This window comes from Streptomyces sp. NPDC057445 (genome assembly GCF_042802855.1).
Taxonomy (GTDB): Bacteria; Actinomycetota; Actinomycetes; order Streptomycetales; family Streptomycetaceae; genus Streptomyces.
The window spans coordinates 560,766-791,451 of record NZ_JBHVDH010000001.1 but is presented as its reverse complement, the minus strand read 5'-3'; the positions used below and the strand labels follow the sequence as shown (position 1 = coordinate 791,451).

The 230,686-nt window shown below is 70.8% G+C and carries 176 protein-coding genes, 5 tRNA genes and 4 pseudogenes (1 of these 185 running past the window's edge); 124 read left to right on the top strand and 61 right to left on the bottom strand.

The window, feature by feature from the left end:
- A protein-coding gene (locus tag ACFU5O_RS03500) for a DUF4012 domain-containing protein (protein WP_384235757.1) crosses the window boundary here: on the top strand, window positions 1-1,404 show its 3' portion. The gene continues 357 nt to the left of window position 1, outside the view; 1,404 of the gene's 1,761 nt are visible here — the last part of the coding sequence; its start codon lies beyond the left edge, outside the window; the stop codon is at window positions 1,402-1,404.
- Between the two features lie 15 nt (window positions 1,405-1,419).
- On the opposite strand, the gene ACFU5O_RS03495 is transcribed toward ACFU5O_RS03500, so the two are convergent.
- From ACFU5O_RS03495 to ACFU5O_RS03485, 3 genes are all read right to left on the bottom strand, one after another.
- On the bottom strand, window positions 1,420-1,998 hold the full coding sequence (locus ACFU5O_RS03495; protein WP_384235755.1) for a low molecular weight phosphatase family protein: 579 nt from the start codon (window positions 1,996-1,998) through the stop codon (window positions 1,420-1,422).
- Between the two features lie 201 nt (window positions 1,999-2,199).
- Window positions 2,200-3,513 carry a hypothetical protein gene (locus ACFU5O_RS03490; protein ID WP_384235752.1) on the bottom strand — a complete coding sequence of 438 codons (1,314 nt, stop codon included), beginning with the start codon at window positions 3,511-3,513 and terminating at the stop codon, window positions 2,200-2,202.
- Window positions 3,514-3,574: 61 nt separating this feature from the next.
- Window positions 3,575-4,345 carry a class I SAM-dependent methyltransferase gene (locus ACFU5O_RS03485; RefSeq protein WP_384235751.1) on the bottom strand — a complete coding sequence of 257 codons (771 nt, stop codon included), beginning with the start codon at window positions 4,343-4,345 and terminating at the stop codon, window positions 3,575-3,577.
- A gap of 287 nt (window positions 4,346-4,632) precedes the next feature.
- Between ACFU5O_RS03485 and asnB the strand changes: the two genes are divergently transcribed.
- The 3 genes from asnB (at window position 4,633) to ACFU5O_RS03470 (ending at window position 9,215) form a co-directional block, all read left to right on the top strand.
- Window positions 4,633-6,552, top strand: a complete 1,920-nt coding sequence (gene asnB, locus ACFU5O_RS03480) for an asparagine synthase (glutamine-hydrolyzing) (RefSeq protein WP_384235748.1) — start codon at window positions 4,633-4,635, stop codon at window positions 6,550-6,552.
- 22 nt (window positions 6,553-6,574) lie between these two features.
- The gene (locus tag ACFU5O_RS03475; protein ID WP_384235746.1) at window positions 6,575-7,861 is read left to right on the top strand and encodes a lipopolysaccharide biosynthesis protein; all 1,287 of its coding nucleotides are present in this window, start codon (window positions 6,575-6,577) and stop codon (window positions 7,859-7,861) included.
- 235 nt (window positions 7,862-8,096) lie between these two features.
- Window positions 8,097-9,215, top strand: a complete 1,119-nt coding sequence (locus tag ACFU5O_RS03470; protein WP_384235744.1) for a glycosyltransferase — start codon at window positions 8,097-8,099, stop codon at window positions 9,213-9,215.
- Window positions 9,216-9,369: 154 nt separating this feature from the next.
- On the opposite strand, the gene ACFU5O_RS03465 is transcribed toward ACFU5O_RS03470, so the two are convergent.
- Complete coding sequence (locus tag ACFU5O_RS03465) at window positions 9,370-10,257, bottom strand: class I SAM-dependent methyltransferase (RefSeq protein WP_384235742.1); 888 nt, start codon at window positions 10,255-10,257, stop codon at window positions 9,370-9,372.
- Between the two features lie 280 nt (window positions 10,258-10,537).
- Between ACFU5O_RS03465 and ACFU5O_RS03460 the strand changes: the two genes are divergently transcribed.
- The 4 genes from ACFU5O_RS03460 to ACFU5O_RS03445 all read left to right on the top strand — a co-directional run bounded on the left by ACFU5O_RS03460 (window position 10,538) and on the right by ACFU5O_RS03445 (window position 15,877).
- The gene (locus tag ACFU5O_RS03460; protein WP_384235739.1) at window positions 10,538-11,737 is read left to right on the top strand and encodes a glycosyltransferase; all 1,200 of its coding nucleotides are present in this window, start codon (window positions 10,538-10,540) and stop codon (window positions 11,735-11,737) included.
- 6 nt (window positions 11,738-11,743) lie between these two features.
- Window positions 11,744-12,718 carry an NAD-dependent epimerase/dehydratase family protein gene (locus ACFU5O_RS03455; RefSeq protein WP_384235737.1) on the top strand — a complete coding sequence of 325 codons (975 nt, stop codon included), beginning with the start codon at window positions 11,744-11,746 and terminating at the stop codon, window positions 12,716-12,718.
- A 272-nt stretch (window positions 12,719-12,990) separates the two neighbouring features.
- Window positions 12,991-14,259 (top strand): nucleotide sugar dehydrogenase, encoded by a 1,269-nt coding sequence (locus tag ACFU5O_RS03450; RefSeq protein ID WP_384235735.1) that lies wholly within the window; start codon window positions 12,991-12,993, stop codon window positions 14,257-14,259.
- Between the two features lie 118 nt (window positions 14,260-14,377).
- Window positions 14,378-15,877: a polysaccharide biosynthesis tyrosine autokinase gene (locus tag ACFU5O_RS03445; protein ID WP_384235732.1), complete on the top strand. Its 1,500-nt coding sequence runs from the start codon at window positions 14,378-14,380 to the stop codon at window positions 15,875-15,877.
- A 159-nt stretch (window positions 15,878-16,036) separates the two neighbouring features.
- Here the strand turns inward: ACFU5O_RS03445 and ACFU5O_RS03440 are convergent, their stop codons facing one another.
- Genes ACFU5O_RS03440 through ACFU5O_RS03430 form a run of 3 tightly spaced genes read right to left on the bottom strand, consistent with a single transcriptional unit; the run spans window position 16,037 to window position 18,923 of the window.
- Window positions 16,037-16,732 (bottom strand): FkbM family methyltransferase, encoded by a 696-nt coding sequence (locus ACFU5O_RS03440; protein ID WP_384235730.1) that lies wholly within the window; start codon window positions 16,730-16,732, stop codon window positions 16,037-16,039.
- Between the two features lie 56 nt (window positions 16,733-16,788).
- Window positions 16,789-17,919, bottom strand: coding sequence for an MraY family glycosyltransferase (locus ACFU5O_RS03435; protein ID WP_384235728.1), 1,131 nt, complete (start codon window positions 17,917-17,919; stop codon window positions 16,789-16,791).
- Between the two features lie 14 nt (window positions 17,920-17,933).
- Window positions 17,934-18,923, bottom strand: coding sequence for an NAD-dependent epimerase/dehydratase family protein (locus ACFU5O_RS03430; RefSeq protein ID WP_384235726.1), 990 nt, complete (start codon window positions 18,921-18,923; stop codon window positions 17,934-17,936).
- A gap of 247 nt (window positions 18,924-19,170) precedes the next feature.
- Between ACFU5O_RS03430 and ACFU5O_RS03425 the strand changes: the two genes are divergently transcribed.
- Window positions 19,171-20,034, top strand: coding sequence for a glutaminyl-peptide cyclotransferase (locus ACFU5O_RS03425; protein ID WP_384235724.1), 864 nt, complete (start codon window positions 19,171-19,173; stop codon window positions 20,032-20,034).
- A 39-nt stretch (window positions 20,035-20,073) separates the two neighbouring features.
- Here the strand turns inward: ACFU5O_RS03425 and ACFU5O_RS03420 are convergent, their stop codons facing one another.
- Window positions 20,074-21,051 carry an alpha/beta fold hydrolase gene (locus ACFU5O_RS03420; protein ID WP_384235722.1) on the bottom strand — a complete coding sequence of 326 codons (978 nt, stop codon included), beginning with the start codon at window positions 21,049-21,051 and terminating at the stop codon, window positions 20,074-20,076.
- A gap of 276 nt (window positions 21,052-21,327) precedes the next feature.
- On the opposite strand from ACFU5O_RS03420, the gene ACFU5O_RS03415 reads away from it, so the two are divergent.
- From ACFU5O_RS03415 to ACFU5O_RS03400, 4 genes are all read left to right on the top strand, one after another.
- Window positions 21,328-23,943, top strand: a complete 2,616-nt coding sequence (locus ACFU5O_RS03415) for a YfhO family protein (RefSeq protein WP_384235720.1) — start codon at window positions 21,328-21,330, stop codon at window positions 23,941-23,943.
- A 128-nt stretch (window positions 23,944-24,071) separates the two neighbouring features.
- Window positions 24,072-25,037: a glycosyltransferase family 2 protein gene (locus ACFU5O_RS03410; RefSeq protein WP_384235718.1), complete on the top strand. Its 966-nt coding sequence runs from the start codon at window positions 24,072-24,074 to the stop codon at window positions 25,035-25,037.
- Window positions 25,038-25,048: 11 nt separating this feature from the next.
- The gene (locus ACFU5O_RS03405; protein ID WP_384235717.1) at window positions 25,049-26,413 is read left to right on the top strand and encodes a polysialyltransferase family glycosyltransferase; all 1,365 of its coding nucleotides are present in this window, start codon (window positions 25,049-25,051) and stop codon (window positions 26,411-26,413) included.
- Window positions 26,414-26,980: 567 nt separating this feature from the next.
- On the top strand, window positions 26,981-27,631 hold the full coding sequence (locus ACFU5O_RS03400) for a hypothetical protein (RefSeq protein WP_384235713.1): 651 nt from the start codon (window positions 26,981-26,983) through the stop codon (window positions 27,629-27,631).
- A gap of 546 nt (window positions 27,632-28,177) precedes the next feature.
- On the opposite strand, the gene ACFU5O_RS03395 is transcribed toward ACFU5O_RS03400, so the two are convergent.
- A tRNA-Arg gene (locus ACFU5O_RS03395) sits at window positions 28,178-28,250 on the bottom strand.
- 314 nt (window positions 28,251-28,564) lie between these two features.
- Here ACFU5O_RS03395 and ACFU5O_RS03390 point away from each other — a divergent pair.
- From ACFU5O_RS03390 to ACFU5O_RS03330, 13 genes and pseudogenes are all read left to right on the top strand, one after another.
- A complete protein-coding gene (locus ACFU5O_RS03390) occupies window positions 28,565-30,160 on the top strand; it encodes a dynamin family protein (protein ID WP_384236405.1) in 1,596 nt (531 codons plus the stop codon).
- A gap of 159 nt (window positions 30,161-30,319) precedes the next feature.
- Complete coding sequence (locus tag ACFU5O_RS03385) at window positions 30,320-32,071, top strand: GTPase (protein ID WP_384236403.1); 1,752 nt, start codon at window positions 30,320-30,322, stop codon at window positions 32,069-32,071.
- 216 nt (window positions 32,072-32,287) lie between these two features.
- Window positions 32,288-32,722: pseudogene (locus tag ACFU5O_RS03380) on the top strand (single-stranded DNA-binding protein); the annotation flags it as partial.
- A 462-nt stretch (window positions 32,723-33,184) separates the two neighbouring features.
- Entirely contained in the window at window positions 33,185-34,651 is a 1,467-nt protein-coding gene (locus ACFU5O_RS03375) for a Cys-Gln thioester bond-forming surface protein (protein ID WP_384236400.1), read from the top strand.
- A gap of 253 nt (window positions 34,652-34,904) precedes the next feature.
- Window positions 34,905-35,129, top strand: coding sequence for a hypothetical protein (locus ACFU5O_RS03370; RefSeq protein ID WP_384235710.1), 225 nt, complete (start codon window positions 34,905-34,907; stop codon window positions 35,127-35,129).
- Between the two features lie 123 nt (window positions 35,130-35,252).
- Window positions 35,253-35,642 (top strand): TraR/DksA family transcriptional regulator, encoded by a 390-nt coding sequence (locus tag ACFU5O_RS03365; RefSeq protein ID WP_384235708.1) that lies wholly within the window; start codon window positions 35,253-35,255, stop codon window positions 35,640-35,642.
- Window positions 35,643-35,852: 210 nt separating this feature from the next.
- On the top strand, window positions 35,853-37,517 hold the full coding sequence (ettA, locus tag ACFU5O_RS03360; protein ID WP_384235705.1) for an energy-dependent translational throttle protein EttA: 1,665 nt from the start codon (window positions 35,853-35,855) through the stop codon (window positions 37,515-37,517).
- 12 nt (window positions 37,518-37,529) lie between these two features.
- Window positions 37,530-37,961 (top strand): acyl-CoA thioesterase, encoded by a 432-nt coding sequence (locus ACFU5O_RS03355; RefSeq protein ID WP_384235703.1) that lies wholly within the window; start codon window positions 37,530-37,532, stop codon window positions 37,959-37,961.
- Window positions 37,958-38,650, top strand: coding sequence for a hypothetical protein (locus ACFU5O_RS03350; RefSeq protein ID WP_384235701.1), 693 nt, complete (start codon window positions 37,958-37,960; stop codon window positions 38,648-38,650). The genes ACFU5O_RS03355 and ACFU5O_RS03350 overlap by 4 nt, the downstream gene beginning before the upstream one ends.
- A 186-nt stretch (window positions 38,651-38,836) precedes the next feature.
- Entirely contained in the window at window positions 38,837-39,607 is a 771-nt protein-coding gene (locus ACFU5O_RS03345) for an IclR family transcriptional regulator (protein WP_384235699.1), read from the top strand.
- A gap of 69 nt (window positions 39,608-39,676) precedes the next feature.
- On the top strand, window positions 39,677-42,187 hold the full coding sequence (locus tag ACFU5O_RS03340) for an FAD-dependent oxidoreductase (RefSeq protein WP_384235697.1): 2,511 nt from the start codon (window positions 39,677-39,679) through the stop codon (window positions 42,185-42,187).
- 11 nt (window positions 42,188-42,198) lie between these two features.
- Window positions 42,199-43,341, top strand: coding sequence for an N-methyl-L-tryptophan oxidase (gene solA, locus ACFU5O_RS03335; protein ID WP_384235695.1), 1,143 nt, complete (start codon window positions 42,199-42,201; stop codon window positions 43,339-43,341).
- Window positions 43,338-44,441, top strand: coding sequence for an aromatic ring-hydroxylating dioxygenase subunit alpha (locus ACFU5O_RS03330; RefSeq protein ID WP_384235693.1), 1,104 nt, complete (start codon window positions 43,338-43,340; stop codon window positions 44,439-44,441). The genes solA and ACFU5O_RS03330 overlap by 4 nt, the downstream gene beginning before the upstream one ends.
- A gap of 254 nt (window positions 44,442-44,695) precedes the next feature.
- Here the strand turns inward: ACFU5O_RS03330 and ACFU5O_RS03325 are convergent, their stop codons facing one another.
- The 4 genes and pseudogenes from ACFU5O_RS03325 to ACFU5O_RS03310 form a co-directional block, all read right to left on the bottom strand.
- Window positions 44,696-45,640, bottom strand: a complete 945-nt coding sequence (locus ACFU5O_RS03325) for an ABC transporter ATP-binding protein (RefSeq protein ID WP_384235691.1) — start codon at window positions 45,638-45,640, stop codon at window positions 44,696-44,698.
- Window positions 45,637-48,429 (bottom strand): ABC transporter permease, encoded by a 2,793-nt coding sequence (locus ACFU5O_RS03320; protein WP_384235689.1) that lies wholly within the window; start codon window positions 48,427-48,429, stop codon window positions 45,637-45,639. Before ACFU5O_RS03320 ends, ACFU5O_RS03325 begins: the two co-directional genes overlap by 4 nt.
- Window position 48,430: 1 nt before the next feature.
- Window positions 48,431-51,818: pseudogene (locus tag ACFU5O_RS03315) on the bottom strand (FtsX-like permease family protein).
- A 245-nt stretch (window positions 51,819-52,063) separates the two neighbouring features.
- Entirely contained in the window at window positions 52,064-52,468 is a 405-nt protein-coding gene (locus ACFU5O_RS03310) for a globin (RefSeq protein WP_384235688.1), read from the bottom strand.
- A 199-nt stretch (window positions 52,469-52,667) separates the two neighbouring features.
- On the opposite strand from ACFU5O_RS03310, the gene ACFU5O_RS03305 reads away from it, so the two are divergent.
- Complete coding sequence (locus ACFU5O_RS03305) at window positions 52,668-53,663, top strand: methyltransferase domain-containing protein (protein ID WP_384235686.1); 996 nt, start codon at window positions 52,668-52,670, stop codon at window positions 53,661-53,663.
- Window positions 53,664-54,274: 611 nt separating this feature from the next.
- Here ACFU5O_RS03305 and ACFU5O_RS03300 read toward each other — a convergent pair.
- From ACFU5O_RS03300 to ACFU5O_RS03235, 14 genes are all read right to left on the bottom strand, one after another.
- Window positions 54,275-55,450, bottom strand: coding sequence for an FHA domain-containing protein (locus tag ACFU5O_RS03300; protein ID WP_384235684.1), 1,176 nt, complete (start codon window positions 55,448-55,450; stop codon window positions 54,275-54,277).
- Window positions 55,451-55,527: 77 nt separating this feature from the next.
- Window positions 55,528-56,904 carry a VWA domain-containing protein gene (locus ACFU5O_RS03295; protein ID WP_384235683.1) on the bottom strand — a complete coding sequence of 459 codons (1,377 nt, stop codon included), beginning with the start codon at window positions 56,902-56,904 and terminating at the stop codon, window positions 55,528-55,530.
- A gap of 83 nt (window positions 56,905-56,987) precedes the next feature.
- A complete protein-coding gene (locus tag ACFU5O_RS03290) occupies window positions 56,988-58,334 on the bottom strand; it encodes a PP2C family protein-serine/threonine phosphatase (RefSeq protein WP_384235682.1) in 1,347 nt (448 codons plus the stop codon).
- 3 nt (window positions 58,335-58,337) lie between these two features.
- Window positions 58,338-61,349 carry a tetratricopeptide repeat protein gene (locus ACFU5O_RS03285; protein ID WP_384236399.1) on the bottom strand — a complete coding sequence of 1,004 codons (3,012 nt, stop codon included), beginning with the start codon at window positions 61,347-61,349 and terminating at the stop codon, window positions 58,338-58,340.
- Window positions 61,350-61,572: 223 nt separating this feature from the next.
- The gene (locus ACFU5O_RS03280; RefSeq protein WP_384235681.1) at window positions 61,573-62,847 is read right to left on the bottom strand and encodes a hypothetical protein; all 1,275 of its coding nucleotides are present in this window, start codon (window positions 62,845-62,847) and stop codon (window positions 61,573-61,575) included.
- A gap of 123 nt (window positions 62,848-62,970) precedes the next feature.
- Entirely contained in the window at window positions 62,971-64,044 is a 1,074-nt protein-coding gene (locus tag ACFU5O_RS03275; protein ID WP_384235679.1) for a glutamate ABC transporter substrate-binding protein, read from the bottom strand.
- A gap of 11 nt (window positions 64,045-64,055) precedes the next feature.
- Entirely contained in the window at window positions 64,056-65,510 is a 1,455-nt protein-coding gene (locus ACFU5O_RS03270; protein WP_384235677.1) for a hypothetical protein, read from the bottom strand.
- Window positions 65,511-65,806: 296 nt separating this feature from the next.
- Entirely contained in the window at window positions 65,807-66,787 is a 981-nt protein-coding gene (locus ACFU5O_RS03265) for an N-acetylglucosamine kinase (protein WP_384235675.1), read from the bottom strand.
- Window positions 66,784-68,091, bottom strand: a complete 1,308-nt coding sequence (locus tag ACFU5O_RS03260; RefSeq protein ID WP_384235673.1) for a 6-phospho-beta-glucosidase — start codon at window positions 68,089-68,091, stop codon at window positions 66,784-66,786. The genes ACFU5O_RS03265 and ACFU5O_RS03260 overlap by 4 nt, the downstream gene beginning before the upstream one ends.
- 4 nt (window positions 68,092-68,095) lie before the next feature.
- A complete protein-coding gene (locus tag ACFU5O_RS03255; protein ID WP_384235671.1) occupies window positions 68,096-69,010 on the bottom strand; it encodes a carbohydrate ABC transporter permease in 915 nt (304 codons plus the stop codon).
- A 6-nt stretch (window positions 69,011-69,016) separates the two neighbouring features.
- Window positions 69,017-69,997, bottom strand: coding sequence for a carbohydrate ABC transporter permease (locus ACFU5O_RS03250; protein WP_384235669.1), 981 nt, complete (start codon window positions 69,995-69,997; stop codon window positions 69,017-69,019).
- A 1-nt stretch (window position 69,998) separates the two neighbouring features.
- Window positions 69,999-71,336 carry an ABC transporter substrate-binding protein gene (locus tag ACFU5O_RS03245; RefSeq protein ID WP_384235667.1) on the bottom strand — a complete coding sequence of 446 codons (1,338 nt, stop codon included), beginning with the start codon at window positions 71,334-71,336 and terminating at the stop codon, window positions 69,999-70,001.
- Window positions 71,337-71,396: 60 nt separating this feature from the next.
- Entirely contained in the window at window positions 71,397-72,605 is a 1,209-nt protein-coding gene (locus tag ACFU5O_RS03240) for an ROK family protein (protein WP_384235665.1), read from the bottom strand.
- Between the two features lie 150 nt (window positions 72,606-72,755).
- Window positions 72,756-73,811 carry a mechanosensitive ion channel family protein gene (locus ACFU5O_RS03235; protein WP_384236397.1) on the bottom strand — a complete coding sequence of 352 codons (1,056 nt, stop codon included), beginning with the start codon at window positions 73,809-73,811 and terminating at the stop codon, window positions 72,756-72,758.
- A 238-nt stretch (window positions 73,812-74,049) separates the two neighbouring features.
- On the opposite strand from ACFU5O_RS03235, the gene ACFU5O_RS03230 reads away from it, so the two are divergent.
- The gene (locus tag ACFU5O_RS03230; RefSeq protein WP_384235663.1) at window positions 74,050-74,586 is read left to right on the top strand and encodes an HNH endonuclease; all 537 of its coding nucleotides are present in this window, start codon (window positions 74,050-74,052) and stop codon (window positions 74,584-74,586) included.
- Between the two features lie 662 nt (window positions 74,587-75,248).
- Here ACFU5O_RS03230 and ACFU5O_RS03225 read toward each other — a convergent pair.
- Window positions 75,249-78,164 (bottom strand): beta-N-acetylglucosaminidase domain-containing protein, encoded by a 2,916-nt coding sequence (locus ACFU5O_RS03225; protein WP_384235661.1) that lies wholly within the window; start codon window positions 78,162-78,164, stop codon window positions 75,249-75,251.
- 275 nt (window positions 78,165-78,439) lie between these two features.
- On the opposite strand from ACFU5O_RS03225, the gene ACFU5O_RS03220 reads away from it, so the two are divergent.
- The 3 genes from ACFU5O_RS03220 to ACFU5O_RS03210 are packed head-to-tail and all read left to right on the top strand — an operon-like array spanning window position 78,440 to window position 81,465.
- Window positions 78,440-78,628, top strand: a complete 189-nt coding sequence (locus tag ACFU5O_RS03220; protein WP_384235659.1) for a hypothetical protein — start codon at window positions 78,440-78,442, stop codon at window positions 78,626-78,628.
- Window positions 78,629-81,214 (top strand): 4-alpha-glucanotransferase, encoded by a 2,586-nt coding sequence (gene malQ, locus ACFU5O_RS03215; RefSeq protein ID WP_384235657.1) that lies wholly within the window; start codon window positions 78,629-78,631, stop codon window positions 81,212-81,214.
- Between the two features lie 20 nt (window positions 81,215-81,234).
- A complete protein-coding gene (locus tag ACFU5O_RS03210; protein ID WP_384235655.1) occupies window positions 81,235-81,465 on the top strand; it encodes a hypothetical protein in 231 nt (76 codons plus the stop codon).
- 142 nt (window positions 81,466-81,607) lie between these two features.
- On the opposite strand, the gene ACFU5O_RS03205 is transcribed toward ACFU5O_RS03210, so the two are convergent.
- Complete coding sequence (locus ACFU5O_RS03205; RefSeq protein ID WP_384235653.1) at window positions 81,608-82,150, bottom strand: MarR family winged helix-turn-helix transcriptional regulator; 543 nt, start codon at window positions 82,148-82,150, stop codon at window positions 81,608-81,610.
- 155 nt (window positions 82,151-82,305) lie between these two features.
- Here ACFU5O_RS03205 and ACFU5O_RS03200 point away from each other — a divergent pair, with 155 nt between their 5' ends.
- The gene (locus ACFU5O_RS03200; RefSeq protein WP_384235649.1) at window positions 82,306-83,241 is read left to right on the top strand and encodes an EamA family transporter; all 936 of its coding nucleotides are present in this window, start codon (window positions 82,306-82,308) and stop codon (window positions 83,239-83,241) included.
- A gap of 365 nt (window positions 83,242-83,606) precedes the next feature.
- Here ACFU5O_RS03200 and ACFU5O_RS03195 read toward each other — a convergent pair whose 3' ends face one another.
- Window positions 83,607-84,818, bottom strand: a complete 1,212-nt coding sequence (locus tag ACFU5O_RS03195) for a S8 family peptidase (protein WP_384235648.1) — start codon at window positions 84,816-84,818, stop codon at window positions 83,607-83,609.
- A 479-nt stretch (window positions 84,819-85,297) separates the two neighbouring features.
- Here ACFU5O_RS03195 and ACFU5O_RS03190 point away from each other — a divergent pair, with 479 nt between their 5' ends.
- The gene (locus ACFU5O_RS03190) at window positions 85,298-85,972 is read left to right on the top strand and encodes a hypothetical protein (RefSeq protein ID WP_384235646.1); all 675 of its coding nucleotides are present in this window, start codon (window positions 85,298-85,300) and stop codon (window positions 85,970-85,972) included.
- A gap of 142 nt (window positions 85,973-86,114) precedes the next feature.
- Window positions 86,115-86,282 (top strand): annotated as a pseudogene (locus ACFU5O_RS03185) (LysR family transcriptional regulator); the annotation flags it as partial.
- Window positions 86,283-86,602: 320 nt separating this feature from the next.
- Here ACFU5O_RS03185 and ACFU5O_RS03180 read toward each other — a convergent pair.
- The 5 genes from ACFU5O_RS03180 to pepN (ACFU5O_RS03160) form a co-directional block, all read right to left on the bottom strand.
- The gene (locus ACFU5O_RS03180; RefSeq protein WP_384235644.1) at window positions 86,603-87,235 is read right to left on the bottom strand and encodes an ATP/GTP-binding protein; all 633 of its coding nucleotides are present in this window, start codon (window positions 87,233-87,235) and stop codon (window positions 86,603-86,605) included.
- Window positions 87,216-87,578 (bottom strand): DUF742 domain-containing protein, encoded by a 363-nt coding sequence (locus ACFU5O_RS03175; RefSeq protein ID WP_384235642.1) that lies wholly within the window; start codon window positions 87,576-87,578, stop codon window positions 87,216-87,218. Before ACFU5O_RS03175 ends, ACFU5O_RS03180 begins: the two co-directional genes overlap by 20 nt.
- The gene (locus ACFU5O_RS03170; protein WP_384235640.1) at window positions 87,575-88,009 is read right to left on the bottom strand and encodes a roadblock/LC7 domain-containing protein; all 435 of its coding nucleotides are present in this window, start codon (window positions 88,007-88,009) and stop codon (window positions 87,575-87,577) included. The genes ACFU5O_RS03175 and ACFU5O_RS03170 overlap by 4 nt, the downstream gene beginning before the upstream one ends.
- On the bottom strand, window positions 88,006-89,517 hold the full coding sequence (locus tag ACFU5O_RS03165) for a sensor histidine kinase (RefSeq protein WP_384236395.1): 1,512 nt from the start codon (window positions 89,515-89,517) through the stop codon (window positions 88,006-88,008). The genes ACFU5O_RS03170 and ACFU5O_RS03165 overlap by 4 nt, the downstream gene beginning before the upstream one ends.
- Window positions 89,518-89,720: 203 nt before the next feature.
- Window positions 89,721-92,291 carry an aminopeptidase N gene (pepN, locus tag ACFU5O_RS03160; protein WP_384235638.1) on the bottom strand — a complete coding sequence of 857 codons (2,571 nt, stop codon included), beginning with the start codon at window positions 92,289-92,291 and terminating at the stop codon, window positions 89,721-89,723.
- Window positions 92,292-92,513: 222 nt separating this feature from the next.
- Between pepN (ACFU5O_RS03160) and ACFU5O_RS03155 the strand changes: the two genes are divergently transcribed.
- The gene (locus tag ACFU5O_RS03155; protein WP_384235635.1) at window positions 92,514-93,032 is read left to right on the top strand and encodes a DUF1203 domain-containing protein; all 519 of its coding nucleotides are present in this window, start codon (window positions 92,514-92,516) and stop codon (window positions 93,030-93,032) included.
- Between the two features lie 97 nt (window positions 93,033-93,129).
- Here ACFU5O_RS03155 and ACFU5O_RS03150 read toward each other — a convergent pair whose 3' ends face one another.
- The 3 genes from ACFU5O_RS03150 to ACFU5O_RS03140 all read right to left on the bottom strand — a co-directional run bounded on the left by ACFU5O_RS03150 (window position 93,130) and on the right by ACFU5O_RS03140 (window position 98,512).
- The gene (locus ACFU5O_RS03150) at window positions 93,130-94,158 is read right to left on the bottom strand and encodes an aspartate-semialdehyde dehydrogenase (protein ID WP_384235633.1); all 1,029 of its coding nucleotides are present in this window, start codon (window positions 94,156-94,158) and stop codon (window positions 93,130-93,132) included.
- A gap of 175 nt (window positions 94,159-94,333) precedes the next feature.
- Complete coding sequence (locus tag ACFU5O_RS03145) at window positions 94,334-97,645, bottom strand: S8 family serine peptidase (RefSeq protein WP_384235631.1); 3,312 nt, start codon at window positions 97,643-97,645, stop codon at window positions 94,334-94,336.
- Window positions 97,646-97,957: 312 nt separating this feature from the next.
- Window positions 97,958-98,512, bottom strand: a complete 555-nt coding sequence (locus ACFU5O_RS03140) for a CGNR zinc finger domain-containing protein (protein ID WP_384235629.1) — start codon at window positions 98,510-98,512, stop codon at window positions 97,958-97,960.
- Between the two features lie 217 nt (window positions 98,513-98,729).
- Here ACFU5O_RS03140 and ACFU5O_RS03135 point away from each other — a divergent pair, with 217 nt between their 5' ends.
- The 4 genes from ACFU5O_RS03135 to ACFU5O_RS03120 all read left to right on the top strand — a co-directional run bounded on the left by ACFU5O_RS03135 (window position 98,730) and on the right by ACFU5O_RS03120 (window position 102,075).
- Window positions 98,730-99,635 carry a pyridoxamine 5'-phosphate oxidase family protein gene (locus ACFU5O_RS03135; protein WP_384235626.1) on the top strand — a complete coding sequence of 302 codons (906 nt, stop codon included), beginning with the start codon at window positions 98,730-98,732 and terminating at the stop codon, window positions 99,633-99,635.
- 114 nt (window positions 99,636-99,749) lie between these two features.
- On the top strand, window positions 99,750-100,115 hold the full coding sequence (locus ACFU5O_RS03130) for an HPP family protein (protein ID WP_384235624.1): 366 nt from the start codon (window positions 99,750-99,752) through the stop codon (window positions 100,113-100,115).
- 226 nt (window positions 100,116-100,341) lie between these two features.
- On the top strand, window positions 100,342-100,809 hold the full coding sequence (locus tag ACFU5O_RS03125; RefSeq protein ID WP_384235622.1) for an NUDIX hydrolase: 468 nt from the start codon (window positions 100,342-100,344) through the stop codon (window positions 100,807-100,809).
- A 90-nt stretch (window positions 100,810-100,899) separates the two neighbouring features.
- Window positions 100,900-102,075, top strand: coding sequence for a serine hydrolase domain-containing protein (locus ACFU5O_RS03120; RefSeq protein WP_384235620.1), 1,176 nt, complete (start codon window positions 100,900-100,902; stop codon window positions 102,073-102,075).
- A gap of 10 nt (window positions 102,076-102,085) precedes the next feature.
- Here ACFU5O_RS03120 and ACFU5O_RS03115 read toward each other — a convergent pair whose 3' ends face one another.
- Both ACFU5O_RS03115 and pepN (ACFU5O_RS03110) read right to left on the bottom strand, forming a co-directional pair.
- Window positions 102,086-103,099 carry a hypothetical protein gene (locus ACFU5O_RS03115; protein ID WP_384235617.1) on the bottom strand — a complete coding sequence of 338 codons (1,014 nt, stop codon included), beginning with the start codon at window positions 103,097-103,099 and terminating at the stop codon, window positions 102,086-102,088.
- Window positions 103,100-104,100: 1,001 nt separating this feature from the next.
- Window positions 104,101-106,665, bottom strand: a complete 2,565-nt coding sequence (pepN, locus tag ACFU5O_RS03110; RefSeq protein ID WP_384235615.1) for an aminopeptidase N — start codon at window positions 106,663-106,665, stop codon at window positions 104,101-104,103.
- A gap of 130 nt (window positions 106,666-106,795) precedes the next feature.
- On the opposite strand from pepN (ACFU5O_RS03110), the gene ACFU5O_RS03105 reads away from it, so the two are divergent.
- Window positions 106,796-107,434, top strand: coding sequence for a disulfide bond formation protein DsbA (locus ACFU5O_RS03105; protein ID WP_384235613.1), 639 nt, complete (start codon window positions 106,796-106,798; stop codon window positions 107,432-107,434).
- Window positions 107,435-107,564: 130 nt separating this feature from the next.
- Here ACFU5O_RS03105 and ACFU5O_RS03100 read toward each other — a convergent pair whose 3' ends face one another.
- The 3 genes from ACFU5O_RS03100 to ACFU5O_RS03090 all read right to left on the bottom strand — a co-directional run bounded on the left by ACFU5O_RS03100 (window position 107,565) and on the right by ACFU5O_RS03090 (window position 111,356).
- Window positions 107,565-108,200 (bottom strand): superoxide dismutase, encoded by a 636-nt coding sequence (locus ACFU5O_RS03100; protein ID WP_384235612.1) that lies wholly within the window; start codon window positions 108,198-108,200, stop codon window positions 107,565-107,567.
- A gap of 184 nt (window positions 108,201-108,384) precedes the next feature.
- A complete protein-coding gene (locus tag ACFU5O_RS03095) occupies window positions 108,385-109,833 on the bottom strand; it encodes an amino acid permease (protein WP_384235610.1) in 1,449 nt (482 codons plus the stop codon).
- Between the two features lie 113 nt (window positions 109,834-109,946).
- On the bottom strand, window positions 109,947-111,356 hold the full coding sequence (locus ACFU5O_RS03090) for an amino acid permease (RefSeq protein ID WP_384235608.1): 1,410 nt from the start codon (window positions 111,354-111,356) through the stop codon (window positions 109,947-109,949).
- A gap of 264 nt (window positions 111,357-111,620) precedes the next feature.
- On the opposite strand from ACFU5O_RS03090, the gene ACFU5O_RS03085 reads away from it, so the two are divergent.
- Window positions 111,621-112,205 (top strand): biotin transporter BioY, encoded by a 585-nt coding sequence (locus tag ACFU5O_RS03085; RefSeq protein WP_384235607.1) that lies wholly within the window; start codon window positions 111,621-111,623, stop codon window positions 112,203-112,205.
- A gap of 99 nt (window positions 112,206-112,304) precedes the next feature.
- On the opposite strand, the gene ACFU5O_RS03080 is transcribed toward ACFU5O_RS03085, so the two are convergent.
- Window positions 112,305-113,738: an amino acid permease gene (locus ACFU5O_RS03080; RefSeq protein WP_384235605.1), complete on the bottom strand. Its 1,434-nt coding sequence runs from the start codon at window positions 113,736-113,738 to the stop codon at window positions 112,305-112,307.
- A 181-nt stretch (window positions 113,739-113,919) separates the two neighbouring features.
- Here ACFU5O_RS03080 and ACFU5O_RS03075 point away from each other — a divergent pair, with 181 nt between their 5' ends.
- Together ACFU5O_RS03075 and ACFU5O_RS03070 are read left to right on the top strand one after the other, a co-directional pair.
- Complete coding sequence (locus ACFU5O_RS03075; RefSeq protein ID WP_384235604.1) at window positions 113,920-114,414, top strand: ribose-5-phosphate isomerase; 495 nt, start codon at window positions 113,920-113,922, stop codon at window positions 114,412-114,414.
- Window positions 114,414-115,241 carry an Fpg/Nei family DNA glycosylase gene (locus tag ACFU5O_RS03070; RefSeq protein WP_384235601.1) on the top strand — a complete coding sequence of 276 codons (828 nt, stop codon included), beginning with the start codon at window positions 114,414-114,416 and terminating at the stop codon, window positions 115,239-115,241. The genes ACFU5O_RS03075 and ACFU5O_RS03070 overlap by 1 nt, the downstream gene beginning before the upstream one ends.
- A gap of 40 nt (window positions 115,242-115,281) precedes the next feature.
- On the opposite strand, the gene ACFU5O_RS03065 is transcribed toward ACFU5O_RS03070, so the two are convergent.
- Entirely contained in the window at window positions 115,282-116,511 is a 1,230-nt protein-coding gene (locus ACFU5O_RS03065; RefSeq protein ID WP_384235599.1) for a GNAT family N-acetyltransferase, read from the bottom strand.
- A 107-nt stretch (window positions 116,512-116,618) separates the two neighbouring features.
- Between ACFU5O_RS03065 and ACFU5O_RS03060 the strand changes: the two genes are divergently transcribed.
- Window positions 116,619-117,761 carry a PP2C family protein-serine/threonine phosphatase gene (locus ACFU5O_RS03060; RefSeq protein ID WP_384235598.1) on the top strand — a complete coding sequence of 381 codons (1,143 nt, stop codon included), beginning with the start codon at window positions 116,619-116,621 and terminating at the stop codon, window positions 117,759-117,761.
- Window positions 117,762-117,859: 98 nt separating this feature from the next.
- Window positions 117,860-118,309 carry an HD domain-containing protein gene (locus tag ACFU5O_RS03055; RefSeq protein WP_384235596.1) on the top strand — a complete coding sequence of 150 codons (450 nt, stop codon included), beginning with the start codon at window positions 117,860-117,862 and terminating at the stop codon, window positions 118,307-118,309.
- Here ACFU5O_RS03055 and ACFU5O_RS03050 read toward each other — a convergent pair.
- A complete protein-coding gene (locus ACFU5O_RS03050; protein ID WP_384235594.1) occupies window positions 118,257-119,432 on the bottom strand; it encodes an acyltransferase family protein in 1,176 nt (391 codons plus the stop codon). The genes ACFU5O_RS03055 and ACFU5O_RS03050 overlap by 53 nt on opposite strands.
- 412 nt (window positions 119,433-119,844) lie before the next feature.
- Here ACFU5O_RS03050 and ACFU5O_RS03045 point away from each other — a divergent pair, with 412 nt between their 5' ends.
- From ACFU5O_RS03045 to ACFU5O_RS03035, 3 genes are all read left to right on the top strand, one after another.
- A complete protein-coding gene (locus tag ACFU5O_RS03045) occupies window positions 119,845-120,039 on the top strand; it encodes a hypothetical protein (RefSeq protein WP_384235592.1) in 195 nt (64 codons plus the stop codon).
- A 385-nt stretch (window positions 120,040-120,424) separates the two neighbouring features.
- Window positions 120,425-120,751: a hypothetical protein gene (locus tag ACFU5O_RS03040; RefSeq protein WP_384235590.1), complete on the top strand. Its 327-nt coding sequence runs from the start codon at window positions 120,425-120,427 to the stop codon at window positions 120,749-120,751.
- A gap of 452 nt (window positions 120,752-121,203) precedes the next feature.
- Window positions 121,204-122,424, top strand: coding sequence for a multiprotein-bridging factor 1 family protein (locus ACFU5O_RS03035; RefSeq protein ID WP_384235588.1), 1,221 nt, complete (start codon window positions 121,204-121,206; stop codon window positions 122,422-122,424).
- 130 nt (window positions 122,425-122,554) lie between these two features.
- On the opposite strand, the gene ACFU5O_RS03030 is transcribed toward ACFU5O_RS03035, so the two are convergent.
- Window positions 122,555-122,914 carry a GntR family transcriptional regulator gene (locus ACFU5O_RS03030; protein ID WP_384235587.1) on the bottom strand — a complete coding sequence of 120 codons (360 nt, stop codon included), beginning with the start codon at window positions 122,912-122,914 and terminating at the stop codon, window positions 122,555-122,557.
- Between the two features lie 193 nt (window positions 122,915-123,107).
- Between ACFU5O_RS03030 and ACFU5O_RS03025 the strand changes: the two genes are divergently transcribed.
- The 5 genes from ACFU5O_RS03025 to ACFU5O_RS03005 are packed head-to-tail and all read left to right on the top strand — an operon-like array spanning window position 123,108 to window position 126,295.
- Complete coding sequence (locus ACFU5O_RS03025; protein WP_384235585.1) at window positions 123,108-123,362, top strand: hypothetical protein; 255 nt, start codon at window positions 123,108-123,110, stop codon at window positions 123,360-123,362.
- Window positions 123,359-123,538: a hypothetical protein gene (locus ACFU5O_RS03020; RefSeq protein ID WP_384235583.1), complete on the top strand. Its 180-nt coding sequence runs from the start codon at window positions 123,359-123,361 to the stop codon at window positions 123,536-123,538. Before ACFU5O_RS03025 ends, ACFU5O_RS03020 begins: the two co-directional genes overlap by 4 nt.
- Before the next feature lie 26 nt (window positions 123,539-123,564).
- A complete protein-coding gene (repSA, locus tag ACFU5O_RS03015) occupies window positions 123,565-124,953 on the top strand; it encodes a replication initiator protein RepSA (RefSeq protein ID WP_384235580.1) in 1,389 nt (462 codons plus the stop codon).
- A gap of 2 nt (window positions 124,954-124,955) precedes the next feature.
- On the top strand, window positions 124,956-125,156 hold the full coding sequence (locus ACFU5O_RS03010) for an excisionase family DNA-binding protein (protein ID WP_384235577.1): 201 nt from the start codon (window positions 124,956-124,958) through the stop codon (window positions 125,154-125,156).
- Complete coding sequence (locus ACFU5O_RS03005; protein ID WP_384235574.1) at window positions 125,156-126,295, top strand: tyrosine-type recombinase/integrase; 1,140 nt, start codon at window positions 125,156-125,158, stop codon at window positions 126,293-126,295. The genes ACFU5O_RS03010 and ACFU5O_RS03005 overlap by 1 nt, the downstream gene beginning before the upstream one ends.
- A 74-nt stretch (window positions 126,296-126,369) precedes the next feature.
- Here ACFU5O_RS03005 and ACFU5O_RS03000 read toward each other — a convergent pair.
- Window positions 126,370-126,440: transfer RNA gene (locus tag ACFU5O_RS03000), tRNA-Gly, on the bottom strand.
- 155 nt (window positions 126,441-126,595) lie between these two features.
- On the opposite strand from ACFU5O_RS03000, the gene ACFU5O_RS02995 reads away from it, so the two are divergent.
- The 5 genes from ACFU5O_RS02995 (at window position 126,596) to clpX (ending at window position 131,388) form a co-directional block, all read left to right on the top strand.
- Window positions 126,596-126,672, top strand: a tRNA-Pro gene (locus tag ACFU5O_RS02995).
- Between the two features lie 188 nt (window positions 126,673-126,860).
- Entirely contained in the window at window positions 126,861-128,240 is a 1,380-nt protein-coding gene (gene tig, locus ACFU5O_RS02990; RefSeq protein ID WP_384235571.1) for a trigger factor, read from the top strand.
- A gap of 346 nt (window positions 128,241-128,586) precedes the next feature.
- Window positions 128,587-129,192, top strand: a complete 606-nt coding sequence (locus tag ACFU5O_RS02985; RefSeq protein WP_384236393.1) for an ATP-dependent Clp protease proteolytic subunit — start codon at window positions 128,587-128,589, stop codon at window positions 129,190-129,192.
- 91 nt (window positions 129,193-129,283) lie between these two features.
- Window positions 129,284-129,961: an ATP-dependent Clp protease proteolytic subunit gene (locus tag ACFU5O_RS02980; RefSeq protein ID WP_384235568.1), complete on the top strand. Its 678-nt coding sequence runs from the start codon at window positions 129,284-129,286 to the stop codon at window positions 129,959-129,961.
- Between the two features lie 143 nt (window positions 129,962-130,104).
- Window positions 130,105-131,388 carry an ATP-dependent Clp protease ATP-binding subunit ClpX gene (gene clpX / locus ACFU5O_RS02975; RefSeq protein WP_384235565.1) on the top strand — a complete coding sequence of 428 codons (1,284 nt, stop codon included), beginning with the start codon at window positions 130,105-130,107 and terminating at the stop codon, window positions 131,386-131,388.
- A gap of 72 nt (window positions 131,389-131,460) precedes the next feature.
- Here the strand turns inward: clpX and ACFU5O_RS02970 are convergent, their stop codons facing one another.
- A complete protein-coding gene (locus ACFU5O_RS02970) occupies window positions 131,461-132,453 on the bottom strand; it encodes a hypothetical protein (protein ID WP_384235562.1) in 993 nt (330 codons plus the stop codon).
- A gap of 137 nt (window positions 132,454-132,590) precedes the next feature.
- Here ACFU5O_RS02970 and ACFU5O_RS02965 point away from each other — a divergent pair, with 137 nt between their 5' ends.
- The 21 genes from ACFU5O_RS02965 (at window position 132,591) to ACFU5O_RS02865 (ending at window position 165,287) form a co-directional block, all read left to right on the top strand.
- Window positions 132,591-135,221 carry a valine--tRNA ligase gene (locus ACFU5O_RS02965; protein WP_384235559.1) on the top strand — a complete coding sequence of 877 codons (2,631 nt, stop codon included), beginning with the start codon at window positions 132,591-132,593 and terminating at the stop codon, window positions 135,219-135,221.
- 233 nt (window positions 135,222-135,454) lie between these two features.
- Window positions 135,455-136,975, top strand: a complete 1,521-nt coding sequence (locus tag ACFU5O_RS02960; RefSeq protein ID WP_384235556.1) for a bifunctional folylpolyglutamate synthase/dihydrofolate synthase — start codon at window positions 135,455-135,457, stop codon at window positions 136,973-136,975.
- 5 nt (window positions 136,976-136,980) lie between these two features.
- Window positions 136,981-137,346, top strand: coding sequence for a DUF4233 domain-containing protein (locus ACFU5O_RS02955; protein WP_384235553.1), 366 nt, complete (start codon window positions 136,981-136,983; stop codon window positions 137,344-137,346).
- Between the two features lie 170 nt (window positions 137,347-137,516).
- Entirely contained in the window at window positions 137,517-137,930 is a 414-nt protein-coding gene (gene ndk / locus ACFU5O_RS02950) for a nucleoside-diphosphate kinase (RefSeq protein WP_384235550.1), read from the top strand.
- 263 nt (window positions 137,931-138,193) lie between these two features.
- Entirely contained in the window at window positions 138,194-139,213 is a 1,020-nt protein-coding gene (locus ACFU5O_RS02945) for a rod shape-determining protein (protein ID WP_384235547.1), read from the top strand.
- Window positions 139,214-139,363: 150 nt separating this feature from the next.
- Window positions 139,364-140,398, top strand: a complete 1,035-nt coding sequence (gene mreC, locus ACFU5O_RS02940) for a rod shape-determining protein MreC (protein WP_384235545.1) — start codon at window positions 139,364-139,366, stop codon at window positions 140,396-140,398.
- Between the two features lie 18 nt (window positions 140,399-140,416).
- Window positions 140,417-141,082 (top strand): rod shape-determining protein MreD, encoded by a 666-nt coding sequence (gene mreD, locus ACFU5O_RS02935; RefSeq protein WP_384236390.1) that lies wholly within the window; start codon window positions 140,417-140,419, stop codon window positions 141,080-141,082.
- 19 nt (window positions 141,083-141,101) lie between these two features.
- Window positions 141,102-143,273, top strand: a complete 2,172-nt coding sequence (mrdA, locus tag ACFU5O_RS02930; protein ID WP_384235542.1) for a penicillin-binding protein 2 — start codon at window positions 141,102-141,104, stop codon at window positions 143,271-143,273.
- Window positions 143,274-143,288: 15 nt separating this feature from the next.
- The gene (rodA, locus tag ACFU5O_RS02925) at window positions 143,289-144,476 is read left to right on the top strand and encodes a rod shape-determining protein RodA (protein WP_384236389.1); all 1,188 of its coding nucleotides are present in this window, start codon (window positions 143,289-143,291) and stop codon (window positions 144,474-144,476) included.
- 42 nt (window positions 144,477-144,518) lie between these two features.
- Window positions 144,519-146,237, top strand: coding sequence for a CHAD domain-containing protein (locus ACFU5O_RS02920; protein ID WP_384235539.1), 1,719 nt, complete (start codon window positions 144,519-144,521; stop codon window positions 146,235-146,237).
- Window positions 146,238-146,321: 84 nt separating this feature from the next.
- Window positions 146,322-148,247 carry a TIGR03960 family B12-binding radical SAM protein gene (locus ACFU5O_RS02915; RefSeq protein WP_384235537.1) on the top strand — a complete coding sequence of 642 codons (1,926 nt, stop codon included), beginning with the start codon at window positions 146,322-146,324 and terminating at the stop codon, window positions 148,245-148,247.
- A 63-nt stretch (window positions 148,248-148,310) separates the two neighbouring features.
- Complete coding sequence (locus ACFU5O_RS02910) at window positions 148,311-149,381, top strand: hypothetical protein (protein ID WP_384235534.1); 1,071 nt, start codon at window positions 148,311-148,313, stop codon at window positions 149,379-149,381.
- 128 nt (window positions 149,382-149,509) lie between these two features.
- Window positions 149,510-150,265 (top strand): TIGR03936 family radical SAM-associated protein, encoded by a 756-nt coding sequence (locus ACFU5O_RS02905; RefSeq protein WP_384235531.1) that lies wholly within the window; start codon window positions 149,510-149,512, stop codon window positions 150,263-150,265.
- Window positions 150,266-150,552: 287 nt separating this feature from the next.
- Window positions 150,553-154,683, top strand: coding sequence for an Rne/Rng family ribonuclease (locus ACFU5O_RS02900; RefSeq protein ID WP_384235529.1), 4,131 nt, complete (start codon window positions 150,553-150,555; stop codon window positions 154,681-154,683).
- A 334-nt stretch (window positions 154,684-155,017) separates the two neighbouring features.
- Window positions 155,018-156,136: a DegT/DnrJ/EryC1/StrS family aminotransferase gene (locus ACFU5O_RS02895; protein WP_384235526.1), complete on the top strand. Its 1,119-nt coding sequence runs from the start codon at window positions 155,018-155,020 to the stop codon at window positions 156,134-156,136.
- Window positions 156,133-157,149 (top strand): Gfo/Idh/MocA family protein, encoded by a 1,017-nt coding sequence (locus ACFU5O_RS02890; RefSeq protein WP_384235524.1) that lies wholly within the window; start codon window positions 156,133-156,135, stop codon window positions 157,147-157,149. Before ACFU5O_RS02895 ends, ACFU5O_RS02890 begins: the two co-directional genes overlap by 4 nt.
- Entirely contained in the window at window positions 157,146-158,714 is a 1,569-nt protein-coding gene (locus tag ACFU5O_RS02885) for a glycosyltransferase family 4 protein (RefSeq protein ID WP_384235521.1), read from the top strand. Before ACFU5O_RS02890 ends, ACFU5O_RS02885 begins: the two co-directional genes overlap by 4 nt.
- On the top strand, window positions 158,698-160,329 hold the full coding sequence (locus ACFU5O_RS02880) for a glycosyltransferase family 2 protein (RefSeq protein WP_384235520.1): 1,632 nt from the start codon (window positions 158,698-158,700) through the stop codon (window positions 160,327-160,329). The genes ACFU5O_RS02885 and ACFU5O_RS02880 overlap by 17 nt, the downstream gene beginning before the upstream one ends.
- The gene (locus tag ACFU5O_RS02875; protein ID WP_384235517.1) at window positions 160,326-161,609 is read left to right on the top strand and encodes a nucleotide sugar dehydrogenase; all 1,284 of its coding nucleotides are present in this window, start codon (window positions 160,326-160,328) and stop codon (window positions 161,607-161,609) included. Before ACFU5O_RS02880 ends, ACFU5O_RS02875 begins: the two co-directional genes overlap by 4 nt.
- Window positions 161,610-161,733: 124 nt before the next feature.
- Entirely contained in the window at window positions 161,734-163,146 is a 1,413-nt protein-coding gene (locus tag ACFU5O_RS02870) for a glycosyltransferase (protein WP_384235515.1), read from the top strand.
- Window positions 163,143-165,287 (top strand): glycosyltransferase, encoded by a 2,145-nt coding sequence (locus tag ACFU5O_RS02865; protein ID WP_384235512.1) that lies wholly within the window; start codon window positions 163,143-163,145, stop codon window positions 165,285-165,287. The genes ACFU5O_RS02870 and ACFU5O_RS02865 overlap by 4 nt, the downstream gene beginning before the upstream one ends.
- Before the next feature lie 181 nt (window positions 165,288-165,468).
- On the opposite strand, the gene ACFU5O_RS02860 is transcribed toward ACFU5O_RS02865, so the two are convergent.
- On the bottom strand, window positions 165,469-166,071 hold the full coding sequence (locus ACFU5O_RS02860) for an acyltransferase (RefSeq protein ID WP_384235510.1): 603 nt from the start codon (window positions 166,069-166,071) through the stop codon (window positions 165,469-165,471).
- Window positions 166,072-166,132: 61 nt separating this feature from the next.
- Window positions 166,133-168,028: a hypothetical protein gene (locus ACFU5O_RS02855; protein WP_384235507.1), complete on the bottom strand. Its 1,896-nt coding sequence runs from the start codon at window positions 168,026-168,028 to the stop codon at window positions 166,133-166,135.
- A 293-nt stretch (window positions 168,029-168,321) separates the two neighbouring features.
- Here ACFU5O_RS02855 and rplU point away from each other — a divergent pair, with 293 nt between their 5' ends.
- From rplU to ACFU5O_RS02795, 12 genes are all read left to right on the top strand, one after another.
- Entirely contained in the window at window positions 168,322-168,642 is a 321-nt protein-coding gene (gene rplU / locus ACFU5O_RS02850; RefSeq protein ID WP_384235505.1) for a 50S ribosomal protein L21, read from the top strand.
- 14 nt (window positions 168,643-168,656) lie between these two features.
- Complete coding sequence (gene rpmA / locus ACFU5O_RS02845) at window positions 168,657-168,911, top strand: 50S ribosomal protein L27 (protein ID WP_023550764.1); 255 nt, start codon at window positions 168,657-168,659, stop codon at window positions 168,909-168,911.
- A gap of 120 nt (window positions 168,912-169,031) precedes the next feature.
- Window positions 169,032-170,468: a GTPase ObgE gene (gene obgE, locus ACFU5O_RS02840; protein WP_384235503.1), complete on the top strand. Its 1,437-nt coding sequence runs from the start codon at window positions 169,032-169,034 to the stop codon at window positions 170,466-170,468.
- Between the two features lie 198 nt (window positions 170,469-170,666).
- Window positions 170,667-172,739: a glycosyltransferase family 4 protein gene (locus tag ACFU5O_RS02835; protein WP_384235500.1), complete on the top strand. Its 2,073-nt coding sequence runs from the start codon at window positions 170,667-170,669 to the stop codon at window positions 172,737-172,739.
- 292 nt (window positions 172,740-173,031) lie between these two features.
- Window positions 173,032-174,531, top strand: coding sequence for an SDR family NAD(P)-dependent oxidoreductase (locus ACFU5O_RS02830; protein ID WP_384235498.1), 1,500 nt, complete (start codon window positions 173,032-173,034; stop codon window positions 174,529-174,531).
- Between the two features lie 131 nt (window positions 174,532-174,662).
- The gene (locus ACFU5O_RS02825) at window positions 174,663-176,816 is read left to right on the top strand and encodes a hypothetical protein (RefSeq protein ID WP_384235495.1); all 2,154 of its coding nucleotides are present in this window, start codon (window positions 174,663-174,665) and stop codon (window positions 176,814-176,816) included.
- Window positions 176,817-176,916: 100 nt separating this feature from the next.
- Window positions 176,917-178,230, top strand: a complete 1,314-nt coding sequence (locus tag ACFU5O_RS02820) for a glycosyltransferase family 2 protein (RefSeq protein ID WP_384235493.1) — start codon at window positions 176,917-176,919, stop codon at window positions 178,228-178,230.
- A gap of 80 nt (window positions 178,231-178,310) precedes the next feature.
- On the top strand, window positions 178,311-179,417 hold the full coding sequence (gene proB, locus ACFU5O_RS02815) for a glutamate 5-kinase (protein ID WP_384236387.1): 1,107 nt from the start codon (window positions 178,311-178,313) through the stop codon (window positions 179,415-179,417).
- A 155-nt stretch (window positions 179,418-179,572) separates the two neighbouring features.
- On the top strand, window positions 179,573-180,169 hold the full coding sequence (locus ACFU5O_RS02810) for a hypothetical protein (protein WP_384235491.1): 597 nt from the start codon (window positions 179,573-179,575) through the stop codon (window positions 180,167-180,169).
- A 125-nt stretch (window positions 180,170-180,294) separates the two neighbouring features.
- Entirely contained in the window at window positions 180,295-181,578 is a 1,284-nt protein-coding gene (locus tag ACFU5O_RS02805; protein WP_384235489.1) for a glutamate-5-semialdehyde dehydrogenase, read from the top strand.
- Between the two features lie 66 nt (window positions 181,579-181,644).
- A complete protein-coding gene (locus ACFU5O_RS02800; RefSeq protein WP_384235487.1) occupies window positions 181,645-182,241 on the top strand; it encodes a hypothetical protein in 597 nt (198 codons plus the stop codon).
- 78 nt (window positions 182,242-182,319) lie between these two features.
- Window positions 182,320-183,462, top strand: a complete 1,143-nt coding sequence (locus ACFU5O_RS02795; protein ID WP_384235484.1) for a hypothetical protein — start codon at window positions 182,320-182,322, stop codon at window positions 183,460-183,462.
- On the opposite strand, the gene ACFU5O_RS02790 is transcribed toward ACFU5O_RS02795, so the two are convergent.
- Entirely contained in the window at window positions 183,447-184,559 is a 1,113-nt protein-coding gene (locus ACFU5O_RS02790; RefSeq protein ID WP_384235482.1) for a M48 family metallopeptidase, read from the bottom strand. The genes ACFU5O_RS02795 and ACFU5O_RS02790 overlap by 16 nt on opposite strands.
- A gap of 264 nt (window positions 184,560-184,823) precedes the next feature.
- On the opposite strand from ACFU5O_RS02790, the gene ACFU5O_RS02785 reads away from it, so the two are divergent.
- From ACFU5O_RS02785 to ACFU5O_RS02750, 8 genes are all read left to right on the top strand, one after another.
- Window positions 184,824-184,985 (top strand): hypothetical protein, encoded by a 162-nt coding sequence (locus tag ACFU5O_RS02785; protein ID WP_384235480.1) that lies wholly within the window; start codon window positions 184,824-184,826, stop codon window positions 184,983-184,985.
- 44 nt (window positions 184,986-185,029) lie between these two features.
- Complete coding sequence (gene nadD / locus ACFU5O_RS02780) at window positions 185,030-185,647, top strand: nicotinate-nucleotide adenylyltransferase (protein WP_384236384.1); 618 nt, start codon at window positions 185,030-185,032, stop codon at window positions 185,645-185,647.
- Between the two features lie 19 nt (window positions 185,648-185,666).
- The gene (locus tag ACFU5O_RS02775; RefSeq protein ID WP_384235478.1) at window positions 185,667-187,478 is read left to right on the top strand and encodes an LCP family protein; all 1,812 of its coding nucleotides are present in this window, start codon (window positions 185,667-185,669) and stop codon (window positions 187,476-187,478) included.
- 191 nt (window positions 187,479-187,669) lie between these two features.
- Window positions 187,670-188,110: a ribosome silencing factor gene (gene rsfS / locus ACFU5O_RS02770; RefSeq protein ID WP_384236382.1), complete on the top strand. Its 441-nt coding sequence runs from the start codon at window positions 187,670-187,672 to the stop codon at window positions 188,108-188,110.
- On the top strand, window positions 188,107-188,772 hold the full coding sequence (locus ACFU5O_RS02765; RefSeq protein WP_384236380.1) for a histidine phosphatase family protein: 666 nt from the start codon (window positions 188,107-188,109) through the stop codon (window positions 188,770-188,772). Before rsfS ends, ACFU5O_RS02765 begins: the two co-directional genes overlap by 4 nt.
- Before the next feature lie 166 nt (window positions 188,773-188,938).
- Window positions 188,939-189,011: transfer RNA gene (locus tag ACFU5O_RS02760), tRNA-Ala, on the top strand.
- A 336-nt stretch (window positions 189,012-189,347) separates the two neighbouring features.
- Window positions 189,348-189,581, top strand: coding sequence for a hypothetical protein (locus ACFU5O_RS02755; RefSeq protein WP_026277450.1), 234 nt, complete (start codon window positions 189,348-189,350; stop codon window positions 189,579-189,581).
- Window positions 189,582-189,745: 164 nt separating this feature from the next.
- A tRNA-Ala gene (locus ACFU5O_RS02750) sits at window positions 189,746-189,818 on the top strand.
- A gap of 65 nt (window positions 189,819-189,883) precedes the next feature.
- Here ACFU5O_RS02750 and ACFU5O_RS02745 read toward each other — a convergent pair.
- Together ACFU5O_RS02745 and ACFU5O_RS02740 are read right to left on the bottom strand one after the other, a co-directional pair.
- Window positions 189,884-191,467 (bottom strand): NADH-ubiquinone oxidoreductase-F iron-sulfur binding region domain-containing protein, encoded by a 1,584-nt coding sequence (locus tag ACFU5O_RS02745; RefSeq protein ID WP_384235475.1) that lies wholly within the window; start codon window positions 191,465-191,467, stop codon window positions 189,884-189,886.
- The gene (locus ACFU5O_RS02740; protein WP_384235472.1) at window positions 191,464-193,077 is read right to left on the bottom strand and encodes a hypothetical protein; all 1,614 of its coding nucleotides are present in this window, start codon (window positions 193,075-193,077) and stop codon (window positions 191,464-191,466) included. Before ACFU5O_RS02740 ends, ACFU5O_RS02745 begins: the two co-directional genes overlap by 4 nt.
- A 527-nt stretch (window positions 193,078-193,604) precedes the next feature.
- Here ACFU5O_RS02740 and leuS point away from each other — a divergent pair.
- The 8 genes from leuS to holA all read left to right on the top strand — a co-directional run bounded on the left by leuS (window position 193,605) and on the right by holA (window position 204,962).
- On the top strand, window positions 193,605-196,478 hold the full coding sequence (gene leuS, locus ACFU5O_RS02735; RefSeq protein ID WP_384235470.1) for a leucine--tRNA ligase: 2,874 nt from the start codon (window positions 193,605-193,607) through the stop codon (window positions 196,476-196,478).
- 177 nt (window positions 196,479-196,655) lie between these two features.
- Window positions 196,656-197,402: a hypothetical protein gene (locus ACFU5O_RS02730; RefSeq protein ID WP_384235468.1), complete on the top strand. Its 747-nt coding sequence runs from the start codon at window positions 196,656-196,658 to the stop codon at window positions 197,400-197,402.
- Between the two features lie 328 nt (window positions 197,403-197,730).
- On the top strand, window positions 197,731-198,576 hold the full coding sequence (locus ACFU5O_RS02725; protein WP_384235465.1) for a DegV family protein: 846 nt from the start codon (window positions 197,731-197,733) through the stop codon (window positions 198,574-198,576).
- A 616-nt stretch (window positions 198,577-199,192) separates the two neighbouring features.
- Window positions 199,193-199,942, top strand: coding sequence for a helix-hairpin-helix domain-containing protein (locus ACFU5O_RS02720; protein ID WP_384235463.1), 750 nt, complete (start codon window positions 199,193-199,195; stop codon window positions 199,940-199,942).
- Window positions 199,939-202,437 carry a ComEC/Rec2 family competence protein gene (locus ACFU5O_RS02715; protein ID WP_384235461.1) on the top strand — a complete coding sequence of 833 codons (2,499 nt, stop codon included), beginning with the start codon at window positions 199,939-199,941 and terminating at the stop codon, window positions 202,435-202,437. The genes ACFU5O_RS02720 and ACFU5O_RS02715 overlap by 4 nt, the downstream gene beginning before the upstream one ends.
- A 362-nt stretch (window positions 202,438-202,799) precedes the next feature.
- Window positions 202,800-203,612, top strand: a complete 813-nt coding sequence (locus ACFU5O_RS02710; protein WP_384235458.1) for an arylamine N-acetyltransferase — start codon at window positions 202,800-202,802, stop codon at window positions 203,610-203,612.
- 17 nt (window positions 203,613-203,629) lie between these two features.
- On the top strand, window positions 203,630-203,875 hold the full coding sequence (locus ACFU5O_RS02705; protein WP_384235455.1) for a hypothetical protein: 246 nt from the start codon (window positions 203,630-203,632) through the stop codon (window positions 203,873-203,875).
- Between the two features lie 100 nt (window positions 203,876-203,975).
- Window positions 203,976-204,962, top strand: coding sequence for a DNA polymerase III subunit delta (gene holA, locus ACFU5O_RS02700; RefSeq protein ID WP_384235452.1), 987 nt, complete (start codon window positions 203,976-203,978; stop codon window positions 204,960-204,962).
- An 851-nt stretch (window positions 204,963-205,813) separates the two neighbouring features.
- Here holA and rpsT read toward each other — a convergent pair.
- Window positions 205,814-206,080 carry a 30S ribosomal protein S20 gene (rpsT, locus tag ACFU5O_RS02695; RefSeq protein WP_351567008.1) on the bottom strand — a complete coding sequence of 89 codons (267 nt, stop codon included), beginning with the start codon at window positions 206,078-206,080 and terminating at the stop codon, window positions 205,814-205,816.
- Between the two features lie 208 nt (window positions 206,081-206,288).
- Here rpsT and lepA point away from each other — a divergent pair, with 208 nt between their 5' ends.
- The 4 genes from lepA to hemW all read left to right on the top strand — a co-directional run bounded on the left by lepA (window position 206,289) and on the right by hemW (window position 213,928).
- Window positions 206,289-208,160, top strand: coding sequence for a translation elongation factor 4 (lepA, locus tag ACFU5O_RS02690; protein ID WP_384235449.1), 1,872 nt, complete (start codon window positions 206,289-206,291; stop codon window positions 208,158-208,160).
- A gap of 313 nt (window positions 208,161-208,473) precedes the next feature.
- On the top strand, window positions 208,474-210,363 hold the full coding sequence (locus ACFU5O_RS02685; RefSeq protein WP_384235447.1) for an AMP-dependent synthetase/ligase: 1,890 nt from the start codon (window positions 208,474-208,476) through the stop codon (window positions 210,361-210,363).
- A gap of 249 nt (window positions 210,364-210,612) precedes the next feature.
- Window positions 210,613-212,598: a SpoIIE family protein phosphatase gene (locus tag ACFU5O_RS02680; protein ID WP_384236379.1), complete on the top strand. Its 1,986-nt coding sequence runs from the start codon at window positions 210,613-210,615 to the stop codon at window positions 212,596-212,598.
- 97 nt (window positions 212,599-212,695) lie between these two features.
- Window positions 212,696-213,928 carry a radical SAM family heme chaperone HemW gene (hemW, locus tag ACFU5O_RS02675; RefSeq protein WP_384235444.1) on the top strand — a complete coding sequence of 411 codons (1,233 nt, stop codon included), beginning with the start codon at window positions 212,696-212,698 and terminating at the stop codon, window positions 213,926-213,928.
- A gap of 159 nt (window positions 213,929-214,087) precedes the next feature.
- Here the strand turns inward: hemW and ACFU5O_RS02670 are convergent, their stop codons facing one another.
- Together ACFU5O_RS02670 and ACFU5O_RS02665 are read right to left on the bottom strand one after the other, a co-directional pair.
- Window positions 214,088-214,906 carry a DUF3097 domain-containing protein gene (locus ACFU5O_RS02670; protein ID WP_384235441.1) on the bottom strand — a complete coding sequence of 273 codons (819 nt, stop codon included), beginning with the start codon at window positions 214,904-214,906 and terminating at the stop codon, window positions 214,088-214,090.
- A 10-nt stretch (window positions 214,907-214,916) separates the two neighbouring features.
- Window positions 214,917-215,648, bottom strand: a complete 732-nt coding sequence (locus ACFU5O_RS02665; protein ID WP_384235439.1) for an MBL fold metallo-hydrolase — start codon at window positions 215,646-215,648, stop codon at window positions 214,917-214,919.
- 196 nt (window positions 215,649-215,844) lie between these two features.
- On the opposite strand from ACFU5O_RS02665, the gene hrcA reads away from it, so the two are divergent.
- Window positions 215,845-216,861 carry a heat-inducible transcriptional repressor HrcA gene (hrcA, locus tag ACFU5O_RS02660; protein ID WP_384236376.1) on the top strand — a complete coding sequence of 339 codons (1,017 nt, stop codon included), beginning with the start codon at window positions 215,845-215,847 and terminating at the stop codon, window positions 216,859-216,861.
- Window positions 216,862-217,998 carry a molecular chaperone DnaJ gene (gene dnaJ / locus ACFU5O_RS02655; protein WP_384235436.1) on the top strand — a complete coding sequence of 379 codons (1,137 nt, stop codon included), beginning with the start codon at window positions 216,862-216,864 and terminating at the stop codon, window positions 217,996-217,998. It abuts the gene before it with no gap.
- An 89-nt stretch (window positions 217,999-218,087) separates the two neighbouring features.
- Here dnaJ and ACFU5O_RS02650 read toward each other — a convergent pair.
- Window positions 218,088-218,241 (bottom strand): annotated as a pseudogene (locus ACFU5O_RS02650) (VOC family protein); the annotation flags it as partial.
- Between the two features lie 112 nt (window positions 218,242-218,353).
- Between ACFU5O_RS02650 and ACFU5O_RS02645 the strand changes: the two are divergent.
- Together ACFU5O_RS02645 and ACFU5O_RS02640 are read left to right on the top strand one after the other, a co-directional pair.
- Window positions 218,354-219,427 (top strand): nitronate monooxygenase, encoded by a 1,074-nt coding sequence (locus tag ACFU5O_RS02645; protein ID WP_384235434.1) that lies wholly within the window; start codon window positions 218,354-218,356, stop codon window positions 219,425-219,427.
- Window positions 219,424-220,155, top strand: a complete 732-nt coding sequence (locus tag ACFU5O_RS02640; protein ID WP_384235432.1) for a 16S rRNA (uracil(1498)-N(3))-methyltransferase — start codon at window positions 219,424-219,426, stop codon at window positions 220,153-220,155. The genes ACFU5O_RS02645 and ACFU5O_RS02640 overlap by 4 nt, the downstream gene beginning before the upstream one ends.
- Here ACFU5O_RS02640 and ACFU5O_RS02635 read toward each other — a convergent pair.
- Window positions 220,126-220,509, bottom strand: a complete 384-nt coding sequence (locus ACFU5O_RS02635; RefSeq protein ID WP_384235430.1) for a hypothetical protein — start codon at window positions 220,507-220,509, stop codon at window positions 220,126-220,128. The two genes, ACFU5O_RS02640 and ACFU5O_RS02635, sit on opposite strands and share 30 nt — an antisense overlap.
- A gap of 75 nt (window positions 220,510-220,584) precedes the next feature.
- On the opposite strand from ACFU5O_RS02635, the gene ACFU5O_RS02630 reads away from it, so the two are divergent.
- The 4 genes from ACFU5O_RS02630 (at window position 220,585) to ACFU5O_RS02615 (ending at window position 223,461) form a co-directional block, all read left to right on the top strand.
- Entirely contained in the window at window positions 220,585-221,097 is a 513-nt protein-coding gene (locus ACFU5O_RS02630) for a hypothetical protein (RefSeq protein ID WP_384235428.1), read from the top strand.
- A gap of 75 nt (window positions 221,098-221,172) precedes the next feature.
- Window positions 221,173-221,532, top strand: a complete 360-nt coding sequence (locus ACFU5O_RS02625; RefSeq protein ID WP_384235425.1) for a histidine triad nucleotide-binding protein — start codon at window positions 221,173-221,175, stop codon at window positions 221,530-221,532.
- A 10-nt stretch (window positions 221,533-221,542) separates the two neighbouring features.
- Window positions 221,543-222,451, top strand: coding sequence for a ribonuclease Z (locus ACFU5O_RS02620; protein ID WP_384235423.1), 909 nt, complete (start codon window positions 221,543-221,545; stop codon window positions 222,449-222,451).
- Window positions 222,452-222,462: 11 nt separating this feature from the next.
- Window positions 222,463-223,461: an adenosine deaminase gene (locus ACFU5O_RS02615; RefSeq protein ID WP_384235421.1), complete on the top strand. Its 999-nt coding sequence runs from the start codon at window positions 222,463-222,465 to the stop codon at window positions 223,459-223,461.
- 42 nt (window positions 223,462-223,503) lie between these two features.
- On the opposite strand, the gene ACFU5O_RS02610 is transcribed toward ACFU5O_RS02615, so the two are convergent.
- Window positions 223,504-224,838: an MFS transporter gene (locus tag ACFU5O_RS02610; RefSeq protein WP_384235420.1), complete on the bottom strand. Its 1,335-nt coding sequence runs from the start codon at window positions 224,836-224,838 to the stop codon at window positions 223,504-223,506.
- Window positions 224,839-225,165: 327 nt separating this feature from the next.
- Here ACFU5O_RS02610 and ACFU5O_RS02605 point away from each other — a divergent pair, with 327 nt between their 5' ends.
- From ACFU5O_RS02605 to ACFU5O_RS02585, 5 genes are all read left to right on the top strand, one after another.
- Window positions 225,166-226,293, top strand: coding sequence for a carbohydrate kinase family protein (locus ACFU5O_RS02605; protein ID WP_384236375.1), 1,128 nt, complete (start codon window positions 225,166-225,168; stop codon window positions 226,291-226,293).
- 107 nt (window positions 226,294-226,400) lie between these two features.
- Entirely contained in the window at window positions 226,401-227,465 is a 1,065-nt protein-coding gene (locus tag ACFU5O_RS02600) for a PhoH family protein (protein ID WP_384235417.1), read from the top strand.
- A 13-nt stretch (window positions 227,466-227,478) separates the two neighbouring features.
- On the top strand, window positions 227,479-227,976 hold the full coding sequence (gene ybeY / locus ACFU5O_RS02595) for an rRNA maturation RNase YbeY (RefSeq protein ID WP_384235414.1): 498 nt from the start codon (window positions 227,479-227,481) through the stop codon (window positions 227,974-227,976).
- Window positions 227,973-229,241: a hemolysin family protein gene (locus ACFU5O_RS02590; RefSeq protein WP_384235412.1), complete on the top strand. Its 1,269-nt coding sequence runs from the start codon at window positions 227,973-227,975 to the stop codon at window positions 229,239-229,241. Before ybeY ends, ACFU5O_RS02590 begins: the two co-directional genes overlap by 4 nt.
- Complete coding sequence (locus tag ACFU5O_RS02585; RefSeq protein ID WP_384235410.1) at window positions 229,238-229,603, top strand: MmcQ/YjbR family DNA-binding protein; 366 nt, start codon at window positions 229,238-229,240, stop codon at window positions 229,601-229,603. Before ACFU5O_RS02590 ends, ACFU5O_RS02585 begins: the two co-directional genes overlap by 4 nt.
- Window positions 229,604-229,657: 54 nt before the next feature.
- On the opposite strand, the gene ACFU5O_RS02580 is transcribed toward ACFU5O_RS02585, so the two are convergent.
- Window positions 229,658-230,011 (bottom strand): cytidine deaminase, encoded by a 354-nt coding sequence (locus tag ACFU5O_RS02580; RefSeq protein WP_384235407.1) that lies wholly within the window; start codon window positions 230,009-230,011, stop codon window positions 229,658-229,660.
- Between the last annotated feature and the right edge of the window lie 675 nt (window positions 230,012-230,686).

The window sequence follows — 230,686 nt, the reverse complement described above, 5'->3', positions numbered from 1 at the left end:
GGCAACCTCGTCCATGACGCGGGCGACGGTGGCGGCACCCTCAACCTCTCCGCGCTGCGCAAGGCCGCACCGGCGCTCGAGCACGCCTCGAGCCAGGTGGCCGCGGCCCGCGCGGAGACCCGCGCGCTGCCCAGCCGTACCTGGCTGCCCGCCGTGGACCGGGCGCGGGCCCGGCTCCTCGGCAAACTGGACCGGATGGCGCCCGCCGTGGAGGACGCCACCACCGGCGCTCGGCTTCTCCCGCTGATGCTGGGGGAGGACGGTCCCCGCCGCTACTTCGTGGTGTTCCAGAATCCCGCGGAGGCACGCGGAACCGGCGGCATGCCCGGCGCTCACGCCATGCTGACGGCCGACAGAGGCACACTGACGCTGACGGACTTCGGACACGACAGCGAGATGATGACCACCCGTCCGAAGGTCGACCTGGGCGCCGAGTTCACCGCCATGTACGGACGCAACGCCGCGGTGAGCATGTGGCCGAACTCCAACATGAGCCCGCACTTCCCCAATGCCGCGCGCATCTGGTCGGCCGCCTGGCTCGACAAGAGCGGTGAGCCGGTCGACGGCGTCCTCTCCCTGGATCCGGATGCGCTGGCCAGGCTTCTCGAAGCTTCCGGGCCGGCGCGCACGAGCGACGGCACCCTTGTCACGGCCGACAACGTGGTGGACATCAGTGAACGCACCAATTACGCGATGTACGCGGACGCGCTCGAACGCAAGGCCTTCCTGCTGGAGGTGGCACGTGCGGCCGCCGGGCGGCTGATCACCGCTGCCGAGGACCCCCAACGGCGGCCCGCGCTGATCCTCCGCCTGTACGAGGTGCTTTCCGACGGGCAGATGACTGTCTGGAGCGCCCACCGGAACGAGCAGGGGGAGCTGGAATCCCGCCCGCTGGGCGGCTCCTTGCCGCAGGGGCCGGAGCCCTACGCCGGGCTGGTCGTCAACAATGCCGCAGGCACCAAGCTGGACTACTACCTCGACCGCACCCTGGACTGGTACTCCGGCCCCTGTACCGCCAGGGGGCGGGAGGTCACCGTCAAGGCCGTCCTCTCCAACCGTGCACCGTCCTCGGGACTCCCGGCGTACGTCACCGCCCGTCTGGACAAGCCGTTCTACGCGACGCGCCAGGGTGACAACCGACTGCTGGTCTCGTACTACGCGACCGCGGGGGCGAATCTGATCAAGGCGACCGTCGACGGGCGGACGGCTCTCATGACGCCGACCTTCGAGCGCGGACACCCCGTCTACACGTTCGACATCGAGGTACCGGCAGGCGGCAGCCGCACGATGACGCTGCGGTTGCTGGAGCCCTGGTCGGATGACCCACCGACCGTGCTGAACCAGCGGCTTCCCCGCCCCCTGCGGGCGACCCTGCACCCTTCGCGGGGCTGCCGGGAACAATGATCGGGAGCCTGCCGGTCAGCCCAGCACCGCCGCGGCGATCCGTTGCACCGCTTCGGTGATACGGGCGGCGCACGCTCTCGCCTCTTGTTCGGACGCTCCGTACGGGTCGACAAGGTCGTCGTCACTCGACCCGGGGCCGGTCAGTCCCCGCCTGGCCGCCGCCCCCGCGGTCAGGGCCGCGGCCCGCTCGGCCGGGTCGGTCAGACCGGCCGCGTCCTCGCCGCGAAGCAGCCGGGCGAACTCCCGCAGAGTGAAGGCGCTGCGGAGCCCGTGCACCGGGCAGAGCCGTACGGCAGCCTCGCGATGTTCGGACGCGGCACCCAGCACCAGTGCCGCGTCGCTCACGAGGCCCGAGGTGAGCCTTCGGGCGACGGCTCCACCCGGATCCCCGCCCATCTCGCTGAGCAGGGAGGCCGCGGCGGGGTCCATCGGTGCGCCGGTCAGCGCGGCGGTGCCTGCGCTCGACACGTGGACACGCTCCGATGCCGGAGCCAGCCGGACGGCCAGCAGACGTTCCGCCAGCGGTGAGCGATGCAGGTTGCCGGTGCAGACGACGAGCACCCCGAAGGGCTGACTCCCGGGCCGGTCGAGCATCACCGCATCACCCGCGACGCCGGAGCAGCGCGCGCACCGTGCGGCCGTTCCGGCCCCGGGGCCGTACGACAGTCCGGCGTTCGCCCTTCCGACACCCGGCGAGGCGGACGCGAGACGACGCTGCCCGTGAGGACGAATCGCACAGGGGGCAGGGATCCGGTGGGGAAGCCGGCACCGGGCAATCCTTTCAGTGAGGCGTGGCTACGTCCGGCGGCCGAGCAATCGGCGTCCGACGCCCTGCCGGTGACTGCACAGGAACGTCAGAGGGACGGCCAGACCGATCGCGCCCGCGGCAAGCCACTTGCTCTGCATCGTGGGCGTGAGGTGGGGACTGTGCAGAACGGCCATGCAGGCGACTACGGCAAGCCACACCTGGATCCGCATCATCGCCCGGGCCGGGGAGAGCGGGAGGTAGAGCACGACGAGAACGACCAGCATGCACTCGAGAAGGGAACGCTGCCGGTAGAAAGCTCCGCCGAAGGTGGCCATGTACGCGGCGGCGTACGCGGCGCATCCCAGGACGGCAGCACGACCGACCCCTTCGGTGTCCGCCCATGCCCGCCGCAGTGCAGCGGGAGCTACGGCGAGGCATGCGATCCAGATGAGCGTTCCCATATAGAGCCAGCGTCCCGGGACCGCGGTCTCCGGGCCGAACTCCCAGGGAAACGGCCCGAGCAGCAATGCCATCAGGTACTGGGGATGGCTCAGGAGGTTCTCCGCGCCGTATCCGCCGGTGAAGCCGAGACGGGTCCCGTCGTGCACCTCCAGTGAGTCCACCAGATCGAGCAGCGTCATCAGCCGGGGGACGATGAAGACGGCCGCGGCCCCCACGACGATCAGGGAACCCGCAAGGAACTCGCGACGGAAGCGAACCCGGGCGAACAGGGTGACCACGAGAAACAGCGCCGCGAAAGGTCTCAGGTACAGGCATGCGTAGATGCTCAGCAACGTACCGACGCAGGCGACCGAGAAGCGTGCCCGCGTCTGGACGAGCAGCGACCACAGGATGAGGGTGACGAGAAGCCCGTCCTTGAGGCCCCAGGCGTCCCACAGCAGGAGGGACGGGCTGGTGCCGACCAGCAGCCCGGCGGCGGTCGCGCGCTTGCTTCCCCGCCCGAGGGCCAGTCGGTGCGCCGCGACCGCGCCGGTCGCCGCGAGAAGTGCCAGCACCGTCTTGGCGGCAAGCCATCCTCCGCCGGTCAGGAATCTGCACACGGCCATGATCACCGGGTAGCCCCACACCGCCGAACCGACCTGCGCCGGCAGATTCCGCATCTCCCAGGAGTTTCCGTTGCGCCACGCCTCGGCGATCGCCGCGCTGGTCGATTCGTATCCCCGCGCATCGGGAAAGAGCGCCTGGCCGTGGGTCTGAGAATGAACGACCAGGACGACGGCCACGTGGAAAACAGCTGCGACGGTGTATACGGCGAGAGCGCTGCACAGCGAACTGCGCGGGCCGTCCGGCTCGGAGTGACGAGAACCTGCTGGGGTCCTTGGCACAGTCAGTGCGGGCATGACGGAGCGGTGCCTCTTTCGATCTGTGCGTGTGGCGTGTCACGGCCACCGGGACCAGGGCCTACGATTTGCGCGCCAGCACGACCCGGGTATGGAATCCCCGGTACAGCATTTCGACCACGGGCCATGAGATTACCGGGGCGAGTGCCCCGGAGAAACGGCTGACGCTGCGTGTCGCCATCACGAACTCACGCTCCACGAACTCGACCTGTGAGAAGTGGCGGCCGAATGCTCGGGAAATCTCGTGTTTCGTCGGGTAGTTGATTCCACTCGCGCTGTACTCGATGTTCCTGGCCGCGGTCTCTGCAGCACTGAGATGACGCTGGAAGGAGTTGCGGATACCGAGCTTCGCCCAGAGGGAGACGAGTGCGGGGTGCTGGAACCGGCCGCCGAACGGCGTGAAGATGTGCGGCTCAACCGGCCGCCAGCGAGCCGGGAACACGTGCAGGGTCCAGGCTCCCGGCCTGAGGGCCCGGGCGATTTCGCCGAGCGGCTTGTCGTAGCTCATCACATGCTCGAAAACGGACGTCGAGTAGCAGAAGTCGAAGGACTCGGCGGGGAAGGGGAAATTACCGTCGGCGTCAGAGAAGTGCAGGACTTCCCGGTCCTTCTCCGGCATTTCCATCCATTGCTTGACCAGTGGCTCGACAGGCCTGTCCACGCCCGCCACCTCATAGCCCGCAGCGGCGAACTCACGGACGTGCCGGCCCGAACCGCACCCGAAGTCCAGCACGCGGCTGCCGGGGCCAAGTCCCCCATACGGGGCCAGAATTGTCCGGCACATCGAAGTCATTGCCTGATTGCCGAGCATTTCAGGGGCGTCGATCGCCATTTCAGCTCCCACGTGCAGCCACCGGTCAGGGCTCGGAGACAATATCCCGCCGTTCTGACCGGATCGCGGTGGTGACGGGGCCGGGCAGAAGAGGTCACCGGATCGGAGCACACAGGGGTGGAGCCCGGGGGAGGGGTGGTTGCAGCGCAGTGAGGCCCGGCGAAATGTCCATATCGGTGTGATATGTATCAGGCTCGGTGGTCAGCCCGCGGAGGAGTGTGCGGCAAACAGGGGCCCGACAGGCCGGCGGACCACTGGTCCGACGGCATGTCACCTTGGGAGCGTCTATGTGCGGTGTAGCGGGAATCGTGTCGACCAGCCCTCCCGACCCCGAGCGTGTACGTGCGATGTGCCGCCTCATCGCCCACCGGGGCCCGGACGGAGAGGGCTTCCACACCGACGATCACGCGGCGCTGGGCATGCGCCGGCTCGCCGTCATCGATGTCGCCGGCGGAGACCAGCCTGTCTACAACGAGGACCGCTCCGTCGTGGCGGTCTTCAACGGTGAGATCTACAACTTCGCCGAGCTGCGGCGGGAGCTGACCGGTCGCGGACACCGGTTCACGACCGAGGGCGACACCGAGGTTCTTGTCCACCTCTACGAGGAACACGGCGAGGACCTTGTCGGGCACCTCCGGGGCATGTTCGCCTTCGCGATCTGGGACGCGACGCGAGGCCGGCTGCTGCTAGCGCGGGACCGGGTGGGGAAGAAGCCGTTGTTCTACCGGCAGGCCGGTGACTCACTGGCCTTCGCGTCGGAGCTCAAAGCACTCGTGGCCGACCCTTCGGTGCCCCGTGAACTGGATCCGGTGGCACTGCATCACTACCTCACCTATCAGTACGTACCGGCTCCTTGGTCGATCTACCGGGGCATTCACAAACTGCCCCCGGGGCACGTTCTCGTGTGGGAACGGGGCAGCCGGCGGATCCGGCGGTACTGGAAGCTGGACTTCACCCCGCGGCCCGTGCACAGCGAGCGGGACGCGGCCGAGCAGGTGCGGCAGTTGCTGCTGGACGCCACCCGGGTCCGTATGGTCAGCGAACGTCCGCTCGGTGCTTTCCTGTCCGGCGGTATCGACTCCTCCGCGGTGGTGGCCGCCATGGCGCGGCTCAGCGATCAGCCCGTGAAGACCTTCTGCATCGGATTCGACGACGCGCGGTTCGATGAGCGGTCGTACGCGGCTTCCGTGGCCCGCCACTACGGCACCGACCACCACGAGTTCGTCGTGGCCGGGTCGTCGGCGCTGGACGTCCTGCCCAGAGTGACCCGCCACTTCGACGAACCCTTCGCCGACTCCTCGTCGATCCCCTCGTTCTTCGTGGCCGAACTGAGCCGTCGGCATGTGACGGTGGTGCTCAACGGCGACGGTGGGGACGAGTGCTTCGGGGGCTACCGGCGCTACGCGTTCATGAAGAGAGCGGGGCGTATGCAGCCCCCGCGACAGCTGTGCGGCCTGCTGAGCCGTATCGGCTCCGGACTGGCGCAGGCGGACACAGCAGCGGGGCTGCGCAGGGTCGGCCGCGGGTTGAGGTTGCTGGCCGAGACGCCACAGCATCGCTATGCCAGCCTCATGTCCCACTTCACCGGCGAGGCCAAGGACGAGCTCTACACCGACGCGATGCGCGAGCAGGTCGCGGGGGTCGACAGCAACGAGCTGATCAGGCAGGTGTTCGAGGCTTCCCATGCCGACGAGGACGTCAACCGGCTGATGGACGTCGATGTCAACACCTACTTGCCGGGCGACCTGCTCGTGAAGGTGGACATCACCACCATGGCGCATTCCCTCGAAGCCCGCTCACCGTTCCTGGATCACCATCTGATGGAGTGGGCCGCAGGCCTTCCCGGCGAGTGGAAGGTCCAGGGCCAGGTCACCAAGGCGTTGCTGAAGAAGGCGATGGTCCCGTGGCTGCCGGACGAGCTGCTCACACGGCCCAAAGCCGGTTTCGGCGTGCCGCTCGCGGACTGGCTGCGCTGCGAACTGCGGCCGCTGGCCTTCGATCTGCTGACCGACCGGACCGCCCGCTCCCGCGGTCTGTTCCGGCCCGAGGTGGTGAACCAGCTGCTGCGGGATCACGTGGAAGGCCGGGACCGCTCCAACCGGCTGTGGTCGATGATGCAGTTCGAGTTGTGGCACCGGACGTGTGCCGAGCAGACCGGAGAAGTCGCGACCGCCGCCGCCCAGCCGGCCCCGGGGCACTGTGGCTGACACCGCACGGCAAGTGCTCGGCATGCTGGGAAGCCGGGCCGCATGCCTGCTGCTGTCCGTATTCACGAGCGCCGTGATCGCCCGGTCGCTGGAGCCCGAGGGCCGCGGTGTCTACTACATGGCGGTCACGGTCGCCACCACCGCCACCATGCTGGGACACCTGTCCGGCGAACAGGCGCAGAGCGCGTTGTGGCCGGACGCCGCGCGCCGCGACGCACTCGTCGGCAACAGTGTGCCGCTCGCTCTCGCGCTCGGGACGCTCAGCGGACTCACGGCCACAGCGGTGGTGGCCGTGATCGGCCCCGACAGGCTGAACCTGCCGGGCCAGTACCTGGTGATGGTGGCCTGCCTCGGCGTTCCGCTCGGCATCGCGTCGAACTACGCGGCCAACATCGGTCTGCTGGAGGGGCGGGTCGACGTGGCGAACCGCGCGATGCTGATCGGCTCACTCGTCCAGTGCACCGCCGTGGCTGTACTTGCCTTCGATGAGCGGTTGAACGTCGTCACGGCACTCGTCACCTGGGTCGCCGCCGGGAGTGTCCCGCTCACGGTGTTCATCGCCGTGGGAATGGCATCGGGACGCCGCCGGGACCTGAAGCTGGCGCGCATGACGGTGGCCACCGGTACGCGCTATCACCTCGGGCCCGCCTCTGTGTACCTCCTGATGAACGCCGACATCTACTTGCTCAGCGCATTCACCGGGGCGCGCGAGGTGGGTATCTACTCACTCGCGGTGGGCCTGGCCGGGTACAGCCGCATGCTGGCGGATGTCGTCTCCCAGGTGATGCTCAAACGCCAGTTCAACTCCAGCGACACCGAATCCGTCGACGTCACCGTACGGGTCACCCGGTACGCGGCTCTGCTGGCAGTCGCCTCGGCGCTGGTGCTGATGCTGGCCGCACCCGTGCTGGTGGGCGCCATGTACGGCTCGGCGTACGCCGACACCGTTCCCCTCGTCCTGCTGCTGGCTCCGGGTGTCATGGCTCTCGGGGCGAGCAGGCTGCCGAGTGCCTACTTGCTGAGGCTGCGCCGTGCGAAGCTCGTGGTGGTGCCGTCCGTGATCGCGTTGGCGGTCAACATCGGGCTCAACCTGATGCTGATCCCCATGTGGGGCGCTGTCGGCTGTGCCGTGGCCTCCTCGGTGGCGTACGTACTGCTGGCTGCCCTTCAGACCTGGCTGTTCACCAGAGTGACCGGCACCCGAGCGGCACAACTGGTCCCTGTCGCCGCCGACCTGCACACGCTCCTTGCCGCCGCGCGCCGATGCTTGCCGGGCAAGCATGCTGCGGCCTCGGTGCCGCCCGGATAGCGGCACTCGGCCTGCCCCCACCGGTGTGACGACCCCGTCACTCGTCCGGCGCGCGTCGCGGTCGTCACGGGCGCAAAACGTGCTGGGAGCCTGGACAAGAAGGAAAAGCACGCTGCGTCGTGCCTGGACTGCTGGCTGGATGGAGCTGATTTCAGTGACCGAGTGCCGCGACGTCAGAGCCGCATCAGGTGCCGGGAGTTCTTCCGGTGGAACAGAGCTGTCCCGGGTCTGCCTGATGATCGGGCAACTGGGGCTGGGTGGTGCGGAGAAGCAGGTCGTGATGCTCGCGCGCGGTCTCGTCGACCGGGGGATCGAGACCACGGTGCTCCTGTTGTCCGAGCGAGGGCCGCGTATGGCGGAACTGTCCGGCTCCGGGGTGAGGGTGTTCGGTCTGGGGTGCCGTGGCATCGCCCGGCCATGGGTCGATCTCCGGGGCTCCGTGGAGGGTGTCGTGGCGGACGCGAGGGCGTACGCCCGGCTTGTCGGACATCTGCGACGCACACGTCCGCAGGTTCTGCACGCCTTCCTGTTCCACTGCTACGTCGCGGCGGCCCCCGCCGCCCGCCTGGCGCGGGTTCCGGTGTGCGTCGCCGGACGGCGCAGCCTGGGCACTTTCAAGGAGGGACGCCGCGCACTGCTGGCCGTGGAGCGCGCGGCGACCGGTATGACCGACTTCGTCGTGGCGAACGCGCACGCCGTCGCCGCGGATGCCCGACGGCAGGAAGGGCTGCCCAAGGACAAGATCGCCGTCATTCACAACGGCATGGAGGCGCGGGACTTCCGGCCCGCAGTTCCCGCGGACCTGACCACCGATCTTCCGGTGGTGCTCTGCGTAGCCAATCTCCGTTCCTACAAAGGCCACCGTTATCTGCTGGAGGCCGTCGGCCGGATGCAGCAGCGGGGCCGGCCCTGCACCCTTGCGCTGATCGGTGAAGGACCTGAGCGGGTCGATCTGCAGCGGCAGGCCGACCGGCTCGGCATCGATGTGCGGCTTCTGGGCCATCGCACGGACGTGTCCGCCTTCCTTGCCCGGGCGGACGTCGTCGCGCTGCCCTCCCTGGAGGAGGGTCTGAGCAACGCGGTCATGGAAGCCATGGCGGTCGGCCGTCCCGTGGTCGCGACCGCCGTCGGCGGAACGCCCGAGCTGCTGCGCGACCGGGGCGTGCTGGTGCCACCCGCCGATGCCGAGGCCCTCGCTCAGGGACTTCAGTGGATGCTCACCGACCGCTCCGCCGCCCTGCGCCTCGGCAACGCCGCCCGTCAATGGGCCATGGAGAACCTGAGCGTGGACACCATGGTGGAGCGGCACGTCAGCCTCTACCGGAAGCTGCTGGAGCGAAAAGCCACCGGGTGAGCCCGGAACCCTGCCGGGCCGGCCGCGGCGCTGGAAACAGGGCCCGGCGCGGCCGGCCGCCGGTCGTTCCACCTCGGCGGCGCCAACGGGACCGTGAGGGACGGAACGGACGCGGCGGCCGGCTCGTACGGGCTCGGAGGGGGCGAGACCCTTCTCAGGCCGCCGCCGCCACGTCGTGAGCGCCGGACGACGCCCGGGGGGCGTCCTGGTCGGTGAACGAGGCGAAGACGTACTCGTTGCAGCCCAAGCCCCCGGCGCACGTCTTGAGATGACGCAGTTCCAGCCCATGGCGCCGCCCCACGCGGAACACCTCTTCCGGAGCGGCCACCTCGAAGGGATAGCCCCCGACCCAGTCGATGAGGTCGTACTTGGCGGACATCCCGCGCTCGCGCTTCCGCTGCCCGCCCACGGGGCGCCGGCCCGTTGCCGCCAGTTTCGCGAGGCTGAGCGCACGTGAGGGAGCATGCAGATACATCCTGCTGCCGACCACCAGCAGGTTCCGTGCGAGGGGCCCCGACGAGTTGTAGGTGCGCTTGATCTGCCTCCACACGCGGCTGCGCAGGCCCTGGTCGTTGTAGATCGACACATAGAGAAGCCCGCCGGGGGCGACCATCCGGCAGGCGGTGTCCAGGGCCTCCCACAGGGCGCCGGTGTGGTGGAGTACGCCCCAGGAGTAGACGATGTCGAACTGTCCGAGGCGTGAGGTCAGGGAGGAGTCCAGCACGGAACCCTGCTCCACCACCCAGTCGCAGTCCGGCGCGTACCGGTCGCGCAGCCGCCTCGTGGCCTCCACCGCGTCCGGGTCGTAGTCGAACGAATGGACCTTCGCGCCGAGTTGGAGGGCCGCGAGGGAGAACAGACCGCTGCCGCAGCCGATGTCCAGGAACGAGCGCCCGGAAAGGTCGCTGGTTCCCAGAGCTGTCGCGAGGGACTGCCGGGCGGAAGCCATACGGTCCTCGTCGACCAGTCTGCTGAACTTCTGCCAGTTGCGGCCGAAGGCGAAGCGCGTACCCTGCTCCACCTCACTGGTGCAGTCGGTCACCTCTTGGTCTCCTTCCTTGTCGGAGCGAGTACCGAAGACACCCGGCGCCGCCCCTGGTGCTCAAACCCACGGAAAGTGTGCGTACTGACGGGGGTATATCAGACGGGGGCCGGGAAGGGCGCAGACGTTGCGGCGGGGGTTACGAGAATCGACCGAATACCGGTCCGAAAGTGAGCGACCCACGGTGCGCGAATGATTTCCGACCTCATTGTTCAAAGCGGTGAGGCCTGTGTCGCGCCCTTGACGGATACGGGAGGGTGGTCCGCCTAGTATCTGGCACATGTCGACCGCCACTTACCCAGACCCGGCTTCCGGCGTTTCTCGCCTCCGCGTGATGAGAGTCATCACGCGAATGAATATCGGCGGTCCGGCTGTCCAGGTCTCGGCCCTCCTGCGGGGACTTGACGCCGAGCGATTCGACCATCGTCTGATCTCCGGACACGTGGGACCCGATGAGGCGGATTACCTGGATCAGCGTGCACCCGAACTGCCCGTTCACCGGCTCGCCCGGCTCGGCCGGGCCGTTCGGCCCACGGACGACCTTCGCTGCGTACTCGAACTCGCGGGAGCCATGCGCAGATTCCGTCCCCATATCGTCCATACACATACCGCCAAGGCGGGCGCACTTGGGCGGGCGGCCGCCGTGCTGGCGGGTGTTCCTTCAAGGGTGCACACTTTCCATGGTCACCTTCTGCACGGGTATTTCTCTCCGTTGAAGACGCGCGCCGTGATGCGGACGGAACGCGGGCTGGCGGCCCTCAGCGATCGGCTGGTCGCCGTGGGCAGCCGGGTGCGGGACGACCTCGTCGCCGCCGGAATCGGAAAGCCGAACCAGTACTCGGTCGTGCCGCCCGGCACCAGGCTCGCGACCGCACCGGAGCCGGCGGAAGCGCGGAGGCTGCTCGGAATCCCGCCGGACCGTCCCGTGGTCGCCTATGTCGGACGAATTACCGGAATCAAGCGCCCCGAACGCTTTCTCGCCGTTGCCCGTGAGGTACGCCGCGCCGTGCCGACGGCACATTTCGTGATGTGCGGGGAGGGCGACTGCCCGCCGGATCCGGAGGCGGTCGCCGACCTCGGGGACTCACTCCATCTGCTGGGCTGGCGCTCGGACGTGGAGACCGTCTACGCGGCGGCCGACCTTGTGCTGCTGACCTCGGACAACGAAGGCATGCCCGTCAGCCTGATCGAGGCGGGGCTGGCGGGACTGCCGACGGTGGCCACCGATGTCGGCAGTGTCGCGGAGGTCGTACAGGACGGAACGACGGGACTGCTGGCGCGACCGTCGTCCAGCGAACTCGCCCGCCACACGGTGACTCTTCTGCGCGACGGGGAACTGCGCCGGGAGATGGGGGCACGTGCGCGTGCGTTCACCGCTCTGCGCTTCGGCGAGGAGCGTCTGGTGGCCGACACCCAGGCTCTCTACACCTCCATCGCCGTCGACCGGGGCTGGTGGCCGGCATCCCTATCCGAAAGGTGAGCACTGTTGAACGTCCTTGTCACCGGAGGTGCCGGTTTCATCGGCGCCAACCTCTGCCGGGAACTCGTATCGCGTCCGACTGTGGGCAAGGTCATCGCTCTTGACGACCTGAGCACGGGTTCCGCGGCCAATCTGGCGGGAGTCGGCGCGGAGCTGGTCGAGGGCAGCATTCTCGACCCCGACCTTCTCGAGCGGGTCGTGGCGGAAGTGGATGCCGTCGTTCACCTCGCCGCCCGCCCCTCGGTACCACGCTCTCTGGCGGACCCGGTCGCCAGCCACCATGTCAACGCCACCGGTACGGTCCACGTGCTCGAGGCCTGCCGACGCGCACACGTCCCGGTGGTCGCCGCCTCGTCGTCCTCGGTCTACGGAGGCGTCCCCGTGCTTCCCAAACACGAGGAACTGCCGACCCGGCCCATGAGCCCGTACGCCGCGAGCAAGCTCGCTACCGAGAGCTATGTTCTCGCCTACGGCGCCTCGTTCGGTCTCCCGGTCCTGGCATTCCGGTTCTTCAACGTCTACGGACCGTTGCAGTCGGCCGGCCATGCGTATGCCGCCGTGATCCCGGCGTTCATCGACGCCATGCTGCGCCGCGCCCCCGTGCGGATCTTCGGCGACGGTCTGCAGACACGGGACTTCACCTACGTCGGCACCGTGGTCAAGGTGCTGGCCGACGCCGTCCTGCGGAAGGTCACGTGCCCCGGCCCGGTGAACCTCGCCTTCGGTACGCGGGTCTCCCTGACCGAGCTCTCCGGCCAGCTCGCCGGAATCGTCGGGACGCCGGCCGAGGTCCGGCACGAGGCGGCAAGGCCCGGAGACGTGCGCCATTCCCAGGCCGCGGACATTGTGCTGCGGGGTCTCTTCCCCGACATCGCCCAAGTACCGCTGCAGCAGGGACTGGCCGAGACGGTCCGCTGGTTCCGCACCCTGCCGGACTATGCGGAGCTGCCGGCCCAGTCCGCCCGGGTGGAGGTGGGCTGACGAGGAAGGGCCGACAGCACAGCCGAAGGGAGCTCCGGTCATCGCCGGAGCTCCCTTCCGCTGTCCATACGGTCACTGCGACAACGACTGTCTGAAACAACAAGAATGAAATGTACGACCTCCTGTTCGGGGCAATCGTGCTTGCCGAGGGCCCAAATGGCCCCATTGACCGGAGGAGAGTCACCCAAGAGGCGGACAGGGGCCGCGTCGAGTGAGCTTCTGGCATATTCCTCCGAAACACTCTGCTGGGGCAAGCAGAGAGGAGTCCGACTGTGTCGGTGGCAGTGAAGAAGGTGGTAGTGGTCGGCCAGGGTTATGTGGGCCTTCCACTCGCCGTTCGTGTGGCGGAAGCCGGGCACAACGTCGTGGGTCTCGACGTGGACGAGATGCGGGTGAAGCGGCTGACCTCCGGCGATTCGTTCTCCGAGGATGTGACGTCCGATCGCCTTCTGGGGGTTCTCAACTCGGGCCGCTATCTCCTGAGTACCGAATACGCGGATGCCGCGGACTTCGATGTCTGCGTGATCACAGTACCGACGCCCTTGAAGGACGGCGCTCCCGACCTGAGTTTTGTGAAGGACGCCGCTCACGCGGTTGCCAGTCACATCCGGCAGGGCGCCACGGTGATTCTCGAGTCGACCACGTATCCGTGCACGACCGAGCAGGTGGTGTGCCCGATCCTGGAATCGGTCAGTGGGCTCCGGGCGGGCAAGGACTTCTACCTGGGCTACAGCCCGGAGCGAATCGACCCCGGAAACCCGAAGTGGCGGCTGGAGAACACTCCCAAGGTGGTCTCCGGCATGAACGACGTCTCGCTGCGGCATGTCGAGCAGTTCTACGACGACGTCGTGGAGCGTACCGTCCCGGTCAGTTCGCCCCGCACGGCCGAGCTGACCAAGCTCCTCGAGAACACCTTCCGCCATGTCAACATCGCTCTCGTCAACGAGCTCGCGATGTTCTGCAAGCCGCTCGGTATCGACATCTGGGAAGTGATCGACGCGGCGGCGACAAAGCCGTTCGGCTTCATGCGCTTTCTGCCGGGGCCCGGCGTCGGGGGACACTGTCTGCCCATTGATCCCTCGTACCTTTCGTGGCAGGTCAAGCAAATGCTCCGCCACGACTTCCGTTTCGTCGCGCTGGCCAACGACATCAACAGCCATATGCCGGAGCATGTGGTGCTGCGCGTCGCCAGGGGGCTCAACGCCCGCCGAAAGCCGGTCAACGGCAGCCAGATCCTGGTTCTGGGGCTCGCGTACAAGAAGAACACCGGCGACATCCGGGAGTCGCCTTCCGTCGCCGTGGCCCTGGGACTTCGCAAACTGGGCGCTCATGTCCTCGCGGTGGAACCGCACGTCGACCCCCTCCGGCTGCCGGACGACATCCTGTGCGTCGAACTCACCGAGGAGCAGATCGCGTCGTCCGATGTCGTGGTCATCGCCACCGACCATGACGACTTCGACTACGCGATGGTGGAGCGAACCGCCGACTACGTCTTCGACGCCTGCAATCGCTGCCGTGCGGAGACCGTCGAGCGTCTCTGACGAAGGCCATGCACTCCGTTGGGGTATGAAAAGGCGAGCGAACATTACATATGCCCCAAATCCCTCGAAATGGCCCTAGGGTGCCTGTTGCACTCACTCGCTCCGATCGGGGATGACCTTGGAATTGCGTGACTATCTACGAGTCCTTTCCCGCCGATGGCACGTCGTCGCCCTGGTGACCTTGTTGGGAACGGGGGCGGGCATCCTGGCAGGTGTCGTCGCCACTCCGGAGTACCGGGCAACCGCGACGCTGTTCGCCTCCCTCCAGGGCGGTGCCGACACGTCCCAGCTCAACCAGGGAAACGCGTTCACCCAGGCCAGGGTCCAGTCGTACGCCGAGGTGGCGGCCAGCCCTGAGGTGACCCGGCCGGTGGTGGAAGCTCTCCGGCTCGACATGACACCGGCCCAGCTCTCGCAGCGGATCACGGCCGAGGCGCCGGTCAACACCGTGCTGGTCCGGCTCACCGTCACCGACACCCGTGCGGTACGGGCGGCCCGCATCAGCAACGCGGTCGCTGACCGGTTCGCCGACGTGATCAGGGAGCTGGAGCGCCCGGAGGGGAGCAGACGCCCCTCCCCGGTAAGGCTGACCGTCACCCAGCCCGCCGCGGTGCCCTCCGCGCCCGCGTCCCCGAACGTCGCGCTCAATGCCGCACTCGGTCTGGCGGTGAGTCTGCTTCTCGGGCTGGGGCTGGCTGTCGCGCTGGAGACGATGGACACGTCGATCCACGATTCCAAAGCCCTCGCCGAGTGCATGGCAGGGGCGGACTTCCTGGTCGGTGCCGGGGGACCTCCCGTGCTGTCCAGCATCGTGCAGGACGCGCGGGCCGCACGTCAGCCTGTCTGTCTGCGCGACGACATTCACGGTCCGCGCGCGGAGGGCTTCCGGAAGCTTCGCGTCAATCTGCAGTTCACGGAAGTCGACAGACGGCCGAAGGTCATCGCCGTCACCAGTCCGTTGCCCCGTGAGGGCAAGAGCAGTGTGTCCGTCAACCTGGCGGCCACACTGGCCGAGGAGGGCGCGCGGGTATGCCTGATCGACTGCGACCTGCGCCGTCCTTCGGTCGCCAAGGCCCTTGGCCTGGTCAGGGACGCCGGGCTCACGACGGCACTGGTGGGCCAGGCCGAGCTGCATCAACTGCTGCAGTCGGCAGGGTCCTTCTCGGTGCTCACCAGCGGAATGATCCCGCCCAACCCGACCCAGCTCCTCGGCAGCGCGCAGTTCGTGTCCCTCGTGCGCACCCTGGCCGAGGAGTTCGACCATGTCGTGGTGGACACCCCTCCGGTACTGCCCTTCGCCGACACCGCGGCGCTGGCACCCGCCGTTGACGGCTACCTTCTCGTGGCGCACGCCAAGCGCACGAGCCGGAGCCAGGTCCTCGACGCCCTGCGCATCCTTCAGCGGGTCAACGTGCCCGTGCTGGGCGCCGTCATGAACGCCACCCGGGCGCGGGGAGAGGCCGACGCATACGGCTATGCGTACAAGTACCGGCCGAAGCAGAAGACCACGGCCCGGCTCGGCGCACTCGTGCCGTCGCGCCTGTCGGCGGTGGTACCCGGCCGGGTACCGGCTGCCAAGACGCAGTCGGAGGCGATGCCGGCCAAGACACGGGTGTAGATCACGACGAGCCGTCCGCCGTCAGCGGACGGAAACCCCCGCTGAGCGGCCTTCACGAAGTCACAGCCGACCCGTCGCTCGGGACCGGGGGCCGCGGCCCGGGCCGGCATGGTCGGGCCGCGGCAGGGTTCGGCCCATGCCGGGGACGCCCGTTCTGCGTCAGCCGTGGTCGCCCGCTTGCTGTGCCGTTGCCACCGGCGACCTGCTGTCGCCCGTCGGCTCCTCACGGAAGAACACCACGTCGCACCGGAGCGTCCGCCCGGTGTGCGGATCCGAGGAGCCCGGCACGACGGACACCGGGGTGAGGCCGAGCCCGGCCTGGAGAAGGGCCAGTGCCTCGGCGAAGGGAAGCCCGTCCTCGTGCAGGGGCGCGAACGACGCCCCGGTCCGGATGCCGACGCACTCCGCCGCGTACCTGCCCGCACCCCGCAGCACATGTCCCTCGTGGCCCGGGACGTCCATGGTCAGGAAGACCCGGGCGCCCGGGGCGACGACCTGCTCCCACAGATCGTCGAGCCTGCGGATCTCGGCGGTCTGCCCGTGCACGACGACGGTGCCGGTGCGGTCGCCGAGCGCGTACGGGAGGACGATCCAGTCCGGATCGGACGCGGACCGGCGCCGGAGTTCGGTGCGTGGGCCCGTCAGCGGTTCGAAGGAGACGATACGGCCGCGGTAGCCGGCCCTGCGCAGCGCCGTGACGTCTCCGCAGCAGTGGGCACCGACACCGATGACGGTATCGACGCCGAACGTGTCGAGGAGACGGGCGAGTTGCCGTCCCCTGCTCTCTCCCCGGCCATCGGCGACGAACGCGCCGAGCCGCTGGACGGCTCTGCGCGCCAGGTGCAGGAGGGGCACGTTCGTACTGCTCCCTTTCCTGGCGCCCCGGGCCGACGGCGGCGTCCCGGAAGCGGTCACGGGCGCCGCGCGCCCGTACGTGCCCGGCGCATGCCGACGATCGGCCGGGTGCCCGCGACCCGCGCGGCCTCCGCCGCCCGAGGGGCGACAGCAAGGGGACGGGCGACCTTCGCCGCCCGCCTGCCCGCCACGGCGCGCTCCCGCTGCCCTGCGTACACCGGCACGCGCAGCAGGCCGCCGCAGGCGGCGGTCGCCATGAGCGCGAGGGGCACCACGGCGTAGGGCGTCAGCCAGCCGCAGTGGACGAGCAGGCCGGTGAGGGTACTTACGAGGGCCACCGCGCCCAGCGCCACCGCCGCGCCGTGCGCGGTCAGCCCGAGGCGCCGCAGCCGGTGTGCGGTGTGGTCGGTGCCGCCCTGCAGCAGCGGGCGCCCCGCGCGGCGGCGGGAAACCGTCACGAGCGCGGTGTCGGCGGTGACGACGAGGGTGAGGGCGAGCAGTCCACCCGCGGCACGCCCCGCCGTGGCGTCGGCATGGAGCGTCACGGCCGCGGAGGCGAGGACGAAACCGGTGAAGAGCGAACCGCAGTCACCGAGGAAGATCCGTGCCGGGTGCCAGTTGTGCAGCAGAAACCCGCTGAGCGCGGCGGCGAGTACGCAGAGCAGCGCCGCCAGCCCGTAGCGCATCTCCACGGCGGCGCAGACAGCGAGCCCCAGTGCGGTCACCGCTCCGACCGTTCCCAGCACGCCGTCCGAATTGTCCAGCAGGTTGAAGGCGTTGGTGACGAAGACGATCCATCCGACGGCAAGCACGCCGGCCAGGAAACCGAGTCCGCTGCCGACGACGAGGGCCGTCGCGGCCACCGTCTCCACGAGAAGTCTCGGTGCCGGGCCCAGCGGTCGCAGATCGTCGACCAGCCCGAGGGCAGCGACCGCGGCGCCGGCCACCAGGAGCGGTCCGACTCCGGGCATCCATGCTCCCAGCCCGGTCAGGGGCCCCGAGCAGGCCACGCCGAGCGTGCCGACAACGACGGCGACCCCGCCGAGATGCGGGGTCGGAGTCGTGTGTGCTTTGCGGGCACCCGGCCGGTCGAGGACTCCGGTGCGCAGCGCGAGGCCACGGACGAACTCGGTGAGTACGGCGGTGACCAGCAGGGCAGCCGTTGCGGCCGCGAGCCCGAGGAGCATCGTGTCCTGTCCTCTCAGGCCGGCGCGAGGACCGGTGCTGTGCGCGCCTCGGCGATGGTCGCGTCGAGGATGTCGTCGAGGGAGCGCCGCGGCCGCCAGCCCGTCAGAGCCTGGATCCGCGTGGTGTCGGGCAACCGCTGCTCCATGTCCTCGAACCCTTCGCCGTACACCTCGTGATACGGGACCAGGCGGATGGGGGAGCGGCTCGCGCTGCGCGCGACGATGAGGGAGGCGAGCCCGCTGATGGTCGTCTCCTCGTTCGTGCCGATGTTGAAGACATCGCCGACCGCGTCCGGGTGGTCGAGGAGCCGGATGAGCGCGTCGACCGCGTCGGAGACGTGCATGAAGCAGCGGCGCTGGCTGCCGTCGCCGTGGACGGTCAGCGGCTCGCCCTCCACGGCCTGCCGCACCAGCCGCGGCACGACCATTCCGTACGCGGGGCTCTGCCTCGGCCCGACGGTGTTGAACAGACGCACCACGATGGTGGGCAGGCCCAGTTCACGGTGGTAGGTGAAGGCGAGGATCTCGTCGACGGCCTTGGACGTGGAGTACGACCAGCGCGACACTCCCGTGCTGCCCAGCAGCCGGTCGGCGTCCTCCCTGAGCGGCCCGGAGGAGTTCTTGCCGTAGATCTCCGACGTGGACGCGACGAGGATCTTGCGGCCGTAGCGGTGGGCCGCGTCGATCACGGTCTCGGTGCCGCGGATGTTGGTGGTGAAGGACTGCCGGGGACGTTCCACGATGAGCCTGACCCCGACGGCTGCGGCCAGGTGCACCACGACGTCGCACTCGCCGACCAGTTCGTCCACGAGGAGTTGGTCGAGAACCGAGCCCTGGACGAATCGGAAGCGGGGATGCCGTGACGCGGCTTCGATGTTCGCCCGGCTGCCCGTGGACAGGTTGTCGACAGCCACGACCGTGTGGCCCTGGTCGAGCAGTGCGTCCGCGAGATGGGACCCGATGAAGCCGGCGCCGCCGGTGACCAGGAACGTCGAGGGATTCATATGCCGCCCGTTCGCATTGCGGTATCGGAGTGACGCCGGAGCACTTCTGGCTCGAGCCCCCCACAACATAGTCCGTATTGCCGCAATGTAAGGCATATGACACGAATCGACCTCGGTCGGTAGGGGCTTCTGCGCATGGGACCGGCGATCGCCGCACAACCCGCCCGCCGGCCGGTGGCGCGACCGGCCGTCCCTCTGCTGCTGTCGTCGCCCGACCTCCTGGTGCGGGCCGTGGGAAGGCTCTGACGTGGCACGGTCCCTGCGCCGCCTGGTGGCGCTTCCCGCCCTCGCGGTCACCGCGCTCGCCGTCGCGGTGGCGCCCTCGTGCCGTCCGGTCGGCGGCTCCGGACACCCAGGTCCGAGCGCGCCGGTGCGCGACACGGAAGAGGGCGGGCGACAGGGCGGCGCGGAGGAGGTCGAGCGGCTGAAGGTCAAGGTGCTCGAGGTCCTGCCGCATGACAGGGATGCCTTCACCCAGGGGCTGGAGATCGCGGGCGGAGTCCTCTACGAGAGCACCGGTGTCGTAGGGAAGTCCACGATGCGGGCGGGTCCCCTCGACGGGTCGCCCGGAGTACGTGTCCCGCTGCCCACGCCCCTGTTCGGCGAGGGCGTCGCCGTCGTCGGGTCCACCGTGTGGCAGCTCACCTGGCGGAACGGGATCGCGGTCGAGCGTGACGCGAGAACGCTGGCCGAGCGTCGCCGGGTGCCGTACCAGGGCGAAGGATGGGGGCTGTGCCACCAGAAGGGGCGAGGCAGGCTGGTCATGAGCGACGGATCCTCGCGGCTCACCTTCCGCGATCCGCGGACCCTGGCGAAGACGGGAGAGGTCTCGGTGACGGCCGACGGCCAACCCGTCACCCGTCTCAACGAGTTGGAATGTGTGGGCGATACCGTCTACGCCAACGTCTGGGGGTCGGACCGGATCATGCGCATCGACCCGGACTCCGGCGCTGTCACCGGGCGGATCGACGCCGAGGGTCTCCTCAGCCCCCGGGAGGGGGCCCGGGCCGATGTCCTGAACGGCATCGCGGCCGTCCCGGGCACCGATCAGTTCCTGATCACCGGCAAGTGGTGGCCCAAGATGTTCCGCGTGCTCTTCGAAGCCGCGTAGGGGCGGCAGGGTCGTCCGTGTCCTTGTCCGTGCTGCCTGTTACGGCCCGTCCGCCGCGTCCACCTCGGCGTGGAACCGGGGGAGCAGGTCGCTCAGCACATCGGCGGGCAGCACGTGCCTGGCACCGGGAACGGTCTCGGTCCAGGCGGTCGCCGCAGGCAGGAGCGCGGTGGCCCGGGTCTGTGCGCGTCGCGCGGCGTGTACGGCGCTGAGTTCGGCAAGGAGGACGAGCACGGGGACGGACAGGGAGCGCAGCGGCTCGTCGTCGATCTTCTGCGGATGCGGCGTCCCCGGCCGGAAGTGGCGCATCGCGGCGAGCATGAGGTCCATCTGGCCTTCGTAGGCCTCGCTCTCCTGCCCTTCGTTCGTCCCGCCGCCGGTCGTCTCCGAACCCTCCGAACCCTCCGAACCCTCCGGACCCATGAGCGTGCCGAGGAAACGCCGTCGTCGCCGGTCGGAGCCGCTCACCGCGGCCGCGATCGCGCCGAGCAGGAACGAGGGTTTGAGCGGGGCCAGTGCGCGGGGCGGATCGAGCGCGGTCACCGAGGCGAGGCGCCGGGCCGTACGCGTCGCGTGGACGAGCGCGATCCACCCGCCGTAGGACATGCCCACCAGATGCACCCGCGTCTGCGCGCGACCGTCCAGCACCTCGTCCAGTACCTCGTCCAGCCACTCGGACAGGTCCTCCGGGCCCCGCAGGGGCGCGGTCTGGACGCTGCGACCGGCGTCACCGACGGTGTCGACGGCGTAGACGGGCCTGTCCGCTCCGAAAGCGGCGATGCACCGTGACCATGCCGCCGACGTCGAGTTGGCACCGTGCAGCAGAACCAGAGGGATGCCGCCGGCCTCCTCGTTGTACACGTGCACATACGTGGCACCGAAGCGGGTGCCGATCTCGCGGCCGGCGCGGGGCTCGGGCCAGCAGCGCATGGCCCGGTCGTACGCCGCGAGGAACCGCTCCCGCCCCTCGTCGGTGAGGAACCCGCCGACCTTGCCGGTCTCCGCACTTCCGCTCATGCGATCGCCCCCAACAGCCGCGCGCCTGTACTCGATCGGATCCTCCCAGACCGTCGGCCGGGGCCCGGCGCCAGGTCCGCTTCAGTGACTGCGACGACCCCACGCCGGCACGTGGCTCGCGACGACACGTGGAATTCACCCCAGGTGCGACCAGGGTCCGTCTGGTGATCGGATTCGGGTTGCCCGGGTCGGCGGTAATGGCCGACAGCCCGTGCGGTGACACCGACGCCGGGTTCCCGCGCATCCGTGCGCCGCGCTACACACCCCGGAGGACGCGTGCCCCCTGCTGCCGAGGCTGTGCCCGCCCAGGGCGAGCGCGTCACGACCACGGGCGGCCGAGCCGGGACGGCGGACGAAGCCGCGAAGGCGCGGCCCGGCGGTCCACGGCGCCTGTTGCCGAGAGCCCGGCGGAGCGTCCGTCTGCGGGCGGCCGGCGGTGCCGCCCTGCTGACCTGCCTGGTCTTCTGCCTCAGTGGGCTGATGGCGGGCAGCCGTCCGTTCGGGCCGAGGACACGCAACATCGTCGACCTCGGCCAGCAGTATCTGCCGTACCACGCATACTGGCGGAAACTGCTGCTCGGCGGGGCCGACGGCGACATGTTCGTGAACTGGAACTCCGGTTTCGGCTCGAACTTCCTCGCCGACTTCGGCACCTATCTGAGCAGCCCGTTCGACCTGATGGTCGTGTTCTTCCCCGCGGACCGGATCGAACTGGCCCTCTACGTCATCACCGCCGCCAAGATCACCGCGGCAGGGGCCGCGATGTCGGTGCTGCTGCTGAAGCTGCGCCGGGGCCCGTGGCCGGTGGCCGCCGTGCTGGGGGCGGCGTACGCGCTGTCCGGCTGGACCTTCAACTACGGTGCCTCCGTCCCGATGTGGCTGGACGGACTGCTCGCGTTCCCGCTCCTGTGCCTCGTCGGCGAGTGGGCACGAGCCGGGCGCCGCCCGGTGCTGGGGCCGCTGGTCGTGGCACTGGCCTGGACCGCGAACTTCTACACCGCGTACATGGCGACCATCGGGGCGGCCGTCGTGCTGGTGGTCCGGCTGCTCACGGACGACGACGGCGGCCGGCGGCGCCTGACCGGCCTGCTGCGCGCCGTTCGGGGCGTGGCCGTGGGCATCGGTCTCGCCGCACCGGTCGTCGTGGTCGTCTACTCCGCCACGCGCGTCGCGGATCCGACCCCCGGGACGACCTTCTCTGCCGTCGCCTGGACCGAGGTGTTCGCCCGGCTCCTGCCCGCCACGTCGAGCGTCGCGACGCCCGCCCTCTACATCGGCACCCCGGCCCTCGCCCTGGCACTGACCCTGCCTTTCAACGGCGCTCTGGCACCCCGGGTCCGTGTCGCCTGGACGGCAGCCGTCTGCCTGGTGGCGCTGTCCCTGCAGTGGGAGCCCACCCATCTGCTCTGGCACGCCGGTGCCTCGCCCAACGGCATTCCCTACCGGCAGACGTTCGTGCTCTGCGGACTGCTCCTGATCGCCGCCTGGCTGTCCACGGCCAAGGGACTGCCGAGGATGCCCGCCCTGCTGGCTGCCGGAGCGCTCCTGGCCGTCATGACGTACGCGGCCCGTGGAAGCAGGGACATCGACCGCTGGACCTACCCCGCCTTCACCGCGGCGACGGCGCTCGCCGTCGTGGCCGCCGCGGGGGTCCTGATCGCCAGGCGGTACACGGTCGGCGCCCGCGTGCTGCCGGTCGCGGCCGTCGCCCTTCTCCTCGTCGCCCAGGCCGGGGAAACCGTGGCCACAGGGGCCCGTATCGAACGCCGGCAGCTTCAGGAGGTCTCCTGGGCCCCGCCCCTGGGCCCCTGGCACGAGGACATGCAACGCGCCACCCGGCAGAAGGACGCCTGGCCGCGTCACCGCACCGATCCCGGAGAGGTCCCCGGCGGCAACGACGTCATGGTGGTCGGCGGACAGGGGGCCGACTACTACAGCAGCCTGACTTCGGAGGTCTACTCCAGCACCCTCGCCTCCATGGGCTTCGGCTACTACGCCAAGGGCCGGCACCCGGTCAGCCTCGACAACCCGGTGACCGACGCCATCTTCTCCGTCGGCACCCGTATGCACTCCTCGCCCTCGGGGCCGGTGGAGGTGGACACGCCTCCCGAAGCCGCGATCACCTCCACCGGCACGGACGTGCCTCCGCTGGTCACCGTCCGCTCCGGCGTGCGGCTCCCGGACCGGCGGCTGCGCTTCGGGGACTCCGCCTTCGCCAACCAGGAGATGCTGCTCGGCGCCCAGGTGTACGACGTGCCCGGCGGCCTCGCACGCAGGAGCGAGTCCAACGGGACGATCACACTCACCGCCGACTGCGCCGCCGGCTCGCAGGTCTACTTCTGGGCGCCTCGGTACCAGGGCACCGCCGCACTGGACGGACAGCGGCCCGTGACCTTCTCGGGCAAGTTGCCGGCCGTGCAGGGGGCCATGCAAGCGCTCGGCACCACTCCCTCCTCCGGCTCCGTACGGATAGCCCTGCACGCGTCGGCCAAGGCGGACCTGCCGCGGCAGCCGGTCGGCTGTCTGGTCCAGGACCGGCTGGACTCGGCGGTACGCCGGCTGACGGCGACCGGCGCCACCGGCGTACACGTTTCCGGCCACACCATTTCCGCCGAACTGCCCCCCGGCAGCACCGGAACCGCCGTCATCGCCGCACCGCGGATCTCCGGATGGACCTGCGCCGCGGGCGGTGCGGACCCCACGCCCGCCAAGCGTTACCTGGGTCTGCTGGCCGTTCCGCTCGACAGCGGGGCGACCTCGGTCAGCTGCACGTTCCGGCCACCGGGGCTGCGGCTGGGTGGCGCGGTCGGCGCCACCGCACTGGCCGCCCTGGTCGCCATCGGAATACTGCACCGGCGCTCACGCAGGCGTCCGGAGGTGTCCGTGGAATGAGGATGCCGCCACCGGTTTCTCCACACGACGACAAGAGTTCACCTGGAGTGCAAATTGGGCTCGTCCGACCGGATATCAGTGTCGATATTCTGCCGGTGAAGTCCGGCGTTCGAGTGTTTGGATTCCATGTGCCGAAATTGTCCGTCGTAGTGCCGTTCCACAATGTCGGTATCTACGCTCCCGACACCATGCGCAGCCTCGCGAACAATGCGGACCCCGACTTCGAGTTCCTGCTTGTCGACGACTGCTCGACGGACGCCACACCGCACGTTCTCGACCACTGGCAGGGCAGGATCCCCAACGCCAGGGTGATCCGCCACGAGACGAACCGGGGCGTGGCCCAGGCACGCAACACGGGCCTGGACGCGGCGACCGGGGACTACGTCACGTTCCTCGACGGCGACGACTGGTACGCCCCCGGTCATCTGCACGCCATGGTGCGGGGCATCGAGCGACTGGACTGCGATTTCGCCCGTACCGACCATGTACAGGCGACCGGCAGGTCGCGCCACATCCGCTACGCGCCGGCCAAGCAGCGCGACACCGTGATGGATCCGCGCGACGGGATCGCCCCGGCGAGCATGGTGACGATGGTGGACTACCCCTTCGTCCCGTTCGGGATCTACAGCGGCCGGCTCTTCGAGAACGGCGGGTCGCGGTTCGAGACGAAACTGCGCACCGCCGAGGACCGGTTGTGGATCTGGCGTCTCCACCTGAAGGCCAAGTCGTACGCGGCCCTCGGACTGCACGGGGTCTTCTACCGGCGCGGTGTCACCACGTCCCTCACGCAGATCTCGGACAACCGTCAGCTGGACTTCATCCCGTCGTACGACATTCTGCTCGAGGAAGTAGCCCAGGACGCCGAGGCCGACCGCTTTCTTCCGAAGGCGGTACGGACCTACTGCGCCATGATCGCTTTCCATATGGCCAAGGCGGACCAGTACGAGCCGGCCGTGGCCAAGCGGCTCAAGCACAACGTGGCCGACGCGCTGCGGCGGATGCCCCAGCGAGTGCTGGACGAGACCCTGGCGACGATGGACACCACACGCAGCACCCTGCTCCACCGTCTGCGCGACACCGGAAAGGCCGCCTGACCCCGATGGAAATGCACCGGCACACGCAGATCTTCCAGGTGTCGACGCTCTATGGAGCGGCCACCCTCGCGGCGGCACTCGATGCCGGACAGTTCGGCGCGCGGGGGGAGGCCCGCCGGCTGCTGCTGGTCTCGAACAACGCCGAAATCCCGGAAACGGCTCTGCGGCTCGAATCGATGACCGGCTACGACCGGATCGCGGCCCGGTTCGACGAAGTGATCGACTGGAACGAGGCCATTCGCCCCAACCACCCCGGCTCCTGGGGGCCACGCCCGGAGGAGGTCCCGCTGTGGCAGCGGGTGTTCCGGGCGGCGTGGGGACTGGGCAGCGGCACGGTCGAGGTGATCGTCGAATCCATCCAGGTCAATCCCGCCCGCGCGCTGGCCGCCATCTTCGCCGAGAGCCCTGTCCAGGTCTATGCGGACGGCCTCATGAGCTACGGGCCGACCCGGGGCGAGCTGCCGCAGCTGATCGCATGCCGTATCCAGCGGCTCCTCCACCTCGACCTGGTTCCGGGCCTGCGTCCGCTGCTGCTCTCGGAATTCGGGGTCCGGCCGGAGCTCGTTCCCGACGGGGCCTTCCGCAAGGTGCTGGCGGAGATCGCCGGATCCGCCGCGGAGGACAGGCAGGTGACGGAAGCGGTCGAGGCCGCCCCCACCGCCCTGCTGCTGGGCCAGTACCTGGCCGCGCTGGGCATCCTCACGGCCGAAGAGGAAGAGGACCTCCACGTCCGTATGCTGCGCGCAGCCGCCGAGGCAGGGCACCGGTCGGTGATCTTCAAGCCGCATCCGACCGCGCCCGCCCGCTACTCGCTGGCCCTCGACGCGGAGGCCGCGGAAGCCGGCGTGAAGCTGATCGTCCTGGACGGTCCGCTCCTCGCCGAGACCTTCTACGAGCGCTGCCGTCCGGAGCTCGTCGTCGGCTGCTTCTCCACCGCGATGCTCACCGCCTCTGCCTACTACGACATCCCGATCGCGCGGGTGGGGACCGAGATGGTCCTGGAGCGGCTCACGCCGTACGAGAACAGCAACAGGATGCCGCTGACGATCGTGGACCACCTGGTGGCGGACCTGGAACAGGGCGGCGCCCCCGCCGTGCCCGGCGCCGCACCGGACACGCTGGAACCGCTGGTCCGGGCGGTGGGCTACTGCATGCAGCCGAAGATCCACCCGGGCCTGCGGGACGAGGCCGCCCGGCTGATCGAGGACCGACTCGGCGACGACAGCGGCCGCGATCGCGACGCCGACAGCACCGACCACACCACTGCGCGCTACTTCCAGCGGGACCGGCTGACCGAACTCGGCCTGCCCGGCGCAGGCGCCCCCGGGTCCGCGTCGCGGCTGCGCAGGGGCCTGGTGCGGGGCAGGCGGGTCTGAGGGTTCGGCGCGAGGCCGACCATCAAGGCGCCGTCTTCCCTGCGCAGTTGGGGCCTGAAGCTTTGACGCGGCACCGGCCGGGGAGCAGAGGGCGGTGTGTCGCCCTCGCTGACCCGTCTTCGCGCCCTCGCCCACCACTGCCGGTCGGTCCACGATGTCGACCCCGTATCGGCGGGCGAGCCTCGAGGCCGTGGTCGTACTCCTGGCCGACCGCGCGCAGGCGCCGGCCGCCGCGACGACGACCGGCGGGCAGCGGGCGGCAGCGTGGTGAGATCGATGCTGATGGTCTGCTCGGTCGGCCCGTCACCGAGGAGCCGCACCGTGCCGCCGGGGTTCTCCGTCGCCCCGTGGAAGACGAAGTCCTCGACGCCGCCGTATGGCAGCACACGCGTTGCCACCCGCCGGTCGGCGGTCCTCATCCGGGAGGTTCAGGTCTTCTTCGGCGGCAGGGTGTGAACACCCGGTCTCCGTAGCCCTTTACGTAGTTCCACCGATGTCCTGTGGCGACCCGGTGCGTGAAGATGCGGGCGAACGGACTTCCCGGGGTGGAGCGAAAGGACGTACGTGGTGGGCTGGATCATTGGTTTCGCCGTCATCTTGGCCCCGTCCCTGATCGGACTCACCTTCGCGGTCCGTAGCGCTCGCCGGGTCGGCAAGGCGGAGCGGGCGATGCGCGCCATGGCCGCCCGTCCCGGCTGGCAGCGGATCGAGCGCGGCAAGGACGGAGAGGAGTGGGCCGGGTACGCGGGTCACTTCCCCTGGCTGTTGCGAACGTGGCACGGAACCACCGTTACCGGCCCGCTCGGCGACCACCAGGTCACCGTCGCCAGGCGCCACGAGCAGGTTTCGCGCAGGGACGACCAGCACTGGCTGATCGTGTGCTTCGACCTTCGGGGCGGCGGACCGAACCTACGTCTGGAGCGCCACTGGAGTGCGGCGGAGCTCAATCTCACCTTCTCCAAGGAGCTGCCGTACCTGACGATGAGCGACGACTCCGCGGGGACGGCCGAGCGGTTCTACGCCTCTGATCTGCCGAAGCGCCTGGTGAGGTTCGCCGGACCGGCGGTCTCGTTCAGGGAGGACGGGGCGTGCTTCGTGTACCCGCTGCCCGAGGTCGTGGACATGGACGAGCTGCTGGAGGAACTGGCCGGGCTGCTTCCGGACCTCGCCGCGCTCGCCCGGGACGCGGCCCGGGAGGACGAGGCGGACAGCACCTGACCGGTCGGCCTCCGCGGCAGATCCTGGAGTTGGTGCCCGACCAGCAGGCCACTGCTGTGACGCTTGCGGTCCGGAGCCCCCGCCGGCCGCCACAGTTCACCGAGAGTCCTCGCCTCTTCCGGCGCGGTTGTGGGAATCGCCTCGCCGCCCGGCAAACGCATGTACGACCTGCGGCACGCCTGTCCGACGACGTGGCTCAACGCGGGCATCCCGTCGGCCCAGGTCGCGGATCGGATCGGATCGGATCGGCAACAGCGTCCCGGTCCTGCTCGCCGCCTGCGCCCGCTTCATCTCCGAGAGGCGGTTCGAGGCCGGGAAGACCTCCCTGGGCCGACGGAAGATCGCTGAGCCGACCGCGAAACTTCGAGACGTCTTCGACGGGGTCACCCGCAGAAACCCGGTGACAGCCGGACAGCGCCGAACCGTCCTCGTGATCACCGAGGGCGGTCCGGCGCTTACGCGTCCGCTACGCCCGCCTCGCTAGATTGCCTCTGACCAGCAAAAAGGCCCTCCGGGGTGGAGGGCCTATCGGTCACGCAGTGTGTGCGCCCCCGGCAGGACTCGAACCTGCGGCCAAGCGCTTAGAAGGCGCCTGCTCTATCCACTGAGCTACGGGGGCCGGATGTGGCCTCGGCGGCCTGGAGCCCTTGGTGGGTCGGCCGTGACCTTGCCGGGACAAGGATAGGGCTCCGATCGCCTTGACCCGGTTGCTTCACCTGCGTGGCACGATGTGGAGGTTCGGTGAAGCGAACCGATAATCGCAGGCAGGTGCGATTCTTGCAGCGGTTTTTTCGCCTCACACCTCGGGTGTTGTGCACTCGTTATGCCTGTGCCCCACTTGTCTCGTCCGTCCCGTCTGCCTGATCGGCGCGCAGGGATGTCCATACGCTTCAAAAAGGCTCCAAAATTGGGCATTCTTCGCATGTGGTGACCATGGAAGTACGGCCTCAGCTGATCGACGCACTCTCCGCCCTGCGCGACCGTGTCGCTGCCGTGCGTCTTCCACTCCCCCTCCCCGGCGCGCCGAATGCGCGGCGGACGAGAGACGAGATGCTCGCGCAGCTCGACGACTATCTGGTGCCCCGGCTGAGGAACCCCGAAGCGCCGCTGCTGGCGGTGATCGGCGGGTCCACGGGGGCGGGGAAGTCGACCCTGGTCAACTCCCTTGTGGGGCGGCGGGTAAGCGAGGCCGGGGTGCTGCGGCCGACGACCCGTATCCCCGTGCTCGTATGCCACCCGGACGATCACCACTGGTTCGCGGGCACGCGCGTGCTGCCGCACCTCACCCGCGTATGGCTCCCGCAGCAGGAGACCGAGGCCGCCGACGGGCGCGGGAAGGCGGAGGACAACGCGCTGCGGATCGAGACCGCCGGGTCCCTGCCCCCCGGACTCGCCCTCCTCGACGCACCTGACATCGACTCGCTCGTCGTCGAGAACCGGGTCCTGGCCGCCGAGTTGATCTGCGCCGCCGACATCTGGGTCATGGTCACCACCGCCTCCCGGTACGCGGACGCGGTCCCGTGGCATCTGCTGCGCACCGCGAAGCAGTACGACGCCACGCTCGTGACCGTGCTCGACCGGGTTCCGCACCAGATGATCGCGGAGGTGTCCCGGCAGTACGCCGCGCTCCTGACGAAGGCGGGGCTCGGGGCGGTACCGCGGTTCACGATTCCGGAGCTGCCCGAGTCCGCGAGCCGCGGCAGCGGACTGCTGCCGGATTCCGCCGTCGTCGTCCTCCGGGACTGGCTGGTGCAGTGCGCCCTGGACCCCGCCGCACGTCAGCAGACAGTCGTACGGACCGCCGCCGGCGTCATCGACTCGCTCAACGCCCGGATGCCCGAGCTCGCGGGCGCCGTCGCCGCGCAGTACGCCGCCGCCGTACGCCTCTCCGGCACGGTCGAGGAGGCGTACGCGCGGGAGGCCGAGCGGGTGCGCAAGCAGCTCGCCCGCGGCGCGGTGCTCGCCGGAGACGCCCGCACCCGCTGGCGGGGCTACCCACGCGACAGCTCCGCCGCCGAGCTCCTCGACGCCCTTGCCGAGAGCCTCATCGCGCTGCTCCAGTGTGCCGTGGCGGCCGCTGACGAACGGCTCCAGGAAGCGTGGCGGCGTGAGCCGGCCGCAGGCGGGATCGGTGGCGGGCTCTCGGCCGCCGACCGGGACTGCACCGAACGCATCGGGATGGCCGTACGCCGCTGGCGGCGGGTCCTGGAGGAGCTCGCCGAGGAAACGGTCCGGGGCATGGAACGCTCGGCCGCGCCCGACCCCGAGACCGTCGCCGCGCTGCTCGCCGCCGCACTGCTCGGCGGCCGGCGTGCGCGCGCCGCGGGGGAACTGCTCGCCGAACGCCTGGGCGCCCAGGGCGCGCTGCGGCTGCGGGACAAGGGCGCCGAGCTCGTGACGACGTACGTGGAACGCGTACTGCACGAGGAGCGTGACCTGCGTCTGGCCCCGCTCGACGCGCTCGAAGTGTCCCCGGAGCCACAGGCCGAGCTGATCGCCGCGCTGTCCGTACTGCAGAAGGAGAGGTGACCGCCGGTGACCGCTGTCACTGGGGAGACCGAGGACCGCTCGGGGACCGGGCCCGAGGGTGCCGGCCGTGAGGGGGGCGGTTCCGTGGGGGACGGACCGGCCGGGACGGCCGCCGAAAGGCCCGTCCAGAGCTCCGTGGAGGGCCACGGGTCCCGCGCGGTGCATGCGGGGGACGAGGGCGTGAGGAACGCCGCAGAGGAGGCCGAGCGGTTCGAGGACGGGGAGTCAGGGGACGGCGGCCGCTGGGACGACGGCCTCATCGCCCGGCGGGCCGTGGAACCGTCCGCCTTCGAGGAGGAGGGTTTCGCAGAGGAGCAGCACGTCCCCGTCGGAGGTCCCTATGCCGCTCCGCTTCGCGCCCGCCTGGACGCCCTCCGCGAGCTCGTCGGCCTTTCCCGTGCCCGCCTGGAGGGCCGGGCCCTCGACGAGGCGGGCCGAGTACTCGACGAGGCGGCGACGCGCCAGCGCCTGTCGTCGCAGCACACCGTCGTCGCCATCGCGGGCGCGACCGGCAGCGGTAAGTCGACGCTGTTCAACGCCCTGGCCGGCGTGCCTGTTTCTGAGACCGGACTGCGCAGGCCCACGACGTCCGCGCCGATCTCGCTCAGCTGGTCCGAGGGCGCCGCAGGGCTGCTCGACCGGCTCGCCATCCCCGGACGGCTGCGCCGTCGGCCGCTGGCGGGCGGGTCCGGCGACGAGGCGCTGCAGGGGCTCGTCCTGGTGGACCTGCCCGATCACGACTCGGCGCTGACCGTGCACCGGGAGCAGGTGGACCGGGTGCTGGCGCTGGTCGACGCGGTCATCTGGGTCGTCGACCCGGAGAAGTACGCCGACGCCGCCCTGCACGAGCGCTATCTGCGTCCCCTCGCGGGGCACGCCGAGGTCACGTTCGTCGTCCTCAACCAGATCGACCGGCTTCCCGGCGAGGCCGCCGACCAGGTGCTCGACGATCTGCGCCGCCTCCTCGACGAGGACGGCATCGCCGTGGGCGAGCACGGCGAGCCCGGCGCCACCGTGCTCGCCCTTTCGGCCCTCACCGGCGAGGGCGTCGGCGACCTGCGGGAGCTGCTCGGACGCTTTGTGCAGGAGCGCACCGCCCCCGCCCGGCGTATCTCCGCCGACGTGGACGCGGCGGCGGCGCGGCTGCGATCCCTGTACCTCGCCGACGGGCAGCCCGGACTCCACGAGCGCGCACGTGACGACTTCGCCGCCCGGCTGGCACGCGCGGTCGGGGCCACGGCGGTCGGAGAGGAGGCCGAACGCCAGTGGCGCAGAAACGCGGGGCGTGCCTGCGGTACGCCCTGGCTGCGGTTGTGGCGCTGGTACGAGCGGGTCCGCACCCCCGGAGGCGGGCTGCCGCAGCCGCCGGAGCCGGTGGAGGAGGAGCTCACCGCCCGGCAGCGGGTGGAGCAGGCGGTACGCATCGTCGCGGACGAGGCGGTCCAGGGCCTGCCCGCGCCCTGGGCGCAGGCCGTGCGTGAGGCCGCGGTGCGCGGGGCGGACGGTCTGCCCGAGGCCCTGGACGAGCTCGCTGTGACCCTGGGCACCCCGGCCGCCCGGCCGCCGCGGCCCACGTGGTGGCCGGCCGCGGTGCTGGCGCAGGCCGCCATGACGCTGCTTCAGGTGTTCGGAGGGCTGTGGCTGGTGGGGCAGATCATCGGGGTCATGGAGCCGATGCTGGTGCCGCCGGTGCTCCTGATGCTCGCCGGGATCATCGGAGGACCGCTGGTGGAATGGGCGTGCGCGGCAGCGGCGAAGGGGCCGGCACGGCGGTACGGGCAGGACGCGGAGCGGCGGCTCAAAGAGGCCGCGGCGGCCTGCGGGCGGGCGAGGGTCCTCGATCCGATCGCGTCGGAGCTGTTGCGGTACCGGGAGGTGCGGGATCAGTACGTGGCGGTGTCCAGACGCTGACGTACCTCTCTCTGCCTCTGCCTCTGCCTCTGCCTGGGCCTGTGCCTCTGTCGCTGTCGGCATTGTGGACGCCGAAGACCTCGCCACTCGTTTCGGTGGCGGGGTTTTCCACATGTATGGGGGCATCCACAGGCACCAGCGGGAAGTCCTGCGCCGGAGCAGCATGGGGACCGGTCAGTGCGGCGGGCGGTCCGCCGAAGCAGGAGGGGAAAGATCATGAACGAGACGATGGTGACGCTTGTCGGAAACGTAGCCACAGGCGTGGAATACCGGGAATCGGCCGGCGGGGGATACGCGCGATTCCGATTCGCGGTGGGCTCGCGCCGATGGGATCGGCAGCGAGAGTTCTGGACGGACGGTCCCACCAGCTTCTACACGGTGTGGGCGTGGCGTTCGCTCGGGCTGAATCTGGCAGCCTCGGTCTCTGTCGGCGAACCACTTGTGCTGTACGGCCGGCTGAGGGTGCGGGAAGAGGAACGTGACGGGCAGCGGCGGACGTCCGTCGACGTCGACGCCGTGGCGGTCGGGCACGACATGACGCGTGGTACGTCCGCGTTCCGGCGGGTCGCCAGAGGCGAGCCACAGCTGACGGGCCGTCCGAGCGGCCGGATGGGCGGCGACGGGGCGGGCGGTGATCCGCCTGCAGAGCGAGCAGCGGCACGCGGAGCCGACCCGGCGGACGACCTGTGGGCGCGTCAGGGCCCACCGGGCCAGGGCCCGGACACCGGCTCCCGGGAGCCTGGGCCTGAGGTCGTCGGGGCGGCGGACGCCTCCGTTGCCCCCGCCGGGCCGCGCCCTGGCGCGTCCGATCCCTCCGGTCCCTCGGCCTCCTTCGGTCACGCGAGGCCACCTGACGGGGGCAACGGGCACGGCGACGGCAGGGGTGGGCCGGGCGAGCGCGTCCTCGTAACCGCCGCATCCGCGGCAACCACCGCCGGCACGGATTCCGCGTCAGCGCCCTGACCTGGGGTTGTGGAGATTTGTCGATAGTTGGTCAGGGGATGCGGAGGCCGCGATAACGATTCCGATTCGGAATGGTTATGTCGCGGCATGACGGGGCACCCGGGGGCAGTGCCTCTTTAGGATTCCCCAGTATTCACGGGGCACTTGAGTATGCAGGCGAGGCACTCCCCCCACGCACCCCACGCGAAAGCGCCTCGCCCGGAGGGGAATTCTGTGTTTTCTGCGTTCTCTGTACGTCGGCGGGGAGCCGTCCGTCCGGCCGTGGCAGCTTTGGTGCCAGGGCTGTTCGCGGCAGGGTCGGTACTCATCGCCGGACCCGCTGTGGCCGACGAGGCCCCCCAGCACACGGGCGGCGCCTCCGCCACCCTGGACGGCCTGACCACGTTCGACCGTGCCGTGCTGCACGACGGTGGCCGCGACCAGGAAGTGCCCGCCGGCCTCTTCGAGATGACGGTCGACGGCGGTGGCAGGCTCAAGACGTACTGCATCGACATCCACAACCCCACCCAGGAGCAGGCCAAGTACCTGGAGACCCCCTGGGACCAGACCTCGCTCGGTGCCAACGAGAACGCCGGCAGGATCCGCTGGATCCTGCAGCACTCCTACCCTCAGGTCGACGACCTCATGGCGCTGGCCGACCAGGCCGGTACGGGGCCGCTCACCGAGCGGACCGCGGCGGCGGGCACCCAGGTCGCCATCTGGAGGTACTCGGACGGTGCGGAGGTCGAGGCGCTCGACCCGGCCGCCGAGAAGCTCGCCGACTGGCTCGAGAAGAAGGCGCAGAACACCGAAGAGCCCCGTGCCTCGCTCAGTCTGGAGCCGAACGCGGTCTCCGGGAAGGCCGGCGAGCGGCTCGGGCCGGTCACGATACGGACCGACGCCGACCGCGTCACCGTGAACCCTCCCGCCGATGCCGCCGCCAGCGGTATCAAGGTCACCGGCAAGGACGGCAGGCCGGTGACCTCCGCCGTCAACGGCAGCCGGCTGTATCTCGACATACCTTCGGGGGCCGCCGACGGTACGGCCTCGCTCACCCTGCAGGCGACCACGTCGGTGCCGGTCGGCCGGGCGTTCGCAGGGGTGACCAAGAGCCAGACCCAGATCCTGGCCGGGTCCAGCCAGTCCACGGTGTCCGCGAACGCCACCGCCACCTGGGCGAAGAAGGGGCCGATCCCTGCGCTGTCGGCCGAGAAGAACTGTGCAAAGGGTGGCGTCGACATCACAGCCACCAACAAGGGCGACGAGGCGTTCACCTTCGAGCTGATGGGCTTCAAGCACACCATCGCCGCCGGTGAATCCCGCACCGTCACCGTCCCGGTGCCCGAGGACCAGGCGTACGATTTCACGATCACCGGGCCCGGCGGGTTCTCGAAGAACTTCAAGGGTCTGCTGGACTGCAAGACGTCCGGCAGTGCAGGCCCTGCCCCGGACCAGCCGTCCTCCCAGCCCGGTCCCGCATCGGTGGGCGGCACTTCGGGCGGTGACGTGAACCTCGCCGCGACCGGCACGTCGAACGCCACCCCGCTCGTCGCGGGCGTAGCGATCGTGCTCGTGCTCGCGGGCGGCGCCGCCGTCTTCCTCGTACGCAAGAAGAAGGCGCCCTCCACCGAGGAATGAGCCGCCGACGGTGAATCCACCGTGACAGCGCGCCGACGACGGCTCCGTACAGCGCCCGCAACGGGTCCGTCGTCGTAGCGGGAGGCCGCCGCCGGGGGCCGGGGGCCCGGGAGTGCCCAAGGCCGGAGGGGTGCACGGGCGTGGTCCTGCCGATGAGGGTCCTGCTTCGACCGCCCGGTCCGTCCCCGGGACCGCTGTCACGTCCCCGACGGGTCCGCGTGCTCCCGGACGCCCTCCGGCGCAACCTGGATGCATGAGTCGTGTGCCGATCGTCGTGCACCGGATATCGCCCTCCGGGGGCCGGCGCATCACGGTACGCAACCAGATCATCGGGCTCGCCCGCTCCGACCGGGATCTGTTGGAGCTTCTCCGCCGCGCGGGGCTGCCTGGTGCGGAGGCGTTGATCGACGATCCGACCTGGATCGAGTGGGTCGGGGGACAGGCGCACCAGTACGACCGGCTCGAGCTGATGCCATGAACGCCCGGGCAGCCGGCGTGCCGGGATCGACCGGTCTGCCGCCCAGGCCCAGCGACCGGCTCTCACTCGGCGGGCGGCCGAGGTGGGGGAATGTGAACCGCGAGTGCCGTTGTTGATGTACGAATGAGCGAATCGTCCGCTGATGGCGTTTCCCCTCCGATCGAGCGGGAGTCGGTCCGCGAGCGGCTGGCGGCCGAGCGTGCCGGTACGGGCGCGCAGATCGCGGCACTGAGTCGTGAGTTCGACGGGATCGTCGAGGCCAACGCCCTGGTGGCGGTCGACGACGAGCACGACCCTGAGGGATCCAGCACCGCCTTCGAGCGGGCGCATGTCGCGTCGCTGCTGGCACAGGCGCGCGAACATCTGGCCGACCTCGACCGCGCACAGGAAAGGCTGGAGCGAGGCGACTACGGGCGGTGCGAGGGGTGCGGCGAGCCGATCCCGGCGGAGCGCCTGGAGGTGCGCCCGGCGGCGACCACCTGCGTGCACTGTGCCGCGGCCGGTCCCAGCTGACCGGGGCGTCGGCCGTGGCCCCGGCATCCGCGGACCCCGCGAGGCGGCTCCACGCCGACCGGCGGCGACCGCCAGTGACAGATCGGCTACGGGAAATGAATCCGGAAGGGCCAGGTCAGGAGCACCTTGCCTTACTGGTTTCGTTCCCGGGGTGGCGGTCAGGCAAGATGGGGTGTATCTGCCCACTCCCCTATTGCCGGACGGTTTCTCTTGGCTGAGTACATCTACACCATGCGCAAGACGCGCAAGGCGCACGGCGACAAGGTCATCCTTGACGACGTCACGCTGAGCTTCCTGCCCGGTGCGAAGATCGGTGTGGTCGGCCCGAACGGTGCCGGAAAGTCCACCGTTCTGAAGATCATGGCGGGTCTGGAGCAGCCGTCGAACGGTGACGCCTTCCTCTCGCCCGGATACACCGTCGGCATGCTCCTCCAGGAGCCGCCGCTCGACGAGTCCAAGACCGTCCTGCAGAACGTCCAGGACGGCGCCGCCGAGATCATGGGGAAGCTCCACCGCTTCAACGAGGTCGCGGAGCTGATGGCGACCGACTACTCCGACGCGCTGATGGAGGAGATGGGCAAGCTCCAGGAGGACCTCGACCACGCCAACGCCTGGGACCTGGACACCCAGCTGGAGCAGGCCATGGACGCGCTGGGCTGCCCGCCCGGCGACTGGGCGGTCACCAACCTCTCCGGTGGTGAGCGCCGTCGCGTCGCGCTCTGCAAGCTGCTGCTCGAGGCCCCCGACCTGCTGCTGCTCGACGAGCCCACCAACCACCTCGACGCAGAGTCGGTGCAGTGGCTGGAGCAGCACCTCGCCAAGTACCCCGGCACCGTCGTCGCGGTCACCCACGACCGGTACTTCCTCGACAACGTCGCCCAGTGGATCCTGGAGCTCGACCGCGGCCGGGCCCACCCCTACGAGGGCAACTACTCCACCTACCTGGAGAACAAGGCCTCCCGTCTCAAGGTCGAGGGCCAGAAGGACGCCAAGCGGCAGAAGCGGCTCAAGGAAGAGCTGGAGTGGGTCCGCTCCAATGCCAAGGGACGCCAGGCCAAGTCCAAGGCCCGTCTGGCCCGCTACGAGGAGATGGCCGCCGAGGCCGACAAGATGCGGAAGCTGGACTTCGAGGAGATCCAGATCCCGCCGGGCCCGCGTCTGGGCAGCGTCGTCGTCGAGATCGAGAACCTGAGCAAGGCCTTCGGCGAGAAGGTCCTCATCGACGACCTCTCCTTCACGCTGCCGCGCAACGGCATCGTCGGCATCATCGGGCCGAACGGAGCCGGCAAGACCACGCTGTTCAAGATGATCCAGGGTCTTGAGGAGCCCGACGCCGGCAAGATCAAGGTCGGCGACACCGTCAAGATCTCGTACGTCGACCAGAGCCGCGAGAACATCGACCCGAAGAAGACGCTGTGGGCCGTCGTCTCCGACGAGCTGGACTACATCAACGTCGGCCAGGTCGAGATGCCGTCCCGCGCCTACGTCTCCGCGTTCGGCTTCAAGGGACCGGACCAGCAGAAGCCGGCCGGGGTCCTCTCCGGCGGTGAGCGCAACCGCCTCAACCTGGCGCTCACCCTCAAGCAGGGCGGCAACCTGCTGCTCCTCGACGAGCCGACCAACGACCTCGACGTCGAGACCCTGTCCTCGCTGGAGAACGCGTTGCTGGAGTTCCCCGGCTGCGCCGTGGTCGTCTCCCACGACCGCTGGTTCCTCGACCGCGTGGCCACGCACATCCTGGCGTACGAGGGCGACTCCAAGTGGTTCTGGTTCGAGGGCAACTTCGAGTCGTACGAGAAGAACAAGGTGGAGCGGCTCGGTGCGGACGCGGCCCGTCCGCATCGCGCCACCTACAAGAAGCTCACCCGGGGCTGAGGCAGGAAGTCAGTGGCTCGGCACATCTACCAGTGCCCCCTGCGCTGGTCGGACATGGATGCCTTCGGGCACGTCAACAATGTGGTCTTCCTCCGCTATCTGGAGGAGGCCCGCATCGACTTCATGTTCCGGCTGGCGCCGGGGGACGGTTCCCCGTCGTTCTCCGGAGGGTCCGTCGTGGCCCGTCATGAGATCGACTACGTACGGCCGCTGGTCCACCGGCATGAGCCGGTGACCGTCGAGTCGTGGGTGACCAAGATCGGCGCGGCGTCGCTGACGATCGCGTACGAGATCAAGGATCCGGACCAGGTGTACGTCCGGGCCTCGACGATCGTGGTGCCCTACGACCTGGCGGCGGCGCGCCCGCGCCGGATCAGCGCCGAGGAGAAGTCCTTCCTCCTGGAGTACCTGGACGAAGGCGTGGAGGACCCGGTCGCGGCATGACAGCGCCCGTGCAGACCCTGCGGCTCGCCGACGCGAGGGAGGCGGCGGACCTCGCCGCCTTCCTCGGCCGGCTGATCCACTACGACCGGGCCGCCGCGGTCCGGCTCCAGGCGGCCGGTGCCAGAGGGAGGCAGAACAGCCTCGCCGTGTTCGGCAGGCCGCCGTCGTTCGAGGTCCTCGCGATCCGTACGGCCCGGCTGGCGGAGCCCGACGAGGACCTCCGGCTGGACGTCACCGTCTCCGCCGGCGAGCTGCTGGAATCCGTCGAAGGCGTGCATCTCGCCGTTCCGGCCGCGGTCACCGGGCCCCCGTGGGCGGGGGTACTTCCGCCGCGCGGCGGTTGGCGAGAACTTCCGGGACTGCCCGGCCTCCCCGAGATGCGGGCCGCGGTGGCGGCCGCGGTCACCGAATTCCGTTCCCGTGACGAGGCGTTGCCGCACGAGCGGCGCAGCCGCGCCGAACGTGACCGTATCGGCCGCGAGATCTGGTCCCGCACCCTCGGTGACACCGGCCTGCCGCTGCGTGCCGTGCACGCGGCGCAGTCCCTCGGCTTCCTGCGCCCGACGCCGCAGGGCGTGCCGGGCGCGGCGCTGTTCGCCGCGGGCGGCTGGCTCCGGCTGCGTACACCGTTCGGCTCTGTGGCCGTACGCACGGGCGGACTCGGCGGGCTGACCGTCACCCCCGCCTGAGCGCCCGGGCGGCCGCATCGCGGGCACGGGAACCGGGCCCGGCGACGAGCCCGGTGACGAACCGTGAGAACCAGCCCCGGGAAACAGGCCCGCATAAGGTCCCCCGGACCGGGCAGGTGAGCCGTCGGCGCGACCGGTGCAACGGGAGTGCGCGATGGGCAACACCTGCATCGGGGGCTGGTGGCGATGGCGATGACGGACAAGGCGAGTTCCGTGCAGTCGGTGGACCGTGCCGTGAGCGTGCTGGAGAGTCTGGCCCGGCACGGCGAGGCGGGGGTCACGGAGATCGCCAATGAGCTCGGTGTGCACCGCTCGACGGCGTTCCGGCTGCTCGGTGTCCTCGAGAACCGGGGCCTCGTCGCCCAGTCCAGGGAGCGGGGCAAGTACTACCTGGGCGCCGGGGTGCTGCGCCTCGCCGGAGCCGCCGCCGTCCGGCTGGACATCTCCCAGGAGGGCGTACCGCTCTGCCGTGAACTCGCCGACGAGCTCGGTGAGACGGTCAACATCGCCGTGCTGGACGGGCCGGCCGCCGTCAATATCGCCCAGGCCCGCGGCCAGGCGTCCGTCACCTCGTACAACTGGCTCGGCCGGCGCACCCCTCTGCACGCCACCTCCAGCGGGAAGGTGCTGCTCGCGCACGGTCCGGCCTCGGTCAGGGACGAGGTGCTCGCGGGCCGTCTGGAGCGGTTCACGGAGCATACGGTCACGTCCGCCCGCACGCTGAGGGCCCAGCTGGCCGCCACCGCGGAGAACGGATTCGCCACCGCGGTGGAAGAGCTGGAGACCGGGCTGAACGCGGTCGCCGCGCCCGTACGCGGCCACGACGGGGCCGTGCTCGGCGCTCTCAGCACCTCGGGGCCCGCGTACCGGCTGGTCATGGAGCGGCTGCCGGTGCTGGCGGACCGTACGGCGGCGGCGGCTCGGGAGCTGTCCCGCCGGCTCGGACACGGCAGCTGACACACCCCGGCCGCGCCGGCGGGGCTCGGCGCTTGCGCATCCCTTCGGCCATTTACGAAGCGTTAACCCATGACTCTTGACGGTCACCGGGCCACGTTCCCAATATGTCTCCCATCGCGCAATCCGTCGTGCACCACGCAACAGCGGAGAGGTGGGGCATTGCCCAGTACGCGAGTGGTCGTCATCGGTGCCGGAATCGTCGGCTGCGGTCTCGCCGACGCGCTCACGGCCCGCGGCTGGACCGGGGTCACGGTGCTGGAGAAGGGTTCGCTGCCCGCACCGGGCGGCTCCACCTCCCACGCGCCCGGTCTGGTCTTCCGAACGAATCCGTCCAGGACGATGAGCGCGTTCGCGGGCCGCACCATCGAGAAGTTCACCGAGCTCGGGGCCTTCGAACCGGTGGGCGGGCTCGAAGTCGCCACCACCCCGGCCCGGCTCGCCGACCTCCACCGCAAGGCGGGACTCGCGGCCTCCTGGGGTGTGCGCGGCGAGGTCCTCGGACCCGAGCGGTGCGGCGAACTGTGGCCGCTGCTCGACCCCGACCGGATCCTCGGCGGCTTCCACACCCCCGACGACGGGCTGGCCCGGGCCGTGGACGCGGCCGCCGCCATGGCCCGCAGGGCAGCCGCGCGCGGGGCCCGGATCCTGGACCGGCACACGGTCACCGGGATCGAGCAGGCCGGTGGCCGCGTGACGGGCGTCGTCACCGACAGGGGCACCTTCCCCGCAGACATCGTGATCTCGGCGGCGGGGTTCTGGGGACCGGTGATCGGAGCCATGGCCGGGGTGACCGTCCCGCTGCTGCCGCTCGCCCACCAGTACGCCACCACCCGCCCGCTGCCCCGGCTCTCCGGCCGGGCGGTGGAGCTGCCGATACTGCGCCACCAGGACCGCGACCTGTACTTCCGCACGCACGGCGAGCGCATCGGCATCGGCTCGTACGCGCACCGGCCCATGCCCGTGGACCCGTTCACGGCGGTCGGCTCCGAACTCGCCTTCACCGACGAGGACTTCGAACCGAGCTGGGAGGACGCCCGCGCCCTGCTGCCCGCCCTGCGGGACAGCACGGTCGCCCACGGCTTCAACGGGATCTTCTCCTTCACCCCCGACGGCATGCCGCTCCTCGGAGAATCCCGCGAGCTGCGCGGCTTCTGGCTCGCCGAAGCCGTCTGGGTCACCCACTCCGCCGGGGTCGCCGAGGCCGTCGCCGACTGGCTCACCGACGGCCGCCCGCCCCTCGACCTGCATGAGTGCGACATCGCCCGGTTCGAGTCCGCCCAGCTGACACCGCCGTACATCGCCGACCGCAGCGCACAGAGCTTCGTCGAGGTGTACGACATCGTCCATCCCCTCCAGCCCCTGGAACAGCCGCGTCCGCTGCGCACCAGCCCCTTCCACATCCGCCAGCGCGAGCTCGGCGCGTACTTCCTGGAGGGCGGCGGCTGGGAACGTCCGCAGTGGTACGAGGCCAACGCCCCGCTGGCCGCCGGGCTCACGCTGCCCGCCCGTGACGCGTGGTCCGCCCGCTACTGGTCGCCGATCGCCGCGGCCGAGGCCCTCGCCACGCGCGAGCGGGTCGCCTTGTACGACATGACCCCGCTGCGACGTCTCGAAGTCACCGGACCCGGCTCGCTCGCGTTCCTCCAGCGGATGACGACGAACCAGCTGGACCGCAAGCCCGGTGCGGTCACCTACACCCTGCTCCTCGACGAGGGCGCCGGGATACGTTCCGACCTCACCGTCGCCAGGCTCGGCCCGGACCGCTTCCAGGTCGGCGCCAACTCTCCGGCCGACCTGGACCGGCTGACGCGCCACGCCCCCGACGGCGTACACATCCGCGACATCACGTCCGGCACGTGCTGCGTCGGCGTCTGGGGCCCCCTCGCCCGCGACCTGGTCCAGCCGCTCACCCGCGACGACTTCTCACATACGGCCTTCGGGTACTTCCGCGCCAGGGAGACGTACATCGGCCATGTGCCGGTGACGGCCCTGCGCGTCAGCTACGTCGGAGAACTGGGCTGGGAGCTGTACACGGACGCCGATCTGGGGCTGCGTCTGTGGGACACGCTGTGGGAGGCGGGCCGCGGCCTCGGCGCGATCGCCGCCGGGCGCAGCGCGTTCAACTCCCTGCGTCTGGAGAAGGGCTACCGGGCCTGGGGCCAGGACATGACCGCCGAGGACACCCCGTACGAGGCAGGGCTCGGCTTCGCCGTCCGTCCTGACAAGGGGGACTTCCTCGGACGGGCCGCCCTCGCCTCCGAGGGCCGGGACGACGGCCGGGCCGAAGGCCGGAACTGGAACCGGAACCGGATCCGCAGGAAGCTCACCTGTCTCACCGTCGACGACCCGGCCGCCGTCGTCCTCGGCAAGGAGCCGGTGCACATCGACGGTGAGGTCCGGGGTTACGTCACCAGCGCCGGCTACGGCTACACGCTCGGCCGCTGCGTCGCCTACGCCTGGCTCCCGCCCGCCCTGCCGCCCGGCACCGCCGTCCACATCGAGTACTTCGGTGAGAAGATCGCCGCGACCACGGCCGAGGAACCCCTGATCGACCCGCAGATGGACCGGATCCGGCGCTGAGGAGCTGAAGGATGGCACCGACCTACGATGTGATCGTCCTGGGCCTCGGCGGCATGGGCAGCGCCGCCGCGCACCATCTAGCGGCACGCGGCGCCCGCGTCCTCGGACTCGAGAAGTACGGCCCCGTGCACAACAAGGGCTCCAGCCACGGCGGTTCACGGATCACGCGTCAGTCGTACTTCGAGGACCCCGCCTATGTGCCGCTGCTCCTTCGCGCCTACGAGCTGTACGACAGGCTCGAACGCGACAGCGGCCGGGACATCGCCACGCTCTGCGGCGGTGTGATGATCGGCCGGCCCGGGTCCCGCGTGGTCGCCGGGGCGCTGCGCTCCGCGCAGCAGTGGGACCTGCCGCACGAGATGCTCGACGCGAAGGAGCTGCACCGGCGCTTTCCGACCTTCACGCCACACGACGACGAAGTCGCGCTCTATGAGGCCAGGGCAGGGCTGCTGCGGCCCGCGAACACCGTCGCCGCCCACCTCCAGCTCGCCACCGCCGACGGCGCCGAGCTCCACTTCGAGGAACCGGTGACCCACTGGGAGACGTACGGCGGCGGAGTACGGGTCCACACCGCAGAGGACGTGTACACGGCGGGACAGCTTGTCGTCTGTCCCGGCGCCTGGGCCCCCGAGCTGCTCTCCGGCCTCGGGGTGCCGATCACCGTCGAGCGGCAGATCATGTACTGGTTCCGGCCCGCCGGAGGCATCGGACCGTACACACCCGACCGGCACCCGATCTATGTCTGGGAGGACGCCGACGGGGTCCAGATCTACGGCTTCCCGGCCATCGACGGGCCCGAGGGCGGCGCCAAGGTCGCCTTCTTCCGCAAGGGTACGGTCTGCACCCCGGACACGATCGACCGCACGGTCCACGACCACGAGACGAAGGCCATGGCCGACCGGGTCGCGCCCCGGCTGCCCACTCTTCCCGGCGGCCTGCTCAAGGCCGCCACCTGCATGTACTCCACCACCCCCGACGAGCACTTCGTGATCGCCCGCCACCCCTCCCATCCGGAGTCCGTCACCGTGGCCTGCGGCTTCTCAGGGCACGGCTTCAAGTTCGTCACCGTCGTCGGCGAGATCCTCGCCGACCTGGCGCTCACCGGCACCACCGCGCACCCCATCGACCTGTTCGCCCCGGGGAGACCGCTATGACGTCCAGCCTCATCTCCACGCTCCCCGGCCGTGCCTACACCGACCCCGGGACGTTCCGCCGCGAACAGGAGCGGATCTTCGAGGCGTTGTGGTTCTGCGCGGTGCGCTCGGCGGAGCTCGCCGCGCCCGGCGCCTACCGCACCGTCCAGGTCGGCACCGAGAACGTCCTGATCACGCGGAACGCGGACGGTGCGCTGCGGGCCTTCCTCAATGTCTGCCGGCACCGCGGGGCGCGGCTGTGCGCCGAGCCGGCGGGCGAGGTCCGCCGTATCCTGCGCTGCCCGTACCACGCGTGGACGTACGACCTCGACGGCCGGCTCGTCGCCGCGCCCAACCTCGCGAGGATGAAGGACATCGACCGTGACGCGTACGGGCTGCGGAACGTGGCGCTGCGTGAATGGCTCGGCTACGCGTGGGTGTGCCTGGCCGACGCGCCACCGTCCTTCGAGGACACGGTCATCGGCGCCGCCGTCGAACGGCTCGGCGAGGTCGCGGCCATCGACCGCTACGGCACGGAGGACCTCGTTCTCGGCCACCGGATCGGCTACGACGTCGCGGCCAACTGGAAGCTCATCGTCGAGAACTTCATGGAGTGTTACCACTGCGCCACGATCCACCCCGAACTCACCGACGTGCTGCCGGAGTTCGCCCGGGGCTACGCGGCCCAGTACTACGTCGGGCACGGCGCCGAGTTCGCCTCCGCGGCGCAGGGCTTCACGGTCGACGGCAGCGAGGGCTTCGACAGGCTGCCCGGCCTCACCGACGACCAGGACCGCCGCTACTACGCCGTCACCGTCAAACCGCAGGTCTTCGTCAACCTGGTGCCCGACCATGTGATCGTCCACCGGATGTTCCCGGTGAACCACGCCCGTACGCTCGTCGAGTGCGACTGGCTGTACGCCCCGGAGGTCGTCGCGTCGGGCGGGGACCTGTCCCGGTCCGTGGAGCTGTTCCACCGGGTCAATGTGCAGGACTTCGAGGCCTGCGAGCTCACTCAGCCGGCCATGGAGTCACGTGCGTACCGCACCGGGGGAGTCCTCGTGCCCAGCGAACACCACATAGGCGCGTTCCATGCGTGGGTGACGGAGCGACTCGGCTGACCCGCACCCCGGGGCGGGCCCCCGGGGCCCGGTGTGCCCTTCGGGCGGGCTCCGAAGCAGACCGGTACCGCCCGGGTAGGCCCGCGTGTCCGTCAGGGGTCCGGGGGCAGCGGCCCCGGATCGGGAAGGGACGAAGGAGCCCACGCGGTGGGGGCACCTCCCCGCGGTGGCTGGGGGAACGTCGGCGACCGACGACAACGCGGCGAGGTGCGGCGCCAGGGCACGCGAGTCCGGCAAGATCCGAACGAGAGTCCCTAGCGGCCCGCGTCGTCCGGCCACACCCCGATGTGGTCCTGCTCCAGCTCCAGCACCACCCGGTGCTCCATGCGGAGAGACTCGGTGTACTCGGCGGGCAGCTGGAGCCGACCCGCCCGGTCCAGCATCGCGTACTCCCGTGCCACCACCGACTCCTGACCCGCGGCGTCGATCTCGGTGCGGCGCAGCACCTCGGACGACGTACGCCCGTCGCGGATCGCGACCGTACGCCGGACCTCGCCCGCGACCGCCTGGTCGTGGGTGACGATCACGATCGTCGTGCCGAGCTCCTCGTTGGCCCGCCGGAACGCCGCGAAGACCTGCTCGCCGGTGGCGGAGTCCAGTTCGCCGGTCGGCTCGTCCGCCAGCAGCACGGAGGGCGAGTTGGCGAGGGCGACGGCGATCGCGACGCGCTGCTGCTGGCCGCCGGACATCTGGTGCGGCCGGCGGTCGCGGCAGTCGGCGACACCCAGCATGGCCAGCAGTTCCTGCGTGCGCTCCGCCTTCTTCTTCGCCCGTCCCTTCAACTGCATGGGAAGCGCCACATTCTGCGCAGCGGTCAGATAGGGCAGCAGATTGCGTGCGGTCTGCTGCCAGACGAAGCCGACGTCCTCCCGGCGGTAGCGCAGCCGCGCCTTGGCGTCCATCGCCAGCAGGTCGTGCCCCGCGACCTTCGCCGCGCCCGCCGTGGGCACGTCCAGACCGGCGAGGATGTTCATGAGTGTCGACTTGCCGCTGCCGGAGGCACCGACCAGGGCCATCAGCTCGCCCTCCCGCACCAGGAGATCGAGTCCCTGGAGCGCCTGCACCTCCACGCCGTCCGCACTGAAGATGCGCACCAGCCGGTCGCAGGCGATCAGTGCGTCGTGCCCGTACGCGGGCCGGTCGCGGCGTGCCACCGCCCGCCGTTCCAGCTCCGCGAGCGTGGTCGTCGTATCGGTCATCGCATGTCTCCTGCCCTGAGTTCGGTGAGCGATCCGCGCCGTCCGGCCCACCACGCCTGCACGGCGGCGACAGAGCCCGCCAGCACCACCACGCCTGCCGCGGGCAGCGCCAGCGACCACGCGTCGGCGCGCAGCGAGGCGTTGTCCACCGGGGCGAGCCCGGGGGCCGCGGCCAGCGCCAGCCGCACCAGGTCCACGCCGGGGGCGAGCAGCTGGATGGTCGCCCAACCGACGAGCACGCCGCCACCGGCGGCGAGCATCGCCTGCGGCAGAGCCTCCAGCCCGAGCAGCTGCCGGCCTTGCCGGGTGGTCAGGCCCATGGTGCGCAACCGGGCGAGCAGCGTGGCGCGTTCGGGGGCCGAATGCAGCAGCGAGAGCAGCAGCGCGATCACGGCGTACCCTGCCCCGGCCGCGATCGCCGTCGTGTAGATCCGCTCGGCGCCCGACTGCAGCGGTGAGTCGGTGAACGCCGCACGCTCCTCCCCGCGCAGCCGCACGGACAGGTCCTTGCCCGCCTCGGCCGTCGCGGCCCGCAGGGCCCTGCCGTCCAGGCGCTCACCGGTGGCCAGCAGGGCCGTCGGGGCCCGGTCCGTGAGACGGGTCAGGTCGACGACCAGGAACTGGGCGGAGGCGACTGCCGGGGTACGCGTCCGTACCTCGGTGACCTCGACCGCGAAGTCCCCGGAGAGCGACTTGATCCGGTGCGGCCCGCTGCCGAGCCACTTCGCGACCCCGGGCGAGGCGACGGCGCCCAGGACCGTCCGCCCGGCCGCGTCCTTCGACGTCCTCAGCGCGTCCGCCGGAAACGCGCCGAGCCCGAGCTCCCGGGCCAGCCGCGGGTACGCCCCGGCGTCGACGCCGACCAGCGAGGCGCTCATCGGGTCCCCGATGTCGTTCGCGTGGGAGGGCAGCGCCAGCGCGTGCTCGATCCGCACCGCCGTCACCTCCCGGACGCCGGGCGCATCCCGCACCGTCCGCTCCAGGCCGCCCGGCAGTGCAGCCATGTCCCCGGGGCCCGAGATCCGCGCGTCCGCGCCGGTGGCCAGCAGCGCGGCCCGGTCGCGCGCATCGGCGACCCCGGCCAGCACAGAACCGCCGAAGGCCGCCGTGGTCAGCGCGATCAGCAACGCCAGCAGGGGCAGCGCACCCGTCGCCGACGAGCGCCCCGTACGGGCCAGGGCCAGAAACCCGACCGCCCCCCGCAGCCGGCCCACCGGTCGTGCCGCCCAGCGCAGCGGCAGCGGGTACAGCCGCACGAGGACCACGGCGGCGATCAGGCCGACCAGCACCGGTGCAGCGCTCACCAGATGGTCGCCCGCCCCGGACGTGCCGCGCCGCCTCAGCGCCACTACTGCGCCCACCGCCGGCACGAGCAGGGTGAGTTCGGCGACCGTACGACGGCGGCTCGGGCGGGCGTGCATCAGATCGTCCCGCTCCCCGGGCCCCTGGGGTCTGCGGTGGAGCACGAGCGCGCGCACCGGCAGCGCGGCGCACGCGACGGCGGCGACACCGGCAGCCGCGAGCACCGCCGGCAGCAGCCGGGCCCCGGCCACCACGAGCACGGCGAGCAGCAGACCGAGTGCCGCGGCGGGCAGCGCGACCACGGCCGTCTCGGCGAGCAGCCGGCCACCGATGCCGGGCAGCGACCCGCCGCGTGCGCGCAGCAGGGCCAGTTCGGCGCTTCTGCGCGTCGCGAGAAGCCCCCCGGTCATGGCGAGGACGACGGCGGCGACCGTCCCGATCCCGAAGGCGGCGACGGCGACGACCGGCGTGATCGCGGACCGCATGGTGGTGTACGACGCGAGGAGCGCTTCCAGGTCGGTGGTCAGGGCGGCGTTCTCACCGGCGACCGCCTTCAGCTTCAGCAGACCGGGACCGCCTTCGAAGGACGCGACCAGGCCGGTGAGTTCCGGCACGTCCCGCACGGTGAGACCACCGGCCTCCGGCGCGATGCGCCAGTACGGCTGCGGATCGCCGTCGGTGCCGAGCAGCGCGGGCGCGGTCTCCGGGGCCAGCAGCAGCCCGGCCTGCCAGTAGACCTGCGGCGGGCTGACCGGCTTGGCGCCAAGGCCCGGTGTGCCGAGCGTGCGCTCGGCGGACCAGTAACCGCCCTGAGGGCGGCGGGGCTCGACGATCCCGCTGATCCGTACCGCGAGCTCCGGGCCGCCCACCGCGCCCAGGTGCACCACGGAGCCGACATCCATGCGCAGCGTCTTCGCCGTCGCCACGGTCACGGCGGCCTCGACCTCCTTCGTCGAGGCCGTCACCCGTCCGTCTGCGGCGGGCAGCCGTCCCTTGCGTACGGTGGCGTGCTCCGCGAGCCCCGACTGGGCGGCCAGCGTGAACTCGGGTGCGCGTGAGTCGGGTCGGGGCAGCCAGGGGTCTCGGCCTTCCAGCGGCTTCGCGGTCCGCACTCCGTACGCGGACTGCGCCGCGTCAGCCCGCAGCGGCCCGGACAGCAGGCCGAGCACCTTCCGGTGCACCGACCCCAGCAGCTCGGGCCGCAGTGCCGCCTCCCGGACGGAGTCCGGCGCCGGCGGCGGCTGCGGGGTGGTCAGTTCCAGCACGCTTCGCGACGGCGGGGCGGTGGTGAGGGCGTGACGCAGTCCCCGGTTCTCGTAGGCCTCGACGGCCCGCGGGAACGCGGCGGCGAGGAAGGCCGTCAGCAGCACCAGTGCCCCGACGGCGGCCGCGGCGCCCGGAGCCGTACGCAGCCGGGTCCGCACCCATGGAGCGACCGGGCGACGGGGGCTCGTGGGGCCGGTCGGACCGTCCGTGCGCACGGTCATGTCAGTTGTCCCCCTGGTGGCGCAGGGTCACCGCGGGTTCGCCGCGGCGCAGGGCGATGGTGGCGACGCTCAGCAGCGGCAGCGCGGCGACGCCGAGGACGAGCAGCGCCATCTGTGGCACGGGCAGTTCGACGAGTACGCGCGGTACGGGCTGGGTGGCCCGGCCGGTCAGCACGATCAGTGGCACCACGGCCCGGGTGAGTACGGCTCCCAGAGCGAGGCCCACCACAAGCGCGATGGCGACCAGCACGCCTTGTTCGGCGGCGATCATGCGGGCGAGCCTGCGGCGCGGTGCGCCCAGGGCCCGCAGGACGGCGAGTTCGGCGGAGCGCTCCCGCAGTGAACCTGCCGCGCTCACGGCGAAGCCGACCGCGGCGAGCGCCGCCGCGGCCACGGCGGCGGCCAGCAGCGCCGAGCGCGGTCCCGCGCCAAGGGGATCACCCAGCAGTTCACCGGCCGCCTCGTCGCGTACGAGGACCTGGCCGGGGGCGGCGTCGGGCCGCTGCCGCAGCGCCGCTGCCAGGCCGGCGGCCTTGCCGCGTTCTGTGCTCAGCCACCATTCGGTGGGCCTCAGGGAGGTGTCCGTGGCCGCTGCGAAACGCGCGGCGACCGTGCGGAGGTCGAGCAGCAGGGCACCGCCGTCGGCGGCCTCGGGGCCGGTGCTCCCTTCCTCGGCCGGGGACGCCACCGCGGACAGGGCGCCAGGCCCGGTGGTCGGCAGCTGCCGTACGGTGCGCACGATCCTCACCCGCAGGGTCTCGCCGGCCAGGGGCACCTCGACGCTGTCGCCGGGCTTCGCCCCCGACGCGCTCAGGAAGTCGTCCGTGGCCACGGCCGGGATCTCCTTGGGCGCGGCCACGCGCTCCGCTCCGACACGGATTCCGAACTCCGTCGGGACGGAGTACGTGCCCCTGGCGCCCGCTCCGGTGGGCTTCCGGCCGATGCCGTGGGCGACGGTGAGCAGCGAGTTCCCCGGTGCGGCCGGACTCAGCGTGACCGGCTTCCGCGGCTCCCCGCCCACCGTCTCGGTAACGGTGGCCTGCCAGTGGAGCAGCCCGTCCGGCGCGGCGACCGGGTGCGACTGCCCTCCGGGACCCGCAACCAGCAGCCGTTCGACGTCCAGGCGGAGCTCGGCCCGCCCTTCTGGCACCTCACCGTCGAGCCGGAGCGCCGTCAGGCTGAGCGGTCCGGCGGGAGACGCATGGCCGCCCGCCGCTGTCCCGTCCAGGTCCACGGTGACCTGGTGCGCCCGGCCGTCGGCGGGCACGACGCCTCCGGGGATCCGGTAGGCGATGCCGTAGCGATCCTCCACCACGACGGTGAATCTCGGCGCGAGCCCGGACGGGGATGCGTCCGGCGCGGACTTCCCGCCGGTGAGGCGCAGTTCGACCGTGAGCCGCCTGGTGTCCTCGGGCAGGGGCATCCCCGGCAGTGTGCCCTTCACCGCGCGGACGGCCTGGAACAGCCGACCGGGTGGCTCGTCCGCCAGGTCACCGCGCATCAGCAGGTGTTCGTCCGCCCGGGAGGTGTCCAGGGCGAGCACGGTCGCCGTACGGTTGCCGGACAGGCCGAGGGAGGCACGATGGGCGGGCGCGGCCCGGCGGACGCCGGGCAGTTCCGTGTACCGGCCCGCATCGCCGGGACCGCCGACGCCGGTCTCCAGCACGCGCACCGACGCGCCCGTCCTGAAGTCGGCCTGGTCGGCCTGTGAACGGTCCCATGACGCGCTCTGTCCGACGGCCAGCATGCCCATGGCGACCGCCAGCACCAGCAGCAGCACCGGGCCCCGCCCCGCCCAGCGGACGCCGGCTGAACTGCCAGCCCGCCAGGGCGGCTTCCAGACCTCGCCCACGCGCCGCCCGCCGCTCCGCGAGCCGTGCCGCGGGCGGCAGCAGACGCAGCGTCAGCACCGTACCGGCGAGCAGCGCCAGCGCCGGCGCCGCGACGAGCAGTGGGTCGATGCCGAGAGTGCCGTCACGGTCGGCGCTGAGGGCGCCCGTCCCGCTCGCGGTGGTCTGCCGGTCCAACTGCCAGTACGCCACCGCGGCGATCACCAGCAGCCCGGCATCCGCACCGGCGCGCACGGGCGCCGGCAGCGCCGCCGGACGGCCGCGCCGAAGCCGTACGGTCGCACCGCTCGTCGCGGCGAGCGCGGGTGCCACGACCGCCGCCGCACAGCACAGGGCGACCGAGGTTGCGACGAGCCGGACCGTGCCCGTCGGGGCGTCGCCGAGCCGCAGTCCGATCGTGTCGAGCGAGGACCACCGCGCGAGAAGCCCGGTCAGCGGGCCCGACAGAAGAGGCGCGCAGACCGCGGCAGGCACCGCCAGCAGCAGTGCCTCCAGCGCCGCGAGACCCACGATGCGGCGGCGTGAACCCCCGCGCGCCCGCAGCAGATCGGTCTCGCCCGCCCGTGCCGTACTGATCAGCCGGGCCATCAGCAGCAGCGCGTATCCGGCGAGCAGCACCAGCTGTGCACCGACGATCATCAGCGTCGACCGGGACACCAGCAGCGCACGGGCGGTCCGGTCGAGCACGTCCGGCAGGGAGGACCGCACGGTCGCGCTGCCGCCGAACGCCGGGTCCTTGCCGAGCACTTCGGACCCGCGTGCGGAGGCGTCGCGCAGGGCGCCGATCCGGTCGGTGGTGATGTTCCGGTAGTCGGCCACCGCCACCCAGGCGGTGGCGCCGACGGAGGTGCGGCCGGAGGTGAGGACGGACGGGTCGGCGAGCAGCGGACCGTAGGTGGTGAAGGCGACGGTACGGATCCCGCGACCGCCGAGGGCGTCGAGCTGCCAGTACGGATCGTTCGTGTCGAGTGCCTTGTACACGCCGGTGACGCGGACCGGTACGGGCGCGTCGTCCAGCCGGTCGGTGAGGGTGATCCGCGCTCCGGGACCCAGCTTCAGCTGTCCGGCGGCGGCCTCGGGCAGCGCGACGGGCACGGGAGCGGTACGCGAGGAGGGGGCCGGGCCGGGCAGAGCGCCGGAGACGAGCCTGATCCGCGACCGGTCCAGCGTGGCGAAGTGGGTGAGGTCCGGTTCGCCGTTGCGGGCCTCAGGGGTCCGGAGGGAGCGCGGCAGGGCGTACGGTCCCGAGCGCTCCAGCTTCCGCACGGTCACCGGCAGCCCGTCGAAGGTCCGCCGCGCGCCGCGGACCGCGGCCTCCTGCGCCGCGTCCCGCCGGTCCCGCGGAACGTTCGCGGTGATGACGAGCGCGGCGTCCGCGGCTGCGCGGCCACGCAGGGTGTGCCCGAGTGCCGCGTCCCCGACGGAGCCGGAGTACGCGGCGAGCGCGGAGAGCACGGACGTGGTCAGCAGGACCGTGAGGAGGGCGGCGGCCAGGAGCAGCCGGTGTGCCCCGACGCGCAGAAAAACGAACCCCGTCACCCGTCCCCGCCCCGTGCCGCCCCGTGGAACCCTGATCGGACGATCGTCCTGATCGTTCACCGGATGCTTTCAGAGGGCACCCGGACGGGGAAACCGCTTGCACGGCGATACGGAGCGACTTGACGTGATCGTGACCGGTTTCCGAAACGGATACGCCTGTTCCGCGCTGCCTGTGTACCCGGGCGGAAGCGTGAGGAAGCGGGCGGTGACGGATGGCGGAAACGGCCGCGCGCGGGCTGTGGCGGTCAGCCCTCGGCGTTCACCATGGACGCGGCGGCGTAGGTGAGGTACTTCCACAGCTGCCGCTCGTGCTCCTCCGGGAGCCCCAGCTCGTCCACGGCCGCCCGCATGTGCTTCAGCCATGCGTCGTGCGCGGCCCTGTCGACGGTGAACGGTGCATGGCGCATGCGCAGCCGTGGGTGGCCGCGGTCGTCACTGTAGGTGCGCGGACCGCCCCAGTACTGCATCAGGAAGAGCGCGAGCCGCTCCTCGGCCGGGCCCAGGTCCTCCTCGGGGTACATCGGGCGCAGCAGCGGGTCCCCGGCGACACCCTCGTAGAAGCGCCGTACCAGGCGTCGGAAGGTCTCCTCGCCGCCGACCTGCTCGTAGAAGGTCTGCTCCTGGAGTGTGCCCCTCGGAATCTCGTTCACGTGAATAAGCCTCACAAATGTCGCTCTGGCCGGCCCGGGGTGTCCTGCGGGGTCCGGGGACCGGACCCGGGAGAGTGCAGCACCGTCCCCATGGTCTCAGACGGGCCGACCGAGGACCCGGGCCCCGGGACTCTGTCCGGAACGGCCCGGCGCCCGGCGGATACTCGCCTGCGGCCCTGCGACGCAGCAAAGTGGGTATATGGGCGCACAGCGTGACATGCCCCCGGTGGAGGACCCCTTCGCGGGCCCTGCCGCCGAAGTGCGTCAGGCCCTGGTGAGACGCATCGCCGCGACCGGAGTGCTGGACGATCCGGCCTGGCGGGCCGCCTTCGGGGAGGTGCCGCGGCATCTGTTCGTGCCGTACTACTTCGTCTCCACCTTCGCCGGCTACGAACGGCTGTGGTCGGGCGACCCGGACCCGGTGCGGCGCGAACGCTGGCTCAGGGGTGCGTACGCGGACGGGCCGCTCGCCACCCGTGTACGCGACGGGGAACTGGTCTCCTCCAGCAGTCAGCCGTCGCTGATGGCCCGGATGCTGGACGAGCTGGAGATCGGCGACGGGCACCGGGTGCTGGAGATCGGCGCCGGAACCGGCTACAACGCAGCGCTGCTGTCCCACCGGCTCGGCGAAGAGCTTGTGACGACGGTCGAACTCGACCCGGAGATCACCGACTCGGCGCGGGCCCATCTCGCGGCGGCCGGATACCACCCCACCGTGATCAGCGGCGACGGCGCGCGCGGCTGCCCCCAGCGCGCACCCTTCGACCGGATCATCGTGACGTGCGCCCTGCCGTCCGTGCCGCAGGCCTGGCTCAGGCAGTGCAGGCCCGGCGCCGGAATCCTCGCGCCGCTCGCCGGCGGGCTGGTCGTGCTGCGGGTGGGTGACGCGGATCACGCCGAGGGGAACTTTCTGCACACGCCCGCGTACTTCGTCCCGCTCCGCGGGGGCCGGCCGGCCGTCCGCCCACCGGTGCCGCATTCCGCCGGGCTGCCGCGCCGGACCGCCGACAGCGAACTGTTCGGCTTTCTGCTCGCCCTGACCGCGGGGAGTCTGGATCCGCACGAAGCGCTGTCCCTCTGGCAGCGCGAGCGGCGGCCCGAGCGGGAGCGCTTCGGGGTCACGGTCGGCGACGGACACCAGTGGGCCTGGCTGGACGACCCCGAGGGCCCGTACGCCTGGCCCCTGCGTGCCTAGTGCTGTGAGAAGGGTTTGCCGTGCAGCTCACGGCGTCCGGTGCGGTGCATCCCATGGCGGTGGGGGCACCTCCCAGCGGTAGCTGGGGGAGATCGCCCTCGTACTGGGCGTACTCGGGCGACTCCGTCAACGCCGCGCAGTGCGGTGCCAGGGCACGCGAGCCCGGCAGGATCCGAACGAGAGGCCCTAGGAGTGGTGTCCGGGCAGGTGGGTGCAGGTGGGTGCCGCGACCGCCAAGGCCTGGTCGCGGCACGAGGCCCAAGGCCGTGTCCGCTGGGTCCCGCCTGGCCCGCGACGGCCCGAGAGCTCCGCCCGGGAGGCACCTCTCGAACGCACTCCCCGGGGCACTTCAGGTGCGCGTGGCCCTTCGCGAAGTGAGGGGCCGTGCCGCCACGCCGCGTTGTTGTCGGGCTCGTTCACGTACGTCCGGTACGGGACGGCCTCTGCCGTTCTCCGGCAGGACGGTGCCCCAGCCGCCTGCGCTCTCCCCCCGGAGCCCCTCGGGTACGGCCCGGGGTCCCCGGCGAAGCCAGGGAGAGCCCCGAGCGCAAGCAAACCCGACGTCGCAGGCCCGTCCTCCGGGCAGGCGGCGCTGCTCTGCCGTGACGTCCTCAGCCGCGGCGAATGGTGATTGTCGTCCAGGCCCCGACGTGCACCCGGTCGCCGTCGTTCAGCGGGACGGGGACGTAGGGCTGGATCGGCTCCTCGGAGCCGTTGACCGTCGTGCCGTTGGTGGAGTTCTGGTCGACCACCGCCCAGGTGCCGTCCGGCTGCTGGACCAGGACCGCGTGCTGGTGCGAGACGCCCGGGTCCTCCGGCGGGACGGAGAGGTCGATGTCGGGCGACTCGCCGGTGGAGTGCCGGCGGCGGCCGATGGTGACCTGGTTCCCGGCGAGCGGAAGCTGCTGCTCCGGGGAGTACGCGGGCAGATTCAGCCCGGCGGCCTCCGGGCCGCTGCGCTGCATCATCGCCATGAAGTACTCACGGTCGGGCGCGATGACCGCCGTCCAGCTCCCGAGGGTCTGGTACTGCGGCTGCGGCGGACCCTGCTGGTGCATGGGCCCGGACGGATGGGGCGGCTGTCCCTGTGAGGGCGGCGGCAGCATCCAGTCGTCCTCGCCGCCCTGGTGCTGCGGCTGCGGCGGCGGGGCGGGGACGGCCTGCGGGAAGCCGGGCCGCTGGAACGCCTGCGGAGGCGCGGGCGGTTCTGACTGCTGGTATCCCTGGGGCGGCGCGGGCGGTCCGGACTGCTGGTATCCCTGGGGCGGCGCGGGCGGTCCGGACTGCGGGAATCCGCCGGGCCCCGACGGGTCTCCGGTCAGCGGCTCGGCGGGCCGGTTCATCTGGGAGGGCCGCGAGCTCTGGTACTCGTACGGGTCGGGCGGGCGTGGAGGCTGCTGCTGCGCCTGGAAGCCGGGCGGAAGGTTCAGCCCCGGCACCGGACCGCCAGGTCCGCCCGGTCCACCAGGACCCGGTCCGCCAGGGCCGGGCCGGCCGGAGGGTGCCAGAGGTGTGTACGAGGTCGCCGTGTTGGTGAGGAAGTTCCAGCGGCACTCCTCGCAGAACGGCGCCATCGGCTCGCGCGGCGTACGGCACTGCGGGCAGAGCTCCGCCTGGGCCGTCGCGCCAGGGTCGCCGGGGCCCGGGTAGCCGTATCCCGGCGCGGGCGGCGGGGGAGGAGGCGGCGGTACCGCGCCCGCCGGAGCCCCCGCCCCGGCCATGCGATGGCCGCAGACCTCGCACCAGTCGTCGGAACCCGACTGGTGTCCGTTCGGGCAGGTCGGCATGTCGGCGCTTCCCCCTCTCCTTCGTCAGGCCCTTGGCCGGGCCCGACACGTCCTGCTGCTTCGCGTTCGCTTCAGGGCTACTTCTTGACGCGAACTGTCTTGGTGGAGCGCGTTTCGAGTGTCATCTCGTCCGCCTCCGCAACCTTTGCCTTCAGTCGCACAGTACCGGTCGCCTCGTCGACGACATCCACCACCTTCGCAAGGAGTTTCGCAGTGTCATCGTTCCCCGAGGCCGCCGCCAGCTGCACGGCACGGCCGAGCTTCGCCGTCGCGCCGTCGATGTCTCCCGACTTGCGTGCATCCAGCCCCTGCTGGATGACTTGTGCCAGTTCGGCCTGCCCTGTGTAGTGGGCGACCTGCGGGTTGATCGACGTCGACGCCGCCATGTCGTCCGTCCACACCGCCCGCACCAGACCCTGTGAAAGGGTCTGAGGGGTACCGCCCGCCGGGTCGGGGACGATCAGCGAGACCCGGGCCGCGAGCATCTCCTGGCCGACGCTCGCCTGGGGCACCTGCACGCACACGTGGTAGTCGCGGGACTCGTCGCCCCACGAGCCGGTGGGGTAGTCCCCGGCGCGCGGTCCGGCCTCCGAGCGGCGGCCGGTCAGCTCCTCGACCGTCGGCGCCACCTGCTTCACGAACCTGATCTCCACACCGACGGGCGTCCACAGCCGCAGCGCCACGTCCGCGACCTCCTTGCCCATCGCGTTCTCCATCATCTGCGTGAAGTCGGCGGCCAGGCCCGACGGGTCGGCGACGATGTCGGCGCTGCCGAGGAGCGCCGAGGCGATGCCCGTGACCTCCTTGACCTCCCAGTCGGTGCCGACACCGCGGGCGTCACAGGTGAAGCGGCCCGCGCAGGCGTCCAGCGCGGCGCGCAGATCCTCCGGCGACTCGTGTTCGTTGCGGCCGTCGGTGAGCAGGATGCCGTGGCGGATGCCGCCGCTCCCGAGGGACGCCGTGCTCTCGGAGTGCAGCAGCCGGTCGGCCAGGCGCAGCCAGGTCCCGATCGCGGTGCCGCCGCCCGCGCCCAGCCTGCGCAGTGCCTCCTTGGCCTGGGCCCGCGTCGTCGCATCGGCGACCGCGAGGCGCCCTCCTCCCGGGTAGACCTCGTTGGCCACATGCGTGCCGCTCACCACTGCGAAGGCCGTGCCGTCGCGCAGGGTGTCGATGGCCGCGGCGGTGGCGTCGCGCGCGTTGCGCATCTTCGTCGGTGGATAGTCCATCGAGCCCGAGCAGTCGACCATCAGCACCACGGCTGCGTTCGTGGAACCGTTGGGTATGGACGAAGGGGAGGCCGCCGCTCCGGTGAGCGGGATGCCGCCGCTCGTACCGCCTCCGGTCGAAGTGACCGTGACGATCGCGTTCACCTCGCGACCGCCCTCCGGCAGGAACTCGTTCTGGTACACCTCGACGGAGAACTGGGGCACATTCGACTTGGAGAAGTTCGCCATCAGATCCGGCTCCTTGAGCTCCGCTTGAACAGACAGACATGACAAAGGGGTTGCCGCACCGGAGAAGCGGACGAGGGCCTCGTTCAGGCCGATCCTGCCCCTTGCTGCGGTACGGCGAACGGGAGCACGGCCACTGTTACGTTGTCGTGGCCACCGCCGTCGAGGGCGTGTCCGACCAGCACCCGGGCGGCGTCCAGCGGGCGGCCCGCCGCCTCCTGCGGCAGGACCTGCGCCATCTCCTCCGCGGCCTCGGCGTAGTTCCACAGGCCGTCCGTGCAGACCAGGACCACACCGGGGCGGTCCGGCTTGAAAGCGGCCGTGTGGGGCTCCAGCTCGTACGCGTCGGCGCCGAGCCAGCCGGTGATGGCGTGGGCACGCTCGTCCGCGTACGCCTCGGCCTCGTTCATCAGGCCCGACGACACCATCTGTGCCGCCCACGAGTCGTCCTCGGTGAGGCGGGCGGGCGGACCGCTGCGATCGTCCGGCACCCAGTACGCCCGGCTGTCGCCGACCCAGCCCACGACCAGCAGACCGGCCGCGGCGATGGCGCCCACGAGGGTGCACGCCGGGGCGTTCTGATGACGGTGCGGATCGTGCTCCATGGCACCGGCAGGCTCAGCCGCCAGCGAGTTGACCGCCTCGGCGGCGGCGACGATCGCCTCGTGCATCGCCTGCTGAGGGTGAGTGCCACGGGGCAGGGACTCCAGCAGCGACTCACTGGCCGCGCCGGCGGCGGCCGCGGAGGCCTCGTCCGGACGGGTCGCGGAGGAGACACCGTCGCAGACGATCGCGATGACGGCGGGGGAGCCGTCGGGCAGAGCTGTCGAGGAGACCGCGAACGAGTCCTCGTTGCGGTGGTGACGCAGCCCCCTGTCGCTGACGGCGGCCACCGCGCCGAGCTCCTGCTCCATGTGGTCGCGCTCGCGGGGCTGGGCATGACCGCAGTTCTCGCAGTAGCCGTCGGTGTCGACATGGCCGGCCCGGCAGGCGACGCACAGCTTGGCGTCGCCGGCAGGAGGAACCGCGCCGTGTGGCGACGGGGACGCCGCGGCGGCCCGGGGGTCGGGGGCGGCCAGCTCGAAGTCGCCGGAGGCATGGACGGTGTTCGCGGCCGGTGCGGCAGAAGCAGCGGGAGCCGGGGCGGCCGCGTCCGGGCCGTCGAAACGCACCGGTGTCCCGGGCAGCGGACGCCCGCCGGAGTCCGTGCCCGGCAGCTCACCCGGCTGCTGGACGGGTGCCGGAGTTCCTGAGCTGTCGGCCTCGTCGGCCTCCGGCCATTCCACCGGGCGGCCGACGGCGACCGTGGGACGGTCCTGCGGCGGCTCGGGTACGGCGGAGAGGTCGTACCCGCACGCACCGCAGAACAGGTCGGCCGACTCCAGGGGCTCCTCGCAGCTGGGGCACGCGGCAAGCTGATGCATCCGGTCCATCACTCACACCCACGTCCGGGGGCGGAAACGGTTGGCCCGCTCCACCAGTTCGATGCGCTCCTCGCCGTTCTGGGCGAGCCGGGCGAGCACCCGGAACGAGCGTTCAAGACCGAAGCGCAGTCCGCGCTCGTCCAGTTCGCTGCCGAGCAGGACTGTCGCGGCGGGCCGGGCCCCGGGACTACCGGAGAGTACCCAGTCCAGGGCGGTGCCCAGCACCTCTGTGGACAACCGCTCCCGGCGCACCGCGTCCAGGCCGAATCCGTCGAGCGCCTTGACCTGCTCGGCGGCGGCCGTCAGGTCGTCCATCAGCGGGTCGTGCGCGGCGCGCTTGCGCAGTCTCGCTCGGACGGCGGCGACCCTGGCGGCCGTGTAGTGGATCGACGCCTCTGGCACGGACTCCAGCGTCCGGACCGCCCCGGCGCGGTCTCCCGCCGCGAGCTGGACCCGGGCCAGACCGAACGCCGCGCTCACATAGCCCGGGTCCGTCGTCCACACCAGGCGGTAGTACTCGGCCGCGTTGTCCAGCTGGCCCAGCACCTCGGCGCAGACACCGAGCGCGAGCTTCGGCGCGGCCTCGCCCGGGAAGGCGTCGTAGATGGCGTCGAACGACAGCGCGGCGGTCTCGTTGTCACCGGCCGCGAGGGAGGCGACGCCCCGGTACCACACGACCCGCCAGTCGTCGGGGTGCCGGGACTCCAGCTCCTCGAGCGAGGCTGTCGCGGAGGTGAGTTCGCCCATCTCGAGGCGGGCGCGCAGCTCACGCAGTCTCAGCTCGACGGAGCTCGCGGACGCGCCGTGCAGCGCGGCGATCAGTTCGGCGGGCGCCGAGGCCATGAGACCGGCGAGGAATCCGGCGTTCGGGTCGTTCGGGTCGACCCGGGGCACCGGCAGCGCGAGCGCGGTTGCCCGGGCGTCGAGCCCGGCGAGCCGAGGTGCCCCCGGCGCCGCGGTTGTCAGGGGTACCGGCATCTCGGTGCGGGGTGCCGGAACCGATGCCTGCGTCGGCGCGTAGGCGAAGGCGGTGACGGCTGGGCCGCCGCCCGCGGACCCTGTGCCGTACGTCCCCGCGCCCGTGCCGGCAGGGGCACCGGTCCCCGTGCCCGCAGACGCTCCACGGCCGAGGCGGAAGGCACCCTTGCGGACCGCGGCCCGCGCCCCCAGCAGCGACACATCGCCGTCCATCTCGGCGAACAACTCCGAATCGGTCACCCGCAGTTCGGTACCGAACAAGGTCGACAGGGCCGGACGCGGCCGACCCGTCTGCAGCGCCACGACCTCCCGCAGGACACCCGTCAGCTGGTCCGCCATCTCCTGCGCGGAGGCGAACCGGCGCGCCGGATCCGGATCGGTCGCGCGCACGAGCAGCCGGTAGAACGACTCGTACCGCCGGAAGACCTCGATGTTGTCCGGGTCGGGGAGGGAGTCGACGAACACATTCGTGTAGCCCTGGAAGTCGAACGTCAGCACCGCCAGCGTGCGCGCGACCGTGTAGAGGTCGGAGGCGACCGACGGGCCGAGCTCCGCGACCTCCGGCGCCTGGTACCCGACGGTGCCGTAGATCGCCGACTCGTCGTCGTCCATCCGCCGTACCGCGCCCATGTCGATGAGCTTGAGCTGGTCCTCGGTCTGGATGGCGTTGTCGACCTTGAAGTCGCAGTACAGCAGATTGCGGCTGTGCAGATGACCGAGTGCCTCCAGGGCCTCGATCCCGTACGCGCAGGCCTGCTCCACCGGCAGCGGATCGCGCTTTCCGTCGGCGGCGCGCCGTTCGTTCGCGATCTCCTTCAGGGACTTGCCGCCGACGTACTCCATGACGATGTACCCGTCCAGCGAACCCGTCCGCTGGTCGAGATGCTCGACGAAGTTGTAGATGCGGACGATGTTGGAGTGCTCGATCTCCGCGAGGAAACGGCGCTCCGAGATCGCCGCCGCCATGGCGTCCTGGTCACCGGTGTCGAGCAGACCCTTGAGGACCACCCAGCGGTCGGAGACCGCGCGGTCGACGGCGAGATACACCCAGCCGAGACCGCCGTGCGCGAGGCAGCCGATCACTTCGTACTGCCCGTGCACGATGTCGCCGCTGCCCAGCTTCGGCACGAACGAGTACGGGTGGCCGCACTTGGTGCAGAAGCCTTCCGTACGTCCTGGCCGGTCGCCGCGCGCACGCCCGACCGGCGCCCCGCAGTCGCTGCGGCTGCAGAATCGCTTCCGCTCGGGAACCTCGGGGTTCTCCATCACCGCAGAGCGCGGGTCGGGACGCGGCACGTCCGGCACGGCGACCAGACCCGCGCCCAGCCGGTTGCGCCCTGACGCGGACGCCGTCGAGCCGGAGCTGCGGACGGACACCGAGCGGCCGGTGCTGCGGCCGGACAGCGAACGCGACAGCCGGCCCGACACCGACCGCCGGGACGTCGAGGAGCGCGAGGACCGTGAGGACCGGGACGACGACCGGGCGGACGCGCGCGAACTGCTACGGGCCGAGCTGCTGTTGCCGCCCTCGGCCCCGCCGCGCGCGATCCCGGTGGGAGGGGACGACACCGCGCCGCCGACCGGGACGACGGGCGCCAGTCCGCAGGTGTCGCAGTACAGCTCGCCGCCACCGAAGTCCTCGTACGAGCCCTCGCAGCCCGGGCGCTGACAGGTCGGTACCGTCCCGCCCGCGCCGGCCGCCGTGGGTGAGGGGGACGCGGTGGAGGCGGGGGAGGAAGCCGCGGAGGACGGCGTGCCGCTCTGCGCGCTCTCCGGTGCGAGTCCGCAGGTGTCGCAGTACAGCTCGCCGCCGCCGACGTCGTCGTACGAGCCTTCGCAGCCCGGGCGCTGACAGGTCGGAACCGTCCCGCTTGCGCCGGCCGCCGTGGGTGAGGGGGACGCGGTGGAGGCGGAGGAGGAAGCCGCGGAGGACGGCGTGCCGCTCTGCGCGCTCTCCGGTGCGAGTCCGCAGGTGTCGCAGTACAGCTCGCCGCCGCCGAAGTCCTCGTACGAGCCACCGCAGCCGGGGCGCACGCATTTCGTCATGGCACTCACGATTCCCCCTCCGTCCCCGTCCGCACGACGGCCCTCGCGGTTGTCTTTCGCTCGCTTCTCCGCCCGCTCGGCGGATGTGCGGTCATCGTTGCCGTGTGCGGCCCGGAGGCCTCGCGTGCGTCGCTCGCGGGTGTCCTTTGCTCGCTTCTCCGCCCGCTCGGCGGATGTGCGGGCATCGTTGCCGTCCGGAGGCCGGAAGCCCCCCGCGGGTCGTTCATGACGGCCCCCTGCGATCGACGGGGCCCGACTGCCGGGGGATCAGGACCTCCGCCGTGGCCTGCTGATAGCGCAGCACCGCCTGCTCGGCGGCGCGCAGGTCGCAGGGCGCGCTCCACAGCATCCGGCGGGCCGCGTCGTACCGCTCGATGAGCAGCGGGTCCTCCGCCATTCCATGGCGGGCGACCTTCGCCCGGTACGCGTCGAGGCGGCCGCGCAGCTCGGCGCGGACCGCGAGCGGAGCCGTCACCGCCGTCAGCGACTCACGCGCACGCATCAGTTCGTCCTCGGCCGCCCGCTCCAGGGACTCCAGCAACGGCGACAACCGGTGCCACTGGGCGTGCCGACGGTACTCGGAGGCCGTGGCGAGCCGCTCCTGCAGGACTGTCGGGGGGCCGCTGACCGCGGGCACCTCCGACGCGGCGATCTTCGCCAGCACCTCGCCGCGCGCCGACCGCGCTTCCGTCAGGGTGCGGTCCGCGCGGGAGAGTATGTCCCGGAGCCGGATCAGCCGTTCCTCCGAGTCCTGGCGCACCGCCAGGACCGCCTCGATCTCCCGGCGCACGTCCTCCAGGGCGCGGGCCGCCCGGTCGTAGCGGTCGGTGTCGGGGCGGCCTCCGCCGGGCGCCGAACTGGCCGGCGCGGGCGCCCAGAAGGCCAGCGGATCGGACACCACCTGTGCGCGCAGGGCGGTCAGCTCATGCGTGATCGACTCCAGGTCGTCCCCCGCCGGATGCTCGCCCGGCCGGACCCCGACCGAGTACGCGAGCGAGCGCGTGCGCTGCAGCTCCGCGGACAGCAGATCGATCCGGGCGGGCAGCGCGGACCAGACCGCGTCCGCGGCCACCACCATGTCCAGCGAGCGCGCGTAGAGCTGGTTCATCCGACGTACCAGCTCCTCCAGCGTGAACCGCTCGGAGAGCCTGGCCGGGCCGGTGATCGTGGACGGCGCTGCCGCGGAGCTCGCGACGGTGACGCTCTGTCCACGGAGCCGGTCGGTCAGCGCCACCAGGTCGTCCCGGTTCGGCCAACGCCGCCGCGCCCGTACCTCGCGCGCGGCCGCCAGCGCGGAGGTGTACGCGTCGAAGTACCCCCACAGCAGGGTGATCGCCTGGTCGGTGGAGGCCCAGCGGTCCTTGGTGACCCCCGTCAGCTCGGCGCCCTCGAGCAGCCTGCGGCCCGCGTGGTCCTGCAGGGCCAGGAGCGAGGTCTCGACGGCTTCGTGCTCCTCGCCGAGCCGCGCCAACGCACGGTCCACCTCGTCCCGGTCCATCACCGGACCTGGGGCTCCCCCCGGTCGGCCGGGGGAGGGGTACGCGACGTCCATCGATCACCTCTCCGCTCGTGTTCATCGGATCAACTGCCGTGCGCCGCCGCGCCGTGCGTCCCGGCCGACTCAATTGTCCCGGTACTTCGGCGTCGGCGGGCCGGGTATCCCGGGGAGGTCCGCCTGCAGCCACTTGGTGTACGCCGTCATCCAGGGGCCCCCGCGGTAGCCGTCGAGCACCTTGTTGACCCGCCTGACGAGGTCGTCCTTGCCCAGTTTGGCGGCCACGCCGTAGTACTCGGTGGTGAAGGGCTTTCCGCCTTTCAGTTCGACGGCTGGATCCTGAGCAGCCTGGCCCGCCGCGAGGGCGGCGTCCGTCACGACCGCGTCGACCTCGCCGAGCTGGAGCCGCACCAGACAGTCCAGTTGGTTGGACACGGTCAGCCGGTCCTTGTCACCCGGCCCGCCGTCGTCCTCGTCCTTGAAGACCGCGCCGTACGAGTTCTTGACCAGTGCCTCGTAGGCCGTGGAACCCTCGGCGGAACAGACCCTGCGGCCCGCCAGTGACTTGTCGTAGCCGGTGATCGGGGACTCCCGGGGGGCGAGCACCTGCTGCCCCGTCTGGAAGTACGCCGTGGAGAAGGCGACCTGCTTGATCCGGGCGCAGTTGATGGTCATCGTCCGGACGACGAGGTCGACCGTGCCGTTGTTCAGCGCCGCGATGCGCTGATTGGTCGGGATGGCACGGAAGATGATGTCGTCGGGACTGCCGAGGATGTCATCGGCGATGGCCCGGGCGAGATCGATGTCGAACCCTTCCAGCTTTCCGTCCGCCGTCCGGTATCCCCAGCGGTAGCTGTTCTGGTCGACACCGACGATCAGCCTGCCGCGCCGCTTGATCTCGGCGATCGCGGGTCCGCCGGCGCCGGAAGGCCGCAGGGAGGCCTCCGGGCTGGTGCACCCGTCGGCCTTCGCGGGGACACTGACGGAGGACACCGCCCCTGCTACGTCCGGGGACGAGGAAGGGGGGCCGCCGTGTGCGAGGGGCAGCAGGGTCAGCGACGCGGTCAGCGCGCAGGCAGCCACCATCCCGGCAACACCGCCCCAGCCGCGGAGCCTGCGTACCGGCCGGGCAAGCGGCCGGGCGGCCGGGCCCGCGTGCGGCGTCACGCCCGGGCCTGAGCCGGACACCCCGTCCCTCATCTCTCGCCCTCTCACCGGTACTCCGAAAGCCTGCGCCCTATGCCCACGACCGCGCCCACAGCGCCGAGCACCGCCAGCACCGCAGCGCCGACGGGCAGCCCCGTCAGCGCCCCCCGGCCGTCCTCGGCGGACCGGGTGAACTCGGCCTGTTCATGGGCGAGTGCCTGCTCGAGGGCCGTGTCCACACGGTCGAAGGACTGGCCCGTGGAATCCTCGCCGCCGATCACCTTCGCCAGGGCGCCCTCGTAGTCGCCGGCTTTGTCGGTGTCGCCGGCCGACTTGTGGCGGGTCCGCCACTCGGAGACCGCGCCGGCGGCGGCCGTGACCGGGTCGAGGCCCGCGCCGTCGTCGGCGAGGCTCTCGGCACGGCCGAGGGCGGTGCTGAGCCGGTCCATGCCCGCCTTGTAGTCGGTCTCGTACTTGTCGCTCTTGCCGTCCGCCGTGAGCACGGCGCCCCGTGCGACCAGGGTCAGGTTCTCGTTGGCCCGGGCCTTCAGGCTGTTGATACGGGCGTCGTTGAGGACCTTCAGCGACTCCTGACCGTGCGCCCGTGCATTGTCGAGCTCGGCCCTGGCGACGGTGTGCCCGACGGCCAGCCACAGCAGCACCACCGTGGAGGCGGCGGTGGCCGCCAGCAGCCCGTGGTTGAACACCCGGTTCGTGCGCCGGTAGTTGCGGCGCTGTGCCACGAACAGACCGCCCAGCGCCGCCACGCCGACCACCAGTGACAGCAGGGGCCAGAGCCGGGCGTCGTCATGGTCCCCGTCGAGCCGCGACGTCTCAGCCTCGTACAGCTTCTGGGCGGCGGGCAGCAGTTCGGATGTCATCTGCTGGTTCGCGTACCGCAGATAGGCGCCGCCGAGGGGCAGGCCCAGCCGGTTGTTGGCGCGGGCCCGCTCCACCAGGCCGGTGTAGCGGGGGAGCTGCTCGTTGAGCGCGGCGATGTAGTGGCCCGACTCGCTCGAGCCGTCCGTGTTGGCCGCGGCCTTGACCAGCAGCCGGGACGCGTTGGCGATGTCCTTGCGATACCGCTCCCGCACCTCGGCGGGCTCCTGCGCACCGGCCAGGAAGCCGCTCGCCGCGGCCGTGTCGGCGTCGGCGAGCGAGCGGTAGATGCTCGCGGCGTCGGCGCTCAGCGGCTGGCTTCGGCCGACCACGTCATCGGCGGCGGAAGCACGGTCGGCGATCTCGAAGGCGGTAACGGCGCCGAACGCCACGACGAGCGCGGCCAGTACGGCACCGATGATCCGCAGCTTGCCCGGCTCCGTCGTCGCCGCCGCACGCAGCCGCGCCGTGGTCTCCGACCAGGCGCTGCGACGCGGGGGCGTGCCCGGAGGCGGCGCGGACCGGTCTCCCGACGGCAGCGAACCCGGCACCGGCGGCGACCCGGTGTGCCCCGGCGCGGGGACGGGCACGCCCTTCGGCACCGGCGGCGCGGGCGGCCCCGCGCTCGGCGTGTGTGTCACCTTGACCTCCCCCTCGGTCACTGACGGCGTCCCGCGCCCCACAGGCCGGGGGACGGCAGCCCGGCCAGCAGTATGGCCGCAGGGGCGCAATTCCACACCCAGGATTCACTGGATCTTGAGCTATCCCGTCGGTCCTCGTCAATGCCGCCAGTACTGCCCCCTACCCAAGCCCCCACCTTGAATACGCCGCCCGGGCCGGATCGGTTCCCCTCCCGGGGTCGCGAACTCCCGGGGAGCGGCGCCGGATACGTCCGCACCTCCCGGTCCGAAGGGCAGGGCAGGGCAGGGCACGCGCCTCAGCCTTCGTAGTGCTCCCGTAGCCGTGCCCGTGACCGCGCCGGTGCGCCGACCTCGTCCAGGCCCAGCAGCGCCGCCCCCAGTACCGGCGGGGCCGTCACCACGGACACGGTCACCTTCGGTGCCCTGACCGTCAGCAGTTCGGCGATCCGGGCGTCGAGACGGGGGTGACGGGCGGCCAGGACGCTTCCGCCCAGCACCACGGGCGCCGGCTCGTCCAGCAGCCCGAGCCGGCCCAGCGCGACCGTGGACATGGCGACCACCTCGTCCGCGAGCCGGTCGACGATCGCCCCGGCCACCGGATCGCCCGCCGCACCGGTGGCGAACAGCACCGGGGTGAGCTCGTGCTTGCGCGCCGCGGGGACACGGCCCAGATGCAGTGCCTCGATCAGCGCGTACATCGAGTCGAGACCGAAGTGCGCGGGCAGGGCGCGCGCCAGCTCCGTCGGCTCGCCGCGCCCGTCCTCGGCCCGGGCCGCGAACCACAGAGCCTCCTCGGCGAGACCCGCACCGCCGCCCCAGTCCCCGGAGATCCTGCCGATCGCGGGGAAGCGCGCGGTGCGGCCGTCCGGCAGCATGCCCACGCAGTTGATGCCCGCACCGCACACGACGGCAACGCCCCGGCGCTCCTCGACGCCCGCCCGCAGGACGGCGAAGGTGTCGTTGCGCACCTGCGCCGTACGGCCCCAGTCGCGCCCCCGCAGCGCGGCCGCGAGCACCTCCTCCTCGACGGGGAGATCGGCGTTGGCGAGGCAGGCCGACACGTGGTCGACGCCGTCGACGGCCGGGCCCCGGGCACCGGCGTCCGCCAGCGCCTCGGCGACCGTCGTGGCCAGCGCCTCGAAGGCGGCGTCGATGCCGGTGCGCGGCGGCTGGAAGCCGCCGCCGCGGCCGGTACCGAGCACCGACCCGTCCGAGGCGACCAGAGCCACGTCGGTCTTGCTGTTTCCCGCGTCGATGGCGAGGACTGCGGCGGTCATGCCCACGCGAGGTGCTCCCGGTTGTGTGCGATCAGCCGCTCCGTAAGCGCCTCCGCGTACGCGTACTGGCCGATCAGAGGATGGGAGAGGAGCGCCTTGAAGACGCGGTCACGACCGCCGTGCCGCGCCGCCTCCAGAGCCAGTTCCTCGTACGCGGTGACCTGGGCGATCAACCCGCGGTACAGCGGGTCGGGTTCGGGGACGGGCAGGGGGGTGGCGCCCGTCGTGCCGACGGCCGCCTGCACCTCGATCACGGCGTCGTCCGGCAGGAACGGCAGCGTGCCGTTGTTGTACGTGTTCACGACCTGGTACGGGCTGCCTCCCCCGCCGAGCAGCGAGGCGGCCAGATCGACCGCCGCCTCCGAGTAGAACGCCCCGCCGCGTCTGCCCAGCAGCGCGGGCTTCTCGTCGAGTGCGGGATCGCCGTACATCCGCAGCAGCTGCTGCTCCATCGCGGCCACCTCCGCGGCGCGCGAAGGCTTGGTACGCGCCTCCCGTACGACCTCGTCGTGCGCGTAGAAGTAGCGCAGATAGTACGAGGGCACCACGCCGAGCCGGTCGATGACCGGGCGCGGCAGGCGCAGGTCCTCGGCGATGGCGTCGCCGTGCACGGCGAGCAGCTTGGGCAGGACGTTCTCGCCCTCGGGGCCACCGAGGCGCACACCGGTCTCCCAGGTGAGGTGGTTGAGCCCCACATGGTCCAGATGCACATCGGCGGGCCCCACACCCAGCAGCCCCGCGAACTTCCGCTGGAGGCCGATCGCCACGTTGCACAGTCCGACGGCCTTGTGACCGGCCTGGAGCAGTGCCCGGGTCACGATGCCCACCGGGTTGGTGAAGTCGATGATCCAGGCATCCGGGCTGGTGCGCCGCACCCGTTCGGCGATGTCAAGCACCACCGGAACCGTGCGCAGGGCCTTGGCGAGGCCGCCCGCGCCCGTCGTCTCCTGGCCGACGCAGCCGCACTCCAGCGGCCATGTCTCGTCCTGAAGGCGTGCGGCCTGACCACCGACGCGCAGCTGCAGCAGTACGGCGTCGGCGTCGGCCACGCCCGCGTCCAGGTCGCCGGTGGTGGTGACGACCCCAGGATGTCCCTGCCTGGCGAAGATCCGCCGGGCGAGTCCGCCGATCAGCTCCAGCCGGTCGGCCGCCGGGTCGACGAGGACGAGTTCACCGACCGGGAGGGTGTCCCTCAACCGGGCGAAGCCGTCGATCAGTTCAGGTGTGTAGGTGGATCCGCCACCCACGACTGCGATCTTTGCCGGCCGGGGGTTCGGGGGTTGTCCCCCGATCGAGTGCAGCATGGTGTCAGCCCTTCACTCCGGTCAGTGTCACGCCCTCGATGAAGGCCTTTTGCGCGAAGAAGAACACGACGATCACCGGGGCCATGATCATCACAGTCGCTGCCATCGTCAGGTTCCAGTCCGTCTGATGGGCCCCCTTGAAGGACTCCAGGCCGTAGGACAGCGTCCACGCCGCGGGGTTCTCGGAGGCGTAGATCTGCGGCCCGAAGTAGTCGTTCCAGCAGTAGAAGAAGTGGAACAGCGCGGACGCGGCGATGGCCGGCCTGGCCATCGGCAGCACGACCCGGACCATCGTGCGCAGTTCGCCGCAGCCGTCGATCCTCGCGGCCTCTGTGTACTCGCGGGGGATCGTCAGCAGGAACTGGCGCATCAGGAAGATCGTGAACGCGTTGCCGAACGCGAACGGAATGATCAGTGGCCAGAGCGTGCCGGCCAGATCCAGCTGCTTGGCCCAGAACAGATACATGGGCACGATGACCACCTGTGGCGGCAGCATCATCGCCGCGATCACCAGCATCATCATCAGGTTCCGCCCGCGGAAGCGGAACTTCGCGAGCGCGTACGCCACAGGGAGGCTGCTCGCCACGGCCAGCACGGTGCCGAGCCCCGCGTACAGCAGGGTGTTGCGCCACCAGGTGAGGAAGCCGGGGGTGTTCCACACGGTGGCGAAGTTGCCCCACTCCCAGGTGTGCGGCCACAGATCGCGGGTGAGTGCCTGGTCGTCGCTCATCACCGCGGTCAGGAACACGAACACGAAGGGCAGCAGGAAGAACAGGGCCGCCGCGATCGCCAGTGAGTGGACCGCGACCCACTGCAGGGCGGCTCTGCGCCGCGCCGCCCGGCGGGCAGCGGTGCCGCCCGTCACGGCGGACGCCGGGGCCCCGGTCCCGCGGGAGGAGGAGAGTGTCGTCCGGGTCATCGTCGTTCAGTCCTCCGCCGCCATGAAGCCGCTGCGCCGGCGCATCAGGAACACGGTGAACGCCATGGCCAGCGCGAACAGCACCAGCGCCACCACGCTCGCCGCCCCGGTGTCGAAACGCTGGAAGCCCAGGTTGTAGACGACCTGAGGAACGGTCAGCGTCGACTTGTCGGGATAACCGGGCTCGAAGTGCTGGCCGGAACCGCCGATCACTCCACTGGCCACCTTCGCGGCGACCAGCGGCTCGGTGTAGTACTGCATCGTGGCGATCACTCCGGTGACCACCGCGAACAGCACGATCGGCGAGATATGGGGCAGCGTCACATGGCGCAAGCGCTGCCAGGCGTTCGCGCCGTCGAGTTCGGCCGCCTCGTACTGCTCCTTCGGTACGTCCAGCAGCGACGCCATGAAGACGACCATGAGATCGCCCACGCACCACAGCGCGAGCAGGGTGAGTGAAGGCTTCGACCAGTCCGGGTCGTTGAACCAGTCGGGCTCACCGAGTCCGAGCCCGCCCAGAATCGTGTTGGCCGGACCCGTGCCCGGGTTCAGCAGGAAGACGAACGACATCGTCGCCGCGACCGGCGGCGCCAGATATGGCAGGTAGAACAGGGTGCGGAAGAGCCCCGCCCCTGTCCTGACCTTGGTGATCAGCAGCCCGATCCCGAGTCCGAACACGACGCGCAGCGTCACCATCACCAGCACGAGCCACAGCGTGTTGCGCAGCGACGGCCAGAAGAACGGGTTGTCCTGGAAGACGTACGCCCAGTTCTTCAGGCCCACCCAGGTGGGCTTGGTGAACCCGTCGTACTCCATGAAGGAGAAGTAGACGGTCGAGACCAGCGGATAGGCGAAGAACACGCCGAACCCGACCAGCCAGGGCGAGAGGAAACCGAGGGTGCGAAGCGCCGACCTCCGGCGCTTGGCGGCCAGGGCGCCACGGCCGGCCTTCGCCCTCGTTGCCGCTGAGAGGGGAGCGGTGGCCATGTCAGCGGGCCTGCTCGTTGTCCTTGTCGACCTGGGCGTCGTTCTTCTTCAGGAGCGCGTCCAGGTCCTTCTCCGCGCCCTTCTCGTACACCAGAGCGTTGTCCTGGAGGGTGAGCAGGAAGGCTCCGCCGTTGACGGAAGAAGGGGCGTGCGAGCTCTTCGGGTGCTGGGCGATGTTCACGAACGTGCGGTACAGCGGGTCGTCGTCCAGCTTCGGCGACTTCAGCGCGTCGACGGTCGACGGCACGTTGTGGATGGCGTTCGCGAAGGAGACGACCGCGTCGGTGTCGGTGGAGAGGTACTTCACCAGCTCCCACGCGGCGTTCTTCTTCGGGCTGTTGCTCGCGATGCCCAGGACCGTGCCGGACAGATAACCCTTGCCGTAGTCGGCCACCTGGTCGTCCGGCACCGGGAACGGCGCGGCGCCGATCCTGAAGGCCAGCTTCGCGTCCGAGGCCATCTTGCCGCGCCACTCGCCGTCCATCTGCATGGCGACCTGACCGGTGTGGAACGGGTGCTTCGGGCCCCACTCGTCACCGAGACCGGTGCGGAACCTGTTCAGCTTCTGATATCCGCCCAAGTCATCCACCAGCTTCTTCTGCCAGGTGAACAGTGACCTGACCGCAGGGTCCGACGCGGTGGCGGACCTGCCGTTCCCGTCGACGTACGTGAGACCGAACTGGCCCCCGTAGTGCTCGACGGTGGTCTCGTAACCCTGGTAGAGCGGCATGAAGCCCAGCCGCTCGAAGCCGTCCCCCTTGGCCTTGGTGAGCTTCTTCACGGCCGCGTCGAACTCCGAGAGGGTCTTGGGCGGGGCCTTGATCCCGGCCTCCTCGAAGGCGTCCTTGTTGTAGTACAGGCCGTACGCGTCCCCGAGCAGAGGCACGGTGCACCGGGTGCCGTCGTGCTCGGTGTACCTGGCCATCTGCGGCAGGAAGGTCTTCCCGGGGTCTATCTTCGACTTCTCCAGGAACGGCTTCAGATCGGTGAGCGCCTTGGAGGAGCAGAACCGCCCCACGTTGTCCGTGGTGAAGGACGACACCACGTCCGGAGCGTTCGAACCGCCGGTCCTCAGTGCCTGATTGAGCTTGTCGTCCGTGATGCCCTTGACGACCTTCACCTTGATGTTGGTGTGCGCGGCCTCGAAGGCCTTGATGTTCTCCTCGATCGCCCTGACCTCGCTCGGTGCGCTCCAGCCGTGCCAGAAGGTGAGCGTGGTCCGCGCCTTCGGGTCGTCGTTCGCGGCTGCGCCGTTCGACCCCGTGCAGGCGGTCGCGAGCAGGGCTGTGGAGGCGGTCGCTGCCAGCGCGACGGCGGTCTTCCGGCGGATTGAGGGCATGGCGGTCTCTCCCTGTGGCGGGTCCGGGGCAGAAGGGGGTTCCTCGGGAGGTGCGGGGGCTCAGCGCGAGGTGTCGAAGACCTCGTCCCGGGTGGCCGTCAGGGCGCTCTCCAGCGCCCCGCGGAGCACGGGATGTTCCTGTACGTCGCCGATCACGAGACGGGGGCGCGACGCGGCCAGTTCGGCGAGCTCCGCCTGGACGCGTTCGCGCAGCGGCTCGCCCCCGGCGAGGATCAGCCCGCCGGAGAGAACGACGAGCTCGGGGTCGAGCACGGCGATCATGGAGGCGAGACCGGTGGCCAGGCCGGTCCCGACCGAGTCGAGCAGACCGCGGTACGCCGCTGTGCGCCCGGCGTCCGCCGCGGCCCGCGCGAGCAGCTCGCTCGCGACCTCCGCGTGCGGCCCGTGCCCGATGTCCTCGATGCCGAGGTCCCGGGCGAGCCGGGGCACCGTCTGCGCGCCGGCCAGCTCCTGGAAGCCGCCACTGCCTGCCTTGGAGACCTGCCGCACCAGCGGAGTACCGGGCACCGGCAGAAAGCCGACCTCGCCGGCGCCGCCGGTGAAGCCGCGGTGCAGCCGTCCGCCCATGACGAGGGCGGCGCCCAGCCCCTCCTCGTTCCACAGGAGGACGAAGTCGTCGTGGCCGCGGCCCGCGCCGAGCCGCTGTTCGGCCACGGCGACCAGATTGACGTCGTTCTCGTACTCGACCGGCATCGGCAGCACCGCGGCCAGCTCGTCGAGCAGGGTGGGGGAGTGCCAGCCGGGCAGATGGGAGGCGTATCGCAGCCTCCCGGTCGAGGGGTCGAAGGCGCCCGGAGTCCCGATGACGAGCCGGTGCACATCGGCGCGGGTGATTCCGGCGGCTTTCACGGCTCCGTCGAGGGCCTCGGTGACCTGGCGTACGACACTGTCGGCACGCCGCCCCGGGGTTCTCACGACGGACTCGCCCGCCGTCGCGCCGGTGAGGTCGGCGACGGCGGCGCGGATACGCCGCGGGGTCACATCGAGCCCTGCGGCGAAAGCGGCTCGCGCGTTGACGGCGTACAGCTGTGCGTTCGGACCCGGCCGGCCCTCGGTCGTCCCGGTGGCGACGACCAGGCCCGCGGCCTCCAGCCGCGCCAGCAGCTGGGAGGCGGTGGGCTTGGAGAGGCCGGTCAGCTTGCCGATCCGGGTCCGCGACAGCGGCCCGTGTTCGAGCAGCAGATCGAGCGCCGCGCGGTCGTTCATGGCGCGGAGCACGCGCGGGGTTCCCGGGGTGGTACCGGCCATGACGCACCTGCCCTTGGCACTGTTAGGAAAGTTTCCTATTCGGTGGCAGGACGGTAAGCGGACCGTCAGTTGCCCGTCAATACCCCGGAACGCGGGCCACCCCCGCGGCAACCAAGTCGTTACCCGCGGGGGTGGCCCGTAAAGCGGCGGCTACTTCGAAAGATTCGACGCCGGGGCGAGCGGGGACGCCGCCACCGACTGCGGCGAGGTCGCCGACGCGTACGCCGAGGGGGCCGCGATGGTCGCCGTCGGGTCCTTGACCGGCTGCTCGTCGCCCGCCTGGAGCGGCAGACCGCCCACGATCCGGATGCCCGCCGCGTCGAAGGCGCGCTTGATCCGCCAGCGCAGTTCGCGCTCCACACCGAGCGCCTTGCCCGGCATCGTCTTCGCGGAGACCGAGACCGTCATCTGGTCCAGCAGCACCTCCGTCAGGCCCAGCACCTCGACCGGGCCCCACAGGCGCTCGTTCCAGGGCTCGTCCTCCGTCATCGTCGAGGACGCTTCCTCGATGATCTTGCGCACCCGGTCCAGGTCCTCGGTCGGCCGTACGTTCACGGCGACGGACGCCGTGGCCCAGCCCTGGCTCAGGTTGCCCACCCGCTTGACCTCGCCGTTGCGGACGTACCAGATCTCGCCGTTGTCCCCACGCAGCTTGGTGACCCGCAGGCCGACCTCGATCACCTCACCGGAGGCGACACCCGCGTCGACCGAGTCGCCGACGCCGTACTGGTCCTCGAGGATCATGAACACGCCGGACAGGAAGTCCGTGACCAGATTCCGGGCGCCGAAGCCCAGCGCCACGCCCGCGACGCCGGCGGAGGCGAGCAGTGGCGCCAGGTTGATGTTCAGGGCACCGAGGATCATCAGGCCCGCCGTGCCCAGGATCACGAACGACGCGACCGAGCGGAGCACCGAGCCGATGGCCTCGGACCGCTGCCGACGGCGCTCCGCGTTCACCAGCAGTCCGCCGAGGGCGGTGCCCTCGACCGCCTGGGCGCTGCGGTTCATCCGCTCTATCAGCTTGGTGAGCGCACGGCGGACGGCGATCCGCAGCAGAACGGCGATCACCACGATCAGGAGGATGCGCAGGCCCACACTGAGCCAGGTGGACCAGTTCTGTTCCACCCAGCCCGCGGCGTTGTTGGCCCTCTCCGCGGCCTCGTCGAGACTGACGGGCGGGGCGGACGGATCGGCGGCCAGGGACACGGCGGGTACCTCCAGGGCGTTCGGCGGTCCAACCACAGTAACGGCGCCTTCGCCGTGACTCGGCCGTTATCTTCAGGGGAGAGACAAGGCTCACCCCGGGCGGGCTGTGTGGGCGACGGCACACAAATCGTTCCGGCCCGTTACGGGGACGTAGTGGCGCTACGACCAGGCAGGAGGAGAGACTGGAACAGATCGTCCCGGCGCGAGCCACGCGCCGCCGGCGTACAAGGAGGCATCCGTGCCGCATGTCCTGGTCCTCAACGCGTCGTACGAGCCGCTCGGCGTCGTACCGCTCCACCGCGCGCTCGTCCTCGTCCTCGAGAACAAGGCCATCTGCCTCGAGGAGTCCGGCGCCTTGATGCACAGCGCAACCCGAGTGATCCCCGCGCCCAGCGTGGTGAGGCTCAAGCGCTTCGTGCGGGTCCCCTACCGGGGGCCCGTTCCACTTACCCGGCGCGCGCTCTTCGCGCGTGACGGTGGCCGCTGCATGTACTGCGGTGGCGTCGCAACCAGCGTCGACCACGTCATTCCGCGCAGTCGCGGAGGTCAGCACGCCTGGGAGAACGTGGTGGCGGCCTGCCGCCGCTGCAACCACGTCAAGGCCGACCGGCACCTGCGCGAGCTGGGCTGGCGGCTGCGGCACCAACCGGCTCCGCCGAGCGGCCTGGCCTGGCGCATCATCGGCACGGGGCATAGGGATCCGCGCTGGCTGCCATACCTGCAGCCGTACGGCGCGGACGACGCGATGGCCCGGATCGACGGCATCTCTGCCTGACGAGTCCGGGCCTTCACGTTGGCCGCGGGGCGCTGCGGGTCCGCTGCGCGGTGCGGGTGCGGGTGCGGTTGTCGTGGTGGGCCGGTACGGGTCCGCCTGCGCGGTGCCGGTGCGGTTGTCGGGGTTGGCCGGGACCGTAACAGCACCGGTGTGTCCGTCCTCAATCGCCGGACGGGCTTGGGCGGGGGCTGTGGGTGGGTGGTGGGGCGGGGCCCCTCCGGGCTCGACTCCTCGGGGACGGCGGCGTACCGCCCACCTCGCAGGCAACCAGTAGTCCCGCCGTCCCCTGCGGGGCCGACCCTGCACGGCCCCGCCCCTGGCGCGTTCCCGACTGCCGCCCGGAAGGTGGTTCACCCGACACACGGCGATCGGCCCACCGCCCCTGGCCACGAGGGGGGCCGTGGAGAGGTCGTGTCCGGGACACTAAAGCGTGATTTGTGGCGCGGCGCGGGCGCTGTCCTTTGAGGTACCGGTCGGCGCGCCGTAAATCATGCCGTCCCGGATGCGAGCCCCGGAACGGCCCCCAACGCCCACCACCCGGTCCGGGCCGACCCCGACAACCTGAGCCCGTCCGGCGCTTGAGGACGGACACACCGGCCAACGACCACGGCACCGGCCGAGCCCGACCACGTAACCCCCCGAACCGCAAGCGCAGCGCCCCGTCAGCCCCCCGTCACCGCGTACGCCTCCGCCGACCACAGCGAGTACCCGTACTCCGTCGCCCGTGCATCCCCCTGCACCCGGACGAAGCGGACCCCGGGTGCGTCCATGCGTACCGTCTCGCGTCCCCCGCGCCCGTCACGCACCGTCGCCGCCGTGCGCCAGGTGCGCCCGTCCGCGGAGACCTGGATGCGGTACTTCGTGGCGTGGGCGTCCTGCCAGTGCAGCACGACCTGACCCACCCGGGCGGGCGCCGACAGCTCCGCCTGCCACCACGCGCCGTCCTGGGCCGGCGAGGACCATCGCGTTCTGGGGTCCCCGTCCGTCGCCGCGGACGCGGGAAAGTCGGAGGTCTCGTCGCCGGACGACGAAGGGGACGCGGTACGGAGCAGATCCGGCCCGCCCGTCTTCGGGTACGCCCGGACCGTGAGCGTGCGCTCCTCGCCGCCGAAGGCGAACGGCACCTGGTACTCCCCCGACGGGGTCCCCGGCGGCACGGTCACCTCGACGGGAACCGCGGTGCGCGTGCCCCGGGGCACGCGCACCTCCTTCGGTACCGCCACCGTGATGCCCTTCGGCGCCTTCGCGGTGAGCGCGCCCCGTACCTCGTCGGGCCGCCGCGCGTCGACGTACGCCTCCGTGCGCTGCGGTCCGCCGCCGATCGGGGCGTCCAGTTCACCCCGTACGAGCGCGAGCCGCGCCTGGGGTTCGTCCGCGAACCACGGCACGAGCCGCCGCACCTGCGGAGCCGCGTCGCCGGACCACACGATCCGGACGGCGTCCGTGCGCAGCCCGGCCGTCCTGGCCTGGGTCCAGCCGGACGCGCTGAGCGGGCCGATCCGTCGCCAGCCCTCTCCCGGCACATGCGCCTCGAGCGTTCCTGCGGACCCGTCGGCTCCGGGCTCGGCCATCGCGGTGACCGCTTCGACGTGCCGTGCCCGTTCCAGCCGTACCGTGTACACGGAGTCGGTGCGGCTGACCGACCCGGCCTTGCGGTCCGCGCCCGTCCACGCCGCGGACTGCTTTCCGGCGCGGTCCAGGAACGGATCCAGCACGCCCTTGCCGACCGTCACATGGCGGCTGCCGATCGCCTCGCGCACCGGAGCCAGCGCCAGAGAGGCCCGCCAGGCCGCCTCCCCTTCACCGCGGGCCTGCGCCTCCAGCATGTCGACGGCGATCTCACCGGCCTGCCCGTAGCGGGCCAACTGGTCCAGCCACGGCCCCACTTCGGTCTCCAGCGCGGCCAGCCGCCGCGGCGATTCCCGCATGACGGTGAAGGCGGCCCGCAGCCGCCGGGCCGCCTCGTCCCTCGCGGCCGCGTCGGTGGTGGTCCGGGACCGCCAGAACTCGGCGATCAGCGGCCGCAGATACCCGGACTCGTCCGGGCTGAGGATCGAGGAGGCATGGTTGCCGGCGAGTGCGCGCAGCGCTTCCAGGGTCTTCGGATCGCCGCCCGCGAGGTCGGCGGTCGCCGCCTCCCAGGACTGCTGCGGCTGGTACCCCTTGGGGTTCCAGGCGTAGTCGGCGGCGGTGAAGAGCGGGATACGGGACGCCGTGGCCTGCTCCATCGCGTTGGCGAGCAGCGCGGCCGAACCGGTCGCGACGGCCGGCTCCCGTCCCCTGTAGGGGCCGAGGAAGATGCGGTCCTGCGCGTAGTCGTTGACCGGGTAGTTGTCCATGGTGACCAGGGGATGCCGGAAGACCTCGCGTGCCCCGGCCAGCTCCCGCCCGGTGATGGTGCGGGGCACGACACCGACGCCGGTCCACGCGACCTGGACCCGGGCGTCGAGCCGCTCGGCCAGCGCCCGCCGGTAGTCGGTGGCACCGTCCTGGTAGTACTCGGTCGGCATGAGCGTGAGCGGCTCCGCGCCCGGATGGCGTTCGGCGAGATGCCGCGCCAGTTCCCCGGCCAGCGAGGAGTGCGCGGCCGCCGCGGCCTCCGGGCCCGAGCCGAATGCGTCCGCGTCCCGGTCGCAGTGCCACTCGCTGTAACTGACGTCCTGGAACTGCAGCTGGAAGGCGCGCACCCCGAGCGCCCACATCGCGTCGAACTTGCGCTTGAGCGCCTTGATGTCGTCGCCGGAGGCCAGGCACATGGACTGCGCGGGGGCGACGGCCCAGGCGAGCGTCACATGGTTGCGGCGGGCGCGTTCGGCGAGCTCCCGGAACTCGGCGCGCTGGGCGGCGGGATACGGCTCACGCCAGCGTGCCTGCCGGAACGGGTCGTCACCGGGGGCGTACAGATAGCGGTTCTGCTTGGTGCGGCCCATGAAGTCGATCTGCGCCAGACGCTGTTCCCGGCTCCACGGCTGACCGTAGAAACCCTCCGTCATGCCCCGTACGGCCGTACCGGGCCAGTCGCGCACGACGACCCCGGCGACGGAGCCGTCCTTGATCAGTTGTCGGAGCGTCTGTGCGCCGTGGAACAGTCCGTCGCCGCCGGCCCCGTCCAGGGCAACGGTGTCGCGGCCGGCGACCCGGCCCACGCCGAGGCGGTAGCCGCCGGCGGGCAGATCGGCGCGTTCGGGCGCACGCAAGGCGCGCAGCGCGTCCTGCGCATCGTTTCCGCCGAGACGGACCAGTGGTCCGCGGCCGGGGAGCGCGGTGTGCACGGTCCGTACCCCGGCTGCGCGCAGTGCGTCACGGATCGCCTCGACGGCGTACGGGTCGGTGCCGGGGGCCGCGAGGAGCGTGGCCTCCTTGCCGAGGGGGACGGCGGGCCCGGCGGCGACGAGCTTCTGCGGCCGCGGCCAGACGGACGGCAGCGCCGTCTCGCCCTCGCCCTCGCGCTCCGGCGCGGTGGTGGCAGGGGCGTCCGGCGCGCCCGGCGCGGCGACGGCGGGAGCCGTTCCGAGTAGTCCGCCGATGACGGCCACGGCGACGGCGGTCGCCGTCTGCTTGCTGCGCCCGAACCGCACGTACGGCTCCCCTCGCCACCGGTGTCCGCTGTTGCGTCCGTCGAAGTTCTTCTCGAATCGGATGCGAGCCCACCACCCGCGCACTGAAGGTGTCAATGCGGCTGCCGGTTGTGTCCCCTATGCCCATCGGCTGTTCACCGGCGCGCGGGGGCCTCTCAACTCCCGTACGTGGAGCAGAATGTGACACGGAACACGTTGACGAACGGTCTACGTCTGCGGCCGTGCCCGCTGGGTAGGGCTGCCATGTCCTGTTGACCAACCTTAGGAGGCCACCAGTGGCCGCTCCCGCACAGCTTCTGCTCCCTGCCCTGTCCAAACAGGTGCCCGGCCCTCTGACGAGCGAGCCGCCGCTCGCCGACGCCGCACCGCTGACCAGCGAGCCGCCCCTTGCCGCGGCCGCACCTCTCACGAGCGAGCCCACCGCCCCCGGCATGGCCGGCGGCACGGAGTCCCCAGGAGTCTGAATGGGCCTGGCCCGCCTGGCCGCGCTGCACGGTGTCGCCATGACCCACTCGCCGTCGACGGGCGTCACCGTTCCCGTCCCCGAGACCACGGTGGTCTCGGTCCTCGCCGCGCTGGGCGTGGACGCCTCGACGCCGGAGGCGGTCAGGGCCGCCCTCGCCGCGGCCGACGCCGCTGCCGCGGACCGGCTGCTCCCCGCGACGGTGGTGCTGTGGCTCCCTGAGCCCGGCTCCCCGGTCGCGCTCCCGCACGGCACGCGGGTGCGGGTCCGCCTGGAGGACGGAGGGACCCGGGAGTGGCGCGAACCGCGCGACGGCGCCTCCGCCGGGACGGTGCCGCCCGCCGCGTCCCCGGGCGCCCCCGACCCGGTCCCGGTGGTGCGCGACGCCGTGGCCCAGGCCGTCGCGCACCCTGACGCCGCAACGGCGGCGCCACCCACCGGCCGGGGTGAGAGTCCCGGCACCGCCGCGTCCCCGGGCGCCCCGGGCCCGGTCCCGGTGGTGCGCGACGCCGTGGCTCAGGCCGTCGCGAACCCCGAGGCCGCAACGGCGGCAACACCCACCGGCCGGGGTGAGAGCCCCGGCACCGCCGCGTCCCCGGGCGCCCCGGACCCGGGCCCGGCGGTACGCGACGTCGTGGCCCAGGCCGTCGCGAACCCCGACGCCGCAGCGGCGGCGCCCGCCGGGGATGCCGCCGGGCGGCCCGCGGGCCCCGGCCTGGGACCCGCCGAAGGCCCGGCGCCCCGGACCCCGGCCGCCGGTTTCCGGCCGTCCGCAGGTGCCGCAGCCTTACCGGACGGGTGGGCACAGCTGCCTCCAGGCGTCCACCGGCTGGACGTGTACACGGTGGACGGACGCACGGCGCGGGCGACCCTCGTCGTCGCGCCCGAAGCGGTGGCGCAGCCCCAGGGGCGGGCGCACGGGTTCCTGGTGCAGCTCTACTCACTGCTGTCGGCCCGCTCGTGGGGCATGGGCGACCTCGGGGACCTCGCCGAGCTCGCGTCCTGGGCTGGACGGGCGCTCGGGGCGGGCTTCGTCCAGGTGAATCCGCTGCATGCGGCGGTGCCGGGTGCGCCGACCGATCCGTCCCCGTACCGCCCGAGTTCGCGCCGCTTCCCCGATCCCGTACATCTGCGGATCGAGGACGTCCCCGAATACGCGTACGTCACAGGCCAGGACCGCGTCAGGCTCGACGCGCTCGTCGAGAAGGCCGCAGGACTGCGGACCTCGGTCCTGGACAAGGGCGCCCTGATCGACCGCGATGCCGTGTGGGAGCTCAAGCTCCAGGCTCTGGAGCTCGTGCTGCGTGTCCCGCCGGGGCCCGGCAGACGGGCCGAGTACTGCGATTTCCTCGCCGCGCAGGGCCAGGCGCTGGACGACCACGCCACCTGGTGCGCATTCGCCGAGGTGTACGGATCCGACTGGCACGCCTGGCCCGCGGGTCTGCGCGATCCACGGTCCACGGAGACCGGGCGGGCCAGGCGCGAACTGATGGACCGGGTCGACTTCCACTGCCGGCTCGCCTGGCTGACCGACGAGCAGCTCGCCGCCGCCTCGCGTGCCGCCCACGACGCGGGCATGGGCGTCGGCATCGTCCATGACCTCGCGGTGGGAGTCCATCCGGGCGGCGCGGACGCCTGGGCGCAGCAGGACGCCTTCGCCGGAGGGATGTCGATCGGCGCGCCCCCGGACGCGTTCAACGCCCGTGGCCAGGACTGGGGCCTGCCCCCCTGGCGCCCGGACGTCCTCGCCACCTCCGCATACGCGCCGTATCGCGGACTGCTGCGTGGCCTGCTCCGCCATGCGGGTGCTCTGCGCCTGGACCATGTCATGGGGCTGTTCCGGCTCTGGTGGGTGCCGGCCGGCGCCGAGCCGACGCAGGGCACGTACGTGCGCTACGACGCCGAGGCCATGCTCGCCGTCCTCGTCCTGGAGGCGCACCGGGCGGGTGCGGTCGTCATAGGGGAGGACCTCGGCACGGTGGAGCCCGGCGTACGAGAGGCCCTTTCGCGGCGGGGTGTGCTCGGCACGTCCGTCCTCTGGTTCGAGCGGGACTGGAGCGGTACGGGCCGTCCGCTGGCCCCCGAAGGCTGGCGCGAGGGCTGTGTGGCGACCGCGACCACCCACGATCTGCCGTCGACCGCCGCCCGCCTCACCGGTGAGCATGTCGCGCTGCGCCACCGGCTCGGCCTGCTCACCCGGCCGCTGGAGCAGGAGCGTACGGACGACTCCGCGGAGGTCGCGGAGTGGCTGGCGTATCTGGCCCGGCTGGGACTGCTGCCCGAGGGCGCGGGCACAGAGGAGGGCGGGATTCGCGCGGTCTACCGCTTTCTGCGGCGTACTCCCGCCCGCATGGTCGGCGTCTGGCTGCCGGACGCGGTGGGCGATCGCAGGCCACAGAATCTGCCGGGCACGTGGGACCAGTATCCGAACTGGCGGCTGCCCGTCGCCGACGCGGACGGCCGTCCGCTGACCCTGGAGGATCTGGCCGCTTCCCCCCGGCTGCACGGGCTGATGGACGTGTTCCGGGCGTCGGAACCGGAGGGGGAGGAGCCCCGTACGGGTACCCCGGGCGCGCGGCCCGCATAGCCGTTCGCTACGTTTGCACCGTGGACAAGAAGAACGCCCTGCGCGCCGGCGCCATCACGGCCGGTACGACGCTGATGATGCTGCTCATGTCGTCCCCCGCGCTCGCGGTGGTGCGCGACGACGGCGACGACCCGGGACCCGGCCTGAGCGTGGCCGAGACGGTCGGCCTGTTCGTTCTGGCGCCGATCGCTCTGTTCGTCGTCATCTGCGGTCTGGTGATGGTCCTCGACAAGTCGAGGAAGCAGGCCTGACACCCACGTCGTGACGTCGCGAGGACGCCGTACGGTCGCTACCGTGCGGCGTCCTCGCGTTTCCCGCTTTCGACGAGCGGACCGTTCGGGCCCGCGCTCGCCGGACGTCCGAGCCCCGCTCGCCTGCCGTTCGGGCCCGCGCTCATGCCCCCATCGAGCCCAGAAGCTTCCGCAGCAGCCCCGACAGCTGCTCCGCCTCCTCGGCGTCGAGCGCGCCTTCCAGTGCCTTCCGCTGCGCATCGAGCCCCGCCACCACGGCACCGTCCACCACCTCACGTCCCCGCTCGCTGAGCGTCACACGCAGGCCGCGCCGGTCGTGCGGGTCGGGGCTCCGGCTCAGCAGTCCGGCGCGTTCCAGCTTGTCCAGCCGCCCGGTCATCCCGCCCGTCGTCAGCATCAGCGTCGCCGACAGCTGACGTGGGGAGAGCGTGTAGGGCTCTCCTGAGCGCCGGAGTGTGGCCAGGACGTCGAACTCGCCGCGCGAGATCCCGAACGGCGCGTACGCCGTGTCGATGCGCAGAGCGATGGCGTGCGACAGCCGGTAGATCCGCCCGAAGACGGCCATCGGCACCGTGTCGAGTTCGGGGCGTACGGCGGCCCATTGAGCGGTGATCGCATCCACCGGGTCCAGCGGGGTGGGGCGGGCTCCTGAGGAGGACTCGGGGGACGCTGCGGGAGGGGGCATGGAAGCAGTCTCGCGCTCTCTCCGGTTGCTGACAAGCAAGTGAATTCTGAATAAGTAGCTCTTAAGCAAGTAGCTTAGCGCTAAGCTACTTATGGCCAAGCTTCCTTTGTCTTCTCCTGTCTCCTCTTGTCTCCTCTTGTCCACGAAGGGCCCTCATGTCCTCGCGCAAGGCCGCCGTCATAGCCGTCACCGCGCTCGCTCCGGTCTCCTGGGGCTCCACCTACGTGGTCACCACCGAGTTCCTGCCGCCCGACCGGCCCCTGTTCACCGGTCTGATGCGCGCCCTGCCCGCCGGTCTTGCCCTGCTCGCACTCACCCGGGTACTGCCGCGCGGTACCTGGTGGATGAAGTCCGCGGTGCTCGGCGCGCTCAACATCGGGGCGTTCTTCCCGCTGCTGTTCCTCGCCGCCTACCGGCTGCCCGGCGGTGTCGCAGCCGTCGTCGGCTCGGTCGGTCCGCTCTTCGTCATCGGCCTCGCCGCCCTGCTGCTGGGCGAGCGCCCCACCGCGCGCGGCACGCTGGCCGCGATCGCCGCGGCCTTCGGCGTCAGCCTCGTCGTCCTGAAGGCAGGGGCGACGCTGGACCTCGTGGGTGTCCTCGCCGGGCTCCTCTCGTCCGCCTCGATGTCCGCGGGCACGGTGCTCACCAAGCGCTGGGGCCGGCCCGCGGGGGTCGGGCCGCTCGCCATGACCGGCTGGCAGCTCACGGGCGGCGGGCTGCTGATCGCGCCGGTCGCCCTTCTCGCGGAGGGCGCCCCGCCGTCGCTGGACGGCCGGGCCGTCGCCGGGTACGCCTATCTCGCCCTGGCCAACACCGCCGTCGCGTACTGGCTCTGGTTCCGCGGGATCGAGCGGCTCACGGCGACCTCGGTCACCCTCCTCGGGCCCCTCTCACCGATCACCGCCGCCGTCATCGGCTGGGCGGCGCTCGGCCAGGATCTGACGCCGGTACAACTGCTGGGGATGGTGGTCGCGTTCGCCGCCACGGCCCTCGGCCAGCTCGCTCACCGACCTGCCGGATCTTCCGGTTCGACTGAAGGGAACGGCCGGAAGGACTCGATGGACCTGAGCGATCCGGTGCTACGACGGTAGCTTCCACGACCAGGATTCCCCGCCAGGGGAGAGGCCGAGGGGTTACTCCGCTCAGGCGCGGCATCACCTTTCTCTTCACGACGTTCGTGCCCGGCGCGCTGATGCTGCTGCCCGCGCACGGGATCAGCCTCGCCGTTCAGGGAGGCTTATGGCCCGCGCCCGGGACGGTCGTGCGTGGCCCTGCTCTCGTTCGCCGTCGTCGGCGAGCCCCTCGGGCCGCCCGAGCGGCGTGCCTGGTGCTGGGGGCCGGACAATCTCGCGCCCGGCACGGTCCCGTCCGGTGGGGTTCGACCCGGCGTGAGCCCCACCGGTGAGCACTGCCCGGCAGGAGAGGCCGGGCAGTGCTCACAGGGGTGATGGTGGGATCAGAGTCCGCCGGTGAACAGCAGGCGGTTGGGTGAGCCCTTGGTGGCGTTCTGGACCACGTTCTCGGTGGCCTGGCCGACGACCCAGTCGGCGACGGTCTGGACATTGGCGGTCGGGTTCGCGCCCCGGTAGAGCGCGGCCACCCCCGCCACATGCGGAGACGCCATCGACGTACCGTTCATGACGGTGCTTCCGCCGCCCATCAGCGCCGAGGTGATCTCGCTGCCCGGGGCGTAGAGATCGAGACACTCGCCGTAGTTGCTGAAGTCGGTCTCGTTGTCCATACGATCGGTCGCGCCGACCGTGAGGACATTGGCGGCGCTCGCGGGCGAGACACCGCAGGCGTTCTTGGCGGAGTTGCCGGCGGCGATGACCGGCAGGACGCCGCTGGCGAAGACCGCGTCGGCGGCGGCGTTCGCGGAGGGTGACTTGGCGCCGCCGAGCGAGGCGTTCAGCACGGCGGGCTGCTGGGCGTTCCTGGCGACCCAGTCGAGACCCGCGATGATCGCGGACCACGAGCCTTCGCCGTTGCAGTTGAGCACGCGGACGCTGACGACGTTGGCCTTCGGCGCGACCCCGTACGTCGCTCCGGCCGCCGTCGCGGCGACATGTGTGCCGTGCCCTTCGCAGTCCCGTCCCAGACGGCCGTCGCCGACGGCGTCGAACCCGAGGACGGCACGTCCGCCGAACTCGCTGTGGCCATAGTCGATACCGGAGTCGACGACATAGATGGTGACGCCTTCGCCTGCGGACTTGGCTCCGAACTTCCCGTCGAGCGGAAGCTTCCGCTGATCGGAGCGGTCGAGTCCCCAGCTCGTCGCGGTGTCCACCCGGCCGACCCCGCCGGGGTCGTCGGCACTGTGCGCGGCCACCTTCGAGTCCTCCTCCACGGCTGCCACGCCCGGCACCATCCGCACCGCCTCGAGCTGTTCCGCGTTCAGCGCCGCGGAGAAGCCGCGCATGGCCCGGTTGTAGGTGTACCGCCGCTTCACCCCGGCCTGCCGCGCGACCTCCGCCGCGTCGGCGCCGGTGTTCAGCGAGACGATGTAGCTGCCTCTCAGCGGCTCGTCCGCCAGGTGCAGGGGGGCGGGTCCAGGGGAGGGTCTGGACGTATGACCGTGTGTGTGACCCTGGGCCTCGGCCGGCCCCGGGGCGGCGAGGGCGAGGGCGGCGAGCAGCGCGGCGGCCCCGCAGCGCGCGAACAGTCGCATGAGTACTCCATTCCGAAAGATGATCACGTCACCGGTTTCTTCGACCTGGCCGCGCCCGCACTTGAGCCCCTGGTCGGCCGTTCGCCCATGCGGCGGCGGATCCCCGTCCGCCTGGCGCCGGGCATGCGTCCGCGCGGTGGCCGCCGGCCGCCTCCGCGGGCGATGACGGATGATCAGCTCGCCCGGTCGACCGGGCGGCGGAGACCTGGTGACGGCCGATCAGGTCCGTGGCGACGCCTGCCCGCCGCGTCCGGCACGGCACGGTGCCGCCGGGGGTCGTCGAGGGACGCCCCGTACGAGTCGCTGCACAGCTGTTTTCGGATCAACTACAACTTTGCCTTTTCTTGGTGTGGTTGAGCCGTTTGTTGGGACAACCTCGCACGCAACAGGCGGTGACCGCTGTTCCACTTCGGGGCGTCCAAGTCCCCTGGGGCGTGTGCAGGTTCACCGACCCCCCGCACAGTTCGAAAGGCACCACAATGACCAAGAACCGCTTGATACGCCACGGAGGCCGGTTACTGGCCGCGACAGTGGCGGCATGTGGAATCGCGTCGGCGACCACCTCTGCCGCGGTCGCCGACGAACAGCCGACACGGGAACAGCTCATGGCGGACTGCGCCTCGGGCGAGGGCAAGTGCACCTTCAACTCGCCCGAGCTCGGCAAGGCGTACCTCGGCACGTTCCGTCAGGTCTCCGACTCGCTCTTCAACTGCAGCAGCTCGGACGCCGCTCAGTCGATGACCTGGAACGACACCGTGGGCTCCACGGACTCGGTCGGCGTCTCGGTCACCGCGGGCGGAAAGATCGCGGGCATCGTGGACCTGAGTGTGACGGCGAGCTACAACCACAGCTGGTCGAGCACCCACTCGGAGACCAGTTCCCTGAACATGACGGTGAAGCCCGGTGAGGTGGGCTGGATCTCCCGCGCCCAGGTGATGCAGCAGGTCACCGGCACCTGGCAGACCCACTACGACAGCCCCAAGTGGGGTCACTACTACTGGTTCTTCGAGGACACCATCACCGGCCCTGCCGACAACGGCACGGACGGCACGAGCAACGCCGTGGTCGTCAAGAGCCGCAAGATGACCGCCGCCGAGAAGAAGTCCTGCTCCGCCGGCTCCCGTGCGGGCAGGGCATTCGTCAAGCAGCACTGATCCATCGCGCACCTGGTGCGCACACGGCCCCTGTCCTGCCCCTCGGGGGCGGGACAGGGGCTTCCCACCGCACCGGGTGGGGCGGCAGGACAGGCCGTAGGTTGCCTGCGCGGCCGAGTGGGACAGGTGGGACGTCGAGAACCTGCGGATCCTGCGCCTGCTGCGGGACCGCGGCACCGTGACCGCGACCGCCGAGGACCTGCTCATGACGCCGTCGGCCGTGTCGCCGCAGCTGACGAACCTTGCCGAGCAGCTCGGTGTGTCGCTGCTGGAGGCGCAGGGGCGGCGCGTACACCTCACGGATGCCGCGCCGGCCGCGACCGCGCCGCGCGTCCTGGACGCCGACCGGCCGCGCCGGCACATGGTGGCCGCGGTACGGCGCGGCTCGGAGGAGGGTGCGGGCGTGGCACACGTACTGGAGGCGCTGACGAGGTGGCCGGGTCCCGGCCACGAACCCCCGGAGCCTGAGGAGACGGAACTCTCCGCGGCAGGGCGGCAGGGCGGCAGCGGCAGGCGACCGGCCGGCATGCCGACCGCACGACATCGCCGGAGGGGCCGGGACCCCTGCGTCAGCTCCGTGCACTCACCGATCGGATCGGCCTCCACCGGTTCCGGGTGTCGGGACGGTGGTCAGGACGCCTCCTGCGTCATGGCGAGGCTCTGGAGATAGCGCATCAGCGTCATCAGGACGTCCCTGCTGGAACTCCGCTGCCGTGCGTCGCACAGCACGATGGGCACCGACTCGGGGAGATCCAGCGCACCCCGCAGTTCCTCGACCGGATAACCGGGCGCACCCGGGAAGGAGTTGACGGCGACGACGAACGGCACACCCCGCTCCTCCAGGCGTCCGATGACATCGAAGCTGACCTCGAGGCGTCGGGTGTCCACCAGAACGACCGCGCCCAGCGCACCCTCGAACAGGCCACGCCACAGGAACCAGAACCGCTCCTGGCCCGGTGTGCCGAACAGGTACAGCACCAGTTCGTCGTTGATGCTGATGCGGCCGAAGTCCATCGCGACCGTCGTCGACGTCTTGCTGCCGATGCCTGCCGTGTCGTCGACGCCTACCCCGGCCTGGGTCATCGTCTCCTCGGTGGTCAGCGGACGTATCTCGCTGACCGAGCCGACGAGAGTCGTCTTGCCGACCCCGAAGCCGCCCACGATCACCACTTTCACCGCGGCGGCGGCGGTCGCCGGCAGCACGTCCTCGCTCCGCGGACCGCGCTCCACGGCGGTGGCCTGCTCAGAGCCTCTGAAGTCCATCGATCACTGCCTCAATCAACGCGCGGTCGGGGAGTCGGGCGGGTGGGACGGGCGCGCGGGCGACGACCCGGCTGTCGGCGATGAGATCGCCGAGCAGGACATTCACGACACTGACGGGAAGGCTCAGATAGGCGGAGATCTCGGCCACCGACAGCGGCGCCTGGCAGATCCGGACGATCGCCGCGTGCTCGGGCTGCATCCCTGGCTTCGGCCCCGACCTGGCCACGATCAGGGTGACCAGGTCGAGGTGGTCGGGCGCGGACGCGCCGCTGCGTCCGCCTGTGATCACGTAGAGCCGCTCGGGGCTGGCCTCGTCCCAGTCCCCGGCGCCCGGGTCGCTCACCTGGCCTGCCCTCCCCCATGCCCTTCGGCAGGGGAGGTCTCCACTCGCGGCGGGCTGCTCAAGTGATCACCGATGCGCAGCACCAGGTCCCGCATCCGCTGCCCCATCAGACCGGCATCGACCCCCTCGTCGGCGAGGACGGCGAGGAAGGCGCCCGCGCCCGCGGCCATCAGATAGAAGAAGCCGCCGTCCATCTCGATGACCACGAGCCGCATCCGGCCGTCGCTGTAGGGGAGTTCGGAGGCGACCGCGCTCGCCAGGGACTGCAGTCCGGCGCACGCGGCGGCCAGCCGGTCGGCCGTGTCCGTGTCCGTGCCGTACTGGGCCATGCGCAGACCGTCGGCGGAGAGCACCACCACGTGCCGGGTCTGCGGCACTCCTTCCGCGAGATCCTTGAGCATCCAGTCCATATTGGCCTGCTGCTGAATCATGGCTGTGTGTTCCCCTTGCTGGCTTCGGTGGGCTCCCCGGAGAGACCGCTCTGGAAGGCGGCCAGCCATATTCCGGGCTGCACCTGAGGTGAGGGCTCCTGGTCGGGAGCCGAGGTGGAGGTGGACGACGCCTGGGCGGCCGATGCAGCGGATGCAGCGGATGCGGCGGCTGCGCTGGATCCGGCGGATACGCCGGACGCGGGGAGGGGCGACTTGCGGCGCCGTTGCGGCAGACCGCCCGACGTTCGCTCGGTCACGACGGGAGCGTCCTCCAGCACCACGGGTACGGTGGCCGGAAGGGCCTGGCGCGGCCCGGGAACGGCCGCCGTGGCGGCAGGGAGCGTCGGGCGGGGCACGGACGAGGCTCCGATGCCGTGCGCGATGCCACTGGCGGACGACGCGGTGGTGATCAGATCCTGCGGGACGATGACGACCGCGCGGACACCGCCGTACGCGGACGAGCGCAGCGAGACCTGGAAGCCGTACGCCTGCGCCAGCCGGCCGACCACGGCGAGGCCGAGGCGCGGGGTCTCGCCCAGGTCGTTGAGGTCGATGCCCTGCTGAGCCTGCCGGAGCATGGACTCCGCGCGCCTGCGGGCCTCCTCGCTCATGCTGACGCCACCGTCCTCGATCTCGACGGCGATGCCGGACTGGACGTCCACGGCGGTCAGATGGACCTTGGTCTGCGGCGGCGAGTAGCGGGTGGCGTTGTCGAGGAGCTCGGCGAGCGCGTGGATCAGGGGTTCGACGGCGGGGCCGACGACGGCGACCTCCGAGACGGAGTGCAGCTCGACACGCTGGTAGTCGATGATCCGCGACATGGCGCCGCGCATCACGCTGTACAGGGGGACGGCCCGGCTCCACTGGCGGCCCGGCCGCGCACCGCCGAGCACGGCGATGGAGTCGGCCAGGCGGCCGATCAGCGCGGTGCCGTGGTCGAGGCGGAGCAGATCGCCGAAGACCTCGGGGTCCTTGCCGTGCCGGTCCTCCATCTCGCGCAGTTCCTGGGCCTGCTGGTGCACGATGGCCTGGACACGGCGGGCGATGTTCACGAAGGCGCGCTGCGCGGACTCGCGCAGGTCCTCCTCGGCGACGACCGCGTCGACGACCGTGCGGACGACGCCTTGGTGCGCCTGTGGAGCGGTGAGCGAGGCGAGCACGTCCTCCGGGAACTCGCCCTTGCGCAGGCGGTCGACGACCTCGGGCAGCAGACTGCCGGCGAGGTGCCCGGCGTCGGCGTGAAGTCGGGACAGGTCGGTGTCGCGTGCGGCGATGTCCCGGTGCAGGGTGGCGATCAGCCGTCCGCGCCGGGCGGACTCCGCGCTCGAGGCGGCGACGGCCAGGACGGCGACGGCCCCGACGAGCCCGACCGGCAGCCGTGCGTCGGCGGCGACCAGGGTCACCGCGACCGCGGTGGCAACGGCGGTCAGAGCAGCAGGCAGGAGCCACACGAAAGTTGCCGCGGATCGCGGGCTTCCACTTCCGGGCGACGATTCCTCACGGACCATCAGCACCCTCAAAACGAATCGAACGGGAACGATCACATGGCGACGGTGAGGGAGCATAGTCGTTCGGCAGAAGGCTTGTTGACGCCGGGTCACACTTCGGACACTCTCTTGACGCGCCCGGCGGACCGCATGAAAGGGCGCCCCGGACCGCATGGTTCCGGGGCGCCCTCCGACCTGGTGCGCGGGGCCTGCGGCCCTACAGGTCAGGCCGCTGCCGCGTCCGCCGCCTGAGCCTTGAGGGCCCGCTCGACGCCCGCCCGCGACTCCAGGACCAGCCGTCGCAGGGCCGGAGTGGGAGCGGCCGAATCCAGCCATGCGTCCGTCGCGTCGAGGGTCGCCTGCGACACCTGGAGCGACGGGTAGAGGCCGACAACGATCTGCTGGGCGATCTCGTGGGAGCGGGACTCCCACACGTCCTTGACCGACGCGAAGTACTTCTCCGTGTACGGGGCGAGCAGCTCACGCTGATCGGTCTGGACGAAACCGCCGATGACGGCCTCCTGCACCGCGTTCGGCAGCTTGCCGGACTCGACGACCGACTCCCAGGCCTCCGCCTTGGCGTCCGGCGTCGGGCGTGCCGCCCGCCCGGTCGCCGCATGACGCTCACCGGCGGCCGTCCTGTCGCGCTCGAGCTCGCCCACGACGTCGTCCTCGTCGAAGACGCCGGTCGCCGCCAGCCGCTCCACGAACGCCCAGCGCAGCTCCGTGTCCACGACCAGACCCTCGATCGTCTCGCGGCCCTCGAGCAGCGCCTGCAGCAGATCCAGCTGCTGGGGGGTGCGCGCGGTCGCGGCGAACGCCCGCGCCCACGCCAGCTGGTGGTCGCTGCCCGGCTCCGCGGCGCGCAGATGGGCCAGCGTCGCCTCCGTCCACTGGGCCAGAGCCGCCTCGCGCCGGTCCGGCGCCGCGTACAGGTCGACGGCCAGCTTCACCTGGCGGTGCAGCGACTGGACCACGCCGATGTCCGACTCCTTCGCGATGCCCGACAGCACCAGCGACAGATAGTCCCGGGTGGCGAGCTCGCCGTCGCGGACCATGTCCCAGGCCGATGCCCAGCACAGCGCACGCGGCAGCGAATCGGCGAAGTCGCCCAGGTGCTCGGTGACCGTCTTCAGCGACTCGTCGTCCAGACGGACCTTCGTGTACGTCAGGTCGTCGTCGTTGAGCAGCACGACCGCCGGACGCCGCTTGCCCACCAGCTCCGACACGGCGGTGAGTTCACCGTCGACGTCGAGCTCGACGCGCTCGGTGCGCACCAGCTTCCCGGCCCCGTCCGGGTTGTAGAAGCCGATCGCGATCCGGTGCGGACGCAGCACCGGCTCACCCTTCGCGCCGGCCGGCAGCGGCGGGGCCTCCTGCTTGACCGCGAAGGAGGTGATCACGCCGGACGCGTCGGTGTCGATCACCGGACGCAGGATGTTGATACCGGCGGTTTCCAGCCAGGCCTTCGACCACGTCCTGAGATCCCGTCCGCTGGTCTCCTCCAGCGCGCCCAGCAGATCGTCCAGCCGCGTGTTCCCGTACGCGTGCCGCTTGAAGTACGCCTGCACTCCCCGGAAGAACTCGTCCATCCCGACGTAGGCGACCAGCTGCTTCAGCACCGAGGCGCCCTTGGCGTACGTGATGCCGTCGAAGTTGACGAGCACGTCGTCCAGGTCATGGATCTCGGCCATGATCGGGTGCGTGGACGGCAGCTGGTCCTGCCGGTACGCCCAGGTCTTCATCGAGTTCGCGAACGTCGTCCACGCGTGCGGCCACCTCGAGCCCGGTGCGGACGCCTGGCAGGCGATCGACGTGTACGTCGCGAACGACTCGTTCAGCCACAGGTCGTTCCACCACTCCATGGTGACCAGGTCGCCGAACCACATGTGCGCCAGCTCGTGCAGGATCGTCTCGGCCCGCACCTCGTACGCCGCGTCCGTCACCTTGGACCGGAACACGTACTGGTCGCGGATGGTCACCGCGCCCGCGTTCTCCATCGCGCCCGCGTTGAACTCCGGCACGAAGAGCTGGTCGTACTTGGCGAAGGGGTACGCGTAGTCGAACTTGTCCTGGAACCAGTCGAAGCCCTGCCGGGTGACCTCGAAGATCGCGTCCGCGTCCAGGAACTCGGCGAGCGAGGGGCGGCAGTAGATGCCGAGCGGAACGCTCTGCCCGTCCTTCTCGTAGGAGCTGTGGACGGAGTGGTACGGGCCCGCGATCAGCGCCGTGACGTACGTGGACAGCCGCGGCGTCGGCTCGAAGACCCAGACGTTGTCCTTGGGCTCCGGGGCCGGCGAATTGGAGATCACGCTCCAGCCCTCCGGCGCCTTCACGGTGAACTGGAAGGTGGCCTTCAGGTCGGGCTGCTCGAAGGAGGCGAACACCCGGCGGGCGTCCGGCACCTCGAACTGTGTGTAGAGGTAGGCCTGGTCGTCGACGGGGTCGACGAACCGGTGCAGACCCTCACCGGTGTTCGTGTACGCGCAGTCCGCGACGACCCGGAGCTCGTTCGGGCCCGCGTGCAGATGCTTCAGCTCGATCCGCGAGTCCCGGAAGACCGCGGCCACGTCCAGCGACTTGCCGTTCAGCACGACCTCGTGGACGGCGGGTGCGACCAGGTCGATGAAGGTCTCCGCGCCGTTCTCCGCGGAGTCGAAGCGCACGGTGGTCACGGACCTGTAGGTGCCGCCCTCCTGCGCCCCGGTGAGATCGAGGTCGATCTCGTACGAGTCAACGGTGAGCAGGCGAGCCCGCGCTTGCGCCTCTTCACGGGTCAGGTTTGTGCCAGGCACCCGGTCATCTCCTCGGTTTCTGCGTCCTCGGTTTGTGACGTTTCCGGGTCATCCTTCCACGGCTGGGGATGCGCCGGCCTTCGCATTCTTTCCGGAGGTCCGGCAAAGCACGCTTGCCAGGAAGCGCGTTCCCCCGCGAGGCAGAGGCGTCCCCCGCGGAAGGGAGAACACCTTGACCGAATTCCGCCGGTGCGACCGCGCGCCGGCGTGAACGCTGGTCCCATGACGACCCGTACGAAGACCCTGAAGTACTCCGCACGCCCCATCGCCCCGGCCGCCCTTGCGGAACTCCGCACCACCGACGACGCCGGCCGTCCCTCTGTCCCGTACACCGACGACGAAGGCGGCGCACCGCTGCGCTGCTGTCTGCGGCCGAGCCGGGTGGGGGAGCGGATCGCGCTGGTCTCGTACGCGCCGCTGCGGCGATGGGCCGCGCACACGGGCGCGAGGCCCGGGGCGTACGACGAGCAGGGACCCGTCTTCATCCATGCCGAGGACTGCGGCGGGCCCGAGGAAAGCGACGGATACCCCTTCGCCCGGCCCGGCGCCCTGCGTACTCTCCGCCGCTACGACGCCGACGGGCACATCGTCGGCGGCCGGCTGCTGGAGATCCCCGAGCCGGGGGCCGGTGCGGCGTTCGACGAGGCCTTCGCGGAGGCCTTCGCCGACCCGGCGGTCGCCCTGGTGCATGTCAGGGCCGTCGAGTACGGCTGCTTCCACTTCGAGGTACGCAGGGGCTGACCCCCTGACGACGCGGGGACGGGCCGCCCCCGACGACGAAGGGGCGGGGTCCGTACCTTCCGTACGGACCCCGCCCCGAGCTGTGCTGCGCCGTGCGTCAGCCCTTGAGCTCCTCCGCGACCAGTTCCGCGATCTGCACCGCGTTCAGCGCGGCACCCTTGCGCAGGTTGTCGTTGGAGAGGAAGAGGGCGAGGCCGTGGTCGACGGTCTCGTCCACGCGGATCCGGCCCACGTACGACGCGTCCTTGCCCGCGGCCTGCAGCGGGGTCGGAATCTCGGAGAGCTCGACGCCCTCCGCGTCCTTCAGCAGCTCGTAGGCGCGCTCCACGCTGATCGGACGCTCGAAGCGGGCGTTGACCTGGAGGGAGTGACCGGAGAAGACCGGGACGCGGACGCAGGTGCCGGAGACCTTCAGCTCCGGGATCTCCAGGATCTTGCGGGACTCGTTGCGGAGCTTCTGCTCCTCGTCGGTCTCGAAGGAGCCGTCGTCGACGATGTTGCCCGCCAGCGGCAGGACGTTGTAGGCGATGGGACGCTTGTAGACGCCGGGCTCGGGGAACCGGACGGCCTCACCGTCGTACGCCAGCTGGTCGGCGTTCTCCGCGACCGCGCACGCCTGGGTGCGGAGCTCGGCGACGCCCGCGAGGCCCGAGCCGGACACGGCCTGGTAGGTCGTGGCGATCATCGCGACGAGGCCCGCCTCCTGGTGCAGCGGCCTGAGCACCGGCATCGCGGCCATCGTCGTGCAGTTCGGGTTGGCGATGATCCCCTTGGGGCGGTCCTTGACCGCGTGCGGGTTGACCTCGGAGACCACGAGCGGAACCTCGGGGTCACGGCGCCAGGCGGAGGAGTTGTCGATCACGACGGCGCCATGGGAGGCGACCTTCTCTGCGAGCGCCTTCGAGGTCGCGCCGCCGGCGGAGAAGAGCACGATGTCCAGGCCGGTGTAGTCGGCCGTGGAGGCGTCCTCGACGGTGATGTCCCGGCCCTCCCACGCGATCGTGGAGCCCGCGGACCGGGCCGACGCGAACAGCCGCAGCTCGTCGACCGGGAACTTGCGCTCGGCGAGGATCTTGCGCATGACCGTGCCGACCTGCCCGGTGGCTCCGACGATTCCGACCTTCACGGGACTCCTCCGTACGTTTGTGCAGCCTGCGTGGCCAGGGTGCCTTCCATGATGCGTATGTCCCTGGCCACCTTGTCCAATCCATTGTCCGAGGGGCGGGACGCATGCTCCTTCTCACACGCGAAGGGCGGGCGCCCCACGGACGCCCGCCCTCCGAGTGCAGTAGGTCACACCGTTACGGCGTGACCTTCTCGATCACGACGCTGCCGGTGCCCGCGGCGGTTCCGCGCGCGTTCAGCAGCTGCACCTCGCCGAAGAACTGCCGGCCCTCGGGCGCCGCGCTGCCCACCAGGACCTCCGCGCCGACCTGCGCCGACGCACCGTTGGCCAGCTTCACGGCCTGGGCCTCGTCGACCTTGACGGTGCCGAGGGAGGGCGCGAAGTAGACGTCCCGGTAGTTGTACTCGGTGGTGCCGGCCGGGACCGCGTAGCCGACGACCTTGATGGTGTACGTGCCGGCGGCGGGCTTGGTGAGGCTCACGGCCTCCTCCGAGTCGCCGTCCGCGGACTGGCCGACGCGGGTCGCGCCGTTCCAGACCTCCAGGTCGAGGTCGGCCGCGGCGTCCGAGACACCGCCGATGGCGACGTCGAGACGCTCCACGCCCTCACCGACGGTGACCGTGGTCTCGAGGGTCTCGCCCTCCTTGATGGAGGGACGGGCCACCTTCGCCGAGCCGAGCGGGCCGCCCTTCAGCTTGCCGTCGATGGCGGCGAAGCCGTTGGAGACCTTCCAGTCGACCTTGGCCGGGGTGCCGACCTTGGCCTCGGGGATCGTCTTCACGGCCGGGTCGAACGCCGCACCGAGGACGGTGACGTCCAGCTTGTACGGGTTGTCCAGCAGCGGGGACGTGCGACGGGCCTCGACCTCGATCTCCCAGACGCCCGGCTGCGGGTCGGGGTACGACCGCAGGTCGGGGCGGCAGGTGTTGGCCGGGTTGTCGTAGTTCGGGTAGCAGTTGACCGTCGCGCTGTCCTCGACGCCCACACCGTACGGGTGGATCGAGATGAACCGGGTCTGGCTCTTGCCCTTCAGACCGCCGAGCGCGACCTCGAGGGTCTTGGCACCCTCGGGAACGGTCACGAAGTACGACTTGTGGCTGTTGCGCTGCACCGAACCGGAGCCCGAGTACGAGTACGCCGGCTTGGCCAGCTGCTCCGACGCGACCACGGTGGCGAGGATCTGCTTGTCCACACCCTCGCTGCGGACGTCGTCCACCTCGAGGATGGCGCTGTGGACGCCCTTGGTGCGCGCCTTCGCGTCGACCTTCACGGTGACCGGCTCGTTCAGCGGCAGCACCACGGAGCCGGAGCCCGGCAGGTCGAAGGTGCCGTCGTTGTACTTCCAGTCCAGCTCGTGCCGGAGCGGACGGTCCGGGCCGGTGGTCCGGGTGATGGTGACGGCGTACGACTTCTTCTGGCCGGTCTTGAGGCCGCCCTCACGGTCGTACAGGCCGGTGCCGAAGCCCGGGGTCTTCAGGAACTGGTCGATCGCGGTGTCGACCGGAGCCTTCACGGCGTACTCGTGGGCGGTGGCGCCCTCCCTGATGGCATCCCAGGCGCCCACGATGTCCATCAGACCCGAGCCCTGCTCGTGCGCGGCGACACCGCTGATCTTCTTCGCGGTGCTGGTGAGCGCGGTGCGCAGGTTCGCCGGCGTGAGGTCGATCTTCTTCTGCTTGGCGGCGGAGAGCAGCAGCGCGCTCGCGCCTGCGGCCTGCGGCGAGGACATCGAGGTGCCCTGGAGCATTCCGTAGCCGGCGGGGAGCGCGTAGCCGGACTCCTTCACCGGCGCGCCGGGCAGCCAGGTCTGGATCGTGTTGATGGAGGCGCCGGGGGCGGTGATGGTCGGGGTGAAGCCGCCGTCCTCACGCGGGCCGCTCGAGGAGAAGGGGAACATGGCGTACTTCTTCTCCACGGCCGAGCCGTAGTTGGCGGCCCAGGTCTCCTTGGAGACAGCGGCGCCGACGGAGATCACCTTGTCCGCGAGGCCGGGGTCACCGATGGTGTTGATGCCCGGACCCTCGTTGCCGGCCGAGATGACCAGCTGGACGCCGTACTCGTCGATGAGGCGCGAGTAGAGCTCGGCGCGGGCGTTGTTGCCGTCGTTCAGCGCCGGCAGACCGCCGATGGACATGTTGACGATGTCCACACCGCGGTTGATGACCAGGTCGGCCATGCCCTCGGTGAGCGCGACGTTGGTGCAGCCGCCGCTCCAGGAGCAGGCGCGCGAGGAGACGAGCTTGGCGCCGGGCGCCGCACCGTTCATCTTTCCGCCGAACAGACCGTTGGCGGAGGTGATGCCGGCGACGTGGGTGCCGTGCTCCGACTCGATGATGCCGACGTTGACGAAGTCGGCCTTCTTGCCGACCCAGTCACCGCCCAGCGGGTCCATCGGGACGTCCTTGCGGATCTCGATCACGAACGGGATCCGCTCGGCGACCTCGGTCGCCGGGTTGTCCGTGCCGAACCAGCCGACCTGGTAGCCGTCCTTGTACGGCTTCATCGGCTCGTTGTTGGTGAAGTCGCCGTCCTGGTCGGTGTCGACCCGGACGGTGCCGGCCGCCGGGTCGTAGAGCAGGCCGAACCGGTCGGCGGTGTCGCCGTCCCGGTTGACGTCGCCCTTCATGTCACCGTTGGCCGTGATCGACTCGCTGAACCGGCTGAACTGGTACGAGCCCGCCGGGGCCTTCCAGGTGCTGCCGCCGCCGGTGAACACCGGACCGTCGACGGGCGTGATCTGGGCGCGCCAGGTGCCGTCGCTGTCGGTGATCGGGTCGGTGGCGGTCACCCAGTCGGTGATCTTGCGCTCGCCGGTGGTGGTCTTCTGCAGCGCGGGGTGACCGAGGTCCACGCCCGAGTCCATGATGCCGATGGTCACGCCACGGCCGTCGTACTTCGGGTGGTCCTGGACGAAGTCCACCGCACCGGTCTCGAACGACGGGTTGTACGGGTTCTTCGCGGGCGTGCCCTTGCCCGGAGCCGGGTACTCGCCGGCGGTCGGCGCCGTGGCCGCGCTCTTGCTGCGGTCGGCTGCCGGGGTGGGGTCGTCGAGCTCGACCTCGTGCTTGAGGTCGATGCCGTGGACGCTGGACAGCCTGGTGGCCGCCTTGATGGCGGCGTCCGCCTTGCCGGTCGGCAGGGTGGCCCGTACATAGCCGAGCTTGTCGATGGTCTTGCCGACCGACGCGCCCGGGACGGCGTCGAGCTGGTCGGCGACCTGCTCGGTCCGGCCGGGTGCGGTGGCGACAATCACGGTGACGGTCTTCTCGCCCTTGGCCTCGGCCAGGTCGAGGAGATCGGCGTCTGCCGCGCCCAGCTTGTCGGAGCCGGTGGACTTGACGGGAGCGGAGCCGACCGGGTCATCGGTGGCCGCCGCGAAGGCGGGCACGGCGCCGGTGGCGACCAGCGCGGCCACGAGTCCGGCTGCAGCTGCCACACGGGCCGCGCGTCTCGGCCCGGATATGGAGCTCTGGGATTCGGGGGTCATCTACATCCCTGTTTGTGAAAGAGAGGGTCCGGATTTCGGTACCGGATGACCGCTCACTTTTTCGCAAGTGACAGGGGTTTGTGGAGAGTTGCCGGGGGCGGGATACGGTCATGGCGGATATCCGCCACTGGCGGAGGACGTCCTTGGGGGGAAATGAGCGCACATACTCCCCGTTTCGACGCGCGTAGAGAGGCGCTCCGTACCGGCTCGCATGCGGAGAGGTGCGATCCGCTTGCGTCGGCCGCGCGGCCCGGTTGTGCGGAGGTGTGTATTCCGGAAAAGCCGCGGGCCTGGCCGCGGGTCCGTGGTGGGTCAGGACTCGCGGGACTTCGCGTAATGCCGGGACGCTTTCGCGCGGTTGCCGCACAGTGCCATCGAGCACCAGCGGCGCGTGCCGTTCCGTGAGGTGTCGAAGAAGTGCAGGATGCACGCGTCATGCGCGCAGCGGCGGATCCGGTCGGGGGCGGTACGCAGCAGGTGCAGGTAGTCGCGGACGGCCGTCCAGCCGGGGCCCCAGGCCGGGTCGGCGAACTCTGCCTGCTCGCCCGGGCCTTCGGTGGTGAGCGTCGCGCGGATCCGGCCGTGGCCGAGGACCGCGTCGGCCGCCGCGGACGCCGCGGGGTCGCCCGGGTTGTCGACGACGGCGCCCAGCGCGTCGCGTGCGATCAGGGTCTTCTCCAGGGTGGGGCGGTCGGCCGTGAAGCGGGCATCGAGGCCGCCGCTCGCCAGCCAGATGCGCAGGCCGTCGACGGAGTCGAGCAGATCCTTTTCCTCGCCCTCCTGGATCCATCGCGTGTTGAGGAGGTCCAGGGGGACGGGCTCTCCGGTGAGCGGGCGCGGATCGGGGGCGGCGGTGGACGCGGACATGAGGGCCTCCAGGCTTGGCTAACCCCTCAAGGGTACGTGACCGGTTGACCCCCATCCTTATAACCTCTAAAGTGAAACTAGAAGGTTAGATCGCAAGTGACCGACGGAGAGGTGTTCCGCCATGACCGCGACCGCCATCAGCGCACCGAGCACCGGCCACATCGGCCTGAACGTCACCACTGCTCCGACCTGCGGCTTTTTCTAAGGACCGGTTCCCATGGACCCGTACCACTCCGGCTCCATCGCCATCCAGACCCGTCTTGGCGTACGCGACCTGGCCGAACACGTCGGCCGCTCCATCGGACCGGGCATCCGGCCGCTCGCCGCCGCGTTCCTGGAGCTCCAGCCCATGCTGGTGCTCGGCGCGGCCGACCCCGCGGGGCGGATGTGGAGCAGCCTGCTCACCGGACCACCCGGGTTCGTACGGGCCACGGGGCCGCATTCCGTCTCGGTGGCAGGGGGCGTGCCCGAAGGCGACCCGCTCGCCACCGCGCTCACCGGGGACGGCGTACCCGTCGGCACCGTCGCCCTCGACCCGCGCACCCGCCGCCGGATGCGGCTGAACGGCATCGCGCGTCCGAGCGGGCGCGGACTGGCCATCGAGGCGGAGCGGGTCTTCTCCAACTGCCCGAAGTACCTGCAGAAACGGGAGCTGCGCGAGGTCCGTTCGGACGCACACCCAGCCGGTGCCGTGCGGCGCGGCGGACGACTCGCCCCCGACCAGGAGAAGTTCGTCCGCGCCGCCGACACCTTCTTCATCGCCACCCGGTCCCGGCCCGACGGCGGCGGCACCGAGGCCAGTCACCGGGGCGGCAATCCCGGCTTCGTCCGCGTCGACTCGCCGTCGACGCTCAGCTGGCAGGACTATCCGGGCAATTCGATGTTCCTGACACTCGGCAATCTGGAGGCTGACCCGGGCGCCGGGCTGCTGTTCCTGGACTGGTCGACCGGCACCACGCTCCAGCTCGCCGGAACGGCCAGGACGGAGTTCGACGGCCGGGACGGCGCCCGGACGATCCGCTTCCACGTCGAGGAGACCGTGGAGACCCCGGCCGCCGGCCCCCTGCGCTGGAGCGCCCCCGAGTATTCGCCCGCCAACCCGCCACTTCCGCAAGGAGCGTGACCCGTGCCCAGCGCGGCCCTGCCCGGTCCCGTGCCCGCACCGTCATCGCCGCCACCGCCGTCAGCGTTCTCGCGCTGACCGCCGTCGGCGCCGCGGCTGCTCGTCGGTCGGCCGATGCTCATCCCGCCGCTCGCCGCCGGCATGGCGCTGGTCGCGGGCGCCCCCGACCTCCCGCTCGCCCAGCCGCGCAGCGTCATCGGCGGCCAGCTGCTCTCCGCACTCACGGGCTTCTTCGTCCTCGTGGTGGCCGGACCCGGCACATGGAGCGCGGCCGTCGCGGGCGGCCTGGCGCTCGGAGTGATGATGGCGGCCCGCACACCGCACTCGCCGGCCGCCGCGACCGCGGTCATCGTGGCCCTGCAATCGCCGCCCGCGCTCCCGTTCCTCGCCCTGCTGGCGACGGCGAGTGTGCTGCTCGTGGCGGTCGGGGTGGTGGGTTCCCGGGCGACGGGACGCCCGTACCCGGCCTACTGGCTGTGACGGCGGCGATCCGGACGACGACCCTCCAGGTCCTGCGTCTGGATCAGGCCGGATCCGTGAGCGTGGTCCGGCGGCGTGCATCGCAAGGCGGAGGAAGGAGCCCACGCGGTGGGGTATCTCCCGGCGGAAGCCCGGGTGCGTCGGCGAGCGACGACAGCGCGGCGAGGTGCGATGCCAGGGCACGCGAGCCCGGCAAGATCCGAACGAGAGGCCCTAGTCTCGCCGCATGAGCCAGGAGTTGAGGGTGGCGGCCTATGCCGTCTGCGTACAGGACGGGCGGATACTGCTCGCCCGCTGGGTCGCGCGCGACGGCGCGAAGCGATGGACCCTGCCCGGCGGCGGCATGGACCACGGGGAGGATCCGCTCGACACCGTCGTCCGTGAGGTCGCGGAGGAGACCGGCTGTTCGGCCGAGGTGACCGCGCTGCTCGGCATCGACACCATGCGGGTGCGCCGTGGACGCAGACTCGGCGGCGAATCGGACTTCCAGAGCCTGCGCATCGTGTACGAGGGCCGTGTCACCGGCGGTGAGCCGCGCCCCGAGCCGGACGGTTCCACCGACCTCGCCGCCTGGCACGAGCTGGACGCCGTTCAGGACCTCGAACAGGTCGCGCTCGTCGACATCGGCCTTCAGCTGTGGCGTGAGCGGCCGGCCTCGGGCCGGGTCGACGGCCACCGACCCGCCGACGGCTGAAATCCGCTCAACCTCTACGCTCCGGGCAACGGGTCGTGCCTCGGCGGAGTCTTGCCGATCGAGCACACACTCGCAGACGGGAGACTTCGCATGACGGTGCGCCCTGTTCACCAGTTCAGGACGGTCATGGCCGCGGCGGTGGTGGCGGCCGCGGTCGCCACCACCGCGTTCGTCGCTCCGGGAGCCGCGTCGGCGGACACCGGGCAGCGGACACGGTCCGGGCACGAGGGCACCCAGCGTGCGCTCGAGGCGGCCGTCGAGGCCGGTTCGCCGGGAGCCCTCGCCGGGGTTGCCCGGGCCGGGCAGCGCACCTGGAACGGCGAGGCGGGCGTGGCCGACCGCACCGACGGACGCCAACGGCGGCCCGGGGACCGCTTCCGGGTCGGGTCCGTCACCAAGACGTTCGTCGCGACGGTGATCCTCCAACTGGAGGCCGAGGGAAGGCTCGGCCTCGACGACTCCGTCGAGCGGTGGCTGCCCGGCCTCGTGCGCGGCAACGGCCACGACGGGCGGGCCGTCACCCTCCGGCAACTGCTCAACCACACCAGCGGCATCTACAACTACACCGACGACCCCGGGTTCGTGCGGACGGTGTTCGGTGAGGGCTTCTTCGAGCACCGGTACGACACCTTCAGGCCCCGCGACCTCGTCCGGACCGCCATGGGGCACAAGCCCTACTTCGCCCCCGGCGCGGACTGGCACTACTCCAACACCAACTACGTCCTGGCCGGGCTGGTCATCGAGAAGGTGACCGGCCGGCCCTACGGCCAGGAGATCGAGCGGCGCGTGCTCCGTCCGCTGGGCCTGCGCGCCACGTCCGTGCCGGGCACCCGGGCACGGATGCCGCGGCCGAGCGGCCGGGCCTATTCCGTGCTGGTCGGGCCCGAGCCGGGCAGCGCCATTCATGACGTCACCGAGCTCAACCCTTCGGGCGCCGGGGCGGCCGGGGAGATGATCTCCACGACCGGGGACCTCAACCGGTTCTACCGGGCCCTGCTGACCGGAAAGCTGCTGCCGGAGAAGCAGCTCGGCAAGATGACCACGACCGTGCCGGTGGGAAAGGAGGCACCGAACCACCGCTACGGGCTCGGCCTGATGGCGCAGAAGCTCTCCTGCGGCAAGGAGGTCTGGGGTCACAGCGGCGGAATCCACGGCTCGTCGTCGGAGGCCGTCACCACCGCGGACGGCCGCCATGCGCTCGCGCTGAACTTCAACAGCGACTGGGCGGGGGACAGTGCGGCCGTCATCGAGGCGGAGTTCTGCTAGAGGAATTCCGCTAGCGCGGGAGGACGACGACATACGCGGCGGGCTCCCGGTGCGGTGAGGCCATCAGTGCCGTTCGGATCACCGTCGCCTGCTGGGCGGGGGCGTCCCTCAGCCCCCTCGGCGAGACGTGCACGACCGTGATGCCCAGCCGCTCCAGATGCTCGCGCTTGTGGCTGTACTCGCTCCACTCCGCGTCCGGGCCCGCCCCGTCGTCATCGGGCCGGCCCGGACGCGGAGCGCGGGTGTCGAGCTCCACCGCGACGGCCTGCTCGGGCCAGTAGGCGTCGATCCCGCCGAGGTGCGGGCCTCCGGGCAGGCGTAGATCCACGTTCCACAGCGGGTCGGGCAGACCGTACAGATGGACGAGCTCGTACAGCCGGTCCTCGGCGAGCGCCCGCCCCTCGGCGAGCAGCGAGTCCACAGCGTTCACCAGATGGGGCCGGGACAGCAACCGCGCCCGGTTCAACTCCCTGACGACAGCCCCCGGTTCGCAGTGGCCGCTGCGGACCGCCTCGGTGAGCAGCCGGCGTACGGCGGTCGCGTCGGACAGCCTCGCGACGGCGTCCGCGAGCGCGCGGGCGACCGGGGCGACGGGCACCCCCGTCACCTCTTGCGGTCGCGGTGGCGTCTGCGTCCGGATCAGCCGGGCGCAGCCCGCCGACCGCAGCCGCCGGGTGCGCGGTACGAGCACGTCGATCCGGTCGAGCGAGGGCAGCGGCGGGGCGGACGCGAACCGGTGCAGCGCGAGCGCCGCCAGCCCGGTGATCATGGCGTCGGCGTCACCGCCGGACCGCCCGGCGTACAGCAGGACGGCGTGCAGCCGCTCCTCACTGGTGGGCGGCCCGGGGTGCAGCACGTACACCCCGGGCAGCACCTGCTGCCACGGCCCACCTGGCCTGCACTGTTCGGCGGCCCGTGCGGCGGGCACACCGTGCTCACGCAGCTGCGCGGCGGTCAGGACACGGTTCTGCACATCCGAGAGGTGGCTCAAGGGGCGAGGGGAGAGAGGGGTGTTGGGGTTCATGACCCGCCAATTCCCGCGTTGCGGCGGCCCGCTAACCGCTGTTACACGCTCGTCGACAATTCCAGACAACACCGCCCTAAAGTACGGGCGTTCGACTGCCGATCAGCCACACCACCCGAACGGAGCCACGGCAGCGCCGCAAGGCGCGTTCCCGGTCCCGTCCCCCTGTCCGGCCTGCGCTTCGACACTGCGGGGCCCGCAGGACCCGTATGCGGCCGTCCCGGCCTCGCGGGGCGCACCCGGAACGCCCGGGCGCCCCTCCACCCCCGCGCTCGCGCCGCACCGGGAGCCCCGCGCTGCCGCACGCGCGCTGTCCGCGGGATCCGTACCCCCTCGCACGGGCGTGCGGCGAGGCTGCCGGCCGGGTGCGGGGGCCGCGCCCCGCACTTGGCGGGCTCGTGTCGCACGTCCGGCCGGGGTGCCGGTGTGTGCGCACCTGCCCGGGTCCTTCCGGGGGAGCGGGGAGGCCGCGCACCGGGTTGCTCAGATACGGCGAGCTGCCGCCGGCTGTGGACCGATGCCCGGCTCTCCCACGAAGGCCGGTGCCGCGGGGCGCAGCTGACGCCCTGGGTGGGGGCCGGTCCCAGCCGTGGCCTGTCCTGAAGGGGGAGTCTCTTGCCGGCCCCCGTCCGGGGAGGGGCCTGCGCGCGCGTCCCGCGGGGTCGGCCGCTTCCCGCCCCCGGGAGCGCGACCGGGCCCGGCCGGCGGTGCGGGAACCGGTCCCGGGCGTGGCCTTCCCGCGGGGCGGCCGTCGGAACTCCGGCCGGGGGCGCGCCACTTCGGATGCCTGAGCACGCCCGTCCGCGCGGTGGAGCACTGCCCGCCATCCGGTCGCGCCGGCGCCGCGATACTGCCGCCCCCGCAGGTGGGGACCGGTCCCGGTCCTTCCGGGCAGCGGGTCGCGCCCCGCACCCGGCTGTGGGGCGAGGCTGCCGCCGGGGGTGTGGGGACCGCGCGCCCCACACCCCAGCCTCCCCCGGAGGGGACGGTGGCGTGCTCCGTCAGGCGCGTCCCCCGTCGCGGGACTGGGCGCGCAGCGCGCGGGCGAGGTCGTCGCGGGCCTCGAGGACCAGGCGGCGGAGGGCAGGCGGTGCCGACGGGTGCGTGGACAGCCAAGCGTCCGTCGCGTCCAGCGTCGACCGGTTGTCCTGGAGGCCCGGGAAGAGGCCCTGCACGACGTCCATGCCGATCTGGATCGAGCGGTCGGCCCACACGCGTTCGATCGCGTCGAAGTACTTCTCCGCGTACGGCGCGATCAGGTCCCGCTGCGACGACTGCACGAAGCCCGAAATCGTCGCCGTCACCAGTGCGTTGGAGAGCGCGTCCGACTCCACCACCTGCGCCCACGCCTGGTCCTTCACCGCCGCCGACGGCCGCGCCGCCAGACACCGGACCTGGTAGCGCTTGCCCGAAGCGGTGTCGTCCCGCGCCAGCTCCGCGCCGATCGCCGACTCGTCGGCCACGCCGTGCGAGGCGAGCGGCTCCAGGAAGGCCCAGCGCAGCTCCTGGTCGACATCGAGGCCGTCGATCTTCGCCGTGCCGTCCAGCAGCCCCTGCAGCAGCTGCAGATCCGCGTCCGTCACCGCGCACGTCGCGAAGAACCGCGCCCACGTCAGCTGGTGCTGGCTGCCCGGCTCCGCGAGCCGGAGTTCGCGCAGCGCGGACTCGGAGAGCAGCCGCCCGCCCGTCTCGCGCCACTCGGGCGCCGCGTAGTGGACGAGGGCCGCACGCGCCCACGCCTGCACCATCTGCAGCACTCCGATGTCCGACTCACGCCCCGCGAAGTCCATGGCCAGCGCCACGAAGTCCCTCGCGGGCATCAGCGCGTCCCGGGTCATGTTCCACAGCGCCGACCAGCACAGGGCCCGCGCGAGCGGGTCGGTGACGGACCCCAGGTGCGAGCGCAGCGTCTCGAGCGATCCCTCGTCGAAGCGGATCTTGCAGTAGGTCAGGTCGTCGTCGTTCACCAGCACCAGCGCAGGCTTCTCCGCCCCGGCCAGCTCCTCCACGACCGTCCGCGCTCCCACGACGTCGACCTCGGCACGGGCGTACCGCACCAGCTCGGGCCCCTCGTGCCGGTACAGCCCCACCGCCACCCGGTGCGGGCGCAGCACATCGCCGTCCTGGACGACCGCCAGCTCGGTGATCCGGTCCCCGGCGTCGTACGTCACGGCAGGGGTGAGGGAGTTGACGCCCGCGGTCTCCAGCCACGACCGCGACCACAGCGTCATGTCCCGCCCGGACGTCTCCTCCAGCACCGACAGCAGATCGCCGAGCCGGGTGTTCCCGTAGGCATGCCGCTTGAAGTAGCGACGCGCGCCCTCCAGGAACGCCTCGCGCCCCGCGTAGGCGACCAGCTGCTTCAGCACCGACGCGCCCTTGGCGTACGTGATCCCGTCGAAGTTGAGCTTCGCGTCCTCGAGGTCACGGATGTCGGCCGTGATCGGGTGCGTGGACGGCAGCTGGTCCGCTCGGTAGGCCCACGACTTGCGATTGTTCGCGAAGGTCACCCACCCGTTGCCGAAGCGGGTCGCCTCCACCATCGAGAAGGACCCCATGAAGTCCGCGAACGACTCCTTGAGCCACAGGTCGTCCCACCACTTCATGGTGACGAGATCGCCGAACCACATGTGCGCCATCTCGTGCAGGATGACGTTCGCCCGCCGCTCGTACGACGCCTGCGTCACCTTGCCCCGGAAGACGAACTCCTCCCGGAAGGTCACGCACCCCGGGTTCTCCATCGCCCCGATGTTGTACTCCGGGACGAAGGCCTGGTCGTACTTCCCGAAGGTGTACGGGTAGTCGAAGTGGTCGTGGAAGAAGTCCAGGCCCTGCTTGGTGACCAGGAAGATGTCGTCTGCGTCGAAGTGCTTGGCCAGCCCCTTGCGGCACATCGCGCCGAGCGGGACCTCCAGCGTCGTGCCGTCATCGAGGGTGCGCGTGTAGAGATCGGTCTCGTAGTGGTACGGACCGGCGACGACGGCCGTGATGTACGTCGAGATCGGCTTGGTCTCCGCGAAGCACCAGGTCTCGCCGTCCCGCGACTCCTCCGCCCCGTTGCTCCAGACCGTCCACCCCTCGGGCGCGGCCACCTCGAACCGGAAGGGCGCCTTCAGATCCGGCTGCTCGAAGTTGGCGAAGACCCGGCGAGCGTCGGCCGGCTCGTACTGCGTGTAGAGGTAGACCTCGCCGTCCTCCGGGTCGACGAAGCGGTGCATGCCCTCACCGGTCCGGCTGTACGCGCACTGTGCGTCGACGACCAGGACGTTCTCGGCGCGGAGCGCGGGGATCGCGACCCGGGAGCCGTCGAAGACGGCGGCCGGGTCCAGCTCCTCCCCGTTGAGGGTGACGGCGGTCACGGACGGTGCGACCAGGTCCGCGAAGGTGGCCGCGCCCGGCTCCGACGAGCGGAAGCGGATCGTCGTCAGCGAACGAAAGGTCCGCGGCTGTGCCCCGTCGCCCTCCCCGGTCGCGGACCGCAGATCGAGGAAGACCTCGTACCCGTCGACAGACAGCAGCTCCGCCCGCGTACGGGCCTCGTCGCGGGACAGATTCTCTCCGGGCACGGCCACTCCTTCGTGTCTCGTTTGAACAGCACCGATCCTCGCATGTGCGCCTGACCGCCGATATCGGGGAATGCCCGCGGCAACCGGCGCTGTTCCCCATGCGAGCTGTGCATCCCACACGAGGAGAGACATGTCCGAGAGCAGGACCCCTGCCGACTTCTGGTTCGACCCCCTGTGCCCCTGGGCCTGGATGACCTCCCGCTGGATGCTCGAGGTGGAGAAGGTCCGGCCGGTGGACGTCCGCTGGCACGTCATGAGCCTGGCCGTGCTCAACGAGGACAGGCTGGACGAGCTGCCCGAGCAGTACCGCGAGCTGCTCAGGACGGGCTGGGGTCCGGTCCGTGTGGTCGTCGCGGCCCAGCAGAAGCACGGCGACGACGTCGTCGGCCCGCTGTACACCGCGCTCGGCACACGCATTCACAACGAGGGCCGCGGCGCCACGCCCGAGGTGATCCTGGAGGCGCTGGACGCCGTGGGTCTCCCGGCCGACCTCGCGGACCACGCCGAGTCGGACGTGTACGACGTCGAGCTGCGCGCCTCCCACAAGGAGGGCATCTCCAAGGTCGGCCAGGACGTCGGCACGCCCGTCATCGCGGTGCCCGGCGCGAACGGCGAGCAGATCGCCTTCTTCGGCCCGGTCGTCACCCCCGCGCCCAAGGGCGAGGAGGCGGCCAGGCTGTGGGACGGCACGCTGCTGGTGGCGTCGGTCCCGGGCTTCTACGAGATCAAGCGGAGCCGTACGAACGGTCCCGACTTCTCCAACCTCTGAGGCCCGGTGCCCCGGGCCCCGCATACGGAAGGGCCCCCGCGACTCCTGTCGTCGCGGGGGCCCTTCCTCTTTCCGCCTGCCGGTGAAGGTTGAGAAGACGATCACGAGCAGGGCGACTGCACGGCCGCGGTCACGCGGCGATGAGCGGGGTCCGCTCCTTGGCCTCGGCGTAACGCCTGGCCACGTCCTGCCAGTTGACGACGCGCCACATGGCCTCGATGAAGTCCACCTTCTGGTTCTTGTACTGAAGGTAGAAGGCGTGCTCCCAGGCGTCGAAGACCAGGATCGGGACGGATCCCTGGCCGACGTTGCCCTGGTGGTCGTAGACCTGTTCGACGATGAGGCGGCGGCTGACCGGCTCGTACGCGAGGACGCCCCAGCCCGAGCCCTGGGTGGTCGCGGAGGCCTTGGACAGCTGCGTCCTGAACTTCTCGAAGGAGCCGAAGGACTCGGCGATCGCATCCGCGAGCTCGCCGACGCCGTCCTTCTCCAGCGGCTCACCGCCGCCGTCGCCGGTCATGTTGTGCCAGTAGATGCTGTGCAGGATGTGCCCGGAGAGATGGAACGCCAGGTTCTTCTCCAGGCCGTTGATCGCTCCCCACTGCTCCTTGTCGCGCGCCTCCGCCAGCTGCTCCAGCGTGTCGTTGGCGCCCTTGACGTATGCGGCGTGGTGCTTGTCGTGGTGCAGCTCGATGATCTGCGGGTTGATCACCGGCTCGAGTGCCGCGTAGTCGTACGGGAGTTCAGGAAGCGTGTAAATGGCCATGTCCGAGCCCTCCGACTGCTTATTGCAAACCTTTCGCAAGTGCAGGCTAGCAGCAAGAGGCTTGCGTCGTGATCTCCCCGGCCTCCGGACGCACAGGACCCCCGGGCCGCGACGGCCCGGGGGTCCTGTGCGCTGCGCCAGGAACGCGCACGCGCGAGGGGGACGGCGGAACTGCCGCCGTGCGTCAGCCCGCAGCGCGCTCCGTGGCGGCCTCGGCGTCGGTCTCGGCCTTCTCCGCCGCCCGCTTGCGCCGCTGCTGCAGGATGAAGCCGCCCGCGGCGAGCACCAGGGTCATCGCACCGGTGGCTTCCAACTGGACGCGGGTGTCGGGCTCGCGGAGCATGAGGACGAAGATGGCGAGCATGCCCGCGATCGCGACCCAGGTCAGCACCGGGTACAGCCACATCCGGACCACGAGCTTCTCCGGTGCCTCGCGTTCGGTGCGGCGCCGCAGCAGCAACTGGGAAACCGCCACGAAGAGCCAGACGACGAGAATGACGGCGCCGATCATGTTCAGCAGCCAGGGGAAGACATCGTCGGGGCGCCAGTAGCTGAGCAGCACACACAGGAAGCCGAACACGGAGGACACGAGCACGGCGATCCGCGGCACGCCCCCGGAGACCCGGCCGATCACCTGCGGGCCCTGGCCCCGTGCCACGAGCGAGTAGGCCATGCGGGAGGCGCCGTAGATGTTGGCGTTCATCGCGGAGAGCAGTGCCACCAGGACCACGATCTGCATCACGGTGCCCGCGCCGGGGATGTCCAGGTGGTTCAGGGCGGTGACGTACGGGCCCTTGTCGGGGTTGGCGACGTCCGGGTCGTTCCACGGCACCAGCGTCACGATGACCGCCATGGAGCCGATGTAGAAGAGGGCGATGCGCCACATCGCCGTACGCACGGCCTTCGCGACGCCCTGGACGGGATGCTCGGACTCCGCGGCCGCGATGGTGACCGTCTCCAGGCCGCCGTACGCGAACACCGACGCGAGCAGACCGATGACCAGGCCCTCAGAGCCGTTCGGCAGGAAGCCGCCGCCGGCGGTGAGATTGGCGGTACCGGGGGCGTCCGTGCCGGGCAGGATGCCGAGGATCGCGAGGCCCCCGAGGATCAGGAAGAGCGAGATCGCGCCGACCTTGAGGGCGGCGAACCAGAACTCGAACTCACCGAAGTTCTTCACCGCCGCCAGGTTGGTGCCGCAGAACACCAGCATGAACAGCGCGACCCAGGCCCACTCGGGAGTGCCGGGGAGCCAGCCACTGACGATCTTCGCCGCGCCGATGCCCTCGAGGCCCACGGCGACGGACAGCAGCACCCAGAACGACCAGCCGGCCGTGAAGCCCGCCCACGGTCCGATGGCCCGCTCGGCGTGCACGGAGAAGGAGCCGGACGCGGGGTTCGCCGCCGACATCTCGCCGAGCATGCGCATCACCAGCATGACGAGCAGGCCGGACACCGCGTAGGCGATGATGATCGAGGGTCCTGCGGCGGCGATTCCGGCGCCGGAGCCGACGAAGAGGCCCGCGCCGATCACACCACCGAGGGCGATCATCGACAGATGACGCTGCTTGAGGCCGTGCGCGAGCGACGAGTCGACTTCGGTGTCGACCGGCGCGGGCGCCGAGGTCCGTGACATGGATCTGCCCTGTTCGTGGGGGACATGGGGAGTGGCCCACAGTCTGCGTCCCGTACCGCTCACAGGGGGCGGATGCCCGCTATACGGACAACATGCTCACACAATGTGAAGGTTCACGCACGCGTCGCCCGCTTCTCCCTCAACTCCCGTACGCCCGCGACGACAAGCACCGCGGCCGTCGCCGCACCGGACCACAGCACCTGCGGCCGGGTGTCCTCGTCGCCGAGCATCAGCAGCAGCACGGCCGCCATTCCCGCCAGCGCCACCCACGTCAGCCAGGGGAAACCCCACATACGCAGCGTCAGGCGCTCCGGCGCCTCGCGCTCGATGCGCCGCCGCAGCCGCAACTGCGACACCGCGATCAGGGCCCAGACGAACAGCAGCACCGCGCCCACCGCGTTGAGCATGTAGAGGAACACGGAGTCCGGCCACTTCAGATTGAGCAGCACGGAGACGAAGCCGAAGGCCACGGAGGCGAACACGGCCCGCCGCGGCACTCCGCCGGGCGACACGGCGAGCAGACCCGTCGGCGCCTCACCGCGCTCGGCGAGCGAGAAGACCATCCGTGAGGAGCCGTACAGATTGGCGTTGAGGGCGGACAGGAGCGCGACGAACACGACGATGTTCATGATCTGCCCGGCCGCCGGCACACCGATCGCGTCGAGCACGGAGACGTACGGACTCCGACCCGGCTTCATCGCCGTCCAGGGCAGCAGGGTCACGACGACCAGCATCGAGCCGATGTAGAAGAAGAGGATGCGCCACACCGCGCTGCGCACCGCACGCCCGACCGCGCGGGCCGGGTCCGCGGACTCGGCCGCCGCGATCGTGACGACCTCGAGCCCGCCGAAGGCGAAGATGACGGCCAGGACGCCGGAGACGACGCCCTCCCAGCCGTGGGGGAGGAACCCGCCCTGCCCGGTGAGATTGGCGAGCCCCACCGCCTCGCCGGAAGCATGGGACGCAGAGGGCAGCACACCGAAGATCGCCAGCGTCCCCAGCAGCAGGAACAGCACGATCGCACCGACCTTGAGCGCGGCGAACCAGAACTCCAACTCGCCGAAGTTCTTGACGGCCGCGAGATTGGCGGCCGTGAAGACCACCATGAAGATCAGCACCCAGGCCCACTGGGGCACACCCGGCGCCCAGCCGTTCGCGATCGTCGCCGCGCCCGTCGCCTCCACCGCGAGCACGACCACCAGCAGGAACCAGTACAGCCAGCCCACGCTGAACCCTGCCCAGCGGCCCAGCGCCCGCTCCGCGTGCACCGAGAAGGCCCCGGACGCGGGCATCGCCGCCGACATCTCGCCGAGCATGCGCATCACCAGCAACGCCAGTGCTCCGGCGAGCAGATACGACACGACGATCCCGGGCCCGGCGACCGAGATCCCGGCTCCCGAGCCGACGAAGAGCCCCGCACCGATCACCCCGCCGAGGCCGAGCATCGTGAGGTGGCGCTGCTTGAGCCCGTGCGACAGCGGCTCGTCCTCGACGGTCAACGTGCTGGGTGGTGCGTCGTGCATGGTGCTCTGGACCCTCGGGGACTCTCGGCGAATTAGCAAGAACCTACAGTCTCGCGGAGCGCTCGCCGATCGCCAAAACGGGCTCCCTCGGCCGCCACCTCAGTGACGAGCGTCACGGCACCCCGGTGTCTTCCTCGGCCACTTTGTGTGAACTCCACCAAGGAGCCGAGCGGCGCTTTGTCATCGACCGACGGTGATCGCGCGTTCACCCGTGGACTAGCGTCGTCATGTCCACACCGATCTGATCACTCTTGCGGAGTCCCGATGAGCACTGCTGCCGCCCCCGTCCGGTCCGGACTGGTTCTTGCCGACCTGCTGCCCGCCAGCCGTACGAAGGACATCGCGCTGATCGCCGGCGGCGCCGTGCTCACGGGCATCGCGGCCCAGATCTCGGTCCCGGTTCCCGGCTCCCCGGTCCCGGTCACCGGCCAGACCTTCGCCGCGCTTCTCGTCGGCACCGCGCTCGGCACCCGCCGCGGCTTCCTGTCCCTCGCGCTGTACGCGGTCGCCGGTATGGCGGGCCTGCCCTGGTTCGCCGAGGGCGACTCCGGGTACGCGATGCCGTCCTTCGGCTACATCCTCGGCATGCTGCTCGCCGCCACCGTGGTCGGCGCCCTCGCCCGCCGCGGCGCGGACCGCTCCGTCCCCCGTACGGCCGGCGTCATGGTGCTGGGTTCGGCGATCATCTACGCCGTCGGCGTCCCCTACCTCTCCCTCGCCACCGGCATGACGCTCGGCCAGGCCGTGGCCGCGGGCCTCACCCCGTTCCTGATCGGTGACGCGCTCAAGGCCGCGCTCGCCATGGGCGCCCTGCCGGCCGCGTGGAAGCTCATCGGCCGCCGGGGCTGAGCCCCCGTACGCGACGCGCTCCCACGCAGAAGCCCCGGCCCGCGGAAAGCGGGCCGGGGCTTCTGCGCGAGGAGAACGGGTCCGCGGGGACCCAGGTGCTCAGGCCTCGACGGCGGTCCTGCGCCTGCGGTCGAGTACCAGACCGATGGTCAGCACGACGGCCGCGACCAGCAGCGACATCAGTACGACCTTGCGGTTGGCGTCGTCGAAGAGCATGTAGCCCAGGACGAAGGTGATCATCGCGGCGGTCGCCCAGGTCAGGTACGGGAAGAGCCACATCTTCACGGTGACCTTCTCCGGCGCCTCGCGCAGCAGGATCCCGCGCATCCGCAGCTGGGTGAAGCAGATCACCAGCCAGACGAAGAGCGCGACCGCACCCGAGGAGTTCAGCAGGAAGTCGAAGACCGAGTCCTTGAACGCGTAGTTGAAGTAGACGGCGAAGAAGCCGAACACGACGGAGGCCAGGATGGCCGCGGTCGGTACGCCCTTGGCGCTGACCTTGGCGAAGGCCTTCGGCGCGTCACCGCGCTCGCCCAGCGAGAACGCCATGCGCGAGGCGGTGTACAGACCCGAGTTCAGGCAGGACAGCACCGCGGTCAGCACGATGACGTTCATGATCTGGCCGGCGTGCTCGATGCCGATCGAGTCCAGGGCCGCGACGTACGAGCCCTTCTCGAGGATCGCCTTGTCGTTCCACGGCAGCAGGGTCAGGACGACGAAGATCGAGCCCAGGTAGAAGACGGCGATACGCCAGATGACGCTGTTGGTGGCCTTGGTCACCGCGCGGCGCGGGTCCTCGGACTCACCGGCGGCCAGCGTGACGATCTCGCTGCCCATGAAGGAGAAGACGACCATCAGCACACCGGCGAGGATGGCGCCCGCGCCGTTGGGCATGAAGCCGCCGGCGTCGGTCAGATGGGCGAAGCCGGCACCCGGATTGTCGGAGCCCGGCAGGATGCCGAACACCGCCAGCAGACCGATGATCACGAAGGCGCTGATGGCGACGACCTTGATGCCCGCGAACCAGAACTCGAACTCACCGTAGGAGGAGACAGAGGCGAGGTTGGTGGCCGTCAGCACCACCATCACGATCAGTGCCCATGCCCACTGCGGCACGGCCGGCATCCAGCCCTCCAGGATCACGGCACCGGCGGTCGCCTCGACCGCCAGCACCACGACCCAGAAGAACCAGTACAGCCAGCCGATCGAGAAGCCCGCCCAGCGGCCGAGCGCGCGGTCGGCGTACGCCGAGAAGGAGCCCGAGTTCGGGCTCGCCGCGGCCATCTCGCCCAGCATCCGCATCACGAACACGACCATCGCGCCGACGAGCGCGTACGACACGAGGATGGCGGGCCCGGCCTTGGCGATACCGCCGGAGGACCCGACGAACAGGCCGGCGCCGATCACGCCGCCGATGGCGATCATGGACAGATGGCGGTTCTTCAGGCCGGCCTTGAGACCGTCGGAAGGCTGCGGAATGCCGGGTTCTCCGGTCTCTCCGCCTGCCTTCGTAAGGGTCGGCTGGGTGTTCATGGACGAATCCTTACGTGTGCGGGTCGCTCGGGTGACGAGCCCCCGCATTCAAACCGGTGACCCGTCGGTACGGAAGACCTGACTCCGGATCGTGATGATGGGCACGTTCTCCCGAATCACGCCCGGGCCGTCGCCCGACCCGCTGACCGCTACCCGGCGTTCCGCATGCCACACTCGGGTCATGCGCGTGTACCTCGGCTCCGACCATGCCGGCTTCGAACTCAAGAACCATCTCGTCGAGTGGCTCACCGCCCACGGCCACGAGCCCATCGACTGCGGCCCCCACATCTACGACGCCCAGGACGACTACCCGCCGTTCTGCCTGCGTGCCGCCGAGCGGACGGCCGCGGACCCGGAGAGCCTCGGCATCGTGATCGGTGGCTCCGGCAACGGCGAGCAGATCGCCGCCAACAAGGTCAAGGGTGTGCGTGCGGCACTCGCGTGGAGCGAGCAGACCGCCGCGCTCGGCCGCGAGCACAACGACGCCAACGTGATCTCCGTCGGCGGCCGGATGCACTCGCAGGAGGAGGCGACGAAGTTCGTCGAGATCTTCCTCGCGACCCCGTACTCGGGTGAGGAGCGTCACACCCGCCGCATCGAGATGCTCTCCGAGTACGAGACCACCGGCAAGCTCCCCGCGATCCCGGCCCACCACCCGCAGGAGCCCACGGCCTGATGCCCGAGGGGCACACGATCCACCGACTGGCCGCCGACTACCGGGAAAGGTTCGGCGGCCGGTCCGTGCGGGTGACCAGCCCGCAGGGCAAGTTCACCGACTCGGCGGCACTGCTCGACGGCACCGTGCTGGAGTGCACGGAGGCCCACGGCAAGCACCTGTTCCTCGGCTTCGGCGGCTCCGGCGGCGACAGCGCCGGGGAGTGGATCCATATCCACCTCGGCCTCTTCGGCAAGGTGAACTTCGGTGACGCCCCGGTGCCCCCGCCCACCGAGACCGTACGGCTGCGACTCGCGAACCCCGAGTCCTACGTCGACCTGCGGGGCCCGACCACCTGTTCCCTGATCACGGACCCCGAGAAGCGCGCGATACACGACCGCCTCGGGCCCGACCCGCTGCGGCCGGCCGACGGCCCCGACCGGGCCTGGGACCGGATCTCCCGCTCCCGTACGTCCATCGCGGCCCTGCTGATGGACCAGAAGGTCGTCGCGGGCGTCGGCAACGTCTACCGCGCGGAGGTCCTCTTCCGTCACGGCATCGACCCGTACCGGGCGGGCAGGGACCTCACGGAGCGCGAGTGGGCCGCAGTCTGGGCGGACCTGGTCCTGCTCATGCGTGAAGGTGTACGCAACAACCGCATCGATACCGTCCGCCCCGAGCACACCCCGGAGGCCATGGACCGCCCGCCGCGTGTCGACGACCACGGCGGCGAGGTCTACGTCTACCGCCGGGCAGCACTGCCCTGCCACATCTGTGGCGGCGAGGTCCGCACCGCCGGCCTCGCCGCCCGCAATCTCTTCTGGTGCCCGGCCTGCCAGCCGGCGTGACGTCCTTCCCGCAAGCCGTGCGGCTCGCAGGCCCTGCCGCTCAGAATCCGTGCGGCAGCCAGGGCGCGAGGTCCGAGCCGAACGCGAGGGACGCCTCGGCGAGCGCTCCGTCCCGCAGCTCCCGCACCCGCCCGGCTCCCGCGAGCGACGACAGCGTCACCCCGCCCAGATACGCAGAGCCCAGCTCCCGTACGGACAGGGCCAGTTCCGCCGGATCGTCCGTCCGCTCGCACGAGGCGCCCTTGGCATCGCCCGTGAGCCGCCAACGCCCCTCGTTCCAGGGGCAGAACGCGTCCTCGACCCCGAACACCACATCCACCGGTGCCTGGTACGTCCGGGCCGCCAGCGCGGCGCCCACGTCGACCAGTCGTACGTGCAGCGAGTCCCGCACGACAACGCCGCAGCGCCGGATGTCGCTGATCATCTGCAGCAGCGGATCGTCGACCGGCCTGTTGCGCGCACGGACCGTCGAGGTCAGGTCGATGTCGAAGAGGAAACGCCACAGCGCCGCGTACACCGCCGGGTCCAGCGCGTCGATGTGCCGCAGCGCGATCGAGCCTTCCGGTCCCGACGCGGTCCACTCCGGCTTGTTGTGGAAGCGGACATAACCCACCACTTCGCCGTTCCGTTCGGCCAGTACGCACTGCATCGGCGACGCACCCTCCCGCGCGGACGGCGGGTCGAGCAGAGGCAGCCGCTCCCAGCCGGGAGTCCGGGCGAACATCCCCGATCGCGAGCCGATCGTGCGCAGATACACCGCCTCGCACGCCTCGGCCGCCTCCTCTGCCGGCACGAACCGCAGCCGTACGTCGTCCGTCCCCGGCGGCGCGACGATCCGCACCCGGGAGGTGTCGATCTCCACGCTCAGCTGATGCGTGCCCACGCCGTACCCGAACCGGCCGTAGATGTCGGGCTCGGACGCCGTCAGTACGGCAAGCGGCTCACCACGCCTGCGCACGTCGTCCAGTTGATGCCGCATCATCGACGTCAGCACCCCGCGTCGCCTGTGCGTAGCCGCCACGCTGACCATGGTCACTCCGGCAGCCGGTACGAACGCACCGCCGGGTACAGAAACCCGATACGTGAACGCCCCGGCCGTACCCACGCACTCGTCGCCGTCCCAGGCCCCGATCGAGCGGTCGAACTCGGTCAGCGCCCGGAACAGCTCACGCTCCTGCCGGGATTCGGCGACTCCGCCGAAGGCGCGCTCCAGCTTCCCGTACCACATGTCCCACTCGGGCCGCTGCAGCATCCGCAGTTCAGTCGTCATACGGCATCCCTACCAGCGGTGCCCGGCCCGTCGCGACCCGATTTCCCACGCAATGTCATGGGGGTCCCCCTGCACGCGGGCCAGGCGGGTGGATAGGGTCCACGACGATGGCACGTGGCGCGGCAGACTCGATCACGGCCCGGCTGCGGAGGTCCGCACACCGGGTCCGCACCGCGCTGCGCAAGTCCGGGGTCGACTACTTCCGCGGGGACGGTTCCGACTGGATCGCACTCGTCGGGCTGCTGCTGACCATCCCGGCGATCGCCTGCGGCACGATCGCGATGCCGGTCTGGTTCTCGCCGGCGGCACTCGTGCTGCCGATCGTGGCAGGCGGACTGCTGCTGAGACCCGCGAGCCTCCTCGGTCTGTACGCCGCGGCGGCCGGCGCCATGATCGTCGAGTCGCTCGTCCTCGGCCCGTATCTGGAGGGTCCGGCGCGGGTCACCCCCGGAACGGTGCTCGTGGTGGCGGCCTGCGGCTTCTTCGGGCTGCTCATCGCGCAGTTCAGGGCCCGGGTCGGAGTCCCCTGGCGGCGCGGCGGGACCATGCTCTTCGACCTCCGCGAACGCATCCGGGTCCAGAGCGCACTGCCCCGGCTGCCCCAGGGCTGGCACCGCGAGATGGCACTGCGCCCGGCAGGCGGGCAGTCCTTCTCCGGGGACTTCGTGGTCGCGGCCCGCACGAACGGCGGCCGCACCCTCGAAGCCGTGCTGACCGACGTATCGGGCAAGGGCATGGACGCGGGCTCACGCGCCCTGCTGCTGTCCGGGGCCTTCGGCGGACTCCTCGGCTCCCTCCCGCCGCACGGCTTCCTGCCCGCGGCCAACGGATATCTGCTCCGCCAGGACTGGGACGAGGGCTTCGCCACCTCCGTCCATCTCGTCCTCGACCTGGACTCCGGCGACTACGAACTCTTCTCCGCGGGCCATCTCCCGGCCCTCCAGCTCCACGCGGGCACGGGCCACTGGGAGGAGAAGGCGGCGGAGGGGCCGCTGCTGGGTGTGTACGACGGCGCCGAGTTCGACCCGATAAAAGGGGTCCTGCGGCCCGGCGATGTGCTGATGCTCTTCACCGACGGGCTGGTGGAGGCATCGGACCGCGAGATCGCCGAAGGCATGGACCGGCTGACGGGCGAGGCGGACCGGTATGTCACGTCGGGCTTCGAGGGCGCCGCCTGGCACCTGATCGAGGCCGTGGCCAAGGACGTCAACGACGACCGGGCACTGCTGCTGCTCCGCCGCGAGCCCTGACCGGCCCACGGGTGCCCGGCCCGAGCCCGGCCATGCCGTCCCGGCCGACCGGGACGAGGCCGCCGCGCGGGCGGTTCCTGGCGCCTTAGAGTCGGAGCATGCCGAACCTCACCCTCGACCAGGTCGAAGCCATCGCCCGCGAGGCCCATGCCGGGCAGACGGACAAGGCGGGACGGCCGTACGCCGAACACATCCAGGCAGTCGCAGAGGGCGTACGCGCACGCGGCGGGAGCGACGAGCAGATCGCCGCCGCCTGGCTGCACGACGCGATCGAGGACGACGTCCTCTCGCAGGAGTGGCTGGCCGCAGCCGAACTCCCGCAGCAGGTCAAGGATCTGGTCATCGCGATGACCAGGCACGTGGACGAGGACCTTCAGTCGTACACGAGGCGCATTCTCTCCACCCCCGGCGCCCGCCTCATCAAGGAGGCCGATCTCGCGCACAACGCGGACCCGGCCCGGCTCGCCCTGCTCGACGAGCCGACCCGTAACCGGCTCAGCGAGAAGTACGCGACGATGCGGCGGCTGCTGGGCCTGGCAGAAGGGTGACGTCCCGGTGGAACGCCCATGACAGCTCGGGCTCCGTCACGAACCGCAGCGCCCTTCGCACCGGTGGTGTGCACAGCAGTGTCACGGCGGCGGCCGTGGTCAGCGTGATCACGATCTCCCCGCCCGGTCCGGCAAGCCACGGGTTCTCGGCCACCACGTCCAGGTAGTCGACGGTCTTCACCAGGAAGCCGTGCAGCAGATAGCCGCAGATGGTGCCGGCGCCCAGCACGGTGAACCAGGTCCGCCGGCGCGGCACCCACGCCAGGAAGGCCGCCGTGAGCAGGAGCGAGCAGGCGAACAAGCCGAGCGTCATGACCGGGCCCGCCCACCAGGGTGCGCCCAGGTCCCCGGCCCCGGCGGACCGGTAGAACCAGCGCATCCCCAGATCCGGCGCGAGCCAGTACGTGAACACCGCCGCCCCCGCGGCCAGGGGCAGCGCCAGCAGTCGCACCTCCCGCCGCCGCACCTGCTGGAAGTGGACCGGCTTCAGGGAGAGCCCCAGCACGAAGAACGGCAGGAACTGCAGCACGCGCTGGAGGTCGAGATCGGCACCGATGCCCGGCGTCATGGAGCCCGCCACCGCGATACAGAGCGCGACGGGCAGCGGCCACCGGATCGCGCGCCACAGCGGCGTGGACAGCCGCCAGATGAACAGCGCCAGCAGGAACCAGGTGAGATAGAACGGGTCGGTCAGGCTGAGCGGGTGCCCGGGATCGTCGTCGGCCCACCGCTTGTACAGCGTGTACGCCACCTCGAAGACGAGGTACGGCACCATCACCCCGCCCACCAGCCGTCTCAGCTGATCGGGCCGGGCCGAGAAACTCCGAGAGAAGTAGCCGGAGATGATGATGAACGCCGGCATGTGGAAGGTGTAGACGAACATGTACAGCGCCCTGGTGGCGCGGCTGCCGTCCATGACCGGTTCCCAGGCGTGTGCCACGGCCACCAGCACGATGGCCAGGTACTTGGCGTTGTCGAAGTAGGGGTCGCGTCTTCTTGCCGGCGCCGCCGGAGGTGCTGATTCCGCCGCCGTCGCCGTCGCCGCCGTCGTCGGGGCAGGCTCCGGCTTCCGGGAGGCCTCGGGGAGCCGGTCCCTCTGCAATCCATTCGGAGCGTGGAACATTTGAGGCACCCTAGCCGCGCACATTGCATTCCGTAAATCGAGGAACGAGGTTCCGTCCGGGTCCGCCCATTCGCCACGGAAACTACCACCAAACGCCCGATATGCCCCAATTAATCCCCCTTAAACAAGGCAAATCAACACGCCGAAAGGTCGGGTGAATTTCCTCACTGATTTTCCTTGAATTTCCTGTGGCCCGGCCGTGTGTATTCCGTGTCGACGGGTAAACGTCAAGCGATGGCAAGGCGATCCCCACAGGCTGGCGCCCCGGCCTCCGGCATGAGCTGTCGGTCCGACGGTGCGTCAGTCGGCAGTCTTCACCCGGGGGTTGGTGGCACGATGGAGGGGACGGGATGTGCGGGGCCGCACACTCCCGGGCGCGGGCAAGGCGGACCGACCGAGGGTGTGATCAGTTGTGGCCATTTCACTGTCTGTGGTGCTGCTGTTGGCGATCATCCTCGTGGTGATGATCCGCAGCGGCTCGATCAAGGCCGGACCCGCGATCGTCGCGGCACTCTTCGGCTTCTTCCTCGCTTCGACGGGCATGGCACCGTCGATCAGCAACTTTCTCAACTCGATAGCAGACTCGATCAACGCGATCAGATTCTGACGCGACCGGATTCCGGCCGATGGCCGGAAACCCCTCCGGCACGGTTGCGACGCCGCCAACCGTGCCGGAAGCGCGGAGAGCATCGGCCCGAACGGGCGCGTCCGCCCGGGAGAAGCGCGGAAACGCCTCAGGGCCAGGCCGGAGGACGAACCTCTGACCTGGCCCTGAGCCATGAAGAGCGGGCGACGGGAATCGAACCCGCGTAGCTAGTTTGGAAGACCACGTATGCGGACGCCTGCTGAGCTGGGACGTCGCTGACCTGTCTCGGAGTAGCTGCGTTGCCCTGGTTCCCCGTGGTTCCCCGCTCGTCTCCCGCTGATCGGGCACGCCACGGGCACGGTGCCCCGCGGTGAGTGTGGCTGCCGTCTCGTTGGAGAATCCCCGCATGGGATCCATGCAGCCAGGCGTGAGCTGGCCCTTCGAAAACGGGACCTTTCCCGTAGAGCTGCTGGCCATCGTCCAGCGAACCGTCTCGGAGGGTCAGTTCCCCGCGCTGACCGTGATCCACGACGACGAGGGTGACTGGCTGGTCAGCGACGACCTTCACGACCCGAACGCGCACGGCGCATCCACCGTCCAGCACTTGCTACACGTACTTGAGCTGGATTCGTCACTTGCCCAGCTCGCCGCACTTCCGCCAGGGCACGTCGCGTGGCGAGCGAACGCTGAGGATCCCTGGATCATCAGCGAATGGGCATACGCCGACGAGTAGCGTGACCTCGTCGCCGAGGTCGGCGTAGCGGCTTTGGGCTGGAGCTGCCATGGGGCGAGAGATCGGGGGCCCGTAAGCTTCCCGCGACTCGGGCAGTCTCTGGACCTGCCCGCTAAAGCCCGATGTGGGCCCCCGATCTTCGAGGCTCGCCCCATGGTGGCTGCGTAAAGCCGCGGAGCCGACCGCCCCAGCGAACTACCGTCTTGCATCTGGCGTTGCTCGCTTGAGCCGCGCGGCCGGCGTAGCCGGGCCCGGAGCGGTGGCGAAGACAGGGAGCGTCGGGCCCGGCGGCGAGCCGGGGCCGCGCGCGGCGAGCGGAGCGAGCCGCCTTGATTGAGGTAGAGAAACCTGTAACTCGCCTGCGTCTGTGGGGCGTTCAGGGTCGGGACTGTCACTTTTACTGACAGCCTCTCCTTGTGGGGTGGGTACCTTCGAAGTGTCGAAAGGAGCCCATGATGGGGGCGGATCTAAGTACAGGGCAGCGCGTAGCGAGGGCAAGGCGCCGTATCGGCTGGGACCAAGCGCAACTGGCTGCCGCTGTCGATCGTTCCGTGAGCTGGGTTTCCAAGATCGAAACGGGACGCCTTCCACTCGACCGCATGAGCGTCCTTGGCCAGCTTGCCGAAGTGCTGGGCGTTGAGGTCACCGAGCTGACAGGGCAGCCCTACCGCCACGAAACCTCTGAACTCGACTCCGGGCACGCCTCCATCCCAGGGCTACGCCTGGCTCTCCAGCAGGCGACGATGCCCGGCGGTGCCGTGCTCATCGCCATGGCCGAGCCGCCCAGTCTGGCCGACCTCGTGCGCCGGGTGGAGGCTGCGGAGCGGCTCAGGCAGGATGCCAAGTTCACAGCGCTCGGGGACGTACTCCCACAGATCCTCCGAGATCTGATTGTTCTGTGCGACGTGGTTACAGGTGACGATGTCGAGCGGGCGGAAGGCCTGATGCTTCGGGCCAGTCACATGGCGCGCGTCTCCTCGAACCTCCTCGGTCACCACGACCTCGGATGGAGCGCTGTTCAGCGAGAGTTGGTGGCGGCCGAGCGCGCAGAATCGCCGATTCTCCGAGCTGCCGCCCGCTGGGACCTCTGCGGGGTCTGGCTTCATGAGGGCGAGCTGAGTGCCGCGCGCGACATGGCCCGTCGGGCTCTCGACGAACTCGAACCCCACATGGTGGCGGCAGACCCGTCTGTGCGCGCGCTGTGGGGTGCGATGCATCTCCGTGCGGCGGTCGCGTGGTCTCGCCTCTGGGATCGGGCCGAAGCTGAGTCGCACCTCGCCGAGGCTCGAGAGGTGGCAGGTTCGCTCCCCAACGACGGCAACGTCTTTCAGACCCAGTTCAACGCGGTCAACACGGAGATTCACTCGGTAGAGGTCAGCCTTGAGCTGGGCCGCCCCCGTGACGTCTCATCGCGCGCTGAGCTGGTAGATGTCATGCGGATCGCGTCGGGTGAGCGGCAGTCTCACTTCTGGGTCTGCACCGCGGCCGGCCACATGATGAACGGCAAGACGGCACCAGCAGCTGACGCGATCCTGCAGGCCGACGCCATTGCACCGCAGCACGTGCGCAACCGGCCGATAGCTCGGAACCTCGTTGACGATCTGCGTTCAACCGACAGGCATGCGCGCTCGGAGGAGATCAGGCGACTCGCCGGACACATGAAGCTGGGCTGAGCCACGACATCTCAAAGGGGGAAGACGGCCGTGAGGGTCGCGGACAGGGCACGGTTATTGGTTGAACTGCACGAGATCCGAAAGAAGCTCGCAGAAGCCAGTCAGCGGGTTGACCGACTGGCTTCCTCCGTCAGGAACGCTCGCGAACCTGGCCTTCGAGGCGATCAAGCCGCGAGTTGATCAACTCCAAGGCGGCCTTGATCTCCGACAGCTCTCCCGCAAGCTGCTGGTCCTTCTCGGAGGAGCCTTCGCCCGGGGCGTCGCTGGCAACGAAGGTGCCCCGCCCTTGCTGGCTGACGATGAGTCCCTCATCCCGAAGGATGTCCAGGGCATGTCGAACGGTCATTGCGGCGACGCCGTACCGCTCGGCCAACTTGGCGTTGCCGTCGAGCCGCTGACCAGCCTTGAGCGCGCCGGTCGCAATCTTCCGACGCAGATCGTCGGCTACCTGCGCGTACGCGCTACGGGGATCGTCCGGGCTCACTGTCACAAACCCAGGTTACCTAAGTGATCTAAAGAAATCTGCCCCGGGTGTGTCCAAAGCCCTTGCGTAGCAACGCGATCCAACTAATCTAGGTAACACAAGAGAAGTTAGACAGGCTCAGACCTGCGACCCGGGGGCGGCGCTCCTACCGCCAAGCAGATTCGCCGCCCCCTTCGTCCCCTTGAAGGGAGCCCCCATCATGCCCGTGACGCTCTACGTATCGCACCCCGCGCCGTTATCGGCTCCGATCTCCCGCACGGATGACGGAGTCGTCTACCTCCCCTCTCCGTGCCAGGCGTGCGGTGTCGCGCCTAGCTGGGGCTGGACGAAGGTGGACGGCCTCGGCGTCCTGGTCCACGACACCGATGACCGGGAGCGCTGTCCGGTGGCGGTGCCGTTTGACTGGGAGACCGGTAAGCCGCTGCCCGTCGTGGTTGAGGCGGTGGCCGCGTGATCGCCCCCGACACTGTCGTGACGGTCCTCGTCCCCACTGCTGTCGACGAGCGTGTGCCCCCTTCGGCCTGCGGGGAGTGCTTCGGCTGGGGGTTCATCTGGAGCGAGACCGCTCCGGGCGAGCCGATGCCGGGCCCCGACTGCGTTGCCTGCCTGGGAACGGGGGCGCGCTGGTGACGGCCCTTCCCATCGCTCCGGCGGCCGTGGCTGACACTGCGGCCGCCGTCGGCGTCGACCCGCTGACCCTGGCCGACCTGCTCCGGGTCACCAGCACCCCCGGCTTCGACCGCTGGCGCGAACAGATCCGGCGCACCGGTGGCTGCTCGGACCCGATCCACCTTCAGGGCTGGACGATCACCAAGGACCGCAAGACGGCCGAGACGCTGTACGCGTACTCGACCCAGGCCGAGCCCGGCGGACGGTTACGGCTGGCCTGCGGCAACCGACGCGCGTCCCGCTGCCCCTCGTGCGCCTGGACCTATGCGGGGGACACCTACCGCCTGATCCGTGCCGGGATCACCGGCGACGAGCGCAAGGACGTGCCCGCAACCGTCCGCGACCATCCCCGGGTCTTCGCCACGCTCACGGCCCCGTCATTCGGCCCGGTTCACAACCGCCCCGCCTCCGGCCGCTGCCGCTGCGGCACCCAGCACACCGAGGACGATCCGGCACTCGGGACCGCGCTCAACCCGGAGCGGTACGACTACGCCGGGGCGGTGCTGTGGAACAACTACGCCGGGCAGCTCTGGCAGCGCTTCACGATCTACCTGCGGCGGGAGATCGCCGCCCGCGCCGGACTGTCCCAACGCGCCCTGGCCGACGTGTGCCGGGTGTCCTTCGGCAAGGTCGCCGAGTTCCAAAAGCGCGGGGCCGTGCACCTCCACGCCGTGGTGCGCCTCGATGGCCCGGACGGACCGGACACCGAGCCCCCGGCCTGGGCCAGCGTCCCGCTCCTGGACGACGCCATCCGTGCCGCTGCCGCCCGGGTCGCGGTCACCGTCCCGCCCGCCGGCCCTTTCCCGGAACGGGAACTGCGCTGGGGAACCCAGGTCGACGTGCAGCCCATCGGCGCCCTCGGCCATGAGGACCTGACCGAACAGGCCGTTGCTGCCTATGTGGCCAAGTACGCCACCAAGGCCGCCGAGACCACCGGCACCGTCGACCGCCGGATCGGGGAGCTCTGCGAGCTGGACTGGCTGCGGCTGCCCGCCCACACCCGGCGCCTGATCGAAGTCTGCTGGCAGCTGGACGCCGAGTATCCGGACCGGCTGCTGGCGCGCTGGTCCCACATGCTCGGCTTCCGCGGCCACTTCTCCACCAAGTCCCGCCGCTACTCCACCACCCTCGGCGCCCTCCGCCAGGTCCGCGCCGACTACCGCGCCCGCCAGGAACGCCAGGCCCGCGGGCTCCCCGACATCGAACCCGACACCGAGGAGGGCTCCACGCTCGTGCTCGCCCACTGGACCTACGCAGGGCACGGCCACAGTCCCGGCGAATCCTGGCTCGCCCAGACCATCGCCCAGGACATCAAGCAAGACCGCGAACTCGCCCGAGAGCTCCGCGCCGAACTCGACACCACGGGGGAGTGGTGAACATGGACCGACTGCTCACCGTGGACCAGGTCGCCGAACTCCTCGGCACCACCGCCCGGTTCCCGCGGCGGCTCATCGAGGAACGCCGGATCGAGTACGTGAAGGTTGGTCGGCATGTCCGCATCCCCGAGCGGGCCGTTGCGGCGTTCGTCGACGCCAACACCATTGCGCCGACTGCCCGGCGGTTGAGGAGCGTGGCCTGATGGCAGGCAGGAAGCGGGCTTTCGGCCGCGTGCGGAAACTGCCGTCCGGCCGGTATCAGGCTCGTTACCTCGGCCCCGATGGCATCGACCGCCCGGCTCCGCACACCTTCCGTACCAAGCGGGAAGCGGACGACTGGCTGGCCAACCGCCAATCCGAGCTGCGTGCGGGGGACTGGACCGACCCGGACGCGGCCAAGGTTCCGTTCGGCTCGTACGCCGCGACCTGGATCACCGAGCGTGGCATCAGTGCCTCAACCGCTGATCTCTACCGGTCTCTCCTGCGGAATCACCTCGCGCCGACGTTCGGCGGCGTCGCCCTGGCCGACATCACCCCGGCCATGGTCCGGGCCTGGCGGGTTGCTCGCCTGGACGCAGGGGCCGGCGCTTCTTCGGTGGCCAAGTCGTACGCGCTCCTGCGGGCCGTACTCATGACCGCCGTGGAGGACCGTCTGATCCGGCGGAACCCTTGCCGGGTCAAGGGCGCGAGCGTCGCTACTACCCCTGAGCGACCCACGGCAACGGTTCAGGAGGTCTACGCCCTCGCTGGAGCGATTCAGCCTCGGTACCGGGCTCTGGTGCTCCTCGCGGCGTTCACAGGTCTCCGCTGGGGCGAACTGATCGGGCTGCGCCGACGTGATCTAGATTTCGACGCGGGCGCCCTGCGTGTGCGCCGGAACGTGGCCGAATTGCACAGCGGCAAAAGGCTGGTCAAGGAACCCAAGAGCGACGCGGGAAAGCGCACTGTGGCGATCCCGGCTGTGATCGTCACCGACATGGCTACGCACCTCGCGGTATTCGCCGAGCCGGGACCTGACGGCCGCGTCTTCATCGGCGCCAAGAGGGCGACGCCCCGCCGGAACCACTTCAACAAGGTGTGGCGCAAGGCGTGTGACCAGGCCGGGATCAAGGGACTGCACTTTCATGATCTACGCCACACGGGGAACACCCTCGCTGCGGCGACCGGCGCCAGCACGCGTGAGCTGATGACCAGGATGGGACACAGCACCGCCCGTGCGGCGCTGATCTATCAGCACGCCACTGCCGAGCGGGAGCGGCTGATCGGCCAGGCCGTGAGCGCGGTCGTGGAGCAGGCCCGCAAGCAAGATCCCAATCCGAACGGGCACGTCACGGGCACGTAAGCTCGCGGGAAGATCAGAAACATCTCAGGGCCAGGCCGGAGGACGAACCTCTGACCTGGCCCTGAGCCATGAAGAGCGGGCGACGGGAATCGAACCCGCGTAGCTAGTTTGGAAGACTAGGGCTCTACCATTGAGCTACGCCCGCGAGGACCGCGCCACGGGTGGTGAACACCGCGGCACGAAGAGCATCGTAGCGGGTCCCTGCCGGTCGCCGCACACCCCGTTCCGTGCGCGGCAGGTGCGGGTCGGAAAAGAGACCGGACCACTGCCTGCGGGCATGTACCCTACGTGTCGCACCGACGGGGTGTGGCGCAGCTTGGTAGCGCGTCCGCTTTGGGAGCGGAAGGCCGTGGGTTCAAATCCCGCCACCCCGACCACAAGTCACGATCATCGCCACAGTCGCGTTATCGGGCTCATCCCGCTTGCGGTTACTATGCAAGCTGTGTGCCCGTGTGTCTGACGAGTGTCTGAAGAACCGGGCCCGATCCGCTGAGCCGCCGCCGGAACATCACGCCGGGGTGACCACAGCAGAACCCCAGAATTCAGCCACCAAGGAGACCGAACCGTGAAGAGCGCCGTGGAGACCCTGAACCCGACTCGGGTTCGGCTCACTGTCGAGGTGCCCTTCGAGGAGCTCAAGGACAGCCTCGACGCGGCGTACAAGAAGATCAACCAGCAGGTCACGGTCAAGGGCTTCCGCAAGGGCAAGATCCCGGCCCGGGTCATCGACCAGCGGTTCGGCCGCGGTGCGGTGCTGGAGGAGGCCGTCAACGACGCCCTCCCGAAGTTCTACACCGAGGCGGTCAACGAGGCGGAGATCAACCCGCTCGGCCAGCCCGAGGTCGACATCACGGAGCTGAAGGACGGCGAGACGCTGAACTTCACCGCCGAGGTCGACGTCCGCCCGGCCATCGAGATCCCGGACTACTCCGGCATCGAGGTCGAGGTCGACCCGATCGAGGTCAGCGACGAGGACATCGAGAAGTCCGTGGAGCAGCTGCGCTCCCGCTTCGCGTCCACCTCCCCGGTCGAGCGCGCCGCCGCCGAGGGCGACGTCGTGACGATCGACCTGGAGGCCAAGGTCGACGGCGAGGTCCTCGCGGACGGCGTCGCCGACGGCGTGCAGTACACGATCGGCTCCGGTGAGCTCCTCGACGGCATCGACGAGGCCGTCACCGGCCTCGAGGCCGGCGGCGAGGCCACCTTCACCTCCGAGCTGAAGGGCGGCTCCGCCGAGGGCAAGGAGGCCGAGGTCACCGTCAAGGTCACCCAGGTCGCCTCCCGTGAGCTCCCCGAGCTGGACGACGAGTTCGCGCAGATGGCGAGCGAGTTCGACACGCTCGACGAGCTGAAGGCCGACAGCCGCAAGCGCCTCGAGAACATGAAGCAGTACGACCAGGCCACCCAGGCCCAGGAGCGTGTCCTGGACAAGCTCCTCGAGCTGGTCGAGGTCCCGATCCCCGAGAAGCTCCTCGAGGACGAGGTCAACACCCGCAAGCACAACCTGGAGCACCACCAGCTCGGCCAGATGGGCCTCGACCTCGCCAAGTACCTGGAGATCCAGGGCAAGACCGAGGAAGAGTTCGACGCCGAGACCAAGGACCAGGCTGTCAAGGGCATCAAGACGCAGTTCGTCCTCGACGAGCTGGTCAACCGGGAGAAGCTCAACGTCAGCCAGGAGGAGCTCACCGAGCACCTCATGCGCCGCGCCGCCTCCTCCGGCATGTCCCCCGACCAGTTCGCCCAGGCGGTCGTCGAGGGCGGCCAGGTCCCGATGCTCGTCGGCGAGGTCGCCCGCGGCAAGGCGCTCGCCACGGTCGTCGAGGCCGCCACGGTCAAGGACACCAACGGTGAGGTCATCGACCTGAGCGACGACGAGGACGAGGCCGAGGCCGAGGAGACCACCGAGGCCGCCGCTGACGCAGACGAGAAGACCGAGGCCTGAGCCACGCGCTCGCCCGAGGTCTCGGCTCCGCGCCGACTCCGGACGACATGAGTCGTACGACGGGCCCGGCCGCGCTCCCCGCGCGCCCGGGCCCGTCGCCGTTCCGGGGTCCTGGCCCCCGGCGTGCGGGGCCGGGCGCGCGCCCCCGTACCTTGCGCTCCCAGCGAACAGTTCGGGAACCGGGATGGCGCCCGCCCACCAGCGCGTTAGGGTCCATGAATACGAGGGCAGGGGACTACCCGCCCCAGGAACGATCCTGGGTAGTGGGGCCGGCCCCGGCAGTACTGAAGACGCTGAGACGGCCGCAGCCGTCAGAGACGAGCAGGTGGATTAAGTGACGATTCTGATGCCTAACGCCGCCGGTGAACCGTCCATCGGTGGAGGCCTCGGCGACCAGGTCTACAGCCGGCTGCTCGGCGAGCGCATCATCTTCCTGGGCCAGCAGGTCGACGACGACATCGCCAACAAGATCACGGCGCAGCTCCTTCTCCTGGCCGCAGACCCCGAGAAGGACATCTACCTCTACATCAACAGCCCCGGTGGCTCGGTGACGGCCGGCATGGCGATCTACGACACCATGCAGTACATCCCGAACGACGTCGTCACCATCGGCATGGGCATGGCCGCCTCCATGGGCCAGTTCCTGCTCACCGGCGGCGCCACCGGCAAGCGCTTCGCGCTGCCGCACACCGACATCCTGATGCACCAGGGCTCCGCCGGTATCGGCGGTACCGCATCGGACATCAAGATCCAGGCCGAGTATCTGCTCCGGACCAAGCAGCGGATGGCGGAGATCACCGCCCACCACTCGGGCCAGACCGTCGAGACGATCATCCGCGACGGCGACCGCGACCGCTGGTTCACCGCCGAGGAAGCCAAGGACTACGGGCTCATCGACGAGATCATCTCCGCCGCTTCGGGCGTTCCGGGCGGCGGCGGCACCGGCGCCTGAGCCTCCGTACCGGGGGCCCTGCGGCCCCCGGGGGGAGATCCCGGTCCCGGCCCGCCCACCCAGACCTTCAAGCCCGCTGAACGCCACCAGGATGGTGAACACCGACATGCAGAACAACCTCTCCGCGAGCGGCCTCTACACGGGCCCGCAGGTGGACAACCGGTACGTCGTCCCCCGCTTCGTCGAGCGCACCTCACAGGGCGTGCGCGAGTACGACCCGTACGCGAAGCTCTTCGAGGAGCGAGTGATCTTCCTCGGCGTCCAGATCGACGACGCCTCGGCCAACGACGTCATGGCGCAGCTGCTGTGCCTGGAGTCGATGGACCCGGACCGCGACATCTCGATCTACATCAACAGCCCGGGTGGCTCCTTCACCGCGCTGACGGCCATCTACGACACGATGCAGTTCGTGAAGCCGGACATCCAGACGGTCTGCATGGGCCAGGCCGCCTCCGCCGCCGCCGTACTGCTCGCCGCCGGCACCCCCGGCAAGCGGATGGCCCTCCCGCACGCCCGTGTGCTGATCCACCAGCCGTCCTCGCAGACCGGCCGGGAGCAGCTCTCCGACCTGGAGATCGCGGCCAACGAGATCCTGCGCATGCGCGAGCAGCTCGAGGAGATGCTGGCCAAGCACTCGTCCACCCCGATCGAGAAGGTCCGTGATGACATCGAGCGGGACAAGATCCTGACCGCCGAGGACGCCCTGGCGTACGGCCTGGTCGACCAGATCGTGTCGACCCGCAAGAGCGCGGCCGCTGCGGCCGCCTGACGCCCGACCTTCCCTTGGCGCGGTACACGTCAATGTGAACCGTGCCAAGGGGGGCCCGAACGAGGGGCCCGGCAAGGTACCGTCGGATATGAGGCACCAGGAGCCGCTGAACCAAGCGCTCCCAGGCGAAGGGGAAGCACCTCGTGGCACGCATCGGTGATGGCGGCGACCTGCTCAAGTGCTCGTTCTGCGGAAAGAGCCAGAAGCAGGTGAAGAAGCTCATCGCAGGCCCCGGGGTGTACATCTGCGACGAGTGCATCGACCTCTGCAACGAGATCATCGAGGAGGAGCTCGCAGAGACCTCCGAGGTGCGGTGGGAGGAACTGCCCAAGCCGCGCGAGATCTACGAGTTCCTCGAGGGGTACGTCGTCGGGCAGGAGCCCGCGAAGAAGGCCCTCTCGGTCGCGGTGTACAACCACTACAAGCGCGTCCAGGCCGGCGAGAACGGCGGCGCGCAGAGCCGGGACGACGCGATCGAACTCGCCAAGTCCAACATCCTGCTGCTGGGCCCCACGGGCTCCGGCAAGACACTGCTGGCCCAGACGCTGGCCCGCATGCTGAACGTCCCGTTCGCCATCGCCGACGCCACGGCACTCACCGAGGCGGGCTATGTCGGCGAGGACGTCGAGAACATCCTGCTGAAGCTGATCCAGGCCGCCGACTACGACGTCAAGAAGGCCGAGACCGGGATCATCTACATCGACGAGATCGACAAGGTCGCCCGCAAGAGCGAAAACCCGTCGATCACCCGGGATGTGAGCGGTGAGGGCGTCCAGCAGGCTCTGCTGAAGATCCTTGAGGGCACCACCGCCTCGGTCCCGCCCCAGGGCGGCCGGAAGCACCCCCACCAGGAATTCATCCAGATCGACACGACGAACGTCCTCTTCATCGTCGGCGGAGCCTTCGCCGGCCTGGAGAAGATCATCGAGTCGCGCGCGGGTGCCAAGGGCATCGGCTTCGGCGCCACGATCCGCTCCAAGCGCGAGATCGAGGCGAGCGACCAGTTCCAGGAGGTCATGCCCGAGGACCTGGTGAAGTTCGGCATGATCCCCGAGTTCATCGGCCGCCTTCCGGTCATCACCTCGGTCCACAACCTGGACCGCGAGGCGCTCCTCAAGATCCTCGTCGAGCCCCGCAACGCCCTGGTCAAGCAGTACCAGCGCCTCTTCGAACTCGACGGCGTCGAGCTGGACTTCGACCGCCCGGCCCTCGAGGCCATCGCCGACCAGGCGATCCTGCGCGGCACGGGTGCGCGCGGACTGCGCGCCATCATGGAAGAGGTCCTGATGTCGGTGATGTACGAAGTGCCGTCACGCAAGGACGTGGCGCGGGTCGTCATCACGGCGGACGTGGTGCGCAACAACGTGAACCCGACGCTGGTGCCGCGGATCGTGAAGAACGACGGGCGGCACGAGAAGAGCGCGTGAGCGGCTCCTCCACCGCTAAAGGGCGCCCGGTCGACCGAGTTGACCGGGCGCCCTTTCGTGCGCGTGCCGGAGCTACTCGACCTCGACCCGCACGTCGTCGCGGACCTTGGAAGCCAGCGTCGCCGCCTCCTCCAGGGGAGTGGACGTGCCCCCCAGGATGGCGGCGGGGTCCGACGAGATGACGTAGGCCACCGTGCTGTGGTCGCCCCAGACGCACAGCGGCATCTTGAAGCTGTTCGGAACGCCGTTGCCCTTGGAGCCCTGGGGCAGGGAGTACTCCGCCTCCTGGCACTTCATCACGCCGTTCTCGAACCCCGTCGGCGTGAACTCCTGCGGGCTGCCGACGAGCTTGACGCGCTCCTTGTCGCCCTCTTCGTCGGACTTCTTCTGCAACTCGGCGAACATCGCGTCGACGACCTTCTCCGGGTCCTCGATCTCCCCCCACACGCCGTTGATCTGCAGCTTCTTGGCAGTGGTGCCGCCCGAGCCGGCCTGGTAGTCGCCGGTCACGTTCTTCGGGTCCTTCACGCCCCACTTCGCCGCGTCCTTCACCTCCTCGGCGCTGGCGGCCGAGGAGTTGTCCGACTTCTTCTTGTAGTCGGTGGCCACGATCTCCGGAGTGGTGAGCTTGTACTTCTTGCCGTCGTCCGCGACGGAGCTGCCGCTGCCGCCGAGCACGAAGTACGCACCCACGCCGATCGCCACGACGACCGCGACGGCGCCGATGATCAGGCCCGCCTTCTTGCCGCCGCCACCTTGCGCCGGCGGGGGCGGCGGGTAGGCGCCGGGGCCCGCGCCGTACGGGGGCTGCTGGGGCATCTGGCCGTAAGGGCCGGGCTGCTGGTGCTGGGGGTAGCCGTAGCCCTGCGGCTGGCCCGGCTGCGGCGGGACGCCCTGGGGAGCCTGCTGCGGGTAGCCGTAGCCGGGCTGAGGTGCCTGCGGCTGCTGGCCGTAGCCGGGCTGAGGCGCCTGCGGCTGCGGCTGCTGGCCGTAGGGACCCGGCTGGCCGTACGGTCCGGGCTGCTGGGGCTGACCGCCGTACGGGCCCGGCTGGTTGTAGCTCATTACTGGGTTCCCCTCCAGATACTCATGCGTTCCGAACATCCTGTCGGAGCGGGCGCCCGGCGGAGGCACCGGGGCCCACACCGTTACGGAACATTCCCGTTTCAGAACGGAGCCGTGACACCTCTAAACTGTGGCTCGTGACCGAGAACACTCAGCAGCAGCCAGCCAGCAACCCCGAACTGCCGACCACGTATGCGCCGGCCGAGGTAGAGGGGAAGCTGTATGAGCGCTGGGTAGAGCGCGGTTACTTCGAGGCCGACGCGAAGAGCGAGAAGCCTCCGTACACGATCGTCATTCCGCCGCCGAACGTCACGGGCAGCCTGCACCTGGGCCATGCCTTCGAGCACACGCTGATCGACGCCCTCACCCGCCGCAAGCGGATGCAGGGCTACGAGACGCTGTGGCAGCCCGGCATGGACCACGCCGGTATCGCCACGCAGAACGTCGTCGAGCGCGAGCTGGCGAAGGAGGGCAAGTCCCGCCACGACCTGGGCCGTGAGGCGTTCGTCGAGCGCGTCTGGCAGTGGAAGGGCGAGTCCGGCGGTCAGATCTCCGGGCAGATGAAGCGCCTGGGCGACGGTGTCGCCTGGTCGCGTGAGCGCTTCACCATGGACGAGGGCCTCTCCAAGGCCGTCCAGACCATCTTCAAGAAGCTCTACGACGACGAGCTGATCTACCGCGCCGAGCGCATCATCAACTGGTGCCCGCGCTGTCTGACGGCCATCTCCGACATCGAGGTGGAGTACCAGGACGACGACGGCGAGCTCGTCTCGATCCGGTACGGCGGAGGCGAAGGGGAAGCAGACTCCATCGTCGTCGCGACGACCCGCGCCGAGACGATGCTGGGCGACACGGCCGTCGCGGTCCACCCCGAGGACGAGCGCTACAAGCACCTCGTCGGCCGCGAGATCGAGCTGCCGCTCACCGGCCGCCGCATCCCCGTCGTCGCCGACGAGCACGTCGACCCCGAGTTCGGCACCGGCGCCGTCAAGGTCACGCCCGCGCACGACCCGAACGACTTCGAGATCGGCCAGCGGCACGGTCTGCCGAACCTCGCCGTCATGGACGAGCGCGCTGTCATCACCGCGCACGGCCCCTTCCAGGGCCTGGACCGCCTGGAGGCCCGTTCCGCCATCGTCGCCGCGCTGCGCGCCGAGGGCCGGATCGTCGCCGAGAAGCGTCCCTACGTCCACTCCGTCGGCCACTGCTCGCGCTGCAAGACGACGATCGAGCCGCGGCTGTCCATGCAGTGGTGGGTCAAGGTCGGCCCGCTGGCGAAGGCCGCGGGTGACGCGGTCCGCGACGGCAAGGTCAAGATCCACCCGCAGGAGATGGAGAAGCGGTACTTCGACTGGGTCGACAACCTCCATGACTGGTGCATCTCGCGCCAGCTGTGGTGGGGGCACCGCATCCCGGTCTGGTACGGCCCTGACGGTGAGGTCGTCTGTGTCGGACCGGACGAGGAGCCCCCGTCCGGCGAGGGCTGGACCCAGGAGACCGATGTCCTGGACACCTGGTTCTCCTCCGGCCTGTGGCCGTTCTCCACGCTCGGCTGGCCCGAGCAGACCGAGAGCCTCGCGAAGTTCTACCCGAACTCCGTTCTGGTCACCGGCTACGACATCCTCTTCTTCTGGGTCGCCCGGATGATGATGTTCGGCCTGTACGCGATGGACGGCACCCCGCCGTTCCACACCATCGCCCTGCACGGCATGGTCCGCGACCAGTTCGGCAAGAAGATGTCGAAGTCCTTCGGCAACGCGGTCAACCCGCTGGACTGGATGGACAAGTACGGGTCCGACGCGCTGCGCTTCACGCTTGCGCGCGGCGCCAACCCGGGTGTCGACGTCCCGATCGGCGAGGACTGGGTCCAGGGCTCGCGCAACTTCGCCAACAAGATCTGGAACGCGACGCGCTTCGCGCTGATGAACGGCGCGACGGTCGAGGGCCCGATGCCGTCGCCCGAGCAGATGTCCGCGACCGACCGGTGGATCCTGTCGCGGCTGAACTCGGTGGTCGCCGAGGTCGACGCGTACTACGAGGACTACCAGTTCGCGAAGCTGTCGGACACGCTCTTCCACTTCGCGTGGGACGAGGTCTTCGACTGGTACGTCGAGCTGTCCAAGACCACGTTCATGGGCGGCGGGGAGCCGGCGAAGGTCTCCGCCCGTGTCCTCGGCGAGGTCCTGGACGTCACGCTGCGGCTGCTGCACCCGGTCGTCCCGTTCGTCACCGAGACGCTGTGGACCACGCTCACGGGTGGCGAGTCGGTCGTCATCGCCGACTGGCCGAAGGACTCCGCCTTCCGCGACGAGGCCGCTGAGCGGGAGATCGAGCTGGTCCAGCGGGTCGTCACCGAGGTCCGCCGGTTCCGCTCCGACCAGGGTCTGCAGCCCGGCCAGAAGGTCCCGGCCCGTCTCGACCTCGGAGGCACCGCCCTGGCGCCGCACGAGGGCGCCATTCGTCAGCTGCTGCGACTGCAGCCGGAGGGCGAGTCGTTCCATGCGACGGCGACGCTGCCTGTCGCGGGTGCGCAGGTCGCGCTGGACCTGTCCGGTGCGATCGACGTCGACGCGGAGCGCAAGCGGCTCGCGAAGGACCTGGCCGCCGCAGAGAAGGAGAAGGCCCAGGCCACGGCGAAGCTCGGCAACGAGGCGTTCCTCGCCAAGGCTCCGGACAACGTGGTCGACAAGATCCGTGGCCGGCTCGCCAAGGCCGAGGAGGACATCGAGCGCATCGGTGCCCAGCTGGCGAACCTGCCGCAGGGCTGATCCGCCCGCGGCGCGTCCGTCCCCCGCACGGGCGGTACGACGGGGCGCTGATCCCGTTCGCGTACGAGGCCCCCGGAGCCACCCGGCTCCGGGGGTCTGCGCGTGTGCGGGAACGGTGGGTCTCGTTGTCGGGGACACGCCGGGGAGCGGGCCGGGCGGGGCAGAAACGGCGCGTACCGCGTTTCGGCCCTGCTCCCGTCGGGACCCCGCCCGCGCCTCCGTAGACTGGCAGCGTGAGTGAGCAGCAGCCGCACCCCTTCGATGAGCCCGATGAGCCCGATGAGTTCGACGAGATCGTCGACTCGGAGACCGACCGTGATCCCGACCTGGCGGTGATCGAGGCCGGCAGCCGTACGCTGCGCACCCGGGCCGGATCGCCCCAGGCCGACCAGGTACCCGCACGCCCGGCCGACCCGGAGGTGGACAGGGCGCTGCGCGAGGTCGAGGCGGATCTCGCCACCCGCTGGGGTGAGACGAAGCTGGAGCCCTCGGTCAGCCGTATCGCCGCGCTGATGGACGTGCTGGGCGAGCCGCAGCGCGCGTACCCCTCGATCCACATCACCGGTACCAACGGCAAGACGTCCACGGCCCGCATGATCGAGGCGCTGCTCGGTGCCTTCGACCTGCGCACCGGGCGGTACACGTCGCCGCACGTCCAGTCGATCACCGAGCGGATCAGTCTGGACGGCGCCCCGATCGAGGCCGAGCGCTTCATCGCCACGTACGAGGACATCAAGCCGTATGTCGAGATGGTCGACGCCGCCCAGGAGTTCAGGCTCTCGTTCTTCGAGGTGCTGACCGGCATGGCGTACGCCGCGTTCGCGGACGCGCCCGTGGACGTGGCCGTCGTCGAGGTCGGTATGGGCGGCAGCTGGGACGCCACCAATGTCATCGACGGCTCGGTCGCCGTGGTCACCCCGATCGATCTCGACCACACCGACCGGCTCGGCACGACCGCGGCGGAGATCGCCGGGGAGAAGGCCGGTGTCATCAAGGAAGGCGCGACGGTGATCCTGGCGCAGCAGCCGGTCGACGCCGCTCAGGTCATGCTGAAGAAGGCCGTCGAGGTGGACGCGACGGTGGCCCGCGAGGGCATGGAGTTCGGTGTCGTCTCCCGTGAGGTCGCGGTCGGCGGCCAGCTGCTGAAACTGCGCGGGCTCGGCGGGGAGTACGAGGAGATCTTCCTCCCGCTCCACGGCGCCCACCAGGCGCACAACGCGGCGGTGGCGCTGGCCGCCGTCGAAGCGTTCTTCGGCATCGGCGCGCAGCACGCGCGCACGCTCGACCTGGACACGGTGCGTACCGCGTTCGCCTCCGTCGTCTCGCCGGGCCGCCTCGAGGTCGTGCGCAGGAGCCCCACCGTCGTCCTGGACGCCGCGCACAATCCGGCGGGGGCGCGGGCGGCCGCGGAGGGGGTGACGGAGGCCTTCGGGTTCTCCCGTCTCATCGGTGTGGTCGGCGCGAGCGCGGACAAGGACGTGAAGGCGGTCCTCGAGGCCTTCGAGCCCGTCTTCACCGAGGTCGTCGTCACACAGAACTCCAGCCATCGCGCGATGAACGCCGACGAACTGGCCGCGGTCGCCGTGGAGGTCTTCGGCGACGAGCGCGTCGTCGTCGAGCCGCGTCTCGACGACGCGCTGGAGGCGGCGATCACGCTGGCCGAGGAGGAGGCGGAGTACTCGGGCGCCGGTGTCCTGGTGACCGGCTCCGTGATCACGGTCGGCGAGGCCCGGCTGCTGCTGGGGAGAGGCTGAATTCCATGCGTACGCTCTGTGCGTCCACTCTGATCGGTGAGTTCTTCGTGATCGGCTTCGCCGGTCTGGTCGCGATGAAGGACCCGGATCTGTCCACGGCCACGGTCTGGACGGTCTGCGGTGTCGCGATGCTGCTGTCGGTGCTGCTGTGCGGAATGATCACCCGCCCCGGTGGGGTGCAGCTCGGCTGGGCCCTGCAGCTGGGCCTGGTCGCCAGCGGCTTCGTCGTCCCGATGATGTTCATCCTGGGTGTGGTGTTCGCCGGTCTGTGGTGGGCCTCGGTCCACTACGGGCGGAAGATCGACGAGGCGAAGGCCCGGTGGGCGGCGCAGGAAGAAGCCGGGGCATCCGCTGAGCCTGACGCTGCGTGATGGACCACCCTGGCGGCCCTGTAGCCTCTGAAGTGCAGCAAGACCCGATTCCCGCACGACCCCCTCGCACGACCCCCTCATTCTGAGACACACCCGGGACGTGGCCTGGATCCGTCGTCGGAACTCATCGTGAGACTCGTCCTGAGACCCGCACTCGAAGGAGCCCGCCCGTGAGCCAGCGCACGCTCGTCCTGCTCAAGCCCGACGCCGTACGCCGCGGCCTGATCGGCGAGATCATCGGCCGTATCGAGCGCAAGGCCGGCTGGCAGATCACCGCGCTGGAGCTGCGCGAGCTGAACCAGGAGACCCTGGAGCAGCACTACGGCGAGCACAAGGGCAAGCCCTTCTACGAGCCGCTGGTCGATTTCATGTCCTCCGGCCCGGTCGTCGCCATGGTCGTCGATGGCGAGCGGGTCATCGAGGGCGTGCGCGCCCTGGCCGGCCCGACCGACCCGATCGCCGCCGCGCCGGGATCGATCCGGGGCGACTACGGCACGATCGTCCGGGAGAACCTGATTCATGCCTCGGATTCCGAGGAGTCCGCCATTCGGGAACTGAAGATTTTCTTCCCGGGCCTTTCCTGATCCGGCGTCAGCCATCCAGAGCCCGCACCTGGGGCGACCGAAGGAATTTCGGTCGCCCTTCGGCATAGGTACCGCCGTAGCGGGAACGCATCGCTCCGACTCGTCGTCACCCTTATTGAGGTGGGCCCAGCGCGCGGTGTCCGTGCAGGCGCCACTACGATGGAAGCCTTCACGCCGCAGCACCCTCCTCGCCTACCTAAAAAGCCATCAAAGCTCGATTTGGGAAGGCCCGACGCATCCTCATGGGAAACAAGGGGAACTCAATGTCGTTCATCGGCCGTGACATGGCTGTCGACCTCGGGACCGCCAACACGCTGGTGTACGTCAGGGGGCGTGGGATCGTCCTCAACGAGCCGTCCGTGGTCGCCATCAACACCAACACCGGCGGCATCCTCGCCGTGGGCTCCGAAGCCAAGAAGATGATCGGCCGCACGCCGGGGAACATCGTGGCGGTCCGCCCGCTGAAGGACGGCGTGATCGCCGACTTCGAGATCACCGAGCGGATGCTGCGCTACTTCATCCTCAAGATCCACAAGCGCCGCTGGGCGGCCCGTCCGCGCATCGTCGTCTGTGTGCCCTCCGGTATCACGGGCGTTGAGCGCCGCGCGGTCATCGAGGCGTCCACGCAGGCCGGTGCCCGCCAGGTGCACATCATCGAGGAGCCGATGGCGGCCGCGATCGGAGCCGGTCTCCCGGTCCACGAGGCCACCGGCAACATGGTGGTGGACATCGGTGGCGGAACGACCGAGGTCGCCGTGATCTCCCTCGGGGGAATCGTCACGGCTCAGTCCATCAGGGTCGCCGGCGACGAACTCGACAACGCGATCATCCAGCACGTCAAGAAGGAGTACAGCCTCCTTCTCGGTGAGCGGACCGCAGAGAGCATCAAGATCACCATCGGCTCCGCGTTCGACCTCGACAAGGACGAGCACACCGAGATCCGCGGCCGCGACCTGGTCTCCGGTCTGCCCAAGACGGTGGTCATCTCGGCCGCCGAGGTGCGCAAGGCCATCGAGGAACCGGTCAACGCGATCGTCGACGCCGTGAAGACCACGCTCGACAAGTGCCCGCCGGAGCTCTCGGGCGACGTGATGGACCGCGGCATCGTCCTCACCGGCGGTGGCGCGCTGCTGCGCGGTCTGGACGAACGGCTGCGCCACGAGACCGGCATGCCCATCCACATCGCCGAGGACCCGCTGGACTCGGTCGCGCTCGGCTCGGGCAAGTGCGTCGAGGAGTTCGAGGCACTCCAGCAGGTGCTGGACGCCCAGCCGCGCAGGTAGCGGCCACGACCGGATCCTCCCGCGGGCCGCGTCCGGGCCGGGGAACGCCCCGTACGGGCGCTGCCCGGGCCGTGCGGAGGATCGTTGGTATAACGGCACAAAACAACGGCACGCATACACATTCCGACGAGGAAGGCACGGCCGCCGCACGTGAGGGACACGAAAGAGAGCCGGCTGCTCCTGGTCCTGCTGATCGCCATCGCGTTCGCGCTGATCACGGTGGATATCCGCGGCGGCCAGGAGTCTCCGGTGGACGGCGCCCGGCAGGCCGCCGCCGCAGTCTTCGGGCCGGTCGAGAACGGCGTGGCGGCCGCAGTCGATCCGATCGGCAACGCCATAGGCGCGGTCCGGGACTCCGGGGAGCGTCATGACCGCATCGCCGTGCTCGAGCGGGAGAACGCGGCCCTCAAGGCACGGCTCGGCAGCGACGCACGCAACCGCAGCCGGGTCCGCCAGCTCGACGACATGCTCAAGAAGGCGGCCAACGGGCAGTACGGCATCAAGGCAGCGGAGGTCATCGCCATAGGAGCAGCCCAGGGCTTCTCGTGGACCGTCACCATCGACATCGGTTCCCGGGACGGCATCCGGCGCGACATGACGGTGCTCAACGGTGACGGCCTCGTCGGCCGGGTCACCACCGTCGGCCCGGACACCGCGACCGTACTCCTCGCCAACGACCCGGACTTCACGGTCGGTACGCGTATGGAGCGCACCGACGAGCTCGGCTTCGCGACCGGTCAGGGCGACCGGCCGCTGTCCGTGCAGCTCCTCAACGGCAAGGCCAAGGTGCACAAGGGCGACCGGCTGGTCACCTTCGGCTCGCAGGCCGACACGCCGTTCGTGCCCGGGGTGCCGGTCGGCGAGGTCGTCCGCGTCGACCCCTCCGGCGGCGACCTGACGCGGAACATCTTCGTCCGCCCGTATGCCGGCTTCTCCAAGCTCGACATCGTCGGAGTCGTCGTCCAGGCACCTCGCACCGACCCGCGCGACTCCGTGCTCCCGCCCAAGCCGAAGCCGACACCGACTCCCACGGTCACCGTGACGGTGACCCCTTCGCCGGACGGCCCGGGCCAGGACACGGCCGGCGGCGACGCAGCGGCCCCCGGCAGAGACACCGGCAACGGCGCGGACACCGGCAACGGCAGGGATACCGCGGGCACCGACACCGGCCGGGCCGACGAGTAGCAGGAGGAGATGAACACCATGCGCTTCAACCGGATCCTGCTCTCCACCAGCCTCGTCGTCGTCGCCCTCGTCGTCCAGGTCACGGTCCTTGCCCGGCTCCAGCTCCCCGGGGCCGTCCCCGACCTGCTGCTGCTCGTCGTCCTCGCCCTGGCGCTCGTGTACGGGCACACCAGCGGCGCGCTCATCGGCTTCGGCGCGGGCCTGCTCGCCGACCTGGCCCCGCCCGCCGACCACGCCGCGGGACGCTACGCCCTCGTGCTGTGCGTCATCGGCTATCTCGCGGGTCTCGTCAAGCCGGAGACCGGCAGGCTGACCTCGGCCACGGGACCGATGCTCGTGGTCGTCGGCGCCGCCGTCGGCTCGACCCTGTTGTACGCGGGAGTCGGCGCCCTCGTCGGCGACACCGCCGCCCGCCATGTCGGCCTCGGCTCGCTGCTGTTCACCGCGGCCGTGTACGACCTGCTGCTCGCGCCGTTCACCGTGCCACTGATCATGGCGCTCGCCAGACGCGCGGAGAACGACCCGCTCGCCGACCAGTCCGGCGCATCCGATGTGTCGGGTGCCTGGACGTCGTTCGGCACCGGACTGCGCATCGGCGGCCAGCGCAACGGTGGACTGCGGATGAAGGCGGCCAGGACCAGGGCGTCCCGCGCCGGGCGCATCAAGGGAATCAAGCGACTGTGACCGAGGGGGCACCGCCAGCGTGACCAACATTCCCGAGACGGGGCGGACGCCCCGCGTCCAGATCAGGCTCGTCGTCATCCAGATCCTGGTCTTCTCCCTCCTCGCGACCCTCGGCGGCCGCCTCTGGTACATCCAGATCCGCAACGGCGAGGAGTACGCGAAGGAGGCGTCCGGCAACGGCGTCCAGCAGGTCGTCCAGCCCGCCGTCCGCGGATCGCTCCTCGACGCCCGCGGTGTCCCGCTCGCCGACAACGAGACCCGCCTCGTCGTCTCGGCGTCCCGCACCGAGCTGCTGAAGATGAAGGACGACGGCAAGGGCGTCCTCACCCGGCTCGCCGCGGTCCTCGGCATGAAGCCGAAGGACGTCATGGACAAGGTCCGGCTCTGCGACTCCGAGACACCGCAGCCCTGCTGGAACGGTTCGCCTTACCAGCCGATCCCGGTCACCGACGAGGCCACCACCCAGCAGGCCCTGCAGATCCGCGAACGTGCAGAGGACTTCCCCGGCATCACCGCGGAGCCCACGGCCGTACGCCGCTACCCCGCGCCCGGAAAGTCCAACACCGCGCAGGTCCTCGGCTATCTCTCGCCCGTCACCGACGGGGAGATCGAGAAGGCCAAGAACACCGACTCGCCTTTCCTCCGCTCCGACCAGGTCGGCCGCTCGGGCCTCGAGCGCACGTACGACAAGGAATTGCGCGGCAAGGCCGGCGTCACCCGCTACGAGGTCGACAACCTCGGCCGGGTCATGGGCCAGGCCAAGGCCGACCCGGCCCAGCCCGGCGCCAATGTCGTCACCTCCATCGACGCCCGCGTCCAGGCGGTCGCCGAGTGGGAGCTGAACCACGCGATGAAGGAAGCCCGCAAGGTCTTCGACGACAACACCAACGAGAACTACAAGGCCGACTCCGGCGCCGTCGTCGTCATGGAGTCGAAGACCGGCCGTGTGGTCGCGATGGCCTCGCTCCCCACCTACGACCCCAACGCCTGGGTCGGCGGCATCTCGGCGAAGGACTACGCGAGGCTCACCGGCAAGAAGTCCAACTTCCCGCTGCTCAACCGGGCCATCCAGGGACAGGCCGCCCCCGGCTCGATCTTCAAGGTCGTCCCGACCACCGCCGCCGTCAACGCCGGCTACGACTTCAACGGCCACTACCCGTGCCCGAGCTCGTACTCGATCGGCAACCAGGTCTTCAAGAACTTCGAGTCGCAGGGCCACGGCAGCATCACCCTCGGCCAGGCCCTCGAGGTCTCCTGCGACACCGTCTACTACGCGCTCTCCCACGAGCAGTGGAGGAAGGACGGCGGCCTCAAGCCGAAGAAGAACGCAAACGACTGGTTCTACAAGACCGCCCACCAGTTCGGACTCGGCGCCGAGACCGGTATCGACCTGCCCAACGAGGAGAAGGGCCGGGTCCCGGACCGCCGCTGGAAGCAGAAGTTCTGGGAGGCCAACAAGGACTACTGGTGCAAGATCGGCAAGAAGGGCGGCAGCTACATCCAGCAGCTCTCCTACGAGAACTGCCTCGAAGGCAATCTGATGCGCGCCGGTGACTCGGTCAACTACTCCATCGGCCAGGGCGACACGCTCGTCACCCCCATCCAGATGGCCACGATCTACAGCGCCATCTCCAACGGCGGCACCATGTACGACCCGACGGTCGGCAAGGCGGTCGTCAGCGCGGACGGCAAGCACGTGCGGGAGATCAAGCCCAAGCCGCACGGCAAGCTCCCCATGGACGCCAGGACGCGCGACCTGATAGACGAAGCCCTCGCGGGAGTCGCGACCCGCGGTACCGCCGCCTGGCGATTCGGCGGCTGGCCGCAGGACAAGATCCCGATGCACGCCAAGACCGGCACGGCCGAGGTCCACGGCAAGCAGACGACCTCGTGGTTCGCCACGTACACCAAGGACTACTCGATCGTCATGACGATCTCCCAGGGTGGTACCGGCTCCGGAGCCTCGGGTCCCGCCGTTCGCAACATCTACAACGCGCTCTACGGGCTCGACATGGAGGGCAACCAGGACCTCAAGAAGGCCCTGCTGCCGCAGCCGCAGAAGACGCTGCCCAAGATCCAGCCCGACGGCTCCATCGACGCGCCGAAGATCCAGCCGTACGCCCCGCAGAAGCCCAAGCCGGAGAAGCCGGTGCTCGCCGGCCCGCCGCCCGCGACCGGACGGAGGGACTGACCGTTGTCCGGAACCATGCGCTTCTCGGTCTCGCGGTACGCCCCGGAGCGAGGCCCCTGGGCCAGGCTCACCGCCCGCGACTCCCTGCTGCGCCGGCTCGACTGGCCGATGCTGCTCGCCGCCCTCGCGCTCTCGCTCATCGGCGCGCTGCTCGTGTGGTCGGCGACCCGCAACCGCACCGAACTCAACCAGGGAGACCCGTACTACTTCCTGTTCCGCCATGTGCTGAACACCGGGATCGGCCTCGCCCTGATGGTCGGCACGATCTGGCTCGGCCACCGCACCCTGCGCGGCGCCGTGCCGGTGCTGTACGGGATCTCCGTCCTGCTGGTCCTGCTCGTGCTCACCCCGCTCGGCGCGACCATCAACGGCGCGCACGCCTGGATCCAGCTCGGCGGCGGATTCTCGCTGCAGCCCTCCGAGTTCGTGAAGATCACGATCATCCTGGGCATGGCGATGATGCTGGCCGCCCAGGTCGACGCGGGCGACCAGGACCACCCCGATCACGGGATCGTCGCCAAGTCGCTCGTCCTTGCGGCCGCCCCCATGGCGGTCGTCATGCTGATGCCGGACCTCGGCTCCGTCATGGTCATGGTCGTGATCGTCCTCGGGGTGCTCCTCGCCTCCGGGGCCTCCAACCGCTGGGTCCTCGGGCTGATCGGCGCAGGCATCGCGGGCGCCGTCCTGGTCACCGCCCTCGGACTGCTCGACGAGTACCAGATCAACCGCTTCGCGGCCTTCGCCAACCCCGACCTCGACCCGGCCGGCGTCGGCTACAACACCAACCAGGCCCGTATCGCGATCGGCTCCGGCGGACTGCTCGGCACCGGCCTCTTCAAGGGCTCGCAGACCACCGGCCAGTTCGTGCCGGAGCAGCAGACCGACTTCGTCTTCACCGTGGCGGGGGAGGAGCTCGGCTTCCTCGGAGCCGGCTTCATCCTCTTCCTGCTCGGCGTCGTGCTGTGGAGGGCCTGCCGGATCGCCCGCGGGACCACCGAGCTGTACGGCACGATCGTCGCGGCCGGGATCATCGCCTGGTTCGCCTTCCAGGCCTTCGAGAACGTCGGGATGACGCTCGGCATCATGCCGGTCGCCGGCCTGCCACTGCCCTTCGTGTCATACGGCGGTTCCTCCATGTTCGCCGTCTGGGTGGCGGTCGGACTCCTGCAGTCCATCAAGGTGCAGCGACCCATGTCGGCGTAGTGCGTACTGACGTACGGCCGCCAGGGCGACTAGATTTTGTTCATGGCGGACACGAAGCGAGAGATCGAGCGGAAGTACGAAGCCACCGACGAGACCCGGGTACCCGACCTGACCAGGGTGGACGGGGTCTGGGCCGTCGTCCACAAGGGCGTGGCGGAGCTGGACGCCGTCTACTACGACACGCCGGACCTGCGGCTCGCCGCCGACCGGATCACGCTGCGGCGCCGCACGGGCGGTGAGGACGAGGGCTGGCATCTGAAGTTCCCGGTTGCCACGGGCATCCGCGACGAGATCCACGCCCCCCTCGCCGACACCGTCCCGCGCCCCCTCGCCGGCCTGGTCCGCTCCCGTACCCGTGACGCCCCCCTCATCCCCGTCGTACGCCTCGTGACCTCCCGCGACATCAGCCATCTGGTCGACGGGCACGGCGAACTCCTCGCCGAACTCAGCGTCGACTCCGTACGCGCCGAGCGCCTCACGGAGGGCGGCGGCACGGCCTCCTGGACCGAGATCGAGGTCGAACTCGCCGACGGCGCCGACCCCGCGCTCCTCGACGCCGTCGACAAGCGCCTCCGCAAGGCGGGCGTCCGGCCTTCATCGGCGGCGTCCAAACTCGCGCGGGCCCTGGAGGAGACGGGCCCCGCGCACCCCGGGCCCGAAGCGGCGCAGGACACCACGGCCCCGTCCGCGGTCGCCGCGCCGCCGGAGCCGGGCGGCGCGGGTACAGAGCCGACGGAACGGACCGGTGCACCCGTGGATCTCCAGTCCTCGCGCGACGCCGACGCCATGGCACGCCACGGCGACAGGGACACCCGGGCCCCCAAGGCGGCCGATGCCGCGCGGACCGTGCGGGAGAGCGGTGAGCGACTGAAGGGGAAGCACGCCGGGGAGTACGTACTCGCCTATCTGAGGGAACAGCGGGACGCGATCATCGCGCTGGACCCCGCCGTACGGCGTGACCTGCCCGACGCCGTGCACCAGATGCGCGTCGCCACCCGCCGGCTGCGCAGCGCCTTCAAGTCGTACCGCAAGATCATCGACCGCTCCGTCACCGATCCCGTGGGCGACGAACTCAAGTGGCTCGCCGGAGAGCTCGGCGTCGCCCGGGACCAGGAGGTGCTCGCCGAGCGACTGCGGAAGCGGATCGGGGCGCTGCCCAAGACCCTGGTTCTCGGTCCCGTGCGCGGGCGGCTGCGCATCTGGGCCACCGCGCACCGAGCGGCGGCACGCCGCCGATCCGTCGCCGTGCTCGACAGCAAGCGCTACCTCGCCCTGCTCGGCTCGCTCGACGCATTGCTGGCGGCACCACCGCTCCTCAAGGCCGCGACCGCGGCGCCCTCCGGCGCCCTGCCCAAGGCCGTGATCAAGGACTACCTGCGGCTGGCGCACCGAGTGGAACGCGCCCTCGGCCTTCCCCCCGGCGACGAACGCGACCTCGCCATGCACGACGCCCGCAAGGCCGCCAAGCGCGTCCGCTACGCCGCCGAGGCCGCCACCCCCGCCCTCGGCAAGCCCGCCAAGAAGTTCGCCGGGCGCATGAAGGCCGTCCAGACCGTGCTAGGCGACCACCAGGACAGCGTCGTCGCCCGCGAAACGATCCGCGACCTCGGAATCCACGCCCACGGGGCCGGTGAATCCGCGTTCACCTGGGGACTTCTCCACGGTCGCGAAGAGGCGTCGGCCGCCGAGCAGGAGCGGCAGCTGCCGGCCGTCTGGGAGAAGGCGTCCCGGCCAGGGCTGCGCGCGGCTCTCGCCGGCTGACCCCGCGGCAGATGTGCGGGCAGGGGGTGCCTCCGACCGGGTTACGCTTGAGAGTCGCCCCCTCAGCCAGCACGAAGGTTCCTGATGTCTGCCGAGTCGGTCTTCCCCCAGCTCGAAGCTCTGCTCCCGCATGTGCAGAAGCCCATCCAGTACGTCGGTGGTGAACTGAACTCCACGGTCAAGCCCTGGGAGAGCTGCGACGTGCGCTGGGCGCTCATGTACCCCGACGCGTACGAGGTCGGACTGCCCAACCAGGGCGTCATGATCCTCTACGAGGTACTCAACGAGCGCGAGGGCGTCCTCGCCGAGCGCACCTACAGCGTCTGGCCGGACCTCGAAGAGCTGATGCGCGAGCACGGCGTCCCGCAGTTCACCGTCGACAGCCACCGCCCGGTCAAGGCCTTCGACGTGTACGGCCTGAGCTTCTCCACCGAGCTCGGCTACACCAACATGCTCACGGCCCTCGACCTCGCGGGCATCCCGCTGGAGGCCAAGGACCGCACGATCGACGACCCGATCGTCCTCGCCGGCGGCCACGCCGCCTTCAACCCCGAGCCGATCGCGGACTTCATCGACTGCGCGGTCATCGGCGACGGCGAGCAGGCCGTCCTGGAGATCACCGAGATCATCCGCGCCTGGAAGGCGGAGGACCGCCCCGGCGGCCGCGAGGAACTGCTCTTCCGCCTCGCGAGGACCGGCGGGGTGTACGTCCCGGGCTTCTACGACGTCGAGTACCTCCCGGACGGCCGCATCGGCCGCGTCGTACCGAACAGGTCGGGCGTCCCGTGGCGCGTGTCCAAGCACACCGTCATGGACCTCGACGAGTGGCCGTACCCCAAGCAGCCCCTCGTCCCGCTCGCCGAGACCGTCCACGAGCGGATGTCCGTGGAGATCTTCCGCGGCTGCACCCGTGGTTGCCGCTTCTGCCAGGCCGGCATGATCACGCGTCCCGTGCGGGAGCGGAGCATCACCGGCATCGGCGAGATGGTGGACAAGGGCCTCAAGGCGACCGGCTTCGAAGAGGTCGGACTACTGTCGCTGTCCTCCGCGGACCACAGCGAGATCGGCGACATCGCCAAGGGTCTGGCCGACCGGTACGAGGAAGACAAGATCGGCCTCTCGCTGCCGTCGACCCGGGTCGACGCCTTCAATGTCGACCTGGCCAACGAGCTGACCCGCAACGGCCGTCGCTCGGGTCTTACCTTCGCCCCCGAGGGCGGCTCGGAGCGCCTGCGCAAGGTCATCAACAAGATGGTCTCCGAAGAGGACCTGATCCGTACCGTCTCGACGGCGTACGGCAACGGCTGGCGCCAGGTGAAGCTGTACTTCATGTGCGGTCTGCCCACCGAGACCGACGAGGACGTCCTCCAGATCGGCGACATGGCGGTCAAGGTCATCGCCGAGGGCCGAAAGGTCTCCGGCCAGAACGACATTCGCTGCACGGTCTCCATCGGCGGTTTCGTGCCCAAGCCGCACACCCCCTTCCAGTGGGCCCCGCAGCTGAGCGCCGAGGAGACGGACGCCCGTCTGGAGAAGCTGCGCGACAAGATCCGCGGCGACAAGAAGTACGGCCGCTCCATCGGCTTCCGCTACCACGACGGCAAGCCCGGCATCGTCGAGGGCCTGCTCTCGCGCGGCGACCGCCGCATCGGCGCCGTCATCCGCGCCGTCTACGAGGACGGCGGCCGCTTCGACGGCTGGCGTGAGCACTTCTCCTACGACCGGTGGATGGACTGCGCCGCCAAGACGCTGCCCGAGTTCGGCGTGGACGTCGACTGGTACACGACCCGCGAGCGTACGTACGAGGAGGTCCTGCCCTGGGACCACCTGGACTCCGGTCTCGACAAGGACTGGCTCTGGGAGGACTGGCAGGACTCGCTCGACGAGACAGAGGTCGAGGACTGCCGCTGGACGCCGTGCTTCGACTGTGGGGTCTGTCCTCAGATGGACACGCAGATCCAGATCGGCCCGACCGGCAAGAAGCTGCTGCCGCTGACGGTCGTCAAGTAACACTCCGGCGAAGGCCCGGCCCCGGGCGAAACCCCGGGGCCGGGCCTTCGCGTCTCCTCGATCATGGACTTGGAGAAGCGGGACCGGCGGCCTGAACCGGAGGGCTGTCTGACGGTGGCCATCAGGATGCCGCTGCGGATCGTGGCGCTGGTCGTCGTCGTGCCCGTGCGCATGGTGTGGGACCTGCTCGTGGTGTGCGGCCGGTGGGTGGGGCGGGTGCTGCTGCGTCCGCTGGGCCATCTGTTCGCCGCCCTCTTCGTGCATGTCCTCGCCCCGGTCGGCCGGGCCCTCGGTACAGCGCTCCGGTGGCTGGTGCGGGCCCTGTTCCACCGGCCCTGGGTCGCGCTGTGGCGCTACGCCGTCGTGCCCGTCGCCCGGTGGCTGTACCGGTACGTCATGACCCCGCTCGGGCATGGCCTGGTCTGGGCGTACGCGCGGTTGCTCACCCCGCTCGGGCACGGCGTGGGCGCGGTGCTGTGGGGGGTGTTCGTATGGCCATGGACGGCTCTGTGGCGGTATGCCGTGGTACCGGTCGTGCGGTACGGGATCGTCGTCCCGCTCGTCCATCTGTACGCCAGCGTCCTGAGCCCGCTCGGCCGCGCGGGACGCATCGCCGTCGTATGGCTGGCCGAGGTGCTGGTCGTGGCCCCCGCCGTCCTCCTGTACCGCTGGGTGCTCACCCCGGTGGGCCGGTTCCTCGTGGTCGTGGGCCGTGAGACCGCGGACGCGCTGGTGGTCGCGTGGCGCGCGGCCGGGTATGTCTCACGGGCGGTCGGCCGCGCACTGAAGTGGCTCGGGTGGAATCTGCTCGGCCGGCCGGCCACCTGGTTCTACCGGAGCGTCTGCACACCGGCCGGCCACTTCGTACGCGACATGCTCTGGCAGCCCGCCCGGCGGGCCGTGGCCGAGGCGGGCCGGGCGGTCGGCGGGGCGCTCAGGGCGGCCCGCGAGACCGTGCGCCAGGCCCGCAAGGAGGCCTGGCGGGCGTTGGTCGGCGGGGGAGGGGTACATGAGTCCGGGGAACCCGGGGCGCCCCGGGCGCGTAACCTGGGAGGGACGCAAGCAACACAACAGACTCTGTCCGCTCCCGGCGCGGCGCCCGGACCCGAGATCTCCCTGCGGAAGCGGGGCTGAACCGGTCGGGCCCCCAGAGGGCGGTACACCCGCAGGCCAGAGGGCGGTGCGCCACCGCGCCCGCCCCGCACCGAGGAGAAGAACCACTGGGCAAGCGACAGCCCGAAGGCCCGCCGCCCGCACCTGCGGTGCAGCGCATCCGACTGCGCTACACCAAGCGCGGCCGCCTCCGGTTCACCAGCCACCGCGACTTCCAGCGTGCTTTCGAGCGCGCGTTGCGCCGTGCCGAGGTGCCGATGGCGTACTCGGCAGGTTTCACCCCGCACCCGAAGGTGTCGTACGCGAACGCCGCGCCCACCGGCACGGGCTCCGAGGCCGAGTACCTGGAGATCGCGCTGACCCAGGCCCGGGACCCCGAGAAGCTCAGGATTTTGCTCGACGAGTCGCTGCCGGCCGGGCTCGACATCACGGACGCGGTCGAGGCACGGACGCCGGGTCTCGCCGACCGGCTGACCGCGTCGGTGTGGGAGCTGCGGCTCGACGGCGTCGGTGCCGAGGAGGCCGGGCGTGCCGTGGAGGCGTTCCTGGCCGCAGAGACGGTGGAGGTCCGGCGCAAGACCAAGAACGGCATGCGAGCCTTCGACGCACGGGGTGCCGTGGCCGGACTGCGGGCGGACTCTCCACAGCCTGATAGGCCGGGAGAGGGGCCCTGTGCGATACTGCGGCTGGTTGTGCGGCACGTGACACCTGCCGTGCGACCCGACGACGTCCTGTCCGGTCTCCGAGCTGTGGCCGACCTGGCGCCGCCGGTCCCCGCAGCGGTGACCAGGCTGGCGCAGGGGCTCTTCGACGAGGAGTCCGGCACGGTGACCGACCCGCTCGCGCCCGACCGCGAGGCAGTCACGGCCGCCCCACCCATGGCCGCCGGACTCGCCTCCCCCTAGCTCTGCCGGGGGGAACACAGCGACGGCGCCGGAAGGTGCCGGTCCCGCGTAGGGGCAGTCGTCGAAGCGCAGCCCTCGTACTCGGGAGCCACCTGGGTCGGGCAGCGCACAGACCAGGAGACTTTCGCCAGGCCGTGCGTACATCGCGTACGGAACCGGCGAGCCAGACATACAGCTCCCGTGCGGCGCCCGCGCCCCGGACGGCGGCCACCGCGCTCATCACGCGGACGCGCCGCCGGATCGGAACAAGGCGCGGCGCCCGGGAGCGTGACGGGAGAACCGCCCGCATGCTCGAGAACGACCCCGCTACGACCGGGGACAACACCGAAGAAAACGAAAGTTCCACCCCCAGCGACACGCTGCCCGCGCGCCGTCGTCGCCGTGGGGCCTCCCGCCCGGCCGGCCCGCCGTCGGCTGCCGCGGCGGTGGAGACCGTCACGGATGTGACCGCGTCCGTCTCCGCGGCCATACCGTCCACATCCACCGAGGAGTCGCCTGCCGCAGAGGCGGAGGCGCCCGCGCCGCGTACGCGCCGCCGGGCTACTCGTAAGGCGACGGCTCCCGTGGATTCGCCCGGGGCTGTCGAGGTTGTCGCCGAGGCCGCTGTTGCCGAGCCGGCCGGTGAGGCCGAGTCGGAGGCGCCCGCGCCGCGTACGCGCCGTCGGGCCACGCGTAAGGTGACGGCTCCCGCGGGATCGCCCGGGGCTGTCGAAAGTGCCGAGCCCGCCGCTGCTGAGCCCGCCGGTGAGGCCGCTGCGGTGACTGCCCCTGCTGCGGAGTCGGAGTCGCCTGCCGCAGAGGCGGAGGCGCCCGCGCCGCGTACGCGCCGCCGGGCTACACGTAAGGCGACGGCTCCCGCGGGTTCGCCCGGGGCTGTCGAGGTTGTTGCCGAGGCCGCTGTTGCCGAGCCGGCCGGTGAGGCCGAGTCGGAGGCGCCCGCGCCGCGTACGCGCCGTCGGGCCACGCGTAAGGCGACGGCTCCCGCGGGATCGCCCGCTCAGGCGGAGACGGCCGAGGCCGTGGCCGCTGCAGAGCCGGTGAGCGCCGGGGCCGACGAAGACATTGAGGAAGGTGCCGTGAGCGAGACCGCCGCGGAGACCGAGACCGCTGCCGAGGCGTCCGCGCCCCGTACGCGGCGCCGTCGGGCGACTGCCCCGGCCGGTGCGCCGCAGGCGGCCGAGGGCGCCGCCACAGAGACCGCCGAGCCGGAGGCCGCGGAGCCGGCCGCCGCCGAGGAGACCGAGGAGGCGCCGCGCGGCCGTACCCGCCGTCGCGCCACCCGACGGGCCAGCGCCCCGGCCGGGGCGCCGAAGGGCGACCGGACGGACGGTTCCGAGCCGGCCGAGGAGCTGCCGGCGGAGACCGCCGCGCAGACCGCCGCAGAGGAGCCCGAGGCCGAGGCCACGGGGCGTGCCTCTCGCGGCCGTGCCGCGCGCCGGGGCTCCGCGCCCCGGTTCACCGCCGAGCCCGAGCAGGCCGAGCAGCCCGCTCGTGGGCGCCGTGCCGCCCGGCCGGCCGTGGCCGTGTTCCAGGCGCCGGTGTTCACCGAGCCGATGTTCCAGACGCCGATGACCGCCGCTGCCGCCGCTGCCGCAGAGGCCGCTGAGGTGGTCGAGGAGGAGGAGTCCGAGCAGCCCGCCCCGGTCGCCGAGGCCGGTCCGCGGCGCCGGCGCCGTCGCCGCGGTGAGGCCGCCGAGGCCCCTGAGGCCCCCGAGGCCGAGACCGTGGAGCCCGTTGAGGAGCCGGAGGCCGAAGCCGAGGCCGAGGGCGAGGGCGAAGAGTCCGAGGAGTACGAGGACCGGCCTTCGCGTCGTCGCCGCCGCGGTGGGCGTCGCCGTCGCCGCGGTGAGGCCGCCGAGACGGACGAGGCCGAGGCCGCGGAAGAGGCCGAGCAGGCCGAGGAAGAGGCGGAGGAGGAGTCCGAGGAGGAGGACGAGTCCGAGGGCGGCACGCCGTCCGCCGCCGGCACCAGCAGCAGCCGTCGCCGCCGTCGCCGTCGCCGTCGCAGCGGTGAGGCCGGCGACGGCGAGCTGGCTGCCGACGAGCCGGAGCGTACGGTCGTCAAGATCCGTGAGCCCCGCAAGAAGGAAGAGCCGTCGGACGAGGTTCAGTCCATCAAGGGCTCGACCCGTCTGGAGGCGAAGAAGCAGCGCCGTCGCGAGGGCCGCGAGCAGGGCCGCCGCCGGGTGCCGATCATCACAGAGGCGGAGTTCCTCGCGCGCCGCGAGGCCGTCGAGCGCGTGATGGTCGTCCGCCAGAACGGCGACCGCACCCAGATCGGTGTCCTCGAGGACGACATCCTCGTCGAGCACTACGTCAACAAGGAGCAGTCGACCTCCTACGTCGGCAACGTGTACCTGGGCAAGGTGCAGAACGTGCTGCCGTCGATGGAGGCGGCCTTCGTCGACATCGGCAAGGGCCGCAACGCCGTCCTGTACGCCGGTGAGGTCAACTTCGAGGCGCTCGGTCTCGCCAACGGCCCGCGCCGCATCGAGACCGCGCTGAAGTCGGGCCAGTCCGTCCTCGTCCAGGTCACCAAGGACCCGATCGGGCACAAGGGCGCCCGGCTGACCAGCCAGGTGTCGCTGCCCGGCCGTTACCTGGTGTACGTGCCCGAGGGCTCGATGACCGGTATCAGCCGCAAGCTCCCCGACACCGAGCGCGCCCGGCTGAAGACGATCCTCAAGAAGATCGTCCCCGAGGACGCGGGTGTGATCGTCCGCACCGCCGCGGAAGGCGCCAGCGAGGACGAGCTGCGCCGTGACGTCGAGCGGCTGCAGGCGCAGTGGGAGGAGATCCAGAAGAAGGCGAAGAGCGGCAACGCTCCGACGCTTCTCTACGGCGAGCCGGACATGACCGTCCGTGTCGTGCGCGACATCTTCAACGAGGACTTCTCGAAGGTCGTCGTCAGCGGCGACGAGGCGTGGGAGACCATCCACGGCTACGTGACGCATGTCGCCCCCGACCTCGCGGACCGGCTGAACCGCTGGACCTCCGAGGCCGACGTCTTCGCGACGCACCGGATCGACGAGCAGCTGATGAAGGCGCTGGACCGCAAGGTCTGGCTGCCGTCCGGCGGCTCGCTGGTGATCGACAAGACCGAGGCGATGATCGTGGTCGACGTCAACACCGGCAAGTTCACCGGCCAGGGCGGAAACCTCGAGGAGACCGTCACCAGGAACAACCTGGAGGCGGCCGAGGAGATCGTGCGTCAGCTGCGGCTGCGCGACCTCGGCGGCATCGTCGTCATCGACTTCATCGACATGGTGCTGGAGTCGAACCGGGATCTGGTGCTGCGGCGGCTGCTGGAGTGTCTGGGCCGGGACCGAACGAAGCACCAGGTCGCCGAGGTCACATCGCTGGGCCTCGTCCAGATGACCCGCAAGCGGGTCGGCCAGGGTCTGCTGGAGTCGTTCTCCGAGACCTGCGTCCACTGCAACGGCCGTGGCGTGATCGTGCACATGGAGCAGCCGACCACCGCCGGTGGCGGAGGCGGCGGCAAGCGCGGCAAGAAGCGTGGCCGCGGCGGAGCCGAGCACGTCCACGAGCACGAGCACGAGCACGAGGTCGTGGCCGAGGGGTCGGAGCTGGAGACCGAGGTGGAGACCGAGGCCGAGGTCGCAGCGGAGGCCGCCGCGCCGGCCGCGCTGCCCGAGCCCGCCTTCGCCCCGGACGAGGAGTTGTACAGCAGCGCCGCCGAGGCCGAGGCCGCCGCGTCGCGCGGTCGTGGCCGCCGCCGGGCGAGCCGCAAGGCGAGCGCCCCTGCGGGTGCGCCGAAGCCGGCCGTCGAGCCGGTGCAGGCCGAGTCCGTGACGGTGGAGCCTGCCGCGGAGCCGGTCCAGGAGGCCGTCGCGGTCGTCGCCGAGCCCGAGGCCGCTCCCGCGGGGCGTACCCGTCGCCGGGCCACCCGCAAGGCGTCGGCCCCCGCCGGTTCGCCCAAGGTGACGGAGGCCACCGACGCACCAGTCGAGATCGTGGCTCCTGTCGCCGCGGCTCCGGAGCCGGTGGCCACCGAGGCCGAGGCCCCGGCCGCCGAGCCGGAGGCCGCCGCGCCCGCTCCGGCGCGTGCCCGCCGTCGGGTGACCCGCAAGGCCACCGCCCCCGCGGGTTCGCCGTCGGGCGCCGAGGACGCCGCGGTCGTCGTGGTCACCGCCCAAGCACCCGCCGGGGACGAGGCGCAGGCCGGGTCAGAGGCGGCGGCGGGATCCGAGGAGTCCGTCGAGGCGCCGGCCAAGAAGGCGGCCCGCAAGACCGCCAAGAAGGCCACGGCGAAGAAGGCCGCCACGAAGAAGACGGCGGCCAAGAAGACGGCGGCGAAGAAGACGACCGCCAAGAAGGCGACAAAGAAGACCGCTGCCGCGGAACAGCACCCGCTGCCCTCCGTGACTGCGTCCGCACCCGCCGCCGTCGAAAGCTGAACAGCTGATGACCGATGGCTGAACGTTCGCGTCCCGTCCTTCATGATCGAGGGACGGGACGCGGCGTTTGTAGCGCAATTGATGCCTGGCCCCGTTAACGGCCCAGAAATTGACTGGGAAATCCCTGATAATGTGACGGCGGTCGCTGCCGTGTCGGGGCCCCGCCCGGAGACTACGGTCGGTGACCGGCCCGGTTAAAGGGACAGACCGGTCCCAGAATTCCTCGGTAGGGCGTCGGCCATCGCGCCGGAGGGGTACGCGCGGCCCACAGGACGCCCCGCAACCCCGGACCTCTGCCACATAGAGCTCTTGCGGTGTTCAAGGAGGACGTCCAATGCCGAGCAGCAACGAGCAGCCCATCCCCGCTGCCCGCCCGGTCATCGGTGAAGAAGAGATCGAGGCGGCCGTACGCGTACTGCGCAGCGGCCGGGTCGTACAGGGCCCCGAGGTGGCCGCTTTCGAGGAGGGCTTTTCGGAGCTCGTGGAGGGCCGCCACTGCGTGGCCGTCAACTCCGGCACCTCGGCGCTGCACCTCCTTCTGATGGCTTTGAACATCGGCCCGGGTGACGAGGTGATCGTCCCCTCGTTCTCGTTCGCCGCATCGGCCAACGCGGTCCGTCTGGTCGGCGCCGACGTGGTCTTCGCCGACATCGAGGCGGACACCTACTGCCTCGACCCGGCCGCCGTGGAGGCCGCGATCACCCCGCGCACCGCCGCGATCATGCCGGTGCACCTGTACGGCCACCCCGCCGCGATGGACAAGATCATGGCCATCGCCGGGAAGCACAAGCTCGCCGTCGTCGAGGACGCCTGCCAGGCGCACGCGGCCGCGCTGAACGGAACCCCGGTCGGTGCCTTCGGCGCCGGCGGCACGTTCAGCTTCTACCCCACGAAGAACATGCACAGCCTCGAGGGCGGCATGATCTCCACGGCCGACGCGGAGACCGCCCGCACCCTCCGTCTGCTGCGCAACCAGGGCATGGAGCAGCGCTACGCGAACGAGATCGTCGGCGCCAACATGCGCATGACGGACGTCGCCGCCGCCGTCGGCCGGGTGCAGCTCGGCAAGCTGGGTGGCTGGACCGAGCAGCGCATCGCCAACGCCGCGTACCTGACGCGGAACATCACGACCGAGGCGGTGGTCACCCCCGTCGTCGCCGAGGGTGCGCGTCACATCTACCACCAGTACACGATCCGTGTCCGCGGGGACCGCGACGCCGCCATGGCGAAGCTCACCGAGGCGGGCGTCGGCAACGCCGTCTACTACCCGACCCCCATCCACCGGCTCAAGCCGTACTGGGAGCCGGACCAGAAGGCCGGCCGCAACTGGGACCTGCCGGAGACCGAGCGTGCGGCGGCCGAGGTCGTCTCGCTCCCCGTGCACCCCTCGCTGACCGAGAACGACCTTGAGCGCATCGTCACCGCCGTGAACGCGCTGGGAGAGAACCTGTGACTGCTGCTGGACTGCGGGCCGGGCTGATCGGCCTGGGCTCCATGGGACGCCACCACGCCCGCGTGCTGGCCGGGCTGGAGGGCGTCGAGCTCGTCGGCGTCGTCGACCCGATGGGCGACAAGAACGGCTGGGCGCAGGGTGCCCCCGTGCTGTCCACCGTCGAGGAGCTGATCGCTCTCGGCATCGACTACGCCGTCGTGGCCTGCCCGACCGCGCTGCACGAGGAGGTCGGCCTCAAGCTGGCCGAGGCCGGGATCGGCGCGCTCATCGAGAAGCCGGTCGCGGACACCGTCGAGGGCGCCCGCCGCCTCGTCGAGGCCTTCGAGACGCGCAGCCTGGTGGCCGGTGTCGGCCACATCGAGCGCTGCAACCCGGCGCTCCGGTCCCTGCGCTCCCGGCTGGAGTCGGGCGAGCTGGGCGACGTCTTCCAGGTCGTCACCCGCCGGCAGGGCCCCTTCCCGCACCGCATCGCCGACGTCGGCGTGGTCAAGGACCTCGCGACCCACGACATCGACCTCACCGCCTGGGTCACCGGCCGTGAGTACACGTCGATCGCGGCGCACACGGTCTCCAAGTCCGGCCGCCCGCACGAGGACATGGTCTCCGCCATCGGACAGCTCTCCGACGGCACGATGGTCAGCCACCTCGTGAACTGGCTGAGCCCGCTCAAGGAGCGCTTCACCTCGGTCACCGGCGAGCGCGGCTGCTTCATCGCCGACACCCTCACGGCCGACCTCACCTTCTACTCGAACGCCGCCGTGACCACCGAGTGGGAGGCCCTGCAGGCGTTCCGCGGTGTTTCCGAGGGCGACATGATCCGGTACGCCATCCCGAAGCGCGAGCCGCTCCTCGTCGAGCACGAGCTGTTCCGGGACGCCGTCCTCGGCAAGTCCCACGACATCTGCACGCTCCGCCAGGGCCTGCGGACCGTCGAGGTCGCCGCGGCCGTCATCGACTCCGCCAACACCGGCACCACGGTGAAGCTCGAGAGCGGGGAACGCACGAGCTCATGACCGCCGCCAACACCGCATGGCCCGGCCGCGGTACGCGCGGCCGGATCGTGATGCTCGTCGACAACAGCGTCCACGGTGATTCGCGCGTCCAGAAGGCCGCGGCGTCCGCCGCCGCGGCCGGCTGGGACGTGATCCTGCTGGGCAAGTACTCGGGCAAGGGCGAGGACACCTGGAAGCTCGGTGACGCCGAGGTCCGGCTGATCCGGATGAACGCCAAGCTGTCCGTCAAGCCGAAGGACCTGCGGGGTGCGCCGCTGCGGCGGCCGCTGGCCTACTCCTCGGACCGGACCCACGCCTTCCGGGTGCAGCAGGTCAAGGCCTGGCGCGCGGATCTGCGGGTCCGTACCGACGAGCTGCGGGCAACGGGCAGCGCCGGGCTCGGCGCCCAGGTCACCAAGGGCTGGCTGACCGTCCCCAAGGCCGCGTCCAAGGTGACGTCCAAGTGGGTGTCGCTGCGCGGCCGGGAGACGAAGAAGCTGACGAAGATCAGGCGGACCCGCTCCGCGCCGCTGGACAAGCTCACCACCCGGTTCTGGCTCACCACCATGGGCGACAGGGCCTGGCGGCGGCTGGACCCGGGCGTGTGGGACTTCGAGCTGAACTTCGGCCCGGTGATCGACGCCCTCAAGCCCGATCTGATCCACGCCAACGACTTCCGGATGCTGGGAGTCGGTGCCCGCGCCACGCTGCGCGCCCGCGCCGCGGGCCGGAAGACCAAGCTGGTGTGGGACGCCCATGAGTTCCTGCCCGGCGTCCGCTCCTGGGCGAACCAGCGCAAGCTTCCCGCGATGGTGGGGTACGAGCGCGAGCACGCCAAGTACGCGGACGCGGTGATGACGGTCTCCGGCGGACTCGCCGATCTGCTCCAGAAGACGCACGGACTCGCCGAGCGCCCGGCCGTCGTCCTCAACGCACCCGACGCCGAGGCGACCCACAAGGTCATCGACGAGCCGGTGCCGGACATCCGCGAACTGTGCGGCGTCGGCCCCGATGTGCCGCTGCTGGTCTACAGCGGTCTGGCCGCCGCCCAGCGAGGCCTCGGCATCATGGTCGAGGGCCTTCCGCAGATCCCGGACGCCCATGCGGTGTTCGTGTGCGGGGACCCCTCCGCGGGTTACGTCCGCGGACTGCTCAAGCGCGCCGACGAGCTCGGGGTGGGCGACCGCGTCCACGCCGTGCCGTACGTACCGCACTGGCAGGTCGTGCCGTTCCTGTCGGGAGCCGATGTCGGAGTCATCCCGATCCACCACTGGCCGAACCACGAGATCGCGCTGATCACCAAGTTCTTCGAGTACTCGCACGCGGGCCTGCCGCTCGTGGTGAGCGACGTGAAGACGATGGCGGAGGTCACCCGCGAGACCGGCCAGGGCGAGGTGTTCACCGCACAGGACACCGACGACTACGTACGCGCGGTCAAGGCCGTGCTCGCCGACCCGAAGAAGTACACCAAGGCGTACGAGAAGGAAGGCCTGCTCGAAGGCTGGACCTGGGAGGCCCAGGCCAAGGTTCTCGACGGCGTCTACACGAGACTTCTTCAGGGAGCAGGGGATGACCAGAACCCCTGACGTCACCGTCGTCGTGGCCGTCTACAACACGATGCCGTACCTCACGGAGTGCCTGAACTCACTGGTGGGGCAGAGCATCGGACCGGACAGGCTGGAGGTCGTGGCCGTCGACGACGGCTCGACCGACGACAGCGGCCGGGAGCTCGACCGCTTCGCCGAGCGCTACCCCGGCACCGTGAAGGTGCTCCACCAGGCCAACTCCGGCGGCCCGGCCGCCCCCAGCAACCGGGCGCTGGAAGTGGCCACCGGCCGCTACGTCTACTTCATCGGCTCCGACGACTACCTCGGCAAAGAGGCGCTGGAGCGGATGGTGGCCTGCGCGGACGAGCACGGCTCCGATGTCGTCGTCGGCAAGATGGTCGGCACCAACGGCCGCTATGTCCACCAGGCGCTCTACAGGAAGAGCGACCCGGACATCAGCCTGTACGACTCGGCGCTGCCGTTCACGCTGGCCAACACCAAGCTGTTCCGGCGCGAGCTGGTCGAGCGGCACAAGCTGCGCTTCCCCGAGGACCTGCCGGTGGGCAGCGACCAGCCGTTCACCATCGAGGCGTGCGTACGGGCGGCGAAGATCTCGGTCCTCGCGGACTACACCTACTACTACGCGGTGAAGCGCGGCGACGCGAGCAACATCACGTATCGCGCCAACCACCTCGCGCGGCTGCACTGCACCGCCGAGATCATGAAGTCCACGGCCGCGCTCATCGAGCCGGGCCCCCAGCGTGACGCGGTCTTCAAGCGGCACTTCACCTGGGAGCTCGCCAAGCTGATCCAGGACGACTTCCCGGCCCTCGACCGCGAGACGCAGGCCCAGGTCTGCGCCGGGATCGCCGCCCTCGCCGACGAGTACTTCACCGAGCCGCTGCGCGACTCGATGGACGTCAGGCGCCGGGTGCGGATCGCGCTCGCGCAGCGCGGCGCCGTCGGCGAGCTCGTCCGCGCCATCAGCGACGAGGCCGCCCACGGGGCGCCCCCGCTGCTGCTGGAGGACGGCCGCGCGTTCGTCCGCTACCCGGGCTTCCGCGACCCCGCTCTCGGTCTGCCCGACCGCCTCTTCGAGATCATCGGGGAGGCCGTGCCCAAGCAGCTCGCCGACGGCACCGGCCTGGTATGCGCCCGGTGGGAGCAGTCGGGCCAGGATCTGACGCTGGCCCTCGCGGTCCGTGTCCCCGTCTCCGGCGAGACGGACCACGCAGTCATCCGGCTCGCCGACAAGGCCATGCCGAAGAGCGCCGACAAGCCCGGCGCCCGCCGGTTGCCCGTCGGCACCGAACTCCCCGCCCCGGCGGGGGAACTGAGCCGCACCACGACCGACGACGGGACGGGGACGGTGCTCACCGCCCGTATCCCGGTCAAGCCCGTCAAGGCCAAGCTCGGCGTCCGCGCCTATCTGGACGTGGCAGGCTCGACGTACGAGGTCCCGGTGCAGACCCTGGGCCTGCCGCTCCCCCTGGCGCGGCGCTGGCGCGAGAAGGTCCCGTACCGTATCTCCGCCAACGCGAACGCCAAGGGGCGGCTGGTGATCACCACGGCTCCGCTCTGGGAGTCCTCGTCCGGCGAGGGCGGCCCGCTGCGCCACTTGATGTCCCGTGTGAAGAGGAAACTGACCCGATGAATATCTGTGTAGTCGCGCTCGGCAAGATCGGGCTTCCGCTCGCCGTGCAGTTCGCCGCCAAGGGCCACAAGGTCATCGGCGCCGACGTCAACGAGAAGGTCGTCGAGCTGGTCAACGCCGGCACCGAGCCCTTCCCGGGCGAGCACGACCTGGACGTCAAGCTGAAGCAGGCCGTCGACGCCGGGCTGCTGTCCGCCACCACCGACACCGCCGCCGCCGTCGCTCAGTCCGAGGCCGTCGTGGTCGTCGTCCCGCTGTTCGTGGACGCCGAGGGCACCCCGGACTTCGGCTGGATGGACTCCGCAACCAAGGCGATCGCCAAGGGCCTCAAGCCCGGCACCCTCGTCTCGTACGAGACCACCCTGCCGGTCGGCACCACCCGCACCCGCTGGGCGCCGATGCTCCAGGAGGGCTCCGGCCTCACCCCCGGAGAGGACTTCCACCTGGTCTTCTCCCCGGAGCGTGTTCTCACCGGCCGTGTCTTCGCGGACCTGCGCCGCTACCCGAAGCTCGTCGGCGGCATCGACGAGGCCTCGGCGAAGCACGGTGTGGAGTTCTACGAGCAGGTCCTCGACTTCGACGAGCGGACCGACCTGCCGCGGCCGAACGGCGTGTGGGACCTGGGCACCGCCGAGGCCTCCGAGCTCGCCAAGCTCGCCGAGACCACCTACCGCGATGTCAACATCGGTCTGGCCAACCAGTTCGCCCGGTTCGCCGACAAGAACGACATCGACGTCAAGAAGGTCATCGAGGCCTGCAACTCGCAGCCCTACAGCCACATCCACCAGCCCGGTATCGCCGTCGGCGGCCACTGCATCCCGATCTACCCGCGGATGTACCTGTGGAACGACCCCGAGGCGACCGTCGTGCGCTCGGCCCGTGAGGCCAACGCCGCGATGCCGGAGTACGCCGTCGACCTGCTGGCCGCCGCCTACGGCGACCTGAAGGACGTGAACGTGCTCGTGCTGGGCGCCGCCTACCGCGGCGGTGTCAAGGAGACCGCCTTCTCCGGCGTCTTCCCGACCGTCGAGGCGCTCAAGGCCCGCGGCGCGGTGCCGTTCGTCTCGGACCCCATGTACACGGCCGACGAGCTCGCCGCCCACGGCCTCACGCCCCACCAGGGCGAGAAGGTCACCGCCGCGATCCTCCAGGCCGACCACGCCGAGTACCGCGAGCTGGCCGCGTCCGACCTGCCGGACGTGACCGTACTGGTCGACGGCCGCCGCACCACGGACCCGGCCCGCTGGGAGGGTGTCCGCCGCGTCGTCATCGGCGGCTGATGTAACGCACTTCACTGTGGGCGTCCCCGGATCCTCCGGGGGCGCCCACAGGCATGCCGGGATCCGGGTCGGGGCACGACCGGCCAAAGCCGGGGCCAGCGCCGCGTCATGCTAGCGTTCTGGGGTGTCTCCCACCCCTGCTACCCAGCACACCGAAGGCAGCCGGAACGACGGCGCGCGCAGGCATGTGATCTACCTGGCGATCGGCTTCCCGCCGGCCGCGAAGAGCTGCGCCTATCGGATGACCGAGACGGCCAACCAGTTCATCGCCCAGGGCTGGGACGTCACCGTGGTGACGATCGAGCAGGAGTCCTGGGAGCGTGACTTCGGTCTCGACCACACCCTCTCCGAGCGCGTCGACCCGCGGGTCCGCGTCGTCGAACTGCCGCTCGTGCGCCAGGACCTCGAGACCGACCTCCGGAAGTTCACCGAGGGCCGTGCGCTGAACCCCGGCAAGTGGGTCGCGGACTACCGCCTCGCGGGCATGAAGGCCTTCCCGGAGCCGATCTACGGCGGCTGGCGCCACGACCTGGAGAAGGCGGTCCTGCGACTGCACCGGGAGAAGCACGCCGATCTGGTGCTCGCGACCTGCGTCCCTTACGTGAACATGGCCGCCGCGCTCAAGCTCTGGGAGACCGAGCGCGTGCCGTACGCCATCGACTTCCGCGACGGCTGGTCGGTCGACGTCATCGACGGCGGTGAGGCCTTCGCCCCCGACTCGGTGTCCGGGAAGTGGGAGCGCAAGGTCCTCACCCATGCCGTGTCGCACTGGCTGGTCAACGACCCGATCGCCGACTGGTACCGCGAGCGCTACCCCGACCTCGCCGACAAGATCCATGTCGTCCGCAACGGGTACGACGAGGCCAGCGTGCCCGCCTCGACCCGCAAGCCGGACCCGGAGAAGGGCCTGGTCTTCGGCCACCTCGGTGTGGTGACCTCGCCCCCCAGGATCCTCAAGGCCGTGCTCGACGGCTGGCGCATCGCCCGCGAGCGGGACCCGATCGTGGCCCGCTCCAGCCTGGAGATCCGCGGCCAGATCGGCTCCGGCGCGCACCGTGAAGCCAACGCCCACATGGAGCTGATCCGGCAGTCGGGCGGTGACGCGGTCTCCTTCGGCGGCCCCGCCCCCAAGGCCGAGGTGCCCGAGATCTTCGCCTCCTGGGACGTGCTGCTCCTGATGATCATGGGCGGCAAGTACATGACCTCGGGCAAGGTGTACGAGTACATGGCCACCGGCCTCCCGGTGATGTCCGCGCACAAGGTCGAGCACGACGCCACGACCGTGATGAACGGACACCCCCTGTGGACCGGCGCCTGCGGCTTCGACCCCGAGAAGCTCGCCGTCCTCTACTCCACCGCCGCGCGTATCGCGTTCGAGGCGACGGACGGGGAGCGGGCAGCGGCGAAGGCGCACGCCGCCCAGTACGCACGAGCGGCCCAGATGGGCCCTGCGGTCCGCAAGCTGACGGAACTGGTGACGTCCGGACACGCGTCCCCTTCCCTGCGGACCAATGACGTGGAGGGCCTCCCCGCATGATCGACGTACTCCTGATCGCGGGCAGTGTGCCTCAGCCCGCGGTCCTGAAGGCATCTCTGGACAAGTTCCGTGAGGCCGGAGCCACCGTCCGCCTCGCCGGGCTGTTCGAGCCCGCGGACGTCGACCCCGAGGGGCTCGACCTCCTGGCCCTGCACTCGCTGCCAGAGGCGGGCGAGGCGCACGGCGAGAAGTTCGTCAAGGGGGCCCAGAAGGGCTCCGCCCTCAGCCGCACCTGGAAGTTCGTCCAGCGTGACCGCTGGGTTCGCTCCCAGGCCCGCAAGGCGGACGTACTGGTCGCGCTCGACCAGCCGGCCGTCTACTCGGTGTGGCGGCTCGCCCAGCGCAACCGGCGCGCCGACGCCGTCTTCGGCATCGCCCCCGCTCTCAAGGCGGTCGCGGACCGCCGCGAGCGTCCCGGGCACTACGCCCTGCGCAACGTCTACCGGACGCTCCCGTCGCCCGTCGTCGCCGCCCGGAGCGTGTCGCGCACCGCACGCCGCGGCGCCAACGGTGTGTACCAGAAGGCGACCTCCCCGCGCGTGCTGCGCACCGCGGTCGGCGCCAAGGCCTGGCGTGCCGTCGTGTCCGCTCCGCGCGTCCCCGACGGCACCCGCACCGTGCTGGCGCACCGGGTCAGCCACAGCATGTCCAAGGGCGGCCGCAGGGCCGGCGCCTCGATCGTGCTGAACTCCGCCGCAGGCCGGGTCGCCGACGCCGCGCTCAAGGCGGATCTGCTCGCAGAGGCCGCCCGCAAGGACATCGCCCGCGGCCACGACGACCCCAAGGGACGCGCCCGGGCCGTCAAGGCCCTGCTCGCCCTCGCCGACCAGCGCTACGCGAACCACGATGCCAAGCACGCCGCGCACGTCCTGTCCTCGGCGCTGACGCTGGCCTTCCACCGGGCTCTGCACTTCGACGACCTGTCGTCCCCGCTGAGCGCCGACACCGACGGCTACATGGCGCCGTTCCGCGCCAGCAAGGCCTTCGCCGCGCTCTCGGCGCCCCGCGGCCGGGAGCTCCCCGCCGCGACCGGGGTGCCGGCCGACCGCCCGCTGAGGCTGCTGGTCACGACGTACTCCAACGCGAACTTCCTGCAGCCGATCATGGACCGGTACGCCGACCATCCCGGCGTCGAGATCCGCTTCCTCGACCTCAAGGAGGACGACGAGCTGCGGCCGCTCGCCAAGGGCGGCCAGCGGATGATGGAGTACCTGCTCGGCGGTCAGCGCGGCTTCGGCAACAAGGTCGAGGACGCGCTCAGGCCCCACCTGGACTGGGCGGACACCGTCTTCGTCGACTGGGCCACCAACGCCGCTGCGCTGTTCACGCTGGTCGACCCGGGGACGACCCGGATCGTCGTCCGGCTGCACAGCTACGAGGCGTGGACGTTCTGGCCGCACCTCGTCGACCGCAGCCGCATCGACGACGTCGTCTTCGTCGGTGACCACCTGCGCGACCTGGCGACCGACATCCTTCCGGACCTGCGCGAGCCCGGCGGCCCGCGGCTGCACGTCATCGCCAACGCCATGGACCTGGAGCGCTACCAGCGCCCGAAGACGAGCCCGGACGCCCGGTTCACGCTCGGCCTCGTGGGCGTCAGCGCGGTCGCGAAGGACCCCCGCTGGGCCCTGGACGTCCTGCGCGAGCTGCGCAGGCACGACAGCCGCTACCGCATGGTCATCGTCGGGGACGGCCTCGACCGCAAGGCCAGCGCCGCCGCCCGCCGCTACGACAACCTGCTCCGCGAGGACCTCGAGGAGCTGGAGGCCGAAGGCGCGGTCGAGCTGTACGGCCGTACCGAGGACGTGCCGGGTGCGCTCACCGGGATCGGCGTCATCCTCAGCAGCTCCGTCCGCGAGAGCTTCCACTGCGCCCTGGTCGAGGGCACGGTCAGCGGTGCGCTTCCGGTGGTCCGGGACTGGCCCTTCTTCGCGGGCAAGGAGAACGGGGCACGGACGCTGTACCCGGCGGACTGGATCGTCACGACGCCGACACAAGCGGCTGAGCGGATCCTCGAATGGACCGGCTCGGAGGACCGCTGGCGCGAGGCCACGGCAGGGGCTGCCAAGCTGTCGCTCTCCACGTGGGACTGGTCGGTCGTGAGCGCCGGGTTCGACAAGCTGCTGCTCGGCGACGAGTGAGCAGACGGGACGCCTGAGCCCAAGGGCTGCAGGACGCAGGGAACGCAACCGGCCCCGCACCACCTCCGGGTGGTGCGGGGCCGTGTCGAATCCATGACCGCGGGCGGCACCGGGCAGTGCGGGCCGCTCGGACGGCGCGCTCGACCGAGGCGGCGCGCTCGACCGAGGAGTTGAGCTCGGCTCAGGCTTCGCGCTCGACGAGCACGCCGTCCTTCTCGTCGTAGAGGGCACCGGTGCTCGGGCACTCCCACACACCCGGCTCGCCCTCTCGCTCGGTCAGGCGGACGCCGGTCCGGCCGACCCAGCCGATCTGCCGGGCCGGAACACCCACGACCAGCGCGAAGTCCGGCACGTCCTTGGTGACGACAGCGCCCGCGGCGACCATCGCCCAGCGTCCGATACGGACCGGGGCGACGCAGACCGAGCGCGCTCCGATCGAGGCGCCGTCGTCGATCCTCACACCGACTGCCTCCCAGTCGCCGCCGCGCTTCTGCTTGCCGTCGGGATCGACGGAGCGCGGGTTGTGGTCGTTGGTGAGGACCACGGCGGGACCGATGAAGACACCGTCGCCGAGCTGGGCGGGCTCGTAGACCAGCGCGTAGTTCTGCAGCTTGCAGTTGTCGCCCATGTGCACACCCGTACCGACGTAGGCACCGCGGCCGATGACACAGCCCTCGCCGAGGCGGGCCCCCTCACGGATCTGGGCGAGCTCCCACACGCTGCTGCCGGCGCCGATCTCGGCGGTCTCGTCGACCTGGGCGGTGGGCTGGACCCTGTAGTTCACTTCTCTGCCTTCCGGTGTCTGGCTTCGCCCGGCGAGCATACTGCCGGGCCCCGCTCCGGGCTCAGCCGAGATGTCGGCGAGGACGCCGCCCGCGACGCCGCACCTCCCGGCGGGCCGAGGCGAGCTGGGCGCCGAAGTACAGCGCGACCAGCGACACCAGGAGGGAGCGGAGCACGCCCCGCTCCGGCGACCACCAGGAGTGGAGCGCGACCGCGCCGAAGAGGACGAACGCCGCGACGCGCAGCGCCCACCAGCGGACAGGGCGCGGGTCCGGGTCCGTCCCTGATCCGGGGACGAGGAGCCGGTCCGGGTCGTCGGCCATCGTGTCGCGCATGCCCGCGAGGAGGCCGCGGCGCTCCAGCAGCCGGGCGCCCGGCACATCGGCGAGGACGTCGGGGCGGTCGCCGAACGCCTCAGGGAGCGGGGGAAGGCCGAGGGCGGCGACGAGCTGCGTCTGCCGGCGGGCCGGGGCGTCGGACGAGCGCAGCAGGCCGGTGAGCGGGCGGGGATCCTCGATCGCGAACACCCGGGCGAGCGCGGTGGCGGTCGCGGCAGCGGTGCTGTGGTCGCCGACCGGAGCGGCGGGGTCCCATTCGTGCGAGGCGGCCTCCTTGCCCTTGTGGAGCAGGGTGAACCCAGCCCGGTCCCCGGCACGGCGCAGCACCAGCGCGGGCCACTTCTCGCCGGTGGTGAAGGTGTCGGCGGCGCCGGTGAGCCGGTCCTTGCCGATCAGGGTGGCCCGTTTGCCGGGGGACTCGTCGGGGGCGAGCGCCACATAGCTGGCAGAGCCGCCCGCAGGGGCGATCCGCAGCGGAACGCCGCACATCAGGGCCGCCTCTGCGACCTTCGGCGGCGGGGCCGCCGCGATGGCCAGAAGGTGGACCGTGGGACCGGAGGAGACGGCGGCGGCTCCGGTCACCGAATCCGGGGGCGAGGAGAAGAACGGGACACGGCTCGCTATCTGCATCCGTACGCCCGTGCGGAACTCGAGGAACTCCTCGCGCGGGTCCCCGAAACAGTTCCAGGGGGACGAGCGGGCGTGCACGCCGATCGCCCGGAAGACCTCCAGTGCCTCCTCGTGGCGGCCGCCGAGGATCAGCATCAGGGCGAGAGGGTTGCGGAAGCCTGCGGCCTCGGGGTCCCCGGGCTCGTGGAACGAGGACAGCCGCAGGGCGCGGTCCACGGCGGCGGTGATCCGGGACCGGTCGACCGGCCCGTCCCCGGCGGCGCCGGCGACGATGTCGTACTCGAACGCGGCTTCGAGCGGCAGTGCGTGCAGCCTGGAGCCGGGCAGGGCCGCGTCGGCGGCCCGCTCGGCGAACGCGAACATCTCCTCGTGCGAGCCGTACCACTTGTCGCAGAGGTACTGCAGCGCGGTGGCGTGACAGCCGTAGTGGTGCGGGGAGCGGGCCGTCGCCTCGGCCCAGTACGCGTCGAAGACCTCGCGCGGTGCCTGGATGCCGCGGGCGTGGGTGAGCGCGATCTGCCACGGCACCGGGTCGGCCGGGTTGAGCTCGGCCGCCGCCGATATCACCGGTACGGCGTCCTCCAGCAACGCGAAGAAGGCCTGGAACTGGTCGCGCGAGACGTGCCGGGCACGCGCGCCCGTACGTATCGCCCACGCCCGGTCGATGCACAGATCGGCCTTGACCAGCATGGCGTCCGGATCCTCTGGGGACTCGGCGAGCCAGGCGTCCAGCCAGCCGGGACTGTGCAGGGCCGACTCCGCGAGCACGCCGACCCATGAGCTGCGGCGCTCCCACTCGCCGCCGTGCCTCGTCGCGGCGAGGAGGTCACGGGCGGGACCGTGGTCGCCCCCGGCGGCCGCGGCCACCGCCGCGCGCAGCGGCGCCGGCCGTTCGTCGAGAAGCACGGCCTCGTCCGGGGGCAGGTCGCGGCCCACGACGGAGCCGTGGCGCAGCAGACGCGGCATGGTGATCAAGGAGCGCAAGGACACGAGCGCACATTCAACCGGTGGCCGTGGGCTTCCACCAGAGGGATCCGGTCGCCGGCGGGGACGGGAACCGTGAGGGTGGGTGACCGCGCCGGGGCAGGGGGCCGGTTTGACCCCCTGAGATCGGCCCCGTAACCTTGACCGTCGGCGTGTTTCCATGCGCGCCAGCTTCTGAGCACCTCCCTCCGGGTCCTCGACCCGGAGAGGCCGTTCATCCATTGCGGATCGTCCCGGGCCCCGGCCCGTGCGGACGGCTGGCATCAGGAGTTCCCGTTCCGAGCGAGAGTGAGATCCGCGTGTACGCCATCGTGCGCAGCGGTGGTCGCCAGCACAAGGTTGCTGTCGGCGACATCGTTGAGGTTGACAAGATTTCCACTGCCAATGTTGGCGACACGGTCGAGCTCTCGACCCTGCTCGTTGTCGACGGCGACGCTGTGACCAGCGACCCGTGGGTGCTGGCCGGCATCAAGGTCCAGGCCGAGGTCGTGGACCACCACAAGGGCGCCAAGATCGACATCCTGCGCTACAAGAACAAGACCGGCTACCGCCGTCGTCAGGGCCACCGCCAGCAGTACACGGCGATCAAGGTCACGGCGATCCCCACGGCTGCGAAGTAAGGGACTGAGGAGAGATGGCACACAAGAAGGGCGCATCGTCCACCCGGAACGGTCGCGACTCCAATGCTCAGCGGCTCGGCGTGAAGCGCTTCGGCGGTCAGGTCGTCAACGCCGGTGAGATCCTGGTCCGTCAGCGCGGTACCCACTTCCACCCGGGCGCGGGCGTCGGCCGCGGCGGCGACGACACTCTGTTCGCGCTGCAGGCCGGTGCGGTCGAGTTCGGTACCCACCGTGGCCGCAAGGTCGTGAACATCGTTCCGGTCGCCTGATCCAGGTTCCGTAGAACGATTCTTTCGCGAGGGCGGACCTCTCTTCCCCTTACGGGAAGCGGGTCCGCCCTTCGCGTGTTACGTAGTAGACATTCCGTACGTAATTCTGGAGGCACATCCATGACCACCTTCGTGGACCGCGTCGAGCTGCATGTCGCCGCGGGTAACGGAGGCCACGGCTGCGCCTCCGTACACCGTGAGAAGTTCAAGCCCCTCGGCGGGCCGGACGGCGGCAACGGCGGGCGTGGCGGTGACGTCATCCTCACCGTCGACCAGTCCGTGACGACGCTGCTCGAGTACCACCACTCGCCGCACCGCAAGGCCACCAACGGCAAGCCCGGCGAGGGCGGCAACCGGTCCGGCAAGGACGGCCAGGACCTGGTGCTGGCGGTGCCGGACGGCACGGTCGTGCTGGACAAGCACGGCAACGTGCTCGCCGACCTGGTCGGTGAGGGCACGACGTACGTGGCCGCTGAAGGCGGTCGCGGTGGCCTCGGCAACGCGGCGCTGGCCTCGGCCCGGCGCAAGGCGCCCGGTTTCGCGCTGCTCGGTGAGCCCGGTCGCGCGGGCGACATCGTGCTGGAGCTCAAGACCGTCGCGGACGTGGCGCTGGTCGGTTACCCGAGCGCGGGCAAGTCCTCGCTGATCTCCGTGCTGTCCGCCGCCAAGCCGAAGATCGCGGACTACCCCTTCACGACCCTGGTCCCGAACCTGGGCGTCGTCACGGCCGGCTCGACCGTCTACACGATCGCGGATGTGCCGGGTCTGATCCCCGGAGCCAGCCAGGGCCGCGGCCTCGGCCTGGAGTTCCTGCGGCACGTCGAGCGCTGCTCGGTGCTGGTGCACGTGCTGGACACGGCGACGCTGGAGTCCGACCGTGACCCGGCCTCCGACCTCGATGTCATCGAGGAGGAGCTGAAGCAGTACGGCGGCCTGGACGACCGTCCTCGCATCGTCGTCCTCAACAAGATCGACATCCCGGACGGCCAGGACCTCGCGGACATGATCCGCCCGGACCTGGAGGGGCGCGGCTACCGCGTCTTCGAGGTGTCGGCGGTGGCGCGCACCGGCCTGAAGGAACTGTCCTTCGCCCTGGCCGACATCGTCGCCAAGGCGCGCGCGGCCAAGCCGAAGGAAGAGGCGACCCGGATCGTCATCCGCCCGAAGGCGGTCGACGACGCGGGCTTCACGGTCACCCAGGAGGAGGACGGCCTCTTCCGGGTGCGCGGTGAGAAGCCGGAGCGCTGGGTGCGCCAGACGGACTTCAGCAATGACGAGGCCGTCGGCTATCTGGCGGACCGTCTGAACCGTCTCGGCGTCGAGGACGGGCTGATGAAGGCCGGTGCGCGGGCGGGCGACGGCGTGGCCATCGGCCCAGAGGACGACGCTGTCGTCTTCGACTGGGAGCCCACGATGATGGCCGGCGCGGAGATGCTCGGCCGCCGCGGCGAGGACCACCGCATGGAGGCTCCGCGGCCTGCGGCCCAGCGCCGCAAGGACCGTGAGGCCGAGCGCGACGAGTCGCAGCGCGAGTTCGACGACTTCGACCCGTTCTAGACGGGAGCTGCCCCCGGCCGGGGGCAGCCGGGGGCGGCCGGACGCGTCGGAGGAGCCGGAAGCGCCTGAGACAACCGAAGAGCCGGAACTAAGAGATCAGTTCGGATCCGTGTGGGGCACAACCTGTCGCCCGTTTTCACCGTCTTGTACGCGGGGGTGGGGCGGCAAGGTGCCCCAGCGGAACTGAACGGAGCGTTGATGAAGGTCTCCTTCCTCATCCACACCATCTACGGCATCGGCGGCACCATCCGCACCACGCTCAACCTCGCGGAGGAGCTTGCCGGCCGGCACGAGGTGGAGATCGTCTCCGTCTTCCGGCACCGGGACGAGCCGCTCTTCGCGATCGACCCCCGTATCTCCGTCGTACGGCTCGTCGACACCCGCCCCTCCTCGCCGGGGAACGAGAAGGACCACCCGCTCGCGCTCGAGCCCGCCGGACGCTTCCCGGCCCACGAGGCACGCTTCAAGGAGTACAGCCGGCTCACCGACGAGCGGGTACGGGACCACTACGCCGCCTCCGACGCGGACGTGGTCATCGGAACCCGGCCCGGGCTGGTCGCGTATGCCGCGCAGTTCGCGCCGGAGCACGCCGTGCTCATCGGCCAGGAGCACATGACGCACAATCACCACAAGCCCGCGCTGCGCGCCGAGATGCGCGAACACCTCGCCGCCATGGACGCGTTCGTGACCGTCTCCGAGGGCGACGCGGCGGTCTGGCGGGAGCGGATGCCGCTCCCGGACACCCGGGTGCTGGCCATCGCGAACAGCGTGCCCGAGCCCATGGTCACCCCCTCCGATCTCAGCGGGACGACGGTGGTGGCGGCAGGACGGCTCGCCTCGGAGAAGCAGTACGAGGTGCTGATCGAGGCATTCGGCAAGGTCGTGGCGGCCCGGCCCGAGTGGACCCTGCGCATCTGCGGCTGGGGGAACCAGAAGGAGCGACTGCGCAGACGCATCGACGAACTCGGCCTCTACAACAGTGTCCTGCTCATGGGCCCCCGCTCACCGATCGAGCCGGAATGGGTCAAGGGCGCGATCGCCGTGTCCACCTCCCGCCATGAGTCCTTCGGTATGACGCTCGTCGAGGCGATGCGCTGCGGACTGCCCGTCGTCAGCACCGACTGCGACTACGGGCCCCGGGAGATCGTCGCGGACGGCGTCGACGGTCTGCTCGTACCCGTGGGCGATGCCGATGCCGTCGCGCAGGCGCTGCTGCGCCTGATCGACGACGAGGCACTGCGCCGCCGCATGGGAGCCGCCGCCCGCGCGAACGCCCGGCGCTTCGACCCGGGCCCGGTGGCCAAGCAGTACGAGGAGCTCTTCGCCGAGCTGGGCGCGGGGACACGTCCCGGCACCACGACACGCGATGCGGCGCGACCCGCCGAGCCGCCGGAGCCCGAAGCCTTCGCCCCGCTCGCGGACTGCGTCGCCGAACCCGACGGGGGCGTGACCGTCGCCCTGATCGCCCCCGCGGCGGCAGTCGCCCGGCGGCCGGGCCTGCGGCTGGTGTGCGAGCACGCGGGCGGGAGCGCGGAGGACCGTGTCTTTCCCTTCCGGGCCGACGGAACGGTCACCATCCCCCCGGACACGGACTTCGCGGACGGCGGCTGGATCTGCCACGCCGAGCAGCCCTCGTCCGGCGCGCGTGCGGGCATCATCGCCCGCGCGGTCGACCAGCGGGGCTCGATGAACGCCGCCGGCCGGCTCTCGCCCGGAAGCGGCGTGCGTCACCTCGTCCCCTACATCCGTACACCGTCGAATCTGCTCGCGCTGCGCTCCTGGGTCCGCCCCGTCCACGCCGAGGCCGGTGACATCGCCGTCGCAGACCGCGACATCACCGTCTCGGGACGCTTCCACGGCCCCGCGGAGGCCGGGGGCCTGTCCGAGCGGCCCGTGCTGCTGCTGCGCCGTCGCGGCGCGGACGCCGCGGAGCTGGAGTTCCCCGGCGTCCGGGAGGACACGCAAGGCTTCCGCTGCACCCTGTCCTGCGCCGCTGTGGTCGAGTGTCGCGGCGCGGACAAGGAGCGCTGGGAGGCCTGGCTGCGGTACGCCCCGGACGCCGAGCCCGTCAGAATCGGCAGGGTCATCGACGACGTGGTGGTGAAGAGCTCGGTCTTCGTCTTTCCGCCGGTGCTGCTCCAGCAGCCCCGGCCGTTCCTGATCCTGCGCAGGGCCCTGCGCAGGATCAGGGGCCGCCGCCAGCTGCTGGTCTCGGCGAAGCTCGCGTACGACCAGCAGAACGCGCTGGTGCTCGACGTCGCGGACCGCTGACCGGGGGCGGGTACCGCTGCGCCCTGCCTGGTCCCGCAGCGCGGCGCCGAGGACCGGGCCCGGGCGCTGGTCCGGGGCCCGACGGGAGCGCGATTTCCCCAAGGAGCAGGCGGGGTGAATGTGTGGTGTCGATCACCCCGGAGGATCGGCGCACGGTAGCCAACACCCCTGGCCACCCGGTGAACAAACGGTTTCGAGAGGGTGTGGAAGCTCCTATGACCGCCTTGCGGGACGGTCACGCAGAGTGCGACCATCACACCGTCCCCCACTCAACGCAAGGTAGAGGTCGTCTGTGTCCGTGCCGCACGAAGCCAAGCCCCGCACCACAGCAGTCGTGCTTGCCGGTGGTACCGGCCAGCGCGTGGGCCTCGCGATCCCCAAGCAGCTGCTGAAGATCGCCGGCAAGGCCGTCATCGAGCACACCCTGACGATCTTCGAGCAGGCCGAGGCCATCGACGACGTGATCGTGCTGATGGCGCCGGGTTTTGTGCCCGACGTGGAGAAGATCATCGCCAAGGCCGGGCTCACCAAGGTGAGCAGGGTGATCGAAGGCGGAGCGACCCGGAACGAGACGACCGAACGTGCCATCGCGGCCCTCGGCGAGGGTCTCGCGGAGGGCGAGGACGCCAACGTCCTCTTCCATGACGCGGTGCGTCCGCTTCTGTCACAGCGAGTGATCGCCGACTGTGTGGAGGCCCTCGAGCGCTACCAGGCCGTCGACGTCGCCATTCCCTCCGCCGACACGATCATCGTGACCCGCACCCACGGCGAGGACGGCGAGTTCATCACGGACGTCCCGGACCGCTCCCGGCTGCGCCGCGGCCAGACCCCGCAGGCCTTCAAGCTCTCCACGATCCGCAAGGCGTACGAGATCGCCGCGGGAGACCCCAACTTCCAGGCCACGGACGACTGCAGCGTCGTGCTCAAGTACCTGCCCGACGTGCCGATCTACGTCGTCGCGGGTGACGAGTACAACATGAAGGTGACCCAGCCGGTCGACGTCTTCATCGCCGACAAGCTCTTCCAGCTGGCCTCCACCGCCGCCCCGCGCCAGGCCGACGAGGCCGCCTACCGCGAGCTGCTCGCCGGCAAGACCTTTGTCGTCTTCGGCGGCTCGTACGGCATCGGTGCGGACATCGCGGCCCTCGCCGAGCAGTACGGCGCCACGGTGTACGCCCTCGGTCGCTCCACCACCGGCACCCACGTCGAGAACGCCGAGCACGTGGACGACGCGCTGTCCAAGGCGTACGCCGAGAGCGGCCGTGTCGACTACGTCATCAACACGGCGGGCGTGCTGCGCATCGGCAAGCTCGCCGAGACCGACAACGCGACCATTCAGGAAGCGCTGAACGTCAATTATCTGGCACCTGTCCAGATTGCGCGTGCGTCCTACAAGTATCTGGCAGAGACCAAGGGGCAGCTGCTCCTCTACACCTCTTCCAGCTACACCCGCGGGCGCGCCGAATACAGCCTTTACTCGTCCACGAAGGCGGCCATGGTGAATCTCACCCAGGCCCTTGCCGACGAATGGGCGAGCGAAGGAATCCGTGTGAATTGCGTCAACCCGGAGCGCACCGCCACGCCCATGCGGACCAAGGCCTTCGGCCAGGAGCCGGCGGGCTCGCTGCTCTCCTCCGAGGCCGTGGCCCGGACCTCGCTGGACGTGCTGCTCTCCGAGCTGACCGGTCACGTCGTCGACGTACGGCAGCAGGACCCGACCCGTGAGGCCAGTGAGGCCTCCGGATTCGAGCAGGCGCTGGCGTCCGTTCTGGACCGCCAGGAGGATGTGTAATAATCCTCGATTAATCGACTTTCGGGCCTCTGAAATCGCCTCATGCGATACAGAGGCCCGAGTTCGTGAAGGGCAGCCTTCACAGTTTCTTGCAACCGTGAAACAACCGGCACCTTTGGAGCAGGTTCTTCGTGATTTCGACCGCCATTCGCCTGGCACGTGTGGGCAGCCGGTCAGAGCTGGCCGCGGCAGCCCTGATGGTGCTGGGCTACCCGTGCGTGATGATCGCCGCGCTGATCCCGGACATCTGGATGTTCGCGGCGTCCGCAGCCGTGACCTATGCCGCCGACTGGTTCCTGCACCAGCGCGGCAGCTACCTGGTCAACCGGCTCAACAAGGTCCGGGCCGGTCTGCCGATCCGCTTCCTGCTCCGCCAGCTGCTGCTCATCCTGCTGCTCGCGCGTGAGGGCCTCGCCGAGCAGCCGCTGTTCTACGCCGCGGTCGCCTGCTTCCTGCTCTTCTACGGGCTCCAGGCGCCGCACGGCGCCCTGACCACCCTGATCAGGCTGCGCCGGGTCATGCCGGTCGTCACCCGCAACGTCGACCTCAACTCCGTACGCATCCCGGACGCCCCGCCGCGCGCCCTGCTGCGCCGGTCCAGCGAGAAGATGCTGCACCTCGACATCCCCGCGACGGCGGGTGTGGTGATCGCCGCGGCCACCGGCGCGTACGTCGTCGGGTACGTCGGCACCGCCGTCACCATCGGGCTCGGCCTGCTCTACACCGCCGCCCTCGTGCCGTATCTGCGCCGAAACCGCCGAGTGCCGTCCGCCCCCGCCGTGCTCAAGGCCGTGCAGAAGTGGCTGAGCGAGTACCAGCCCACCGTCGCCCTGTACTTCTCCGGCTCGGAGGACTCCGCGTACCAGGTCAACATGTGGCTGGAGACGATGGAGCAGCTCGAGGGGCGGCCGGTCATCATCATGCGGGAGCGTGCTCTCGTCGCGAAGCTCAACGAGACCCGCGTGCCCGTGCTGTGTGTGCCCGGCGGCCAGCACCTGATGGCGATGAAGCTCGACACGGTCCGCGTCACGCTCTATCCGGCCAACGTCGGCAAGAACATCCACATGCTGCGCGTACCGACCATGAAGCACGTCTTCATCGGTCACGGCGACAGTGACAAGCTCGCCAGCGTCAACCCGTTCTCCAAGGTGTACGACGAGGTGTGGACCGCGGGACGGGCCGGCCGCGACCGGTACGCGCTCGCGGACGTCGGCGTGCGTGACGACGACATCGTGGAGGTGGGCCGGCCCCAGCTCGCGCCCATCGGCACCGGGGCCGGGGCGCCCAGGAACCCCGTCCCGACCATCCTGTACGCACCCACGTGGGAGGGCTGGGACAACAACCCCGGTAACACCTCCCTGCTGCTCGCCGGCGAAAACATCGTCCGCCGGCTCCTCGAGGCCGAGCAGCCCGTACGGGTCATCTACAAGCCGCACCCCTTCACCGGCATCCGCAACAAGAAGGCCCTGGCCGTCCACGAGCGGATCACCGCGATGGTGCAGAAGGCCGCCGCCGAGCGGGCCGCCGACCCCCGCTGGGCCCAGGAGACCGGCGCCGCGCAGGCCGGCCATGCCGCCGCACGCGCCGAGCTGGCCCGCGTGGAGGCACGGCTCGCCGAGCTGACGAAGCCCGGCCGCGCGGGCGGCGACGAGGCGGAGGTGTCGAGGGTCTCCCTCGCCGACCCCCAGCGACTCGCAGAGATCAAGGCGCTTCGGGCCGAGTGGAACGACGCGTACTGGCGCTCCTCCGGCTGGTGGGAACACAAGATCGTCACGGGCTCCGAGCCCAAGCTGTACGACTGCTTCAACGAGTCCGACGGCATGGTCTCCGACATCTCCAGCGTGGTCTCGGACTTCATCGCGAGCGGCAAGCCGTACGCCGTGACGGACTCCGCGGAGCTGGGCGTGGAGGAGTTCAAGCGCCAGAACACGGCCGTAAGGGCCGCGGTCATCCTCTCCAACAGCGCCGAGGAGCTGGATCAGCTCCTGGCGGCCGTGGCCGACCCGGCCGCCGACGCGCTCGCGGACGCGCGCGCCGAGCTGAAGAAGTATCTGCTCGGACCCGACGAGCCCGCGTCGATGGAGCAGTTCAACGCGGCCGTAGGGGTGCTGGCGGCCAAGGCGGAGGCACGCAACGCCGGTGTGGAGCAGCGCATCGGTCAGCAGGCGATCGGCGAGCTCGACCGTGAGTCGGACGCCGAGAACGGCGGTCTCGTGACCAACGGCGCAGAGGACAAGGGCAGGGAGACCGACGGCGCGGAGGCGCCCACCTCGGTCGCCCGCTGACGAGCTCGGTCGCACGGCCCGTGAGTTCCCCCCGACCGGGGCGGACTCACGGGCCGTTGCGCGTGCCGTCACCCGGGCCGATAGGTCCGATGTGCACGATATGCGGATGTCAGACAGCCCTGTCGAGCCGCTCGCCTGCCCCGACGTCAGCGTGATCATCGGCGCCTACGAGGCGATGCCGTATCTCGTGAAGTGCCTCGACTCGGTCGAGGCCCAGACGCTGGGACCCGAACGGATCGAGATCGTCGCCGTGGACGACGGCTCGACGGACGGGACGGGTAAGCACCTGGAGGACTTCGCGGCCCGGACGCCTGTGCCGATGCGGGTGGTGCACCAGCCCAACTCCGGCGGGCCCGGCGGCCCGCGCAACAACGGCCTGGTCATGGCCCGCGGCCGCTATGTCTTCTTCCTCGACGCCGACGACTTCCTGGGGGAGGAGGCCCTGGAGCTGATGGTCGCGATGGGCGACCGGGCCGGCACGGACGTCGTGCTCGGCAAGGTCGCCGGCGTCAACCGCAACGTCGCCATGTCCATGTGGGCGCAGACCGTGGAGCGGGCCGACATCTACCGCTCCAACGTCAAGTTCACGCTGAGCGCGCAGAAGCTCTTCCGGCGCGAACTGCTCGTACGGCACCGCATGAGGTTCGACGAATCCCTGCGCACGGGCGAGGACGCCCTGTTCACCATGGAGGCGTATCTGCGGGGTGCGGGAGTGTCCGTCGTCGCCGACCGGACCTGCTACTACCTGGTGGGCCGGGAGGACGGCAAACACCTGACGAAGACCGTCGGTTACGAGCCCCGCTTCGAGTCGGCCGGCGCCCTCATGCGGCTGATCGCCGCGCACGTACCTGCCGGCAGGCGCCGTGACCAGCTCATGGTCAGGCCCTTCAAGGTCACCCTGCTGCCGCAGTTCGGCCCCATCGTGCTGCGGCAGCCGGAAGAGTACCTGCGGCACAAGATGGACCTGGCGGCCCCGCTCATGGCGGCGTACTGGACGCCCGGGGTGGCGCGCAGGCTCAGGACGGAGGAGCGTCTGAGGCTCACCTGCGCCGGGCTCGGCAGGCCCGATCTGCTTCGCGACGTGCTGGCCTTCGGCAGCGCCGGAAGCCATCCGGAGCTCGTGCGCCGTGGCAGCCGGGACTATCTCGCCTACCCGCACTTCGACGACCCGGCGGCCGGTGTTCCCGCCTCCGCGTACGCGGTGACCGTGACCGAACGGATCGGCGGGCGGCGGATCGAGCCGCGCCTGCCATTGCCGGGACGAGCGGCGCGACAGGTGTACCGGTTCGGCCGACGGGTCGCCGGGGGCCTTTCCCGCCGCCTTCCCCGCGCTCTGGTCCGCGGCCTGCCGCACGCTCTCGCCGGCCGTCTCGCCGGGGTGGCCCGGGCGTTGCGAGCCGTGTCCAGCGGATGAAACGACCGAGCACCGAGGTCGCGGCCTGGCATAGATTCACCCATGTGACAGGTGCAAGGCAGACAACGGCAAGGCAGTACGTGACGCAAGCCCGCAGGATCGTCGTGAAGGTCGGCTCGTCCTCGCTCACCACGGCCGCCGGCGGACTCGACGCGGACCGCGTGGACGCCCTGGTCGACGTTCTCGCCAAGGTCCGCAGCGGAGGCGAGAAGGAAATAGTCCTGGTCTCCAGCGGTGCCATCGCCGCCGGGCTCGCGCCCCTCGGGCTGACCCGCCGTCCCAAGGATCTGGCCCGTCAGCAGGCCGCCGCCAGCGTCGGCCAGGGTCTGCTCGTCGCCCGCTACACCGCCTCGTTCGCCCGCTACGGCGTCCGGGTCGGCCAGGTGCTGCTCACCACGGACGACACCAGTCGCCGCGCCCACTACCGCAACGCCTACCGCACCCTCGACCAGCTCCTGGACATGGGTGCCGTTCCGGTCGTCAACGAGAACGACACCGTCGCCACGGACGAGATCCGCTTCGGCGACAACGACCGGCTCGCCGCCCTCGTCGCCCATCTCGTGAGGGCCGATCTGCTCGTGCTCCTCTCCGACGTGGACGGCCTCTACGACGGGGACCCGAGCAAGCCAGGCAGCTCCCGGATCGAGGAGGTCCGCGGCCCCGCCGATCTGGAGGGCGTGTCGATCGGCTCGGCGGGCAAGGCCGGCGTCGGTACCGGCGGAATGGTCACCAAGGTCGAGGCCGCCCGGATCGCCGCGGCCGCGGGCGTTCCCGTCGTACTCACCTCCGCCAGCCGGGCCGCCGACGCCCTCGCCGGACGGGACACCGGCACCTATTTCCGCCGTACCGGCCGACGCTCCGCCGACCGGCTGCTGTGGCTGGCACACGCCTCGACACCGCAGGGCTCGCTGACGCTCGACGACGGCGCGGTCCGGGCCGTCGTCGACGGCAGGAAGTCGCTGCTGCCCGCCGGAATCGCCGCCGTCGAGGGCGAGTTCAGCGCAGGGGACCCCGTTGAGCTGCGCGATTGCGACGGCAGGCCCGTTGCCCGGGGGCTCGTCAACTTCGATGCGAAGGAGATCCCGCAACTGCTCGGCCGCTCCACGCGGGAGCTGGCCAAGGAGCTGGGCCCCGCGTATGAGCGTGAGGTCGTACACAGGGACGACCTCGTCGTCCTGCATCCATGAGCCCGTCCTGAAACGGCTGAAACTCCCGCCTTCCGTCAAGGACCTTTACCAAAACCGCCCCACGTCACGTCCCGGACTGGTCAACTTTGTGGGGGGACTTTGTCACGGGGACAAGGCGGGGTACAGCACCACAACGCATCAACAGGAGGCCGCCGGTGAGACGAGCGCGCCCAGGGGCGGCGCCCCGAGGGACAGGGGGCACCGCACGCACCCGAAGGGCTGTGGGGGAGCAACGTGCTCTCACCAGCGTGGACGCGGGGTCCCACTTCGACGACGAGCGTGACGACCGCGACGACGAGCGGACCGGCGCGTCCGGTACCTCGGGCGCCTCCACGGCGGACGGTCGTGCAGAGGCGTCGGGCGCGCACAGGCCGGACCGGGAGCCGGACGCCCGCACCAGGGACCGTGTGGTCTCCAAGCTCTGGCACATCACTCTCTGTGTATCGGGCGCCGAGGCCCCGCTGAAGGAGGTCAGGCGCGGGCTGGAGCAGCTCGCCCATGACCATCCGTTCCTGCTGACCAGCCGGTACGCCAACGATCACGCCGAGATCCGCTACTGGGAAGAGGCCCGGGACCTGCACGACGCCGCCGCCGTGGCGCTCCGGCTGTGGGGTGAGCACCGCTCCAGTGCCCAGCTGCCGCCGTGGGAGATCGTCGGTCTCGAGGTCATCGACCGAGAGACGTATCACCAGCGCATCGCGGAGGGTTACGGTCTGCCCCCCGCGGCGCCGGTCGGAGTTCACCCGTTCTGAGGCTGCCGGGAACCCCCGCCGAGGCCGCTCGGCCGGGCCGGTCCAGGTCGTGGGCCGGGGCCCGGCTCGTCTCGTAGTGCGGAATACGTGCGGGATGCCCGCAGACGGCGCATTACGCTGCCGTCATGACCTCGCTCTCGCCGTACGACAACCTCACTCCGGTCACCCGGGCCGCCTACTGCGCCCGCGCGGCCGCCGCCGATATCGCGCCACTCCCGCGCTCGGTGAAGGACGACGCGCTGCTGGCGATCGCCGACGCCCTGGAGGTGCGTACGGCCGAGATCGTCAAGGCCAACGCCGAGGACATCGCCCGCGCCCGCGAGGCCGGCACCAGCGAGTCCATCATCGACCGGCTCACCCTGACCCCGGAGCGGGTCCGCGCCATCGCCGCCGACGTGCGCCACGTGGCCGCACTGCCCGATCCCGTCGGCGAGGTCGTCCGCGGCTCGACCCTCCCCAACGGCATCGACCTGCGCCAGGTCCGTGTCCCCCTCGGCGTCGTCGGCATCATCTACGAGGCCCGCCCGAACGTCACCGTGGATGCCGCCGCGCTCTGCCTGAAGGCCGGGAACGCCGTTCTGCTCCGTGGGTCCTCCTCGGCGTACTCGTCCAACACCGCCCTGGTCACGGTCCTCCGTGACGCCGTCGGGGGCGCCGGGCTGCCTGCCGACGCCGTACAGCTCGTCCCCGGCGAGAGCCGTGACTCCGTCCGCGAGCTGATGCGCGCCCGCGGCCTCGTCGACGTCCTCATCCCGCGTGGCGGCGCCTCACTCATCCGTACCGTCGTCGAGGAGTCCATCGTCCCGGTCATCGAGACCGGCACCGGCAACTGCCACGTCTACGTCGATGCCGAGGCCGACCTCGACATGGCCGTCGACATCCTCATCAACTCGAAGGCCCAGCGCCCCAGCGTCTGCAACGCCGCAGAGACCCTCCTCGTGCACCAGGACATCGCCGCCGCCTTCCTCCCCCGTGCCCTGGGCGCCCTCGCCGAGGCCGGGGTCACCGTGCACGCCGACGAGAGGACCCTGGCCCACGCCGAGGGCTCCAAGGCCGTCGTGGTCGCCGCGACCGCCGAGGACTGGGAGACCGAGTACCTCTCGTACGACATCGCCGCCGCCGTCGTCGACTCCCTCGACAAGGCCGTCGAACACATCCGCCTCTGGTCCTCCGGTCACACCGAGGCCATCGTCACCACCTCCCAGGCTGCCGCCCGCCGATTCACCCAGTTGGTCGATTCCACGACCGTCGCCGTGAATGCGTCCACCCGTTTCACCGACGGTGGCCAGTTCGGATTCGGCGCCGAGATCGGTATCTCCACGCAGAAGCTGCATGCCCGGGGTCCGATGGGCCTCCCCGAGCTGACCTCGACGAAGTACATCGTCACGGGCGACGGTCACACCCGGTGACCGACGAGTGCGGGCAGTTGTCCGCACTCCCTGCCCAAAACCCCCGCCCAGGTCTACCCTGAAGGCGTGCCGGACGACTTGGGGGGCAGGCCGTTCCCGGACGGCTGGGAGCCCGACGACGACCGCGGAGGCGCGGATGAGGACTTCGCCTCCGTGGTGTTCGACGAGGACTTCGTGCGGGCTGCCGAGATCCACGAACCCACCGCGGTCGAGCGTCTGCTCGCCGCAGCCCAGGCGCGTGCCGAGGCCGAGGCCGCCCGCGCCCGCGCCGGAGCGGGCCCGGCGGACGACGACGGCTACGGCACGGGCGGCGCATACGGTCACCAGCGCTACGACGCCTACGATCCGGACGACCGCGCCGCACGGGACCTGGACCCCTACGGCCCGCACGGCGGCACCCTGCGGCCCTATCGCGGCGCCGCCCGCTGGCACCGCCCCGTCGCCTGGATCCTTGCCCTCCTGATGGGCATCGGCATGGTCGCTCTCGCCTTCACCGCCGTCTACCGGGGCGCCTCGGCCAACCGCCAGGACCGCGTCCCCCCGCCGGCCACGACCGGCGTCGACGCCCCGTCCAGGACCTCCGCCCCGGAGCGGGTGCCCAGCCCCTCCGCCTCCGCGGAGTACTCCGCACCCCCCGTCTCCGCCGTGCCCCGCACCCCCTGACGGAATGCGTGAGCGCTTGTCGGAAGTTGTCGCCCGGCCCCGCGTTTACGTGTGCGTCCACAGACCTACTCTGAAGATATGGCAGGGCGTGGAGACCCACCTGAGGGGACACCCGAGGGGCTCCCCGGCGGAGGTGAGGACGAATACCGGTCCGTCGTCTTCGACGAGTCGTTCATCCGCGCTGCCCGCCTCCAGGAGTTCTCCGCCCGGGAGCGGATGGCCGACCATGCCAGAGCTGTCCGGAGCCGTCCCGGCTGGTGGGCGAGGACCGGGGCCAAGCCGTTTCTCCTGGTCCTGCTGATCGCCCTCGCCTTCGGCACCGCGATCTACATGGGCGTCCGCCACCCCTACCAGCCCCCGCCCCGGCCCGCGGAGCCGCTGCGGTCGATGGTGGTCCCTCTCGCCCCGCGGGACCCCGTGCCCGGAGGGGATCCGGCAGAGCTGTACGCGCACAGTCCCGCCGCCCAGTTCCGCATCGGAGCCGCCGGAATCACTCTTCCGGCCGCCCTGCGCACCGGAAATTTCTCCGAGAGCCAGGTCATGACGGCGCTGACCATCGCCAAGGACTACCTCGTGGAGTCCTCGCTCGACCCCGATGTGCTCACCGGCGCCGCGCTGCGGCCGGTCCGGGTACTGCTCGATCCGGACCAGCTGGACCAGTTCGACCAGTCCTTCGACACCCCCGCGGACGACGGGCGGCACGCGGCGACGGGCTGGCTGGTGCGCTTCGACCCGGCGAAGGTGGCCCTGGCCGAACCGGAGGTGCGGGTCCAGGGCACGCTCCGCGTCGTCGACGCCGGCCCCAACGCCCTCGAGGTGATCTCGGACCACACCTTCGCCTACGCCCTCCGCCCGGCGCCAGGGACCGGGCCAGGGCAGCGGACCGGCGCGGGTGACAGCGTGGTACCCGGCGACCCGGCCGGTGTGCAGAACGCGGACGAGGCCTCCCTGTTCACCGTCCGCCGCGAGCTGCACTTCCGCTTCGACCGGGACGACCTTCGCACGCACCGGGCCGAGCTGCTCTTCAGCTATCTGCAGGCCGGGCCCATGGCCTGCTCCGCCGACGCGTCCGGTGCCCTGCAGCCGCTGCTGGCCGGCGGGCGGACCACCTCCGGCGGCCCGCCCGTCACGGACCCGTACGAGACGGGCCGCGCCGCCGCTGCCCTCTGCGGGGCCCTCGACCCCAGCGCCCAGCCGTCGCCTGCTCAGCCCTCGCCCTGAGCTCCCGCGTCCTTGCCGCCGCCTTCCGACGGGCGGCTGCCGTTGCCGCCACTGCGGTCCGCACCTCCCGGGCTGCCGGCGCCCGTGAACTTGTCGCGCAGCCGGCCGCCCAGGTCGCCCGCGCCTCCGGCTATGTCCCCGACGAGCTTCATCAGCGGATCCTTGCTCGTCCGCACCGAGTCCGCGTAGTGCGACGCCGACTCGCGGAAGGAGTCCGTGACGGATGTGTCCTTGTCCTCCGCGCGCCTGGGGTAGTGACCGTCCATGATCCGCTGGTAGTCGCGGCTCTCGGCCCACTTCTTGAGCTCTGCCGCCCGCACCGTGGTGAAGGGGTGCGTGCGCGGCAGTACATTCAGGATCTTCAGCACGGAGTCCCGCAGGTCGCCCCCTGCCTCGTACTCCTCGGCCTGCGCCAGGAACGCGTCGACGTTCATCTCGTGGAGGTGGTTGCCACCCGCGATCTTCATCAGGCCGCGCATCGACGCCTGCAGGTCCTGGCCGACCAGCAGCCCCGCCCGGTCCGCCGAGAGCTCGGACTTGCGGAACCACTCGCGCAGAGCGGTCACTATCGCCATGATCGCGACGTTGCCGAGAGGGATCCAGGCGACCTTGAGCGCCAGACCGGTGAGGAAGAGGAGGATCGTGCGGTAGACCGAGTGGCCCGAGAGGGCATGCCCCACCTCATGGCCGACGACCGCCCGCATTTCCTCCTCGTCGAGCAGCTCCACCAGGCCGGTGGTGACGACGATGATCGGTTCGTCCAGTCCGATGCACATCGCGTTGGGCTTGGGGTCCTGCGTGACGTACATCGGCGGGACCTTCTCCAGGTCCAGGATGTAACAGGCGTCGCGCAGCATGGTGTTGAGATGCGCGAACTGGGCATCGCTCACCCGCACGGAGTCGGAGAGGAAGAGCAGTCGCAGGCTTCGCTCGGGCAGCAGCCCGCTCAGCGCCTTGAAGACGGTGTCGAAGCCCGTGAGCTTGCGCAGGGCGACCAGCGCCGAGCGGTCCGCAGGGTGTTCGTACGCCCGGGAGGAGATGTCCGGGAAGCGCTTGCGCTGCCTGCTCGGCACATTCCCGGAACTGCTGTCGGTCATCGGATGCCCCCTGTTCCTTACGAGTCCTGCCCCGTCCCCCTGACAGACCCCAGATTAGGTGCTGGGGTTGCGGGGCCGCGGGGGCCTGTGGATAACTGCGCGGACGCCTCCGGGGCCCGCGCGCATCGTGGAGCACACGCGGTTGCCGAGGACAGCAGCGACGAAAGCGACAACGACTGAGTCGGCGTGAGCGTGCCCGAACATCCCGCATACGATGTGCGCGAAGTCTCCGGTCCGACTCCCGATCGATAGGTCCTGCAGAAGATGAGTCTCGCCAGCACCGCCGCCAATCTGGTCACGCTCGCCGAGGGTGCCGAGCACGGTGGCAACCACGAAAGCCTCAGCCCCTACCTCACCGGTTTCGGCGCGTTCGGTGCGCTGATCCTGCTGCTGTGGATCACGACCCGCTTCAACCGCGACCGCTGATACAGGGCCGGACAGCCGTGCCAGTAGGCTCTGCACGCATGGGTATGGGACAGCAGGAACTGCCCACCAGGGGCGGCAAGCGCCGACTCGGCGTCATGGGCGGGACATTCGACCCGATTCATCACGGACACCTGGTGGCCGCCAGCGAGGTGGCCGCCCTGTTCCACCTCGACGAGGTGGTGTTCGTTCCGACCGGGCAGCCGTGGCAGAAGAGCCACAAGGCGGTGTCTCCTGCCGAGGACCGCTATCTGATGACGGTCATCGCCACGGCGTCCAACCCGCAGTTCTCGGTCAGCCGTATCGACATCGACCGCGGCGGTCCCACCTACACGATCGACACCCTGCGGGACCTACGGGCGCTGAACCGCGACGCGGACCTCTTCTTCATCACCGGGGCCGATGCGCTCGCGCAGATCCTCACCTGGCGTGACGCCGAGGAACTCTTCTCGCTCGCCCATTTCATCGGTGTCACCCGGCCCGGCCACGACCTGACCGACGACGGACTGCCCAAGGGCGGTGTTTCCCTGGTGGAGGTACCGGCCCTGGCCATCTCGTCCACCGACTGCCGGGCGAGGGTCGTGCAGGGTGACCCCGTCTGGTATCTCGTACCGGACGGTGTGGTGCGCTACATCGACAAGCGCCAGTTGTACCGCGGCGAATGAGCCACGGAGAGGGGCACCGGTGAACGACCAGCAGAACCCGTACGACCCGTACTACTCGCAGCAGCCGCAGATCATCGGCTACGACGAGTACGGGCAGCCGGTCTACCAGCAGCCTCAGCACTCCCAGCAGCCGAACGGTTACGACGCGTACGGCCAGCAGCAGCAACAGCAGAGCGGGCCACAGCACCAGCAACAGCAACAGAGCGGGCCACAGCACCAGGGCTACGGATACGACCCGTACGCCCAGCCGCAGCACCCCCGGACCCCGCAGGAGTACGACCCCTACGGGCAGCAGATCCCACAGCCTCCCCACGCCCAGCACCACCCCCGGAGCCCGCAGGAGTACGGCTACGAGGGGTACGACGGCTACGGCTACGACACGGGCAGCCAAGCCGCTGTCGACACCTCGCAGCAGTGGAGCATCCCGGCGCAGCAGACCCAGCCCCAGGCGCCCGCCCAGGCCTCGCAGCACACCCGCGCAGAACCGGAACGCCCCGCGGTACCGGGGCAGCGCCGCCCTGCTCCGGAAGGCGCGCCGGGGAGCGAGGGCGAGCACGGAGGCGGGAGCGACCGGGAGTACCGGACCGAACAGTTCTCGTTCATCGAGGAGCCCGACGAGGACTCCGAGGACGTCATCGACTGGCTCAAGTTCACCGAGAGCCGCACCGAACGCCGCGAGGAGGCCAGGCGCAAGGGCCGCAACAGGTTCGTGGCCCTCGCCCTCGTACTGGCCCTCACCGTCGTGGGTGGCGTCGGTTACCTCTGGTACGCCGGCAAGCTCCCCGGCACATCCGGTTCCGGCGCCACCGGGAACACCGCCACAGGGCCGCAGAAGCGCGACGTGATCGTCCTGCATCTGCACAACACCAAGAAGGGCGGCACGTCCACCGCCCTGCTCGTCGACAACGCGACCACCAAGCAGGGCACCACGGTCCTGCTGCCGAACTCGCTCTCCGTCGCCAACGACGAGGGCGTCGCCACCACCCTGGGCAAGTCGGTCGACGAGGACGGCTCCACCGGGACCCGTGAGTCGATCGGCACGCTGCTCGGCACCAGGGTCACCGGTACCTGGCGGCTCGACACCCCGTACCTGGAGAACCTCGTCGAACTCGTCGGCGGCATCGACATCGACACGAACGCCGAGGTGCCCGGGGCCAAGAAGGGCGAGGCTCCGCTGGTGAAGAAGGGCGAGAACCAGACGCTCAACGGCCGGATGGCCGTCGGCTACGCCACTTACCGCGGTTCCGGCGAGGCGGAGGCCGAACAGCTCCAGCGCTTCGGCCAGGTGATGTACGGGGTGCTGCGGAAGATCTCGAGCGACCCCAAGGGGGCGACGGTGACGGTCGAGACCCTCGCGCAGATCCTCGACCCCTCGCTGCCCGAGAAGGACCTGGGAGCCTCGCTCGCGAAGCTGTCGGAGTACGCCAAGGGCGGCGACTACAAGACCGCCATGCTGCCCGTTCAGCAGGACGGCACGCTCAGCCAGGACGCGAGCGACAGTGTGGTCAAGGACATCCTGGGCGGCAAGATCAGTGCCCCCGAGCAGGGCGCCGCGATTCGGGTCGGGGTACGGAACGCCTCCGGGAACGGCGACGCCACCGAAGCCGCCAGGATCGTCCTGGTCAACGGAGGCTACGCGTTCGTCGACGCAGGCAAGGCGGACGCCGTGTCGTCCTCGCAGGTCCTCTACGGTGACGCGGCCCAGAAGGCGAAGGCCGTCGAGGTCGCCAAGACCCTGGGACTGCCGGAGAGCGCTGTCGAGAAGGGCAAGGCGGCGTCGAACGCCGACGTCACGGTCGTCCTCGGCGGCGATTACAAGATCAAGAAGTAGCTGCAGGGCCGGCGGACCGCCGGGCTCCAGGGGTGTCGGCGGGACAGGCGCCGGCACCCGGCCCGCCGGGCGGGGGGAGCCGCCCCAGGTGTCCGCGCCCTTGTCCCGGGGGCGCCGGAGTAATCACTTCGTGGGCTGTCAGCGGTCCGTGAGACCCTGGAGGGGTCTTGACCGCCGACGAAAGCCTGCTTGTGACCGCTACGGACCGCTCCCTCGAGCTCGTGAACGCCGCCGCCCAGGCGGCCGCCGACCGGCTCGCGCACGACATCATCGCGTACGACGTAAGCGATGTGCTCTCCATCACCGACGCTTTCCTGCTCGCATCCGCCCCCAACGACCGCCAGGTCAAGTCGATCGTCGACGAGATCGAGGAGCGGCTCCTCAAGGAGCTCGGCGCCAAGCCGGTCCGCCGCGAGGGCGACCGTGACGCGCGCTGGATCCTGCTCGACTACGTCGACATCGTGGTGCATGTCCAGCACAGCGAGGAGCGTGTCTTCTACGCCCTCGAGCGGCTGTGGAAGGACTGCCCCGAGCTGCCGCTCCCCGAGGACGCCGTCAAGACCCGTGGCAAGGCCGAGGAACACGCTCGGCTGGTGGGTGACGGCAGCGGGACGGACGGTGAGCTGAGCTGAGCGTCACCGGCACGGGCACGGGCAAGGGCAGGGACCGCCGCATCGTCCTGTGGCGGCACGGTCAGACCGCTTGGAATCTCGAGCGCCGCTTCCAGGGCTCGACGGACATCGAGCTGACCGAGACCGGCGTGGGTCAGGCCCGCCGGTCCGCCCGCCTCCTCGCCTCGCTGAAGCCGGACGCGATCATCGCCTCCGACCTGAAGCGGGCGGCGGCCACGGCCCGCCAGCTTTCCGCGATCACCGGGCACGACGTCACCTACGATGTGGCGCTGCGTGAGACCTATGCGGGCGTCTGGCAGGGTCTGACGCACGACGAGATCCTCGAGCGGCACGGCGAGCAGTACGCCGCGTGGAAGCGCGGCGAGCCGGTGCGCCGCGGTGGCGGCGAACTGGAGACCGAGGTCGCCGACCGCGCCGCACCCGTCGTGCTCGACCACGCCGACAGGCTGCCGGCCGGCGGCACGCTCGTCGTGGTGAGCCATGGCGGCACGATCCGGACCACCATAGGCCGGTTGCTCGGCCTGGAGGCGCATCACTGGGAGGGCCTTGGCGGGCTCTCCAACTGCTGCTGGTCCGTGCTCGGTGAAGGCGCCCGCGGCTGGCGTCTGCTCGAGCACAACGCGGGCACGCTCCCTGAGCCGGTCCTCGGCGACGACGACTGACGGGTGCGGGTGCTCGGAGGCCGACCGCCGTCGGCCGGGCTCCGAGCCGGGTCCGGCGGGTTCTCCTTGTTCCCGCCCGGCGGCCCGGGACCGGCCGGATTTCACTTTCCGGCTGGTCACAGGCTAAGGTTCTTCTTGTTCGCAGCGCGGAGCGCGAAGAACACAAGGGGCTATAGCTCAGTTGGTAGAGCGCTTGCATGGCATGCAAGAGGTCAGGAGTTCAATTCTCCTTAGCTCCACAACCTCGACATCAGGATCCCGTCCCCATCAGGGGGCGGGATTTCTGCGTTCCCGCCGCTCTCGTGTGCCCGACGGCACTGACCCTCTTGCGGCGCCATGGCAGAATCGGGACGGCCGGAGGGGGACGACGGCCCGGACGTCAACGGCCCGGACGGGAGGGAGAGGCGATGCCCGGTAGCAGCATCGAGGAGGACGATGACCTGCTCGCCGCTGCGGAGGCAAGTACTCGCCTCAGCTGTCCCTCATGTGGTTCGGCTCACGTTGCTCAAGTGCTCGGCGACAACGGAGGTATCTCGTACGTGTGCACGGCCTGCGGCCACAGCTGGAGCTGAGTGATGGGTGCACACAGGCGGAAATGTGACTGGTGTGGCAGTGGTACGCCGATCGTCCGCGACATGGACCCCGTCAATCCCGAGTACCAGTACTGGTGCGAGGAGTGCGCTCGGGCGCTGATCATAAAAGGCGATCCCATCGAGACGTACCGTGAGCTCGAAGGGGAGCCGATCTACGGCCGGCTGCTCGACGAGCACTGCACCCTCAAACGGTTCTACTCGTTCGCGACGGCATAAGCGCCCCTCCGCGCCCCGTTGAGGTCACCGCCCCAACCACGACAAAACAGGTGCTGTCGGACAAGGTTGTGCGGACCGGAAACGATTTGGTGAACCACCGGGGGGACCGTGTAATGTTCTGTCTGTCGCCGCGAGGGAAACCCGAAGCGGGCGGCACACAACAAGGGGCTATAGCTCAGTTGGTAGAGCGCTTGCATGGCATGCAAGAGGTCAGGAGTTCAATTCTCCTTAGCTCCACAGCAGCTCGGTAAGAGCAAACGAAGAGGGCCACCCGATCCGGGTGGCCCTCTTCCGTGTCTCCGTCAACCCCGGCCGCTGCCGAGGGCCTTGCGGTCGCCGCCCGGGGGCAGCGCCGGACGGCGCTCCCGACCCGGCGCCTGCTCGAGTCGGATCGCGAGGGCCGGGCAGCGGCGTACGACTCGTTCCGCGCGTCCTCGCAGGTGCATCGGCACCGCGGCCTCCGCCACCGAGGGGAAGCCGTCCGCGCCCATGCGGATCAGCTCGGGCACGATCTCGGCGCAGATGCCGTGGCCCTGGCACAGCGTCCAGTCGATGGCGAGCTTCTCACCGCTCGGTATCGACTCCTCCGCCTCCTCGTAGCCGGGCAGGGGCAGCGGCAGCACACCGGTCGTCTCGCGGCCGCAGCCGCCGTGCAGGACGTGCGCCGCCAGGTCGTCCGTGAACGCCGACAGGGTGGACGCGAAGAAGCGCGCGGAGCCGTCCGGGTGCTTGCAGGCGCCCCGTCCCTTGACCGCCTGCGTGACCTCGCGCAGCGCCTCCAGAGCGGCCGGTCCGCCGCCGTTGATCACGTCGGACAGCCCGCCGGCCGCGGCAGGGAGACCCAGCTTGCACGGACCGCACTGGCCGGCCGTCTCGGCGGCGAGCCAGTTCGCCACGCGCTGTGCCTCGCCGAGAGGACACGTCTCGGGGCCGATCGGCAGGATCGCGCCCGCGCCGAGCGCGCCGCCGACATTGGCCAGCGACTCGCGTGAGATCACCGCGTCGTGGGTGGCGGCGGCGTCGATCCAGTTGCCGTGGTACCCGCCGGTGAGCACGCCCTGGGGGACCGGCGGCGCACCTGCCAGCTGCAGCACGTACCGCAACGGCACACCCGTCGGCACCTCGATCACCATGGGGCGCGCGACCGCGCCGGAGACCGTCAGCATCACTGTGCCCGGCTCGTTCTCCAGGCCCGTGTGGCCGTATCGGCGGGCCCCGATCCGGGCGGCGACGGCAAGCTGCGCGAACGTCTCCGCGTTGGACAGCAGCGTCGGTGCCCCCGCGACGCCGGACTCGGCGGCGCGCTCACGGCGGCCGGGAGGCAGCGCGGGGCCGCCGTTGATCGCGCGGATGATCGCCGATGCCTCGCCGGAGACCATGCGCTCGGGGTTGCGCTGCACCCGCGCCCGCATCTGCTGGCCTCGCCGGTCGGACAGCCCCCGCTCGGCGAGGGCGGCACGCATCGAGATCTCCGTCGAGTTGCGGGTCACCGCGACGATCAGGGTGCGTGCGCCCAGTGCCTCGGCGGCGAGCAGCGCGCCGTCCAGGATGAGGTGGGGCGCCCTGTTGACCATCACGGTGTCCTTGCGGCACGCCGGTTCGTCCTCGCTGGCGTTGACCACCACGACGGGTCGCACGCCCCGCCGGATCGCAGCCTTCGCCACCGCCCGCAGTTTCTTGTCGAAGGGGAAACCTGCTCCACCCCGGCCCCTCAGGGACATGTTCTCGGCGAGCTGGGCCAGCCGCTCCCCGGTCATCGGCTCGAGCGGCCCGTGCACCTTCAGGTGCATCGAGAGATCGAGGCGCTCGACCAGGTCGAAGCCCTGCGTCAGCTGGGGGAGACCGACGACGCGGACTTCGGGGACATCGGGGAGAGGGGCGTTCACGGTCGTTCTCCTGCGGGTGCGTGCCAAGGTTCCCCGGCCTGGGGAGGATAGAGCGGGCCGGGTGATTGTCGCGTGTCGTCCACGGACGACAGAGGCGAGGTCGGGCTGGGGTTGTCGTAGCCGGCGCCTGCGGTGCCGCTGCTGTACGCCGACGCCGAGCCGTAACCGCCCGTCGCCGGGTCGTACGGATCGGTGTACACGGGCGTGGCGCCGGTCTCGTACAGCGGGTTGGCGCCGGTCTCGTAGAGCGGCGTCGAGCCAGTCTCGTACGTGGGCATCGCGCCTGTGTCGTACGCGGGCATCGCGCCTGTGTTGTACGAGGGCATTGCGCCTGTGTCGTACGCGGGTATCGAGCCTGTGTCGTACGAGGGCGTCGCGCCCGTGCTGAGCGGGTCCGCGGTGCCCGTCTCGTACCGCGAGGACGCGGGCGGCGGGGGAAACGCCTGCGCGGGCGGCGGCGGGGAAGGCGCCGGCCACAGACTCGGGCGGGGAGCCGACTCGTCGATGACAGGGAGCTCCTCTGTCATGGGAATGCGCTCGGCGAGGGGGACGTCGCCGGAGGGCGCGGATGCGCCGGTCCCGGTCGGGCGAGCGGTGGTGTCGCCGGCCAGGGAGACCGCGCGGTAGGCGGCGGAGATCCCGGTTCCGGGTCCGTCACCGGGCAGCGGCCCGCCGGTCACCGGGCCGGCTCCGAGGAAGGACCCCGTGGCCGTGGCCGGCTCGGCGACCGGGGGCGGCGCCGCTTCGTAGAGCGGCGGGGCGGGAGCCGCGATGCGCCTCGGCTCACCGCGCGGCGGTGCGAGCGGCTGTCCCAGGGGCGCGCCGAGCGGCGATCCCAGGGGCTGACCGATCGGCCGGCCCAGCGGTTCGTCGAGGTCCTCCGGACGCCGCCGCGGGAAGTCGCGCTCGTACTCGGCCCCGGAGGTGCCGCCCGGGGCGCCGGGCAGCGGGGCGTCCGACATGTTCCGCCTGGTCTGCTCGGGGACCTCGGCAGCCTGGCCGCCCGACCCCATCAGGGCCATGACACGCTCGGCGAGGCGCCGCTGTGTCTGGCGCGGCAGCAGTCGCAGGGAGACGGCCCCGGCGACACCGGCCAGGGCGAGGCAGTACATGGTGGTCACCCAGGTGGCGGCGGGGCGGCCGGTGTAGAGGCCGTGCATGAGCGCCGCGCACCACGCCGGGTAGGCCAGCATGTGCAGGGCCCGCCAGCGGCCGGCCATCCGGCTGTTGCCCGCGAGCGCGCTGCGTGCGGCACCGGTGGATGCCGCGACCACCATCAGCATTCCGGCGAGCGAGCCGAGGCCTATGAGGCCGGAGGTACCGGTGACTCCCAGGCTGAACGGGATGAAAGCGCCGATCAGTTCGACGTGTCCGAGCGAGACCTTGACCGTGCCGTGCAGCAGCAGGAAGCCGAGCGAGGCGACCGCCGTGGTCCGGTGGATGGCCTGGGCCAGCAGCCGGTGGCGGATGGAGAGAAGCAGCCGGTCGGTGGCAAGCAGTCCCCAGGCGACCGAGGCCGTGAGCGACAGCAGCGAGAGGACACCGCTTGTGAAGTCGAGCGCTGCGCGGAAATCGTCACTGCCGCCGACGGCGAGCAAGGGGAGGAACACGAGAGCGGCGACACCCAGCCCGCCTTGCACTTGCCGGCGGCTGGGGCCCGTATTCGGGCCGGGTGTCGAACGGATCTTGCGACGAGGGTTCATGGGGGCGACTCCGAGTGGTGCGGGAAAGCGGTCCCGTGTTCGCATGCTAGGTCGAGCCATACCAAGCAGTACGAGGTTTCTGCCTTTAGTGGTCAGCCTGACTGGCAACTGACCCTGGGGTTGCCCCGGATAGGGCCGATACGCCGAGTAACTTCGAGGGTCGAGCGGTCCAGGTGGCGCGCCGACAAGTGTCCGAATCGTGATCACGAGGACCGCGCGGACGCTCGATGCGGCCCGGACCGGCCCTGCGGTACCCTGACGCCATGCGTGCCGTACGCCTTCTGCTTAGCGGGCCGCGCTGATCAGTCCCGACCGGTGAGTCGTCCGGTCGGAATCGGCGCGGCGTCCCCTCCTGTGCGAGGGGTCCTTTTGTTTGTGGGCACAGCCCGTTCCGGGGAACGCCGGCAGAGACGATCGATGGAGCTTTAGGGATCATGAGCGAGACGAATTCTGCTGCCGCAGAGGTGGCCGCACCCCACCGCTACACGGCAGCCATGGCCGCTGATATCGAGGCACGCTGGCAGGACTTCTGGGACGCCGACGGCACGTACGAGGCGCCCAACCCGAGCGGTGACCTGGCCGGTGACCCGGCTGCCGTCGCCCGCCCCAAAAAGTTCATCATGGACATGTTCCCGTACCCCTCCGGCGCGGGCCTGCACGTCGGACACCCGCTGGGTTACATCGCGACCGACGTCTACGCCCGCCACCAGCGGATGACGGGCCACAACGTCCTGCACACCCTGGGCTTCGACGCCTTCGGCCTGCCCGCCGAGCAGTACGCCGTCCAGACCGGCACGCACCCGCGGGTCTCCACCGAGGCCAACATCGAGAACATGAAGATCCAGCTGCGCCGGCTGGGCCTGGGCCACGACAAGCGCCGGTCGTTCGCGACGATCGACCCGGACTACTACAAGTGGACCCAGTGGATCTTCCTGCAGATCTTCAACGCGTGGTACGACGAGGATGCGAAGAAGGCCCGCCCGGTCGCGGACCTGGTGGCGCAGTTCGAGAGCGGGGAGCGCGCGACTCCCTCCGGGCGCCCCTGGAACGAGCTGAGCGCCGTCGAGCGCGCCGAGGTCCTGGGTGAGTACCGCCTGGCCTACGCCTCCGACGCCCCCGTCAACTGGTGCCCCGGTCTGGGCACCGTGCTGGCCAACGAGGAAGTCACCGCCGACGGCCGCTCCGAGCGCGGCAACTTCCCGGTCTTCAAGGCCAACCTGCGCCAGTGGAACATGCGCATCACCGCCTACGCCGACCGGCTGCTGGACGACCTGGACGCGCTGGACTGGCCCGAGGCGATCAAGTTGCAGCAGCGCAACTGGATCGGCCGCAGCGAGGGCGCACGCGTCAACTTCCCGGTCGAGGGCCACGACGGTGAGCGGGTCACCGTGTTCACCACCCGCCCCGACACGCTGTTCGGCGCGACCTACATGGTGCTGGCTCCCGAGCACAGCCTGATCGACGCGATCCTGCCCGCCGAGTGGCCCGAGGGCATCCCGCAGGACGTCAAGGACGCCTGGACGGGCGGCGCCGCCACCCCGGCCGACGCCGTGGCCGCGTACCGCAAGCAGGCGCAGACCAAGAGCGACGTCGAGCGGCAGACCGAGCACAAGGACAAGACCGGAGTCTTCACCGGCACGTACGCCGTCAACCCCGTCACCGGCGGCCGGATCCCGGTCTTCGTCGCCGACTACGTGCTGATGGGCTACGGCACGGGCGCCATCATGGCCGTTCCCGGCCAGGACGAGCGCGACTGGGAGTTCGCGGAGGCCTTCGGCCTGCCCATCGTCCGTACGGTGCAGCCGCCGGACGGCTGGGAGGGTGAGGCGTTCACCGGCCAGGGGCCCGCGATCAACTCCTCCAACGACGAGATCTCCCTGGACGGCCTGGGCGTCGCCGAGGCCAAGGCGAAGATCACCGAGTGGCTGACCGGGCGCGGCATCGGCGAGGGAACCGTCAACTTCCGCCTGCGCGACTGGCTGTTCAGCCGGCAGCGCTACTGGGGCGAGCCGTTCCCGATCGTCTACGACGAGGACGGCGTCGCCCACGCGCTGCCCGACTCGATGCTGCCGCTGGAACTGCCGGAGGTCGACGACTACTCGCCGCGCACCTTCGACCCGGACGACGCCGACACCCGGCCCGAGACCCCGCTGTCGCGGAACGAGGAGTGGGTGGACGTCGAGCTGGACCTGGGGCGGGGCGAGGGCGTCAAGCGCTACCGGCGCGAGACCAACACCATGCCGAACTGGGCAGGTTCGTGCTGGTACGAGCTGCGCTACCTGGACCCGCACAACCAGGACAAGCTGGTCGACCCGGAGGTCGAGCAGTACTGGATGGGCCCGCGCGAGGGACAGCCGCACGGTGGCGTCGACCTGTACGTGGGCGGCGCCGAGCACGCCGTCCTGCACCTGCTGTACGCCCGTTTCTGGTCGAAGGTGCTGTACGACCTGGGGCACGTCTCGTCCGCCGAGCCGTTCCACAAGCTGTACAACCAGGGCATGATCCAGGCGTACGTCTACCGGGACGGCCGCGGCTTCCCGGTGCCGGCCACCGAGGTCGAGGAGCGGGACGGAAAGTTCTTCTTCGAGGGCGAGCCGGTCAAGCGCGAGCTGGGCAAGATGGGCAAGTCCCTGAAGAACGCCGTCACTCCCGACGAGATCGCGGCCGAGTACGGTTCCGACACGCTGCGCCTGTACGAGATGGCCATGGGTCCGCTGGACGTCTCCCGGCCCTGGGACACGCGTGCGGTCGTCGGTCAGTACCGGCTGCTGCAGCGTCTGTGGCGGAACGTCGTCGACGAGACGACCGGTGAGGTCACGGTCGTGGACGACGAGCCCGACGAGGCGGCGCTGCGCGCGCTGCACAAGGCCATCGACGGTGTCGGCCAGGACATGGCCGCGCTGCGCTTCAACACCGCCATCGCGAAGATCACCGAGCTGAACAACCACCTGACGAAGACGGGTGGTCCTGTAGCGCGGTCGGTCGCGGAGCGGCTGGTCCTGCTGATCGCGCCGCTGGCGCCGCACGTCGCCGAGGAGCTGTGGCACCGGCTGGGGCACACGGACTCCGTGGTGCACCAGGACTTCCCGGTGGCCGACCCGGCGTACGTGGTGGACGAGACCGTGACGTGCGTCGTGCAGATCAAGGGCAAGGTCAAGGCACGCCTGGAGGTCTCGCCGTCCATCACGGACACGGAGCTGGAGACGCTGGCCCTGGGTGACGCGGCGGTCGTCGCGGCGCTGGGCGGGGCGGGGATCCGGAAGGTGATCGTGCGGGCACCCAAGCTGGTGAACATCGTCACGGCTTAGCCGCAGGCCGGGCGGGGCCCGGCAGAAGGCCAGGGCGGCCGCGAGCGAAGCCGTCCCTGGTCTTTCCCCTACGGGCAGGTTGGGGGTTCCGCTGGAACCCTCGGCCTGCCTGTTGCGTTTACGGTGAAGGAACACACAGGACGGCCGGCAGGCCCGCGACTCCGGAGGGCGCCCCCCATGGAAGCAGTCATCCTCATCCTGGCGCTGCTCTTCGTCGCGTTCGTGGCGCTCGGAGCGTATGTGAGCGTCAAGGCGATCGGCGCGGCCAAGCGCGGCGTGGACCGTACGATCACCCAGGCGCGGCGCACCGTCGAGGACACGACGCTGCGGGCCAAGAGCCTCGGGCAGGTCGGTGTGAGCGGTGAGCTGGCGCAGCTGCGGCTGCAGCTGCGCACGTCGATGAAGGCCACGCAGGACGCGCTGCACGCGGGCGTCGCCGAGGACGCCTCGCTGAAGGAGTCGATCGGCCTGTTCGAGCGGCTGAGCGCACACGGGCACGACCTGGACGACGAACTGAGGCGGCTGGAGCGCGAGCCCGACAAGAGCCGGGTCGTGGAGCGGCTGCCGGATCTGCGCGAGCGGGTGGAGCGGATCAAGCACTCCGCGGAGTCGCTGCGATGGGCGGCCAGGGACCGGGCCCGGACCTTCGCGGAGGACGACCTCGAGGCGCTGAGCGCGCAGATCGACGTGGAGGCCGGGGCGCTGCGGGACTGGTCCCGCACGGAGCCGGACCGGACCGCGGAGACAGCGTCCGGCCCGCTTTCCGGGCCTGCCGCAGGTACGGGGCCCGGTACGGCAGGCACTGGGCGGACGGCCGACGCCGAGGCCGACGCGCCACGCCCACAGGCGATCACGGCACGCGATCCGCGGCAGCCGTCGACGTATTCGTGGCAGAAGTCGGCGAGCCCGGAGACGACGAACTAACACTCGGAGACGGGGTGGCTGGAGAGCCGCCGCGTCCGCGACAAAGCGGCCGCCTGCCAGAGATGGACACGTGGCCGTCGCCGGTCGACACCACCGCCCGCCCGCGAGCGGCGACACCGCCGGGCGACCGGGCGACCGGCAACCGTTCATCGAAACGGAATGCGTGCCCGCGAGGCCGTGCGGGCACATGGAGGCTGTGAACCCCGCTTGCGCCGGGCTCCCATGCCCGTCGGGACCCTCCGGGGCCGGCGGCGTCCGCCGAACGGAACCGATCGGCAGGGCGGGGTCGGGCTGCCGTGCGGCGCCCCCTGCGGGTAACCTCCCGCTCATGTCCCGCCATGTCGCGATCGTCACCGATTCAACGGCCTACCTGCCGCCACAGACGATGGAGCGGCATCACATCACAGCGGTGCCGCTGACCGTCGTACTCGGCGACCAGGCGCTCGAAGAGGGCACAGAGATCTCGGCCCGCTCCCTCGCCGTCGCGTTGCAGAAGCGGCGATCGGTGACGACCTCCCGACCCAGCCCCGAGACGTTCGCCGCGGCCTACCGGGCAACCGCGGAGGCCGGCGCGGCCGGAATCGTTTCGCTGCATCTGTCGTCCGAGTTCTCCGGGACCTACGACGCGGCCGTGCTGGCGGCCCGCGAGGCGCCCGTTCCGGTCCGGGTCGTGGACACCGGCATGGTCGCCATGGCTCTCGGCTTCTGCGCGCTCGCCGCGGCGGAGGTGGCGGACGCGGGCGGCACACTGGACGAAGCGGTGGCCGCCGCCGAGAAGAGGGCCGCGGGAACGTCCGCCTTCTTCTACGTCGACACTCTCGACTATCTGCGCCGCGGTGGCCGCATCGGCGCGGCGCAGGCCCTGCTCGGGTCGGCACTCGCGGTGAAGCCGCTGCTCCAGCTCGACGGCGGACGGATCGAACTGCTGGAGAAGGTCCGTACGGCCTCGAAAGCGATCGCCCGGCTCGAGGAGATCGTCGCCGAACGAGCGGGAACGGGACGGGTCGACATCGCAGTCCATCATCTCGCCGCGCCGGAACGGGCGTCGGCGCTGGCGGAGCGGCTGCGGGAGCGGGTGCCCGCCCTCGCCGAACTGCATGTCAGTGAGGTCGGCGCGGTGATCGGCGCGCATACCGGTCCCGGGCTGCTCGGGGCTGTGGTCTCACCGCGCTGAGTCCCTCGTGCGGGTGACCGAGTTGTCCACAACGGGGTGGTCATCCACCGGAATTGAGGCCGCTCGGCGGGAATGCCCGGATGTGCCTACCGTCATGTGGCATGACTCAGCGATCACGCTCCGCGACGAGTGGCCCGGGCCGGGCCCCGGCCTCGGACGGCCGCGTCCGCGACAGCAGAAGACGGTCGTGGGCCGGACGCCCGGCGCCGATGTCGTCGACCCCACCGGCATCGCCCTCGGCGGGGGCGTCCGCGACAGCCTTGGCCCTACGACAGCGTGCGGACGCGCTGTTCCAGCCGCCGGTCACGGCCGCCCGGGACCACGGGGTCGCGGCGCCGCGACAAAGGGGCCGTCCGGGGGCTTTGACCGGGCCGTGGTGCCCGAACCGGTCGTGCCGGGCGCCTCGGATGTGCCGGCTTCGGCCCCACGGTCCACGGCGCGGCCGTCGGAGGCCACGTCAGAAGCCCCCGCGTCCGCAGATCTCCCGCCCGCTGAGCTGCGTGGGCTTGCAGGGACCGCAGGGGCCGCGCCGGTACGGGCCGCGCCCGAGCGGGCCGGGCCAGGTCCGATGACGTCCGGGCGCCCAACCTCCCAGGTACCAGCCTCCGAGACTCCGATGCGCAGGTCGTCCACATCCGGGTTGTCGGCGTGGGAGCGCCGGCGTCTCGCGCTGCGCGAGCGGCTGCCGCTGTGGATCCGGCTCAGGTGCGGGATGGAGCCGAGGACACTCGCCGCGCTGGCGGTCGTCCTCCTGGTGGCCGTGGGGTTCGCCGCGCAGCACTTCTGGGCCGGACGGCCGAAGCCGGTGCCTGCGCCCGAGCTGGTCGGCAAGGACCGCCCCACGTCGGCTGCGCCCGTCGACGGAGGGCCCGGTGCGGAGCCGGAGCCATCGCCGGGACCGCCCCCCACGGCAGGGCCTGGCGCGCCGATCGTCGTCGATGTGAGCGGCAAGGTCCGGCGTCCGGGCGTCCTCCGGCTGCCCGCCGGTTCGAGGGTGGCCGATGCCCTGAGCGCAGCCGGCGGAGTCAAGGCGGGGACGGACCTCACCGGGCTCAACCGGGCGCGGGTGCTCATGGACGGTGAACAGGTGGTCGTGGGCGCAGCTCTGCCCGGCTCACCCGCTGGGGGCCCGGTTGGCGGAGCCGCAGCGGGGCAGGCAGCCGGACCGGCCGCGGGACCGACAAGCCTGAACAGCGCGACTGTGGAGCAGCTCGACGACCTCCCGGGCGTGGGCCCGGTTCTCGCCCGGCACATCGTCGACTACCGCACCGAGCACGGCGGTTTCCGTTCTGTGGACGAACTCCACGAGGTCAAAGGGATCGGCGATCGCCGGTTCGAGGACCTGCGGCCCCTGGTGCGGCCATGAGGAGCCCGGTGGTGCAGACCGAGGCCCGTGACCTGCTCGGCACATCCGGCCGCCCGCACGAGGGCCCGATCGACATCCGTCTGGTCCTGCCGGCGCTGGCCGCGTGGGGAGCGGCGGCCTTCGCCCTCACCGCAAGGCCGCCCTGGCCGGCGGTGTTGTCCGGCGTCTGCCTCACCGTGGCCGCCCTGCTCCTTGCACCCCTGTTCGTGCGCGCCGTCCGACGGCGTTCGCGGCAGGGGCCGGCGAACCGGGTCGCGGCCGCCGCCATATTGGTCTGCGCAGCCGCGGGGGCAGGGGCCGGCGGACTGAGCGGAGCCGACCTCTACCGGGGCCCGGTGCCGGAAGCGGCGAATCAGTACGGCCGGGTCACGGCGGAGGTCACGGTCACAGGCGATCCACGCACCCTCCAGCCGCGTGTCCGCGGCGACCGTATGACGAGAGCGGCGGTCGCGCTGACTGCGGAGGTCATCCGTGTGACGGAACCGGACGGGTCCGCCGTGGCCACACGCGCACCCGTACTGGTGATCGTCAGACCCGGTGAGTCGGCGACGGCGTGGTTACGTCTGCTGCCCTCGACGCGGCTGCGGCTGTACGCCCGCGCGGAGCCGCCGCTGGAGGAGGACGGCCGGTTCGCCGCCGTCCTGAGAACACAGGGTGCCGGACCGCCCCGGATCACCAAGTCCCCGACCGCGATGCAGCGGACCGCGGGGGACCTGCGCGCCGGACTGCGCAGAGCCACCGACGGCCTGGACCCGGATGCCCGGGCCCTGCTCCCAGGGCTGGTCGTCGGCGACACCTCCCGGATCGGGACCGAGCTCCACGACGCCTTCCGCGCGACGGACCTCACTCATCTTCTGGCCGTCTCCGGCAGCAACCTCACGATCGTGCTCTTCCTGCTCATCGGGCCCCCGGGCAGAGCCCTGCAGGCCGAACGCGGAGGTCTCGCACCCCGGTTGGGCATGTCGCTGCGGACCACGGCACTGCTCGGCGGGACCCTCACCATCGCGTTCGTCGTCGTGTGCCGCCCCGACCCGAGCGTCTTACGGGCGGCGGCCTGCGGGCTCATCACCCTGCTCGCCGTCGGCACCGGCCGCCGCAGATCACTGATTCCCGCGCTGGCCGGGGCGGTGCTGCTCCTCGTGCTGTACGACCCGTGGCTGTCCCGCACCTACGGCTTCCTGCTCTCCGTGCTGGCCACGACGGCTCTGCTCACGCTCGCACCGGGCTGGAGCGAGGCGCTGAGGCGTCGCGGGGTGCCGGGGCGGCTTGCCGAGATGCTGGCGGCGGCTGGCGCCGCGCAGGTCATGTGCGCCCCGGTAGTGGCGGTCTTCGCGGCGCGCGTGAGCCTCGTGGCGATCCCGTGCAACCTGTTCGCCGAGCTCGCGGTGGCACCGGCCACGGTCCTGGGCTTCGCGGCGCTCGCAACGGCTCCGGTGGCGATGCCGGTCGCCGAGGTGCTCGCCTGGTGCGCGGGACGGCCGGCCGAGTGGATCGCCGGTGTCGCCCGTACCGGCGCGGCACTGCCGGGTGCCGAGATCGACTGGCCGGACGGCTGGCCCGGAGGGATGCTGCTCGCCCTGGTCAGCGGGCTCGCGGTCCTCGCGGCCCGGGCGCTGGTCCGTCGGCCCTGGACCGCGGCCGGCTGTGCCCTGCTGCTCCTGCTGGCGGTGGTGCGCCCCGCGCCGCTGACCCGGGTGATCACCGGGTGGCCGCCGACGGGCTGGGCGTTCGCGATGTGCGACGTGGGACAGGGCGACGCGACAGTCCTCGCGGCCGGGGAGGGCACGGCTGTGGTCGTGGATGCCGGACCGGACCCCGTGCTCACCGACCGGTGCCTCCGGGAGCTGGGAGTCACGCGGATCCCGCTTCTGCTGCTGACGCACTTTCACGCCGACCATGTGGCGGGGCTGCCCGGCGTGCTGCGTGGCAGGGCGGTCGGCGCGCTGCAGACGACGACGCTCGAAGAGCCGCCCGACCAGGCGGCGTTCGTGCGGCGCACCGCGGCGGAGGCCGGGGTGCCGGTGCTCCGCGCGGTGGCGGGGGAGCGGCGCCGTGTGGGGCGTCTGGACTGGCGGGTTCTGTGGCCGGCGGCAGGGCACGGGCCGCCTCCGGAGGGGCCGAACGACGCGAGCGTCGCGCTCCTCGTCCGGGCCGGCGGCCTCTCGCTGCTCCTTCTCGGAGATCTGGAACCGCCTGCTCAGCGGGGGCTGATACGGGCCCACCCTGCGCTCCCTCCGGTGGACGTCCTCAAGGTCGCCCATCATGGCTCCGCTTTCCAGCACCCCGCCTTGCTGGCGGCTGCCCGGCCCAGGGTGGCCCTGATCTCCTGCGGCCGCGACAACCCGTACGGGCACCCGTCGCCGCGCACCCTCGGCGCTCTGCGGGCCCAAGGGGCGGCCGTCCTCCGCACGGACGAGGACGGAGCGATCGCGGTGACCGCAGAGGGCAAGGAACTGCAAGCCGTGCCGCGAGGTGCGGCTCGGTCCAGCCACTGACCGTCGCGCATGAGCAGTCGGCCGGCCGGCTCGTTTCTCCTCACGCCACGCCTTCACCACGACAGGAGTGACCCTGATGTACACCCACGCCTCAAGATCCCGCGGGTCCCAGCTCAGCATCGCCGCGAACGCCTCGACCGGCTCCGGCTCCGGCTCCGGCTCCGGGGCGGATCCCTCCACGGGTCCGGCGGTTACCTCGACGCGCTGCTCCCGACCGCGGGCCGGCTCTGGAGGTTCCATGCGGGAACGCTATGCGGACCGGACGCTGCCACACCTCGGGCCACGGGCGGACATCTGTCGGCCGACCGGCCTAGGACCAGTGGCGCATGGCGCCCCGATGAGGCCGCGGCGAGACTGCTTTCATGGACACATCACCGCCGGTGCCGCCGAGGGAGACCGTCGAGGCCTATCTGCGCCGTATCGGTGCCGCCCGCCCCGAGCGGCCGGATGCCGGGTCGCTGCGCGAACTGCAACTGCGGCATCTGCTCTCGGTACCGTTCGAGAACCTCTCGATCCACCTGGGCGAGAACATGGTGCTGGAGGACACGCCCCTTCTCGACAAGGTCGTGGAGGCCCGCCGCGGCGGCTTCTGCTACGAACTCAACGGTGCCTTCGCCGCGTTGCTGCGCGGCCTGGGTTTCGGCGTGACCCTGCTCCAGGGCAGGGGCTTCGCCAAGGACGGCCGGCTCGGTATCCCGTACGACCACCTCACGCTGCGCGTGGAGACCTGGGACGGCACCGGGCCCTGGCTGGCCGATGTCGGATTCGGCGACCACAGCTCCCATCCTCTCCTGCTGGAGGAGAGGGGCGAGCAGAGCGACCCGGCGGGCGCGTTCCGGATCGTCGAGGCGCCCGAGGGGGATCTGGACGTACTGCGCGACGGCAAGCCGCAGTTCCGGGTGGACCGGCGCCCCCGGGCGCTGGCGGACTTCGAGGCCGGTGCCTGGTACCACCGCACGTCACCGGCGTCGCACTTCACCCAGTCCCTCGTGTGCTCCCGGCTGACGGCGGAGGGACGGATCACCCTGACGGGACGCAGGCTGGTCACGACCGTGCACGGCGAGAGGGAGGAGCGGCAGCTCGGTGACGACGCCGAAGTACTGGCGGCCTACAGGGACCACTTCGGTGTCGTGCTGGACGGGGTACCGGAGGTCCGTCGGCCGGGCGCCGCATGACCTTGCACAATGTGGCGGTGGACGATGTGAGACATGTGCTGGTGCTGCCCGACCGCGACGCCGCGGAGGAGGTCGCCGAGGCGGTGGGGGACCGCTTCGGCGTGACCCAGGAGCCCCAGCTGGTCCGGGACGCGCTGGCGGGTGAGGACGACGCCGAGGACGCCCAGTGGCTGGTGGTCGTCGAGGACCCGGAGGGGCGGCTGGACGCGGCCGACCTGGACGATTTCGTCGCGGACTGGGACGGGTGGCGCGAGGCGCCGTAGTACCAGGGGCGCCGGGGCGCCTGTGCCGTGGGCCCGGCAGGCCCCGACCGGCGCCCCGGCGCGTCCGCGGTGTCAGCGCCCCGTGCGATGCTGGACCGCGATGGCCACCAGGAAGAACACCAACGACGATCCCCTCGCTCCCCTCACGCTCGCCGTGGGCCAGGAGGACCTGTTGCTGGACCGCGCCGTGCAGCAGGTCGTGGCGGCGGCCCGGGCCGCCGACGCCGACACGGACGTACGCGACCTCGCTCCGGAGCAGCTGCAGCCAGGCACCCTTGCGGAGTTGACGAGTCCCTCGCTCTTCTCGGAGCGGAAGGTCATCGTCGTGCGCAACGCGCAGGATCTGTCCGCCGACACGATCAAGGACGTCAAGGCCTATCTCGACGCTCCTTTCGAGGAGATCACCCTGGTTCTGCTGCACGCCGGCGGGGCGAAGGGGAAAGGCCTGCTGGATGCGGCACGCAAGGCTGGCGCGCGAGAGGTGGCCTGCCCCAGGACGACCAAGCCTGCGGAGCGGCTGACGTTCGTACGCTCGGAGTTCAGGACGCTCGGGCGTTCCGCCACACCGGAGGCGTGCCAGGCTCTGGTCGATGCCATCGGCAGCGATCTGCGGGAGCTGGCGAGCGCGGTGTCGCAGCTTGTCGCCGACGTCGAGGGCACGATCGACGAGGCCGTCGTCGGCCGGTACTACACGGGGCGTGCGGAAGCCTCCAGCTTCACGGTCGCCGACCGGGCAGTGGAGGGCCGGGCGGCGGAGGCGCTTGAGGCACTGCGGTGGTCCCTGTCGACGGGGGTCGCTCCGGTGCTGATCACCAGTGCGCTGGCCCAGGGGGTGCGCGCGATCGGCAAGCTGTCCTCGGCGCGGGGCGGCCGCCCGGCGGACCTCGCCCGGGAGCTGGGCATGCCGCCTTGGAAGATCGACCGGGTGCGGCAGCAGATGCGCGGCTGGACCCCGGACGGGGTGGCGATGGCCCTGCGGGCGGTGGCGGAGGCGGACGCGGGCGTCAAGGGAGGCGGCGACGATCCGGAGTACGCCCTGGAGAAGGCCGTGGTGACGGTGGCGAGGGCGGCGCGGTTGCGTCGCTGACCGGTGCGGTTCCGGAACCGGGAAACAGATCCTGAGCCCCGGCCGGTCCCACCGGCCCCGGCTCCCGGCCCGCAGACGATCACCGGGACGGTGTGCCCGGCGTCCCCTGACGCGCCACCTTCGCGACGCGCGGCGGCCCTCGCCCCGGTTCCGTCCGCTGTCCCTCGCCGACCGGCCGGGTATGTTCTGCCTGGCCTGGCCTGGCCTGGCCCGGCCCGCCCTGCCTCTGCTCGACCGGCCCCGGCCCGACCCTGTAAGGCCCGGTAAGCGCAGCCCGGCCCGACCCTGTAAGGCCCGGTAGGCCCCGCCCGGCACGGCCCGCCCCTGCTCGGTTCCCCGTGTGCCCGCCCGGAGCGTTACAGCGACAGCCCGAGACCTTGGCGCTGTCGCTGGCCCTCCGGCCCCGCGTCGCCCGCCGAAAGCCCCGGGGCCCTGGCTGCCACCCCTCGGCCCGGCAGTACCTGCCGCCCGGCCGGCCTCGGCAGTCGGCCCCGCCGCCCGGAGCCACCATCGGCCGGAAACTCCGGCACGAGAGCCCAGGCACGAGAGCCCAGGCACCAGAGCCCCTGCATACGTCCAAGCCTGTGCGTGCCTACGCCAAAGGCCCCGTCTCTCCGTCCTGGGGAAGGACGAGGAGACGGGGCCTTGGGTGTTCCGGCCTCAAGCCGGGAAAGTGTTGGGCTCGCACCCGCGTGGCGAACGCAGGCCGCGTGCGAGTCCGGGGTGCCGGGAGGGAGCGGATGAGAGAGGGCCCGCTTGGTCCGTTCCGGCGATCAAGTCACCCGACGTGTCACCCCGTAGGGGTTTCTGCCGGGACCGGGGGTCGCCCCCCGGGGGTGGAGCAAGAGCACTCAGGCCTGGAGAGCGGCAACCTTGGACGCCAGCGCCGACTTCTTGTTGGCGGCGGCGTTCTTGTGGATGACACCCTTCGAGACAGCCTTGTCGAGCTTGCGGGACGCCTCGCGAGCGGCCACGGTGGCCTTCTCGACGTCACCGGCGGCGGCAGCCTCACGGGCCTTGCGGATCGCGGTCTTGAGCGACGACTTGACGGCCTTGTTACGCAGGCGCGCCTTCTCGTTCGTCTTGTTCCGCTTGATCTGGGACTTGATGTTCGCCACGAAAGAGCCTTTTCAGGTTCGATTGATCAATCTCTGACGCGCGTCCCGCACATGAGAGGGCGCGAGACACACAGCTGCCCAGGCTACCAGTCGCCGTCCGACCGGCCCAAACCGAGTCCCGGGCCCCAGCCGTGGGACCATGGAGGCTGCGTATCGATCCGACATCGACCCGAGACGAGCGCTCGGCGCTCAAGAATCAGGACCCTGCGTGCCCGCGACCCCTCTCCATGTGCCCGAGCCGAGCCGTACCGCCCCGGCGCTGATCCGCAACTTCTGCATCATCGCGCACATCGACCACGGCAAGTCGACCCTTGCCGACCGGATGCTCCAGCTGACCGGTGTGGTCGAGCAGCGGCAGATGCGCGCTCAGTACCTCGACCGTATGGACATCGAGCGTGAGCGCGGCATCACGATCAAGTCCCAGGCGGTGCGTCTGCCCTGGGCGCCCACGACGGGCGAGGGCCAGGGCAAGACCCACATCCTCAACATGATCGACACCCCGGGCCACGTGGACTTCACCTATGAGGTGTCCCGTTCGCTCGCCGCCTGTGAGGGCACGGTCCTGCTGGTGGACGCCGCCCAGGGCATCGAGGCTCAGACCCTCGCGAACCTCTATCTCGCGATGGAGAACGACCTCACCATCGTCCCGGTCCTCAACAAGATCGACCTGCCGGCCGCGCAGCCCGAGAAGTTCTCGGAGGAGCTCGCGAACCTCATCGGCTGCGACCCGTCGGACGTTCTGAAGGTCTCGGCCAAGACCGGCGTCGGCGTGGAGGCGCTGCTCGACCGGGTGGTCCAGGACGTTCCCGCCCCGGTCGGTGTCGCGGACGCCCCCGCCCGCGCGATGATCTTCGACTCGGTCTACGACTCCTATCGCGGTGTCGTCACCTATGTACGAGTCGTCGACGGCCAGCTCAACAAGCGCGAGCGCATCCGGATGATGTCGACCGGTGCCACGCACGAGCTGCTGGAGATCGGCACCAACTCCCCGGAGATGCTCGCCGCCGACGGCCTCGGAGTCGGCGAGGTCGGCTACCTCATCACCGGTGTGAAGGACGTCCGCCAGTCCAAGGTCGGTGACACGATCACCCAGCAGACCAAGGGCGCGACAGAGGCGCTCGGCGGTTACAAGGACCCCAAGCCGATGGTGTTCTCCGGCCTGTACCCGCTGGACGGCTCGGACTACCCGGACCTCCGCGAGGCCCTGGACAAGCTCCAGCTCAACGATGCCGCGCTGGTGTACGAGCCGGAGACGTCCGCGGCCCTCGGTTTCGGTTTCCGCGTCGGCTTCCTCGGCCTGCTCCACCTCGATGTGATCCGCGAGCGGCTGGAGCGCGAGTTCGGCCTCGACCTGATCGCGACCGCGCCGAACGTGGTCTACCGGGTGGTCATGGAGGACGGCACTGAGCACACCGTCACCAACCCGAGCGAGTTCCCCGAGGGCAAGATCGCGGAGGTGTACGAGCCCGTCGTACGGGCCACGATCCTCGCCCCGAGCGAGTTCATCGGCTCGATCATGGAGCTGTGCCAGAACCGGCGTGGCGTGCTGCTCGGCATGGACTACCTGTCCGAGGACCGGGTCGAGATCCGCTACACCCTGCCGCTCGCCGAGATCGTCTTCGACTTCTTCGACCAGCTGAAGTCCAAGACGCGTGGCTACGCCTCCCTCGACTACGAGCCCACCGGTGAGCAGGACGCGTCGCTCGTCAAGGTCGACATCCTGCTGCACGGTGACAAGGTCGACGCGTTCTCCGCGATCACCCACAAGGATCAGGCGTACGCCTACGGCGTGCGGCTTGTGGCCAAGCTCAAGGAGCTCATCCCGCGGCAGGCCTTCGAAGTGCCCGTCCAGGCGGCCATCGGCTCCCGGGTCATCGCCCGCGAGACGATCCGCGCCATCCGCAAGGACGTCCTTGCCAAGTGCTACGGCGGCGACATCTCCCGGAAGAGGAAGCTGCTGGAGAAGCAGAAGGAGGGCAAGAAGCGGATGAAGATGGTCGGTTCTGTGGAGGTTCCGCAGGAGGCCTTCATCGCGGTGCTGTCCAGCGACGACTCCGCCGGCGGCAAGACGAAGAAGTAGCACCGGCAGGCGACGAGGAAGAACGGTCCTGGACGGGCGGAGGATCTGCGCAGAAGTGATCGAAGCGGAAGCGCCCCTCGTAGCTCAGAAGCACCAAGCGCCCCTGTTTGTCTGATGTGCCCCACAGGCCCCCGTGTCCCCGGCGCGGGGGCCTGTTCGTTATGAAGCGGCAGCCTGCAGCCTCTTACGTGGGGGAGCACGGACCTCTAACCTGACAACGCCCGACGGGTTACTCGTGAGTTAAACAAAGGTGACCCGTCGCGCAATCAGCCAGTCATGCAGCAACGCCGCAGCAGCAGGCCCGGAGGATGTCGTGAGCGACACACAGACCCTGATCGAGAACCGACCGCCCTCCGTGGCGAATCTCTTCGTCCAGCGCGTGGCGGCGACTCCCGATGCGGAGGCGTACCGCTACCCGGTGCCCTCGGCCGGCGGCCAGGGCCCTGACGAATGGAAGTCGCTCAGCTGGGGCGAAGCCGCCGAGCGGGTGTATGCGATCGCGGCCGGACTGATCGAACTGGGGGTACGGTCCGAGGAGCGCGTGGCGCTCGCCTCCGCCACCCGGGTGGAGTGGATCCTGGCCGACCTCGGCATCCTCTGCGCGGGCGCGGCCACCACGACCGTGTACCCGCAGACCAACGCCGAGGAGTCCGCCTACATCCTCGCCGACTCCGAGAGCCGCGTCCTTGTCGCGGAGGACGCCGCCCAGCTGGCCAAGGCCCGCGAGAGGCGCGCCGAGCTTCCGAACCTCCAGCACGTCGTCGTGATCGACTCCGCCGCCGCCGTGCCGGCCGAGGGCGACCCCGAGGGCTGGGTGGTCTCCCTGGCCGACCTGGAAGCCCGCGGCGCCGAGTACCTCGCCAAGCATCCGAGCGCGGTCAAGGAGCGCGTCGAGGCGATCACCTCCGTACAGCTCGCCACCCTCATCTACACCTCGGGCACCACGGGCCGCCCCAAGGGTGTCCGCCTGCCGCACGACAACTGGTCGTACATGGCCAAGGCCATCGCCGCGACCGGTCTTGTGACGAAGGACGACGTGCAGTACCTGTGGCTGCCCCTCGCCCACGTCTTCGGCAAGGTGCTGACCTCCGGTCAGATCGAGGTCGGGCATGTCACGGCGGTCGACGGCCGCGTCGACAAGATCATCGAGAACCTGCCGGTCGTGCAGCCGACGTACATGGCCGCCGTGCCCCGCATCTTCGAGAAGGTCTACAACGGCGTCGCGGCCAAGGCCCGGGCCGGTGGCGCCGCCAAGTACAAGATCTTCCAGTGGGCGGCCGGGGTCGCGCGGGCGTACGCCAAGGAGGCCCAGGACAACTTCCGCCGCACCGGCACCGCATCGGCCTCCTTCGGCCTCACCGCCAAGCACAAGGTCGCCGACGCCCTCGTCTACTCCAAGCTCCGCGAGGCCTTCGGCGGCAGGCTGCGCGCCGCCGTCTCCGGCTCGGCCGCGCTCGCCCCCGAGATCGGTTTCTTCTTCTCGGGCGCCGGTATCCACATCCTGGAGGGGTACGGCCTCACGGAGTCCAGCGCCGCCTCCTTCGTCAACCCCGGCGAGGCGTACCGCACCGGCACGGTCGGCAAGCCCTTCCCCGGCACCGAGGTCCGCATCGCCGACGACGGCGAGATCCTGCTGCGCAGCCCGGGCATCATGGAGGGCTACCACAAGCTTCCGGAGAAGACCGCCGAAGTCCTGGAGTCCGACGGCTGGTTCCACACCGGCGACATCGGCGAGCTGTCGGAGGACGGCTACCTGCGGATCACCGACCGCAAGAAGGACCTCATCAAGACGTCGGGCGGCAAGTACATCGCTCCCGCCGAGGTCGAGGGCCAGTTCAAGGCGGTCTGCCCCTTCGTCTCCAACATCCTGGTCCACGGCGCCGACCGGAACTTCTGCACCGCCCTGATCGCTCTCGACGAGCCCGCCATCCTCGGCTGGGCCAAGGAGAACGGCCTCGGTGGCAAGTCCTATGCCGAGGTCGTCGCCGCTCCGCAGACCGAGCAGTTCATCGAGGGCTATGTGAAGCGCCTCAACGAGGGCCTGCAGCGCTGGCAGACCATCAAGAAGTTCCGTCTGCTGCCGCGTGACCTGGACGTCGAGCACGGCGAACTGACGCCCAGCCTGAAGCTGAAGCGACCAGTCGTGGAGCGCGAGTACAAGCACCTCATCGAGTCCATGTACGGAGGGTCGCGCGAGGCGTAACCGCTCCGGGCCGGCACCCGCCGGGCCACCTGACGCGTGCCGCGGGCGCGACGAGGACTCCTCGTCGCGCCCGCAGCACATTTCACGCCCCCCGCGCCGCAGAATTCGTTCTTCCGAGTGTGGGCATATCGGGCACTTCGATGACTCCATGCTTATGCGCGAGCTCGGTCTGTCACTCTGTCCGTGTCGTCAGTCGTCCACGGAGCAACGCCAGAACCGGACAGGAGCCGCAGCGTGGGGTCCGTTCCGATGCAGCAGGAGACCACCCACCGGTCCGTTCACCTGCTCCCGCAGCGCGGCAGTGTCAGAGCCGCGGCGCGCACCAGCCTGCCCGGCAGCCCGCCGGCCGCCTCGGCGGCGCGGCGGTTTCTGCGGGCGGCGCTCGCCGAGTGGACGCGACTGGGGATGGTCGCCACGCGCGGGGCGGATCAGCTGGCAGACGACGCCGTGGTGGTCGTGAGCGAACTCGTGACGAACGCCGTCGTGCATGCGGGAACCACCGTGGAGGTGCTCGTACGCCTGGACGCCGCGAGCGAGGACGACCCCGCGTCACTGGTCGTCGAGGTGTCGGACCGCCATCCGGCGCGGCCGGTACGCAGCGAGCCGCCCGACCCGGGAGCGGCGTCCGGTGAGCCGGAGTACGGCCGGGGGCTGCAGCTCGTGACGGCGCTGGCCGCGTCCTGGGGGATCACGTACCGGCCCGGGCTCAAGGCGGTCTGGGCGCGGCTCGCGCTCGACGGCTGCGGTCCCGCGGGGCCGGGAGTCGCGCCGCGGGGACCCAGGGCCGCCGAGAGCCCCCCGCCCGCGCCACGCAGGGCCCTGCGCGACGACCGGGACTGGACGGGGCGCGGGGCGCTGTCGTTCCTCGCTGAGGCGTCCGATCTCCTCGCCGGGCAGCTCGACGAGGAGATGGTGACGGCGCTGGCCGGGCAGCTGCTGGTGCCACGGCTCGCGGACTGGTGCGCGATCTGGCTGGACGCCGAGGCGGCCGGTCCCGAGCCCCGGCTGGCCAGGGTCTGGCATGCCGACGAGTCCGCGATCGAGGGCCTGCGTACGGCCCTGGTCAAGGAGCCGCCGCGGTTACCGCAAGAGGCCCGCAGCGCGGCTGTGACCGTCCCCGTCGCCCGGCCCGGGTACGAGGGGGACACCGAGAGCGGCGACAATGGCGCGGGAGTGGAAGGCGGCGGCGCAGCAAGCGACGAAGGCGCGGCAAGGGAAGGCCGGGAAACCGCACAAGGCGCGGCAGGGAACGCCCTCGCCTTCCGGCTGACCGCCGGCGCGCGCCCCCTCGGCATCCTGCTGCTCGGCCGTGAAGGGCTGCCGGGCGCGGGAGTCTCCGACGAAGCGACCGCGCTGATCGAGGACTTCGCCCGCCGGGTGGGCCTCGCCATCGGCGCCGCCCGCGCCTACGCCCGGCAGGCCACCATCAGCCGGGTCCTGCAGCGCGGGCTGCTGCCCGCCCAGGTCGCGCAGATCCCCGGTGTCGACAGCTCACTCGTCTACGAGCCCAGCGACGAGGGCCTCGCGGGCGGCGACTTCTACGACATCTTCCCGGCCGGCAGCGGCGGGCGCTGGTGCTTCATGCTCGGCGACGTGCAGGGCAGCGGTCCGGAAGCCGCCGTCGTCACCGGCCTCGCCCGCCCCTGGCTGCGTCTGCTCGCGCGCGAGGGATACCAGGTGGGCGAGGTGCTCGACCGTCTCAACGGCCTGCTCCTCGACGACGCCATGGAGGCGGCAGAGGCTGCCGCGCTCATGGTCGCGGGCCCCGGCTCGCGCACCGGCTCTGGCCCCGAGGACGGCCCGCACGACGGCCCGCAGTCACGCTTCCTCTCGCTCCTGTACGGGGAGCTCACCCCGCTCCCGGGCGGTGGCGGGGTCCGCTGCACCCTCGCCTGCGCCGGCCACCCGCTGCCTCTTCTGCTCCGGCCCGACGGCACGGTCCGCCCCGCGGCCGCCTCCCAGCTGCTCCTCGGGGTCGTGGAAGGCGCCGCGTACGAGAGCCAGACCTTCGACCTCGAGCCCGGAGACACACTGCTCTGCGTCACCGACGGGGTCACGGAGCGGCGCTCCGGCCCGCTGATGTTCGACGACTCCGACGGGCTGGCGCGGGCACTCGCGGACTGCGCCGGGCTCACCGCGCAGGGGGTGGCAGACCGCATACGGCAGGCCGTGCACACCTTCGCGGAGGCCCCTCCCGGCGACGATCTGGCGCTGCTGGTGCTCCAGGCACGCTGACGGGTCCGGTCCGGTGCGGTCCGGTACGGCCGACGGGTGGCGGGTGGCGGGTGGCGGGTGGCGGGTGGCGGGTGGCGGGTGGCGGACAATGGTCCGTATGCCTTCCGTACTGCCTGATGGTGAGCCCATGCCCGAGGACGGGGCCCTGCCCCCGTCCGCCCTCGCGGGCGCGGGCGACCGGCCCCTCGGGTTCTATCTGCACGTCCCGTACTGCGCGACGCGCTGCGGCTACTGCGATTTCAACACCTACACGGCGACCGAGCTGCGTGGCAGCGGCGGTGTGCTGGCCTCCCGCGACAACTACGCGGACACGCTGATCGAGGAGATCCGGCTCGCCCGCAAGGTCCTCGGGGACGATCCGCGCCCGGTCAGGACCGTCTTCGTCGGCGGTGGTACGCCGACGCTGCTCGCCGCCGCCGATCTCGTACGGATGCTCGGGGCGGTGCGGGAGGAGTTCGGCCTGGCGGACGACGCGGAGGTCACGACGGAGGCGAACCCGGAGTCCGTGGACCCCGCGTATCTGGCGGAGCTGCGCGCCGGAGGCTTCAACCGGGTGTCCTTCGGGATGCAGAGTGCCCGGCAGCACGTGCTGAAGGTGCTCGACCGCACGCACACTCCCGGGCGCCCCGAGGCGTGTGTCGCCGAGGCGAGGGCGGCGGGCTTCGAGCATGTGAACCTCGACCTGATCTACGGCACGCCGGGGGAGAGCGACGACGACTGGCGGGCCTCGCTGGACGCCGCGATCGGGGCGGGGCCGGACCATGTGAGCGCGTACGCCTTGATCGTCGAGGAGGGCACGCAGCTCGCCCGGCGGATCCGGCGCGGCGAGGTGCCGATGACGGACGACGACGTGCACGCCGACCGGTACCTGATCGCCGACGAGGTGCTGTCCGGGGCGGGCTTCGACTGGTACGAGGTCTCGAACTGGGCCACGTCGGAGGCCGGACGGTGCCTGCACAACGAGCTGTACTGGCGCGGCGCCGACTGGTGGGGCGCGGGCCCCGGCGCGCACAGCCATGTGGGCGGCGTGCGCTGGTGGAACGTGAAGCACCCCGGTGCCTATGCGGCGGCGCTCGGGGAGGGGCGCTCCCCCGGGGCCGGGCGGGAGGTCCTGCCGGACGAGGACCGGCGGGTGGAGCGGGTGCTGCTGGAGCTGCGGCTGCGCGAGGGGGTGCCGTTGTCGCTCCTCGAGCCGCAGGGGCTGGCGGCGTCGCGGCGCGCCCTGGCGGACGGGCTGCTCGAGCCCGGGCCGTACGAGGAGGGCCGGGCGGTGCTGACGCTGCGCGGACGGCTGCTGGCGGACGCGGTGGTCCGGGACCTGGTGGACTGAGGCGACCGCCCGATGTCCCCGCGGTGGCGGGGACCGGGCCCCGGCGGCGACGGCGCGCCGCGCCCGTCAGGCCCACGGACCCAGCAGCAGAGCGCGGATGGCCCGGACGCGTCGGGCGGGAAGCGGGAACCGCCCGGCAGCGGCCGACCGCCTGCCTCGCTAGCGCCCCGCGCTCTCTCCGGTCGCGGTGACGTGATCGATCAGTTCCTCCACCCGCCCCAGCAGCGCCGGCTCCAGGTCCTTGTAGCTCGTCACCCTCGACAGGATGTGCTGCCAGGCCGCGCCCGTGTTGTCGGACCATCCCAGGGCGCGGCAGACGCCCGTCTTCCAGTCCTGGCCGCGCGGCACGGACGGCCAGGCCGCGATGCCGAGCGAGGACGGCTTCACGGCCTCCCAGATGTCGATGTACGGATGGCCCACCACCAGCACGTGCGGATCGGTGACGGATGCCGCGATGCGGGACTCCTTGGAGCCGGGGACCAGGTGGTCCACGAGCACGCCGAGGCGGGCGTCCGCCGCCGGGGCGAAGTCCGCGACGACGGCAGGGAGGTCGTCGATGCCCTCGAGGTACTCGACGACCACGCCCTCGATGCGGAGGTCGTCGCCCCAGACCTTCTCGACCAGCTCCGCGTCGTGGCGTCCCTCCACGTAGATGCGGCCGGCGCGGGCGACCCGGGCCCGTGCGCCGGGCACGGTGACCGAGCCGGAGGCCGTGCGGGTGGGCCGCGGCGGAGCGGCGGAAGGGCGGACCAGGGTGACGGTCCTGCCCTCCAGCAGGAATCCGCGGGCTTCCATCGGGAACACCCTGTGCTTGCCGAAGCGGTCCTCCAGCGTCACCGTCCCCGCCTCGCAGCGGATCACCGCGCCGCAGAAGCCCGTCGTGACCTCCTCGACGACGAGACCGGGCTCGGCCGGAACCTCGGGCGCCGCGGCCGGCTTCTTCCAGGGCGGGGTCAGGTCAGGGCTGTAGCTGCGCATTGGGCAGACGCTACGACACCCCGAACCGCCGGGCCAGTTCATCCCGTTGGGCGCGTACGAAAGCGGCGTCCACCGCCGCGCCGTGCCCCGGTACGTAGACCGCGTCGTCCCCGCCGAGCGCGAGCAGCCGGTCCAGCGCGGCAGGCCAGCGACCGGGTATCGAGTCCGGGCCGGCCTGGGGCTCGCCCGACTCCTCGACCAGGTCCCCGCAGAAGACGATCTCCGGTTCGGCGGCGGTGCGCGGTACGAGCGCGACGAGGTCGTGTCCCGAGTGGCCGGGCCCGGCGTTCGCCAGCAGGACCTGTCGACCACCGAGGTCCAGGGTCCACTCGCCGCAGACGACATGCTTCGGGGGGACCAGCACGTCCGTGGCGAGTGCGGCCTCGGAGGGCGCCACACCGTGGCGGACGGCGTCCTCGCGCAGCACGTCCCGGTCCCGCACGAGCAGCTGGTCGACGCCCACCGCGCCGTACACCCGTGCTCCCGAGAAGGCCGCCGTACCGAGAACATGGTCGAAATGCGGATGGCTGAGAGCGATATGGGTCACACGCCGGCCGCCGACGAGGGACTGGATCTGGGTGCGCAGTTCGGCTCCCTCGCGGAGCGTCGCGCCCGTGTCGTACAGGAACACCGACTCGTCCCCGACCACCACGCCGGCCGTCGCGTCCCAGACGGGCAGGCGCCGCCGCCCGACACCGTCACCGAGCCGTTCCCAGCCGACGTCTTCCCAATCGATGTCCATAAGGCGACGCTATCCCCGGGCAACCAGCGACGTCTCGCCGGTCACGGCGCTGTACCGTGACCGGTTCGCCGTCCGGTCGGCCTTGCTAGGGGCGTACCCACCCGCCGTACACTGGCCGGGGAATGCTGGCACTCCGAGGAGGTGAGTGCCAGGTCACACCGGACCCGCCGATGAATCACAGCTGGAGGTGCGCACGGTGCTCAGCGAACGCAGACTCGAGGTCCTGCGCGCCATCGTCCAGGACTATGTCGGTACGGAGGAGCCCGTGGGCTCCAAGGCCCTCACCGAGCGGCACAAGCTGGGTGTGTCACCGGCCACCGTGCGCAACGACATGGCGGTGCTGGAGGAGGAAGGGTTCATCGCCCAGCCCCACACCAGCGCCGGCCGGATTCCGACGGACAAGGGCTACCGCCTGTTCGTGGACAGGCTCGCGGGCGTCAAGCCGCTGTCGTCGCCCGAACGGCGCGCGATCCAGAACTTCCTCGACGGCGCCGTGGACCTCGACGACGTGGTGGCCCGCACGGTACGGCTGCTCGCGCAGCTGACCCGGCAGGTCGCGGTCGTGCAGTACCCCTCGCTGACCCGCTCGACCGTGCGGCACGTGGAGCTTCTGGCACTTGCCCCGGCACGGCTGATGCTCGTGCTGATCACGGACACGGGCCGGGTCGAGCAGCGGCATGTGGACTGCCCGGCGCCGTTCGGCGAGACTTCGCTCGCGGATCTGCGGGCCCGGCTGAACAGCCGGGTGGTGGGCAGGCGCTTCACGGACGTGCCGCAGCTGGTGCAAGATCTTCCCGAGTCGTTCGAGGCGGACGACCGGGGCACGGTCTCGACGGTGCTCTCGATCCTCCTCGAGACACTGGTGGAGGAGACCGAGGAGCGGCTGATGATCGGCGGCACCGCCAATCTGACGCGCTTCGGCCACGACTTCCCGCTGACGATCCGGCCCGTGCTGGAGGCGCTGGAGGAGCAGGTCGTCCTGCTGAAGCTGCTCGGTGAGGCCAAGGACTCCGGCATGACCGTACGGATCGGGCACGAGAACGCCCACGAGGGACTCAACTCCACGTCCGTCGTCGCGGTCGGCTACGGTTCGGGCGACGAGGCAGTCGCCAAACTCGGCGTGGTCGGACCGACCCGCATGGACTACCCCGGAACGATGGGAGCGGTACGCGCAGTGGCACGTTACGTCGGACAGATCCTGGCGGAGTCGTAAGTGGCCACCGATTACTACGCCGTACTCGGCGTACGCCGCGACGCGTCCCAGGACGAGATCAAGAAGGCTTTCCGGCGGCTGGCGCGGGAACTCCACCCGGATGTGAATCCGGACCCGAAGACGCAGGAGCGCTTCAAGGAGATCAACGCCGCCTACGAGGTGCTGTCGGACCCGCAGAAGAAGCAGGTCTACGACCTCGGAGGCGACCCGCTGTCCGCAGGAGGCGGGGGCGGCGCCGGAGGCTTCGGCGCGGGCGGCTTCGGGAACTTCTCGGACATCATGGACGCCTTCTTCGGTACGGCGTCCCAGCGCGGGCCCAGGTCGCGGACGCGGCGCGGGCAGGACGCGATGATCCGGCTGGAGGTCGAGCTCAGCGAGGCGGCCTTCGGCACGACGAAGGACATCCAGGTCGACACGGCCGTCGTCTGTACGACGTGCTCGGGCGAGGGTGCAGCGCCCGGTACGTCCGCCCAGACGTGTGACATGTGCCGGGGCCGCGGTGAGGTCTCGCAGGTCACCCGCTCCTTCCTGGGCCAGGTCATGACCTCCCGGCCGTGCCCGCAGTGCCAGGGCTTCGGGACCGTGGTCCCGACCCCGTGCCCGGAGTGCGCCGGCGACGGGCGGGTGCGTTCCCGCCGGACCCTGACGGTGAAGATCCCCGCCGGTGTCGACAACGGCACCCGCATCCAGCTCGCGGGCGAGGGCGAGGTCGGGCCCGGTGGCGGTCCCGCCGGTGACCTGTACGTGGAGATCCACGAGCTGCCGCACCACATGTTCCAGCGGCGCGGCGACGATCTGCACTGCACGGTGACCATCCCCATGACGGCGGGCGCCCTCGGCACGAAGGTGCCGCTGGAGACGCTCGACGGGATGGAGGAGGTCGACATCCGTCCGGGCACGCAGTCGGGCCAGTCGATCCCGCTGCACGGGCGCGGTGTCACGCACCTGCGGGGCGGGGGCCGCGGTGACCTCATCGTGCATGTCGAGGTCCAGACGCCGTCGAAGCTGGATCCCGAGCAGGAGAGGCTGCTGCGGGAGTTCGCGAAGCTGCGCGGTGAGGAACGGCCGATGGGGCAGTTCCAGCCGGGGCAGCAGGGATTGTTCTCCCGTCTGAAGGACGCGTTCAACGGCAGGTGAGGGGCTCGCCCCTCAGGGCTCAGAGCTTGCCGCAGTGGTGAGCGAGGGCGGGGGCTTCCCCGCCCTCCCCGCCCTCCTGCACCCCGTGCTCAGCGGTGCCCCAGCACATCGACGACCTGGCCGTCGGGGTCCCGGACGAAGAACCGGCGCACTCCCCACTCCTCGTCCTGCAACGGGTGCACGATCTCCGCACCGTTCTCCCCGCATGACGGCGTAGGCGGCGTCCACATCGTCCAGGGGTACTACGGCACACGAGCCCTCGCCCACACTTTCGCGGCATGTCCTGATTCTCGCGGGCGTCCCGGGGCGGAAGCCGGGATTCGGCCACGGCGCCGGGACATGGCACCATGCGGGCATGTCCTCCGCACTGACCGATCTCTGTCGTCATCCGATCGTGCAGGCCCCCATGGCGGGCGGCGCTTCCTGCCCCGAACTGGCCGCCGCCGTGAGCGAGGCGGGCGGCCTGGGGTTCCTGGCCGCGGGGTACAAGACCGCGGACGGGATGTACCAGGAGATCAAACAGGTGCGCGGGCTCACCGGGCGGCCGTTCGGGGTCAACCTGTTCATGCCGCAGCCGCAGTACGCCGACGCCGCGGCCGTCGATGTGTACCGGCATCAGCTCGCGGGTGAGGCGACCTGGTACGACACTCCCCTCGGCGATCCTGAGGCCGGACGGGACGACGGCTACGAGGCCAAGCTGGCCATCCTGCGCGACGACCCCGTGCCCCTGGTGTCGTTCACGTTCGGATGCCCCACCCGGAGCGCCGTCGCCGCTCTCAAGCGCGCCGGAACGCTCATCGTCGTCACCGTCACCACACCCGAAGAGGCCCAGGCCGCCCAGCACGCGGGTGCCGACGCGGTCTGTGTGCAGGGCATCGAGGCCGGAGGCCACCAGGCCACGCACCGGGACGACCCCGCGTCCGACGGGTCCGGCACGGGGCTGCTCGCCCTGGTCCCGCAGATCCGGGAGACCGTGCAGCTCCCCGTCATAGCGACCGGAGGCCTGATGCGCGGCAGCCAGATCGCCGCCGTCCTCGCCGCCGGAGCCGATGCCGCCCAGCTCGGCACCGCGTTCGTCGTCTGCCCCGAGTCCGGGGCGAACGCCCTGCACAAGCAGGCCATGACCAATCCGCTGTTCACCAGGACGGAACTGACCCGCGCCTTCTCCGGCCGCCCCGCCCGCGGGCTCGTCAACCGCTTCATGAGCGAGCACGGACCGTACGCGCCCGCCGCCTACCCCGAGGTGCACCACCTCACCTCCGGTCTGCGCAAGGCCGCCGCGAAGGCGGGTGACCCGCAGGGCATGGCGCTCTGGGCCGGCCAGGGCCATCGCATGGCCCGCGAACTGCCCGCCGGACAGCTCGTCGAGGTCCTCGCCGCCGAACTGGGCGCCGCGAGCGCCGCCCTCGCTCTGAGGAACGGCTCATGACCGCGCCCGTCTTCCTCGTCGACCACGTCCACGCGGGCACCGTCACCCTCGACGGGCCGGAGGGCCGGCACGCCGTTTCCGTACGCCGCCTGCGCGTCGGCGAGGAGATCGTGCTGACCGACGGCCACGGCACCGGCGCCTACGGGACCGTCGCCGCGGTCGAGGGCAAGGACCGCCTCGACGTCACCGTCACCGAGCTTCGCGAGGAGCCGGAGCCCGCGCCCCGTATCAGCGTCGTGCAGGCGCTCCCCAAGGGCGATCGCGGTGAAGTCGCCGTCGAGACCATGACCGAGACCGGCGTCGACGCCATCGTGCCCTGGGCGGCTTCCCGCTGCATCACCCAGTGGAAGGGCGACCGCGGCGCCAAGTCCCTCGCCAAGTGGCGTGCCACCGCACGCGAGGCGGGCAAGCAGTCACGCCGCCTCCGCTTCCCGGAGGTCGCGGACGCGGCGACGACCAGGCAGGTCGCCCAGTTGATCGCCGGAGCCGACTTCGCCGCGGTCCTCCACGAGGAGGGCGCAGAGCCCCTCGCCGGCGCCCCGCTCCCCGCGACCGGTGACATCGTGCTCGTGGTGGGTCCCGAAGGGGGCGTGTCACCAGAGGAGTTGGCCGCCTTCGCGCAGGCGGGGGCGAAGCCGTACCGCCTCGGCCGGAGCGTACTGCGCACCTCCACGGCGGGTACCGCCGCGTCGGCGCTGCTACTGGGGCGTACCGGCCGCTGGTCCTGACCCGAGGTCCCTGACGATCGCGTCGAAAAGCGGCCACCCGTCGGCCTCCGCCATGCCGTGGGCGTCCGGCAGCAGCCCGCGTGAGCCGGCCTCCTCGAGGAACCGGAGCACGACACCCGGCTCGTGCAGATTCAGGGTGTTGTCGTGCGCGTCGCCGAGCAGACCGGACGACCGGTACGCCCCGGCGACCGGACGGCCCGCGCCTGCGCGGAACACCAACCGCAACTGGGCGTGCCGGGCGTCCGCGCGACGCACGGTCAGGATCTCGTGGCATTCCGGGTGCAGATGCCCCACCGACCACAGCCATACCGTCCGGCCCACGGTCAGCCGCCGTGGTACGCGCGCCCGTCTCATGTCCCCACCGTACGGGGCACCTTGTGGCCGCAACTGGTCTACCGCGACGGAAGGCGCGGTGGCACGCTGCCGTCCATGGGCGCGTACAGACGTGTACTGGCAGCGATCGGCCTGGCCGGTGCGGCAGCCCTCGGCGCCGCGGCCTGCGAACCCGGCGCCGGAGGGCTCAGTGCCACCGCGGTGTCCTTCACCACGGACACCACGGGCACGCGCGCGTTCGAACGCGCCGGGGTGGACGTGCGCCGGCTCAGCTGCACGGCCACGCTCGACACCGGGCCCAGCGCCTCCTCCTCCCCGAGGAGTTCCTCCACGCCCCGCAGTGTCGCCACCGTCGACTGCCGGGGCGAGAGCGGTGACGGCCGGAAGATCACACTCAAGGGCAAGGTCACCCAGGAGCTCGGCGGCCGTTGCGTACGCGGCGACCTCACCGCGAAGGCCGGCGACCGGACGGTCTTCCGTGCCAATGTGCTCGGCGACTGCACCGCCTCGGCCACCCTGGCCCCCGGACCCTCCTCCGGAAACGGCGCACCCCGGCCCACGGTCACTGTCACCGTGACCGTCACGGAAACCAGGACCCCCGGCAAGTAGTCGCGGTCGGCGGCCCGCCGCACGGCGATAGCATGCGCACATACTGATCGTCGGAGTCGTGAAGGGGCCCGGACCATGGCGGGAGAACCGCAGGCCGACTGCCTGTTCTGCAAGATCGTCGCGGGGGAGGTGCCCGCCACCGTCGTCCGTGAGTCCGAGACGACCGTCGCCTTCCGCGACATCAACCCGCAGGCGCCGACCCATGTGCTCGTCATCCCCAAGGTGCACTACCCGGACGCCGCGACGCTCGCCGCGGCCGAGCCGTCCGTCGCCGCCGACATACTGCGCGAGGCGGCCGAGGTCGCGGCCGGTGACAAGGTCGACAAGACCGGCTTCCGCATCGTGTTCAACACCGGGAGCGGCGCGGGCCAGACCGTGTTCCACGCACACGCCCATGTCCTCGGAGGCCGCGGCCTCAACTGGCCTCCCGGTTAAGCGATCACTCATGTCAGTACGAGAACTGGTCGTGCTCGGCACCGCCAGCCAGGTCCCGACCCGGCACCGCAACCACAACGGCTACCTGCTGCGCTGGGACGGCGAAGGCATCCTCTTCGACCCGGGTGAGGGCACCCAGCGGCAGATGCTGCGCGCGGGCGTGGCGGCGCACGACATCAACCGGATCTGCGTCACGCACTTCCACGGTGACCACTCCCTGGGGCTCGCCGGGGTGATCCAGCGCATCAACCTCGACCAGGTCCCCCACCCGGTCACCGCGCACTACCCGGCCAGCGGACAGCGGTTCTTCGACCGGCTCCGCTACGCCACCGCCTACCGCGAGTCCGTCGAACTCAACGAGCGCGCGATCGCCGACGGCGGCGTACTGGCCACCACGCCCTCTTACACCCTCGAGGCGCGCAGGCTCTCCCACCCCGTCGAGTCCTTCGGCTACCGGCTCACCGAGCCCGACGGGCGCCGCATGCTGCCGGAACGCCTCGCCGCGCACGGCATCAAGGGCCCCGACGTGGGCCGCGTCCAGCGCGGGGAAGCCGTCGGCGGCGTCACTCTCGAGGACGTCAGCGAGATGCGCAGGGGACAGCGTTTCGCCTTCGTCATGGACACCCGCCTGTGCGACGGTGCCTACGAACTCGCCGACGGCTGCGACATGCTCGTCATCGAGTCGACCTTCCTCGACGAGGACCACCGCCTCGCCACCGACCACGGCCATCTCACCGCCGGCCAGGCGGCCAGAGTGGCGCGCGACGCGGGCGTGCGGCATCTCGTACTGACGCACTTCTCCCAGCGCTACAGCGATCCCGGGGAGTTCGAGCGGCAGGCCCGTGCGGCGGGCTTCGACGGCGAACTCTCCGTGGCCCACGACCTCGTACGGGTCCCCGTACCCAAACGCGAACTCTGAGCGAGCACAGAATGCCACTCCCCAAGGCCGAACTGCACGTCCACATCGAGGGCACCCTCGAACCCGAACTCGCCTTCGTCCTCGCCGAGCGCAACGGTGTCCGGCTGCCCTACGCCGGCACGGAGGACCTCCGCGAGGCGTATCTCTTCAGCGATCTCCAGTCCTTCCTCGACCTCTACTACGGCCTGATGGCCGTCCTGCACACGGCCGACGACTTCACCGAACTCGCCGACGCCTACCTCGCGCGGGCGGCCGCGCAGGGCGTGCGGCACGCCGAGATCTTCTTCGACCCGCAGGCACACACCGCCCGGGGCATCCCCATCGGCACCGTGATCGAAGGGCTCGCGCACGCGCTGGACCGCAGCGAGGAGCGGCACGGCATCTCCACCCAGCTGATCATGTGCTTTCTACGGGACCAGCCGGCCGAGTCCGCGACGGCCACCCTCGACGCCGCGAAGCCGTACCTCCACCACATCGGCGGCGTCGGCCTCGACTCGGCCGAGGCCGGGCATCCGCCCGCCAAGTTCCGCGAGGTCTACGCCGCCGCCGAGTCCCTGGGCCTGCGCAAGGTCGCCCATGCGGGCGAGGAGGGCCCGCCCGCGTACATCGCGGAGGCCCTGGACGTCCTCGGCGTCGAGCGCATCGACCACGGGCTGCGCGCGATGGAGGACCCGCAGCTGGTGGAACGGCTCGTGCGGCAGCGGGTACCGCTCACCCTGTGCCCGCTGTCGAACGTCCGGCTGCGCGCCGTCGACACGCTGGAGGACCACCCGCTCCGCGCGATGATGGACGCCGGTCTGCTGGTGACGGTCAACTCCGACGACCCGGCCTACTTCGGCGGCTACATCGGGGACACCTTCCACGCCGTTCGCGAGGCGCTCGGGCTGGGGCAGGAACAGCTGCGGGAGCTGGCGCGGAACTCCTTCGACGCGGCCTTCCTCGAGCACGACGAGCCGCGTCGTGAGCGCTACCTCGCGGAGGTCGAGTCGTACGACTTCGACACGGACTGAGACCGCCGGCGGGAGCCGTCCGGAGCCCGCCCAGCGGCACGGTCAGGAGGCGAGAGCCTTCGACGACCGGTCCCTCTGAAGAAGCCGGCGCCGGCCCCGGACCGGGGCCGCGATCTCCGCGACGGTCTGCTCGGGTGCGCCGACCTGCGGGACACGCGCGCCCGTGCCCGACGGGGCGGCGCCCGCGACAACGGCTGCCGGGTTGCCGCCGCGCCGGCGGACGGCGCCGGGCACCAGGGGACGGCCGGACGTGTGCAGGGCCACGGCGGTCATCGGGGCCGTCACGACCAGGAGCAGGGCGCACAGGACCAGGCCCATGCCCGGATACCCCGCGTGCTCGGACAGGACGCTCCCCGTCACCGGTCCGCAGGCCACCCCCAGCGACGAGGCGGAACCCACCAGCACCGCCCATCGCCCGCGCGGGTCCAGCGACGCGGCCAGCCCGATCAGATAGGACAGGACCACGGGGTAGAAGACGTTCCACAGGACCTCGCCCAGCGCGAAGCTCATCAGCCCCCGCGCCGACGAACTGACCACGATGCAGACCCCGATCAGCGCCGTGCCGGCCCCGATGGGCACCGCCCGGCCGAGCCTCGAACCCAGCGCACCCGCGCCCATGACGCCCGCGAGCCCGGCGCCCAGGCCCACCGCGAAGACGGCGCCCACGGTGACCTCGCTCAGCCCGGCCTGGGTGATGCCGATCCGTCCGCTGACGCCCCACAGCGCGTTCTGCGCCATCGACCAGCAGAGCATCGCGCCCGCGAGCACGGCACCCGAACGCCGCCGGGGCAGCGGCGCCCGAGGCCTGACCGGGACCGCGGCGGAGCCCCCCGACTCCGCCACCGCCCCCGCCAGCCGCCCTGTCGCCGGCCACACGGCCACCGCGGCCAGGGCGAGCGCCGCGAACGGCAGCACATGTCCGCCCCCGAACTGCGGAATCGTCAGATACAGCGCCCCTGCGGACGCCGACACCGCCAGCAGCCCCAGCGCGGACGCCCGGTGCGGATCCCGCTGCGCCGCGATCCCCGCCGCGGCGACCGCCGTCGCCGTGCCGGAGCCCAGGCCGCCGACCGCCGCCCCCGCGACCACCAGCGGCACGTACGAGGTCAGCGCGGCGGCGCCGTACCCGGTCAGGGCCAGCAGCAGCCCCAGCCTGGACAGCCGCCGCGGCCCGTACCGCTCCACCCGCGACGCCAGCACGAAGCCGGCGACGGCCGAATGGAGCAGGAGGGTGGAACCCACAAGACCGGCCTCGGCCGGGGTGAGTCCGAGTCCGGCGGAGAGACGGCCGACGACGGTCGGCAGGAGGTATGCGGCGAGGTAACCGGCGGCGAAGACGGCGACCAGGGGCCACACGGCGCGGGGGCGCGAAGGCATGGGCGTTCCCGGGAACAGGGCAGGGCGAAACGGGGGGTCAAAGAGGGGAGGAGCGCCCGGTGTTGCACAGGAACGCGCGCCAATTTGTATCAAGCGTGCCCGGGGCCGGAGAAGGTGGGATGGTGTGAGGCGGGACACATTCGGTTTGTGCGGGATCCCCCGGGGTAGGCGATCTCGGTTTTCGCGCGAGGTGCCGCCCTCGGGGACGGCCGGGGATCAGGCACACTGGCCGGATCCGCACCGCTCCGCACTGCTCTGCGCCGCATTCCGGGAGCCGCCGTGATCACGCCCGACGGAGATCCGCAACGCACCCCAGGCGCCCGCCCGTTGGGCGAGCGCGTCGACCCGCCGGTTACCCGGCGGCTGGACCCGCTGGGTGCCCTGCGCGCGGACGGCGACCCCGAGTGCGACGTGTTCCTCACCGGCACGGTCTTCCTCGACATCATCTTCACCGGCCTCGACAGCGCGCCGGTCCGCGGCACCGAGTCCTGGGCCAGGGGCATGGGTTCCAGCCCCGGAGGCGTCGCCAACATGGCCACCGCCCTCGCCCGCCTCGGCCTGCACACGTCACTCTCCGCCGCCTTCGGCGACGACCACTACGGCGACTACTGCTGGGACGCGCTGGAGCAGGGCGAGGGCATCGACCTCTCCCTGTCCCGCACCATCCCGGGCTGGCACTCCCCGGTCACCATCTCCATGGCGTACGAGGGCGAGCGCACCATGGTCTCGCACGGCCACGAGGCACCGCCGCCCGACGACCCCGCGACCAGCGGCGCCCTCCTGGCCGACGCCATCCCGCCGCGCGCACGCGCCGCCGTCGCCTCCCTCGCGCCGCGCCGCCGCGAGGGCTGGATCGCGGAGGCGGCCGCCCGCGGCGCCCGTATCTTCGCCGACGTCGGCTGGGACGAGACCGGTCGCTGGGACCTCGCCGCCCTGCCCGGCCTCGAGCTGTGCGAGGCGTTCCTGCCCAATGCCGAGGAGGCGATGCGCTACACCCGTACCGACTGCCCCCGCGCCGCGGCCCGTGTCCTGGCCGAGAAGGTTCCGGTCGCCGTCGTCACGCTCGGTGCGGAGGGCGCCTACGCGGTGGACGGTGCGACGGGCGAGACCGCGGAGGTCCCGGCGATCGAGGTGGAGGCCCTGGACCCGACCGGCGCGGGCGATGTGTTCGTGGCGGGATTCGTCACCGGCACGCTGGCGGGCTGGCCCCTCGCCGACCGGCTGGCCTTCGCCGGGCTGACGGCCGCGCTGTCGGTGCAGGAGTTCGGCGGGTCACTCTCCGCACCCGGCTGGACGGAGGTGGCGGCCTGGTGGCAGCGCGTCCAGGCCCTGGCCGACCAGGACCCGGCGGCGCTGAACCGTTACGCGTTCCTGGGCAGGCTGCTGCCCGCGTCCTGCCGCCCCTGGCCGCTCGCCCGCGCGGTCCCGACGGTCGGCTTCCGGCGTTCCCCGTGAAAAAGACTTCGGGACTGTCAGCGCGGGGTCGTACGCTTGGTTCCCAGAGGTTGTCGAGCAGCGAGAACCCTGCAACAGGAGGTATGTGCAGGCCACAGTGCCGGCCCATGACTCAGACACCCAACGCCCAGACCCGCCCCCTGGAGCCCTCCGGGGGCACGGGGGACCCCGCAGCGCCGGGGCAGGCGCGAGCCCGGTTCACCGTCCCCGCCAAGCATCCGATGGTGACCGTTCTCGGTTCGGGCGACGCCCTGCTGCGCGTGATCGAGAAGGCCTTCCCGGCGGCCGACATCCATGTCCGGGGCAATGAGGTCAGTGCGACCGGTGACGAGCGGGAAGTCGCTCTGATCCAGCGCCTGTTCGACGAGATGATGCTGGTGCTCCGCACCGGACAGCCGATGACGGAGGACGCAGTGGAACGCTCGATCGCCATGCTCCGGGCGAGCGAGAACGGCAACGGACCGGACGAGACCCCGGCCGAAGTCCTCACGCAGAACATCCTCTCCAGCCGCGGCCGCACCATCCGTCCCAAGACCCTCAACCAGAAGCGTTACGTCGACGCGATCGACAAGCACACGGTCGTGTTCGGCATCGGCCCCGCCGGTACCGGCAAGACGTACCTGGCCATGGCCAAGGCGGTCCAGGCCCTGCAGTCCAAGCAGGTCAACCGGATCATCCTGACCCGGCCGGCCGTGGAGGCGGGCGAGCGCCTCGGCTTCCTGCCCGGCACGCTCTACGAGAAGATCGACCCGTATCTGCGGCCGCTCTACGACGCCCTGCACGACATGATCGACCCGGACTCGATCCCGCGCCTGATGGCCGCGGGCACGATCGAGGTCGCGCCGCTGGCGTACATGCGGGGCCGCACGCTCAACGACGCGTTCATCATCCTCGACGAGGCGCAGAACACGAATCCGGAACAGATGAAGATGTTCCTGACGCGTCTGGGCTTCGAGTCGAAGATCGTCATCACCGGTGACATCACCCAGGTCGACCTGCCCGGCGGGACCAAGAGCGGTCTGCGCCAGGTCCGCGAGATCCTGGACGGGGTCCCGGATGTGCACTTCTCCATGCTGACGTCGCAGGATGTCGTCCGGCACAAGCTCGTCGGCCGTATCGTCGACGCTTACGAGCAGTACGACAGCCGCAACGGCAACACCCACGGGAAGTGAACCGATCAGCACCATGTCGATCGACGTCAACAACGAGTCCGGAACCGAGGTCGACGAGCAGGCGATCCTCGACATCGCCCGCTATGCGCTCGCTCGGATGCGTATCCACCCGCTCTCCGAGCTCTCGGTGATCGTCGTGGACGCCGACGCCATGGAGCAGCTCCACATCCAGTGGATGGATCTGCCGGGTCCGACCGATGTCATGTCCTTCCCGATGGACGAGCTCCGTCCGCCGGTGAAGGACTCCGACGAGCCCCCGCAGGGGCTCCTCGGCGACATCGTGCTCTGCCCCGAGGTCGCGGCCAAGCAGGGTGAGGAAGCGCCGACCCAGCACTCCATGGACGAGGAGCTCCAGCTCCTCACCGTCCATGGAGTGCTGCACCTCCTCGGATACGACCACGAGGAGCCGAACGAGCGCGCCGAGATGTTCGGCCTGCAGGCGGCGATCGTCGACGGCTGGCGGGCGGAGAAGGGCCTGACGGGCCCCTCCCCGGCGCCGACCGTCTCATGAGTCCCACGCTGATCATCGGTGCGGTTCTGCTCGTCGTCGTCGCCTGGCTCGCGGCCTGCGCCGAGGCGGGCATCGCCCGGGTCTCCAGCTTCCGGGCCGCCGAGGCACTGCGCGCGGGCCGGCGAGGCGCGGAGCGGCTCGTCCAGGTGTCCTCCGACCCCACCCGCTATCTCAACGTGGCCCTGCTGGTCCGCGTCGCCTGCGAGATGGCGGCCGGGGTCCTCGTCACCTACGCCTGTCTGCAGGAGTTCTCCGAGACCTGGCAGGCGCTGGCCGTCGCCATCGGCGTCATGGTCCTCGTCTCCTTCGTCGCCGTCGGTGTCTCCCCGCGCACCATCGGTCGCCAGCACCCGCTGAACACCGCGACCGCCGCCGCGTACGTGCTGCTGCCGCTCGCCCGCGTCATGGGGCCGGTCCCGCAACTGCTGATCCTCATCGGCAACGCGCTGACGCCGGGCAAGGGCTTCCGGAAGGGCCCGTTCGCGAGCGAGGCCGAGCTGCGCGCCATGGTCGACCTCGCCGAACAGGAGTCACTGATCGAGGACGAGGAGCGCCGCATGGTGCACTCGGTCTTCGAGCTCGGCGACACCCTCGTACGGGAGGTCATGGTCCCGCGCACCGACCTGGTGGTCATCGAGCGCTACAAGACCATCCGCCAGGCGCTGACCCTGGCCCTGCGCTCCGGTTTCTCCCGGATCCCGGTCACCGGGGAGAACGAGGACGACATCGTCGGGATCGTGTATCTGAAGGACCTCGTCCGCAAGACGCACATCAACCGGGACGCGGAGGCCGAGTTGGTCTCCACGGCGATGAGGCCCGCGGCGTTCGTGCCGGACACCAAGAACGCGGGCGACCTGCTGCGTGAGATGCAGCAGGAGCGCAACCACGTCGCCGTCGTCATCGACGAGTACGGCGGGACTGCCGGGATCGTCACGATCGAGGACATCCTGGAGGAGATCGTCGGCGAGATCACCGACGAGTACGACAGGGAGCTGCCGCCCGTGGAGGACCTGGGCGACTCCCGTTACCGGGTGACCGCGCGGCTCGACATCGGGGACCTCGGTGAACTGTTCGGCCTCGACGAGTTCGACGACGAGGACGTCGAGACGGTCGGCGGCCTGCTGGCCAAGTTCCTCGGACGCGTCCCCATCGCGGGCGCGAGCGCGGTGGTGGACCTCCCGGACGGCCGGGCACTGCGGCTGACGGCCGAGTCACCCGCCGGACGCCGGAACAAGATCGTCACGGTACTGGTGGAGCCCGCATGACGGACCGGCTCGGCGCGGAGCAGCTGAAGGCCTGCTGCCTGGAGCAGAACGCCGCGGTGGAGGAGTTCCCGTTCGGCCCGGAATGGTCGGTCTTCAAGGTCGCCGGGAAGATGTTCGCCATCACCGACCTGGCGGCGGCGCCGCTGAAGGTCGGCCTCAAGTGCGACCCTGACGAGGCGGTACGGCTGCGCGCCGAGCACCCGGCGATCGTGCCTGGCTGGCACCTCAACAAGCGTCACTGGAACACGGTGACGGTGGACGAGTTGCCGGCCCGCATGGTCCGCGAGCTCGTCGAGGACTCGTACGACCTCGTTGTCGCAGGCCTCCCGAAGGCGCAGCGGCTCCGTCTGGACCGACCCTGACGCTCCGCACCGCCGGCCTCGCAGGGGCGCGCACCTCGCAGGGGCGTGCGCGTCTCAGCCCGCGGTCAGCGTCACCCGGACCGCACCGTCCGGTCCCGCCAGCAGCACCGGTGTTCCCGCGCCGCCCAGGTCGCGAACCGCCGCACGGTCCGCGTCCGGCACCGTGTCGCGGTCGGCGACCACCGCCGCGGCCTCCAGCGACTTGGCCCCGCTCGCCACCGCCATCGCCACGGCGGTCTGCAGAGCGCTGAGCTTCAGCGAGTCCAGGTCCACGGTGCCCGCCACATATGTACGCCCGGTCTCGTCCCGCACCGCCGCGCCCTCCGGCACGCCGTTGCGGGCGCGTGCGCTGCGGGCAAGCGTGATGATCTTGCGGTCCTCGGGGCCGAGTTCGGTGCTCTCAGTCATGAACCGAGCATAGGACGGGGCCCCCGTCGCCGTGACGGCGCCCGGTCCGCGGCGGGTCCGCTGCGCGGGCGGTGCGGGTCCGCTGCGCGGTGCGGTGCCGGGTGTGGTTGTCGTGGTTGGCCTGTGCCGTGTTGGTTGGCCGGGGTGTCCGTCCTCAAGCGCCGGACGGGCTGTGGGGGTGGGGCGGGGCCCCTCCGGGCTCGACTCCTCGGGGACGGCGGCGTACCGCTCACCTCGTAGGCAGCCGGTGGTTCCGCCGTCCCCTGCGGGGTCGACCCTGCACGGCCCCGCCCCGGCCGTGTTGCCGACTGCTCCCCGGTGGGTGGGCAACAGACACGCGACCACGGCGATCGGCCCACTACCCCTGGGCACGAGGGGGGCCGTGGAGGGGTCGTGTCCGGGACACTAAAGCGTGATTTGTGGCGCGGCGCGGGCGTCGCCATCGAGGTGCCGGTCGGTGCGCCGTAAATCATGCCGTCCAGGATGCGAGCCCCGGAACGGCCCCCAACGCCCGCGACCCGGTCCGGGCCGACCCCGTACACCTGAGCCCGTCCGGCGATTGAGGACGGACACACCGGCCAACCGTCACGGCACCGGCCAACCACGACAACCACACCCCGAACCGCCCGCGCCAGCGAAACGCGGGGGGATCTTGACAGTATCTGATGGGTCATC

Bases quoted from the DNA above. Each gene is read 5' to 3' on its own strand.
- ACFU5O_RS03495 (WP_384235755.1), bottom strand. From the start codon at position 1,998: ATGCTCGACCGGCCCGGGAGTCAGCCCTTCGGGGTGCTCGTCGTCTGC.
- ACFU5O_RS03490 (WP_384235752.1), bottom strand. From the start codon at position 3,513: ATGCCCGCACTGACTGTGCCAAGGACCCCAGCAGGTTCTCGTCACTCC.
- ACFU5O_RS03485 (WP_384235751.1), bottom strand. From the start codon at position 4,345: ATGGCGATCGACGCCCCTGAAATGCTCGGCAATCAGGCAATGACTTCG.
- asnB (WP_384235748.1), top strand. From the start codon at position 4,633: ATGTGCGGTGTAGCGGGAATCGTGTCGACCAGCCCTCCCGACCCCGAG.
- ACFU5O_RS03475 (WP_384235746.1), top strand. From the start codon at position 6,575: ATGCTGGGAAGCCGGGCCGCATGCCTGCTGCTGTCCGTATTCACGAGC.
- ACFU5O_RS03470 (WP_384235744.1), top strand. From the start codon at position 8,097: ATGATCGGGCAACTGGGGCTGGGTGGTGCGGAGAAGCAGGTCGTGATG.
- ACFU5O_RS03460 (WP_384235739.1), top strand. From the start codon at position 10,538: ATGTCGACCGCCACTTACCCAGACCCGGCTTCCGGCGTTTCTCGCCTC.
- ACFU5O_RS03435 (WP_384235728.1), bottom strand. From the start codon at position 17,919: ATGCTCCTCGGGCTCGCGGCCGCAACGGCTGCCCTGCTGGTCACCGCC.
- ACFU5O_RS03430 (WP_384235726.1), bottom strand. From the start codon at position 18,923: ATGAATCCCTCGACGTTCCTGGTCACCGGCGGCGCCGGCTTCATCGGG.
- ACFU5O_RS03420 (WP_384235722.1), bottom strand. From the start codon at position 21,051: ATGAGCGGAAGTGCGGAGACCGGCAAGGTCGGCGGGTTCCTCACCGAC.
- ACFU5O_RS03405 (WP_384235717.1), top strand. From the start codon at position 25,049: ATGCACCGGCACACGCAGATCTTCCAGGTGTCGACGCTCTATGGAGCG.
- ACFU5O_RS03390 (WP_384236405.1), top strand. From the start codon at position 28,565: ATGGAAGTACGGCCTCAGCTGATCGACGCACTCTCCGCCCTGCGCGAC.
- ACFU5O_RS03375 (WP_384236400.1), top strand. From the start codon at position 33,185: ATGCAGGCGAGGCACTCCCCCCACGCACCCCACGCGAAAGCGCCTCGC.
- ACFU5O_RS03370 (WP_384235710.1), top strand. From the start codon at position 34,905: ATGAGTCGTGTGCCGATCGTCGTGCACCGGATATCGCCCTCCGGGGGC.
- ACFU5O_RS03365 (WP_384235708.1), top strand. From the start codon at position 35,253: ATGAGCGAATCGTCCGCTGATGGCGTTTCCCCTCCGATCGAGCGGGAG.
- ACFU5O_RS03350 (WP_384235701.1), top strand. From the start codon at position 37,958: ATGACAGCGCCCGTGCAGACCCTGCGGCTCGCCGACGCGAGGGAGGCG.
- ACFU5O_RS03345 (WP_384235699.1), top strand. From the start codon at position 38,837: ATGGCGATGACGGACAAGGCGAGTTCCGTGCAGTCGGTGGACCGTGCC.
- ACFU5O_RS03340 (WP_384235697.1), top strand. From the start codon at position 39,677: ATGACTCTTGACGGTCACCGGGCCACGTTCCCAATATGTCTCCCATCG.
- solA (WP_384235695.1), top strand. From the start codon at position 42,199: ATGGCACCGACCTACGATGTGATCGTCCTGGGCCTCGGCGGCATGGGC.
- ACFU5O_RS03330 (WP_384235693.1), top strand. From the start codon at position 43,338: ATGACGTCCAGCCTCATCTCCACGCTCCCCGGCCGTGCCTACACCGAC.
- ACFU5O_RS03325 (WP_384235691.1), bottom strand. From the start codon at position 45,640: ATGACCGATACGACGACCACGCTCGCGGAGCTGGAACGGCGGGCGGTG.
- ACFU5O_RS03320 (WP_384235689.1), bottom strand. From the start codon at position 48,429: ATGACCGTGCGCACGGACGGTCCGACCGGCCCCACGAGCCCCCGTCGC.
- ACFU5O_RS03305 (WP_384235686.1), top strand. From the start codon at position 52,668: ATGGGCGCACAGCGTGACATGCCCCCGGTGGAGGACCCCTTCGCGGGC.
- ACFU5O_RS03300 (WP_384235684.1), bottom strand. From the start codon at position 55,450: ATGCCGACCTGCCCGAACGGACACCAGTCGGGTTCCGACGACTGGTGC.
- ACFU5O_RS03295 (WP_384235683.1), bottom strand. From the start codon at position 56,904: ATGGCGAACTTCTCCAAGTCGAATGTGCCCCAGTTCTCCGTCGAGGTG.
- ACFU5O_RS03290 (WP_384235682.1), bottom strand. From the start codon at position 58,334: ATGGACCGGATGCATCAGCTTGCCGCGTGCCCCAGCTGCGAGGAGCCC.
- ACFU5O_RS03285 (WP_384236399.1), bottom strand. From the start codon at position 61,349: ATGACGAAATGCGTGCGCCCCGGCTGCGGTGGCTCGTACGAGGACTTC.
- ACFU5O_RS03280 (WP_384235681.1), bottom strand. From the start codon at position 62,847: ATGGACCGGGACGAGGTGGACCGTGCGTTGGCGCGGCTCGGCGAGGAG.
- ACFU5O_RS03275 (WP_384235679.1), bottom strand. From the start codon at position 64,044: ATGAGGGACGGGGTGTCCGGCTCAGGCCCGGGCGTGACGCCGCACGCG.
- ACFU5O_RS03265 (WP_384235675.1), bottom strand. From the start codon at position 66,787: ATGACCGCCGCAGTCCTCGCCATCGACGCGGGAAACAGCAAGACCGAC.
- ACFU5O_RS03260 (WP_384235673.1), bottom strand. From the start codon at position 68,091: ATGCTGCACTCGATCGGGGGACAACCCCCGAACCCCCGGCCGGCAAAG.
- ACFU5O_RS03255 (WP_384235671.1), bottom strand. From the start codon at position 69,010: ATGACCCGGACGACACTCTCCTCCTCCCGCGGGACCGGGGCCCCGGCG.
- ACFU5O_RS03250 (WP_384235669.1), bottom strand. From the start codon at position 69,997: ATGGCCACCGCTCCCCTCTCAGCGGCAACGAGGGCGAAGGCCGGCCGT.
- ACFU5O_RS03245 (WP_384235667.1), bottom strand. From the start codon at position 71,336: ATGCCCTCAATCCGCCGGAAGACCGCCGTCGCGCTGGCAGCGACCGCC.
- ACFU5O_RS03240 (WP_384235665.1), bottom strand. From the start codon at position 72,605: ATGGCCGGTACCACCCCGGGAACCCCGCGCGTGCTCCGCGCCATGAAC.
- malQ (WP_384235657.1), top strand. From the start codon at position 78,629: ATGGGCCTGGCCCGCCTGGCCGCGCTGCACGGTGTCGCCATGACCCAC.
- ACFU5O_RS03205 (WP_384235653.1), bottom strand. From the start codon at position 82,150: ATGCCCCCTCCCGCAGCGTCCCCCGAGTCCTCCTCAGGAGCCCGCCCC.
- ACFU5O_RS03200 (WP_384235649.1), top strand. From the start codon at position 82,306: ATGTCCTCGCGCAAGGCCGCCGTCATAGCCGTCACCGCGCTCGCTCCG.
- ACFU5O_RS03195 (WP_384235648.1), bottom strand. From the start codon at position 84,818: ATGCGACTGTTCGCGCGCTGCGGGGCCGCCGCGCTGCTCGCCGCCCTC.
- ACFU5O_RS03190 (WP_384235646.1), top strand. From the start codon at position 85,298: ATGACCAAGAACCGCTTGATACGCCACGGAGGCCGGTTACTGGCCGCG.
- ACFU5O_RS03180 (WP_384235644.1), bottom strand. From the start codon at position 87,235: ATGGACTTCAGAGGCTCTGAGCAGGCCACCGCCGTGGAGCGCGGTCCG.
- ACFU5O_RS03170 (WP_384235640.1), bottom strand. From the start codon at position 88,009: ATGATTCAGCAGCAGGCCAATATGGACTGGATGCTCAAGGATCTCGCG.
- ACFU5O_RS03165 (WP_384236395.1), bottom strand. From the start codon at position 89,517: ATGGTCCGTGAGGAATCGTCGCCCGGAAGTGGAAGCCCGCGATCCGCG.
- ACFU5O_RS03155 (WP_384235635.1), top strand. From the start codon at position 92,514: ATGACGACCCGTACGAAGACCCTGAAGTACTCCGCACGCCCCATCGCC.
- ACFU5O_RS03145 (WP_384235631.1), bottom strand. From the start codon at position 97,645: ATGACCCCCGAATCCCAGAGCTCCATATCCGGGCCGAGACGCGCGGCC.
- ACFU5O_RS03140 (WP_384235629.1), bottom strand. From the start codon at position 98,512: ATGTCCGCGTCCACCGCCGCCCCCGATCCGCGCCCGCTCACCGGAGAG.
- ACFU5O_RS03135 (WP_384235626.1), top strand. From the start codon at position 98,730: ATGGACCCGTACCACTCCGGCTCCATCGCCATCCAGACCCGTCTTGGC.
- ACFU5O_RS03130 (WP_384235624.1), top strand. From the start codon at position 99,750: ATGCTCATCCCGCCGCTCGCCGCCGGCATGGCGCTGGTCGCGGGCGCC.
- ACFU5O_RS03125 (WP_384235622.1), top strand. From the start codon at position 100,342: ATGAGCCAGGAGTTGAGGGTGGCGGCCTATGCCGTCTGCGTACAGGAC.
- ACFU5O_RS03120 (WP_384235620.1), top strand. From the start codon at position 100,900: ATGACGGTGCGCCCTGTTCACCAGTTCAGGACGGTCATGGCCGCGGCG.
- ACFU5O_RS03115 (WP_384235617.1), bottom strand. From the start codon at position 103,099: ATGAACCCCAACACCCCTCTCTCCCCTCGCCCCTTGAGCCACCTCTCG.
- ACFU5O_RS03105 (WP_384235613.1), top strand. From the start codon at position 106,796: ATGTCCGAGAGCAGGACCCCTGCCGACTTCTGGTTCGACCCCCTGTGC.
- ACFU5O_RS03100 (WP_384235612.1), bottom strand. From the start codon at position 108,200: ATGGCCATTTACACGCTTCCTGAACTCCCGTACGACTACGCGGCACTC.
- ACFU5O_RS03095 (WP_384235610.1), bottom strand. From the start codon at position 109,833: ATGTCACGGACCTCGGCGCCCGCGCCGGTCGACACCGAAGTCGACTCG.
- ACFU5O_RS03090 (WP_384235608.1), bottom strand. From the start codon at position 111,356: ATGCACGACGCACCACCCAGCACGTTGACCGTCGAGGACGAGCCGCTG.
- ACFU5O_RS03085 (WP_384235607.1), top strand. From the start codon at position 111,621: ATGAGCACTGCTGCCGCCCCCGTCCGGTCCGGACTGGTTCTTGCCGAC.
- ACFU5O_RS03080 (WP_384235605.1), bottom strand. From the start codon at position 113,738: ATGAACACCCAGCCGACCCTTACGAAGGCAGGCGGAGAGACCGGAGAA.
- ACFU5O_RS03075 (WP_384235604.1), top strand. From the start codon at position 113,920: ATGCGCGTGTACCTCGGCTCCGACCATGCCGGCTTCGAACTCAAGAAC.
- ACFU5O_RS03070 (WP_384235601.1), top strand. From the start codon at position 114,414: ATGCCCGAGGGGCACACGATCCACCGACTGGCCGCCGACTACCGGGAA.
- ACFU5O_RS03065 (WP_384235599.1), bottom strand. From the start codon at position 116,511: ATGACGACTGAACTGCGGATGCTGCAGCGGCCCGAGTGGGACATGTGG.
- ACFU5O_RS03060 (WP_384235598.1), top strand. From the start codon at position 116,619: ATGGCACGTGGCGCGGCAGACTCGATCACGGCCCGGCTGCGGAGGTCC.
- ACFU5O_RS03055 (WP_384235596.1), top strand. From the start codon at position 117,860: ATGCCGAACCTCACCCTCGACCAGGTCGAAGCCATCGCCCGCGAGGCC.
- ACFU5O_RS03050 (WP_384235594.1), bottom strand. From the start codon at position 119,432: ATGTTCCACGCTCCGAATGGATTGCAGAGGGACCGGCTCCCCGAGGCC.
- ACFU5O_RS03040 (WP_384235590.1), top strand. From the start codon at position 120,425: ATGGGATCCATGCAGCCAGGCGTGAGCTGGCCCTTCGAAAACGGGACC.
- ACFU5O_RS03035 (WP_384235588.1), top strand. From the start codon at position 121,204: ATGATGGGGGCGGATCTAAGTACAGGGCAGCGCGTAGCGAGGGCAAGG.
- ACFU5O_RS03025 (WP_384235585.1), top strand. From the start codon at position 123,108: ATGCCCGTGACGCTCTACGTATCGCACCCCGCGCCGTTATCGGCTCCG.
- ACFU5O_RS03010 (WP_384235577.1), top strand. From the start codon at position 124,956: ATGGACCGACTGCTCACCGTGGACCAGGTCGCCGAACTCCTCGGCACC.
- ACFU5O_RS03005 (WP_384235574.1), top strand. From the start codon at position 125,156: ATGGCAGGCAGGAAGCGGGCTTTCGGCCGCGTGCGGAAACTGCCGTCC.
- ACFU5O_RS02985 (WP_384236393.1), top strand. From the start codon at position 128,587: ATGCCTAACGCCGCCGGTGAACCGTCCATCGGTGGAGGCCTCGGCGAC.
- ACFU5O_RS02980 (WP_384235568.1), top strand. From the start codon at position 129,284: ATGGTGAACACCGACATGCAGAACAACCTCTCCGCGAGCGGCCTCTAC.
- ACFU5O_RS02970 (WP_384235562.1), bottom strand. From the start codon at position 132,453: ATGAGCTACAACCAGCCGGGCCCGTACGGCGGTCAGCCCCAGCAGCCC.
- ACFU5O_RS02955 (WP_384235553.1), top strand. From the start codon at position 136,981: ATGCGTACGCTCTGTGCGTCCACTCTGATCGGTGAGTTCTTCGTGATC.
- ACFU5O_RS02945 (WP_384235547.1), top strand. From the start codon at position 138,194: ATGTCGTTCATCGGCCGTGACATGGCTGTCGACCTCGGGACCGCCAAC.
- mreD (WP_384236390.1), top strand. From the start codon at position 140,417: ATGCGCTTCAACCGGATCCTGCTCTCCACCAGCCTCGTCGTCGTCGCC.
- rodA (WP_384236389.1), top strand. From the start codon at position 143,289: ATGCGCTTCTCGGTCTCGCGGTACGCCCCGGAGCGAGGCCCCTGGGCC.
- ACFU5O_RS02920 (WP_384235539.1), top strand. From the start codon at position 144,519: ATGGCGGACACGAAGCGAGAGATCGAGCGGAAGTACGAAGCCACCGAC.
- ACFU5O_RS02915 (WP_384235537.1), top strand. From the start codon at position 146,322: ATGTCTGCCGAGTCGGTCTTCCCCCAGCTCGAAGCTCTGCTCCCGCAT.
- ACFU5O_RS02910 (WP_384235534.1), top strand. From the start codon at position 148,311: ATGGACTTGGAGAAGCGGGACCGGCGGCCTGAACCGGAGGGCTGTCTG.
- ACFU5O_RS02900 (WP_384235529.1), top strand. From the start codon at position 150,553: ATGCTCGAGAACGACCCCGCTACGACCGGGGACAACACCGAAGAAAAC.
- ACFU5O_RS02895 (WP_384235526.1), top strand. From the start codon at position 155,018: ATGCCGAGCAGCAACGAGCAGCCCATCCCCGCTGCCCGCCCGGTCATC.
- ACFU5O_RS02885 (WP_384235521.1), top strand. From the start codon at position 157,146: ATGACCGCCGCCAACACCGCATGGCCCGGCCGCGGTACGCGCGGCCGG.
- ACFU5O_RS02880 (WP_384235520.1), top strand. From the start codon at position 158,698: ATGACCAGAACCCCTGACGTCACCGTCGTCGTGGCCGTCTACAACACG.
- ACFU5O_RS02875 (WP_384235517.1), top strand. From the start codon at position 160,326: ATGAATATCTGTGTAGTCGCGCTCGGCAAGATCGGGCTTCCGCTCGCC.
- ACFU5O_RS02865 (WP_384235512.1), top strand. From the start codon at position 163,143: ATGATCGACGTACTCCTGATCGCGGGCAGTGTGCCTCAGCCCGCGGTC.
- rpmA (WP_023550764.1), top strand. From the start codon at position 168,657: ATGGCACACAAGAAGGGCGCATCGTCCACCCGGAACGGTCGCGACTCC.
- obgE (WP_384235503.1), top strand. From the start codon at position 169,032: ATGACCACCTTCGTGGACCGCGTCGAGCTGCATGTCGCCGCGGGTAAC.
- ACFU5O_RS02835 (WP_384235500.1), top strand. From the start codon at position 170,667: ATGAAGGTCTCCTTCCTCATCCACACCATCTACGGCATCGGCGGCACC.
- ACFU5O_RS02820 (WP_384235493.1), top strand. From the start codon at position 176,917: ATGCGGATGTCAGACAGCCCTGTCGAGCCGCTCGCCTGCCCCGACGTC.
- ACFU5O_RS02805 (WP_384235489.1), top strand. From the start codon at position 180,295: ATGACCTCGCTCTCGCCGTACGACAACCTCACTCCGGTCACCCGGGCC.
- ACFU5O_RS02795 (WP_384235484.1), top strand. From the start codon at position 182,320: ATGGCAGGGCGTGGAGACCCACCTGAGGGGACACCCGAGGGGCTCCCC.
- ACFU5O_RS02790 (WP_384235482.1), bottom strand. From the start codon at position 184,559: ATGACCGACAGCAGTTCCGGGAATGTGCCGAGCAGGCAGCGCAAGCGC.
- ACFU5O_RS02785 (WP_384235480.1), top strand. From the start codon at position 184,824: ATGAGTCTCGCCAGCACCGCCGCCAATCTGGTCACGCTCGCCGAGGGT.
- nadD (WP_384236384.1), top strand. From the start codon at position 185,030: ATGGGACAGCAGGAACTGCCCACCAGGGGCGGCAAGCGCCGACTCGGC.
- ACFU5O_RS02755 (WP_026277450.1), top strand. From the start codon at position 189,348: ATGGGTGCACACAGGCGGAAATGTGACTGGTGTGGCAGTGGTACGCCG.
- leuS (WP_384235470.1), top strand. From the start codon at position 193,605: ATGAGCGAGACGAATTCTGCTGCCGCAGAGGTGGCCGCACCCCACCGC.
- ACFU5O_RS02730 (WP_384235468.1), top strand. From the start codon at position 196,656: ATGGAAGCAGTCATCCTCATCCTGGCGCTGCTCTTCGTCGCGTTCGTG.
- ACFU5O_RS02725 (WP_384235465.1), top strand. From the start codon at position 197,731: ATGTCCCGCCATGTCGCGATCGTCACCGATTCAACGGCCTACCTGCCG.
- ACFU5O_RS02720 (WP_384235463.1), top strand. From the start codon at position 199,193: ATGCGCAGGTCGTCCACATCCGGGTTGTCGGCGTGGGAGCGCCGGCGT.
- ACFU5O_RS02715 (WP_384235461.1), top strand. From the start codon at position 199,939: ATGAGGAGCCCGGTGGTGCAGACCGAGGCCCGTGACCTGCTCGGCACA.
- ACFU5O_RS02710 (WP_384235458.1), top strand. From the start codon at position 202,800: ATGGACACATCACCGCCGGTGCCGCCGAGGGAGACCGTCGAGGCCTAT.
- holA (WP_384235452.1), top strand. From the start codon at position 203,976: ATGGCCACCAGGAAGAACACCAACGACGATCCCCTCGCTCCCCTCACG.
- ACFU5O_RS02680 (WP_384236379.1), top strand. From the start codon at position 210,613: ATGCAGCAGGAGACCACCCACCGGTCCGTTCACCTGCTCCCGCAGCGC.
- hemW (WP_384235444.1), top strand. From the start codon at position 212,696: ATGCCTTCCGTACTGCCTGATGGTGAGCCCATGCCCGAGGACGGGGCC.
- ACFU5O_RS02670 (WP_384235441.1), bottom strand. From the start codon at position 214,906: ATGCGCAGCTACAGCCCTGACCTGACCCCGCCCTGGAAGAAGCCGGCC.
- ACFU5O_RS02665 (WP_384235439.1), bottom strand. From the start codon at position 215,648: ATGGACATCGATTGGGAAGACGTCGGCTGGGAACGGCTCGGTGACGGT.
- ACFU5O_RS02645 (WP_384235434.1), top strand. From the start codon at position 218,354: ATGTCCTCCGCACTGACCGATCTCTGTCGTCATCCGATCGTGCAGGCC.
- ACFU5O_RS02640 (WP_384235432.1), top strand. From the start codon at position 219,424: ATGACCGCGCCCGTCTTCCTCGTCGACCACGTCCACGCGGGCACCGTC.
- ACFU5O_RS02635 (WP_384235430.1), bottom strand. From the start codon at position 220,509: ATGAGACGGGCGCGCGTACCACGGCGGCTGACCGTGGGCCGGACGGTA.
- ACFU5O_RS02630 (WP_384235428.1), top strand. From the start codon at position 220,585: ATGGGCGCGTACAGACGTGTACTGGCAGCGATCGGCCTGGCCGGTGCG.
- ACFU5O_RS02625 (WP_384235425.1), top strand. From the start codon at position 221,173: ATGGCGGGAGAACCGCAGGCCGACTGCCTGTTCTGCAAGATCGTCGCG.
- ACFU5O_RS02620 (WP_384235423.1), top strand. From the start codon at position 221,543: ATGTCAGTACGAGAACTGGTCGTGCTCGGCACCGCCAGCCAGGTCCCG.
- ACFU5O_RS02615 (WP_384235421.1), top strand. From the start codon at position 222,463: ATGCCACTCCCCAAGGCCGAACTGCACGTCCACATCGAGGGCACCCTC.
- ACFU5O_RS02610 (WP_384235420.1), bottom strand. From the start codon at position 224,838: ATGCCTTCGCGCCCCCGCGCCGTGTGGCCCCTGGTCGCCGTCTTCGCC.
- ACFU5O_RS02600 (WP_384235417.1), top strand. From the start codon at position 226,401: ATGACTCAGACACCCAACGCCCAGACCCGCCCCCTGGAGCCCTCCGGG.
- ybeY (WP_384235414.1), top strand. From the start codon at position 227,479: ATGTCGATCGACGTCAACAACGAGTCCGGAACCGAGGTCGACGAGCAG.
- ACFU5O_RS02590 (WP_384235412.1), top strand. From the start codon at position 227,973: ATGAGTCCCACGCTGATCATCGGTGCGGTTCTGCTCGTCGTCGTCGCC.
- ACFU5O_RS02585 (WP_384235410.1), top strand. From the start codon at position 229,238: ATGACGGACCGGCTCGGCGCGGAGCAGCTGAAGGCCTGCTGCCTGGAG.
- ACFU5O_RS02580 (WP_384235407.1), bottom strand. From the start codon at position 230,011: ATGACTGAGAGCACCGAACTCGGCCCCGAGGACCGCAAGATCATCACG.